Below are 227,507 nucleotides of genomic sequence, written 5' to 3' on the forward strand. Positions count from 1 at the left end.
CCGGCGACAAGGACAAAGCCAAAGAGATCCTGCAAGAGTATCTCGACCGCGCCCCGCGCAACCCGCTCGCCATCGACACGATGGCCGACATCGAATCCGGCAAGCCGGTCACGCAGGCGGTGAACACGCCCGTCGAGGGTGCGGCTGAAGCTTTCTCCGGCCTTGGGACCGCTCTCGGCCAGGAGGGCGGCTTTGAACTTTCAGCCGTCTATCTGCGTCTCGCCCTCTACATCGATCCCGACAGCGGCGGCGGTCTCGCAGCCCTGTCTCTTGGCGATATCCTGGACAGCAACGGTCTCGGCGATCAGGCAATCCAAGTGCTGGAGCAGATCCCGGCGCAATCGCCTTTCCGCCCGGTCGGCATTCTGCGAGCCGCCGTCGTTCTCGCGCAGCAGGATCGGATCGACGAAGCGAAGAAGGCGTTTGAGGAAGCGATCCGGAAAAACCCCGACGATCTCGCAGCCTACATCGCCTACGGCAACATGCAGCGCGCGAAAGAAAAGTACGAAGAAGCCGCCGACATCTACAGCCGCGCGATCGAGCATCTGGACGAGCCGGCTCGGGGCAACTGGACCCTGTTTTATTTCCGGGGCGTCGCCTATGAGCGGGCGAAGCAATGGGCGAAGGCGGAAGCGGACTTCAAGGAAGCCCTCGAACTGTTTCCGGACCAGCCGCTTGTTCTCAATTACCTCGGCTATTCCTGGGTCGATCAGGGCGTACATCTCGACGAAGCCCTCGGCATGATCCAGAAAGCCGTCGATCTCCGGCCCAATGACGGTTTTATCGTCGATAGTCTCGGCTGGGCCTATTACCGGCTCGGACGCTACGAAGACGCCGTCGAAGAGTTGGAACGCGCCGTTTCCCTGGAGACCGCGGATCCCGTGATCAACGACCATCTGGGCGACGCCTACTGGAAAGTCGGTCGCAAGCTCGAAGCGCAGTTTCAGTGGCGCCATGCGCGCGACCTTGGCGCCAAACTCCCCGAGCTTGAGGTGATCAACCGCAAGATCGCTGCCGAGCGCCTGGTGGAAAGCGCCCCGCGCATCACGCCGACACCCGAAGCGGAACAGGATTCGAGCCGGACAAAAGCAGCCAAGCCGATCTCCTTCAGCGGTCCTGCCGATCAGGCGTCGGGAGCGCGCTGAGAGTTTCGTCTGGACCGGAGGGCTTTCTTGCCGGCCATTGGCCGAAAGGCGGACGAGCCGTCTCCTCTGCCCGCTCGGTCGATGAAAGATCGCGCTCTTCTGCCTCACGACCGGCGCTGGAGCGGTCCCCAACCGGCTGCTACATCTGAGAAGCTTTGAACGAAAACCTCCCTCCCGCCCTCGTGCGCACGGCACCTGCCAAGATCAATCTCGCTCTCCATGTGACCGGAAAGCGGGACGACGGCTATCATCTCCTCGATACGCTCGCCGTCTTTGCCGATCTCGGCGACGCGTTGAGCTTTGCCCCGGCCGAAGACTTCGCGCTCGAGGTAAGCGGCAGGTTTGCGGAGATCGTCCCGGATGGAGCGGACAATCTCATCTTGCGCGCCGCCGAAGCGCTGAAGCAGGCGTCAGGCGCCAGGACGGGCGCGCAGATTGCCGTCACCAAAGAGATCCCCGCGGGCGCCGGGCTCGGGGGCGGATCCTCCGATGCCTCGACCACGCTTCTGGCTCTCGCGGAGCTTTGGGGTGTCGGAATGTCGATGGACGAACTCGTCGCGCTCGGGGCGACGCTTGGTGCCGATGTCCCGATGGGGCTTTTCGGCAGAGCTCTGCGGGCGCGCGGAATCGGCGAAGAAATTACGCTTCTGCCTTCCCTGCCGGCTCTGCCACTCGTGCTCGTCTGGCCAGCGCGGGTGGTTTCGACCGGCAAGGTGTTTCAGACCCTCGGGCAGCCGCCCGGACGCACTCTCCCAGAGGTGCCGGCCAACCTGGGCGATGCGCGCGCGGTCGCAGATTTCCTGAAGACCACGACAAACGACCTCGAAGCCCCGGCGATTGCGCTCGAGCCGGCGATCGGAGAGGTCCTAGAGGCCCTGTCGAAGACGCCTTGCCACCTTGCCCGCATGTCGGGCTCCGGTTCGGCCTGCTTTGCGATTTACGAGACGCTCGATGCGGCCGGCACGGCGGCCGAGACACTTGCCCGCGCGCATCCGCAATGGTGGGTCCGCGCAACCCTCGCTCGCTGAGAGCAGCAGCGATACCCTCCCTCGCCGAAAGGATGGGCCCGAGCGCACCCAGGCGTTTGGTTAGCTTGACCCCTCGCCCTCCGCGTGGCAGGCAACGGCCACTATTTCCAAGAGCTACCGGTGATGAACGAAGCGGTTCCCGCGCATATGAGCCCGACGCGCTCCTTTCAGGGCTTGATCCTGACGTTGCAGCGTTACTGGGCCGACAAAGGCTGTGTCATTCTGCAGCCATACGACATGGAGGTGGGGGCAGGCACCTTCCACCCGGCCACGACCCTGCGATCGCTCGGTCCGCGGCCGTGGAAGGCTGCCTATGTGCAGCCCTCGCGTCGCCCGACTGACGGACGCTACGGCAAAAACCCGAACCGGCTGCAGCATTATTACCAGTACCAGGTGATCCTGAAGCCGTCGCCGCCCGATCTGCAGGCGCTTTACCTCGGCTCGCTCGAAGCGATCGGCATCGACGCCTCCGTGCACGACATCCGTTTTGTGGAAGACGATTGGGAAAGCCCGACGCTCGGGGCCTGGGGGCTCGGCTGGGAATGCTGGTGCGACGGCATGGAAGTCTCGCAGTTCACCTATTTTCAGCAGGTCTGCGGTGTCGATTGCGCCCCCGTCTCCGGTGAGCTCACCTACGGGCTTGAGCGTCTCGCCATGTATGTGCAGGGCGTCGACAACGTCTACGACCTCAACTTCAACGGCCGCGAAGGCGCGGAGCGGGTCTCCTACGGCGACGTCTTTCTGCAGGCGGAGCAGGAATATTCGCGGCACAATTTCGAGCATGCCGACACCGGCAAGCTTCTGCGCCATTTCCAGGACGCCGAGGGCGAATGCGAAGCGCTGCTCGCGGCCGGGCGGGACGAGGCGGCGCGCAACGGCGGTCCGCACCGGATGGTGCTTCCCGCCTATGACCAGTGCATCAAGGCGAGCCACGTCTTCAATCTTCTCGATGCCCGCGGCGTGATCTCGCCGACGGAGCGGCAGAACTACATCCTGAGGGTCCGCTCCCTCGCCATCGCCTGCGGCGAGGCCTGGCTGATGACCGAGGCCGGAGGCGCCTGAGATGCCTGAAACCGAGACCGAGCCGCAAGAGGCGGGAGTGACCTCGCCGACGCGCGTGCCGATGATCTTCTCCTGCGACAGCTGGACGGCGACCTTTCGCTTCAACCGCTCCGGCCGCATGGAGAGCGAAGCGGCTTACGCGCTGGGCGAGATCGCCTACCGCATCGGCGACGAACCGCTCGTCAAGCGATCGGCCCGTCTCGCCATCGTCAAGCGCGACGCGAACCAGCGTCTGGAGCTGCGGCTGCGCGACAAGATGAGCCGTCTCGTCGTGCCGCTCGACGATTTCGCCATGCAGCGCATGCTGGAGCGGATGAAGGAATATGTCAGCGGCTACAACATGATCATGCGTGTCGTCTTCCAGGCGACCGACACGGATCTGCCGCAATATCTCGAAGCCGTCGACTTCAGTTTCTCCTCGCGGCCGCACGACGCCGCTGAGCCCGCCCCGGCGACCCCGGCGGCGGGCGATGACCATTGATCCGATCCCATGCCCGACCTTCTCATCGAACTCTTTTCTGAAGAAATTCCCGCGCGCATGCAGGCGCGCGCCGCCGAAGATCTGAAACGCCTCGTGACCGACGGTCTCGTCGAGGCCGGCCTCACCTATGAGGGCGCCAAGGGTTTCGCCACGCCGCGCCGCCTGGCGCTCACCGTTCACGGGGTGACGGCACGCTCCGCCGACGTGAAGGAAGAGCGCAAAGGTCCGCGCGTCGGCGCACCGGAAAAGGCTCTCGAAGGCTTCCTGCGCTCTGCCGGTCTCGCCTCGATCGACGACGCGAAGATCGAAAGCGATCCCAAGAAGGGCGATTTCTATGTCGCCGTCATCGAAAAGCCCGGCCGGGCCGCCGAAGAGATCGTGGCGGAGCTCCTGCCGCAGGTGATCCGCAACTTCCCCTGGCCGAAATCGATGCGCTGGGGAGCGGCCTCCGCGCCGAAGGATTCCGCTTTTGCCGCGGCCGACGCGCTCGGCACCGGCTCGCTGCGCTGGGTGAGGCCCCTGCGCTCGATCCTGTGCATGTTCGGCCCGGAGACGGAAGATCCCGAAATCGTCCCCTTCAAGGTCGGCGACATCGAATCCGGCAACGTCACCTACGGCCACCGCTTCATGGCGCCGGATGCCATCCGCGTGCGTCGCTTCGACGATTACGTGCCGAAGCTTGAGGCCGCCAAAGTCGTCCTCGACCCGGAACGGCGCCGCAACATCATCGCCACGGAAGCCAAGAACCTCGCCTTCGCGCAGGGCTTCGAGGTGGTGGAGGATGCCGGGCTCATCGACGAGACGGCGGGGCTTGTCGAATGGCCCGTCGTTTTGATGGGTCGCTTCGACGAGGCCTTTCTGGAGATCCCCGGAGAGGTCATCCGCCTCACCATCCGCCAGAACCAAAAGTGTTTCGTGCTGCGCGGAGCGGACGGCGCGCTCACCAACCGCTTCCTGCTCGTGTCCAACATCGAGGCGCGCGACGGCGGCAAGGAGATCATCGCCGGCAACGAGCGCGTCATCGCTGCCCGCCTGTCCGACGCCCGCTTCTTCTACGAGCAGGATCTCGCCACGCCGCTCGGCGAATGGGGGGCAAAACTCGAGGCCGTCACCTTCCACGACAAGCTTGGCACGCAGGCGGAGCGCGTCGCCCGGATCGCGGCGCTTGCCGGCAGGCTCGCCCCGGTGGTCGACGCCAAGGCCGAGGAAGCCGAACGCGCTGCTAAGCTCGCCAAGGCGGATCTGCCGACCGGCATGGTCGGCGAATTCCCGGAGCTTCAGGGCGTCATGGGCCGCTATTACGCCAAAGCGCAGGGCGAGGCTGCCAATGTCGCCGATGCGATCCGCGACCATTACAAGCCGCAGGGCCCAGGCGATGCCGTTCCCACAGAACCTGTCGCCATGGCGGTGGCACTCGCCGACAAGCTCGACACGCTGACCGGCTTCTGGGCGATCGACGAAAAGCCGACCGGCTCGAAAGATCCGTTCGCGCTCCGTCGTGCCGCCCTCGGCGTCATCCGCATCGTGCTTGAAAATGGGCTCAGGCTGCCGCTTCTGCCGCTCTTCTCCAAGCGCCTGGACGAGACGACATCTGCCGATCTCCTCGCCTTCTTCGCCGACCGCCTCAAAGTGCATCTGCGCGATCAGGGCGCCCGCCACGATCTGATCGATGCCGTCTTCGCGCTGCCCGGCCAGGACGATCTTCTCATGATCGTGCGCCGCGTGGAGGCGCTTGCCGGGCTTCTCGCCTCCGACGACGGCCAGAACCTCCTCACCTCCTACCGCCGCGCCGCCAACATTCTGCGCGCGGAGGAGAAGAAGGACGGCAAGAGCTACACGGGCGAGCCCGACCACGCCCTCATTCACGAGAAGGGCGAAGCGGCCGAGCGCGAGCTTCTCGCCGTCATCGAGAGCGTCGAGGCGCATGTCGAAAAGCATCTGAAGCATGAGGATTTTTCAGGCGCGATGGGTTCGCTCGCCGAGCTCCGCCCGGCCGTCGACGCCTTCTTCGACCATGTGACGGTCAATGCGGATGATGCACAGCTGCGCGAAAACCGGCTGAAGCTCCTCAACCGCATCCGCGAGGCGATGCACGGCGTCGCCGATTTTTCCAAGATCGGCGGCTGAGGGCACCAGGCAGAACGAAAGACATGGCGGCGGCCGCAGCGCCGCCGCGAACCGCTCGGTACATCACCAGAAGCGCCCTCGCCCGCCGCAGGAAAGCTTCAACACCACTGCGAGCGGCCGCTCAGGCCGCCCCCCGGCCCCCTTACGCATTCCGGCTCACCTCCAGCGCCGCATTGATCGCGGCGCCGAGTTCCTCGTCGGAGACACTTTCGGGGAGGATGGTCGGCTTGATGCCGGGGACGGGTTCCCAATGGCCGTGTCCACGATATCGTTCAGCGTCGATCGTGATCTCGCCGTCTCGCAGCCGCAAGCTAACCGACCCGGCGCCCGCATAAAGGGCACGAAGGCTCCGGACTCCGGCGCGTTTTTTGTCGCGCTCTTCTTCTTCTCTGAGCTCATCGTCTGTGGGGATGCGGATTACACTGTCCCAGTCGGGGTGCTCTGGCGCAACGAAACGACTTGCACGCAGGGCAGACCGCGCTTCGTAACCAAGATCGCTATCGGGCATTCGTGCCGTATGAATCTGGTCGTAGCCGGCCGGGTCAGGGTAGGCTGCGCCATAGACCGCATGGGAGTAGATTCTCGTAAAAGCCCGATATGCTTCCACGGTTGCCTGCTTACGAGGCTTCGGTGGCGGAGGCTCAGGCTCCCTATCGCGGGAGAAGCGGGCTCGAAGCTGCGCGACGGCTCGTTCATGGCTCATTGATAAAAGTCACCCTGAGTTGCACGCCATGTTGCTCAGCATATCTCACAGCGCGCCTGATCTGAACAATTTGCTGTCTTGACGTATTCATCGGCACAGCCAGCTCGATCCTTTTTACTTCGATTTCTGAAGATTTCACACTTAGTCCCTTCTTTCGATCGCCATCGAATGATTCCAGACGATCGACATAACGCTGCAGTGCGCGGTATATCTTCTCAGGATCTTCGACGTAGCCAGCTGCCCGCGTATAAAGCGTTTTTGCGCTTGTCGCTGTCCGCTTCACTGGATCGTAAAAATCGATCGTCTTGAAGTTTTGCGGCAAACGCTGGCCGAACTGGCCGGTCGCTTCCAGCGCGTCCTCCCAGGGAATTCCCTGCTCCTTGATGCCGCGGCCCCAGACGATGCCCGGATTGTCGACGATGTTGTGACCGACATGGCCAAGGAGGCGGCGAAGGCGAGCGGCTTCCCGCGTGATTGCCTCAGCCAACACCTTCGCATCGCCAGCCAGATTGCGCAGGCCCAGGAGCTTGCCGGCACGCAGCGCGAGGAACGGCGGCGGCACGTTGAGAAGGACGAGCGTGTCGACATAGGCGCGCTCGCGATAGGTCGCCTCGACCTCCTCGCGGGTGGCGAGACCCTGGCGGTAGGCGTCCTCGAGAAGACCCGGGCGTTTCTGCAGGGCAAGCAGATAGGCGCCGAGCGCCTTTGCGAGCTCCGGAGCGTCACGAAAGAAGGTCTCTGCCCTGGCACGGGCGGCGTCGCGCACGCCTTCGAGCTCGGCACGCTCAGCATCGGAAAGCTCGCCCCGTGCCTCACGGCGTAGCAGAAAGACCAACCGGCGCGCCGCCGGCACCTCTTCGACGGCTTCGCCGACCGAGCGAACGCTGTCGAGGACGGCATCGCGGACGGCTTCGACGACTCCGGCGACCGCAGCGGCGGCAAGGCTGAGGCGGTAGCGCAGGCCGGTGTCGGGCGGCGCGGCATCATCGGCAATCGGCTCGATGACCGGTTCGGCCCAGCAGCGGCAATTGTAGGCCTCGCCCGGATGACCCTCCTCCGGCGGCTCCTCCCAGAAGAAGACCTTGTCGTCGTTCTCGGCATGTGCGGGCCGGACGCGGGCATCGTCGCGCGAGCGCCAGACATAGCGATCGATGCCCAGGCCATGCTGCTGCACCTCGTTGAGGCGGCCGGCAAAGCGGCGAAACAACGTGTCTTCGACGCGCGCAAGAACGGCCTGACGCCGCTCTGGCTCGCTGCCCAGCCGGCGCTCGGCGGCCTTCTGACGGCGATCCCATTCGGCGAGCGTCTCGTCCTTGAGCCAGCTGACATCCGGCAGGTCGATGCGGCCTGGCGTGCGACGGGCGCCGGGCCGCGTCTCGGCGTAGGCACGCACGAAGGCGGCCCGCAGCATGGCGGCGTTGCGGTGAATCTCGGCATTGAGGCGCGCCGCAAAGCGCTGCCGTGCGGCAGCCGGTTCGGCAAAGCTCTTGGTGAGATTCTCCCGACGGACGGAGTGCGCAGTCTCGAGTGCCCGGAGCTGCAGACGGGCTGCGTAGTGGTTCGCCTTGAATTCAGGCAGCGCCCGCTCAACCTGAAGCATAATCCCTCACCGCACTTCATCGACGGCGCGAAGTGTGCGGGAGGTTTGAGAGGCGGGGATAAGAATGGCGGCCTTGGAAATGGCCGCGTCGCAATGGGCAGAAAACGGCGGTTTCTCGCGCCTTTCGTGCGGTGGCGGCCGCCGAGCCGCGCACTTTGTGCATGACGACGTTGCGTCAACCGCCTTGCACGGCGTTGATTTCGCCCCTATCTGAGTCGCATCCGGCACTGCCGGTTTTTGTTTGGCGCATCTTATGCTCAAACTGAGCATAAACATATAAACGGGAGGGGCGAGTATGGTTCAGGGTTCCAGCGCAGCGGCCGCAATCGGCACGGGCGGGAATGTTTCGCTCGACACGGCGGCGGATCGCTACGGCGTGAAGCCTTACCCCGATCTCGCCTACACGCCGGAGATCGCCGAAGCGACGGCGCCGATTTACGAAAAGGTTCGCCATGTCATCCCGGCGATCGAATGGCCGGTGCATGCGCCTTACGTCTACCACATCAACCGCCTGAAGGCGGAGCGTGGCGCCATCATCCTCGCCCACAATTACCAGACGCCGGAGATCTATCACGGCGTTGCGGACATCGTCGGCGATTCCCTGCAGCTCGCGCAGGAGGCGGCGAAATCCCAGGCGGAGATCATCGTCCAGTGCGGCGTGCACTTCATGGCGGAAACCTCGAAGATCCTCTGCCCGGAAAAGACGGTGCTCATTCCCGACAGCCATGCCGGCTGCTCGCTCGCCGCCTCCATCACCGGCGAAGATGTGCGGCTCCTGCGCGAGGCCCATCCGGGCGTGCCGGTCGTCGCCTACGTCAACACGACCGCCGACGTGAAGGCAGAGGTCGACATCTGCTGCACCTCCTCGAATGCGCTGGAAGTGGTGGAAAGCCTCGGCGCCAAGGAGGTGATCATGCTGCCCGACCAGTATCTCGCCGCCTGGGTCGCCTCACAGACGGATGTGAAGATCGTCACCTGGAACGGCGCCTGCGAGGTGCATGAGCGCTTCACCGGCGACGAGCTGCGCGCCTACCGCGAGGCCGATCCGTCGATCCGCATCATCGCGCATCCGGAATGTCCGCCCGACGTTCTGGCCGAAGCCGATTTCACCGGCTCGACGGCCAAGATGATCGGCTGGGTGCAGAAGGAAAACCCCGGCAAGGTGCTGATGGTGACCGAATGCTCCATGGCCGACAATGTCGCGAGCGAGGCGCCCGGGGTGGAATTCGTGCGCCCGTGCAATCTCTGCCCGCATATGAAGCGCATCCAGCTGCCGAAGATCCTCGATACCCTCGTCTATATGAGCGAGGAGGTCGTCCTCGACCCGATGATGGCGGCAAAGGCTCGCCGCTCGGTGGAGCGCATGGTCAATCTGAAGAGCTGAGTTCTGCCGTGAGGGCTTCGGCATGCGCATCAGAAGGGCAAAGCCCGGCGATGCAGAGGCAGTGAGCGACGTCTTGATCGCATCCATCACCGGCCTCTGCGAAGCCGATCACGGCGGCATCCCCGCCAATATCAAGCGATGGACGGCCAACAAGGCGCCCGGCATCGTGGCGGGATGGATCAAAGATCCCGCCTCGACCTTCCTCGTGGCCGAGGAGGATGGCGAGATCGTCTGCGTCGGCGCCTTCAGAGGTGCCGAGATCCTTCTCAACTACGTGAGACCCGCGGCACGCTTTTCCGGCGCGAGCAAAGCCATGCTTGCCCATATGGAGGGGGAAATGCGCAAACAAGGTATCGTTGAGGCGCGGCTGACGAGTACGGCGACGGCGCACCGTTTCTATCGCTCGGCCGGCTGGACGGATGAGGGCGAACACGGAAAGGCGATCGACTTCGCCAAGGCACAGCCGATGTCGAAGCGGCTTTCCTGAGGTGAGCCTTTCCCCACACCCCTTCCCGCCGCAATCCTGGGCCGGCATCGACGACGTCGTCATCGTCGGCGGCGGCCTCGCCGGTCTTTTCTGCGCCCTGAAACTCGCGCCGCGGCCCGTCACCATCATCACGGCCGCGCCGATCGGTGAAGGCTCGTCCTCCGGCTGGGCGCAGGGCGGCATCGCAGCCGCCATGGACCCGGGCGACACGGTCGAAAACCACGTGGCGGACACGATCGCGGCCGGCGCCGGCCTCGTCGAAGGCGCCATCGCCCGCGGCATGGCGGAAGAGGCCGCCGCCCGCATCCACGACCTTCTGTCTTATGGTGTGCCCTTCGATCGCGACCTCGAGGGCAAACTCACGCTCTCCCGCGAGGCGGCGCATTCGCATCGCCGGGTGGTCAGGGTCGGCGGCGACAGCGCCGGCGCCGCCATCATGCAGGCGCTCATCAGAGCGGTGCGCGAGACCTCCTCGATCCGCGTCCTGGAAGGTTTCGTCGCCGAAAGCCTGAAGGCCGAGGGCTCCTACGTCACCGGACTGATTGCCCGCGACCGGCGCGGAGGGCTTTCGGCGCGCATGCTGTTGCCGACGCGAGCGATCGTGCTCGCCTCCGGCGGCATCGGCCATCTCTACTCCGTCACCACCAACCCCCAGGAGGCGCGCGGCGAAGGCCTCGGCATGGCTGCGCGCGCAGGCGCGCTCGTGGCGGATGCGGAATTCGTGCAGTTCCACCCGACCGCGGTCGATGTCGGTCGCGATCCGGCCCCGCTCGCCACGGAGGCGCTCCGGGGCGAAGGTGCGGCCATCGTCGACCGCAACGGTCACCGCTTCATGTTCGACATCCATGAGGCGGGCGAGCTCGCGCCGCGCGATATCGTGGCCCGCGGGGTGCATCAGGCGCGCCATTCCAGCCGGGGCGCCTTCCTCGATTGCCGCGAGGCCGTGGGAGCGGAATTTCCCGAACGCTTCCCGACCGTCTTTGCCGCCTGCATGGAGGCGGGGATCGATCCGCGCGTGACGCCGATCCCGATCGCGCCGGCCGCCCACTACCATATGGGCGGCATCCATGTGGACGGGCTCGGCCGCAGCTCCCTCGATGGTTTGTGGGCCTGTGGCGAGGTGTCCTCCACCGGCGCGCACGGGGCCAACCGGCTTGCCTCCAACTCGCTTTTGGAAGCCGTCGTCTTTGCCGCCCGCATCGCCGAAGACGTGCAGGGGCTTTTGCCCAATCACCGCATGGTGCGCTGGTCGGATGAATCGACGGCCGATACGGCCGCCGGGCTTCCGAACGAAGACGCGCTGCTTGAACGCTTGCGCCGGCTCATGGATGCCGCGGTCGGCGTGGTGCGCAGCCGCGAGGGACTTGAAGCGGCACTCGCCGAAATGGACGCAATCCGGGCGACGGCCCGGCAGCCGAGTCTCCTCAACTCATTGACCGCCGCCAAGCTCATCGCCGTGGCCGCCCTTCGCCGCGAAGAAAGCCGCGGCGCGCATTTCCGCTCCGACTTTCCGCATCCGCAACCCGAAGAGGCGCATCGGCGCTTTCTCACGCTCGCCAAGGCCGATGCGATCGCCAAGGGCGCCATCGCCGCTTTCCAGGAGACACCCCGTCATGCCGACCTCGCCTGAGCTGCCAGACCTGATCGTCGAGAAAGCCGTGCGTGCGGCGCTTGAAGAAGATCTCGGGCGCGCGGGTGACATTACGTCGCAGGCAACGATCCCCGCCGGCCGCCGGGCGACGGCCACGATCGGGGCGCGCGCCGCCGGCACGCTCGCCGGCCTCGCGCTTGCCCGCAAGGCCGTCCTTCTGATGGACCCGGACGCAGAGTTTCAGCCGCGCGCGACCGATGGCGACCGGCTCGAAGCCGGTGCCATCATCGCAGAGATCTCGGTCGATGCCCGCGCGCTCCTCTCTTCCGAGCGCACGGCGCTCAATTTCCTCTGCCACCTCTCTGGCGTTGCGACCGCGACCGCCGAATTTGCAGCCGCCATCGCCCACACCAAGGCGCGGATCACCTGCACCCGCAAAACCCATCCGGGCCTGCGGTCTTTCCAGAAATACGCGGTTCGCTGCGGCGGCGGCTCAAACCACCGCTATGGTCTCGACGACGCAATCCTCATCAAGGACAACCACATCGCAGTTGCCGGAGGGGTCAGAGAAGCCATTCGCAGCGCTCAGGAATTCGCCGGACATCTGGTCCGGATCGAGGTCGAGGTGGACACGCTCAAACAGCTTGAAGAGGCCCTGGAAGAAGGGCCCGACGTCATCCTCCTCGACAATATGGGTCCGCCGACACTGCGCGAAGCAGTGGCGATGACGCGCGGTCGCGCCACCTTGGAAGCCTCCGGCGGCATCACGCTCGCCACGGTCGGGGCGATCGCGGAAACCGGCGTCGACTATATCTCCACCGGTTTTATAACGCATTCGGCTCCGATACTGGATCTCGGCCTCGATATTGCGCTCTAAAGCACTTGTTGGCCTGACGAAATCGTTTTTTGGCGGTCTGCTTCCCTAAGGGAATGAAGCGTTCTTCGCGCAACAGATGCCCCGAAGCCTGCGTTGTGCGGACCGGCTGAACGTTTTACAGCCGGTGTGGGACAACGTGTAAATCGACCAGGTTTCCGGAGGCACGATGACGAAGTGGGTATATTCCTTCGGCGGCGGAAGCGCCGAGGGCTCGCGCGACATGCGCAATCTTCTCGGTGGCAAAGGCGCCAATCTTGCAGAGATGGCCAATCTCGGCCTGCCGGTGCCGCCGGGCTTCACCATCTCCACCGAAGCCTGCAACTGGTTCTACGCCAATGGCCGGCAGATGCCGGAAGGCCTGCACGAACAGGTCGCCGAAGCGCTGGCGAAGCTTGAGAAGCTGCAGGGCAAGACCCTCGGCGGCGCACCGATGCCACTGCTTCTGTCGGTGCGCTCGGGGGCGCGCAGCTCCATGCCGGGCATGATGGACACGGTCCTCAATCTCGGCCTCAACGACGAGAGCGTTCAGGCGCTCGCCGAAAGTGCCGATCCGCGTTTCGCCTACGATTCCTATCGCCGCTTCATTCAGATGTACTCGGACGTCGTCCTCGGCGTCGAACATCACGATTTCGAGGCGATCCTCGAGCAGGAGCGCGAGGCCCGCGGCTTCGAAACCGACACGCAGCTTTCCGCGGAAGACTGGCAGGTGGTGATCGAGCGCTTCAAGGCTCTCGTCATCGAGGTCAACGAAGGCCCCTTCCCGCAGGATCCGCAGGATCAGTTGTGGGGTGCGATCAGCGCCGTTTTCTCCTCCTGGATGAACAACCGCGCCATCACCTATCGCAAACTGCACGACATCCCGGAGAGCTGGGGCACCGCCGTCAACGTCCAGGCGATGGTGTTCGGCAATATGGGCGACACCTCGGCGACAGGCGTGGCGTTCACGCGCGATCCGTCGACGGGTGAGAAGGCGCTCTATGGCGAGTTCCTCGTCAATGCGCAGGGCGAAGATGTCGTCGCCGGCATCCGCACCCCCCAGTATCTGACGGAAAAGGCCCGTGTTCAGGCCGGCAGCGATGCCCCGTCGCTCGAAACGCTGATGCCGGAATCCTTCAAGGAATTCTGCGCGCATGCGGACCGCTTGGAACGCCATTACCGCGATATGCAGGACATGGAGTTCACGATCGAACGCGGGACGTTGTGGATGCTGCAGACCCGCAACGGCAAGCGCACCACCCATGCGGCCCTCAAGATCGCCACCGGCATGGCCGAGGAAGGTCTGATCACCCAGGAAGAGGCGGTGATGCGCATCGAGCCGACATCGCTCGACCAGCTCTTGCATCCCACGCTCGATCCCAAGGCTGAACGCAACGTCATCGCGCGCGGCCTGCCCGCCTCGCCGGGGGCTGCCAGCGGCGAGATCGTGTTCACGCCGGACAAGGCCGACCTCCTCACCAAAGAAGGCCATCAGGTCATCCTGGTGCGCATGGAAACGAGCCCGGAAGACATTCAGGGCATGGTGTCCTCGCGCGGCATCCTGACCTCGCGCGGCGGCATGACGAGCCATGCGGCCGTCGTCGCCCGCGGCATGGGCAAACCCTGCGTCTGCGGCGCCGGCTCGCTCAAGATCGACCACAAGGCCGGCACCATGATGGTGCTCGGCAAGGTCTATAAGGAAGGCGACGTCATCACCATCGACGGCTCCACCGGAGAGGTGATGGAGGGTGCCGTCGCGATGCTGCAGCCGGAAGTCTCCGGCGACTTCGCCACCTTGATGAAATGGGCCGATCAGGCCCGCCGCCTCGGCGTGCGGGCAAATGCCGAAACACCGGAAGATGCGCGTGCGGCGCGCGATTTCGGGGCGGAAGGCATCGGCCTGTGCCGCACCGAGCATACCTTCTTCCAGGACGACCGCATCATCGCCATGCGCGAGATGATCGTCGCGGAAGACCGGGAGGCGCGGCGCGCCGCGCTTGCCAAGCTTCTGCCGCTGCAGCGCCACGATTTCTTCGAGCTCTTCAAGACGATGCGCGGCCTGCCGGTGACCATCCGCCTCCTCGATCCGCCCCTGCACGAATTCCTGCCCAAAGGCGAAAAAGAGATCGAAGAGGTTGCAGCGGCGATCGGCACGGAACCGTCCCGCCTGCGCGAGCGCATCATCGAATTGACGGAAGCCAATCCGATGCTCGGCAGCCGCGGCTGCCGGCTCCTGCTCCTGCATCCGGAGATCACGGAAATGCAGACCCGCGCCATTCTGGAGGCGGCTCGCGATGCCGCCCATCAGACCGGCGAACCTGTGATCCCGGAGATCATGGTGCCGCTCGTCGGCATGCTGCCGGAACTCGACAAGGTGAAGGAGGTCATCGACCGCACGGCCGAAGAGGTGAACGCCGCCAGCGAGATCAAGATCACCTATACGGTGGGCACCATGATCGAGCTGCCGCGCGCCGCCATCCGGGCGCGGGAGATCGCCCAGAGCGCGCAGTTCTTCTCCTTCGGCACCAACGATCTGACGCAGACGACCTACGGCATTTCGCGTGACGATGCGGCCTCCTTCCTCGGCCATTATCAGGAGATCGGGCTGATCGAGAAGGATCCGTTCATCACCCTCGACACCGAGGGCGTGGGGGCGCTGATTGCGCTCGCCGTCAAGGAAGGGCGCGTGACGAAGCCGGATCTCAAACTCGGCATTTGTGGCGAGCATGGCGGCGATCCCGCCTCAATCCGTTTCTGCGAAGAAGCGGGTCTCGACTACGTGTCGTGCTCTCCTTATCGCGTCCCGGTTGCACGGCTCGCCGCCGCCCAGGCGGCCCTTGGCAAAAAAGCAACAAGCTGAATCTTCTTTCCGCATGCAAGGCTGGGGCAAGGAATTGTCAACTTCTTGCCCCATTCCGACGCGATACGGCAGCCTCGTCGGATGGACCTCTGGGGCAAAGGGGGGATCGTCGGGCAGACGGGTCGGCTGCCAAGTGGAGCGACCCGATTAACCGGTTGTAAACCGCGATTTGTTTTTCTCGTTCGTGAGGACGGGAGCGGAACGCGAGCGATTCGCGCGGCGAAAACGCTTGTGCCCGACAAAGAGGTTTCTTCATGGCAGTATGGCGCGGCGTAGGAAGGACTTGGCGTTCCGCATCGACAGCGGGACTGCTCGGTCTGGGCGCCCTGGTCGCCGCGACGTCGCCAATTGCCTATCAGGATGCTGCGGCCATGATTTCGGGCGATCTGCCCGACCAGCGCTGGCAGACCCGTCTTGAGGCGATGTCCGTCGGCAACATTCAGAACGCATCGCTCACACCCGGATCCGGCCTGGGCGATGCCCGCACCATCCCGGTGCCGGCGCTCGGCAAGGGTGCGGAAGTCGCCGTTCCGAGCCCGGAAGGGCCGCTCACCACCGAAACCGTCAATCGCGACCGCAAGGGCGATCTCTTGATGACGCGCTCGCCGGTCGCGCGCAAATCCGACAAGCTGCCGGCCGCCGGCCAGCTTTGGAACATGGACGACATCTTCTCTTCGCGCGACGGCCAGGATCTGCCGAAGGTCGCGTTCGCCAATGCGTCCGATGAGGATATGGCGGGGCTGATGGTCGCCTACTCCCACTTCATGCAGAAGCACGAGACGACCACGCAGGACAACGGCATCTTGCTCGCGCGCAGGGACAGCATTCCCGCCGACGCCGCGCTCGTGGCTTATGCTCCCACCGGAGACGGCCTCGATGCACCGTTCGACGCCGTCATCGGCTCGGCCCCCGCGACGGGTCAGCTTGGCGATCTCGGCACGCCGCGCGTGAAGCCGGAAGAAACACCGTCGCTCTGGGACTGGATGCGTGGTCGCCACCGCACCAAGCCGGAGCATGCCTGGATGCTCAACACGCTGCCGGAAAGTGTCAAAAGCGAAAAGGAACAGGCCTGCCTGTCGCGCGGCGTCTATTTCGAGGCCCGCGGCGAGAGCAAGCTCGGCCAGATCGCCGTCGCTCAGGTGATTCTCAATCGGGTGAAGAACCCGGCCTATCCGAACACGATCTGTGGCGTCGTCTATCAGAACAAGAACTGGCGCAATCGCTGCCAATTCTCATTTGCCTGCGACGGGATTCGCGACCGAATCCGATCGCCCTCGGCCTATGAGCGCGCCAAGCAGGTCGCGCTCGATGTGACCGAGGGAAAAGCATGGCTCGAGGAAGTGGGCGATTCCACCCACTACCATGCCACCTATGTCCGCCCCCGCTGGGCGAGCAGCATGAAGCGCACCGACAGGATCGGCCGCCACATCTTCTATCGAACCTATGGCGGCGGCTGGAGCTGATCCAACCTATCAACGTCGTGCCGCCGGCTTCGTTCCGCCCCCACCGATTTTTTTTAAGAGCCAGATTTCTGAGAGCCGTTTGGGTAGCCCTGCCGACAGACGACAGAGCCAGCCCCGATTCTAAAAGGTCTCTTTGCGTGTGCGCTCTTCCGCTCAGCTCTCGCGGGCGAAATTGACGCTCACTTTGCCGAGTTCACCGAAATCGCCGGTCACCGTGGAGCCGGGTTCCGGCACCACAATGCCCATGGTCGTTCCGGTCAGCACCCAATCGCCTTCCTGAAGCTGCAGACCCCGCTCGGCGAGCCGTTCGGTCAGCCAGAGAAGCGAATTGAGCGGCCCACCCATGACGGCTGCCCCCGAGCCCTTGTTCGTAACGACGCCATCGCGGAGCCCCGAGACAGCCACCTCGGCAAGATCGTGGTTTTCCCAGTCCTTCACCTGCGGACCCAACACGAAGGCACAATGGGCACCGAAATCCGCAAGAACCGCCGGATAGCGCGTCAGGCCCTCACCTTCCGTGCGGCGGCCCGCGACTTCCAGCGCGAGATGACAGGCCGCAACCGCCTGGCGCAGGCTCGCCGGATTGGGCTTGGTATCAAACACCGGATAGGTCTCGCCAATGCGGAAGGCGAACTCGCATTCGACGCCTCGGTAGTGCTTCTTCCAAACGAGGGTGGTGCCGTCGCGGCTGAGATCGCTCTCGACCATGGGCGCAAACCACGGGCCTGGCGCACCGGTCGCCTTCTGCGCCGCCTCGCTCGTTGACCCGACCTTGTAGCCGATCCGGCGCCCGCCATAGAACACACCGGCGGCAGCCAGGATATCTTCAGCAGCCTCGGCCTGATCGATGGCCGTGATATCAACGGCTGCATATTCTCCCGACACCCGCGCCGCAGCCAGCGACTTGGCGATATCCTCTTTGTTCATCCCAACTCCAATTCAGAATCTCTCAAAAGCAAGATAAGGTCTTTTCGTTTTCCGCGGCGGAAAGTCTCAGGCTATCCTCGCTTTCTTTGCGGGATAGGCCTCATGACGATGCGCGGTCAATCTGCCGGCTCAGGCAATCTGGTGTCCGGCACCGGACATGCCGCCCTGCCATGGGCGATCATCCTTGCCGGTTGCACGGTGGCGCTTCTCACCTTCGGGCCGCGCTCGGCCATGGGCTTCTTCCAGATCCCGCTTCTCACGGACCGGGGTTGGGACCGCACCACCTTCGGGCTCGCGATGGCGATCCAGAACATTGCCTGGGGCCTCGGCCAGCCTTTCTTCGGGGCGATGGCGGACCGCTTCGGCACGGCGCGGGTGCTCGTCGCGAGCGCTCTCCTTTACGCTGCCGGCCTCGTCGTCATGGCCTATTCGCCGGCGCCCTTCTGGCTTCATATCGGCGGCGGCGTGCTCGTCGGTCTTGCGGTTGCAGCCGGCTCCTTCGGCGTCGTCATGGCAGCCCTTGCCCGCCGCGTGCCGCCGGAACGGCGCTCCTTCGTCTTTGGTCTGGCGACCGCCGCCGGCTCTTTCGGCATGTTCGCCTTCGCACCGATTTCGCAGGCGATGATCGATGCGCTCGGCTGGTCGGACGCCCTGATCGGTCTCGCCATCTTGATGGCACTCATTCCACTTGCCGCGATCCCCCTGCGCGGCCAGCCGCGCCATCAGCTCAAGCCGGGAGAGACCGAGCAGAGCGTCGCCGAAGCCCTCACCCAGGCCCTGCGCCACCGCAGCTTCGTGCTTCTGTTCTGCGGCTTCTTCGTCTGCGGCTTCCAGGTCGCCTTCATCACCGCGCATTTTCCGGCCTATATCGCCGATCTCGGCCTGTCGCCGCGCTGGGCGGTGATCGCGATCAGCCTGATCGGCTTCTTCAACATCATCGGCTCGATCGCCTCCGGCGCCATCGGCGAGCGCCACTCGAAGCCGATCTTCCTCGCGCTGATCTATCTCGCGCGCTCACTCGCCATCACGATCTTCCTCTTGGCACCGCCCAGCCCCGCTTCGGTGGTCATCTTCTCCGTGGTGATCGGGCTCTTGTGGCTGTCGACGGTGCCGCCCACCAATGCGCTCGTCGCCATCATGTTCGGCACGCGCCATCTCGGTCTTTTGGGCGGGATCGTCTTCCTCTCCCACCAGGTCGGCTCCTTCCTCGGCGTCTGGCTCGGTGGCTATCTCTACGACAAGACCGGCTCCTACGACGAAGTCTGGTGGCTCGGCGTGGGGCTCGGGCTGTTTGCGGCCATCGTGCACTGGCCGATCCGCGAGCAGGCGGCCGAGCCGCGTTTTGCCTCGTGACGGCAAGCTGATCGGACAGCGAAAACCTGCCTCCCTCTTGTCCCCTTGCGCGGCGGCCTCATCTGCGCAACGTGACCGCGACAACAGGGAGATCCCCCCATGGCCGAAACCTTCAAAGCCATCCTGATCGATCGGGACGAGGACAAGAAGCAGTCTCTATCGCATGTCGATCTGACGACCGACGACCTCATGGAAGGCGACACGCTCGTCCGCGTCACGCATTCGACGGTGAACTACAAAGATGCGCTCGCCGTCACCGGCAAGGGTCCGGTCATTCGGCGCTGGCCGATGATCCCGGGCATCGATCTCGCAGGCGAGGTCGTCTCCTGCGATACCGGCGCCTTCAAGCCCGGCGACCGTGTGATCCTGAACGGTTTCGGCCTGGGTGAAACGCATTATGGCGCCTATGCCGGGATGGCGCGGGTGAAGGCCGACTGGCTCATCCGCCAACCCGAGACGCTCTCGGCGGCAGAGGCGATGTCGGTCGGCACGGCCGGCTATACGGCGATGCTGTGCGTCATTGCCCTTGAGCGCCATCAGATCACCCCGGATCGCGGTCCAGTCGTCGTCACAGGCGCCACCGGTGGGGTCGGCTCCGTTGCGACCGCTCTTCTCGGCAAACTCGGCTATCACGTGATCGCCTCGACCGGGCGCAGCGAAGAGGCCGATTATCTGAAGAGCCTCGGCGCCTCCGAGATCATCGACCGCAAGGAGCTCTCCGAACCCGGCAAGCCTCTCGGCAAGGAGCGCTGGGTCGGCGGCGTCGATGCTGTCGGCTCCGTGACCCTCGCCAATGTGCTCGCGCAGACGAAGTACGGCGGGGCCGTCGCCTGCTGCGGCCTTGCCGGCGGCATGGATCTCCCAGCCTCCGTCGCACCGTTCATCCTGCGCGGCGTCTCGCTTCTCGGCATCGATTCGGTGATGGCTCCGAAAGCGATCCGCGAACTCGCCTGGCAGCGGATTGCGAGCGATCTCGACCGCGAGAAGCTCACCTCGATCACACGCGAAATCGCATTTTCCGATATCGAGCAGGCGACGTCCGACCTCCTCGCCGGCAAGGTGCGCGGCCGGCTCGTGGTCAATATCGCGTCGTAGCCAGCTAACGAGCGGTAACCAAATTGGGCCTCATGTGTTGTGGGAGGCGTCGTGTCTTCCGTGAGGCCCAAAATTGCCCTCGTTCCACCCGGTTGTGGCGGTTCCCGCCCGCAATGAAGAAGAACGCCTGCCACAGCTGATCGGAGCTCTCGCCCGGCAGACCTGGCTTGCCGGCGGGCACCGTCTGCCCGTCGTCATCGTCTGCAACAATTGCACAGACGCCTCGGCCGCCGTCGCACGCGCGGCCGCGGCGAGCGCCCCGCACATCGCGCTCAGGCTCATCGAAGTGACGCTCACGGGCAGCGACAACCATGTCGGCATTGCCCGCCGCATGGCGATGGAAGAGGCCGCAGCCAGCGGTGCCACCGTCATCCTGACGACCGATGCCGACGCGAGGCCCGCCCCCGATTGGGTGCTCGCCAATCTGATCGCGCTGCGCAAGGGTGCCGATATCGTCGCCGGCCACCTCGTGGGCGACGAGGAGGAAGAACGAAGGCTCGGCCCCGGCTTCATGCGGCGCGCCCGGCTCGTCGCCCGCTACCAGGAACTTCTCGACCGTCTCGCAGCCCTGATCGATCCCCTGCCCTACGATCCCTGGCCGCGCCACTCGGACCATACAGGCGCCAGTCTCGCACTGCGGACGGAGCTCTATCGCGACCTCGGAGGTCTCCCCGCTGTGCCCCACCGCGAAGACCTCGCGCTCGTCAGCCGCGCCCGAGCGCAGGGCGCCCGGCTCAGGCATGCGCCGGAAGTGGAAGTCATCGTCTCGGCGCGTCTTGAAGGCCGCGCGAAGGGCGGCATGGCCGATTGCATTGCCGCCTGGCTTGAGGAGGAAGAAGCCCACCGGCCTCTGCTTGTGGAAGCGCCGGAACGTGCCGAGGCGCGCTTCCGGCTTCGTCGCCGCCTGCGGGACCTCGCAGCTGCCGACGGCACCTGGCGGAACGCTTCGACGGAGCAGACGCTTTCCAACCTGCCGGTTTCGGCGGCCGAACCACCTCTTGCGCTGATCGAAAGGCTGGCCGGCGACGAGCCGGACGCGCCGCGCACCATGCCGGTCGAAGAGGCACTGTCCTACCTTGAGGAGCGACTGAACCATGCTGCAAACAGCTTCGCGGCCTGAGCGCGCGCCCGATCAGTCCGAACCGCTCGATCTTGGCACACTCGCAACCAAAATCGGCGCCGAAGCGGCCCGCCACGACGCGGCAGGCTCGTTTCCGGCGGAGGGTTTCGCCATCCTCGCCGAGGCGGGTCTCCTCTCCGGGCCGCTTCTGTCGGCGGAGCGGATGGAGGATCTCCTTTATCTGCTTGCCGCCGTCGGGCGCGGCGATCTCAATGTCGGGCGCATCTTCGAAGGCCATGTGAACGCGCTGCAGCTCATCGCGCTGTTCGGCTCCAAGGCGCAAGAGAGCCATTACCAGGCAGAGGCGAGACGCGGTCGCATCTTCGGCGTCTGGAACACGGACGCGCCGGGCCAGCCGCTCACGCTCGAAGATGGTGCATTCGTCGGCGCCAAGAACTTCGCCTCGGGCGTCGATGGTCTCTCGCACGCCATCGTCACGGTCGAAGAGCCGGGAGGCCGGCAAATGCTGATCGTGCCGGTCGGTGACAGGCCGGTCGATCGCAACTGGTGGCGGCCGCTCGGCATGAAGGCTTCCGGCAGTCACGTCGTCGATTTCTCGGGCGTCGAGGTCGCACCGGAATGGTTTCTCGGCCGGCCAGGCGATTATGTGCGCCAGCCCTGGTTTTCCGCCGGCGCCATCCGCTTTGCTGCCGTTCAGCTCGGCGGAGCGCATGCCGTTCTCGATGCCGCCCGCGCGCACCTGACACGCACGGGACGCGCGGATAACCCCTATCAGACGCACAGGCTCGGCGAGATGGCGCTTGCGATCGAGGGCGGCTACGGCTGGTTCGCCCGCGCGGCCGCGGCCTGGTGCCGGGGTTGCCTCGGGACGCCCGCGGACGCCGAACAGGCGCAGGCGATCGCCACCGCCAATGCCATGCGCCTTGCCATCGAAAGGCTCGCCATGGAGGTGCTCGCGACAGCGGAGCGTGCTGTCGGCGCGGCGGGGCTGATGCAGCCGCACCCGCTGGAGCGGCTCGACCGCGATCTCAGAACCTATCTCCGACAGCCCAATCCCGACGGCGCGCTCACGGCCGTGGGCGAGGCGCTTACCGAAGAACGCTTCGTCCTCGGGAAACCTCCTCGCGACATCCGTTGCGACTGAGGTACGAATGACGCCGCGCGCTGCAATCGATCCGGACGGGTTTGAAGCGAAATTCCGCCACGACATCGACCCCTGGCGCTATCGAAGCTCATCCTTTGAAGAAATGAAGCGCCGCGATCTCGTCGCTGCGGCCGGCAGCGGGCCTTATGCCCGCGGGCTGGAGCTCGGCTGCGCCATCGGCGTGACGAGCCGGGCGCTCGCCCCTCTCACGCTCCGGCTTCTCGCGCTCGACGCCTCGCCGACGGCGCTTGCCGAAGCGAGACGAGACTGTGCCGACCTCGCCTCCGTCAGCTTCCGCAAGGCGGTGTTGCCGCACGATCTGCCGAGGGGCGAATTCGACCTCATCGTCGCCTCGGAGATCGCCTATTATCTCAGTGAAAGAGCCCTTCGCCGACTGGCCGCGGAGCTTCCGGCCCGCCTTGCGCGCGGCGGGCGCATCGTCCTCGTGCACCATGTGCGGCCTTTTTCGGACGCGGCGGTGCATCCGGCTCTCGCGCACGGAGTCTTGCGGAAAACTCTCGAGCGGCAGCTTGTGCCTGTGTGGCACAAAGCCCGGGCACATTACCGGGTGGATGCGCTCATCCGCCCGTGACGCCCGCCGCGATCGCGCTTTCGGCTATTCCTTCAGGACCGTCGTGATGTCCGGCGCGTCGACCGCCTTCATGCCGACGACGTGATAGCCGGCATCGACATGATGCACTTCGCCGGTGACCGCACGTCCCATATCGGAGAGGAGGTAAAGCGCCGACTGGCCGACATCGTCCGGTGTGACGGTGCGGCGGAGCGGGGCGTTGCACTCGTTCCACTTCAAGATGTAGCGGAAATCGCCGATGGCGGAGGCGGCCAGCGTCTTGATCGGGCCGGCGGAGATCGCGTTGACGCGAATGCCGGACGGGCCGAGATCGACGGCCAGATAGCGCACGCTCGCCTCGAGCGCCGCCTTGGCCACGCCCATGACGTTGTAATGCGGCATCACCTTTTCCGCCCCGTAATAGGTGAGCGTCAGGATCGAGCCGCCATTCGTCATCAGCTTCTCGGCGCGCTGCGCCAGCGCCGTCAGCGAGTAGCAGGAGACGTAGAGCGATTTGTTGAAGTTCGCCTCGGTCGTGTCGAGATAGCGGCCGTCGAGCTCGTCCTTGTCGGAATAGGCAACCGCATGGACGAGAAAATCGAGGCCACCCCATTCTTCGCGGATCGTCTCGAAAATGGCGTCCATCGTCGCGCCGTCCGTCACGTCGCAATGGCCGACCACCAGCGCGTCGAGCTCTTTGGCAAGCGGTTCCACACGCTTCTTCAGAGCGTCGCCCTGATAGGTGAGCGCAAGCTGCGCCCCGGCGTCGCGCGCTGCCTTGGCGATGCCCCATGCAATGGATCGATTGTTGGCGATTCCGAGGATCAGTCCACGTTTACCCGCCATGATGCCGTTTGCTGCGGTCATATTTCTTCCGTTTGCTTTGCCCTTCGCGACGCCCGGCGCCCCATGAACGCTGCCGTAATGGCACGGGATTCTGAGTGCCGCAAGCAGGGCTTCACCTCCTGACGCCAGCTGCTAATGTCGCTGCGATGAACGACACCCCGACCCAACAGGCCGTCGTCTCGGCCCTATCTGCCATCGTCGGCGAGACGCATGTCCTCACCAGGCCTGAGGAAACACGGCCTTATTGTGTGGAATGGCGCGATCTCTATTTCGGCGTGCCGGCGGCTGTCGTCCGGCCGGCGTCGCCCGATGAAGTCGCAGGCATCCTGCGCTTTGCCAACGAGACCGGCGTGCCGATCGTGCCGCAGGGCGGCAATACCGGGCTCGTAGGGGCCCAGGTTCCGGACGAAAGCGGTCGCGAAGTCGTTCTGACGCTCGAAAGACTGAAAGCGATTCGCGACGTCGACCGCGACGGGGCAACCCTCGTCGCCGAGGCGGGTGTCGTCTTGGAAGAGATCCAGAAGGCCGCGGCCGAAGCGGGTCTGTTCTTTCCTCTGTCGCTCGGCGCACAGGGCTCCTGTCGCATCGGCGGCAACATCGCCACCAATGCCGGCGGCACGGGCGTACTCGCCTACGGCAATACCCGCGATCTCGTGCTCGGCCTCGAGGTGGTCATGGCCGACGGCACCATCTGGAACGGGCTGCGCCGCCTCAGGAAAGACAATACCGGCTACGATCTGAAACAGCTTTTCATCGGATCGGAAGGCACGCTCGGCGTCATCACGGCGGCGTCCCTCAGGCTCTTTCCCGCTCCCAAGGGCCGCGCCGTCGCCTTTCTCGCGGTCGAAGATCCTGAGACCGCCCTCACACTGTTTCGCCGGTTTTCGCAGACAGCCGGCTCGGCTCTCACCGGCTTTGAGCTGATGCCGCGCCTCGGGATCGATTTCGTGCTCAGGCACCAGGAGGGCACGCGCGATCCGCTTGAGGCCCCCTATCCATGGTACTGCCTCGTCGAGATTTCCTCCGGTCGCAGCGAGGCGGAGGCGAGCGAGCTGATGGAGACGACGCTCGAAGCCGCGTTCGAGGCGGAGGAAGTGCTCGATGGCGCCCCGGCAGCCTCCCTCGCCCAGGCGGCCGAGTTCTGGCACATCCGCCACACGATGAGCGAAGTGCAGAAGAAGGAAGGCGGCTCCATCAAGCACGACGTCTCCGTGCCGGTCGCCAAGATCCCCGAATTCTTGAAGCGTGCGTCGGCGGCCGTCATAGAGGCCGTGCCCGGCGCGCGCCCCCTGCCCTTCGGCCATCTCGGCGACGGCAACATCCATTACAATGTGAGCCAGCCCGTCGGCGCCGACCGTGAGGAATTCCTCGCCCGCTGGGACGAGGTGAATACGGTCGTTCACGGCATCGTCGGAGAGCTGTCCGGCTCGATCTCCGCCGAGCACGGTATCGGACGGCTGAAACGCAAACTCCTCGCGGAGGTCAAAAGCGGGATCGAGCTCGACCTCATGCGCCGGATCAAGACGGCCTTCGATCCGAACGGCATCCTGAACCCGGGACGCATGCTGTGACGTCGCTTTCGATCGCTGAGTTCGACAGCGGCGATATTGGGGGCAAAGACGAGGACGCGCTTGTCGCCCTTTTCGAGCGCGCCGGCCTGACCCGCCCCTGGAACGACCCACGCCAGGATATCCGCTTCGCCCTTGCCGCACCGGCGAGCACGATCCTCGTCGGGCGCCGGCCTGAGGACGATCACCTCGTCGCCTCAGTGATGGTCGGCCATGACGGGCATCGTGGCGCCGTCTATTACGTCGCGACCGACCCCGATTGGCGTGGCCAGGGTTTCGGCCGGGAGATGATGGCGGCGGCCGAGGCATGGCTTGCGGCAAAAGGCATCTGGAAGCTCAACCTGCTCATCCGTGGTGATAACGAAGTCGCCAAAGGCTTTTACGAAGCGCTCGGCTTCCACGCCCAGGACCGCATCTGCATGCAGAAAGAAATCCCGTCGGCGGAAAAGCCACAAGCCGATTAAAGCAACCGCTGCTGCACCGGCCTTGCCGGTGGCGCCTCCTCTTCCTCCGACACCGGCTCGATCAGACCCGGATCGTCGTCGGCGACACGGTTGACCCGTCGCGAGACCGGTGTCGCCTGCAATGTCTCCGCCCCGAGATCGGTGAGGATCGACAAGGCCGCATCGGTCGTCTCCTCGCCCGAAAGCCACAGCGCAAAATTCTCCGGCGCGATCATCGCCGGGCGCCGATGATGCACCTCGTCGAGCGGCGCTTCGGCCGCGACCGTGATGATGGCGGCGGTGTCGATCTCGCTTCCGTCCGTGCCGATCCAGGTTTCCCAGATCCCGGCGAAGGCGACCGGCCCGCCCGCCTTGGGCGCGATCCAATAGGGTTGCTTCGGGCCTTTGCCGCGCGCCTGCCATTCGTAGAACCCAGAGGCCGGGACGAGGCAGCGGCGCCTGCGAATGGCGTTGCGAAACGCCGGCTTTTCGCGGATATCCTCCGCCCGCGCATTGATGAGGAGCGGAAAGCGCGTCGTGTCCTTGACCCAGGACGGCAGGAAACCCCAGCGCATGGGGACGCCTTCGACGCCGTCGAAGCCCTGGCGGATGACGACGATCGGCTGCGTCGGGGCGATGTTGTAGCGGGGCGGCAGGAGACGCTCGTCGAAAACGGCGAGGTTGAAAAGCTCCTTGATGACGTCGGCCGGCATGGCCAGAACGAAGCGTCCGCACATAGGCTCTGTGTATCAGCGCCATGCGGCAAAAGGGAGAGCGGATGACAAAGCCGGGCACGAGTTCAGAACGACCGGCCACGGATCCTGTCGATGGCGCGAGCGTCGTGCTTCTCAAGCGCACGGCCGTCCTCCTGGTCCGCCGCAGCAAACCGCCCTTCAGCGCCATCTGGAGCTTCCCCGGCGGCCATGTGGAGCCCGGCGAAACAGCAGAAGCAGCGGCACGCCGCGAGCTGATGGAGGAGACGGGACTTCCGGCCGGCCCCCTCGTCTCGCTCGGACGCCATGAGACGGGCGGCACCCCATCGAAACGCCTCGAAGTCTTCACCGGCCATCATTGCGGCGGCGAACCCGCGGCTGGTGACGACGTCGACCGCGCGCTCTTCGTGCCCTTCGAGGAGGTCGGAGGGCTGCCTCTCACGCCCGGCGCGATCGCATTCATCGCACACGCCATCGCCGCAGGCGCCGCACATAAGGAGGACGGGGCATGTGCCCTGGCATCGTCTTGAAGAGAGAAAGACCCCGGCGCATGATCGCAAGGATGCGGCGTCTTTCTTTTCTTCTGATCCTCGTGATTTTGACCTCTCTCGGGGTCGGCCAGCCTTGCATCGGCTTCGTCGGGAAGGCCGCTGCGCAGGAAGGCGGCGACGCTGCGGCTTCGCAGAAATCCTCCGAACCGCCGCCCCCGATCTACGAACCGAAGCTTCTGCGCCTGTCGGAACTTCTGGGCGCCCTCTATTTCCTGCGCAATCTCTGCGGGGCGGAAGACGGGCCCGCCTGGAAGGCCGATATGGAGGCGATGCTCGCCGCCGAGGCGCCGGGCCCGGAGCGCAAGGCGCGCCTCATCGGGCGCTTCAACCACGGCTTTGAAACCTACAACGCCGTCTATGAGACCTGCACGCCGGCGGCCGAGGCGAGCATCGCCCGCTATCTGAAGGAAAGCGCGGAGATCGCCTCCGATATCCGCACCCGCTACGGGCAGTGAAGGCGGCAGCCGGGAGACGGAAACTGGCGGGGCGTCTTGCCGGAATTTGCGAGCTGCCTCGCTCTCGCCATCGAATCCGGCAGATATTCGCGATGGGCAAAAAGGGGGATTGGTCGAGATGACCGACACAGCCGCAGCGGGCGCCGTCAGGGCCTTGGCCGCATCGACACAGAGAAACCATCGATCGGAGCGATCCGTGGCCCGGAAAGCTCGGAGGTTTGGGGGCGTTGCCGCGATCGCGACGGTATTCTGCCTTGGGCTCGGCACAGCCGCCTTTGCGCAAGACGGCGCCGCCCCGGAGAACGCTCCGCCGGCCGCCTCTGACGATCAGGCGACACCGGCACCCGCCACACCGGCCGAGGGCCCATCGGAGGAGGAAGGCGAGCCGGAGCCGGAAACCGGTCAGACGCGCGAAGCGCCGAGAGAGGCCGCGCCTCGAGATCCGCAGGCGGCGGCCGAGCCCGGCAAGGCCGTGCCGGAATATCTCGATGTCCTGAAGGGCGAGCAGGCGATGCCGGAGCCCGTGCGCAAGACCTGGGAAGCGCTGCACGAGGCGGCGCTCTCCGGCGATATCGAGCGGCTCAGACCCCTGATCGAGGCGCAGGATCCGGCGCCGGCCTTCGGCTTCGACAATGTCGGCGATCCGATCGAATATCTCAAATCTCTGTCCGGCGATCCGGAAGGCCGGGAGATGCTCGCCATCATGCTGGAAATCCTGGAGAGCGATTTCCTCTATGTCGATCGCGACAGCCCCAATGCGATGTATCTCTGGCCGTATTTCGCGCGCTACCCGCTCGACCGGCTCTCGCCGCAGCAGATGGTGCAGCTCTTCACGCTGATCACGGCCGGCGACTGGCAGGATATCCAGTCCTACGGCGCCTACATCTTCTTCCGTCTCGGCATCAGCCCGGACGGGCGCTGGCATTTCTTCCTGGCGGGCGACTGAGCCCCGGCGCGAGAATAAGGAAGCCCCGCCGGACCTATTGTGCGGGGTTTGCCGCCTTGCCTTTGCGCCAACGCCCGACCGTCTCGGCAAGGAGCGCCCAGGCGCCGACGATGCTGGTATCGAGGCCGAGCCTCTGGCGCACGGCCCATGCGAGCCAGATGGAGCGGATGGAGAGCGCAAGCGTCGTCGCGATCGCGGCCCCGGTGATCCCGAAAGGAATGATCAGGGCGACGTTGAGCACGCCGTTGATCACCACCATCACCACATAGGTCGTGGCCGAGAGGTGGCTGAAGCCGGTCATGTTGAGGATGTCCTCGGCCGGCCCGAAGATCGCCCGCGCCACCATGCCGATGGAGAGGATGAGGAGGACGTTGTAGCCCGCCTCGAAGCCGTCACCGAAGAGCTGCAGGAGCCACAGGCCCGTGGTGACGACGAGGACCGTGACACCCGTCGAGGCCACGAAGGTCACGAGGCTCACTTCGCGTGTCAGCGTCGTCAGCCGCGCCTGATCGCCTGCCGCATGGCTCGCGGAGAAGAGATGCGCCGAGCCGACGGAGGCCGCATAGGGGATGAAGGCCACCACCTGCACGATCCGCGTCGCCGCGAAATAGATGCCGATCTGCGCCGGGCTCACGAAGAAGGAGAGCACGATCACCGCCATATAGGCGAAGAGGTGGAACATCCCCTGCAAGACGGCGAACGGCGCGGAGCCGATGAACCATTCCTTCGGCCGGTAGGCGCGTGGGCCGGGCGGGACCGTTTTCTTGAGACGGCCGAGGATCTGGTAGGATTGCCAGATGGTCGCCGTCGCCATCGCCAGAATGGTGCAGGCAAAGGCCGTCACGGCGCTCGCTTCGAAGCCGAGCGCCACGGCCGCCACCATATACACGAGAATGAGCGAGTGGCGCAGGATATAGACCGGGAACAAGGCCGGCATCGTCCAGAAATAGGCGCGCCCGACATCTTCCAGATAGGCCTGGAAGCAGCCGAAGGGCATCGCCACCGCCATCAATAAAAGCGGATAGACGTAGGCATTCTCGATCCACGACCCGGCAAAATAGACGCCGAGGGCGAAGAGCACCGCGAAGATGACGGGTGCCGCAAACGACGCTATCCCCGCAAAGCGCAGAAATCCGCGGAGTTGATCGTCCTCGCCGGTCTCGCGCAAAGCCGCCACATAGCGCACTGGCGAATCGCCGAAGCCCAATGTGCTGATCGCGCCGAAGACGAGAAGCCAGACCCAGGTGAAGGCGAAGATGCCGTATTCGAACTGCCCCATCAGGCGCGCCAGAACGACCTGGGTTCCGTAAGCGAGAACGGCGTTCGCGACACGCAGGGCAAGAGCGATCAGAGAGGCGCGGCGCGCGCGAGCCCGTTCATCGCTGTTGGCGAGGACATTGCGGGCAAGCGCCAGGAAGCCGCGCACACGGCCTGCCGGCATCTCCTGATCAGGAATCAATGCGAGAGCTCCCGCTGGTGGTTATCCACTCCTTAGCAGATCCGTTGCATTTGCAGAGAAAGCTCACGAAACGGAGTTAAGAACGCCTTGAAAGAATTTGGGTTCGTGTGACGCCTCAAGCCGAAGCCCAGAACCGCACCGGCTCGCCCATCGAGGCCGTGGTGATCTCGCCCTCCCACATCACCCGCCTGCCGCGGATGATCGTTCCGACCGGGGCACCCGTGATCGTCTTGCCGTCATAGGGCGTCCAGTTGGACCGCGAGCCCATCGACGCGTTGGTGATCGTCGTCTCCCGCTTCAGATCGACGAGGGTCAAATCGGCGTCGTAGCCCACCGCGACGCGGCCCTTGCCACGAATGCCGAAGAGCCGCGCCGGACCGGCACTCGTCATGTCCATCAAGCGCAGAAGCGAAAGCCGCCCCTTTGCGGCATGGTCGAGCATGACCGGCAGAAGCGTCTGTACACCCGGCATGCCCGAGGGCGAGGCCGGATAGACCGCAGCCTTTTCCTCCAGAGTGTGCGGGGCATGGTCGGAGCCCAGAATGTCGGCCGTGCCATTTTCCACACCCTTCCACAGCGCCGCACGATGTTCCGCCCCGCGCACCGGCGGGTTCATCTGCAAGAGCGTGCCGAGACGGCCATATTCCTCCGCCGACAGCGTCAGATGGTGCGGCGTCACCTCGATCGAGGCGACATCCTTATGCGCGGCGAGAAAGGCCATCTCCTCGGCCGTGGAGACATGCAGGATATGGATCGCCGCGCCGGTGCGCCTGGCGATCGCAACGAGCCTGCGGGTGGAGGAAAGCGCCGCCTCCACATCACGCCAGACGGGATGGCTCGACGGGTCGTTCTCGCGCCGCTCGTCGAGCCGCGCCTTCAGCCGCATCTCGTCTTCGCTGTGGAAGGCGGCACGGCGGCGGGTGTTCCTCAAGATCGCCTCGACGCCCTCGTCGTCGGCCACGAGAAGATCGCCGGTCGAGGAGCCCATGAAGACCTTGATGCCGGCCGCGCCCGGCAGACGCTCCAACTCGGCCACATCCTTCGCATTGGCATGGGTGCCGCCAACCCAGAAGGCGTGGTCGCAATGCATGCGCCCGTGCGCCCGGGCAAGCTTGTCGGCCAGCATTTCCGCGGAGGTCGTCAAAGGCTTGGTGTTGGGCATTTCGAAGACGGCGGTGACGCCGCCGAGTACCGCCGCACGGGAACCCGTTTCCAGATCCTCCTTGTGTTCGGCGCCCGGTTCGCGGAAATGCACCTGCGTGTCGATGACGCCCGGTAGAATGTGCAGACCGGTTGCGTCGATGACCTCGCCGGCGTCGGCGCCGGAAAGGTCGCCGAGAGCGGCGATGCGACCGCCCTTCACGCCAATGTCGCGCGGGCCGATGCCGTCGTGGTTGATGAGGATCGCGCCACGGACGAGAAGATCGAAGTTCTGAGCCATGCTCGCTGCTTGCCAATTGCCGGCTTTGAACGCAAGCAGGATTGCCCCCGCACCGCATACGCCTTAGCTGAGTGTCGAGGATTTGATCATGCCGCTTGCACGTTTGACCGACAGAGCCGTGGTCCTGGTGAAAGGGCCGGACGCGCACAACCTCCTGCACAATCTCGTCACCTCTTCGATGGACGAGGTGGAGAGCGCGGGCATCGCCTATGGCGCGCTCCTGTCACCGCAGGGCAAAATTCTCTTCGACTTCCTCATCCATCGCCGGGGCGAAGATTTTCTCGTCGATCTCCGGTCCGAGGAGGCGGAAAATTTCGTCAAGCGGATGACGCTTTACCGTCTGCGCGCCAAGGTCGAGTTGTCTCGCGCAGACGACCTCGCCGTCTTTGCCCAGTGGAGTGACGGCGATGCAGCATCCGAGGTGCCGGCGGATCCAAGACTGGCCGCGCTCGGACGCCGCTTCGTCGCCGCGCCAGACAGCGTCTCTGCCGATGCCGATCTTGCCGCCTATCATGCCCACCGCATCGCCTGCGGCATCCCCGAAGGCGGCATCGATTTCGTCTTCGGCGATACCTTTCCCCACGATGCGGCGATGGACAGCCTTCACGGCGTGTCCTTCCAGAAGGGCTGCTATGTCGGGCAGGAGGTCGTCTCACGCATGCAGCATCGCGGCACGGCCCGGCGGCGCATCATTGCGATCGAGGCGGTCGAAGACGGCAGTCCCCTCCCCGAAACCGGTGCGGAGATCATGGCCGGCGAACGGGCCATCGGTCGCTTCGGCTCGTCTGCCAATGGCAAAGGCATCGGCCTTGTCCGCCTCGACCGGCTCGCCGAGGCCCTGGAGCAGGATCTCCCCGTCTCGGCCGGCCGCATCACCGTGACGGCGAAACTGCCCGAATGGGCGACCTATTCCTGGCCGTCCACTGGAACGGGGACAGAGACCGGCGGGACTTCGAACAATGGCTGACCGGGCAAACGCCCCTGCACGCGCCTGGCAGCGGATGCTGTCGGGCCGCCGGCTCGATCTTCTCGACCCCTCGCCGCTCGACGTGGAACTCGGCGACATCGCGCATGGGCTTGCGCGCGTCGCGCGCTGGAACGGCCAGACGCGGGGCGACCATGCCTATTCGGTGGCGCAGCATTCGCTTCTGGTGGAGGCTCTGCTGGCCGAGTTGAAACCCGAGATCACCGCGGAGGAGCGTCTTTTCGCTCTCCTCCACGACGCGCCGGAATATGTCATCGGCGACATGATCTCGCCCTTCAAGGCGGTGCTGGGCGAAGACTACAAGGGCGTGGAGCGGCGTCTGCAGCATGCCATCCATCTGCGCTTCGCCCTTGCCGCCGATGTCGAGCCGAAGCTTCACCGCATGATCAAGAAGGCCGATCAAACGGCTGCCTATTGGGAGGCGACGCGCCTTGCGGGGTTCCAGGAGAAAGAGGCGCGGCGCTTTTTTGGCGATCCGTCTCTCAATCCGGACGAGAACCTCCTCGATCCCTGGCCCGCCACCGAAGCAGAGCGCCGCTTCCTGGCCCGTTTTGCCGAGATCGAGGCCCTGACCGAGACCCTGCCGCGCGCAAGGACCGCCTGAGAAAATGCCGGAAATCTACGTCTGCCCGCTGTCGAAGCTTGCGGCGACCGTCGAACAGAGTGGCGCCCGCCACATCGCCACCTTGATCAATGCCGGCACCGAGGTGCCGCGCCCGGAAAGCGTGCCGCAGGACAACCACCTCTTTCTCGGCTTCAACGACATTTCCGAAGCCATGCAGGGCATGACCCTGCCGGCCCAAGAACATATCCGGCGCTTTCTCGATTTCGTGGAAGCCTGGGATCGGACGACGCCGCTCGTCGTGCATTGCTGGGCGGGCATCAGCCGCTCCACCGCTGGCGCCTTCATCGCCTTTTGCGCGCTGCGTCCGGATGTGAGCGAAGATCTCGTCGCGAGACGCCTGCGCCAGCGTTCGCCGCAGGCGACACCCAACCGCCGTCTCGTCGCCCTCGCCGACGCCTATCTGAAGCGGGACGGACGCATGATTGCGGCGATCGAAGCGATCGGCCGCGGCGCCAACGCGTTTGAAGGCAATGTCTTCTCCCTCGCCATCGACGAATGAGCATTCGCTCGCTCCCGCCTCCGAGACGGGGGCCGAGGGCGGCGCGCGCATCGAAGTCGGCCTCAACGCCGCCATCGTGGCCGTCGACCGGCTGACGCCGCTCATCCTCGTCGTGCGGCCGGGGGAAGCGGAGGGCGAGGACGGACTGCCCTTCGGACCTTTCGACCCGGTCGAGCATCGCACCATGGAGATCGGGCTGCGCGCCTGGGTGGAGGAGCAGACGCGCCTCAAGCTCGGCTATGTGGAGCAGCTTTACACATTCGGCGATCGCGGGCGCCATGCAAGGCGCGGCGATATCGGCCCACATGTGATGACCGTCGGCTATCTGGCGCTCACCCGCCGCCTGGAAGACGATGAAACGGCGTTGCGCGAATCCGGAGCCCAGTGGCGCCCGTGGTACGCCTATTTTCCCTGGGAGGATTGGCGCCAGGGCCGGCCTGCCATTCTCGATGCCGCGATCGAACCCTTGCTGAAGCGGTGGTGTGCGATGGCGCCCGCGGCGGAACGGCCGGATCGGCCGCTTGCACGCCAGGAGCGGGTGAAGATCGCTTTCGGCTGGGACGGCCTCCCCTGGGACGAGGAACGCGTCCTGGAGCGCTACGAACTCCTTTATGAGGCTGGGCTGGTGCCGGAGGCCGGGCGCGACGGGCGCCAGAGTGCCGCCTTATGGGAAGATCTGCCGCGTCTCGGCCGACCCATGCGCTTCGACCACCGCCGCATCCTCGCCACGGCCATCGGGCGCCTGCGCGGCAAGCTGAAATACCGGCCGCTCATTTTCGAGCTCATTGCCGATTCCTTCACTCTCACCGAATTGCAAAAGGTTGTGGAAGCGATTTCCGGGCGACATCTGCACAAACAGAACTTTAGGCGGCTTGTGGAACAGACACGAGTCGTGGAACAAACCGGCGAAACCAGCATCTCAACAGGGGGCCGACCGGCCGCCCTTTTCCGGTTCAGGCGAGATATCATGAAAGAGGGTGCCATGGGCGGATTGCGACTGCGAGCTCGGCTATGAGAGATGTCCTTCTGCTCATTCGCCACGGCCAGACGGACTGGAACCTGGAAGGCCGCTTTCAGGGCGCGCGGGAAGTTCCGATCAATGCCGTCGGCCGCGAACAGGCGCGGCGCAACGGCCGGGTGCTGCCTTCGCTTCTCGGCGAGCATGACTGGCAGTTCGTCGCCTCGCCGCTCGGACGCGCGCAGGAAACGATGCGCATCATTCTGGAAAATGCCGGCAGGCCCGACCAGCCTTTCGTCACCCACGATCCGCTCAAGGAAGTCTGCTTCGGGGCATGGGAGGCGCGCACGCTCAAAGAGCTTCGCGAGGCGGATCCGGAAGCCGTTGCGACCCGCAAGCGCGACAAATGGAATTACGTGCCTCCGGAGGGCGAGAGCTACGCCATGCTCGCCGAGCGGTTCGGCGAATGGTTCAAGACGCGCCAGGGCCGCCAGGTGATCGTGGCGCATGGCGGCATCACGCGGGTAGCGCTCCATCTCCTTTCGGGCATGCCGTCGGCCTCCGTGCCGCAATTCTTCATTCCGCACGACCGGATCATCGCCATCTTCGACGGCAAAGCGCTTGTAATCTGAGGTCGCAGACCCTTCTATCGGCCGCCAAAACCTTCTAGAAACGGCCCTGTCCAGCCGGGGCGCCAAGAAGCGCAGATGTCTCACAATTCCTTCGGTCAGCTTTTCCGCATCACCACCTGGGGCGAAAGCCACGGCAAAGCGATCGGCTGCGTCGTCGATGGCTGCCCGCCGGGAATTCCGATCACGGAAGCGGAAATCCAGGCCGAGCTCGACCGCCGGCGGCCGGGACAATCACGGTTCACGACGCAGCGGCAGGAACCGGATCAGGTCAAGATCCTCTCCGGCGTCTTCGAGGACGATCGCACCGGTGGGCCCGTCACCACCGGCACGCCGATTTCGCTCCTCATCGAAAACGTCGATCAGCGCTCACGCGATTATTCCGAAATTCGCGACCGCTACCGGCCGGGCCACGCCGATTACACCTACGACGTCAAATACGGTGTGCGCGATTATCGCGGCGGGGGCCGGTCCTCGGCCCGCGAAACGGCGATGCGGGTCGCAGCCGGAGCGATCGCCCGAAAAATCCTGCCGAACGTCACGATCCGCGGCGCGCTCGTTGAGCTCGGTGGCATCGCGATCGACCGCGACCGCTTCGACTGGGCGGAGACCGCCAACAATCCCTTCTTCTCGCCCGATGCGGAAGCGGCCGAAAAATGGGCCGCCCATCTCGACGAGATCCGCAAGTCCGGCTCCTCGGTCGGGGCGATCGTGGAGGTCGTGGCTGAAGGCGTGCCGGCCGGCATCGGCGCCCCGATCTACGGCAAGCTCGACCAGGATCTCGCTTCGGCGATGATGTCGATCAACGCGGTGAAGGGCGTCGAAATCGGCAACGGTTTCGAAGCGGCGCGCATTCGCGGCGAGGAAAACGCCGATCCGATGCGCGCCGGCAATGACGGGCGGCCGCGTTTTCTGTCCAACAATGCGGGCGGCGTTCTGGGCGGCATTTCCACCGGACAGCCGGTGGTCGTGCGCTTCGCCGTCAAACCCACCTCTTCCATCCTGACGCCGGTGCCGAGCGTGACGGCAACGGGCGAAGAGGTCGACGTCTTCACCAAAGGCCGGCACGATCCCTGTGTCGGCATCCGTGCTGTGCCGGTGGGCGAGGCCATGATGGCGCTCGTCCTTGCCGACCATTATCTCAGGCAAAGAGCCCAAAGCGGCAGTCAGATATAGATATGAGCGAACAGGTTGGAAAAGTCGCGGAGGCGATACGCGCCTTCGAACGCGGCGAAATTGTCGTCGTCACCGATGACGATGACCGCGAGAACGAAGGCGATCTCTTCGTCGCCGCGGTCCATTGCACGGCGGAGAAGATGGCCTTCATCATCCGCCATACGAGCGGCATCGTCTGTGCGCCGCTGCCGCGCGACATGGCGGAACGGCTGCGCCTCGATCCGATGGTGAGCGCCAACGACGCGCCGCTCAACACCGCCTTCACCGTTTCCGTCGATTTCCGTCACGGCCTCACCACCGGCATCTCGGCGGAAGAGCGCACGGCGACCGTGCGGGCCCTCGCCAACGCCAATACCGGCGCCGCCGATTTCGTGCGTCCGGGCCATGTGTTCCCGCTTCTTGCACGCGACGGCGGCGTTCTCGTCCGCTCCGGCCACACGGAAGCCTGTGTCGATCTCTGCAAGCTCGCAGGCCTGCCGCCCGTCGGCGTCCTCTCCGAGCTCGTCAATGACGACGGCACCGTGGCGCGCGGCGAGGAAGTTCGGGCTTTCGCCGAAAAGCACAATCTCGTGCGCGTCTCCGTTGCCGACCTCATCGCCTGGCGGCAGCGCAACGAGAAGCTCATCGAGCGCGTCACCGAACAAAAGATCTCCACGCCTGCCGGCCCGGCCACGGCCTACAGCTTCGTCACCCCGCTCGATCCCATGGATCATCTCGCGGTCGTCTTCGGCGATATCCGCGACGGGAAGGGAGTTCCGGTTCGCCTGCATCTGGAATCCGTCCTCGACGACGTCTTCGGCACCAAAAAGATGCTCGACGACGTGATGCAGGATTTCGCCAAGCGCGGCCGCGGTGTCATCGTCTATCTGCGCGACGGTTCCGTCGGCGTCGCACGGCAGTCACGGCGCATGCGCGACATCGAGAGCGGCGAGGCCCACGCTTCGGCGGAAGGCCGCAAGGAAGCCTGGCGGGAAGTCGGCCTCGGCGCACAGATCCTGCGTGATCTCGGCGTGCACTCGATCCGGCTGCTCGCGACGCGCGAGCGCCATTATGTCGGCCTCAAAGGCTTCGGCATCGAGATCGAAGATACGGAAATTCTCGACGGCTGAGGTATCGGCCGACGTTTCGGGTCTCAGACGACGGGCCTGCGGGGATAGCGCCGCGGGCTCGTTTTCCTGAGAATACGCCCGAGGCGCCCGGCGCGACGCTCCAGAAAGCCGACGCCGCGATCGAAAAGCGGCGCGCGGATGCGCACACCCGTGACGAGGCGGGTGGCCGAGCGGCTCGAGGCCACGATCAGAACGAGCGACAGCGCAAAAAGCGGCGCGCCGAGGGGGATCGGTGTCGCGATGAAGGCGACGCCGACGATGAAACAGAGAAACGCCAGGAACAGGATCGAAACACGCCGCATCAGCTAGGCCGTTCCTTACGAAACTCCATGACCTTCGAGAAGAAGGCGTTGCGGCTTTCCTTGAGGACGAGCCCGTGCGGCGCGAAAATGCGCGCCAGATCTTCCTTGAGATAGCCCTGGTAATAGGGCTCGTGGAAGAGCTGCGGGAAGACTTCCAGAATCCCGTCATAATCCGGCGCGTCGCCCGTCTGCAGCGAATCGACCAGAACGAAGGTGCCGCCCGGCTTCATCACGCGGGAGATCTCTTCCGCCACCTGGCGGCGCACTTTCGGCGGCAGTTCGTGGAAGAGATAGATGGCGGTCGCGACGTCGAGGCTCGCATCGGCGAGCGGCAGCGCTTCGGCCTTCGCGACGGACGGTCTCAGCGTCGCCACGCGGCCGATATGGCGGCGCGTCTCGTTCAGGTAGGATTCCGACAGATCGGTCGCAAAAAGCGGCAGCCGCGGATAGGCCCCACGCAGCTCCGCCGTGAACCGGCCGGTGCCGCAGGCGATGTCGGCGGCCAGACAGGCGCGTTGATCGCGGCCCTTCAGAGCGTTGGCGACCGGCACGAGCGCCTGACGGCGCATCGCACCGGCGGCGCCCGAGAAGAGAACTTCCACCTGCATATCGTAGAGACGGGCGGATTCCTCGGTCATCCAGCCGCCGCTCTGGAAGTGGAAGTTCTGCATATAATAGCGCGGCCGGCGACCTTCGAAGGTGGCGCCGATCTCCTGGTGAGCGCCCTCGCGGCGGCGGCGCGCGACCTCCGGCACATCGGCGAAAAACGCGCGCGAGGTCGCGACGAGCTGGCGGAAATCCGCCTCTTCGCCGTCCGGCAGAGGGTAGAGGCCGGCGCGCGCATTGGCATAATCGCGGGCCAGGAGCGCCGCCACGTCCCGCAACAGTTTGCCCATCGAAGGAACGGGGGTGGAAGGCGGCTCGACACGCGGCGTCGCCTCGGGATGGCGCGCTGCAATCCGGCGCACCATACGGCGCATCACGAGGCCATGGCCGGTGTACCAGGCGACGCGCGCACCCTGCGTCGCCGCATAGCGCATTCCGCTTGTCCAATCCTCTATCGACACAGACGCCATAAACCTCTCCTGAAACAGAAATGGGGTGCGCGAGCGCGGAAGTCGAGCGCTATTCGCGTTCCAGGAGAGCGACTGCTTCCGTCTCCGCTGAATAGACGAATTGGTCGATCGGAGTCACTGATTTTAATCGATAACCGCCATCCACCAGAATGCGCAGATCGCGCGCGAGGCTGGCCGGATTGCAGGACACGAAGGCAATGCGTGCGACCTTCGAAGCGGCAAGGCTTTCCGCCTGCGCCCGTGCCCCATCCCAGGGCGGATCGAGAATGACGGCGTCGAAGCGGGACAGCTCGTTGGGCGCCAAGGGAAAGCGCAAGAGATCGCGGGCGAGCGTCTCCACCGGCTTCAGCCCCTCGGCGCCGCGCACGGCATTGGCGAGTGCGGCAAGCGCCGCTCCTTCGGCCTCGACGGCCGTCACCCGCGCCGTGCGGCCGGCGATGAAGGAAAACGTCCCGAGCCCGGAGAACAGATCAGCGACACGCTTTGCGCCCGCGCAATGTTCCGCAACGAGCCTCCCCATCGCCGCTTCGCTCTCCCGGCAGGCCTGAACGAAGGCACCGGGTGGAGGTGAAACGTTGACGCCCCCGACCTCGAGCTGCGGCTCTTCGAGCTGGAACAGGATATCGCCGTCGACGACGAGGCGGGCGACGCCCTGTCCCGCCAGAAGCTCGGCGATGCGCGCTGCCGAGGCGGCCGGCACGGCGCCTGCCCCCTCGCCTGCGATATCGAGCCCGGACCGCGTCTCCAGAACGGTGAGACGAAGCTCGCGTTTGGGACGGGCGAGGATCTGCGCCAGGCGACGCAGAAGCGGCAAGGCGGAGACGATCGTCGGACGGACGACGAGACATGTCGTCAGATCGACGATGCGCCGCGAACCGCGTTCATGAAAGCCGAAGAGGATTTTCCGCCCTCCGAGCGTCGCCGAGAAGACGGCACGGCGCCTGGCACCGAGCGGTGCGCCGAAGGCCGGGCGGATTTCCGTCTCAAGGCCGCTCTTGGCGAGCGCGTCGACGACGAAGCGACGCTTCAGGAGGCGCGTCTCCTCGATCGGCAGCATCTGCAGCGCACAGCCGCCGCATCCTCCCTGCTGCGCGCCGAGACGCGGGCCGAAATGCGGACAGGGCGCCGTGACCCGGTCGGGAGCGGCTTCCACAATCTCGACGGCTTCGGCCCGCCGGCCGCGGCGCTCGACGCGCACGCGCTCGCCCGCGAGCGTGTAGGGGACGAAAAGCGGTCCTTCCGGCGTCTCCGCGACGCCATCTCCGCGATGGCCGATCCGGTCGATGTCTACGATGTCACTCACGCCAGGCCCCAAGGCAGAATTCCTGGTTGCCGTCGCCTCCGGTGAAGGGCGCCGGACAAAGCCCCACCGCGCGCCAGCCGAGCCGTCCATCGAGCCAGTCTTTCAGCGCCTCGGCGGCGCCTTCTGCGGCCTTTCGGTCGCGGACGATGCCCCCGCGCCCGAGTGCCTCGCGGCCGAGCTCGAATTGCGGCTTGACCAGAAAGACACCCCAGCTCCCGGGCGCGGCGAGTTCCAACGCCGGCGGCAGGGCGAGCCGAAGCGAGATGAAAGAGAGATCGGCGGTTATCGCCTGCACGGAATGTCCATCGAGATGCGCCTCTGAAAGATTGCGGGCGTTGACCCCTTCGACGAGCTGCACGCGCGGGTCGTCCGCAAGGCTTTCATGCATCTGGCCGTGGCCGACATCGATGGCGACGACATGCTTTGCGCCTCTTTCCAGAAGGAGCTGCGTGAAGCCGCCGGTCGACGCGCCGAGATCAAGGACCGTCCGGCCTTCGGGCTCGAAGCGGAAAGCATCGAGCCCGGCCTTCAGCTTCATGGCCGCGCGCGACACATAGGCGGCAGCGGGATCGCCGATCGCCAGGGCCGCATCCGCCGTCACCGGAGTTGCGGGCTTCAGCGCCGTCTCGCCGTTCACCGTCACCGTCCCCCGGCGGATCGCGTCGCGGGCACGGGCGCGGCTTGGCAAAAGTCCGGCCGCGACGACCGCTTCATCAAGACGAAGACGCGCGCTCATCCGGCCGTCCTCATGACGACTGGCCAGCTGGCGCCCGCTTTGGCGAAGGCCGGCCTGGCGACAAACGAGAAAGCTTCAATGGAAAACGAAATCAGCGAGCACAAGCTCATGAGCGAGCAGCGTATAGGGTTCGTCGGGGTGGCCGCCGAATATCATGAAAAGCAGTGCAAGCGCAGTCAGAATGCACGCAATCAGCAGTGAAACCCAGAGCCGCATCCGGAACCTCGCCCATTACGGGAATCTTCTCAAATTCGGAAGCGGCTGCCTATCGGACACAAAGCCGCCGCCTGGAGCGAGATCCGGTTCTTTCATCCTCATTTTCTGGCTGTAGGAACGCCAACAAAATTGCAACCCATCGGTGTATATTCAAATCATAATATGAGATCGCCTCGCTCCCCTTCGCCTCGGTCAGGCGATGGCCGCGACGCACAGAGCTCCAAGCTCATAGCCTCGCAACGATCCGTGGGGCGTCGTGTCGTGGGCGCCTTTCATCGCGGGACAAAAGCGACATGTGGTGGCCGGCCGACCGCGCGAAGACAGATACGAAGACCCCAGTTTCGCGAGGGATGCGCATGGACCTGCAGGAAATTGCCGCCTTTTATCGCGCCTATATCGACTGCCTGAACCGGCAGGATTGGGAGGATCTTCACCTCTACGTCAGCCGCGATGTCCACTATAACGGCAAGTCGCTCGGTCTGCATGGGTACGAGGCCATGCTCGTGGAAGACCACAGATCGATCCCTGATCTCTATTTCAAAATCGAGCGTCTCGTTTGCGAACCCCCGATGATCGCAAGCCGGCTGTGGTTCGACTGCACGCCGGCCGGAACACTGTTCGACCTGCCGGTGAACGGCAAGCGCGTGCAGTTCAGCGAGAATGTCTTCTACGAAGTCGAGAACGGACGGATCCGGAATGTCTGGTCCGTCATCGACAAGGCAGCCGTCGCCGCACAACTCTCCGGCGCCGAGTCCAGTCTGGGTGAGGGCACGTAGGGGCCGCCACATGGGCCAGGAGCTTCGATCTTTTCGGCAGACACCGACGCCTTGCGGAACTTCGCGCCGGAGATCGTGTTGGACAGCCCAGGACGAAACCCCAAAGGGAGACCCGATATGCGACTTCTCGCCGTCGCCGCCTGCGCCCTCATGGCAAGTACCGCAATGGCCCCGGCCCTCGCACAGAACGGCTCACAAGACAGCACCTATTCGGGATCGATCACCGGCAAGGACGGGACGATCGGGGAGGCACATCTGACGGATACGCCCAACGGTGTGCTCCTGCAGCTAGTCATCAACGAGGGTGCGCTCGAGCCCGGCGTGCATGCCCTGCATTTCCACGAAACCGGCGATTGTTCGGACGCACCCGACTTCAAGAAGTCCGGCGGCCATTACAACCCGACCGACGCCAAGCACGGCATCATGACAGAAGGCGGCATGCATGCCGGCGATATGCCGAACTTCCAGGTCGTCGACGGCCAGGCAACGAAACTCGACGTGTTCAACACGCGCGTGCGCTTCCACGACGGCGACGCGCCGCTGATGGATGACGACGGCTCTGCCCTGATGATCCATGCCGGGGCCGACGATTACGAAAGCCAGCCTTCGGGCGATGCCGGCAGCCGGGTCGGCTGCATGGTGATCGACGACGAGCAGGCCCAGCAGTAAGGGCGCACGACAAAAGGGCGCGGCGATCTCTCCGCCGCGCCTGTCTCGCCGATTCTGGATAGAAGCGAGGCCCGGCCTTTCCGCCGGGCCTTTTTCGTCAGGCGCGGGCCGCCTCCGGCACGTCGCGGCCAAGCGCGTGGAAGACACGCGCCACGATCGCATTCGCGTCGAGCTCGCAGGCCGCGTACATCACTTCGGGCTTGTCGTGGTCGATGAAGCGGTCGGGGAGCGTCATGGTGCGGATCCGCGCTCCCTCCTCCAGCTTACCGGCATTGGCGAGGAAGGAGAGCACACGGCTGCCGAAGCCACCGTCCGATCCCTCCTCGATCGTCACCACGACCTCATGCTCGCGGTGCAGCCGCAGCACGAGATCGGTGTCGAGCGGTTTGACGAAGCGGGCATCGGCCACCGTCGTCGAAAGACCGCTGCGCTCCAGCGTCTCGGCCGCCGAGAGAGCCTCCACCAGCCGTCCGCCGAGCGACAGAATCGCAACCTTGGTGCCTTCCTTGAGGATACGGCCGCGACCGATCTCGAGGATTTCGCCGCGCTCAGGCATCTCCACGCCACGTCCCTCGCCGCGCGGATAACGGAAGGCCATCGGGCCCTCGTCATAGGCGACGGCGGTGCGCACCATATTGCGGAGCTCGGCCTCATCGCCGGCCGCCATCACCACCATGTTCGGAAGACACGACATATAGGCGACGTCATAAGCACCGGCATGCGTCGGCCCGTCTGCGCCGACGAGACCGGCGCGGTCCATGGCGAGACGCACGGGCAGGTTCTGGATCGCCACGTCGTGGACGACCTGATCGTAGGCGCGCTGCATGAAGGTGGAATAGATCGCCGCAAAAGGCTTCATGCCGTCAGCGGCGAGCCCGGCCGCAAACGTCACGGCATGCTGCTCGGCGATGCCGACATCGAAGGTGCGCTCGGGAAACTCCGATTGGAAAATGTCGAGACCCGTGCCGGCCGGCATTGCCGCCGTCACCGCCACGATCTTGTCGTCTTCCTTCGCCTCCTGAACGAGGCTCGTCGCGAAAACCTTCGTGTAGGACGGGGCGTTGGAGCGACCCTTGGCCTGTTCGCCGGTGATGACGTTGAAGCGCGAGACGCCGTGATATTTGTCGGCGGAGGCTTCCGCCGGGCCATATCCCTTGCCCTTGCGGGTCACGACATGGACCAGAACCGGCCCCTTGTGCCCGTCGCGCACATTGCGCAGGACCGGCAGGAGATGGTTCAGATTGTGGCCGTCGATCGGGCCGACATAATAGAAGCCGAGCTCTTCGAAGAGCGTGCCGCCGGTCCAGAAACCGCGGGCATATTCTTCCGCGCGCCGGCCTTTTTCGTGCAGGAGATCGGCCAGCGGAAGCCGCTTGGCGAGCTGCTTGGCCGCGTCGCGCAGAGACAGATAGGCCTGACCGGAGACGAGACGCGCGAGATAAGCGCTCATCGCCCCGCTCGGCGGAGCGATCGACATGTCGTTGTCGTTGAGGATGACGACCAGCCGGGAGCCGAGATGCCCCGCCTGGTTCATCGCCTCGTAGGCCATGCCGGCCGACATCGCCCCGTCGCCGATGACGCAGATGACGTTGAAATCCTCGTCCTGCAGATCGCGCGCCACGGCCATGCCGAGGCCGGCGGAGATCGAGGTCGAGGAATGCCCGGCGCCGAACGGATCGTAAGCAGATTCCGCCCGCTTGGTGAAACCGGAGAGACCGCCGCCCTGGCGAAGAGTGCGGATACGGTCGCGCCGACCCGTCAGGATCTTATGCGGATAGCATTGATGCCCCACATCCCAGATCAGCTTGTCGCGCGGCGTGTTGAAGACCCGGTGGATGGCCACGGTGAGCTCTACGACGCCGAGGCCCGCCCCGAGATGGCCGCCGGTCACAGACACGGCGTCGATCATTTCAAGACGCAATTCATCGGCAAGCTGGCGCAGATCGCGATCGCTCAGGCGGCGAAGATCTTCCGGAGATTTGATCTGGTCCAGAAGTGGCGTGTGAGGAGTAGTGTCAGACATGACATCCTACGGATGCAGGAAAAACGAGTTCAGACCTTAGCCATTCGAGGCCTTTGGCGCAAATCGTAAGACGCCGCAAGCGACGCCGCGACGCGGCAAAAAGCAATGGCGGCGTCAGCAATTACTCGGCATCGAGGGGAACCGTGCCGGCCGCATTGCCGTCGCTGCCGGCCCGGATCTTCTCCACCCGCTCTTCCGCCTGCGACAACAACGTCTCGCACCGTTTCTTCAGCTTCTCGCCGCGCTCATAAAGCGCCACCGAGCGCTCCAGCGGCACCTCGCCGCGCTCCAGGTCCGTTACGATCTTCTCAAGTTCGGCAAGCGCGGTCTCGAAAGACATCGTTTCGATCGCGTCGCTCTTGTCGTCATTCATCAAGCTGCCTCATGCGCTCATCAACATGCGGATATGGGCGGCGGCGGAGACCGCCAGACCGCGCAGATCGTATCCGCCCTCCAGCACCGAGACGAGCCGGCCGCCGGCATGGTCATCGGCCAGATCCATCAGCTTGCCGGTCGCCCAGGCGAAATCCTCATGCTCGAGATTGAGCTCTGCCAGAGGATCGCGGTGATGGGCGTCGAAACCGGCCGAGATGATGATCAGGTCCGGGGCGAAATTCTTCACCGAAGGCAGGATGCGTTCGTTGAAGGCTTCGCGAAAATGGTCGCTGCCGTCTCCCGCGGCAAGGGGGGCGTTGACGATATTGCCGACGCCGGTTTCCGAGCGCGCGCCCGTGCCGGGATAAAGCGGCATCTGGTGCGTGGAGGCATACAGCACGCTGGCGTCGGACCAGAAAATGTCCTGCGTGCCGTTGCCGTGGTGGACATCCCAATCGACGATCGCCACGCGCTCCAGCCCATACTGCTTCTGCGCATAGCGCGCCGTGACCGCCGCATTGTTGAAGACGCAAAAGCCCATGGCGGTGTCGTTTTCCGCATGATGCCCGGGCGGGCGGATCGCGGCGAAGGCATTGTTCACCTCGCGCGACACCACCGCATCGACGGCGCGGCAGATGGCGCCGATACCCCGCAGACAGGCATTCCACGAGCCGGGCGACACGACGGTGTCGGCATCGATGCTGGCGAGCCCCACCTCCGGAATGGCGCGGTGCACGCGGTCGACATATTCCTGCGGATGCGCGAGAGCGGCGACATCCTTGTCCCCGAGCGGAGCCTCTTCGCGCAGGAGACTGGAAAACGCCTCATGATCGAGCGCCGCATGCAGCGCTTTCAGGCGATCCGGCCGCTCCGGATGCCCCGGCGCGGTCAGATGATCGAGGAAGTCGGCGTGATGAAGGAGAAGTGTCGTCACCAGCAAGCTCTAGCAGGGCCGTGCGGCCAAGTCATGGGGGCGTAACATTTCCGCCAAGGTTGCATCGGACGCAACGGACATTTTGGATGACGCCCGCTCAACCGGAAGAGGCGGGGCCAGGCCGCGGCGCCGCTGCGCGGCGCAGACGGTCGGCGATCGCCTCGCCGAGACCGTGCGCGGGGATCGGCGCGACGGCGATCACCGCGGCCCCGCTTTCATCGAGCGCATGAAGGTCGGAGAAAAGCCTGGAAGCCGCTTCGACGAGGTCGCCGGTGACGCTCAAATTCCGGCTCACGACGGCCGCAGCGGCATTTTCCGGGGGCTTTTCCCCGAAAGCGAGAAGCGCCTCGCCGGCTTCGACGCGCGTCGCATTCAACCGCAGAGCGGCCCGCGGCGCATAATGGCTCGCCAGCATTCCAGGCGCTTCCACATGCGCGCCGGGCGCAAGACGTTGCAATCTCCGATCGAGGAGTTTTTCGATCGTCTCGGCGGCCAAACCGCCCGGACGCAGAAGCCGCGGCCCTTCGTCGCTGATTGCAACGATGGTCGATTCCAACCCTACCGTGCACGGCCCGGCATCGATGACGGCATCGATTCGATCGCCAAGCTGTTCAATCACATGGTCGGCACGCGTCGGACTCAATTGCCCCGAGCGATTGGCGCTCGGCGCGGCGAGCGGCCGTCCGAAGCGGGCGATGAGTTCGGCCGTCGGCCCGATCGGGCGCCGCAAAGCAATATTCTTCTGCCCCGCCGTCACCAGCGGATGCACGACGGGCTCACCTGCAAGCGGCCCACCGGACGGAACGACCAGCGGCACAACCAGCGTCAGCGGCCCCGGCCAGAAATGCGCAGCCAGACGGAGCGCATCGCCCTTCAGTTCGCCGCAGCGCCCCGCCATCGCGGTATCGGCCACATGCGCGATCAACGGGTTGAAGCGCGGCCTGCCCTTGGCCTCGAAGATCCGCGCCACTGCCTCGCCATTGGTGGCGTCCGCCGCCAGCCCGTAGACGGTTTCCGTCGGAATCGCGACGAGACCGCCAGCCCGCAGAATGTCCGCTGCCTCGGCAAGAAGCTCGTCGTTGCCGGTTTCCTGCCAGAGCAGTCTTTTGGCGTACATTCCACTCCATCGCTTGATTGCAGCTTACGTCAACGGCACATAAGGCGGTGCTGCCGATTTGGATCGCGCGCGCTGCCTGCTCCGTCAAGTCAGCGCCGTGCCGAAGCCTAAATATTGGTCGAGCCAAACGAGACGAGTTCAGGGGGAAACCGACAAATGCCCCAGGGAGGAGCCTGATGTATCGCGCACCCGTTGCCGAGATCGCCTTTACGCTCAAGCATGTCATCGGCCTGTCGCCGGCCATCGAGGCCGGCCATCTGGGCGAGCTGAGCGGCGACCTTCTGGACGCCATTCTGGAGGAGGCGGGCCGTTTCGCTTCCGACGAGATCGCGCCCCTCAATAAGATCGGCGATCAGCGTGCGTCGACCTACGACGACGGCGGCGTGACATTGCCGGAAGGCTGGGCGAAGACCTATTCCGCCTGGTGCGAGGCCGGCTGGAACGCGCTGTCGGGACCGGAGGAATTCGGCGGTCAGGATCTGCCGGTGTCGCTCGCGGTCGCGGCCTTCGACATCTGGAACTCCGCCTGCGCGGCCTTCGCGCTCGGCCCGACCTTGACCGTCGGCGCGGTCGAAGCCCTCAAGCTGCACGCCACCGAAGAAATCAAAAAGCGCTATCTCGCAAAGCTCGTCTCCGGCGAGTGGACCGGCACGATGAACCTCACGGAGCCGCAGGCCGGCTCCGATCTCGGAGCGCTCCGCTGCCGCGCGGAACGGCGCGACGACGGCACCTACCGCCTCTTCGGGCAGAAGATCTTCATCACCTATGGCGAGCACGATATGGCCGGCAATATCGTCCACACCGTGCTGGCCCGCCTTCCGGACGCACCCGCAGGCACCAAGGGCATCTCTCTCTTCCTGGTGCCGAAATATCTCGTCAACGAGGACGGCTCGCTCGGCGCACGCAACGACGTCTTCTGCGCCGGGATCGAGCACAAGCTCGGCATCAACGCCTCTCCGACCTGCACGATGCTCTACGGCGACGGCCATTACGGCGACGAGCCGGGAGCCGTCGGCTATCTCATCGGCGAGGAGAACCGCGGCCTCGCCTGCATGTTCACGATGATGAACAATGCCCGTCTCATGGTCGGCATCCAGGGCGTGGGCGTCGCTGAACGCGCGCTTCAGGAAGCCGCCGCCTATGCGCTGGAGCGGCGCCAGGGCAAAGCCCCCCATGCGCCGAAAGACGGCGAGATGAGCCCCATCGTCGAGCACCCGGACATCCGCCGCACGCTTCTCGCGATGCGCGGGCTGACCCAGGCGAGCCGCGCGATCTGCTATGCCTGTGCGCATGCGATCGATCTGGCGGAAGCCGGTGCACCCGGCCCCGAGACGAACGGCGACGGCAGGCGCTTCTGGAACGAGCGCGCGTCTCTCCTGACGCCGATTGCCAAGGCGTTTTCCACCGATTGCGGCGTCGATGTCGCCTCCATGGGCATCCAGGTTTATGGCGGCATGGGCTATATCGAGGAGACGGGAGCGGCCCAGCATCTGCGCGATGCTCGCATCTTCCCAATCTATGAGGGCACCAACGGCATCCAGGCGATCGATCTCCTCACGCGCAAGCTGCCGCAATCGGACGGCGCCTGCGTGCGCGCCTATCTCGAGGAGCTCGCCGCGATCGCCGAGGCCGCGCGTGCGTCCAACCGCGACGAAATGGGAAAGATCGGCGAGCGGGTGGCAGCCTCGATCGCGCATTGCCGTGCGGCGAGCGAATACCTCCTGGAGGAGATGGCCGAAGGCCGGATGGAAGGCGCCTTGTGCGGTGCCACTCCCTATCTCAGGCTCTTCGGCCTGACGGCCGGCGGCGCCTATCTCGCGCAAGGGGCAATCTCCTCCGATCCGACCGAAAGCGAGGCGGACCGGCTCAGGATCGCCACGGCGCGCAGCTTCTGCGAGCGGCTCTGTCCGCAGACCGAGGCGCTGCTGGCGGAGATCAAGGAAGGCGGCCAGTCGGTTCTCCAGGTGCCGGCGGAAACACTTGCGAGCTTCCAGTGAAACGAGCCTCCTCAATGACATCCGGCCCGGCAGGGCGAAGCAGGAAGGATTTATGAGCGACATCGTCATCGAAGACCGCCCGACGGAGGGCAACGGTCTCATCCGCATCATTCGGCTCAACCGGCCGCAGAAGAAGAACGCGCTGACGACCGCCATGTACCACGAGATGGTGAAGGCGCTGCGCGGTGCGGCCGAAAACGAGGAGATCGCGGCCTGCGTGTTTCTCGGCCACCCGGGCACGTTCTGCGCCGGCAACGACATCGCCGATCTCGTGCGCGTGTCGGGCGGTCAGGGCATCGCCGAAGACATCCTCAATTTTCTGAAAGAGCTCGCCATCAGCGACCGGCCGCTGATTGCCGGCGTCGACGGCCTCGCCGTCGGCATCGGCACGACGCTTCTCATGCATTGCGACTATGTCGTCGCGTCGGAGCCGAGCACGTTTCGCACGCCCTTCGTCGATCTCGCACTGGTGCCGGAGGCCGCGTCGAGCCTGCTCGCACCGCGCGTCATGGGCCACCAGAAAGCTTTCGAGCTCCTGGTGATGGGCGCGTCTTTCAGCGCTGAGGACGCGGCAATCGCCGGCCTCGTCAACCGCACAGTGCCGGACGGGGCCGCCGAAGAGGCGGCTCTTGCGGCTGCAGCCCGTCTCGCCGCCAAGCCCCGGCAGGCGATGCTCGCCTCGCGGCGCCTTCTGCGCGGCAATGGTGAAGACGTCATGGCGCGCATCGACAAGGAGGCCGCTCTCTTTTCTGAGCGGCTGCAGAGCGCGGAGGCGCAGGCCGCCTTCGCCGCTTTTCTCAATTCATAAGAGCTTCAGGGAGAAACGAATGCCCAGGATTTTTTCGACCGAAGGCGGCTGCTCATGAGCCTTTCCGGCAAGACGCTGTTCATCACCGGGGCTTCGCGCGGCATCGGCCTCGCCATCGCGCTCAAGGCCGCGGCCGATGGTGCCAATGTGGCCGTCGCCGCCAAGACGGCACGCCCGCATCCGAAACTCGAAGGCACGATCTTCACGGCTGCCGAAGCCATCGAAAAGGCCGGCGGCAAGGCACTGCCGCTCGAAGTCGACATTCGCGAGGAGGCGGCCGTCAAGGACGCGGTGGCGAAGACGGCCGAGACCTTTGGCGGCATCGACATCGTCGTCAACAACGCCTCCGCCATCCAGCTGACGAAGACGCCCGACACCGAGATGCGCCGCTTCGACCTGATGCATCAGGTCAACACGCGCGGCAGCTTCCTCGTCACCAAGACGGCGCTGCCCTTCCTGGAGAAGGCGGAAAACCCGCACGTTCTCATGCTGTCGCCGCCGCTCGACATCACCGAGAAATGGTTCGCACCGCATGTCGCCTATTCGCTGGCGAAATACGGCATGAGCCTTTGCGTTCTGGGCTTTGCCGGCGAATTCCGTCCGAAGGGGATCGCGGTCAACGCGCTGTGGCCGCGCACGACAATCGCCACGGCGGCCATCAAGAACGTCGTCGGAGGAGACGCGATGATGCGCGCCTCCCGCAAGCCGGACATTCTGGCGGACGCGGCCTGGCGCATCTTCCAGAAGTCGTCACGTGACTTCACCGGAAATTTCCTGATCGACGACACGTTTCTGGCCGGCGAAGGCGTCAGCGACTTCGATCAATACCGGGTCGATCCAACGGTCGCTCTGCAGCCGGATTTCTTCCTGCCGGCGGACAGCCAGCCGCCGGCCTCTTTGAAGCCGGTCGGCTGACACTCATCGTCTCTCAGATGATCCCGTGAAGAGGGCTCAGGCGGAGGCTTTGCGCTCCGCCTTGGTCGCGCGCCACTTCTTCATCAACGCTTCCAACTCCGCATCATGCGTCTCCGGCAGCGTGATGCGGAGAGACACGAGAAGGTCGCCGCGTCCGCCCGTGGACGTCGGAAGGCCTTTGCCTTTGAGGCGCATCACCCGCCCGCCGCTCGTCTGCGGCGGCACAGTCAGGCTCACATTGCCTTCGATGGTCGGAACGGTCGCCTTGCCGCCGAGGACGGCATCCTCCAGCGAAACGGCGACGTCCGTCCTGAGATCGGAACCGTCCACCTTGAAGCGCGGATGCGGTACGAAACGCACGGTGATCCGCGCATCGCCCGAAGGCCCGCCCTGCGGCGAAGCATAGCCCTGGCCGCGGAGACGGATCACCTGACCGTCCTTCACGCCTTTCGGCAGGGTCAGCGCCACGTCGCGCCCGTCGGGCAGCGTCACGGTGGGCTTCTTCCCGGCCACGAGGTCTTCCAGCGTCACCGCGACTTCAGCCTTCAGGTCGGTGCCTTTTGGCGGCTGCGCCGAAGCGCCTGCCCGCCGTCCCGCCCCAGCCTGGGGGCCGGCCCCCTGCGCACCACCGAAGGCGCCGAAGATGGAATTCAGCACGTCTTCCTCATCCATCCCGCCCGTATGCGTGGCGCGAGGCCCGCGGCCTCCGCTGGAAAACCGGAAGCTGCGCGCACGTCCGCCGCCGCCGCCCCGGCCGAAGCTTGAAAAGATATCGGAAAAACTGCGTGGGTCGAAGTCAGCATTTTGCGCACCACCGCCGGCAAAACCCTCGAAGCCGGCAAAGCGAGGCTTGCCCTCGGCATCGATCTCGCCGCGGTCGAACTTCTCACGCTTGTCCTTGTCCCCTAGGATCTCGTAAGCGGCATTGACCTCGGCGAACCTCTCGGCCGACTTCGGGTCGCCGGCGTTGTGGTCCGGATGGTTGGCCTTGGCCAGCTTGCGGTAGGCGCGCTTGATCTCGGCGGCGCTCGCCGTGCGTGACAGACCCAAGACATCATAGGGGTCGCGCATGGATCTCCTTTCCCGATTTGGCATAACGTACGGCCAAAATATGGGAACGGCACGTTGAAAATGCCACTGTCGCCCGCACGCCTAACTCGGCTCGGTCGCGAGAGCCTCCATTTGCACGACGCCGCTTGTCTGGTCCTTGCACAATGTGCCGCCGAATCGGTGGACCCCACCGACGCTCGTCACCGTGGCTTCGATGTCGCGACAGGTGCGGGTGGCGTTTTGCGAGATCTGCGACAGCGGCCGCACCTTGCCGGCCGAACCGGTGACCTCGTTGATCCAGTCGATACCATCCTTCGGCAGCGTGTCGATGCCGGCGATCCCGGCCGTCTGGCCGATTCGTGCGGCATCGGAATACGACAACGCCTCCGGCAGCGGCTCCTGCACGACGACGGCAGGTCCGATCGAACCGGTGGTGATCGCTGGGCTTTCATCGGCGCGACCGCCGAAGGGTATCGTAATGGAGCCGCAGCCTGCGAGGCTGACCGAGAGCAAGGCAGCCAGCACCGTTTGCTTCTGGAGGAGCGGGCCTTCACCGTGGTAGGGGCTGATACGCGACACTGATAACCGACACCAAAATGACTCTTCCGCGAAAAGATGCCCCCTCAGAGTTAACAAGCGGTGACTTTACCGCCTACGGCGATCCCTTTTCCCTCTTCGGAGATTGGATGCGCGAGGCGACCGCTTCGGAGCCGAACGATCCCAATGCCGTCGCCGTGGCAACCGCCGATGAGACGGGGCTGCCGGACGTGCGCATGGTGCTTCTCAAGAGCTGGGACGAGCGCGGTTTCGTGTTCTACACCAACCTTGAAAGCCGCAAGGGCGAACAGCTCGCGGCCAATCCCAAGGCGGCGATGTGCTTCCATTGGAAGTCGCTCGCCCGGCAGATCCGCATCCGCGGCAATGTCGAGGCCGTGTCCGACGAAGAGGCCGACGCCTATTATGACAGCCGGCCCCGAATGAGCCGGATCGGTGCCTGGGCAAGCCGCCAGTCGCGCCCTCTCGAAAGCCGCTTTGCGCTGGAAAAGGCCGTGGCGACCGAGACCGCCCGCTTCGGCACCGGCAAGGTGCCGCGGCCGCCCTTCTGGAGCGGCTTTCGGCTGGTGCCCGTCCAGATCGAATTCTGGAACAACGGCGCTTTCCGTCTGCACGACCGGATTCGGTTCACCCCGCACGAGAATGGCTGGCAGAAGCAACGGCTCTATCCCTGATCGCGCCTCAGGCACGCGCCTCCAGATAGAACAGATGCGTGCCGATCTGGCCGGTCTGCTTCAACCGGTTCGCCCAGCCGGGTGCCACGTAATCGGCGTGATAGTGCGTGGACTGCCAGAGAGGCCCTTTCCAAAGCCCCTTGGAGCCGCAGCCCTTCCTGCACGCCAGCAACCATTTGGCGCGGCGCCGGACTTCGTGCCAGCTCTTCTTGTCGGCGACAAGATCGGGCTTGCCGTCACAGGCGAAAGAGAACTGGCAGCGATTGCGCTTCTCGGCGTTCTGAAAGACCACGCCACAGATCGTGTCGGGATAATGCTTGTCCTTGACCCGGTTGAGGATCACACGCCCCACCGCGAGCTGTCCCTTGGCGGTCTCGCCACGTGCTTCGAAATAGAGCGCCTTGGCGAGACATTCGCTCGCCGACTTTGACGGCATCTCCGACGCATCCGCATGCTTGCCCGCAGGGCCCACAGAAACTGGCCTCGGTTGAGGCAACGGGCCGTCGTAAATCTCCGCCGCATGCGCATGGCCCGCGGCGAGCAGCGTTGCACCAAACAGAAGCGCAGCCGCACCCCGTGCCGCGCCTTCGAAGGCGCGCCCGATATATCCCATCATTTTCCCTTTGCCGCGTGGGCGGGGTCAAAGCCCCGCTCTCTTCCCGGAGGTGCGCTTCGCGGAGAAGTTGGGCGACAATGCGGAACGGATAGGGAGATTTCCGGACGGGCTTAAGCTTCGGACAAGGCTTGCGAATCCAGATTTTGGGGCAATGCGCCCCCGGCTCAGGTGGAGATTGGGAGAATGACCTCGTGCTGACGGCCGAAAGGAAGGGCGCGAGAAAGCCCGTAATAGGCGAAGAAAACCGCCCCATCGGCTTCAAGTCCTTCATCCTCCACGAAATCTTCCAGCATCACACGATTGATGCCGAAGGCGGCAGGCTCCGTCGAAGAGAAACGAAGAACAGCGACGCGTTGCGCCGGCACCGAGATGACCCGCAGGCGCGGGTCGGCGCTTTCGAAGCCGGAATCACCTCCCCGTGCCGCAATGAGGGGCAGACGGACGGACCAGCGCCCATGGGCGAAATCGGCACCGTCCCCATCGGCCCCGTTTGAACGCAGGGATTGCATCACCGGATCGAGAAGCACGGCCCGCCCCTGCCCGTCTCTGTCCACCGTGCTCAGACGTTCGAAGGCCCGCTGAAGCGCGTCTTCGCGACCACCGTAGAGAGACATCTCCAAGGCATGAAAAGCCGGATAGTCGCGGATTTCATAATCGCCGTCGCGGTAGATGACGCGCCCGCGGAGCATCGGACGCCGCGGGATGATGCGCTCGATCGCATAGGCGCCGAGGCCGAGACCCACCAGCGCCGCACCCAAGATCAAAGCGGGCCCGGCCTTGCCGGACCCTGCTCGTTCCACGGACGGGGGCTCGCTGCGAGCCCCGCGGGAGAGGTCCGTCCTCACGCCTCGCTGACCTCCACCATGATCTCGTTGCGGCGCATGAAGCCCGGGGTCATCGGCGGATTGTAATAGGCGTAGATCGGCTCGCCGATCGCCTTCAAACCGTGATCTTCGATGAAGAGGCGAAGGGCCTCCAGATTCTCCAGCGCCAGACGATCGTTCATCTGGCCGGAGAACCTGACGGCGGCCACGCGACGCGGCGACATCTCCTTCAAGACCACATCGTCCTGCGCCGGCTTCGGCAGATCCGCCAAACTCCATTTCGCCGGCATGATGAAGCGCACGGCCCAGCCGCGCCGCCGGCCATTCTCGCCGACCACCGGGGCCTGCACGACGGGGGCGGTCATGGCGATCTTCTTACCCGGCCGCTGGCGGGCGAAAATGTAATCGGCGAGCTTGTGGAAGCCGGCCTTCAAGGCCTGCTCACGGCGCCCCGTGGCGTGGGCCTCCGCCACCACCTGCTTGCCGTATTCGCGAACCTCGAACTCGCTCTTGCGATCGACGACGTCGTAATCGGGCTCTTCGATGTAAAGGCTCGTGCGGCGCGCCGCATAGATCGCACCGCCGACCAGAACGAGCGCCGCGCCGGCCGCGACGAGCCCGGCGACGCCCGGGCGCTCCCGCACGTAATCGCTGCCATGATGATACCATTGCGCGGGTCGATCATACCAATTCGGTTCGGGGCGGCGCCACGGATTGGCACGGCGCGCTCGGCGCGCGACGTCGTGGCCCGTATCGGCGACCGAACGTCCCCGCTCTTCGAGGTTGTCCTGCAGTTTTTCCAGCGTATCGCGGAGTTCGGCGTAGCTGCGGGAAAGAGCGTTCGGCATAGCATTCTCCTTGTTCGGGCGAGCGGCAGCGCGTGCCGCTCGGTTCGTGCAATGGGAACGCGTCGACGGGCTTACGGTTGCCCGCAGGAAGGGGTTTCCGTTTCGCAGCGGACATGATCTCATCGCGCCATGCGAAATCTCTCGATCCTCAAAGCCACCCGCGGCGGCCGCGCGCCGCGTCGGGCTCTCCCGCTGGCGCTTCTGATCTGTCTCAGCCTCGGTTTCTCTGCCGGAGAGAGCGCAGCCGACACCTCCTGCCGGCAGGGACAGCGTTTTGACGCCTGGCTCACGGACGTCGCTGCGGAAGGCGCCAGGAAGGGGCTGACGCGCCGGAGCCTTTCGCAGCTCCGGGGGCTGAGCCTCGACAGCAAAGTGCTGGCACGCGACCGCGGCCAGCCGAGCCTTTCCTTGAGTTTCACGGATTTCGCCGACCGCCTCATCTCGCAGAACCGGCTGTCGCGCGGGCGCGCCATGCTCGATCGCTATGCCTCGACGTTTGCAGCCATCGAACGCAATTTCGGTGTGCAGGGTCCGGTGCTCGCCGCCTTCTGGGGCCTTGAGACGGATTTCGGCGGCTATATGGGCGAGTTCTCCTCGCTCCGGTCGCTCGCCACCCTCGCCTATGATTGCCGGCGTTCGGAGCTTTTTCGCGAAGAACTCTTTGCAGCCCTCGTGCTTCTGGAACGCGGCGACCTGACGCCTGAGGAAATGCGCGGGGCCTGGGCGGGAGAGATCGGACAGGTGCAGTTCACGCCCTCGAACTATCTGAAGTTCGGCGTCGATTACGACGGCGACGGACGCCGCGATCTCGTCAAGAGCGTGCCCGACGCGCTCGCCTCGGCGGCGAAGTTTCTGCGCCATCTCGGCTGGCGCGCGAACGAGCCCTGGCTCGAGGAGGTGGAGGTCGGCCCGAACGTCCCCTGGGACGAGGCGGGACGGGGCCGTTATCGCAGCCGCGCAGACTGGGCGCGCGACGGAGTGAGGCGCCGCGGCGGCGATCGCCTGCCCGCAGATCGTGTGGATGCCGCACTTGTTTTGCCGATGGGGCGTGACGGGCCGGCATTTCTCGCCTATCGCAACTTCGACATTTTCTGGGAATGGAACAATTCCTCGAATTATTCGCTGGCGGCCGCCTATTTCGCCACCCGCCTCGCAGGGGCACCGCCGATGCGGCGGGGAAATCCGGCCGCCATGCTTTCCTCGAAGGAGCTTCTCGAAGTGCAGACGCGTCTCAATCGCCTGGGCTATGACGCGGGGCCGCCGGACGGGCGGCTCGGCCAGAAGACGCGCGCAGGCGTGCGTGCGGCCCAGCTTGCCATCGGCCTCCCGGCGGACGGCTATCCGACACGCGCCCTCCTCGAGCGCCTTCGCCGGCAATAGGTACACGAGCAGTGCCAAATCCATCGCCGCAGACTGCGCCGAAGGCTGCGCCGGCGACCTATGCGCTCGGCTCCATCGTCGTCGCATTGGCCGGAATCGCCCTCAAGCTTCTCGCCTGGAAGCTAACGGGCTCCGTCGCCCTTTTTTCCGATGCGCTCGAGAGCCTCGTAAACCTCGCCGCGGCCGCCGGAGCCTTTATCGCGCTGCGGCAGGCGGCTCGTCCGCCCGATGATGGTCACCCTTTCGGGCACCATAAGGCGGAGTATTTTTCGGCCGTCGCCGAAGGCATCCTCATCATCGGCGCCGCTCTCCTCATCCTGAATGAGGCGTGGAAGGCATTTTTCGAGCCCATCGTCCTCGAAGACCTCGGAATCGGCCTTTTCATCAACGCTCTCGCCGGCGTCCTCAACGCCGCCTGGGCGGCGCATCTTTTGCGCCAGGGCCGCCATTTCCGCTCCCCCGCCCTCATCGCGGATGCGAAGCACCTGTTCGCCGATGTGGCGACCTCCGTCGGCGTCATCGGCGGCGTGCTGGCGGCCGGCCTCACCGGCTATCTCATTCTCGATCCGCTTCTCGCCGCGCTGGTCGCGATCAATGTCTTGTGGTCGGGCTGGCATCTCGTCCGCGGCTCCGTCGGCGGCCTCATGGACGAAGCCGCTCCTGCCGAGATCCGAGCCGAAATCCAGGAGCTCATCCAGGAACACGGGGCGGGCTCGCTGCAGGCCCATGACCTGCGCACGCGCGTCGCGGGCCAGCGGACGTTCCTGGAGTTCCACCTCGTCGTTCCGCGCGCCATGACGGTCGCTGAAGCGCATAAGATCTGCGATGCGATCGAAGACGGTCTCCGGCACAGGCTCGGCGACATCCATATCGCCATTCATGTGGAGCCGAGCGAGAAGGCCAAAGCCGAGGCCGAGGTGATCATCGCCTCGGAATGAGCGTGGCGTTTTCGACATTCTGTCGACATTTTGCGTCGAGAGTGAGCCGGCACGGGAACGAAAAGCGGTGCCGATAATTTTTAGCACCGCATCGTTTCAAAAATAAGACAGGTTCAAATATGCCTCCCGTTCAATCTCTCTCATGGCGTGGCGCTGTGGCGGCCTTGGTTGTCTCAGCTGGGCTTTGTGCAGCATCCATGGCGCAAGCAGGACCGCAGCTCCCGGCGGGCAATGCCGCGTTCGCGCAAACCACCCCCATCCAGGTCCTATCCAAAAAATCACCAGACGAGCTAAGGCGAGACAAAAAGGCGAAACAAGCGAAGGAAATCAAGAAGAGTTATCAGAAGAAAGCCAAGACGAACCTGACCCAGCCCAAGACTAAACCGGCTCCAGCGGCCAAGAAGACACATCACGAAGCGCGGAAATACGATCGCGCGCATGACGGGCCGCGCTTTCGTGAGAAACGTGCAAGCCACCCGTATTTCCACGATGGCTTTTATTACATGACGCAATGGTGGAAGCGGTAGGCGCGCCCTGCCGCGCAGCAAAACTGCAGCGGCGGGAACAAAATTCCGGAGTTTCCAATTTCCCTCCGCGAAGGGGGCTTAGGGTAAGCCAGGAGAGTTTGAATGTTTAAAAGGAGCATGCGCACGACATGCGCGATTGTCGCGGCAAGTTTCGCCTTGACCGCCGCGCCAATCGCGACCGCAGCGCCGGCGCTTCCGAGCCTCGTCATTGCCGATCAGAGTTCGAGCCAGATCCAGCAGGTCCAGTGGGATCGGCGCGACCAACGCTGGGATCGGCGCGACAGCCGCCGCCACCGGGCCGATAGGCGCGACGAGCGGCGCCATTGGGACAAACGCCGGGACGGCCCGCGCTATCGGCACCGCCGCCCCGGCTACAGCCATTACCATGACGGATATTACTACTCGACGCCGTGGTGGGCTGCTGCCGGCGCTGTCGGCGCCATCATCGGCAGCAAGATGGGCAACAGCGGCAACGCCAATGCGCGTTCGCACGTCGCCTGGTGCAACGATCGCTACCGCTCCTACAATCCGCGGACCGACACGTATACGGGCTATGACGGACGGAAGCATCGCTGCGACAGCCCTTACAATTGATCGCCGCAAACGCTGAAAAATGATCCTGCCCCCGGCCTTTGGCCGGGGGTTTTTCGTCTCACCCGTTTCCGGCCGAGAGCCCGATTGAACCTCGGCCCGATTGAACCTCGGCCCGCTTGAACCCCGGCCCGACCTAGCCCCGGCCCGATCTAGCCCCGGAAAGGAAAGACCGCCTCACGCTGCCACGGCCCGCCCAGATAGCGCCACAGGATGAGCCCCTCGCCGCGCCCCTCGAAGGGCCGCAGCGCGATGTTCAACTCGCGCCGCAAGGTTTCCGCCTCCGCCGTCGTGACCTTGTTTTGCAGAGTGACGTGCGGGCGAAAGCCGGCACTGTCCTGCGCCGTCAGGAAGGGCGCGAATTCGTCGGCGAGATCGCGGCGCAGGGCCGACAAGGCCGGCGCCTCCACGGTAAGCGCAACGCCGCCGCCGAGGGATTTCACCCCTTTGAAGGCGAGCGGGATCTTCCGCTGGCGCCGTGCCGCCGCCTCGAGCACCGGACGCAGCAGGCTTTTGCGCTCGCCCGGCAAAGCGTGAAACAGCGTCAGATGCGCGGGAACCTGATTGCGCTCCGGCGGATAGTGCGCACGCCGCAACGCGTCGAGGCGCGCGAACGTGGCGTCATCGAGTTTCAGCGTCAGGACGAGGGGCTGCGCCACCACGAAACTCCGGATGTGAGAGCCCTAGACGAGGCTCCAATCTGCGAGCGCTTCGACCGTCGCCGGCACATCGCGGAGCCGGTTGACGACCGTCGTCGCACCCGCATCCATCAGCGCTTCGGCATGGCCTGGCCAGGAGTGCGACGCGCCGGTGAAACCGATCACGCGCATGCCGGCGGCGACCGCCCCGCTGACGCCATGAACGGAATCCTCGATGACGAGCACGTTCGCCGGTTCGACGCTGAACTCCTCGGCAGCATGCAAAAACACGTCCGGGGCCGGCTTCTGCCGGTGCTGGCGCACCTCGACCGCCGAATAAATGTAAGGGCGGAAGCGGTCATAGAGCTCGGTGCGGCGAAGCTCCATTTCCAGGCGTTCAGACGTCGAATTGGAGCAGATGCAGCGCGCGGCATCGAGCCGGTCGAGCATCTCGTGCACCCCCGGCACCATTTGCAGTTCCGTCTCCAGGGCGTTGTCGAGTTCACTTTCCGAACGCGCCCGGATGGTGTCGGGCAGGTTCTTGCCGAGCTCGGTCTCGGCCTCGGCGAAGATCTGATCTCCGGTCAGGCCTGCGAAGCGCAGTGAAACCTCTTCGGGGGTGATTTCCATCCCGGCTTCGCCGAGAAGGCGGGCCGTGACGCGCGAGGCGATGATCTCAGAATCGACCAGGACGCCATCGCAATCGAATATAACTAGCATGCCCTGAGGCTTTAGGGCACCGGCTGCTTGCGGCAAAGGGCTTGATGGCTCAAAAAGGCCGTTCGAGATGATGTGCCCGACTTCGGTCGGGAAATGAGGAGACGCTTTTGCGTTATGTATCCACGCGCGGCCAGGCTCCGGCTCTAGGCTTTCGTGACGTCGTTTTGACCGGGCTCGCCTCTGATGGCGGCCTCTACGTGCCGGAAGAATGGCCGGCCTTCTCCCCCTCAGAGATCGCAGCCTTCGCGGGGCGCCCCTATCAGGACGTCGCCCTTGCCGTCATGCGTCGCTTCGTCGGCGACGAGATCGGCGAGGCCAAGCTCAAAACTCTCATCGCGGACGCCTATCGCAGTTTTCCGCACCCGGCGGTGACACCGCTCGTGCAGATCGCGCCCAACCATTTCCTTCTGGAGCTCTTCCACGGCCCCACCCTCGCCTTCAAGGACGTGGCGATGCAGTTTCTCGCCGCCTTGATGGACGACATCCTGGCCGAACGTGGGGAGCGCGCGACCGTCGTCGGCGCCACCTCGGGCGATACGGGCGGCGCGGCGGTTGAGGCTTTTCGCGGACGCGCCCGCGTCGATGTCGCCGTTCTCTTCCCCGAGGGACGCGTTTCCGAGGTGCAGCGACGGCAGATGACGACCCTGTCGGAGGACAACGTTCAGGCGATCGCCATCAAGGGCCATTTCGACGATGCCCAGGCCCTCGTCAAAGCCATGTTCGCCGACAAGGGCTTCCGCGAAGAGGTGTCGCTGTCGGGCGTCAACTCCATCAACTGGGGCCGCATCGCCGCCCAGACCGTCTACTATTTCGTCGCCGCCACGGCGCTCGGCGCGCCGGCCCGAAAGGTGTCTTTCACTGTGCCGACCGGCAATTTCGGCAATATTTTTGCAGGCTACGTCGCCGCGCAAATGGGCCTGCCGATCGACAGGCTGGTCATCGCGACCAACGTCAACGACATCCTGCACCGCACGCTCGAAAGCGGCCGCTATGAAGTGGGCGACGTGGTGCCGACGGCCTCCCCGTCGATGGACATTCAGGTCTCCTCGAATTTCGAGCGTCTTCTCTTCGCCGCCGAAGGGCGCGACGACACGGCGACACGGCGGCACATGCAGGGCTTGAAGCAATCCGGCTCGTTCACGCTCGAGGAGAAAAGTCTCAGCGCCATCAAGACGGATTTTGCGTCAGGACGGACGGACGAAGCGGAAACGGCGGCCACCATTCGCCGGGTCCACGCCCAGACCGGGCTCGTCATAGACCCGCACACGGCCGTCGCCGTCAGCGTCGCCGAGCGCCATCTGCGGCCGTCCTCGCCAATGGTGACGCTCGCCACCGCCCATCCGGCGAAATTTCCCGATGCGGTGGAAAAGGCCAGCGGCATCCGCCCGGCACTGCCGGAGCGGCTCGCCGGCCTGATGGAGCGTAAGGAGCACTTCACGGTGGTGCCGGCAGAATTGGAAGCGGTGGAACGACAGATACGATCTCGCTCGCGCGCCGCGCAGGTCGAGGCGTTATAATCATGCAGCTCAGCAAACTTGAAAACGGCCTCACGGTCGTCACCGAAACCATGCCGCATCTCAAGACGGCCGCGATCGGCGTTTGGGTCAATGCCGGCACACGCTCGGAAAGCGAGGCCGAGCACGGCATCTCGCACCTTCTGGAGCACATGGCCTTCAAGGGGACGACGCGGCGGAGCGCACGCGACATCGCCGAGGCGATCGAGGCCGTCGGCGGGGAGATCAACGCCGCGACGTCGATCGACCACACGGCCTATTACGCGCGGGTGCTCAACGAGGATCTGCCGCTCGCCATCGACGTCCTCTCCGACATCGTCATCCATTCCACCTTCGATCCTGTGGAGCTGGCGCGCGAGCGTCACGTCATCCTGCAGGAGATCGGCGCGGTGATGGATACGCCCGACGATCTCGTCTTCGATTACTTCCAGGCCGCGGCCTATCCCAATCAGCCGATCGGACGCACCATCCTCGGTGAGGAAGCCTCGATCACGCGGATCACCCCGGACGACCTCAAAGCCTATCTCGCCCGCCATTACCGCGGCGACGCCTTGGTTCTTGCGGCCGCCGGCGGCATCGAACACGACGAGGTGGTGGCGCTCGCCAAAGAGAAGTTCGGCGACGTCGAAAAGAACGGCAACGGCGAGCTTGCGCCGGCCCGCTATCTCGGCGGCGACCATCGGCAAAAGCGGCGTCTGCAGGAAGCGCAGATCATTTTCGGCTTCGAAGCCCCGTCCCGGCGTTCCGACCGCTATTTCGCGGCGCGCATGCTCGGCACCATCCTCGGCGACGGCATGGCCTCCAGGCTCTTCCAGCGCGTGCGCGAGGAAGAAGGCTTGTGCTATTCGATCTCGGCCTTTCACTGGGCTTTCGCCGACAGCGGCGTCCTCGGCATTCACAGCGCCACCTCGAAGGGGGACGTCAAGGCGGCCTCGGCTCTCATTCTCGACGAGCTTTTGAGGATCACCGACGGCGTGAACGAGGAGGAGATCTCCCGCGGTCGCGCCCAGATCAAGGCGGGCCTCCTGATGGCGCTCGAAAGCCCGGCGGCGCGTGCCGGCCAGCTCGCTCGCCAGATCATGATCCTCGGTCGCCCGCTCGCCCTCGACGAGCTTCTCGCCGATCTCGAAAGCGTCACCTCGAACGACATCGCCGAAATGGCGAAGGATGCGCTGGCCTCGCCGCTGACGCTCGCTGCGATCGGACCGGTGGGCAACCTTCCCGATGCCGGGAGCATGACGAAACGTCTGCGCGGCAGCATGGTGTAACGGCCGACGACCATGGCGTTCCTGCGCTCCGTCTCATCCGCCGAAGTCGGGCCGAGCCTCACCGGTGAGGGCGTGTTGTTGCGTGCGCCACAATTCGCCGACTTCGCGGAATGGGCGGCTTTGCGGGAAGAAAGCCGCGCCTTCCTGGCGCCATGGGAGCCGATCTGGCCTTCCGACGATCTCACGCGCATGTCGTTTCGGCGGCGCATCCGGCGATACCGCAACGAGATCCGGGACGATCTGGCCTATCCCTTCTTCATCTTCCGGATGTCGGGGAACGTCCTCGTCGGCGGCCTCACCCTTTCCAACGTCACGCGCGGCATGACCCAGTCGGCGACGATCGGATATTGGATGGGCGAACCTTTTGCGGGCAAAGGCCATATGAGCGCCGCTTTGCGGGCGATTATTCCCTACGCCTTCGGTCCGCTGCGTCTGCACCGGCTCGAGGCAGCCTGCCTGCCGCACAACCGGGCGTCGATCACGCTCCTGGAAAGATGCGGCTTCCAGAGAGAAGGTCTTGCCCGCGGTCTCGTCTGCATCGCCGGGCGCTGGCAGGACCATATCCGCTTTGCACGGCTCGCCGAGGACTGATCCGGCCGGGGATGAACGCCACCCCTCGTCGGCCAAAGGTTGTGTGCAAGCCAGACGAGGGTTAGACGATGACGTCGATTTGCCGGAAAAGATGAGGCTTGAGGGCTTGCGCGTATCGCCTTTCCCACTGAGGATTCTGCTCGTCCTGGCGGCCTTTTTCGTGCTCGTGCGGCCAGCTGCGGCGCTTGAAGCCATCGAGGTGCCGCTCGGAGCCGCAACCCTCGATCTCACCGATGCGGTCGAACGTTATTCCAGCGATACGGACCGCTTGCAGGTTTCGACCGCGGCCGGCGCCGACGGCATCGTCCGCCGCATCGAAGTGCGGGCACAAAACGACGGCGGCAGCTCCGACTGGGTCGTCTTCGCGCTCGCCAACACCTCCGACGAGCAGATCGACCGCCTCCTCGTCGCCCCGCATTACCGACTGGTCGGCTCCGGTGTTCTGACCCCCGACCTCGGCTCGGTGCGGATCGTCGCCGTCACGCCATCGGAAGGTTTCGCACCGGAACATCTCGACGAGCCGGGCTCCGACGTCTTCCGCATCACGCTCGATCCCGGCGCCATCGTCACGTATATCGCGCAGCTCTCCTCGCCCAAACTCACGGAACTGCATCTCTGGCAGCCGGAAGCCTATGAGGAGAGCGTCAATTCCTTCACGCTCTACCGCGGCATCGTCCTCGGCATTTCGGCGCTGCTTGCGCTCTTCCTCACCGTCCTCTTCGTCGTTCGCGGCACGGCGATGTTCCCGGCATCGGCGATCCTGGCCTGGGCCGTCTTCGGCTATATCGCCATCGATTTCGGCATCATCGGCAAGGTTTTCGGGCTCGGGCCGGAGGCGCTGCAGGCCTGGCGCGCGGCCACGGAAGTGCTCCTGTCTCTGGCGCTGACGGTCTTCCTCGCGACCTATCTGCACCTGCACCGCTGGCACATTCGCTACGCGCATCTCACCGGCATCTGGCTCGTCGTTCTGACGGCCCTCTTCGGCATCATCCTCATCGATCCGACGACGGCTGCCGGCATTGCCCGCATCTCGCTGCCGATCACTGTGATGCTCGGCCTCGCCGTCATCGTCTATCTGGCCTTCCGGGGCTTCGACCGCGCCATCATGCTGGTGCCGTCCTGGACGATCCTCGTCTTCTGGCTTGCCATGGCCTGGCTCGCCGTTTCGGGACGCATCGACAATCCGTCGATCCAGCCCGCCCTGGCCGGGGGCCTCGTTCTCCTCGTCATGCTGGTAGCCTTCACCATCATGCAGCACGCCTTTGCCGGCGGCGGCCTTGCCCAGGGCATCGTCAGCGATGCGGAGCAGAAGGCGCTGGCCCTCGTCGGCGCCGGGCACGCCATCTGGGACTGGGACGTGGCGCGGGATCGCATCGAGATCGGCCACGAAATCGAAACCGTGCTCGGGTTGAAGCGCGGGGCTCTCGAAGGGCCGGCGCGCAACTGGCTCGGCACGCTGCATCCGACCGATCGAGACCGCTTCCGCGCCGTGCTCGACGCCGTGATCGTGCAGCGCCGCGGCCGCATCAACCAGATCTTCCGCATGCGCGCCGCGGACGGGCGTTTCCTGTGGTTCAATCTCAAGGCACGCCCGATCGTCGGTGCCGACGGCGAGGTGATGCGCTGTTCCGGCACGCTGGCGGACGTCACGGAATCCCGCACCGCCGAGGACCGCCTCCTGCACGACGCGATCTTCGACAACCTCACCGGCCTGCCCAACCGGCAATTGTTTCTCGACCGGCTCGAACAGGCGCTCCTGCGCGCGGAAGCCGCCGCAACGGTCATGCCGTCGGTCATCTATCTCGACCTCGACGGCTTCCAGCGCATCAACGACGAGAACGGCATCTCCGTCGGGGATTCGGTGCTTCTCGCCATCGCCCGCCGCCTCTCCCGGCTTTTGTCGCCGGCCGACACGCTCGCCCGTATCGGCGGCGACGGTTTCGCAATCCTGCTCGGGGCGCCGGGCGAAGTGGATGTGGTGCAGGAATTCGCCGATTCCCTGCGCATCGCCGTACGCGCGGCGATCCCGATCGGCGATCAGGACATTCGTGTCACCGCTTCGGCCGGCGTGGCGATCGCCACGAAGGGCGCGGCGACCGCCGAAACTCTGAAGGATGCCGAGACGGCAAGCTTCCACGCCAAGCGCCAGGGCGGCGACCGCACCTCCCTTTACCGGCCGGGCGAAATCGTGCGGCGCGACAGCGACGATCTGCAGGCCGACCTTGCCGCGGCTCTCGAAGGCGGTGAGATCGAACTCGTCTATCAGCCGATCATCCGGCTTTCCGACAACACGATCGCCGGCTTTGAAGCTTTGGTGCGCTGGGAGCATCCGCGCCGAGGTTCCGTCCCACCGAGCGAATTCATTCCGGTCGCGGAAGAAAGCGGCCTCATCGTCCAGCTCGGTCTCTTCACGCTGGAGCGCGCGGCACGCGATCTGGCTCTCTGGCAGGCAGCCCTGCGCGAAGGCCCGCCGCTTTTCGTCTCCGTCAACGTCTCAAGTCAGCAGCTCCTGCGCTACGACCTCATCAACGACGTCAAGGCGGTGCTCGCACGAAGCGGCGTCGCGCCGGAAACGCTGAAGCTCGAAATCACCGAATCGCTGGTGATGCAGAACCCCGAATTCGCTGCCAAGATGCTGGAGGAAATCCGCAATCTCGGCGCCAGCCTGGCCCTCGACGATTTCGGCACCGGCTATTCGGCGCTCTCCTATCTGCAACGCTTTCCCTTCGACACGATCAAGGTCGACCGGTCCTTCGTCGCCAACAACGGCTCCACCGCGCGCCCCGTCATTTTGCGCTCGATCATCACGCTCGCGCATGATCTCGGCATGGATGTCGTGGCAGAGGGTGCGGAGACGGAATCCGATACGCTGGAGCTCATGCAGCTCGGCTGCGAATACGTGCAGGGATATCTCTACGGACGGCCGATGTCGTCGCAGATGGCGCACCAGATGGCACGCCGCCGCCAGCAGCCGGAGCAATCGCTGGCGCGTTCCGCTTAAAAAGAGATCAGGCGTGGCCTGAGAGGGACGACAGCCGGTCCTGGGCGACCCCGATCTTCGACAACGCGCGATCGTATTTCGTCTCCAGATCGGCATCGAAGAGGATCGCCCTGTCGGCGGGTCCGTTCAGCCAGCCATTCGCCTGGATCTCGAGCTCGAGCTGGCCCGGGGCCCAGCCCGCATAGCCAAGCGCCAGAAGCGCTTCGGCTGGCCCCTCGCCGTCTGCAATCGCCCGCAGGACATCGAGCGTCGCCGTCAGGCAGACTTCATCGGAAATCGGCAGCGTCGCCTCTTCGAGGAAAAAGTCGCAGGAATGCAGGACAAAGCCGCGGCCCGTTTCGACGGGGCCGCCGCGATGCACGCGGATCTCGTCGAGATGGCGCGGATCGCCCACCACCACGTCCTCTTCATGGCCGATGTCGAGCTGGGCGAGGAGATCGCGGAAATTGATTTCAGGCGCGAGCTTGTTGATGACGATCCCCATCGCGCCCTGATCGGAGTGCGCGCAGAGATAGATGACCGTCCTTTCGAACCGCTTGTCGCCCATCGTCGGCATCGCGATTAGAAACTGGCCGTCCAAGAAGCCGCTATCCGGCGTCGCTGTTGTCATACCCGGATGGTAGCAACCGCCGTGGCGCTTGAACAGGCTCGGCGGGGTTTTGCCTCACCAAGAAATGACCATAAGAGCGCGGAAGAGATTGGCCGCCCGTCCGGGTCATATGCAAGGTGGTCGTATGCAGCGACGTTTTTTTCTCCCCTCCCTGATCGTCCCCCTTTTCGCGTCCCTGGCCTTCGCCGTCTTTGCCGGTCAGGCCACAGCCGCACAATCCGACTGGTCGGAGGGGGAGCGCTCTCGTCTCCGCCTGATCGCGTCGCCCGTCGACGGCGAAGTGATGGCGGGGATCGAAATCGAGCTCGAACCCGGCTGGCACACCTATTGGCGCAGCCCCGGCGATGTCGGTATTCCCCCGCGTTTCGATTTTTCCGGATCCGAAAACCTGCGCTCCGCCAAAGTGCTTTATCCCGCGCCCGAACGCTATGACGACGGCACCAGCATATCGGCGGTCTATTTCGACCGGGCGGCTCTTCCTGTCCTCGTGACGGCGGATGATCCGACCAAGCCCGTCGTCCTCAAGCTCTCGGCCTTCTACGGCGTGTGCAAGGACGTCTGCATCCCCGCCGACGGGGCCGCCACGCTCACCATCGATCCGCAGCCGCAGGATGATCCGCGCTCGCGCATCGCCCTCAAAGAGGCGGTGGCCGAACTGCCGCAGCAAGGACCAGCGGCCGGGCTTGCAATCGAGAGCCCGCAGCGCGACGGCAGCGACGTGACGATCCCCGTAGCGGCGGAGCGGGCGCCTGAGCAAGCACCCGCTCTTTTCGCCGAGGCGCCCGACGGAGCTTATCTCCCGGTCCCCGAGCTTGGCACGCATGAGGGCGGCAGTTTCGTCTATCGCTTGCGCTTTTCGAGCCCGCAGGAGGCCAAGGCCCTGTCCGGCAAGGAGCTCCGCTTCACCCTCGTCTCCGGCGGAGAGGCCATCGAGCAGTCGATGAAGCTTCCCTAACGACACACTCTCTTCGCGCTCACGACTTCAAACCTCCCGGCGCCGCCCTAAATCGGAGCTACGCCGCCTGTACAAAGCGCGGCGCCCCTCGATTTTGCGTGTTTCTACCATCAGGAGATCTTCATGACCCTTTCCGCCGGCGATCGCATCCCAGGGACCACCTTCTTCGTCTCCGGCGAAAACGGCCCGGAAAAGCGCACCACGGACGAGATCTTTCCCGGCAAGAAGGTCGTTCTGTTCGGCGTGCCCGGCGCCTTTACGCCGACCTGCCAGAACAAGCATCTGCCCGGCTTTTTGGAGCATTACGACGCGATCAAGGAGCGCGGCGTCGACACGATCGCGCTCGTCGCCGTCAACGATCCCTTCGTGCTCAAGGCCTGGTCCGAGGCGACCGGCGCCACCGGCAAAATTCCCTTCCTTTCGGACGGAAATGCCGAATTCGCGAAAGCCACCGGCCTTGCCATCGACGGTTCGGGCGCGGGCCTCGGGACCCGGCTCGCACGCTTTGCCGCCATTGTCGACGATGGCGTGGTGAAATCGATCTACGTCGAGGACGCCCCCTCCACGGCGGAAAAGTCGACGGCCGCGGCGGTCCTGGAAGCTCTGTGATCTAGGTTTGTCTCGGCCCGTCGTTTCGGGCCGCGCGTCCTGCAACACGATGATCCTGCCGCGCGTGCGTCGCGCGGCAGGCCTTTGAGGGCCGAACCCGCCCGCTCACCTTGAGCAGCCGCGCGAACGGCATCTCTCGATCGCGGCACTTTTTTTCAAGATACCGCCGCAAGTCTTGGCCCCCTTGCACTTTCGCCCTCTTCAAGCGGCGGCATTAAGACTGTATCGTCTCAGACAAATCCTTCGAGGCTGACTGGAATGGCCGCTTCAACAGCGGAAGCCGTCGCGGAAGCCGCCGGCGCCACCAATGCTGTGCTCTTTGCCGAGCCGCTGATCCTGCTTGGAGCAGCCGTGCTGATGGTGCCGCTTGCCAAGCGTCTCGGCCTCGGCTCCGTTCTCGGCTATCTGGCGGCCGGCGTCATCATCGGCCCGCTGGCGCGCCTCATCAGCGAGCCGGAACAGATCCTGCACGTCTCCGAACTCGGCGTCGTCATGTTTCTGTTCATCATCGGCCTCGAGCTCAAGCCCTCGAAACTCTGGACGATGCGGCGCGATATTTTCGGCATGGGCGCCGCCCAGGTCGGCGTCACCGGCATCGTCCTCAGCCTCGGCTTTTTTCTGTTCGGCTGGCGTCTGGAGCCGGCCTTGATCATCGGCTTCGGTCTCGCCATGTCGTCGACCGCCTACGGCATGCAGGATCTGGCCGAAAGGAACGATCTGAAGACGCCCTACGGGCAGAAGAGCTTTTCCATCCTGCTCTTTCAGGACATCGCCATCGTGCCGCTTCTGGCACTGGTGCCGCTAATGTCGCCGGGCAATACGGACAATGTCGCCTCGAGCGGCGTGGTGGAGGTGATCAAGCTCGTTCTGGCCACCGGCCTCCTGCTTCTCGCCGGCCGCTTTCTGCTCAATCCGATGTTCCGCCTCCTCGCCGCCACCAAGGCGCGCGAGATCATGACCGCTGCGGCGCTGCTCGTCGTGCTCGCGGCCGCGGCCATCATGGACATGGCCGGCATGTCGATGGCCATGGGCGCCTTCATCGCCGGGGTGATGCTCGCCGATTCCTCGTTTCGCCACGAGCTGGAGGCCAATATCGAGCCCTTTCGCGGGCTCCTTCTCGGCCTTTTCTTCATCGCCGTCGGCATGTCGATCAATCTGTCGAGCGTGCTCGTCGCCTGGTGGCGCATCCTCCTCGTCGTACCGATCGTCATGCTCCTCAAGGGCGCGATCCTCTACGGGCTCAACCGGCTCTTCGGTGCCAGCCACAACAATGCGGTCCGCACCGCCACCCTGTTGCCGCAGGCCGGTGAATTCGCCTTCGTTCTCTTCGCCTCGGCGGCCGCCACACGGGCGCTCTGGCCGTCCGAGACCTCCTTCGTCGCAGCGATCGTCACATTCTCCATGGCGCTGACGCCGCTGTCGCTCTGGCTCAGCAAATTCCTCCTCATCGAAGAGGACGAAGACGCGATGGAAGAGGATTTCGAGGGGGCCGGCGGCGAGGTGCTGGTGATCGGCTTCGGCCGCTTCGGCCAGATCGTCAGTCAGGTGCTGCTCGCCCGCAACGTCAATGTGACGATCATCGAGGCGAATGCGGAACGCATCCGCCAGGCCGCCCGCTTCGGCTTCCGCATCTATTTTGGCGACGGCACCCGCATCGACGTGTTGCGCGCCGCCGGCGCCGAGGAAGCCAAGCTCATTTGCGTCTGCGTCGATCAGCGGGAAACCACGAACCGGATCGTCGACATTCTCGTCGCGGAGTTCGACCAGGCGGAGATCTACGCGCGCGCCTGGGACCGGGCGCACACGCTCGAACTCATCGAAAAGGGTGTCGATTACGAGCTGCGAGAGACCTACGAATCGGGCCTCGTCTTCGGCGGCGAAGCGCTGATGGCGATCGGCTTCGATCGCGAAGAAGTCCAGGCGACGCTGGAAGATGTGCGGCGGCGCGATGCGGAGAGGCTCTCCTGGCAGAGAAGCGGCGACTTCTCCTCCGGCCGTCACCTGATGCATCCGCAAAAGGTCGAGCCCGAACCTCTCGTTCCGCCGGAAAAACACCGCGCGCGCGACGAGGAAGAAGACGACGACCACGTTCCGCCGCCGCCCGCGCGTGAAACCGAGCGGGCCTGATGCGGCTTCAATTCCCGTCCAAAAGCCATTAGTTAGAGATCATGAACAGATATGAAGGCATAGGCCCCGGCGGCGAGGCCAAAATCCGCTATCTCGATGGAGATTTCCAGGTGACGGTTCCCGGCACCTTCGTGACATGTGCCGTCACGGGCATGCGCATCCCGCTTTCGGAGCTGCGCTATTGGAGCGTCGACCGGCAGGAGCCCTATGCCGATGCGGCGGCGTCCTTGAAGCGCGAGCTCGAGCTGCGCGACGCCAAGGCCGCCGGATAGCCCACCGGCACGTGCCGCCTCAGAAGAGACGCTCGGCGAGCCAGGCCCACAGAGCTTCCCTTTCGGGAATATCGGCCTCGACCGGAAACACGGTGAGCCGCTCATAGAGCGCCTGCCGCGCCCCTCCTTGTCCGGTGAGACGCGCGGCGTCCTTTTCCGTGGTGACGAGCGTCAGGCCGGCGCGCTCGGCGTCTGCGACGAGCCTCCCGCAATCCTCCTCGCTGTAGGGGTGGTGATCGGGAAATGGCTGCCGTATCGCAACGACGGCCCCCACATCTTCGAGCGAGCGAAAAAAACGCTCCGGCGCGCCGATCCCCGCGAAAGCGAGAAACCGTTCATTCTGCCATGCGCCGCGGCCGCTTGGGCGCAGCATGCCGCGGAAGACCGGCAGGCCTTCCGCTTCGGCCGTTACCGCCACGGCATCGCCCGGCTCGCCTTCGCCCATGATGAAGACGCTGTCGGCGAACGGAAGCTGCGAATTCATGGGCGCGCGCAGCGGTCCCGCCGGAACAACGAAGCCGTTGCCTGTTCCCCTCGCCCCATCGACAACGACGAGCGAGACCGTCTTCGTGAGGCTCGGATTCTGAAAGCCGTCATCCATGATGACGAGATCCACGCCTTTTTCTGCGAGAAGTCTCGCGCCGGCGACACGGTCGCGCGCCACGACGGTCGGTGCGACGGAAGCCAGAAGCAGCGGCTCGTCGCCGACCTCGTCCGCCGAATGACGGCTGCGATCGACTTCGAGCGGACCCTTGGTCGATCCGCCATAACCGCGTGACAGATATCCGGGCTTATGCCCCTTCTCGATCGCCAGGCGGCCGAGGTCCAGGGCGAGCGGGGTCTTGCCGGAACCGCCGAGGGTGAAATTGCCCACGCACAGGACCGGACATGGCGCCGCCTCACCGGATTGGCGCATCCGCCGGGCCGTGAACCAGCCATATAACCAGCCTGCCGGGGCGAGCGCCCAGCCGAGAGCTGCGCCCTTCCGCCACCAAAAGGACGGCGCATGCATGGCTCAGCCCGCCTCGCCGACCCGGGCGACGGCCGGTTTTACCGGCAGATAGGGACGCAACGCGTCGAGGCTCCGCTCCAGCGCGCCCGTCAGGCTTTCGATGCAATGCGTGGCCGCGTCGACGCGCTGGCGCCGGTGCTCGGGATTGGCGAACAGCGCTTCGGCCTGGGCGGCGAGATCATCCGCCCCGCTCACTTCGCCGACGGCATCGGCCGTGCGCAACGCCGCGAAGATCTCGGCGAAGTTCGCCGTGTGCGGTCCGTGCAGGATCGGCACTGCGAGTTTCGCCGGCTCGATCGGGTTCTGTCCGCCATGCGGAATGAGGGTGCCGCCGAGAAAGGTCACGTCCGCCAGCCGGTACCACAGCCCCATCTCGCCGATCGTATCGGCGATGAAGACGGGTTTCGTCATGTCGGGCATATCGCCGGCCGACCGCAACGCGGGCGTCAGCCCCGCATTGCGGCAAAGATCGGCAAGCGCCGGGGCGCGTTCCGGATGGCGCGGGGCCAGGATCGTCAGAAGATCGGGACGCACGGCGCGCAGCTTCTCCGCAGCGGCCAGAACCTGCTCGTCCTCTCCCGGATGCAGGCTCGCGCCCAGAAAGACGGGCCGCCCCTCGATGGTTTCGCGGAAGGCGGCAAGCTCCGCCGCGGGCGCGGACGGTTTCGGCGCATCGAATTTGAGATTGCCGCTGACCATGACCTTGTCCATGCCGAGCGCCTTGAAGCGGGCTGCGTCATCGCCCGTCTGGGCGAGACACAGCGAGATGCGCCGCATGATCGACCGTCCGAGCGGACCGCTCTGCCGCCAGCGGCGGAAAGAGCGCGGGGACATTCGGCCATTGACGACGACGAGCGGCACGCCATGCCGCGACAGCTCGTCCATGGCGACGGGCCACAGCTCCGATTCCACGAAGATCGCCAGTCCCGGCCGCCAATGCTGGACGAAGCGGGCGCAATAGCGCGGCACGTCGAGCGGCACATATTGGTGGATGGCGTTGCCCTTCAGCCGGGCGCGGGCGATCTTCGCCGAGGTCACCGTGCCGGTCGTCAACAGGACGCCGAGCCCCTGCTCCTGAATGGCTGCAATCAGAGCGAGGACAGCATTCGTCTCGCCGACGCTCGCTGCATGCACCCAGACGAGCGGCCCCGCAGGCCGCTTGCGACCGGGGATGCCGCGACGCTCCGCCAGCCGTTCGCCCTCTTCCTTGCCGCGTCGCTCGCGCTCACGCAGAAGCAGGGCCGCAGCGGGCTCGACGAGCCGGCCGGCGCTGCGCCAGGCGGCGAAGGCGACACGGTCCCAGAAACCGCGACCGTCGATTTCCCGCATCGGGGGGCCGTCGATTTCACGCATGGGCGATCCCCGCGAGCTCTTCCGCCTTTGCCAGAACTTGATTCAAGCCCTCCTCGGCCGACAGCCGAAGGGCTTCCAGCTCTTCCGGCGTCGCCTTTGCGGGAACGAAGATCGGATCGCCGAGCGCAAAGCCGCCGCGACCGAAGGGAAGCGGAATGCGGGCCCGGTCCCAGCTGCCAAGATCGATGCGCCACTTCGTGGCGACGCCAAGCGGCACGATCGGACGTCCGGAATGCTGCGCGAGTTTGACCACGCCCTCACCGCAACGCCTCGGAGTGCCCCGCGGCACATCGGCGGTCTGCGCAACCGACAGGCCATGCTCCAAAGCATCGAGCATTCCGAGGAATCCTGCGACGCCGCCCTTCTTGGCGGCCTTCAGACGGTCGCGGCCGCCGGAACCCCGCACCACCTTGAGCCCCATCGCCTCGACCGCGGCGGCATTGATCGCCCCATCGGCAGAGCGGGAGACGAGCACGGCGAAGTCGTGCCCCTCGCGCCGCATCAGCGGCACCAGGAAATGCTGCCCGTGCCAGCAGGCACCGATGATCGGCAGCTTGCCCTCGATCTTGGAATAAGGCTCCGCGGGGTCGGTCGCAAAACGCGTCGTGCGCCGCACGAATCTCAGATAGGCGCCGGCCGCGCGTCCCACGAACCGGGACACTTTGGGGTTCCGCGCAAGTGTCTTCAGCATGCTCAGCGTCCGGCAGCCGCCAAGGCTGGTGCCTCGCCAACGAACTGCGTGTGAAACATGCGCGCATAGGCGCCGTTCTTGGCGATCAGCTCGTGGTGGCTGCCACGCTCGACGATGCGTCCTTCGACCATGACGCAGATGAGATCGGCCCGTTTCACCGTCGACAGGCGATGCGCGATCATCAGAACCGTGCGCCCTTTCAGCAACCCGTCGAGAGCAGTCTGCACCTTGGCTTCGGCTTCCGCATCGAGCGCGCTCGTCGGCTCGTCGAGAAGCAGGATCGGGGCATCGCGCAGCATGGCGCGCGCAAAAGCCACGCGCTGCCGTTCGCCGCCCGACAACCGTCCCCCGGCTTCGCCCACATGCGTCTCATAGCCGTTCGGCAGACGGGAAATGAAATCATGCGCCGCCGCAGCTTTGGCGGCTTCGATGATCTGCTCCTGCGACGCCTCTTCCGACCCATAGGCGATGTTGGTCCGGATCGTCTCGTCGAACAGAACCGGGTCCTGCGTCAGGAGCGCAGATGCACCGCGCACGCTCGGCAAGGTGACGTCGCGAACATCCTGACCGTCGATGAGAATGCGTCCGCCGCTCGGATCGAAAAAGCGCAAGGCGAGATTGAGAACGGTGCTCTTGCCGGCGCCGCTCGGTCCGACCAAAGCGACTTTCTGGCCCGGCTCGATCGACAGATCGAAATCGCGCAGGACCGGCGTGCCGTTGTCATAGGAGAAATCGACATGCTCGAAGCGGATGCGTGCTTCGCGCACATTGAGCGGCTTGGCGCCGGGCTTCTCCGCGACGATCGCGGAATGATCGATGACGGCGAAGATGCGGCTTGCCGCGGTCACGCCTTCGGAAAGCTGCGCCTGGGTCTGGGCCAGCGTGCGCATCGGCGGATAGGTCAGCATCGCAGCCGTCAAAAAGCCGGCGAAGTGGCCAAGCGAGACGTTGCCGTAAATCCCCTGCCAGCCGCCATAGAAGATCGCGGCGGCAATGCCGACGCCCGAAAGCGTCTCGGTGACCGGGCCGACGGCAGCACGTGAGCGCGCCGTCTTCATCAGATAGCGGACGATGTTGTCGACGATGGTGCGGAAGCGCTCGGCCTCACGCTGCTCCTGGCGATAGGCCTTGACGACGCGCAGGGATTGCAGCGTCTGCGTCAGCATGCTGCCGAGATCGCCCGCTTCCTTGAGCGAGCGCCGCACGGAGCCGGAAATGCGCTTGCGCTGGCGCGTCAGATACAAATAGGCGAAGGGCATGCCCGCGCAGACGAGGAGCGCCAGCCGCCAGTCCATGTAGAACATCGATGCCGTCAAAAAGAGCACCGTCAGCGAATCCTTGACGAGCGCCGTCATGGTCTTCGCGGCCGCGCGCTGGACGATATCGGCGTCGTTGACGAAAGCGGAGACGAAGCGGCCCGAATGCGTGCGCTCGACCCAGGCGAGATCGGCCTTCGTCAGCGTCTCGAACATGCGGATGCGCAGTTCGGAGACGACCTTGTTGCCGAGCCACGCATCGGTGACCTTGGACGTCCAATCGGCAACGCCGCGCACCCCCATGACGAGGATGATCGCCACCGGCAGCAGGTAGAGAAGCACTTCGTTCTTGGCGACGAACACCTCGTCCGCCACGACCTGAATCAGGAAGGGCACGGCACCGGACGTCGCCGCGCCGACAACCATGCTGATCAGCGCGACGAAAAGGACGCGACGATGCGGCCAGAGAATGTCGACCAGAAGCCGCCGCATGACGGCATAGGCCGAGATGTCCTCGACCGTCAGAGTATCGCTGCCACCGTCCCGGCTGATTTCGCCGGAACTACCGCTTTGGGTCATGTTCAGGATCGAGCAATCGGTGCAGATGCACGATGAAATAGCGCATATGCGCATTGTCCACCGTCATCTGCGCCTTTTCCTTCCAGGCTTTGTAGGCCTCGGCGTAGTTCGGATAGACGCCGACGATGTCGAGCGCTTCGAGATCGGTGAAATGAAGACCGCGCAGATCGCTCAGCTCGCCACCGAAAACGAGGTGGAGAAGCTGTCCGCTTTTCGCTTCGCGAGGTTCAGAGGTCATATATGGCCCTTGATCAGTGAGAGATCCCGGCGCGCGCCGCGCGCTCCTCTTCGACCCGGCGCAGAACGGCAAGCAATTTGTCCTGCAGTCCCGGATTGGCGGCAGCAAGCGTTCCATGCCGCAGCTCCGCCCGGTTGTAGACGGGCGGCCGTCCGTCCAACGCGGTCAGCCGGCCACCGGCTTCGTGCACCAAAAGATCACACGCCGCAAGATCCCAGTCATGTGCCCGAGGGCGCGCGAAGGCCGCATCGAAAGATGCGTCAGCCACGTTGGCAAAGCGCCAGGCGAGCGAGGGCAAATACCGCGAAGGCCTCACAGAATGCTCGCGCCAGACCTCGCTTTTGAACCAAGAATTCGGCCCGGCAATGGCGCAGTCGCTCAAAGTGTGACGGTCCGCCACCGTGATTTTTTCACCGTCTTCGCTCGCCCCCTCGCCCAGCGTGGCCGTCATCAGACGGTCGAGGGCGGGGGCAAAAAGCACCGCCGCGCCCGGGCGGCCGTCGCGCACGACGGCGATCGAAATGCACCAATGCGGATCGCCGGCGAGGAAACCTCGGGTTCCGTCGATCGGATCGACCACGAAGACGCTGCGACATTCGAGCCGGCGCGGATTGTCCGCGGTCTCTTCGGAAAGCCAGCCATAGTCCGGCCGGGCGGCGAGAAGCGCCTCGCGCAGAAAGGCATCGACCTCCATGTCGGCCACGCAGACCGGCGAGCCGCCGGCCTTGCTCCAGTTCTCCGGATCGTGCCGGAAATGGCGCATCGCAAGCGTGCCGGCGCGGCGCGCGGCGTCTGCCAGGAGCGTCCGATCGGCGCGATTGCGCTCCGTCTCGTCGGCCGGAATTTGAGTGTCAGATTGATCCATTGCACTGCCATATCGTGCGCCGTCGCAAAAGCGCAATGTTCAGAGTTCGCTTACCCTCAAAGACAGAGACACAGTCTTAACCACGCCCCTTAAGCAATCCGCAGATGCCAGGCGCGATCCTCTCGGCTATCAAATCGGCAAAAGCCGAGGAAAGAGCCAAACAGGCCGGGCAAAAAAACATGCGTCAAACAGAACAGAAACTGGTCGAAGACGAGACAACGGGTTGCCCAATGCGGCGGCCCGCCGTCTTCGAGACCTTTGGATGGTATGCGGCGACGACGGCTGAAGGCGGACGTGCGGTGGCGCTTTTTGCCAGCGAACGCGTCGTGATCGAGCGCACCGTCGCTGGCATGCGCTGCCTCCTCGATGTCGCCCACAGCGCCTTCAAAGGCGTCCGCCTCGTGCGCGAGATCGGGGGCTATTGCGTCGTCGTCGAGCATGACGATCCGGGGCTGACGCTCACCCTCGCGCAGACCTTGCCACTGGAGGAGGCCAAGACCTTCCGTGACGCCCTGAGCGCGCATTTGAAGAGCGGCTTTGCCGGCGACGTTCATGTCTCGAAGCGTCTCGACGGAGGCCGCTCGAAGCTGCGCACCCGGCGCCCCCTGCGCAACACGAAACGCCCGCGCTTTCTGGCGCGCCGCAGGATCGGCGGGCTGGGCGAGCAGGAGCCGATCACGGGCCACGAGTTGATCGCGCGCACCTGATCCGGCCACCGGCAAGTTTTTCCACCGGCAAGTTTTTCCAAAACCCCGCGCCCGGCCTTGGCCGGGCGGCTCGGCTAGGTGGCCCCGGATATCAGCCGAAGGCGGCCTTGAACAGCGCGTCCAGGCAGAGGCCTGCGAAGATGATGGCCCCCGCGTCCCGGTTTGAGCGGAAGCGCAGAAGGCAGTTGTCGGCCACCTCGGTGTCGAGCGTCGCCACCTGCCAGGCAAAATGCGCGGCAACGCCCAAGAGCCCGAGATAGGCGAAGTAGCCGCCACCGGCGAGCATCACCGCTCCGAGAAGCAGAGCCACGGCGAGCCCGAAAAAGCCGACGAGAGCCGGACGCGTGCGGGCGCCGAAAAACTGCGCCGTCGAGCCGATGCCGATCAAGGCGTCGTCTTCCTTGTCCTGATGCGCGTAGATCGTGTCGTAGGCGACGGTCCAGGAAATCGCGGCGGCATAAAGCAGCACCGGCGCCCAGCCGAGCGAGCCGAAGATCGCCGCCCAGCCGACGAGCGCACCCCAGGAAAACGAGATGCCGAGCACGACCTGCGGCCAGTTCGTGACCCGCTTCATGAACGGGTAGACCGCGACGAAGACGAGCGAGGCGAAGCCAAGGCCGATGGTGAAGGCGTTGAACTGAATGAGGACGAGAAGCCCCACCAGGCATTGCAGGAAGAGAAACAAAAGCGCCCGCTTGAGGCTGACGGCCCCCGACGGGATCGGCCGGGCGCGCGTGCGCGCCACCTTGGCGTCGATATCCTGGTCGACCAGATCGTTGTAAGTGCAGCCTGCCCCGCGCATGGCGACGGCGCCGATGAGGAACAGGGTGAGCTGCCAGATCGGCGGGAACGCGCGGCCATCGGCAATCGATGCGAGCGCGGACGACCACCAGCACGGCCACAGAAGCAGCCACCAGCCGATCGGCCGGTCCCAGCGGGCCAGCCGCCCGTAGGGCTTCAACCAGTCCGGAGCGAACCGGTCGAGCCAATGGCGGGAGACGGAATCCGGGAGCGCTCCGCCCTGTGCGGCATTGTCTGTCATGACGTTTGCTCACCGAAAGTGGGAGAGAAGGTCAAGCCCCTTTAAGAATGGGCTGCTGCGGCTTATCACCCCGACCTATAAGGCGCGAGGGGTTTAGCGCTTCAGGAGGCTTGAAACGTGCGGGTTTTGTTGATCGGAGGAGGCGGCCGCGAGCATGCGCTCGCCGGAGCGCTGGCGGCGTCGCCGCGCTTGAGCAAATTGTTTGCCGCGCCGGGGAATGCCGGCATCGCGAATGTCGCGGAATGCGTCCCACTTGATTCTTCAGACAGCCGCGCCGTCGTCGATTTCTGCCGCAAGGAAGCGATCGACCTCGTCGTGGTCGGTCCGGAGGGCCCGCTCGTGGCAGGCCTCGTCGATCGGCTCAAGGAGGCGAAGATCCGCGCCTTCGGGCCGAGTGCGGCGGCAGCACAGCTCGAAGGCTCGAAGGTCTTCACCAAGGCTCTGTGCGCGGAGGAGAATATCCCGACCGCCGGCTACGAGGCCTTCAGCGACCGCAAGAGCGCGCTCGCCTATGTGGAAAAACACGCCATGCCCGTCGTCGTAAAGGCCGACGGTCTCGCCGCCGGCAAGGGCGTCACCATCGCCACGACGCCGGAAGACGCGCGCAAGGCGGTGGAAGCGATCTTTCTGGAGGACGGCGCCCAGGTCGTCATCGAAGAGCATCTCGTCGGGGAAGAGGCGAGCTTCTTCGTCTTGTGCGACGGCAAGACGGCACGTCCGCTGACAACGGCACAGGATTTCAAGCGCGCCTATGACGGCGACGAGGGCCCCAATACCGGCGGCATGGGTGCCTATTCGCCCGCCCCCGTGATGGATGTCGCCACCCAGGCGCGGACGATGCGGGAGATCATCGAGCCGACGCTTGCCGCGATGGCGAAGCGTGACATGCCGTTCTGCGGCGTTCTCTATGCCGGGCTGATGATCACAGCCGACGGCCCGAAACTCATCGAATACAATGTCCGCTTCGGAGATCCGGAATGCCAGGTTCTGATGATGCGGCTTGAAAGCGATCTCCTGGCGCTTCTCGATGCGGCGGTCGCCGGCACGCTCGACCGCACCTCCATCGCCTGGCGCAAGGAGCCGGCACTCACCGTCGTCATGGCCGCCAAGGGTTATCCCGGCCCTTATGAGAAGGGCAGCATCATCAAGGGGCTGGAGGAAGCCGCGGCGGTCGAAGGCGCAAAAGTCTTTCACGCCGGCACACGTCGCGTCGATGACGACATTCTTGCCGCCGGCGGGCGCGTCCTCAATGTCGGCGCAATTGGGGCCGATCTCACTGAGGCGCGCAAGCGGGCCTATGAGGCCGTCGGCCGCATCGACTGGCCCGAAGGCTTCTGCCGGTCCGACATCGGAGAGGCGGCAAGCCGTCGGGGCTGAACGCGCTTCAGGTGCTCTTCAGGCGCGCCAAAGAACAAGATGTCATGATGGCTTTGCAGGCCGCAGGACCACAAGCGGCACCAAAACAGCTGTCGCGCGTTGGTTGTAAAACCTTCATGCAGCGCCTCTACGGTTCACGAAGACGATAACTTCCTCACGAACCGTTGGAGCGAAAAAAGACCGGGGAGGAGAGGCAGGCGGGAGGCCGATGCGGGCGAGAAAGCCCGGGAGCTAAAGGATGAGCTTGAATCACGATATCGGTCTGGCGCTCGGCGGGGGCGGCGCCCGCGGCATGGCGCATATTCTCGTCTGCGAAGTCTTCGACGAGCTCGGGCTGAAGCCCGCTTTGATCGCAGGCACCTCGATCGGCGCCATCATCGGCGCCGGTTATGCGAGCGGCCTGTCCGGTCGGGAGATGCGCGAGCGGGCGATCGAATTCTTCGGCCAGAGACGAGAGCTCTATTCCCGCCTGTGGCAGACGCGCCCGATCGGCTTCGGCGACATCCTTCGCGGCCGCCTCTTGCAGGCGCAGTTCGATACGCTGCGCGTGCTGGAGAACTTCGTGCCCGGCATCGAAGTGGTGCCGGAAACCTTCGAAGAGCTGAAGATCCCGCTCAAGGTCGTCTCCTGCGACTTCTACGGCTGGTGCGAGACGGTGATGGAGACGGGCGAACTTCGGCCGGCGATCGCCGCCTCGATCGCCATTCCCTCCGTCTTCAAGCCCGTCTCGATCAACGGGCGCATCCAGATCGACGGCGGCGCCGTCAATCCGCTGCCCATCGATCTCTGTCTCGACAAATCCCTGATCGTCGCCTCCGACGTGGCCGGCGGGCCGAACGGAGACCCGGACAAGGTCCCGGGGCTGCTCGAGACGATCATCGGCGCCGCCCAGATCTCCATGCAGTCGGTGCAGGCGGAAAAACTGAAGCGGCGGCGGCCGGACATCCTGTTCAGGCCGGAAATCAATGGCTTCTTCATCCTCGACTTCCTGAAGAGCGAGCAGATCATCTCGCTCAACGAGCCGCTCAAGGACGATTTGAAGCGGCGCCTCGAACACATCATCGATTCGCCCTTCGAGCGCAGCGATGCTCCCGCCGCCTCCAAGATTCAGGCGGAGATCGGCCTGGCGCATTAGCGCGCTAAGACCCGCGCCTGTCCTTGAAAAAGCCGCGCAAAAGCTCGGACGCCGCGCCCTCCGCGATACCGGAATAGACCTCGGGCGCATGATGGCAGGTCGGGGCGGAGAAGAAGCGCACGCCGTTGTCGACCGCGCCGCCCTTCACATCCTCCGCGGCATAATAGAGCCGGCGGATGCGTGCGAAGCTGATCGCCGCCGCACACATCGTGCAGGGTTCGAGCGTCACATAGAGGTCGCAGCCCGTCAGCCTTTCGGTATTCAGCGTCGCGGCACCGGCACGAAGAACCAGCATTTCCGCGTGCGCACTCGGGTCCCGGTCGGCAAGCGTGCGATTGCCGGCGCGCGCGATGATCTCGCCATCGAGAACCAGCACGGCACCGACCGGCACCTCACCGCGTGCGGCGGCCGCTTCCGCCTCTGCAAGCGCTTCTGTCATAAAGGGGCTTCGTCTCATCTCGCCTGGCCGCGACGCCTCTGCTAGAGCTTGCCGCATGAGTGGGCAGAAAACCTCAGAAGCGCAAGACGGGCCGGACAAGGGCGAGCGCATCGCGAAAGTGATGGCGCGCGCCGGGCTATGCTCGCGCCGCGAAGCGGAAAGCTGGATTGCGGCAGGCCGCGTCAGCCTCAACGGCCGGGTCTTGACGACGCCGGCCATCACCGTGACCGAGCGCGACAAGATCGTCGTCGACGGCCAGCCGCTGCAGGCGCGCGAAAGAAGCCGTCTTTTTCTCTATCACAAGCCGAAAGGCCTCGTGTGCACGCAACGCGATCCGGAAGGGCGGCCGACGGTCTTCGCCGCCCTGCCGCCCGATCTGCCGCGGGTGATGAGCGTCGGGCGCCTCGACATCAACACCGAAGGCCTGCTTCTCCTGACCAATGACGGCGGGCTGGCGCGCGTGCTGGAGCTCCCGTCGACTGGCTGGCTCAGGCGCTACCGGGTGCGGGCACATGGCCGCATCGACCAGGAGACGCTCGATCGGCTGAAGCGCGGCATCGCCGTCGGCGGCATGCTCTACGGGCCGATCGATGCCGTCCTGGAACGACAGCAGGGCGACAATGTCTGGCTTCTCCTCGGGCTTCGCGAGGGCAAGAACCGCGAGGTGAAGCGGGTGCTCGAACATCTCGGCCTCGTCGTGAACCGCCTCATCCGCGTCTCCTACGGTCCGTTCCAGCTCGGCGATCTGCCGGTCGGCACCGTCAAGGAAGTGCCGGGGCGGACGTTGCGCGACCAGCTCGGCGAGCGTCTGGCTGAGGCTTCCGGGGCAGATTTCACCGCCCCTCCCCGCCCAACAAGCCCAGCGGGCGACAAGTCGCAGCCGGGCGGCAAGGACGGCGCGCCCGCGGGCCGAAAAGGCGGGCGACGCGGTGCCGGCCTCTCGGCAGGCTCCGAACAGGCCCCCCGGAAGGGCGCGGGCAAGGCCGGCAGAGGCGCAAGCGAGACCGAGGCACGATCACCGCGCTCCGGCGCCAAAACTTCGCATCCCGCCCGGCAGGCCACGTCCGGCGAGCGCGCCGTCACCGGCCGCAGCGACAAGAAAAGCCGGGACCGGAAAGGCGACGACAAGAGAGCGGCCGAGAAGCGAACCACAGAGAAGACCTCCGGCAAGGGCCGGGCCGGTCTCGCCAAGTCTGGGAACGCAAGGCCCGGCAATGTGAGGTCCGCTCACACAGGATCCGGCGACGCGAGCGCGGGCGACAGGAAGGGCGGCCATGCGCATCGTCGGCGGAAGCCTTAAGGGGCGGCCGCTCGCGGCGCCGAAAACCCAGGCGGTACGGCCGACGACGGACCGCCTGCGCGAGAGCCTGTTCTCCATTCTGGAACATCGCCACGGATTGCCGGCCAAGGGCAGCCGCGTCCTCGATCTCTTTGCCGGCACGGGCGCGCTCGGGCTCGAGGCGATTTCCCGCGGCGCCGGCTACGCGCTCTTCGTCGAACAGGGCGTGGAAGGCCGCAGCCTCATCCGCAAGAATATCGAGACTCTGGCGCTGACCGGCGCCACCCGCATCTTCCGCCGCGATGCGACGAGGCTCGGCGTCGTCGGCACGATGGCGCCCTTCGACCTCGTCTTCTGCGATCCGCCCTACGGCAAGGGGCTCGGCGAACAGGCGCTTGCCGCAGCCCTTGCGGGCGGCTGGCTGAAGCCCGATGCCCTCATCGTGCTCGAAGAGAGCGAACGGGCGGAGATTTCCCTGCCAAAGGGATTTGCGCTCGTCGACAAGCGCGAGAGCAGCGACACGCAGCTCATTTTCCTGCAGGCGGCCGACGCACCCGAGAGCGTTCCGTCCTCCAGCTGAACGGCGCTTTCAGCGCCGGCCGAACAGCCGCTCGATATCGGAGAGCTTCAGAGCCACATAAGTCGGCCGGCCGTGGTTGCACTGGCCGGAATTGGGTGTCTTTTCCATCTGGCGCAGAAGCGCGTTCATCTCGTCGGGCTTCATGCGCCGGCCAGACCGCACCGAGCCGTGACACGCCATGGTCGCGGCGACATGGTCGAGCTTTTCGCGCAGGCGCGTCGACGCATCGAATTCAGCCAGATCGTCGGCAATGTCGCGAACGAGCGACGCCGCATCGACCTCGCCCAGGAGCGCCGGCGTTTCGGTGACGGAGATCGCGCCCGCCCCGAACGGCTCCACGACCAGGCCGAGCTCTGCGAGTTCATCCGCCCGCGTGGCAAGCCGCTCCACATCCTCATGCGGCAGATCGACGATTTCGGGGATGAGAAGCATCTGCCGCGGGATCTGGCGTCCGCCGAGCGCCTCTTTCAAACGCTCGTAGACGATGCGCTCATGGGCGGCGTGCTGGTCGACGATGACGAGACCGTCTTCCGTCTGGGTAACGATGTAATTCTCGTGGATCTGCGCCCGCGCGGCTCCGAGCGGATAGGACACGGCCTCGGCTGTCTCGGCCTGCCGGAATTCCGCGCTCGGGCGGTCATCGACGAAGGCCGCTTGTGTCCCTTCGCCAAAGCCCGAGGCAAAGGTCGCGGGCTGCTCGGCCTCGTGCATCGCGAAAGTCGGCGAAGCGGCCTCAGCCTCGCCCTTCGCGTCCGGCGCCGCCCAGCCCTGCCAGCCGGAGGGAGCAGTCGGCGCATAGCCGAAAGGACGCTGTGCGCCGCCTCCCCCGCCTTGCGGCCTTGCCGCCGAACGGCGCAGCGCTTCGAGCGTCTCCACCCCGCCCGTCGAAGCGGCACGGAAGCCGTGCTCGGCCAGAGCCTCGCGCACGGCGCGGATGATGAGACCCCGGACGAGACCGGAATCGCGGAAGCGCACCTCGGCCTTCGCCGGATGCACGTTGACGTCGAGATCTTCCGGAGACAGCTCCAGGAAGAGGGCCAGCACCGCATGCCGGTCGCGCGCGAGAACGTCGGCATAGGCCGCGCGGATCGCACCGGCGAGCAGCCGGTCGCGCAGGGAGCGGCCGTTGACGACGACGAATTGCGACAGGGAATTGGCGCGGTTGTAAGTCGGCAGGGCGATGAAGCCCGACAGGCGCACACCCTCCTTTTCGGCCGCGACAGGGACGGCGTTGTCGGCGAATTCCTCGCCCAGAATATCGCCAAGCCGCGGCAGCAGCGATTTGCGCGGCGCCCAGTCGAGCGTCTTGCGGTCACCGCCCGCAAACGTGAAACGAATATCGGGATGGGCGAGCGCGATGCGGCGCAGCTGATCGGTGACGGCGGAGGTCTCGGCGCGGTCGGAGCGCAGGAATTTCAGCCGCGCCGGCGTTGCGAAAAAGAGCTCGCGCACCTCAACCTGCGTCCCCGCCGCACGGGCGGCCGGCACCGGCTCGGCCTTGCGCCCCCCGTCGACGAGGATCGACCAGCCATGCTCCTCGCTCTTGTGCCGGCTTTCGAGGGAGAGCCTTGCCACGGAGCCGATCGAGGCCAGCGCTTCGCCGCGAAAACCGAGCGAGGTGATGTGGGCGAGGTCGTCGTCCGGCAGCTTCGAGGTGCAATGGCGGTCGACGGCGGCGACGAGATCGTCGCGGCACATTCCCTCGCCGTCGTCGGTGACGCGGATGAGGCTCTTGCCGCCGGCGCTCGTCACCACCTCGACGGCCCGCGCGCCGGCGTCGATGGCGTTCTCCACGAGCTCTTTGACGACGCTCGCAGGACGCTCGATCACCTCGCCGGCAGCGATGCGGTTGACGATATGCTCAGGAAGAGCGCGAACGGCCAAGATCTGTTTCCGCTTTCGAATCCAAAGCGAGTCTGACGAAGGCCGTCCGGTTTGAAAAGGCGGATGAGGCCGGAATGGCGCTACTTGAACATCCGGGTGAAGAAGTTGCCCTTCTTCTTTCCGCCCGTCGCCTCCGGATCGACCGGGGCGGTCTCGGCGGGCTCGCGATAGGCCTCGGGCGGATCCGTCAGATAGCGCCGCTCGGTGATGCCGACGCCTTTGGCCTCGGCCATCTTCTCCTTGACGTCCTTGGCGGCCTGGCGGTTGCGAACGAGATCGTATTTGACGCCGATCTCGGCATCGTCTTCGCGCTCACCCGGCTGACGTTTGCGGGCCATCCCGCTCAGCGGCTTCAGGCTCGACACATATTCCGGAGACATGTCGTCCCGGGCGATGTTGTTGTCGGGATCGGCCGGGTTGAGAGCAACCGCCGAAGCATTGGGCTGCGGGCCTGTCGGCCAATTGGCCGTGCGCACCCCGGCCTCGGGCTCGGGTGGCCGCAACTCGGCGCTCGGCGGCATCACGAGCGGCGAACGCGGCCGATAATCGATCGGCTTCTTGTCCTTGCCGCCCACGCCGCCGACGGCGGCCACTTCGGAGAAGATCGCCATTTCGGGCGCCTCGCCGGTGCCGTAGGTCCTGCCCGGACAGCCGCCCAGAAGCATCGCGCCCATTGCCAGGGCGATGGATGCCGGCACGAGCCGCTTTGCGGTTTCCGCCGCTGAATTCGCCATCAACTCTACCCCTTGCCCCATCGCTCGACAGGAATCTTTGCCGGCCAAGATGGACGCGGCTTATAGCACAAGCCCCCTATGCGTCGACAGGAGCCCGCCTTTCACGTTTGTTTGGCATTTTCAGGGCGCTCGGTCGCCCAGGCGAGAAGCATGCCGATCACCCCCGCGACGATCCACACATCGGCGAGGTTGAAGACGTACCACTGAAAACTGCCGATATGGAACAGGAAGAAATCGGCCACTGCGCCGAAGCGCAGGCGGTCGATGACGTTGCCGATCGCGCCACCGATGATGAGGCCCACGGAAATCGCGGAAAGAAACCGGTCGAGTTTCGTCAGCCAGTAGAAAAACACCGCCGCCCCGATCAATCCGACACCGACGAGCAGCCAACGTCCGATGTCGCTTTCCTGCGTGAAGAGGCCGTAGCTGACGCCGCGGTTCCAGACGAGGATGAGGTCGAGGAACGGCGTCAATGCGACACGCCCCTTCTCGGCAATGGCATAGGGCCCGAGCATGTAGGCCTTGTGCGCCTGGTCGAGAATGGCCGCGAGCACGGCAACGGCAACGCCGAAGCGGAAGGGCGTCATGCGTCCTTCCTTCCCGCAACCGGACCTTCGGCAATCGGGCTTTCGGCGGCGATCGGGACGCAGAGTGCCGTCGCCGCCAAAATGATCGGCTGTGCCAGCGTCACGCGGCCTGTGCCTTTTCCCATTCGCGCATGGCGGCCGCATCGCGCGGCGTGATGTCGGGATATTCGGGATCGGCACCGACCTCCGGCGTGATCTTCCAGGAGCGGGCGCATTTGCGCCCTTCCGCCTTCGCCGGGACGACGGCGACACCCGGAATATCGGCGAGCCGGAAGGCGTCCGCCGGTCCGTCGCCGAGTTCCAGGACGGCTCCCGAGGTGATGGCGATCTCGGCGAGATCGATCTCCTTCAAGATCGCAAGCAGCTCCTCGTCGGCGACATGGACGATCGGTGCCGCCTCCAGAGACGAGCCGATGCGCTTCTCGCGCCGCTCCACTTCGAGCGCACCCATGACGACGCGACGCACCGTCCAGATCCGCTCCCAGCGCTCTTCGAGTGCCTCGTTGCGCCATTGGGCCGGGATCTGCGGGAAGAGTTCGAGATGGACGCAGGCCTCCTCGCCGAAGCGGGCCATCCAGGCCTCCTCCGCTGTGAACGGCAGCAGCGGCGCCAGCCATTTGACGAGCGCATCGAAGAGCCGGTCGATGACCGTCAGCGCCGCACGGCGGCGCAGCGACGACGCCGGATCGCAATAGAGCGCGTCCTTGCGGATATCGAAATATTCCGACGACAGATCGATGGTCATGAAGTTGAAGATGGCGAAGAAGGCGCGCTTGAAGTCGAAAACCTCGTAGGCGCTCGTCACCGTCTTCTCCAGACGCACGAGTTCCGACAGGATGAGCCGCTCCAGCTCCGGCATGTCGGCGGGTTCAACCCGCTCCTCCGGGCGGAAATGGGCGAGCGAGCCCAGCATCCAGCGGATGGTGTTGCGCAGCTTGCGGTAGGAATCGGCGTTCGTCTTCAGGATTTCCGGACCGATCCTCAAATCCTCCGAATAATCCGAGGAGACGACCCACAGGCGCAGAATGTCGGCGCCCGATTGCTCGATCACCTGCTGCGGCGTCACCTGATTGCCGAGAGACTTCGACATTTTGCGGCCGTCCTCGGCCATGACGAAGCCATGCGTCACCACGGCGTCGTAGGGCGCACGGCCATTGGTGCCGCAGCTCTCCAGGAGCGAGGAATGGAACCAGCCGCGATGCTGGTCGGAGCCTTCGAGATAGACATCCGCCGGCCATTTGAGATCCGCCCGCTTGCGCAGGACGAAAGCATGGGTGGAGCCGGAATCGAACCACACGTCGAGGATGTCGTCGACCTTCTCCCAGGCCTCGGCATCCTCCACCAGGCCGTCGAGGAAGCGTGCTTTTGCCCCGTCCTTGAACCAGGCGTCGGCCCCTTCCTCACGGAAGACGGAGACGATGCGCGCATCGACCTCGTCGTTGCGCAACAGGGCCCCCGTCTCCTTGTTGACGAAGACGGCGATCGGCACGCCCCAGGCGCGCTGACGCGACAGAACCCAGTCAGGGCGATGTTCGATCATGCCCTTGAGGCGGTTCTTGCCGGCAGCCGGATAGAAGCGCGTCGCCTCGATCGCTTCGAGGGCGCGCGCACGCAGGGTGTCGCTGCCTTCGATCGGCTCGTCCATGTAGACGAACCATTGCGGCGTGTTGCGGAAGATGACCGGCTTCTTGGAGCGCCAGGAATGCGGATACTGGTGCTTCAGCCGGCCGCGGGCGAGAAGCCGTCCCGCCTTTACGAGCGCCTCGATGACAAGCTTGTTGGCGTCGCCCTTCTTGCCCTTGTCGTCGATGACGCGCACACCTTCGAAACCCGGCGCATCGGGCGTGAAGGCGCCGTTCTCGTCGACCGTATAGGGGATCGTCGTGTCGATGCCCTCGCGGCGGAGCTCACTCGCCTTCTCCATCCACACGTCGAAGTCTTCGCGGCCGTGACCGGGCGCGGTGTGGACGAAGCCCGTACCCGTGTCCTCCGTCACATGCTCGCCGGCCATCATCGGCACGTCGAACTGATAGCCGCCGAGGCCGGCATCGCGGAACGGATGGGCGCAGCGCGCGATCGACGCCGGGTCGACATCGCCGCGGCGCTCATAGGCCTCGACGCGCGCATTCTTGAAGACGTCGGCCGCCAGAACGTCGGCGAGCACCAGGCGGTCGCCGACCTTCGCCCAGTTCTCTTCCGGCGCCTGCGTCACCTCATAGAGGCCATAGGAGATGCGCGGCGAATAGGCGACGGCGCGGTTGCCGGGCATCGTCCAGGGCGTCGTCGTCCAGATGACGACGGAAGCGCCGGCAAGCGGCCCGTCCCCAAGCACCGGGAATTTTACCCAGATCGTGTCGGATTCGTAATCGTGGTACTCGACCTCGGCCTCGGCGAGCGCCGTCTTCTCCACCACCGACCACATCACCGGCTTGGAGCCACGGTAAAGCTGACCGGAGGCGGCGAACTTCATCAATTCCCCGGCGATCACCGCCTCGGCGTCGAAGCTCATCGTCAGATACGGGTCTTTGAAATCGCCGATGACACCGAGCCGCTGGAACTCCTCCGACTGAACGCCGACCCAGTGGGTGGCGAAGTCGCGGCACATCCGGCGCAACTCGACCTTGTCGACGGAATCCTTCGACTGACCCTTGGCGCGCAGGTTTTCCTCGACCTTCCATTCGATCGGCAGGCCGTGGCAGTCCCAGCCCGGCACGTAATTGGCGTCGAAGCCCATCATCTGGTGCGAGCGCACGATGACGTCCTTCAGGATCTTGTTGAGACCCGTGCCGATATGGATGTTGCCGTTGGCGTAGGGAGGGCCGTCATGCAGGACGTATTTCTCCCGCCCCGAAGCCTCCTCGCGCTGGCGCCTATAGAGATCCATCTTCTCCCAGCGCGCGAGGATTTCCGGCTCCTTCTTGGGCAGGCCGGCGCGCATGGGAAAGTCGGTCTTCGGCAGAAACAGGGTCTTCGAATAGTCTCGCTCCGCCTCGTTCGCGGCGGCTTTTTGGTCGCTCATCGTCATATCCTGAGCTCAGAATTCTATGAAAAAGCGCGTCGATCGAATGCGATCGCGGCCCGGCAATGCGCTTCCCGACCTCTCAGACAGAGGCCGGGCGGCTAATTCGCAGAAGGGCTATGATCTCGGCTCGCATGGGGCGGCTTGTAACCGAGAGCCGCGGCGATGAAAAGCCGCTGACGTCGCCCGTGCGCGACAGCGGAAGAACGAGAGGCGGAGACGCTTGCGCCGGAGCGGGATTTCACTTCCTTTCCAGGCCCGCCGCTGCGGCGGCATGGCCGGACAGCATCGCGGCGGCTCCCGCCATGGCATTGCGAAACGCATCGTCGAAACTCACGCCAGCGACCTGCCAGTCGGCCGTCTCGCCCTCGGCAGTTTGGAGATGCCATCTCGCCTTCCACCCGAGCGCCGTCGCATCCCAGGCGATCGACCCGCCAAGGGCGACCTCCGTCTCGAGCGCGCTCGCAAACGGGCGAAGGTCTTCCATCTCGCCCTCCCCCGAAGGCACGGTAACATCGTCCCTCTCCTCCAGGATCGATTGCGCCGGCAGGAGGATCGCAAGCCCGTATTGGTGGGCCGCAGCCTCCAGCGCGTCCTTCTGATCGATGCCTCGCTTGCCGTCGCGCGTCAAAAGATACCGGCGGCCTTCGGTGAGAACCGCGACCAGAACCGCAAGCGTCGGCCGGTCGAGCCACGCTTCATAGCCAAGGCCGTCGAGCGCGGCGTCGATCTTTGCCGCATCGAAGCTGACTGTGAGATCATAGGGGCGGTCGCGCGAGCCCTGCTCGTCGTGATGCGGGATTCCTTCCATGCGGTCGTGATAGCGGTAAGCACGGACGAAGGAGGGCGCTGTGGCGAGGAGTCTCGGAATGCCGGGATCGCCGCGCGCGATGGGCGCGCCGGAGACTTTGACGAGCACTTTCAGAAGGCACACCTCGAACGCCGGACGGCGCGTCTCCTCGCGCTCGCCGGTGACGATCGTTCGCGCCTCATAGAGATCCGGATCGCTCGAGGGGCCGGCGTCCGCGGGACCGGCGCCGGCGGCCAGCGGAGCCAGAAGAAGTGACGCGGTCACGAGGACAAAACGCCAGAAACGCATCATCAAACCTCCGCAACGGCAGGCATCTGAGCGGTTCACCATAAGGGCCGCCCAGCCGATTGCGAGGATTATGACGCGTCGAAGATTTGCTGAGGGAAGACGGGCTCAGGGAATATGGGTCAGGCGAGGCCGAGCGCTTCGGCTTCGCCCTCGATGCGCGGCCAGTCCGCGGCAATGCGGCGATCGAAGTCCGCGAGGGGATGGCTTGCCAAAATCCTGCGCGCGGTCGAAGCGTCCTCGTTCATCTGCTCGACCAGAGCCTCGATGGAATCGAAGCGCTCCTCGGCGCGGATCCAATCGACGAGCGAGACGAGGCCCATCTCGCCATAAAGATCGCCTTCGAAATCGAACAGGAACGTCTCGAGCTTCGGGGCGCCGTCGTCGAAGGTCGGGCGGCGGCCGAAACTCGCGACGCCATCGTGCACCCGGCCGTCCGGCCGGGTGTAGCGGACCGCATAGATGCCCTGACGCAGTTCGCAGGAGATCGGCAGGACCATATTGGCGGTCGGAAAGCCCAGATCTCGGCCACGGCGGTCGCCGTGGACGACTTTCGCCGCCACCGACCAGGTCCAGCCCAGAAGCTGACGCGCCTCCTCGACCCGGCCCTCCTCAAGAGCGGCGCGGATCCGGCTCGATGAGACCGCCCCCTCTTCATCGCCGTGCTTGTCGACGACGGTCACGCCGAAAGAGGAAAGCACACCCTGACGCTGCAGGAATTCCGGCGTGCCCTGGCGGCGATGGCCGAAATGGAAATCATAGCCGGTGACGGCATGGCGCAGCTGAAGCTTCTCGATGAGGAAGCGGCGCACGAAATCTTCCGCCGAGGTTTCGGCGAAGGCCGCATCGAAATGCGCGACGACGACGCCGTTGAGGCCGAGGGCGGAGGCGACACTTGCCCGCATCACCGGCTCGGTCAGGCGGAAGAGCGGCTTGTCGGGCGCGAAGAAGGAGCGAGGATGCGGCTCGAAGGTGAGAAGGATGCAGGGCGCGCCGAGATGCTCCGCCTCCGCCTGGGCCGCTGCGAGCACGGCCTGGTGACCGCGATGCATGCCATCGAAATTGCCGATCGCGACGACGGCATTTCGCCATTCGTCTGGCAGGCAATCGAAGGTCGCAATGGAAACGGTCGAAGACGGCATCGGACGAGAGATCAGCGGAGAGGATCGGACGAAGTCGCGCCTGCACCGCCGGCGGACCAGACGAGGCGCGGCAGGAACGCCACGACATGGCGCTCTTCCTCGATGAGGCGGCTGCGCACCCTGTCGAGATCCGGTTTTTCGGGATGGCCGAATTCATGGGCATGAATGCCGGCCGTCACCATCAGGCAGTCGATGCCCGCCTGGTTGGCACCGCGGATATCGGTGTTGAAGGCGTCGCCGATCGCCAGAACCTTTTCGCGGGACGGATGTCCGAGGGTCGCCAAGGCCGCATCGTACATCGGCGCAAAAGGCTTGCCGACGAGGATCACCTCGCAGCCGAGTTCTTCGTAGAGCTCGGCGAGCGCACCGGCGCACCAGACGAGAGTACCGCCGCGTTCGACGACGACGTCGGGATTGGCGCAGACCATCGGAATGCCGCGCCCGGCAAGTCTTTCCAGGAGCGGGCGGTAATCGTCGGGCGTTTCGACGTCGTCTTCCGACAGGCCCGTGCAGCTGATGGCGACCGCCTCGTCGGGACCCACCAAGGTCACGTCGAGCCCGTCATAGAGCGACAGATCCCGGTCGGGACCGATATGGCAGATGCCGCCCTTCTTGGCATAACCGGAGATCGCCTGACGAGTCACGTCGCCGGAGGTGACGATCGCATCATAGGCGTCATCGGGGCAGCCGAGCGCCAGAAGCTGCTCGCGAACCGGACCGTTCGGGCGCGGCGCATTGGTGATGAGCGCCACGCGGCCGCCCTTCTCGCGGAAACGGCACAGCGCCTCCACGGCGCCGGGATGCGCGGCGACACCGTTGTGAATGACGCCCCAGACGTCGCACAAGATCGCCTCGTAATCGGCGGCGATCTCAGCCAGACCTGATATCTCTTCCGCTTGCATGAGCTCATTTATGCTGGGACCGGAAAACCGGCACGAGCCGCGGGTAAAGGCTCGCGCGCAGAACGTCAATTGGCCGGTCCGCCAACATGTGGCCAACATGAAGAGATGTTCATTGGGCATCATCTCTGCCGCCCTATATGTGCGGCTATGTCCAGCACCTAAACCGCAGCCGGTTGCGAGAGACTCCAAATCGGAGACTTCACCTTGAAGCATTTCCCGTTCAAAGTGCCGACCCTAGTCGGAGCGTTCATGGTCAGCCTTATCCTTTCTCCAGCCCTCGATCGGGCGCCTGCTTATGCAGAAGATGCGACACCCGACGAGGTGCAGAGCACCCCACAAGTCGCACGCATCGCCCCCAATGCCGAACATTTCACGCTCAAGAACGGCATGGACGTGGTGGTCATTCCCGACAAGCGCGCCCCCGTCGTCACGCACATGGTCTGGTACCGCGTCGGTTCCGCCGACGAGCGGCCCGGTCAGTCGGGCAATGCGCATTTCCTCGAACACCTGATGTTCAAGGGCACGAAGAAGCACCCGGACGGCGAGTTCTCCACCTATGTGTCGAAGATCGGCGGTGAGGAGAACGCCTTCACCAGCAACGATTACACCGCCTATTACCAGCGCGTCTCGAAAGACCACCTCAAAGACGTGATGGCGCTCGAGGCGGACCGGATGAGCAATCTCGTCCTCACCGACGAGGTCGTCGCACCGGAACGCGACGTCATTCTGGAAGAGCGGCGCATGCGGGTCGACAACGATCCTGGCTCTCTCATGAACGAGGCGCTCAACCGGATCTTCTATCTCAATCATCCCTATGGTCGGCCGACGATCGGCTGGGAGAACGAGATCAAGGCGCTCAACGCCAAGACGGCGCTCGATTTCTACCACGAGTTCTACACGCCCTCGAATGCGATCCTGGTCGTCGCCGGCGACGTCACGCCGGACGAGGTGAAGGAGCTCGCCGAGGAAACCTACGGTCAGATTGAATCGAAGCCCGACAGCGCGCGGCCCGCGCGGCCGGCCGAGCCGCCCTCGCCCGGTGCGCGCACCATCACGGTGCGCGACGAGAAGGTGCGCGAGCCCAATCTGATGCAGTTTTATGCCGTTCCTTCGGCCGTCACCGCCAAGCCCGGCGAGGCCGAAGCGCTTTCGGTTCTCGCCGACATTCTCGGCACCGGCGCGACGAGCCGTTTTTATGACGAGCTCGTGCGCGACAACGGACCCGCGACCTATGCCGGGGCCTATTACAGCCCGACAGCGGTCGACGATTCCCGCCTGATCGTCGTCGGCATCCCGCGCGACGGCGTCGATCTGGAGACGCTGCAGGCCGATATGGAAGCCTCCATCCGCAAGCTCGCCGAAGAGGGCGTGAGCGATGAGGAGCTGACACGGGCCAAGAACTCCGTCGTCGCCGATGCCGTCTATTCGCAGGACAGCCAGCAATCGCTCGCCCGCATCATCGGCTCGGCGCTCGCGGTCGGTCGCACGCTGGAAGACGTTCAGACCTGGCCGGCGCGCATCCAGAAAGTGACGGCAAAGGACGTGCAGGAAGTGGCGCAGCGCTATCTCAATCCCGAGAAAGCCGCGACCGGCTATCTCAAGCCCAAGGTCGACCATCAGGCCGACATGTCTGAGGCTCCCGGCAACACGCCCGCCGCCTCACCCGCGCCGGAGACCGCCGATCCGGCCGCAGCGATGGAGCAGAACTGATGCTGCGCACCCTCTCGCTTGCCTTATCCTTCGGAGCCATAATGAGCCTTGCCGTTGCCATGCCGGGCCGCGCCCGCGCGATCGAAATCCAGGAAGTGACCTCGCCCAAGGGGATCACGGCCTGGCTCGTCGAAGACGACACGGTGCCGATCGTGAACATGCAGTTCGCCTTCCGCGGCGGCTCGGTGCAGGATCCGGAGAACAAATCCGGTCTCGCCAATCTCGCCTCGGGGCTTCTCGACGAAGGCGCCGGCGACCTCGATTCCAAGGCGTTCCAGACGCGCCTCGACAATCTCAACATCAAGCTCTCCTTCGACACCGGCCGCGACGCCTTTTACGGCTCCTTGAAGACGCTCGCCGCCAATGCCGACGATGCTTTCAATCTGACGAAACTCGCTTTGACCGAGCCGCGCTTCGACGACGAGCCGGTCGCCCGCATCAAGGCGCAGATCCTGTCGAAACTCAGAAGCGACGAGACCGATCCGAATGAGCTCGCCCGTCGCGCCTGGGCCAAGACCCTGTTCGGCGACCATCCCTATGCGCGCAACGGCGAGGGGACGGAGGAAAGCGTGGAAGAGCTGACGGCCGCCGACCTCAAAGGCTTTGCCGAGCGGAACCTCGCGCGCGACAACCTCGTCGTCGCCGTCGTGGGCGCGATCGATGCGGAAACGCTGAAAGGTCGGCTCGACGAAGTCTTCGGCGATCTGCCGGAGAAAGCCGACCTCAAGCCGATCGCCGACGTCACCGCGGCCGCAGGCAAGACGGCGCATGTCGATCTTCCCGTGCCGCAGACCTCCATCCGCCTCGGCGGACCCGGCATCAAGCGCGACGATCCGGATTTCATCCCGGCCTATATCGCCGACCACATCCTCGGCGGCGGGACTTTCTCCTCCAGGTTTTATCGCGAAATCCGCGAGGAACGCGGACTGGCCTATTCGGTCGGAACGAGCCTCGTGCCCTTCGATCATGCGGGCGTCTGGGTGGGAGCTGCCGCGACGCGTGCCGATGCCGCCCAGGAGGCCGTCGATTTGATGGTGAAGGAAGTCAAAGACATGGCGGAGAACGGGCCGACGGACGAGGAGCTCGCCGATGCGAAGTCCTACCTCACCGGCAATTACGCCCTGCGCTTTGATTCCTCCGGCAAGATCGCCAAGCAGCTTCTCGCCATCCAGCTCGACCATCTCGGCATCGATTACGTCGACAAGCGCAACGAGCTCATCAATGCCGTGACGCGCGTGGACGTGCAGCGGGCAGCCAAGCGGGTCTATGGCGAACCTCCTTCGGTGATCACCGTCGGGCCGGCCGCGAGCTGATACTCCTTTCGTGACCTCCGCCGGGGCGATCTGGCTTCGCCCCGGCCCTCTTCTCCTCCGCCTTTCACCCGCGCCACTCCCCTCCCTTGCCCCGCAAGAGCCCCTCTGCGAATTTCAGCCTCGCAGAGAAAGGGGGGCGTCATGTCTTGGAGAGTGCTCCGTCACAGCGCGGGCTTGATGCTGCTGGCCGCAGCCGTCTTTGTGGGAGCGGCCCAGAATGCGGCGCGGGCGCAGGATCCGCGCCTCACCGCTCTCGGCGAGAAAGCCGCCGAGGCACTTGAAAAGGGCGAGACCATCGCGGCGCTCGATCTGCTCGGAGAGGCGTCAGACATCGTCTGGCGCGAGGGCCCGCTCGCCTTCCGCAAGGCGCTTGCGGTGAGCTCTGCCAAAGGTTTCGGCGATTATGTTACCCGTCCTGACGATCGCTACCGCCCCGGCGAGACGATGCGCGTCTATGCCGAACCGGTCGCCTTCAGCTACGTGCCGCAGGACGGCGCGTATCGGGTGGCGATGGATGTCGACCTCACGATCAGCAACCTGACGGGACAGGTGATCGCCGAAGGCTCGAAGGTGTTTTCGGTCAAGACCACCGTGACGGCACCGAAGCGCGACTTCAACGTCGTTCTGTCCTGCCCCGTCCCTGCGCTGCAGGCCGGCAACTATCGGGCCGAGTTCACGTTTCACGACACGGAGAACGCCAAGACGGCGGGGTTCTCGATCCCGCTCGAAATCATCGAAACCGACCAGGAGACCCCGCAATGACACCGAAAACAGCGCTCATCGTCGGTGCAGGGCCCGGGTTGTCGGCGGCGGTCGCGCGCCGTCTTGCCGAACGCGGCACCAGGATCGCCCTCGCTTCGCGCACGATGGAAGCCAACCAGGCGCTCGCAAGCGAACTCGGCGGGCGCGCCTATCGCTGCGACGTCGCCGAAGAAGACCAGGTGGCCGACCTCTTTGAGGCAGTGGAGCGGGATCTCGCGGCACCCGATTTCGTGCTCTTCAATCCGAGCTATCGCAGCAAGGGACCGCTCGTCGAACTCAAACCTCACGACGTGGAAACGTCCCTGAAAGTCACGGCCTACGGCGGTTTCCTCGTCGCGCAGCAGGCGGCGAAGCGGATGATCGAGGCCGGCGGCGGCGCCATTTTCTTCACCGGCGCGTCGGCGAGCGTGAAAGGCTTCGCCCGATCGGCGCCCTTCGCCATGGGCAAATTCGCCCTCCGAGGCCTTGCGCAGTCGATCGCCCGCGAATTGCAGCCGCAGAACATTCACGTGGCGCATTTCATCATCGACGGCGCCATCCGCACGCCGGGGCGCAGCGAAGCCGACGACAAACCGCAATCGCTGCTCGATCCGGATGCGATCGCCCGCTCCTATCTCGGCGTTCTCGATCAGGAGCGCTCCGCCTGGAGCTTCGAGGTGGAGCTACGGCCCTGGCTTGAGAGCTTCTGAATCCGCCTCTCCCGCCGGGGATTCACTCAGCTCGATGTCGACTTTCGTGGGATCGAAAGCGAGATAATGCGCAATGCGCGAGATGGCGGGATAGGGATTCTCGTAAGACCAGGCGATATCCGACACGAACGTTTTGTCCGTCATGAGCGAATAATAGCTCGCGGCACCCTTATGCGGACAAGTCGTGAGTTTGTCCGAACGCTGCATATGCGCCATGCGGACATTGTGGCGCGGAATATAGATGACGTCCGCGCGGTCCCTCTCAGACACGACGACTGCACGAGACGAGCGCGCGAGCAGGAGATCACCGAGGCGAACCCTCACGAGGCCAGAATAGACGCTGAAGCTGATCGGATGCTCTTTGTGCGGCATCGGCATTCCCCCGAGCCGGGCTCGTAATCCGTTCAACCATGCAAATTCAAGTAGAATCTTAGCGAATTTTGGCGCTTGCATAAAAACTTGGCAGGCGGTGACACGTCACCGCCTGCCAGACATCTTGGGCGCGAAGATCCGGCCCGCACAGGCGGGCCCGTGCGTCAGGCGAAAAGCTTGGCTGCGATCTCAGCCACGTGACGGCCCTGAAAGCGGGCGCCTTCCAGCTCGTTGGCGCTCGGCTGGCGCGAGCCGTCCGCATCGGACAAGGTCGAGGCGCCGTAAGGCGAACCGCCGGTGATCTCGTCCATCTTCGTCAGGCCCTGGAACGAATAAGGCAGGCCGACGATGACGAAGCCCTGATGCAGCAGCATCACCTGCGTGGAGGTGATGGTCGTCTCCTGGCCGCCATGCTGGGTGCCCGTGGAGGTGAAGACGGCGCCCACCTTCCCGACGAGCGCGCCCGAGGCCCAGAGCCCGCCGGTCTGATCCCAGAAATTCTTCATCTGCGAGCACATGACGCCATAACGGGTCGGCGTGCCGACGATGACCGCGTCGTAGTCGGCAAGCTCGCCGGGTTCGGCGATCGGATACGGCTGATCCAGAAGATAACCGGACTTTTCCGCGATCTCCTGCGGCACGAGCTCCGGCACACGCTTGACGGTCACGTTGGCGCCGGCGCTCGTGGCGCCTTCGGCAACCGCCTCGGCCATCTGCATCACGTGGCCCCAGCTCGAATAATAAAGCACGAGAATCTTCGCCATATCTCAATCTCCGTTTGGCAATTGCACGGTAGGCCCCTAACTAGGGGGCGACGCTCCTTTCGCCAGACACGATTTCTGGCCCGCATAGCGCCTCTGCGTCGAACGATATCTGGCCTCGCATCCGCACCGGATGTGCGCCGGATTTGAGGCAAAAGGCTTTCGCACTTCGATGCGTTCTCGCCAGTTGACAAGGCCGAGGCCAGCACCTATCTCCCGCTCGCTTAGCACTCACACCTAGAGAGTGCTAACACCAGCAAATCCCCTCATTGGGCGCAGCGCGCCCGCATAAAGGACGCGAGGAAGAAACATGAAGTTCCGCCCTCTGCATGACCGTGTTGTGGTCCGCCGGCTTGAGTCTGAAGAAAAGACCAAGGGTGGCATCATCATTCCGGACACCGCCAAGGAAAAGCCGCAGGAAGGCGAAGTCATCGCCGTCGGCCCTGGCGCGCGTGACGATAACGGCCAGGTGCAGGCCCTCGACGTGAAGGTCGGCGACCGGATCCTGTTCGGTAAGTGGTCCGGCACGGAAGTCAAAATCGATGGCGAAGATCTCCTCATCATGAAGGAGTCCGACATTATGGGCGTCATCGACAGCGAGAGTGTGGCGCAGGCGGCCTAATCGCCGATCGCGCTTTCTAATTTCCCGCAATTCAACAAACAGAGGTTCGCAATATGGCAGCCAAGGACGTGAAATTCTCCGCCGATGCGCGTGAGAAAATGCTGCGTGGCGTCGATATTCTCGCCAACGCCGTGCGCGTAACGCTCGGCCCGAAGGGCCGCAATGTGGTGATCGAGAAGTCGTTCGGCGCTCCGCGCATCACCAAGGACGGCGTCACCGTCGCCAAGGAAATCGAGCTTGATGACAAGTTCGAGAACATGGGCGCGCAGATGGTGCGCGAAGTCGCTTCGAAGACGAACGACATCGCCGGTGACGGCACCACGACCGCGACCGTTCTCGCCCAGTCCATCGTCAAGGAAGGCGCCAAGTCGGTTGCCGCCGGCATGAACCCGATGGACCTGAAGCGCGGCATCGACATGGCCGTCGCCGCGGTCATCAAGGATCTCGAGAGCCGCTCCAAGACGATCGACACGTCTGCGGAAGTCGCTCAGGTCGGCACGATCTCGGCCAATGGCGACAAGGAAGTCGGCCAGATGATCGCCGAGGCGATGCAGAAGGTCGGCAACGAGGGCGTCATCACGGTCGAAGAGGCGAAGAGCCTCGAGACCGAGCTCGAAGTCGTCGAAGGCATGCAGTTCGACCGCGGCTATCTCTCGCCGTACTTCATCACCAACCCCGAGAAGATGGTCACCGAGCTTGAGGATCCGTACATCCTCCTGCACGAGAAGAAGCTCTCGAACCTGCAGGCAATGCTGCCGGTCCTGGAAGCCGTGGTTCAGTCTTCCCGTCCGCTCCTGATCATCGCTGAAGACGTCGAAGGCGAGGCTCTTGCCACGCTCGTCGTCAACAAGCTGCGCGGCGGCCTCAAGGTCGCGGCCGTCAAGGCGCCTGGCTTCGGCGATCGCCGCAAGGCCATGCTGCAGGACATCGCGACGCTCACGGGCGGCACGGTCATCTCTGAAGATCTCGGCATCAAGCTCGAGAACATCACCCTCAACGAGCTCGGCACCGCCAAGAAGGTGACGATCACGAAGGAAGAGACCACGATCGTCGACGGTGCTGGCGACAAGGCCGACATCGAAGCTCGCGTTTCCCAGATCAAGGCGCAGGTCGAGGAGACCACCTCCGATTACGACCGTGAGAAGCTGCAGGAACGCCTGGCGAAGCTCGCCGGCGGTGTTGCGGTCATCCGCGTCGGCGGTGCGACCGAGACCGAGGTGAAGGAGAAGAAGGACCGCGTCGACGACGCCCTCAACGCCACCCGTGCGGCGGTTGAAGAAGGCATCGTTCCGGGCGGCGGCGTCGCTCTCCTGCACGCCAAGCAGGCCGTCACCGGCCTCAGCTCCGACAATCCGGACGTCCAGGCCGGCATCAAGATCATCCTCAAGGCGCTTGAGGCTCCGATCCGCCAGATCGCCTCGAACGCCGGTGTCGATGCTTCCGTGGTCGTTGGCCGCATTCTCGACAAGGGTGAGGCCGATTGGGGCTTCGATGCCCAGATGGAAGAGTACAAGAACCTCGTCCAGGCCGGCATCATCGACCCGACCAAGGTCGTTCGCACCGCTCTTCAGGATGCGGCGTCGATCGGCGGCCTTCTGGTCACCACCGAGGCCATGATCGCCGAGCTTCCGAAGAAGGAAGGCGCTGCTCCGGCCATGCCGGGCGGCGGCATGGGCGGTATGGGCGGCATGGACTTCTAAGGTCCACGACCCTCGCTTTTCGGAAAGGGCGGCTTCGGCCGCCCTTTCTTTTTGCCTGCCACGAAGCGTTCGTTTCGCACCCCACCTTGCCGCGGACGCCCGGCCGCCAAAAGCCTCGGCTCAAAGTCCTGGCCGCAGGCTCACCTCCGAGGACAGCGGATCGCCCGCCGGCTCCGGCATCCGCTCGCGCGGCGCGACCTCTGGCGCGATCCGCCGCTCCTCCGCATCACCCGAGCGGAGAGGCGTGGTGACGACTGCGCGAGGCACGGAGACAGAGATGTCGCCATTCGGCCGGGGCCTCTCGGACGCCCCTGGAAAGCTCGCGGTCGCCGCATCGATCTTGCGAAACGTTTCCACGGCGTCGGATTTGAACAGGACGTAGAGGCCGAATATCAGACCGAGGGAACAGGCGATGGCGATCGCGCCCATCACCTTGCCTTGCAGCGCGACGGCGCGTGTGCGCCGGTCGTCGGCGTCTTCGGCCTTGGCAGCCATGATCGCGGGCCCGCCGGTCTTCGAGAGTGAAACCGAACGACCTCTAAAGAAGACGCGTTCCCAAAGGGTTACCGGCTTCCGGCGGCCTCGGCGGCAGGATTGCGGTCAAGCTCTTGCGCAACGGCATCGACCAGTTTCTCGGCCACATGGCGTGTCGCATCCGACCAGGGCGCGCGGCGCGACATGACGAGGCACGCCTCCGAGCGCAGGATGACGCCGTCGTCCAAGATCTTCAGGTGGTTCGCCTTCAAGGTCGATCCGGTGGAGGTGATGTCGACGATGACGTCCGCCATGCCGCCGGCGGGCGCGCCTTCGGTGGCCCCGAGGCTTTCCACGATCCGGTAGAGCGCAATGCCGTGGCTTTCCAGGAAGCGCTGCGTCAAGTTCCAGTATTTGGTGGCGATGCGCAGCCGCCTTCCATGGCGCTGCAGGAAGCCCGCCGCGACATCGTCGAGATCTTCCATCGTGGCGACGTCGATCCACAATTCCGGCACGGCGATGACGACATCGGCATGGCCGAAGCCGAGCGGCAGGATGCGGCCGATCTTCTCCTGCCAGGCCGGCACCGTCTCCTGAATGAGATCGAGCCCGGTGACGCCGACATGGACGCGGCCGAGGCCGAGCTCGCGCGAAATCTCGGATGCGGACAAAAAGGCGATCTCGATTTCCGGACAGCCTTCGACCTCGCCGCGGTAACGCCGCGCCCCGCCGATGCGCGCGACCTTGTAGCCGGCCGCAGCCAGACGTCGCTCCGTCTCCTCCATCAGCCGGCCCTTGGAGGGGATCGCCAGAGTGATGGTCTCGCTCACGACACACCTCCGAGCCCACTGCCGAGCGCGCCAGCGAAGGTTCTCGCCTCGCCGAGATCGATGGTGAATCCGGCGGCCGGGATCGGCCGGTCGGCGCCGAGCATTTCCAGAAGCCGGTCGTAGCGCCCGCCGCCGGCGGCCGTGCGTCCCGTCGCGGCATCGCGGATCTCGAAGACGAGGCCGGTGTAATAATCGAGCGAGCGGCCGAAGCCTGCTTCGAAGACGACTTCGAGGCCCGAGCTGCGGCGCTCGAGCTTTTGCATGCGCCGTTCGAGACGTGCGCCCGGCTCTTTAAGATCGACGCCGAAACGCCGGCCGAATTCGGCGAGACGCCCGGGCAAGTCCTGCGGCGTGGCCTCGATCCCCAGAAACGCCTTCAAGACCGCCACTTTTTCTGGCGGGATCTCGGTTTCGTAGAGGGCGCGCTGTTCCAGAAAGCGCGCGGCGATCTCTTCCGGCGCCCGGCTCGCATAGGCCTGATAGCCCTGCGCTTCGAAGCGCTCGGCAAGAAGCGTCGTCAACGCCTCCTCGTCCTGATCGCCGACAGCCTTCTCCAGATCCGGTTCGAGCCTCGAAGGCGCACTCGCCGAAGCTGTCTCTTCGAAACGCGCAATCAGCCCTTCGATGCGCCGATCGGCCCCGAAGGCGCGGCGGAAACGCTGGCGCCAGGCCTGCGGCAATTCGAGGGCGGCGAGAAGTGCGGTGAAGAGGCCGATATCGCCGATCCTGAGGCGCATCCCGGCAAGACCCGTGCGCCTGACCCCTTCGACGGCAAGCGCCAGGAGCTCGGCGTCGACATTGGCGCGCTCCGCCTCGCCGATCACCTCGAACCCGGTCTCGGCGCGTTCGGCCGAACCGCGGTCGTGGCGGCGGAAGACGACGCCTTCATAGAAGTAGCGCCCCGCCTCAACGCCGGAGCGCAGATGATGCAGGCAGACGGGGATGGTGAAATCCGGACGCAGAGCCAGGCGCTCGCCGCTCGGCCCTTCCGTCACGAACATGCGCCGGCGAATGTCCTCGCCCGCCGTCTCCAGAAACGGATCGGCGGCATGCAGCACCGGCAGGTCGAGCAGGCGTCCGCCCGCCCCTTCGAAAAGCGGCCGCAAGCTCATCGGGAGACACTCATAAGGAGAGGCTCATCGGCTGACACTCCCCGCGCCTTTCCCTGCCGGCGTCACCCGCATCTCAGGCCTCGCCGCGCTGCCGCTTCAGGAGCGCCTTCACCTCTTCGACGAGGTTGGTGCGCGCCACATCGAACTGGCCCGGCCGCTCTTCCTTGTACTCGTCGTGGCTTGCGATCGCGGCGGCCTGGCGCTTGCCTTCCAGAAGGTCCTTCACCTGCAGGCGGCCGCTGTCGAATTCGTCGGAGCCGGCGATGATGGCGCAAGGCGCGTTGCGGCGATCGGCGTATTTGAGCTGCGCCTTCATGCCGGAACCGCCGAGATACATCTCGACCGGAACCGGGCGCTCGGCAGGGCCGAGATCGGCGTTGAGGCCGGCGCGAAGCTCCGCGGTGATCGCCTGATAATCGGCGAGACGCGACTTATCCATGACGGTGACGACGACCGGTCCGGTCTCGTCCTCGGAGCCGAGCTTGCCGAGATTTTTCAAGGCCGCGGCAAGGCGCGACACGCCGATCGAAAAGCCGGTCGAGGGCACGTCCTCGCCGCGGAAGCGGCCGACGAGCCCGTCATAGCGTCCGCCGCCGCCGACGGAGCCGAAGACGACCTTTTCGCCCTTTTCGTTCGGCACCTCGAAGGTGAGCTGCGCCTCGAAGACCGGCCCGGTGTAATATTCCAGGCCGCGGACGATCGAAGGATCGATCTCGATCCGGTCGGTCGGATAGCCTGCGGCTTCTACCAGATCGGCAATTTCGGCGAGTTCTCCGACGCCTTCCGCATAGACGGGCGTCTCGGCAAATGTCGATGTTCTCAGCTTCTCGATCACCGGCGCGTTGCTCGTTCCTGAGCGCTCGTTCGAACCGATAAGATTAAACAGCGACAGAACGGCTTCGGCCCCCTCTTTGGAGAGACCAGCGCCCTTCGTAAAATCGCCGCTCTCGTCCTCGCGGCCTTCGCCGAGCAGCTCTCGCACGCCATCGAGGCCGAGCCGGTCGAGCTTGTCGATCGCCCGCAACACGGTCAGTCGTCTTCCGGCATTCTCCTCGCCGCCGAGGCCGATCGCCTCCATGACGCCGTCGAGAACTTTGCGGTTGTTGACCTTGATGACGTAGTCGCCGCGCGCAACGCCGAGCGCTTCCATCACGTCGGCGGCCATCATGCAGATTTCCGCATCCGCCGCGACGGAGGGCGCGCCGACCGTATCGGCGTCGAACTGCATGAACTGCCGGAAACGGCCCGGCCCCGGCTTTTCGTTGCGGAACACCCAGCCGGCGCGATAGCTGCGATAGGGCTTGGGAAGCCGCTCGTAATTCTCCGCCACGTAGCGGGCGAGCGGCGCCGTCAGATCGTAGCGCAGCGACAGCCAGGCCTCGTCGTCGTCCTGCAGCGAGAACACGCCCTCGTTCGGCCGGTCCTGGTCGGGCAGGAATTTGCCGAGCGCTTCGGTGTATTCGAAAAAGGGTGTCTCGACCGGCTCGAAGCCATAGCGCTCATAGACGCGCTTGATCGCGGCGAGCATCTCTTCGGTCGCGCGGATATCGCCGGCCTCGCGGTCGACAAAGCCGCGCGGCAGGCGCGCGGGGAGCCTGTTCTTCTTGTCCTTGGAGGCCATTTCAGATCGTTTCGCTTGGGTTTTCGGCATCAGAGCCGGGCTTCTCCTAGCCGAAGCAGGATGGAGCGGCAACCGGGCGGGCAGCGTCGGCTCGACACGGGGCGCCTAGGCTTTTCGGCTAAACGGGAAGACACCGTTCCTTTCGATTGGATGTCCTACGCCCCTTTCGGGAGCGGCCGCGTGAAAGCCCGGCGCGCCTCTTCCACCTCGTCGCGGCAGAAACAGCCTTCGATGTGGTCGTTGACGAGGCCCATCGCCTGCATGAAGGCATAGACGGTCGTCGGCCCGACAAACGACCAGCCGCGCTTCTTCAGCGTTTTGGAGAGAGCGGCCGATTCCTCCGTGTGGGCGAGTTTCACGAGCGTCGCATGGTCGAGGCGTTCGGGCCTTGCGTGCTCGTGAGGTTCGAAACTCCAGAAGAACGACGCGAGAGAGCCCGTCTCTTCCACGATCTCGATCGCCCGTTTGGCATTGTTGATGGTGGAGACGATCTTGCCGCGATGGCGGATGATGCCGGCATCCTTGACAAGACGCTCGACCTCCGGCTCGCCGAAGCGCGCGACTTCGCGAAAATCGAACCCGGCGAAGGCGGCACGGAAATTCTCGCGTTTCCGCAAGATCGTCAGCCACGAGAGGCCGGACTGAAAGCCTTCCAGACAGATCTTTTCGAAAAGCCGGATATCGTCCTCGACCGGCCGGCCCCATTCGCGGTCGTGATAGGTGCGGTAGAGCGGATCGCCCGCACACCAGAAACAGCGGCTCTGGCCGTCATCCTCGCGCACCAGGCCCTTCGTTGCGCCGGTCTCGTCACTTTCGCTCACAGGCAACCGCTCCTCGTCTCGCCATCATCATCACTCCGCCGTCGTGTCGGCGCCCCGCAGGCCATTCACGCTTCCTTAAGCCTCTTCGGCAACCCGAAATTCACTGCGATTTCGGGTTTCGGGGTGGCGTTTACCCGCATTTGTCAGCCCCGCACTAGCGTCGTCTGTATCTCTTAAAAACTGCCGCAATCTCAACTGACTGCGACGCTGGGTGACGAGGGTTTCGATGAAGCAGGTTCTTCTCACGCTTGCAGTGCTGAGCCTTGGTGCGCTCACGCCTCAGGCGACGTTGGCGGGTTCGGGCGGCAAACCGGCCGTGCCGCTCAAGGCCGAATTGCAGCAGGAATGGCTGTCGCAATTGGCCGCCGGACCGGCCCAGGGAGCTGCTGCGCGTCCGATCATGCTGGCCGATTCCCGCCGCCCTCAGGCCGTCGTCGAAAAGCGCGGTCTTCTCCAGGTTCTCTTCGATCCGCAGCCGCGGGCGCAGTATTACGCGCAGCCGCAGCGCCAGCTCTATGCGCAGCCGCAGCGCCGCCTCTATGCCGGGCCGCAGGCGCCGCAGCCTCAGCCGCGCGCGGTCTATCGTTCGCGCAATCAACCGGCCCGCTTTATCGCGCCGCCCCCTTCGCAACGGCAGATGCCCGCGCGCGCCAATACCGCGGGCTATCCGACGCCCGTCTATCTGCGCCAGGAGCCGCGCGCCGCCGCGCGCCCCGCGCCGCGTCAGATGCGCCCCGTCACCCCGGTGAACGCACCGCGTGTCGCCCCTGCCGCGCCGCAGGTTGCGGCCCGTCCGGCCGCGCGTTCGATCGACCCCGCCTATCTTCCGACAATCGTCGATTACGACACGAGCCAGGCGCCCGGCACGATCGTCATCGATACCAACAATCGCTACCTCTACCTGGTGCAGGCCGGCGGCAAGGCGAAACGCTATGGCGTCGGCGTCGGCCGGCCTGGCTTCCAATGGGCCGGCACCCACAGGGTGACGCGCAAGGCGGAATGGCCGTCCTGGTATCCGCCTGAAGAGATGAAGGCGCGCCAGCCGGGGCTTCCCGACCATATGGAAGGCGGGCCGGACAATCCGCTCGGCGCCCGTGCGCTTTATCTCGGCTCCACCCTTTACCGCATCCACGGGTCGAACCAGCCCTGGACGATCGGCCATGCCGTCTCCTCCGGCTGCATCCGCATGCGCAACGAGGATGTGATCGAGCTCTACAATCAGGTCGGCGTCGGCACCGAAGTCGTCGTGCTTTAACCGAGCACACCCGACCACCCGTCTCAAATCCCGCAAGTGAGTTGTCTGCCGTGGTGCTCCGAGCCTGTCCCGGAGCACGCAGAGAGCGGCGTGTGACAATGGCAGATGCGCCACACCTTCGCGCGCATATGCATTGCACCGCCAGGCGCGGCTTGTCGCCGCGTCAAGCGCTTTCTAGAGAATTTGCAAGGAGTAAGAGGTTGATCGCATGTTTCATCGCAGACTGATCCGCACGGGCCTGCCGGCCATCGCCATTCTCGTGCTGGGACTTTTCGGCAGCGCCCAGGCGCTCACATTTTTCGATCCCGTGAGCGGCGGCTTCGTGGAAGTCGATCAGCGCTACTCGAAGAACCGCAAGCCGCCGGCCAAATATCACCGGCAGACGGTGCGCTTCTCCACGAGGGAGGCGCCCGGCACGATCATCATCGATACCAACAAGCACTTCCTCTATTATGTCCTGTCGCACAATCGGGCCGTGCGCTACGGCATCGGCGTCGGACGCGAGGGCTTCGGCTGGGACGGCGAAGTGCATGTCGCGCGCAAGAGCGAGTGGCCGCGCTGGTTTCCGCCGCAGGAAATGATCGCCCGTGAGCCGCGCCTGAAGAAATACGCCGACGGCATGCCCGGCGGCCCAAGCAATCCGCTCGGCGCCCGCGCGCTTTATCTCTTCGACGGCGGCCGCGACACGCTCTACCGCATCCACGGCACCAACGAGCCCTGGACGATCGGCCTCAACGTCTCGTCAGGCTGCATCCGTCTCGTCAACGACGACATCATCGACCTCTACAACCGCGTGCAGCCGGGGGCGAAAGTCATCGTCCTTTGAGGTGTCCATCGACGCAAAGGTGACGCATTCGCGTCACTTTTCGTCCGCATGGAACGATTCGAATGTGTCGCGCATTTATGTGCCGAAATGACGCAGCGGCGGGGAGCGCCCCACCTTCCCCGCCCTGCGAAATCGGAGGCACTCATGCGCAACGTTCTTGCCCGAACCCTTGCTTCATCGGCCGCTCTGGCGGTGGTCCTTGCCACTCTCGCGCCAGTCACGGCCCACGCGCAGACGCTGCGCTACTTCGATCCCGTGCAGCGGCAGCTCGTCACGATTCAGCCGCATCAAAGCCATCAGCGTGGGCCGGCGCCCGAGTATCGCCGCCACATTGTGGCGTATGACGGACCGGAAGCGCCGGGCACGATCATCATCGATTCCCAGAACAAGTTTCTCTACTACACGCTGCCCGACGGCGAGGCGATCCGCTACGGCGTCGGCGTCGGGCGCGAAGGCTTCGGCTGGACCGGCGAGGTGCGTGTCGGCGCCAAGGCCGACTGGCCGACCTGGACACCTCCTAAGGAGATGATCGAGCGCGAGCCGCGGCTCGTCGAATATTCCGGCGGCATGCCCGGCGGTCCGGACAACCCGCTCGGTGCGCGTGCGCTTTATCTCTTCGATGGCAACAAGGACACGATGTACCGCATCCATGGCACCAACGAGCCGTGGACCATCGGGTACAACGTCTCCTCCGGCTGCATCCGCATGATGAACCATGACGTGATCGAGCTGCACTATCTCGCCAAGGTCGGCACCAAGGTTATCGTTCGCTAAGCGTTTACCCTCGAACGCTGCACCGAAACGCCCCGGCCCGCTTTCCGCGGACCGGGGCGTTTTTTATGCCGGCGCCGGCCACGCTTTCTGAGCCGGCAGACTTCGCGACAGGGCGGCGACGCCAGGATCGCCCCTAAACCGCACTCCGCTCATCATCTGCGAGCCGTTCTCCGCCTTCGAGCTCGTCCTTGATGTAGAGTTCGCGCACGAAAACGATGCCGACGGCCAGGAGAGGCACGGCGAGCGCCATCCCGAGCCCGCCCAGAACGGCGGCAAAGACGAGCTGTGTGGAAAGGGTCAGCGCCGGCGGCAGCGACGTCGTGCGCTGCTGCACCAGGGGCTGTGTGATGTTGCTCTCGAGCCCCTGGATGAGCACGTAGGCGCCCACCCCCCAAAGCGCCATCGTCCCCGAGACCGACAGGCCCGCCAGGATGATCACCACACCTGCAATCGCGGGACCGAGCGTCGGAATGAAGGCGAGAAGGCCCGCCTGCAACGCCAGCAGGAAGGCATAGGGCATGTCGATCAGCCAGAGCACGATCCAACTCGCCGAAAAGATGATCGTCATGCTGATCGCCTGGCCAGCCATCCACCAGCCGAGATTTTCCGCAGCTCCCTCGATCACCTCACGAAACCGTTCGCGCCGCTTGACGGGGACGAGATGCAAGAACCCGTCGCGATAGGTTCTCGGCGACCAGGATACAAAAATCCCTAAGAACACGACGATGACCGCGTTGGCGAGGCTGCCGAACATAAGGCTGACGACACGGCCGACATCGCCCATCATCGCCTTCAGGTTCGGCATCATCTGAGAGAGCTGAACGTCGCCGTTCGGCTTGATGAAGCTGAAACCGAGCTGCGAGAGCTGATCGCCCCAATTGCGCATCAACGTATCGGTCCGCGCCAGGAGATCGCTCGCCTGCGCCGCGAGCGTCGCTCCGCCCCAGCCGATCACCGCGAAGATCGCGCCGAAGGCTGCCAGATAGATGAAAATCTTCGCAAGGCGCGTCGGCAACCGCGTCAGCCGGTGCAGGCCGTCGGAGGCAAAGCTCAAAGCGGCGGCCAGCACGAGACCGGCGAAAACCAGAAGAAGAGCCGACGTCGCCTTCCATAAAACGAAGAGAACCACGACGCCGGCGAGGAAAATCGCGGTGCGGGAGACGATGCGGCCGGTGGATTCTTTGCCGTCTTCGTGCAATATGTTTTCTCCAAACGATGAGAATTCGGGGCAAAACGCGAGCGCTGCCGCGCGACTACGCACCCGTTGCGATCGCAGGCCCCGCGTGATCGTTCGATCAGATGATCAATAGTGTGCCGCCCGGCATGCTCTACCGCGCCAGTCCCTGGGGGAATTAAGCATGGAAGCCGCCACGACAAGCAGCCCGACCGATTTTGATGCCGATGACGGCGACACGCTCGGCGGCCGCATCGTCCGCGCCCGTGACGCCATCGGCCTCTCCACGGCGCAGCTCGCCCGCCGGCTCGGCGTCAAGACCTCGACGCTGTCGCAGTGGGAAAACGATCGCGCAGAGCCGCGGGCGAACCGCCTCAACATGCTCGCCGGCATCCTCGGCGTCAGCCCGATGTGGCTTCTGATCGGCCGTGGCGTGGCGCCCGCCGACGAGGATCCGATGGCTCAGGAAGCGGCGATGCTGCGCACGGAGATTGCGCATCTCTCGAGCGAAGCTCTCCTCCTGTCGCGCCGCCTGTCGGAGGCCGCAGAGCGTCTCGGCCGACTGCACGACAGCGCCAGCCGCAGCGAATAGCGCCGCCTCACGTCTGCACGGATTGCACCGAACCGCCGTCGACGCGCAGGTTCGCTCCGTTGATGAAGGAGCCGCGCTCGGAGGCAAGAAGCGCGATCGCCGCGGCAACCTCCGAAGCCTGCCCGCGCCGTTTCAAGGCAATCCCAGGCCGTTCCTCATCGAGAAAGCTCTCAATGGCTTCCTCGAAAGAGACGCCGAGCTTCTCGGCACGCTGCTTCATCATGCCGTCGGTCATCGGCGTCTCGATGAAGGCGGGCGCGACGGTGTTGCAGAGGATGCCGTTCTTCGCCTCCCGATAGGAGATGTTCTTGACGAATGCGGAAAGCGCGGCCTTCGCGGCATTGTACGTGGCTTCTTCCCAATAGGGCTGCACGGCGTTTTCCGAGGTCACGCAGATGAAGCGCCCCCATTTCGCTTCGCGCATGCCGGGCAACGTCGCCCGCGCCATGCGCACCGCCGACATGAAATCGATGTCCCAGGCCTCCCGGTAATCCTCATCGCTCATGTCGATGGGATCACCCTTGGCCCCCGTCACGCCTGCGGCGTGCACGACGATATCGATCCTGCCGAAGCGCTCGCGCCCGGCGGCCGCGACTGCATCCACGGCCTTCTGGTCGGTGACGTCGGCTGCCATGCACAACACGTCGGTCGGCAGGCGCTTCTCCTCCTCTTCGAGCGTGTCGATGCGAAGGTCGGAAAGCACGAGCTTCGCGCCCTCCTCCGCCAGGAGCCGCGCCGTTTCAAAGCCGATGCCGCCACTTGCGCCGGTGATCAGGGCGACACGATCTGAGATTTGAAGATCCATCGGGATGCTTCCTCCCTTCCGCCGAGTGTTCATGGAATTCACTCGGGGAACGGGCCCAGGCTTCCTTTGGTTTCGCGGCACATATCAGCCGGCAGAGGGATGCAAGGCTCCCACGCGGCGACGCGGCGTCTAGGCCTCGTCGAGACAACGGAAAAAGCGTGCCGTCTCACCGTCGGGACGCGTCAAAGTCAGCGCTCCCGTCTCATCGAGCTCCAGCCCGAATTCCTCGGAACTCTCCGCCCCCTCCGCTTCGCCGCAGGCCGCCGTCACGTCGAGACGATCCTCGGAAGGACTTCTAAGATCGAGGAACCGGCAGGAGCGGCCTCCATCCTTCAGGCCGCCCCGCTCGATGCGCAAAGGTACGTCGGCGCCGTCCTGCGCCTGACAGCTGTCGTCGGTCGGCGCCCAGCGGCCGGTCAGCCGCATGAGCAGGCTCATCGCCCGCTCGGGATCGTTCGTCTCGCTTTGTGGGGAAGGCTGCGCATCGGGAAGGATGTCTTCGGGCGGCGTCGGCACTGGTATGTCCTGCCCCGGACCGCTCGCATCCGGCTGCGTCGGCGTGCCCTGCCCATGGGCAGGCCCTGTCGGCAGAAGCGGCAGAGCGAGCACGAGAGCAAGCGTGGCGCCCGCGGCTTTTCGGTGAAACGTCATTGCGCCCTCCTTGCGACCGCCGTCAGGAGACGGCAAGCGGCCTTTCAGAAGACGAAGCGGCTTTGCTCCGCGTTGGTTCCAGCGCGTGCCCGGCAAAGGCTTCCGGCGGCGGGCCACCATGCGCCCAGTCGAGGAGCTCGACGGTATGGAGGACCGGAATCTCCATCGCCGAGCCGATCTGCGTGATGCAGCCGATGTTGCCGGTCGCCACCACCTCCGGCGCAACGCTCTCGATATTCGCCGTCTTGCGGTCGCGCAGCCTCGCCGCGATCTCCGGCTCCAGAATGTTGTAGGTGCCGGCCGAGCCGCAGCAGAGATGACCTTCGGGGATGCCCAGCACCTCAAATCCCGCCTCCGCCAGGAGCGTGCGCGGCTCCTTCACCACCTTCTGGCCATGCTGAAGCGAGCAGGCGGCGTGGTATGCGACCTTGAGGCCGGTTCGGCGGCGGGGTGCGGGCAGATCGAGACGAGCGAGATATTCGCTGATGTCGAGGGCCAGCGCCGACACGCGCTCCGCCTTCTCGCGATAGGCGTGCTCCCCCTTCAAGAGATGCGCGTAGTCCTTGATCGTCGTGCCGCAGCCCGAGGTCGTCACGAGGATGGCATCGAGCCCCTCGCCGTCGATCTCTTTCAGCCAGGCGTCGATATTGGCGCGCGCCATCGGCAGGGCCTTTTCGTCCTGCCCCATATGGTGGACGAGGCCGCCGCAGCAGCCCTCGCCCTTCGGCAGCACGACTTCGATGCCGAGGCGGGTGAGAAGGCGGATCGTGGCGGCGTTGATACCCGGATCGAGCACCGATTGCGCGCAGCCTGTCAAAAGCGCCACGCGGCCTTTTCTGGCACCATGAGCCGGAAAAGAGTGACCCGTCTCCGATGCCTGGATTTTCGCCGGCAGCCGCTTGGGCGCCAGGCGCAGCATCATGGCAAGCTGGTCGAATGGCCGGCCCATGCGGGCGAGCAACGGCGCCAGAGGCCGGCCGTATCGGGCGGTGACGAGAGCTACCCGCATCCTCGCCGGATAAGGCATGACATGCGCCAGAACCGCCCGCAGCGCCCGGTCGTGCCAGGGCCGGCGATAGGTCTCTTCGATATGCCGGCGCCCCTGATCGAGCAGGTGCATGTAATCGACCCCGGACGGACAGGTCGTCATGCAGGAGAAGCAGGAGAGACAGCGATCGATATGGAGCGCGACCTCCGCCGTCGCCGGCTTCTCCGCCTCCAGCATATCCTTGATGAGATAGATGCGCCCGCGCGGACTATCGAGCTCGTTGCCGAGTTCGACATAAGTCGGGCAGGTGGCGAGGCAGAAGCCGCAATGCACGCATTTGCGCAGAATGGCATCGGCTTCCTCGATGCGCGGATCGGCAAGCTGCTGAAGGGTGAAGGAGGTTTGCAAAGGTCAGCTCCCCATCCGACCGGGATTCAATATCCCCTGCGGATCGAAATTCTCTTTCAGCCGCCGCGACAAGGCGGCGAGCGGGGCCGGCTGCGGTTCGAAGGGCGAGACGCCGGTGCGCAAGGCCGCCGAGCCGCGGATGAGCGTCGCGTGGCCGCCGCCGACCGCCCTGATCGCCCGCCGGATGGCGCCTTCGGCAGCGTCTTCCGCGCTGCCCGTGACCTCGATCCAGACGCGGCCGCCGGCCCAATCGAAAAAATAGTTGAGAGGCTCGTTCGCGAGCCTCGCCATCAGCGCGGCCCCGGCGCGGGGCGCAATGCTGACGCGCCAGAGCGGATCGCTGCAGCCGGCAAAGGGCAGACAATCGCGGATCGCGCGCCAGAAACTCTCCGATTGCGGCACGTCGAGGATCTCCACCGCGCCTCGGTCATGCATCATACCGTTGAGCGCTTCGCTGCGATAGGAAACGGAGGAGGGAAAGCCCTCCAACCTGAGCGCAGTCACGGAGCTTTCGACGCTAAGACCACAGGACCGCGCCATCCCTTTCGGCAGATGCGCCGCGCCCGAGACTTCGTGCGAAGAGCCCATGGCTTCGGCCATCGCGGCGCAGGCCATGTCGTCGGAGAGGCCGAGGACGAGCACGGTGGCGATGCGCTCCGGCCGTGGCAGCACCTTGAAAGTGAGATCGGTGACGACCGCGAGCGTCCCCCAGGAGCCGGCGAGCCCCTTGGAAAGATCATAGCCCGTCACGTTCTTGACCACGCGCCCGCCCGCCTTGAAGGCCTCGCCGCGGCCCGAGACGGCGGACAGCCCGAGAATATGGTCGCGGGCAGCGCCCGCCTTGATGCGGCGCGGACCGGCGAGATTGGCCGCGAGCACACCGCCGAGCGTCCCCGTCCCGGGCTCCAACCCGAAAATCGGACCGTAATCCATCGGCTCGAAGGCGAGTTCCTGATTGGCATCCGCCAGGAGCTTTTCGAGTTCGGCAAGCGGCGTGCCGGCCTTGGCGGAGAAGACGAGCTCGTCCGGCTCGTAAAGGGTGACGCCGGACAAAGCGGAGAGATTGAGCGTGTATTCCGCCTGAACCGGGCGGCCGATGCCGCGCTTCGACCCGTGTCCCAGAATTTCGAGCGGCACCTGTTCGGCGGCCGCCCAGCGGACGACATCGAGCACGGATTCGGCAGTCTCGGGGCGAAGCGTTTCGGCCATGGGGCGGGAAAATCTCAGAAGCGGGGAATGTCGGGAAAGGGAAGCTGGCCCTTATGCACATGCATGCGGCTGAGCTCGGCGCATTGGTGCAGTTCCGGGAACACCTTGCCGGGATTGAGGAGCTGACGGGCATCGAAGGCGCACTTCACCCGCTCCTGCTGAGCGAGATCGTCCTCGCTGAACATCTCGCCCATGAGGTCGCGCTTTTCCACGCCGACGCCGTGCTCGCCGGTCAGAACGCCGCCCACCTCCACGCAGAGCTTCAGGATCGCCGAGCCGAAGGCCTCGGCTCGTTCCAGCTGATCGGTATCGTTGGCGTCATATAGAATGAGCGGATGGAGATTGCCGTCGCCGGCATGGAAGACATTGGCGACCCGCAGATCGAACTCGGTCTCCATCTCCTTCATGCGGTGCAGGACCTTCGGCAGGGCTTTGCGCGGGATCGTGCCGTCCATGCAGTAATAGTCTGGCGAGATGCGGCCGACGGCGGGAAAGGCCGCCTTGCGTCCCGCCCAGAAATTGGCGCGCTCCTCTTCGGACTGCGAAACGCGGATATTGGCGGCATTGTTGTCGCGCGCGATCGCCTCGACCCGCTCGATCAACTCGTGCACCTCCTCGCCCGGGCCGTCGAGCTCGACGATCAGGAGCGCCTCGACGTCGAGGGGATAGCCGGCATGGACGAAATCTTCCGCCGCCTGGATCGCCAGGCTGTCCATCATCTCCATGCCGCCCGGAATGATGCCGGCGCCGATGATGTCGCCGACGCAGCGCCCGGCATCCTCGTTCGTCGGAAAGCCGAGGAGAAGCGCCCGCGCCGTCTCCGGCGAGCGCAGAATCCGGACCGTCACCTCCGTGACGACACCGAGAAGCCCTTCCGAGCCCGTCATCAGGCCGAGGAAGTCGTAGCCTTCGCTGTCGAGATGCTTGCCGCCGAGCCGAATGACCTCGCCGGTGATCAGCACCATCTCCAGCCCGAGCACGTTGTTCGTGGTCAGCCCGTATTTCAGGCAATGCACGCCGCCGGAATTTTCCGCGACATTGCCGCCGATGGAACAGGCGATCTGCGAGGACGGGTCGGGGGCGTAATAAAACCCGCGATGTTCCACGGCCCGGGTGACGGCGAGATTGGTGACGCCCGGCTGCACGATCGCCGCGCGGTTGTCGAAATCGACGTCGAGAACCTTGTTGAACTTCGACATGACGAGAAGGACGCCGTCGGCCAGCGGCAGGGCGCCGCCGGAGAGCGAGGTGCCCGAGCCGCGGGGCACGACGCGGATCTCGTTGTCGTAACAATAGCGCAGCACGCGCTGCACCTGTTCCACCGTCTCCGGCAGAACGACGATCATCGGCAGCTGACGATAGGCGGTGAGACCATCTGTCTCAAACGGCCGCATCCCATCAGGATCCGTGATGACCCCCTCACCCGGAACGATGGCCGAAAGCGCCTTCGCGATTTCCTCACGGCGCGCCAGAATTTCGGCCTTCGGGCCGGGCATCGCCACACTCATTGAGCCTCCCTGCTCTTTTGTCTTGGCCTTCTTCCGAGGCCCGCCGATTATCGTTCAGCGTTTCATCTCGAGCAACCATAGCGCGATGTCGCATTGCCAAACCAGAAATTCCTCCCCCTTGTGCGCATCGAAGCCCTGTGCTCCATTCCGCTACCTTGGAATGAGTCAAGCTTTGACATAACAAGGAGTGTCCAATGATTAGGATTTCGGCTGCTGCCCTTGGCGTTGCTGCCATCCTTGCCGCGGGCAGTGCGTATGCTCAGGACGACCTCGTCGCGGCCGGTGAGAAGGTCTACAAGCAGTGCCACGCCTGCCACTCGGTCGGAGAAGGCGCCAAAAACCGCGTCGGCCCCGAGCAGAACAACCTGTTCGGTCGTGTCGCTGGCTCTTTGCCTGACTTCCGTTATTCCGACGCCATGAAGAGCGCCGGCGAGAATGGTCTCGTCTGGACCGAAAAGTCCCTGCACGAGTACCTGAAGAACCCGCGCGCTTATGTGCCGAAGACCAAGATGATCTTCGCCGGCCTCAAGAAGCCCGAAGACATCGACGCGGTGGTTGCCTATCTGAAGACGTTCGATACGGACGGCATGCCGGATCCGGACGCCAGCACGTACACGCCGCCCAACGGCTAATCGGGCGCGAGCGCCTGTTTCGTGACGGCCCGCCGCTCGAAAGGGCGGCGGGAGTTTTCCGTGTGGTCCGTTTGCCGCTCGCGGAGGTTTCCGTGCAGCGGCCGTTTTTTGTTGCGGCTTGAGCGGCGGGCACGCGGCGACCCGCGCATCGCCGGGTGCGCTGGTCGGCTTTGGCCTGAGTGATGGCAGGTCACGGCAGCGTGGGGGACTTCGGCAAAGCCTGCGCGCTCGGCATGGGCTCGTGCTGCTGACACCAGAAGCCTGCGCCACAAGGTTGTTGATCTCGCCGCAGCGGCGGACCTAAGTTGCGTGTTCGGGCTCCCGACTGACCGGCCCCTGCCGCCAGACCTGGAGCCATCGGAGCCAGCCGAGGGCATGACGCACACCGCTCGGCCGCAGAGGATTGAGCGCTTGTCGCCAGAAAACACCGAACATACGACAGCTTCGAAGCCGCGCGTCGGTCTCTTCGCCACCTGCCTCGTCGATCTCTTCCGCCCGCAAGTCGGCTTTGCCGCGATCAAGCTGATCGAGGCGTCCGGCTGCCGCGTCGAAGTCCCGGAGAACCAGACCTGCTGCGGCCAGCCCGCCTACAATTCCGGCGACCGCGGCGATGCCGCCGCCATCGCCCAACAGGTCATCGCGACCTTCGAGGATTACGATTACGTCGTCGTTCCGTCCGGCTCCTGCGCCGCGATGATCGCCTGCCATTATCCGGAGCTCTTCGACGACACCGATTGGGCACGGCGCGCGACCGCGCTTTCTGCCAAGACGTTTGAGCTCACGGCCTTCCTCTATGACGTGATGGGATTGCGCGACGTCGAGGCGGCATTCGCAGGCAACGTCACCTATCACGACGCCTGCTCGGGCCTGCGCGAGCTCAATGTGCGCGACCAGCCGCGTGAGCTGTTGAAATCCGTCGACGGCCTCGCCTTCACCGAGCTCAAGGACGCCGATGTGTGCTGCGGCTTCGGCGGCACCTTCTGCGTCAAATATCCCGAGATCTCCAACGCCATCGTGACGAAAAAGACGGCCGCGATCGCGGGATCGGAAGCCGATACGCTGGTGGCCGGCGATCTCGGCTGTCTCATGAACATGGCCGGCAAGCTGCAGCGCGAGGGCAAGCATGTGCATGCACGCCATGTGGCCGAAGTGCTCGCCGGCATGGCCGACGGCCCGGCGATCGGCGAGGCGGAATGAGCGCACCTTTCCTTTCCCAGGCGTTCAAGGAAAACGCCGTCGACGCGCTCGCCAATGTCGAGCTGCAGCGCGCGCTCGGCCATGTCGAACGCGGCTTCATTCAGAAGCGTCAGAAGGCGGTCGACGCCCTGCCGGAATTCGATGCGCTGCGCCATGAAGCGCGCGCCATCAAGGACCACACGCTATCACATCTCGACCTCTATCTGGAGGCGTTTGAGGGCAAGGCGCGCCAGGCCGGGGCGGAGGTGCATTGGGCGGAGACGGCGGCAGACGCCCGCGAGGCGGTGCTTTCCATCTGCCGCAGGGTCGGCGCCAAAACCGTCACCAAGGGCAAGTCGATGATCTCCGAGGAGATCGGCCTCAACGCCTTCCTGGAGAAGAGCGAGATCAAGCCGATCGAGACCGATCTCGGCGAATACATCATTCAGCTGCGCGGCGAGCCGCCTTCCCACATCATCGCGCCCGCCGTGCATGTGAACCGCGACCAGGTGGAGGCCGATTTCCGCCGCGTGCACACGCATCTCGATCCGAAGCGCGATCTCGCCGATCCGGTGTCGCTGCTCTCTGAGGCGCGCGCCACCTTGCGCGACATGTTCCTCGCCGCCGATGTCGGCATCACCGGGGCCAATTTCCTGGTGGCGGAAACGGGCAGCTCCATCATCGTTACCAATGAGGGCAATGGCGACCTCACCCAGATCCTGCCGCGGGTGCATATCGTGCTCGCCTCGATCGAGAAGGTGGTGCCGACGCTCGAAGACGTCTCGACGCTGCTGCGCGTTCTGGCGCGCTCCGCCACGGGTCAGGAACTCTCCGTCTACACGACGTTCTCCACCGGCCGGAAGCGGCCGGGCGACGAGGACGGCCCGGAGGAGACGCATGTCATCCTCCTCGACAATGGCCGCTCCGAAATGCTCGCCAACGAGTTCCGCGAGATGCTGCGCTGCATCCGCTGCGGCGCCTGCATGAACCATTGCCCGATCTATCATGCGATCGGCGGCCACGCTTATGGCGCGACCTATGTCGGCCCGATGGGCGCGGTGCTGGCGCCCGGCCTCTTCGGACTCGAAAACACGGCGAACCTGCCCAATGCCTCGACCTTCTGCGGGCGCTGCGAGAGCGTCTGCCCGGTCGAGATCCCCTTGCCGAAACTGATGCGGCATTGGCGCGAGCGCGAATATGAGCGGCATCTGAAGCCGGCGACGGAACGAAACGGCCTGCGCATCTGGGCCTTTCTTGCCCGGCGGCCGAAACTCTACAGGCTCGCCACCCGCATCGGGCTCAAGGCGCTTCACCCCTTCGGGCGCCGCCGCGGGCGCTTCTCGTCGCTGCCGCTCGCCGGCGGCTGGACCAGCCATCGCGACATGCCGGCGCCGGCGAAAAAAAGCTTCATCGATCAGTGGAAGGCCCGCTCGTGACGGCGGCGGGAGAGACATCATGAGCCAGCGCGAAACCGTGCTCGGCAAGATCCGGCGCGGCCTTGCCTCCGGCAAGACGGCGGAAGCGCGCCGCGAGGCCGTCGCCCAGCGCCTCGGCCAGCACCCGGCGAACACCGTGCCGGCGCGTGGCCATGTCGACCAGAAGGCGCGCCTCGATCTCTTTGCGAAGATGGCGGAAAAAGTCTCCGCCACGGTGGAGCGGGTGGCCTCGGTCTCCGATCTTCCAGAGACGGTTGCGGAATATCTGCGCGCCCGCAACCTGCCCTCGGACCTCCGGATGGGTGCCGACCGGCGTCTTGCCGATCTCCCCTGGGACAAGGTCCCGCAGCTTGAAGTGAAGCACGGGCCCTCCGACGGGCGCGATCATGTCGGTCTCAGCCACGCTTTCGGCGGGGCGGCGGAGACCGGGACGCTCTTCCTGCTCTCGGGGCCCGACAATCCGACGACGCTCAACTTCCTGCCGGATCACCATCTCGTCGTGGTGCGCGCCTCCGACATCGTCGGCGACTACGAAACCTTGTGGAACCGCCTGCGGGAACACTCTGGCGACGGCGTTCTGCCGCGCACGGTCAATCTCATCACCGGCCCCTCACGCTCGGCCGATATCGAACAGACCCTGCTTCTCGGCGCCCACGGGCCGCGCGCCCTCCACATCCTCATCGTCGAAGACGCCTGAGGGCGCCCGCCTCACCGGGATACGTCGGGATTGATGATCTCGGCGGGCTCCGGCTCGCCAGGATTTCGGTCGGACTCTGAATTTTGGGGTTCGCCCTGCTGGTCGCGGGGCGCGCGCGCATCGGGCCCCGTATCGAGATCACCCGGAACCGGCAGCGGCTCGACCGAACCGTTCGCAGGATTCTCCGGCACCGTCTCGGACGGAGCCGGCACGGGAGGCGCGGTCTCTGGCGCGGGCGAGGATGGCGCGTTCATCTGCGGCGACGTCTCCGGAGCGGGTGCGGGAGAGGTCGCAGGAGATTGCGCGGGTGCCTCCTCCTCGCCCGGTTGCTCCGAGGCCGGCTCCGAAACCGGCTCTGGAGCCGGCGTGCTCCCCTTCTCTTCCGGAGAGCGGAAGCGAATGGTCGGATAAGAGAACGTCGCCTGTTTCCAGACGAGTTCGAAACCGCCGAGATTGAACTCGTACTTGGGCGCCCGGCCTTCTTCGACCTGCACGGAAGGCAGCCGGCCTTCCTGTGTCTGGCGGATGTCGACCATGAAATAGGCGGCGACGGCGAGCAGGATGACGACAAGAACGAGAAAGAAGCGCATGGGTCTCGGGAGGTTCGCCGCGGGACGTTGCGGCTCGTTTCACGGCTAAAATGGCGCCGCGGCCGATCGGTTCCGGCGACGCGGCCTGTCTCCCCCCATATCGCGGCCTAAAAGAGGCTGCCCTGCGCCTTGGGAGCGGGCTTCGCCTTCGCCGGTTTCCTCGCTGCCGCCGGCTTCTCGCTTGGCGGGCTCTCGGAGGGATTCCCCGTCGCAGGCGTCGGCGTGCCACCTTCGCCGGCGACGACCGGGCGGCGTCCATCCTGGAACTCCACCTCGTAGGACATGCCCGTCCGCATCGCGTCGGCCCGCGTCACCGTCTGACCGGAAGCCTCATGGATGACGGCATAGCCGCGCCCGAGAACGGATTTGTAGGAGAGCGTCTCGAGAAGCCGGCAGGCATTGTCGTAGCGCTCCTGGCGCGCCGTTGCGGCCCTGCGAAACACCTCCGCGTGGCGGGCGGTCGCCGCGAGGCGCTCTCGCTCCACCCGCAGCATGCGCTGGAGCGTTTCGGGCCGGAGGCGCGCGGCACGCACGAGATCGCGCCGCGCGGAGGCGCGCACGGCGCTCGCCGAGCGCTCCACACGGCCGGCGAGATCGGCAAGCCGTTCGCGCCGGCGGCGAAGATCGGCGCGTAGGCTGTCGCCGGTCAGGCGCGCACCGACACGCAGATAAGCCTGCTCCTTGAAGCGGCGATGCTGGGCGAGCCCGCGCAGCAGACGCCCGCCTGTCTCGTCGAGCCGGTGGCGCGGCAGAGCGAGGAGCTCGTTGAGCGACGGCATGGCGCGGGCCGCGCCCGTCAGATCGCGCCTGAGGGAAGCCGCGAGGCGCTGCCAGGCGCCTTCCTGCCGGGCTGTGAAATCGGCGACACAGGCGACGAGTTCGGCACGCACCGGCACGGCGATCTCGGCCGCACCCGTCGGTGTCGGCGCGCGCCGGTCGGAAGCGAGATCGATGAGTGTCCAGTCGGTCTCATGGCCGACGGCGGAAATCACCGGGATGCCGCTCTCGGCAACGGCCCGCACGGCGATTTCCTCGTTGAAGGCCCACAGATCCTCGATCGAGCCGCCACCGCGGGCGACGATCAAGAGATCCGGGCGGGGCACCGCACCTCCCTTTTCGATGCGGTTGAAGCCGCGCACGGCCGCCGCCACTTCCTCGGCCGCGCCCTCGCCTTGAACGCGCACCGGCCAGACGAGGACCTGGCGCGGAAAGCGCTCGCGCAGACGGTGCAGGATATCGCGGATGACGGCGCCCGTCGGCGAGGTGACGACGCCGATCACCTTCGGCAGATAGGGGAGCGGGCGCTTCTTCGCCTCGTCGAAAAGCCCTTCGGCGGCGAGCGCCTTCCTGCGCTCTTCCAGGAGCGCCATCAGCGCGCCGGCGCCCGCAGGCTCCAGGCTCTCCACCACGAGCTGATAATTGGAGCGGCGCGGATAGGTGGTGATCTTGCCGGTCGCCACCATTTCCAGGCCTTCTTCCGGCTTGAACTTCAGCCGCTGGAAGGTCGTGCGCCAGACGACGACGTCGAGAGAAGCGCTTTGATCCTTGAGTGTGAAATAGCAATGGCCCGAGCCGTGCGGGCCACGGTAACCGGAGACTTCGCCGCGCACGCGCACATGCTCGTAATTTTCTTCGAGCGTGCGCTTCAGGGCGAAAGCGAGATCGGCGACCGTATATTCGGCGACGTTGGAGACTTCGACGGGGGATGCGGGCATGACGCAGTCTTGACGGAGCGAGAGCCGCGCTTCAAGCGCGTTTTAGAAAGAACGCCGGGAGAGCGACGATGGCCTACGATTTCATCACGAAGCGACTTTTCGTGGAAGAGCCGCTTCAAGCCGGCGGATCGATCTCGCTTTCGCCCGAGCAGGCCAATTACCTCCTCAACGTCCTGCGCCTCGACAACGGGGCCCCCGTGCTCCTCTTCAACGGCCAGGACGGCGAATGGCGTTCGAAGGTCGTCAAGGACGGCAAGAAAAAGGGCCATCTCACGGTGGAGGAGCAGACGCGGCCGCAAACGCCCAAAAGCGACCTCACCTATCTCTTCGCGCCGCTCAAACAGGCGCGGCTCGATTACCTGGCGCAGAAGGCGGTGGAGATGGGCGTCGGCCGGCTCGTGCCGGTGATCACGCAGTTCACGCAGGTGCGGCAGGTCAAGACCGCGCGGGTTGCCGCCAATGCGCTGGAAGCCGCCGAACAATGCGGCATCCTCAATCTGCCGGAGGTGGACGAGGCGAAAGGCCTGGCGGAGGCCATCGAAGCGCTGGAACCCGACCGCCGGCTGATCTTCTGCGACGAGCGCCACGAAGGCGATCCGCTTGCTGCGCTCGCCGCCCTCAAGGGAGAGAGGCTGGCGCTTCTCATTGGGCCGGAAGGCGGATTTTCGGACGCGGAGCGAAGCGCCATCTCGGCGAGGCCGCAGACGCTGACGATCTCGCTCGGACCGCGCATTCTGCGCGCCGACACCGCGGCCGTCGCCGCCCTTGCGCTCGTTCAGGCCGCGGCCGGCGACTGGCGCCAAGCCTCACCAGATCGATAAGCGGTCGCCCTCATCCCTGAATTGTCGACGAGAGCGCTCAATTGGCGCTGAGCGCGAGATCCGTGACCGGCTGCACCGTACCGCCGGCACCGACCTTGTCGTTGACGAGCACGCGCAACTCGCCCGCCCCATTGTTGGTGATGGTCATCGCGGCCTCGGTGTCGCCCATTACGTCCTTCGGCCAGACGAGCGCGAATTTGATCGTGTCACCGCTGCGCTTGCCGCTCAAAACCGCGGTGCCGACCTTGGAGCCCTGATAGGTGCCGCGATAAAGCCCACTCTCGGGTTCGTAGACGACGTTGACGCGGACATCGCGGGTGAAAATCGCAAAGGCCCGGCATTTGCCTGCGATGCTGATGGTGTTTTCCACCCCCTCGCCGCTCAGCGAGCAGCGGATATTGGTCGGGCCGGCCGTCTCGTTGCGAATGACCACGCCGCCGCCCTTCCAGGCGCCGCCGAAACGTTCGATGAAATCGGCCTCGGCCGCTTGGGCCGCCGGAACAGCGAAAGAGGTGGCAATCAGCGCGGCACCCATCAACGCAGCTCCAATTGGGATGGCGCCGACAACGAGGCGGTCAATCAGCTGAGTCATCGTCAAACTCCGGCCTGGCATGGCAGTCATGCGCCCCTTCGTCTCACTTTAGAATGCTTTCGCCATTGGCAAAAGCACGCTCTCGCCCGACATGCGGAAAAGGCTTTGAAAGGCGCCTTTGGCCTTACTATGGTCGCGCCGCCGAAAGCCTGACGGCCGCACTCAAAGAAAGATCCGATGGCCCGCGACACAGCGAACGACAACCCGATTGAAAACCGCGACCAGCTGGTCTCCTCGATCGAAAAGGGCGTCAAGCCGCGCCAGCAATGGAAGATCGGCACCGAACACGAGAAGGTGCCGTTCTACCGCGACGGCAACCGGCCGGTGCCCTATCACGGCGAAAAGGGCATCGAGGCGGTCCTCAAGGGGATGGAAACCCTGCTCGGCTGGGAGCCCATCTACGACGGCGAGAACATCATCGGGCTTGGTGATCCGACCGGCGGCGGGGCGATCTCGCTGGAACCGGGCGGCCAGTTCGAGCTCTCCGGGGCGCCGCTTCCCAACATCCATCGCACCTGCCGGGAAACGCACGCGCATCTCGCCCAGGTGCGCGAAGTGGCGGAACCCCTCGGCATCGGCTTTCTCGGCATCGGCATGAGCCCGAAATGGTCGCGCGCCGCGACCCCGATCATGCCGAAGCAGCGCTACCGCATCATGGCCGATTACATGCCGAAGGTGGGCGGCAAGGGCCTCGATATGATGCTGAGAACGACCACCATCCAGGTCAATCTCGACTTCTCGTCGGAAGCCGACATGGTGCGCAAGATGCGCGTCGGCCTCGCGCTGCAGCCCATCGCCACCGCTCTGTTCGCCAATTCGCCGTTCACCGAGGGCCGGCCCAACGGCTTCCTCTCCTACCGCGCCGAAATCTGGCGCGACACGGACCGCAACCGGACGGGTCTCCTGCCTTTCGCGTTCGAAAAAGGCTTCGGCTTCGAGCGTTATGTCGATTGGGCTCTCGACGTGCCGATGTATTTCATCATCCGCGGCGGCCGTTACGTCGACATGACCCACACGACCTTCCGGCAGTTCCTGAAGGAACCGAAAATCGACGACATCGGCGAGGTCACCCCCTCGATGGGCGATTGGTTTAATCACCTCTCGACGCTTTTCCCCGATGTCCGGCTGAAGACGTTTCTCGAAATGCGCGGTGCCGATGGCGGCCCGACGCGGCGCATCTGCGCCCTGCCGGCCTTCTGGACGGGCATCCTCTACGATGACGATGCGCTCGCCGCCGCCGAATCTCTCACCTACGACTGGAGCGAGGCGGAACGGGAAGCACTGCGCAACCATGTGCCGAAGACCGGCCTTGCGACGCCCTTCCGCCGCGAGACCGTCCTCGACATCGCCAAACGCGCCGTCGCCATCTCCCGAACGGGCCTGAAACACCGCAACCAGATCAGCGCCGGTGGCTTCAACGAGGCGGAATATCTGGCGCCGCTTGAAGAAACGCTCGCCCTGAAGCGGACGCCGGCCGAGGAGCTGCTCGCGCAATATCGCACGCGCTGGGGCAATTCGGTCGAGCCCCTCTTCTCGGAATACGCCTACTGAGGCGGCCGGCTGCCGCGCATGCGATGAGCGGCTCTCGCGCGTCCCGCCTCGCCTCCGCATCGAGGCCCGAACCTAAGGCATAGACCGTCTGCCGCCCTGCCCAAAGGCAAGGCAGGGGCAAGGTTTGTCTGGGATTATTCAAAACTAGAAGAGCGAAATCGCACCTCGTCGGGGGTCATCCCGTGCGGGCTCTTCGGCTTGTTAGACGGGATATCTCAGAGGCTCATCCCGTTTCAGCGGGCGACAACACCCAGGACGCAGGCACCAGCCCGAAAGAAAGGCATAAAGGCGAAAGCCGCTGTCATGCAGCTCGATCTCACCACGATCTCCGTCGTCTCGGCGTTCTGCGCAGCGATCTGTAGCGTCTTTTTGATGCTCGCGCGCTGCCAGTACCCCGAGGCGAAATTCGTCTGGTGGTGGATTGCCTCGAACCTTGCCTTCGTCGTGGCCTCGCTGCTTCTCGCGCACTGCCACGACCACGGCCTCCTCCATCCGATCTCCTTTGCAATGATGACTTTTCATCCCGCGTTGATCTGGGCTTCGACGCGGATGAACGGCGCACATTTCGTCACCTCGCTCGTCATCTTCGCGGGCCCGGCCTTCGTCACGCTTGCGGCCTTCGCCGCCACGGAGGGCCGACTGCTCATGAGCGGCACCGCCCATGCCTTCGTCGGCAGCGCCTATCTGTTCGTGACCGCCTATTCGATGATTTCCCACCCGGCTCAGCCAAAAGTGCCTGCTCGCTGGCCGCTCGCCGGACTGTGCGTCCTGCATGCCTTGGCGCTGGCATTTTTGTTACCCGTTCTTTCGCGTCTCTCCGACGCTCCCCCATCGACCGTTCACGCGGTCGCCGAAATGCTGCAATTCGAGGCGCTGCTCTTCATTCTCGGCAGCACGATCTTCGTGACCGCGGCGATGCGGGAAAGGCGCGAGGCCTGTCAGAGGGTGAAGGCGGAGACGGACGAGCTCACCGGCATTCTCAACCGCCGCGGTTTTCTGGAGCGGGCCGAGCGCACCCTGAAGCGCTGTCGGAAAGACGGCACGCCGTGCGCCGTCGCCCTCTTCGATCTCGACTACTTCAAAGAGATCAACGACACCTACGGCCATGCCATGGGCGACAACGCGCTCAAGGCCTTCATCAAGACGGCGCAGCGCTCCATGCGCGCCAACGACCTCTTCGGCCGCGTCGGCGGCGAGGAATTCGCGGCTCTCTTTCCTGGGGCCGATGCGCCCGCGGCCCTCTCGCTCGCCGATCGGGTCCGGCAAAGCTGGGTCCGGGTGGGTCGCGAGATCGACGGCCGCGACGTCAACAGCACGATGAGCGGGGGTGTCGTGGCGCTTCGCGACGACCAGTCCCTGGAAGAGCTTCTGGCTCTCGCCGATCAGGGGCTTTATCTGGCGAAGAAAGCCGGGCGCAACCGCATCGAACTCGCGGCAAACGACAAGCCCGCGCCGCCGACCTCACAGACCTGTCTCGCCTGAGCTTTGAGCCGATCCTCTCGCCCTCCTCGGGAGAGAGGCAGCTACTCGAAGAGAACGCGGGTCGCCGGGAACGCCACTTCCGCGATCGTGCCCTCGCCGCGCGCGCTCTTCAAAACGAACTGTGCCCGGTTCGCCTCCACCAGCGCCTTCGTCAGCGGCAGACCGAGACCAGAGCCGGTGCCCGTGCCGATCGCCGAGGTGATGATCTGCCGGAACGGCTCCATCGCCCGCGCCAGCTCGCTCTCGCTCATGCCGCCGCCATTGTCGCGCATGCGCAAGACCACCTCGCCATTCTCCTCCAGCCGGGTGGAGAGGATCACCTGCCCGCCCGCATCGGTGTACTTCACCGAATTGGACAGAAGGTTCAAAAGGATCTGGCGCAGCGTGCGCGCGTCGGCGACGACGGACGGCAGGTCGGGCGCCAGGCTCGTGCGGATGATCACCCGATGGCGGCCGGCCTGCGGCTGCATCAGCGACACGGTCTCGCGCGCCAACGTGTTGAGATCGACGGCGGAAAAATCGAGGTCGAGCTTGCCCGCCTCGACCCGCGCGATGTCGAGGAGATCGTTGACGAGGCTGACGACATGCTCCGACGAGGAGCGGATATCGCGCAGATATTCCCGGTAGCGCTGGTTCTCGATCGGACCAAAACGCTCCTCCACCATCAATTCGGCAAAGCCGATGATGGCGTTGAGCGGCGTGCGGATCTCATGGCTGATGCGGGCGAGGAAATCGGATTTCTGGCTCGAGGCCCGCTCCGCTTCGGCGCGCGCCTCCTGCAGCCGCGTCTCCGTCTCCTTCCACTGCGTGATGTCGCGCAGAACCGCGCAGAAGCGGGGGCGCTCGCCGCTGCCCACCTGGCCAAACGTCATGAAGAGCGGGATCGGCCCGCCCTTGGTGCGGCCCAGAACCTCGCGGCCCTCGTTGAGGAGGCTCTTGATGCCCGCCATCCTCAGGCTCTCCAGATAGGCTTCGGCCTCCACCCGGCTTTCTTCTTCCAAAAGCTCGGTGAAGGAATTGCCGACCACCGCATCGGCTTCGATGCCGAAAAGCGCCTCGGCGCTGCGGTTGAGGCTTTCGACGCGGCCCTCCGCATCGAGCACGATGACGCCGTCGAGCGCCGTGTCGAGGATCGCCTGAAGCTCCCCGACCTTGGAGGAGAGCACCGCATTGGAAAGCGTGACGGGGGCCTCGACGGGACCGGTGTCTTCGGCCGCCCCGTCTTCGGGCGCAGTGTCTTTGGCCGCCTCCTCAGGAACCGTCCCGGACGCTTCGGGGGGCGCGAAATCGTCGTCCTGCCCTTCGCCGCCGTCCTCGGCCGGCACCTCGGTCGCCCCCTCGGCCGCCCCCTCGGCCGGTGCGGCCTCTTCGGACGTCTCGATTTCCGAAGCCCTTGCTTCAGCCTCGTCAGCGGCCTCTTGCTGCCGCTCCTTGACGCCGTCGCGGCGCTCTTCGATCGGCGAGCCGCTCGAAGGCTGCAGATCCGTCACACGGGCGCCGAGCGCGGAGGCGATCGTCTCGAAGGCGCGCTTTTCCTGCGTCGACAGGCGTGACCATTCCGGCAGGCGTTCGACGTCTGAGCGGATCGGCACGACATTGTCGTTGGGCGGAGCCTCGCCATCGCGCTCATGCCGACCCGTTGGCGCCTCATCCATTTCGGCTCCCTCCGGAAAACGCAAGTCGAAGGCTTCCGCCTTCAAGGCCTCGGCCGGGCGCAGAACGCCAAAGCCGCGAAAGCCCTGAAACGCCCGGTCGGCATCGAAGACCGGAAGGGCGGTGAGCTCGGTCGGAATGCGAATGTCGCCGGCCTCCGACGGCCACCAGGCGGTGAGCCCGCTCCAGGTGTCGCGCGCATGAAAGGCTTTGGCCACCCGCCCGGTCGGATCCAGCCGCAGGCGCGCAGCCACATCGTCCCAGGTTTCGCCCACGACCTCGGAGTTGCGGCCGACGAGCTGGGTCAGGCCCTGCGAAACGAAAAGAATGCGGTGCGAGGCATCGCTCTGCCACAGGAACCGCACAGAGACCGGCCGGGTGAGCGTGGCAACGGGCGCCGGCTCGGGGGCCGGTTCGGGCGCCTCGCCCTCATCCGCGACCGCGGTCTCCGCGGTCTCCTCGCTCGCCGCGTCCCGGGCCGCCTCTTCATCGCCAGGTTCCTGCTCGGGCAGATCGTCTGCAGCGGCTTCGGCAGCTTCACCCGACCCGTCAGTTTCCTGGTCGGGAGCGACAACCGCCCGCGGGTCGTCCGCGTCCGCTTCAGACGAAACGTCGGACGCAGGGGGTTCTCCGGCGGCCTTCTCCCCGTCCTCGTCAGAGGCGGAAATTTTCCGGGGCGCCTCGCCGGCCCCATGCTTCTCGGGATCGTAGGTGGTGAGACGATCGGCAATCCAGGCCGGCAGCGCGCGCCGCACCGCTTCCGTCAGATCCGTTTCATCGTCATGGGCGTGCGCGCCGTCATCGGGCGCATCATCGTCGGAAACAGGCCCTTCGCGGTCGCTCATCTCCGCGATCTCGTCGTGATCGTCGTCGTTCGCCGGAACATCGGGCGCCGGAACATCGGGCGCCGGAAGATCGGGCGCCGAAACATCGGAAGCCTGAGGGTCGGAAGCCTGAAGCTCGGTGGCCTGAACATGCGTCTCCGGCTTCTCGAGGCGTTTGGGGTCGCTTTCTTCCCCTGAGAGCTCGTCCTTTGAGAGCTCGCCCCTTGAGAGATCGTCGGAGCTCTGCGGCAGCGGGGCGGCGGAATCTTCGCCTCGGACAGGTCCGAAATCGCTCTCGACATCGATGATGGCGAGACAGGTCTCGCTTGCGACCGGCACGAGGCTCGCCCGGCGGAGCCGCGCCGCATGGGGCCAGTCGGCGACAAGCTTCGGTTTGCCGGCGAGCGCCCGCCCCTGCAGGTCTGAGGGCAGCTCCGAGGCTTGGAGGAGGCGCGCCGCAACCTTGTCGCAGGAGAAGAAAGCCGGCATCCGCGCGGGATTGGGCGCCTGCCCTGCTGCGATCGCGACCGCCAGGAGGCCGCGTTCACCGCCGATCACCACGCGCTGGCACTGGCAGACGACCGGAACGGCGCCGAAGCCACGCCCGAGACGCAGTCGCCCGAGGGAGCCCGTCTCGCCCGCGGTCTTCGCCAGCATGCGAATGTCGCGCTTCAAGGGCTCGGCCGATCCGAGGCCGAGAGCGAGCGCGTCTTTGGCGGTGCCACAGCCGAGACGCTCGGCCGCGGCCGGATTGAGCCAGCCGAGCCGGTTGTCGTCGAGACGGAAGAACATGGCAGGACGCGCGTCGCTCACGAGCACCGCCAGGCGCTCGTCTGCCATCGCCTCCACCAGGCCCCTGCCCTCCGATTGCATGATTTCCGTAATCTCCGCGACTCGCCTTGGTTAAAAATAGGTAACCGGAGTTGAAAAAGAATCGCAGGCCTGGAGCGCGTCGCAAAGTCCGTTTTTCTCAAGGATGGTTAACGGTTGAAAACTTCAACCGCCGGCAGGGCCTCGCATGCTGCAGCGCAATAATTTGTTGCGTCGCACAAAACTTTTCCTATATACTCTCCAGAAGCCTGAGGGGGGAGCAACCCAGGCAGAAACGGAAGGAGATCTTAGATGTCCAGTGAGCACGAATTCAATCAGGCTGGTGAAAAGGCTTTTGACGAGGCGGCTTCGGCCGCGCAGGATGCAGCCAATACTGCCGATCGCGCGTTTCAGGACGCCACCGAGAAGCTGTCGGAAATGTTCGGCATGACGCAGATGCAGATGCCCGAAGCTTTCCGGGCGATGACGGAGCGTTCTTTGGCGAGCGCGCGTGAGAATTACGCCCGCCTCAAAGCCGCTGCAGAAGAGTCCACGGACGTGATGGAAGATACTGTGGAAAACGCCCGCGAGGGTCTCCTGCAGGTGCAGTTCAAGGCGCTCGACAACGCCAAGGCCAACACCGATGCGGCGTTCGATCACGCCCGTCAGATGCTCGGTGTCACCTCGTTCGCCGACGCGATCCAGCTTCAGAGCGCCTTCATGCGGTCACGCTTCGAAGCGCTGATGGATCAAGGCAACGGCATGCGCGACCTTCTCACCAAGGTCACCGAGGACACGTCTCGCCCGGCCCGCACCGCGGCGAAGAAGAACCTCGACAAGGTCACGAGCCACTAAGCCTCTGTGACACGATCTGCGACGCCACCCGCAGAGGCGGCGCGCACCATGAACGAGCCCGGCATTTTGCCGGGCTTTTTTTTGGCACAGCGCCCGCGATGGGCGTGGGCCGGTAGAGGTTTGTGCCGACGCTGAAGGGGGGCGTGAACGAGGCCGCGAGAGCGGGTGTGCGACGCCGCCGCGGCGGAGTTTCTTCTCCGCCCCCTTCCCTTGGCGCCGCTCCTCGGCTAAGCGGTGCCGCAGAGGCGAGGAATCACAAGCCCGGGCGCCAGGATATGGCCCGCCGGCGCTTGAAATCTCCGGCGCGGAACACTAGGGTCCGCACCGCCTCAGCAGGACATGCGAACGTAGCTCAGTTGGTTAGAGCGTCGGATTGTGGCTCCGAAGGTCGGTGGTTCGAATCCACCCGTTCGTACCAGTTTTCTCCATAAAATCAGCAGCTTGATCGAACGCCGGAAACGGCGCGGCGGCGGCTCGCCCAAAGCGGCAATTCCTGCCAACCTCTAAAAAGCTGACGAGGCCAGATTCCACGTACGTTTGGTAGGATCGTGCTAGATCCTGGCCCACATGGCCTTTCCACGCGAGCCCTGGTCGCAGATCGCGGCGACGAATCCGATCGCGCGCCTCAAGCGGGAGATCGAGCGCCGCGCCGATGGGGTCGTGATCGGGCTATCGCCGGTGCGGCGTTCGCTGGAAAAGCGCCGGGAGCGGCGAGAAACCGAAACCGCTCTCCACCCTCCCGGCGAAAGTCCATTCGACGAGAAAGCCCGTTCGATATGGGCTCAAAAGTCATCCGAGCGAGCTGCTCGGCTTTGAAGCGCCTCGGTCATCTCCGGGGTCCACCAGTCGATGTCCAGAAGATCAGCCCAGGCCGGGACGTAATGGGCAGGCGAGTAGAGATGCCCATGGCCAATGGGTGCATCGGCGGCCACCAGCATGTCGAGTACTAGCTGAAAGCCCGTGACGATCGGAAACCAGCGAAGATCGTCGGAAACATCACTGCCCAGTGGCTCTTGCAGCCATTGCGGCCGGCGATAGAAATCAGCCGGAGAGAAGAACACGATCGGATCGCTGGGATATTGCAGGTACACAACGCGCAGTTCGCCCCACTCCGTGCCTGGCGGTGTCGACGATCCATCCTGGTCCATGAAGCGCACGAGGTGTCCACCACGGAAGACCGGGAGTCGCGCAAGCGAGCCAGCGTCTCTTGCCGCCGTAATCTGGCGCCACAAGCCGCTTCTGAAGGGAGGGCCGCTCCAGAGTGCGCCTTGAATCGGATCGCCGATCATCTCGAACAGGCTCGCCGAAATCTGCGAGTTCAAGGCGCCGAGGCTGAGACCGTGCAGATAGAGGCGCGGGCGCTCTCCTCGCGGCAGGTTCGTCCAGTGTCCGTAGACCGCCCTGAAAAGGGCCTGCGCCGTGTCGACGCCGTATTCCGCCTGCGCCAGAAGCGAGATCGGGCTGGCGAGATAGGAATACTGGACCGCCACGCTGGCGACATCGCCATCGGTCATGAACTCCAGCGGATCGGAGGCGGCGGGATCGAGCCAACCCGTGCCGGTCGGCGTCATGACAACAAGGACGCTTCGATCGAAACCGCCCTGGCGGATCAACTCGTCGAGGGCGAGCCTGGCTCGCTCCTCCGGCGTCTCCGCGCTGGGAAGCCCGACATAGACCCGGATCGGCTCCCGTGCGGGCCTGCCCGTCAGCGCGCTGATTTCATTCGCCTGCGGCACCGAGGCAACGAACTCGCGGCCGGCACGGCCGAGTTCGTCCCACTGCACGAGGGAACGGGCTCCACCTGTCCCGTCTGTGTCCATAGGCTGGGCACGCTCTGGTTCCAGCAGCGAGTCGAGCTGGCTGTAGGAGGCGTCGAGCACACGGAAGACGGAGCGGACCAGAAGATCGTTCGCGACCACCCAGATGATGAACGTGCTGAGAACCGCGGTCAGCACGATGGCTGCACGGTGCGGGATGAAGCGGCTGGTCAGTCGAAAGACGGATCTGGCGACGAGCCTGACGATGCCGATCAGCACCAGCATCACCCCCGCCACAGGGAGCGCAATGGCCACAACCATCACCGTATAGGTGATATCGACAGGCGGCAGGTCCATCAAAGCCCGCACGGAGTTCTGCCAGCCGATCGAGCACCAAAGAAAATACGATGACGCACCGAGACAGAGCACGGCCGACACTTTCTGCAGCATCGGGCCGGCATCGAGCCTCGACGGCAGTTCAAGGTAACGCCAGAGCGAAACGGCGGCGAGGCCGAGCCCGTATCCAAGAACGAAACAGAAGCCTGCCAGCAAGCCCTGCGCCGGCGCCTCGCGCGGCACGAGAGACGGCGTCAGCGACAGGCAGAACATCATCGTCCCTAGGAGCAAGCCGATCGTGGAATCGAGCTTTGCCGCGAACACCCACCGGATCATCGATATCGCCCCCGCTTGCCTATGCGGCCTCCGCCACCTTCAAAGTCCTGATCATCGGAGGTCGGGTAGCGGATCGGGTCCGCGGTGTCGATGCAGAGCCTGTCCTGCGACGGCGCAGCCCCTCGCAGCCCCTAAACCTGAAATGCGCGCTCTCGACGAAATCGCTGTCGGCAATGCCCGAGCTTGTCTTCATGAAATTCATCGCGGATCTCATCGCGCGCCGCCTTCAGATACCAGCGTATCATTTGTCGGAGGGGCCACGTGCCCATCGGCGTGGCGAGCCCTACCGCCGGGCAAAAATCGGCCTAAAAGACCGCCGGCCGCGCGGGGAGAGAATAACGCCTGTGGCGATCCCCAGAAGCAGCGCCCAGAGCGGCGCGCCGATGCCGAGAAAGGTGATGCCCGAGACGGTGGTCATAAACGTCACCAGGGCCGCTTCCCGTTTTTCCGGCTGCCCCAGCGCGGCGCTCAGGCTCGCACCGATCGTGTTCAGCAAGGCGAGACCCGCGACCGTCACCACCAGGGCTTTTGGGGCGATGAGAAACAGACTGATGACGGCCGCGCCCAGAAGCCCCACCACGCAATAGATGACGCCCGTCACGACGACGGCCTTGTAGCGGGTCTTCGGGTTCTCATCGGCCTCCGGCCCGGCGCAGATCGCCGCGGTGATGGCGGCGAGATTGAAGGCATAACCTCCGAAGGGTGCCAGAAGGAGCGTCGTCAGACCGGTGACGGTGAGACAGGCGGACACCGGCGGCTCGTATCCCGAGGCTTTTAGCGTGACGATGCCGGGCGTGTTCTGCGAGGCCATGGTGACGATGAAAAGCGGCAGCCCGACGCCGAGCAACACCGGCAGCGAGAAGGCCGGCATGGTGAAGACCGGCTGAGCGATCGAAAAATCGATCCCCTCCCCGGCCTGAAACGCCCCGGTCGCGGCGCAGAAGGCGCACCCCGCGAAGAGCACGGCGGGAATGGCAAAGCGCGGGAACCAGCGCCGGCCGGCGAGATAGACCGCGCACATCACCGCCACGAGGGGCAGATTGTCCTCCATGGAGGAAAAGATCCCGAGGCCGAACTGGAAAAGAATGCCCGCAAGCAGGGCGTTGCCGATGGTATCGGGAATGAGATGGGACAATCTTTCGAACCAGCCGGTGATGCCGGTCAGGGTCAGCAAGAGACCGCAGAAGAGAAAGGCGCCGATCGCCTCGCTCATCGCCACGCCATTGAGGCTGATGACGAGAAGTGCCGCGCCGGGCGTGGACCAGGCCGTCAGGATCGGCATCCGGTAGCGCAAGGAGAGGATGAGACCGCTGATCCCCATGCCGACGCCGAGCGCCAGCATCCAGCTGTTGGCCTCCGCCTGCGAGGCGCCCAGGACGTCGATCGCCTGGAAGATGATCGCGACGCTGCTCGTATAGCCGAGAAGCACGGCGATGCAGCCCGCAACGATGTGCGATAGTTTCAGCCCCGCCAGCATTTCAACCGTGCCTTTCCAGTTCCCGCGCGTTAGGAGTGCGTGCAATTCCGCGCCGGGCGTTATAACGTCCGTGCGTTATAGCGCACAACAGGCCATTTGAATGACCGAGGCAAAAATCCGGATCAATCTCAAGGCCGCGCGCAGCCGTGCGGGCCTCAGCCTGACGCAGGCGGCCGAGCTCACCGGCGTCAGCAAGGCCATGCTCGGGCAGATCGAGCGCGGGGAGTCGAGCCCCACGATCGCGACGCTCTGGAAACTCGCCAAAGGCTTCCAACTGCCGCTGACCGCGCTGATCGAGGACCTCATCCAAACCACGGGCAGCTTCGCGCCCGCAAAGGCCCGACCGGTCCAGTTTCAGGGCAGCATCGGCTTTCATACCGTCTTCCCGTTCGACCCCATCTTCGGCTCGGAGACGTTTTTAATCGTGCTCGAGCCGGGCCAGGTGCATATGTCGAATGCGCATGACACGGGCGTCGTCGAAGACGTCTTCGTCACCCGCGGCGCGATGGAGGTCTTGATCGCCGGAGAATGGAAGAGCTGCCGCTACGGCGATGGCCTTCGCTTTCCCGCCGACCAGCCGCACGGCTATCGCAACATGAGCCCAGAGATCGCGCACTTCCACAACACCATCCACTACCCGAAGACCGCTCTGTTCGAGACGACCAACCGGAACGCCACACCCGTCAAGACGAACAAGGCCGACGAGAAGACGTGACGTTTGCCACCAGCTTCGTCCGGGTGGCGTCAGATCGCCTCCAAAAATCCGAGGACGCCGGCTCCGACGATGCCGGCATCATCGGGATGCGGGATCGGCCGAATGGCGAGATGGCGCGTCGAAAGCGCCAGCGAGCGCTGATAGACGCTCTGGCGGATCGAGGCGAGGAAGGCCGGGCCGATGGCGGCGACGCCGCCACAGATGAAGACATGGCTCGGATTGAAGAAATTGACGAGGGTGGCGAGCATCCGCCCGACATCGGCGCCGGCACCGCGGATGATGGCATTGGCCGCCGGATCGCCTTCGCGGCTCGCGAGACCGACATCCTCCGGGCTCAGGGCGCCATGCGCCTGCAACAACTCCAGGAGACGCGGGCTTTCGCCTGAGCGGGCGGCCGCCGCGCCGGCGCGGGCGATCGCCGGGGCTGCTGCCATCGCCTCCACACAGCCGACATTGCCGCAATGGCAGACGGGACCTTTCGGATCGATGCAGATATGGCCGACGTCGCCTGCCGCCCCGTCGACGCCCCGATAGACCTGGCCGCGGCAAATGATGCCGCAGCCGATGCCGGTCGCGACCTTGACGACGAGGAAATCGTCGGCGCTGCGCGACAGATGCCACAGCGTGCCGAGGGCGAGGATGTTGACGTCGTTGTCGACGAAGATCGGCACGTCGAAATCGGCCGCCAGCGCCTGGCGCGGCGAAAAACCCTCCCAGAGCGGCATCAAGGGCGGGGTGGCGAGACAGGCGCTCTCGAAATCGACCGGTCCCGGCACGCCGATGCCGATCATGCGGATGCGCTCTCGCTCCTGGCCCATCTGTCGTAGCAGCAGATCGATCACATCGCGGAGGCGGGCAAACAACGGCTCCGGCTCGCCGCGCACGGAGATCGGCTCGCAGTGCCGGGCCATGATGCTCATGTCCGGCGACAGAAGGGCGACGTCCATATGGGTGGCGCGGATGTCGACGCCGGCGATCAGACCGTCGCGCAGCGTGACGCGCAGACCTTCGGCGCGGCGCCCGCCGGAGGAGGGTTGCGGCCCGATCTCGGTGATCAGCCCGGCGCCGATCAGATCGGTGATCGCCGCATTGATCTTGCTCTTGGAGAAATCGAGCCGGCCGGCCAGATCGCTGCGGGCACTGGTGCGCGCCCAAAAGACCTCGAGCAGCAGTCGGCGCTCAGTCGGCGACAATTGCGAAAAGCCGCGCATGTTTGACCTCATTGGATGCGCTTTGACCGTAAATAGACCGAACTTGACCATTGCTCAATCAAATTGCTGAGCGTAATTTTCGCTGCAATGAGGAGGACCCCTGGATGTCGAAGGCATCCGGAAGCGAGTTTTCCCGAGAATAAAAAAGGGCGTCGAGACAGGGCTCGGCGAGACAATCCGGCCCGCTCCCGCCCCTCAGGCGAAGGGAGGAAGGCCGTCATGGGCCTCGTCGTCGAGTTTCACGGGATCGCCAAGGATTTCGGCTCCGTGCGCGTGCTCCACGACGTCAGCTTCCGGCTGGAGGCCGGGCGCGTCTACGGCCTCATCGGCGAAAACGGCGCCGGCAAATCCACCTTGATGAAGATCCTCGCCGGCTACCACGAGCCGAGCGCAGGTACCGTCGTGATCGACGGCGAACCCGTCTCCTTTGCAAGCTCGCGCGAGGCGGAAGAGCGGGGCATCGTCATGGTGCACCAGGAGCTCAACCTCGCCGATGCGCTCACTGTGGTGCAGAACATGTTTCTCGGCCACGAGATCCGCAAAGGCTTCCTCCTCGACGAGAAGACGATGGCACGCCAGGCCGAGGCGGCGCTCGAAAGCGTCGGGGCGCACAGCCATCCCGACGACCGGGTCGGCGATCTGATCGTGGCCGAAAAGCAGCTCGTGGAGATCGCCAAGGCGCAGGTCCGCCACACCCGCGTCCTCATCCTCGACGAGCCGACGGCGAGCCTCACGCCCAACGAATGCGAACATCTCTTCAGCCTCATCGGCCAGCTGCGCGAAGAGGGCATCATCGTCCTCTACATCTCCCACAAGCTCGACGAGGTGGAGCGCGTCACCGACGAGGTGATCGTCATGCGCGACGGGCATTTCATCTCACAGGCCAAGACCGCCGAGACCTCGCGCGCCCGCATGGCGGCGCTGATGGTGGGGCGCGAACTTGCCGACATGTATCCGCCCAAACGTCCCGTCGCCTCGGCCGGCGAACCGCTCCTGCGCGTTGAAGATCTTTCCGTCCCGGGCTGGGCGCAGAACGTCTCCTTCTCCCTGATGCCGGGTGAGATCCTGGGTTTTGCCGGCCTCGTCGGCGCCGGTCGCACCGAGCTTTTCGAAGGTCTTCTCGGGCTTCGCCCCCGCTCCTCGGGGCGCATCTTCATGGGTGGCAAGGAGGTGCGCATGGGCGATCCGCGCGCCGCCGCCCGGCTCGGGCTCACCTATCTCTCCGAAGACCGCAAAGGGAAGGGGCTGCATGTCGGACGCGTCCTTTCCGACAATCTCACGCTCCTCGATCTCAAGACCTACACCCATCCCTTCCTCTCCCCCCGGGAGGAACGCGCAGCCCTCGACCGCGCCGTCGACGAATTCGGCATCCGCGTCGGCGACCGCGACGGTCTCGCCTCGTCTTTATCGGGCGGCAACCAGCAGAAACTCGCGATCGCCAAATATCTCGCCCCGGAGCCGCAGATCTTCGTCCTCGACGAGCCGACGCGCGGCGTCGATGTGGGCGCCAAGCGGGACATCTATTTTCTCATCGACCGCCTCGCCGCCGAAGGGCGGGGCATCATCGTCATCTCATCGGAATTGGTGGAGCTGATCGGTCTCTGTCACCGCGTCATCGTCATGCGCGACGGGCGCGTGACGGCCGAAGTGCCCGCAGACCGCCTCAGCGAAGAGGAGCTACTCAGCCATGCCATCGGCACAAGAACCGCAGCCGAATGAGGCTGAGGGCCAGAGCGCCCGCGCCTCGGCGCGCCGCCGGCTCGGAAAATTCGATTTAAGCAGCCAGGGTCCGATCCTCGGCCTCATCCTGCTCGCTATCGTCGGCACCGCGCTCAATTCCGATTTCGCCAGCCTCGCCAACTGGATGAACGTGCTGACGCGGACCTCCTTCATCGGCATCATCGCTGTCGGCATGACCTTCGTCATCATCTCCGGCGGCATCGACCTCTCGGTCGGTTCCATGGTGGCGCTGATCGCCGGCAGCATCATCCTGGTGATGAACAGCCTGGCCACGCATATCGATGCGCCGGTCCTGGTGGTCATCGTCGGAATGGCGGTTTCGCTCCTCATGGGTGCCGCCTTCGGCACCATGCACGGCCTCCTCATCACCAAGGGGCGGATCGAACCCTTCATCGTCACCCTCGGCACGCTCGGCACGTTTCGCGCCGTCCTCACCTGGCTTGCCGATGGCGGCGCCATCACCCTCGATTTCGGCCTCTCGCAGACCTATGGCCCGGTCTATTACGGCACGGTTCTGGGCATCCCGATCCCGGTCTGGGTGTTCCTCGGCGTCGCCGTCATCGGCACCGTGCTTTTGCGGCGCACCGCCTTCGGCCGCTACGTGCAGGCGATCGGCTCCAGCGAGCAGGTGGCGCGCTATGCGGCGGTCGACGTCGACCGCGTGAAAATCCTCACCTACGCGTTTCTCGGTCTCTGCGTCGGCATCGCCACTCTCCTCTACGTGCCGCGCCTCGGCTCAGCCTCCCCCACGACCGGCCTCTTGTGGGAGCTCGAAGCGATCGCCGCGGTGATCGTCGGCGGCACCTCCTTCAAGGGCGGGTCCGGCCGCGTCACCGGCACCGTGATCGGCGCCATCCTTCTTTCCGTCATCGGCAATATCCTCAACCTGACGAGCATCATCAGCGTTCATCTCAACGCAGCCGTGCAGGGTATCGTGATCATTTCCGTGGCGTTTTTGCAAAGGCGGCGGCCCTGATACGGGCCGCTCCCCAAGGACAAGACCGCCGACAAGCGGCATCGACACGAAAGCAACGATTGTTATCGATGGGAGAACTATAGAATGTCCGTCCTTGCGTCTCTAACGCGCCGCTCGGCTCTCGCCCTGGCGCTCGGCACCTCGGCGCTGATCGCCCTGCCCGGCATCTCGGCAGCCCAGGAAAAGGTCAATCTCGGCGTCTCCATTCCCGCCGCGACCCACAGCTTCACCGCCGGCATCGTGTGGTGGGCGAACGAGGCCAAGAAAGACCTCGAAGCCGCCCATCCCGACGACCTCCAGATCACCGTCAAGACCTCGAGCGGCGCGCCGGAACAGGCGAACCAGCTTCAGGATCTCGTCACCGTCACCGGCATCAACACCCTCGTCATCTTCCCGTTTGAATCCGCCGCCCTCACCCAGCCCGTCGCCCAGGCGAAGAACAAGGGCGTCTATGTCACCGTGGTCGATCGCGGCCTGACCGATCCGAGCGCGCAGGACGCCTATATGGCCGGCGACAACACGGCCTTCGGCAAGATCCCGGCGGAGTATTTTGCCAAGAAGTATGACGGCAAGGCCAATATCGTGGCGCTGCGCGGCATCCCGACCACGCTCGACAACGAGCGCTGGGAAGCCTTCACCAGCGTCATCGACGAACATCCCGACATGAAGATCCTCGACGCCCAGTACGGCAACTGGAACCGCGACGACGCCTTCAAGGTCATGCAGGACTTCCTGACCCGCTTCAAAGACATCGACCTCGTCTGGGCGGCCGACGACGACATGGCGATCGGCGTTCTCCAGGCGATCCGTCAGGCGGGCCGTGAAGGCGACATCAAGGAAGTGTTCGGCGGCGCCGGCGCCAAGGGCATGGTCAAGATGATCATGGACGACAGCAATCCGCTCATCAAAGCCGACGTCTCCTATTCGCCGAAATTCATCTACGAGGCGATCAAGCGGACGGCCGAGGCGCGCCTCAACGGCGAGGCCTTGCCCGAGACGACGATCCTTCCCTCCGAGCTGATCGACAAGTCGAACGCGGAAGACTTCTACTTCCCGGATTCGCCGTTCTGATCGTTTGAACGCCACATCGGGGCGGCCTTGCGACGAGGCCGCCCCACCCTGCCCTCGCCTCCGCCGTCACGGCGGACGGCAACCGACACCAAGACTGGGAGCCCGCGATGAAGACCCTGCGAGGACCGGCGATCTTTCTCGCCCAATTCGTCGGCGACACGCCGCCTTTCGACGACCTTTTCTCCATGGCGCGATGGGCTGCCGATCTCGGCTATCTCGGCCTGCAACTGCCGACGACGGCGGGCCTCTTCGATCTCGAAAAGGCGGCGGCCTCGAAGACCTATGCCGACGAGCTGAAGGGGCGCCTTGCCGAGGAGGGCGTGGAAATCACGGAGCTCTCCACGCATATCCAGGGCCAGCTCATCGCCGTCCATCCGGCCTATGACGAACTCTTCGACGGCTTTGCGCCGGAAGAAGTGCGCGGTAACCCGCAAGCACGCAGGGAATGGGCGGACGAGCAATTGCGCCTGGCCGCAAAGGCCTCCGTCAATCTCGGCCTGACCGCCCACGCCACCTTCTCTGGCGCCCTCGCATGGCCCTTCATCTATCCCTGGCCGCAGCGCCCGGCGGGGCTCATCGACGAGGCTTTTGCCGAACTCGGCCGGCGCTGGAAGCCGATCCTCGATGCCTATGACGAGGCCGGCGTCGATCTCTGCTACGAGCTGCATCCGGGCGAAGATCTCCACGACGGCGCGACCTTCGAGCGCTTCCTCGCCGAAGTCGGCGATCACCCGCGCGCCTCGATCCTCTACGACCCGTCGCATTTCGTGCTGCAGGCGCTCGATTATCTCGATTTCCTCGACATCTATCACGAGCGCGTGCGCGCCTTTCACGTGAAGGATGCCGAGCTTCGCCCGAACGGGCGCTCCGGCGTCTATGGCGGCTATCAGGGCTGGATCGACCGGCCCGGCCGCTTCCGTTCGCTCGGTGACGGCATGGTCGATTTCAAGGCGATCTTCTCCAAGCTCGCCCAGTACGATTTCGACGGCTGGGCGGTTCTGGAATGGGAATGCGCCTTGAAACATCCCGAGGACGGAGCCCGCGAAGGCGCTCCCTTCATCCGCGACCACATCATCCGCGTCACCGAGCACGCCTTCGACGATTTTGCCCAAAGCGGCGCCGACGCGGCCACCAACCGCCGCCTGCTCGGCCTCACATAAGGACGATATTATGAGCCAACCCCCCATCCGTCTCGGCATGGTCGGCGGCGGCACCACCGCCCTCATCGGGCCGGTCCACCGCATCGCCGCGCGCATGGACGATCGGTTCGAGCTCGTGGCCGGTGCCTTCGACAGCGATCCGGCGCGCGGCCGGGAGTTCGCCGAAACGCTGAGGCTGGCGCCCGAGCGCGCCTACGGCACGTACGAAGAGATGCTCGAAGCCGAAGCGGCGCGCGACGACAAGATCGACGCCGTCGTCATCGTGACGCCGAACTTCCTGCATTTCCCGGTCGCCAAGGCGGCACTGGAAGCCGGGTTCCACGTCATCTGCGAGAAGCCGATGACGACCACTTTGGAGGAGGCGAGAAGTCTCGCCGCGCTCGTGAAGGAGACCGGCAAGAGCTTCGTCCTCACCCACACCTATACCGGCTATCCGATGGTGCGGCAGGCGCGCGAGATGGTGGCGGCGGGCGAAATCGGCACCCTTCGCCGCGTGGAGGTCGAATATCTCCAGGACTGGCTCGCCACGGCCGTCGAAAACACAGGCTCCGAAGGCGCGGTCTGGCGCACCGATCCCGCCAAGGCTGGCCAGGGCGGCGCCATCGGCGACGTCGGCACCCATGCCTACAACCTCGCCGCCTTCGTGGCCGGCGAAGAGCCGACGCATCTTCTCGCCGAGCTTGCCTCCCTCGTTTCCGGCCGCTCCGTCGACGACGATGCGATGATCATGATGCGCTACGCCTCGGGCGCCAAGGGCGCGATCCTGGCGAGCCAGGTCCTGCCCGGCAACGGCAACAATCTCTCGATCCGCATCTATGGCGACAAGGGCGGGCTCGAATGGTGGCAGGAGCGGCCGGAGGAATTGTGGTTTACGCGTCTCGGCGAGCCGCGCCAGCTCCTGCGCCGCAACGGGGCGGGCGCGACCGCGGCCGCGATCGCCGGCAGCCGGGTGCCGGCCGCCCATCCCGAAGGCTATCTGGAGGCTTTCGCCAACATCTACCGCGACGCCGCCGACGCGCTTCGCTCTCCGCCGGGCTCTGAATTCATCCCGAACGCCAATGACGGCGTGCGCGGCCTCGCCTTCGTCGCCGCCTGCCTCGCCTCCGACCGTGCGGGCAACGTCTGGACGAAAATCGAAGATTAAGTGTCGACGCCGGCCCGTCCGATCGGGCCGGCTGTCATTGCGCGGCGGCGCGCCGTTCCGGCAAAGGCGGCAGCACGGCGTCCTTCAGAAGCAGCGACGCCGGATGCGTGAGCGCGGCGAGCGAGCCGGTCGGCACTTCTTCGACGACCCGGCCCTCGTCCATGACGACGACGCGTTCGGCAAATCTCTCCGTCAGCCGCAGATCATGGGTGACGAAGAGATAGGCGATCCCCTCGCTTTTCTGGAGTTTTGCAAGGAGCGCGATGGCCGAGGCCTGGAGATGGACGTCGAGATCGGAGACGGCCTCGTCGAGGATGATCAGCTTCGGCCGCGGCGCCAGCGCACGTGCGATGCAGACGCGCTGCAACTGCCCGCCGCTCACTTGTGACGGCAGCATGCCGGCGATGGAGGCCGGAAGCTCCACCATCTCCAGCAATTCGCCGATGCGTGCCTCGCGGGCCCGCCCGTCGAGATCCGTCAGATGGCGAAGCGGCTCGGCGATGATCGCACGCATGTCGAAGCGCGGATCGACGGCACTGACGGAATCCTGAAAGACCATCTGAACGTCGCGGCGAAAGGCGCGCCTTTGCGCCCGCGTGAGATGCCGCAGATCATCGCCGCGGTAGAAGACCCGGCCGCGACCGAGCTGCTCCAGCCCGCACAAGAGACGGGCGAGCGTGCTCTTGCCGCAGCCGCTGCGCCCGAGAAGGCCCACGGTCTCGCCTTCTTCGATCGACAGCGAGACCCCGTCGAGCGCCATACGCGAGGCGCTCGCCCCGACGAGCGAGTAGGTCTGGTAGTGTTTTGCGACATTCTCGGCGCGCAGAAGGCTCATTCGGCCAGCTCCATTCCGTAGCGCGCGAGATGCGCCCCGACGAGCATGCGCGTCACGGGATGCTTCGGCCGGTGGAAGATCTCATCGACGGAGGCCGTCTCGACCAGGCGGCCATGGTCGAGCACGGCGACATCGTCGGCAAGCCGGGCGACGACGCCCATATCGTGCGTGACGAGGAGAACGCCGAGATCGTGCTCGCGCACAAGCCCTTCCAGCAGAGCGAGAATGCGCATCTGCACGACCACGTCGAGATCCGTCGTCGGCTCGTCGGCGACGAGAAACGGCGCTTCGCTCAAAAGCGCGATGGCGATCATCATCCGCTGCAGCATGCCGCCGCTCATCTCGAACGGGTAAAGGCCGAGAACGGCCTCCGGCTCGTCGAGCCCCACCTCGCGCAAGGCGGCTTCGATCTTTCCCTCCGCATCGCGGCGCGATCGGCCGATCGCCGTCAGCGTCTCCATGACATGCTCGCGCATGGTCTTGACCGGATTGAAGGCACTGCGCGGGTTCTGCATGATCGTGGCGACCGTTCGCCCCCGCAACATCTCGGCGGGGCGAACCTCGCCATCGACCAAGATGCGCCCGCCGATCCGTGCGACGCCCGGCGGCAGAACCCCAAGCGCCGCCGAGCAGCTCAGTGATTTTCCGGAACCGCTCGCGCCGACGAGCGCAAGCACGCGGCCGCGCGTCAGCTGCAAGGAGAGATCGTCGACGAGCAGGCGGAAGGTTTCGGCGCCGGTCGCGATCGTCAGATTTTCGAGCGTGAAATGCTTCGGTGTCAGTGACAATGCTCGGCCCTCAAATGCGGATCGAGACGGTCGCGCAAGACATCGCCCAGAATGTTGAAGGCCATGACGCTGATGAAAAGCGCAAATCCCGGCCAGAAGATCAGCATCGGCGCGGTCCACACGAACTGGCGGGCATCGCTGATCATCACGCCCCATTCGGCGGTGGGTGCCGTCACGCCGAGGCCCAGAAACGACAGGCCCGCGACGTGCAGCATCATGTGGCCGATATCCAAGGTCGCGAGCACGAGGAGCTGCGACAGCGTCGCCGGCAGAAGATGCTCGACGAAGCTGCGCGTGCGGCTCGCCCCGGCGAGGCGCGCGGCCATGAGGAACTCGCGGTGGCGCAGCGACAGCACGATGCCGCGGACGATGCGCGCGTACCAGGCCCAATGCGAGAGCGCGATGGCGATGATGACGTTGACGAGACCGGTGCCCAGCATGCCGATCATGAACAGCGCCAGGACGAGCGTCGGAAACGTCAGAAAAACGTCGGTGATGCGCATGATCACCTGATCGATGCGGCCGCCGATGAAGCCGGAAGCGCCGCCGATCGTGATGCCGAGGACGAGGATGATGGCAAGCGACACCGCGACCGATCCGAGCGAGACGCGCGTGCCCGCGATCAGCCTGGAAAGAATGTCCCGGCCGAGATGGTCGGTTCCGAGCCAATGGGCCATGTCCGGCGACATCAGCCGGTCGCCCAGCTCCACCTGGTTCGGATCGTAAGGCGAAATCCACGGGCCGAAAACGGCGGCAAAGACAAGCACCACGACGATGGCAACGGCGAGACGCACCGTCGTCCGTCCGCCCCAGGCGCGCCAGCGCGCGACCTTCATGGGAAGTGCCATGTCGCTCATTTCACGCCCTCGGAGGACAGCCGGATGCGCGGATCGGCGACGGCATAGACGATGTCGACGATCAGATTGCAGACGACGAAAATCACCACCATCATCAGCGTAAAGCACTGGATGACCGGATAATCCCGGTTGAGGACGGCGGACACGGCATAGCGCCCGACACCCGGCCAGCCGAAAATGCTCTCGATGATCAAGGTGCCGCCGAGCATCTCGCCGATATGCATGCCGATCGCCGTGATGATCGGCAGCCAGGCGTTGCGGAGGATGTGCGAGCGCTCGACCTTGCGCTCAGAAAGCCCCCGCAGCCTTGCGTAGCGCACATGCCTCTGCCCCGCGACTTCCAGCATGCTCGCACGCAGCAAGCGCGCATTGATCGCGAGCGACATGAAGGAAATGGCGATGGCCGGCATGACGATGTGCGAGACGCCGCCGCGGCCCATGGAGGGCAGCCAGCCGAGCTCCACCGAAAACAAGAGCACAAGCAGGAAGCCGAGCCAGAAATTCGGCATCGAGACGCCGACGAAGGCGAGAAGCCTCACGGCCTGGTCGGGCCAGCGCTCGCGGTAGCGCGCCGCCCAGACGCCGAGGGGGATCGAGATGACGAGGGTCAGGGCGAGCGCCACGCCGGCAAGCTGAAGCGTCGCCGGCAGGTAGTGCAGAAGGTCCGGCAGGACCGGGCGCTGCGTCGCGAAGGAGACGCCGAAATCGAGGTGCAAGGCGTTGTTCAGCCAATCGAAATACTGAACGAAGATCGGCTGATCGAGGCCCAGCATCTGGCGCGCGTCTTCGAGCGCCTGTGGCGTCGGCGGCACTTTGGAAAGCCGCAGATAATCCATCGCCGGATCGCTCGGCCCGAGCCTCAAGAGCAGGAAGATGACGAGCGAGGCGCCGAACAGCATCGGGACGAGCAGCAGAACCCGCTTCAGGATGAAACCCGCCATGGAGATCAATTCTCCTGCGGCTTGAGACGATCGAACGGGATCTCGCTCGACAAGGCGCCGAAAGGCACGGCGCCGACTTCCGGCTTCGCCACGGCAATCGCCGTGACATAAGTCAGCGGCAGATAGACGGCCTCTTCGTGCAGACGGGTGAAGATGTCGCGATAAAGCTCCTGGCGGGCTTTCTCATCCGTCGAGACCAGGACCTCGCCGATTTCGGCGTCGATCTTCGCCTTATCGGCGAGGCCTTGCTGCGCCTCGTAATCGGCATGCGAGGGGATGCGCATCGAGCTCACGAACGCATGCGGATCGTAGGGCGCGCCCCAGGTCATGTTGAAGATCATCCCGAAGCGGCCGTCGCGCTGGCGCGCATAGATGCTGCTTTCTTCCTCGCCCGTCAGCTTGACGTCGATGCCGACCTTGCGAAGGTCGCCCTGGATGATTTCTGCCATGGATTTCGCTACGGCATCCGTTCCCGGAAAGCAGAGCTCGATCTCCAAAGGTTCGCCGTCCTTCTCGCGGATCGCCCTGTCGCTTTCGGCGTGCCAGCCATCCTCTTCGAGCAGCCTTTTCGCCTCTTCCGGATCGAAGAGGTACGGCTTCAGGCCGATATCGGCATAGGGAACGTTGGGAGCGAAGAGCGTGTCGGCGCGGCGCTGCGTGTCGTAAAGGACGGTCGCGATCATCTTGTCCTTGTCGACGGCATGATTGATCGCCCTGCGCACAGAGAGGTCGCGCGTCGCGCCGCGATTGGTGTTGAGCGCCAGCATCTTGGTTTCGTAGGGCTCGGAGAGCTCCGTCGTGTAGATGCCCATCTGCCGAAAGCGCTCGAAGGTATCGGGGGTGATCGGCCCATCGACGCCGTAAATCAGATCGATCTCGCCGGTCTCGAAGGCGATCGCCCGCGTGTTCGGATCGGAGATCACCTTCACGACGATTTTCTCGTAAGCCGGTTTTTCACCCCAATAGCTGTCGTTTCGAACGAACACGTCCCGCTCGCCGAGGCGGGTTTCTTGAAGCTTCCAGGGGCCGGTTCCGATAGGCTCGAGAATGCCGTCCTTCGTGCCGCCGTCCTTGAACATGGAGGGCGCGATAAACCGGAACGGGCGCGGAAGCGCGAGCTCCTGGAGAAGCGGGTAATAGCTGTCCTTCAACGTCAGTTTGAGCGTGTCGCTGTCGACGGCCTCAACGGAAACGATCTGGTTGGCGAGTTCGAGCCAGGCATGGCGCGATCGATTGGCCAGAATGGCGTCGAAATTGGCCTTGACCGCCGCTGCATCGAACACCTCCCCGTTGGAAAAAGTCACGCCTTTGCGCAGCTTGAACGTATAGGTCTTGCCGTCGTCCGAAGATTGCCAGGATTGCGCCAGGCACGGCTCCAGCGTGCCGTCGGCGCGGTAGCGCACCAGCGGCTCGTAGACCATGTTCTGCGCGAACATCTGGTTCGGCGAATAAAGATGCGGGTTGAGCCAGCCGACATTGACCGGCCACGAAAAGGTGAGGGTCGCACCGGCCGAGGCCGACGCATGCGGCACGAGTGAAAGGGCTGCGCCCACACAGAACGCGATCACGCGGAGAGTTTTAAACATCGGCCTTGAGGGGAGAAGGACGGAGTATGAACTATTTCAGTACCCTCATACTTCCCCTACGTGTCAACCCCGCCGGCAGGGACCCTGCCCTGCGGGTCCCCGAAAAAAAGCATGGCGTTTCGCGAGGTCAAACGACCGCCCATGCAGCTTCCGCCCTCAACCGTTTCGGACCGCAACTTTCACGTGGATGGAATGGTGTTAGCGGCGAAAAGGCCGCTCAATGCTCGTGGTCATCGTGAGACCCGCCGGAATGCGGGGAAGCGTCCCCTCCAGCCGCCAGAGCTCCGGTCAAAGGTCCGCTCAGCCGGCCGATCAGCGGAATGATGTGGAGTTTGCCATAGCGCACGCCCCGCTGGCTGCTGACACTGTCGGCAAATTTGCGCAAATCGCCCGCAGTGCCGGCGAGAAGCGACACTTCGAGGCAGTTCTGTGCATTGATGTGCACATGCGTCGTGGCGATCGACAGCGCATGATGCGCGTGATGATTGTCCGTGAGCCGGTTCGGCAGGTCGCGGATCGCGTGATCGTACACATAGGTGAGTGAGCCGTAGCAGAGCTGGTCGTTGCCGAGTGGCTCTCCCGATTCGGTCGCCTCGCGCGCCAGAACCTCGCGGGCCATGTCGCGCAACGCCTCGGAGCGGCTTTGATAGCCGCGCTCTTCGCTCAAAGCGTCGATCTCCTTGAGGAGGTCTTCTTCGAGAGTGATGGTGATCCGTTCCATACCGCCTGCCATTGGCGCCGTCTGTCCGACACTATGGCCCAGGAATAGCCGCGACCGCATCGGAAAACGAGCCCGCAACGAGGTCCGTCCACCCATGGGATGCGGGGGCCAAGGAGAGACCTGCCCAAGAGATGCAGATCGCGCGCACACAAAAGGCCGTCGCACCATCACGCCAAATAATATGATTTAAAAACGCATATTTTATTTGCTTATGCGGCCTGCGGTGATATGGCGAGGAGATCGCGATCCCGCGCGCATCGCCAGCGACCGTTCCGACGGATGCGGGAGCGTGAACCCTGCGCCGGCCGTCTCTCCGACACGCAAACTGGGACGGCCGGCGCACTCTCTCCGACGCTGCCGGTCTCCCAGCCGGCTGCGCCTTTGCCGCAAGAGGAAAGGTTCGCATGCGCCATCTGAGTGCGAGAGCCGTCGTCTCCATCGCCGACCCCGAGCCGATCGTCGAGGCGGTCTGTGCCCATCTTGCCGAATACGACACCGACATTCGCCGCGACGGGGGCACCCATCGGATCTTCTACGACTTCGGGAGCGGCTCGCTGCGCGCTTTGTCTGAAGCCATCGAGCTTGAAGCAGAAGCTCGGGACATCTCGGGTCTCTTTTACATGCGCATGGCGCTCGCCGCCCATGTCAAGGAATTCGCCGGCGCGCCCTCGCCCGAGATCGTCTGGGCGGGCGACGGCGACGACATCGAAACCCCGCCGAACTTCCGCCCGGTCAGCGTCCGCAAGGTGCGCGACATCACTCCGCATATGCGCCGGATCACCTTTGCGGGCGAGGGCCTCGACCGCTTCGCCGATGACGAGAACCTGCATCTCGGTCTGATCATTCCGCCCGAGGGCGGCGAACTGGTCTGGCCGACAGTCGGCCGCGACGGTCTCCTGAAATGGGATCCGGAGAGGCCGACGCCCGCGCTGCGGCGCTATACGGTGCGAAGCTGCGACCCCGCCGCCGGAACCCTCGACATCGACTTCGTTCTCCATGACGACGCTGGTCCCGGCACGGCATTCGCCTTGCGCGCACAGCCAGGCGTGATGGCGGGTCTTGCCGGCCCGGTCGGAGGCAGCATCGTGCGCGGTCGCGACTGGTATCTCCTCGCCGGCGACGAAACGGCGCTTCCGGCCATCAGCCGATTTCTGGAGATCCTTCCCGCCGACACGCCGGGCCGCGCCTTGATCGAGGTCGCCGGACCTCAGGAGGAGCAGCCGATCGGCAACGGCGCGATCACGGTCGAGTGGATCCACCGCGGCGCGGACAGGCCGGGCCTTCGCCTGTGCGAGGCCGTCCGCGCCGTCGAATTCCCGCCATCTGCCTCTTCGCCTTATGTCTGGGCGGCTTGCGAGTTCAACGCCTTCAAGGCAATCCGCAACCATCTCCGCACCGAGCGCGGACTGAAAAAGCAGGACCACCTCGTCGTCGCCTATTGGCGGCAGGGTGAGCTCGTGGATCAGGCGCCGGAAAACGAGTGACGCTCGCGCCCGCCGCGCCGCATCCGACCAGCGGAATCTCCTTGCTTCAAAAAGCTCTCAGGCGATCGCGACCGGGCGGTGGGTCTCGTCGACGGCGACCATCACGAACGTCCCCTTGCCGCACAGCCGGCGGTTTTCCGACAGGAGCGCCTCGGCGATCATCGTCACCTCGACGGTCATCGAGGAGCGCCCGGTCGCCACGATCGAGGGGTTGAGCTCGATCATCTCGCCGGCGACGACCTGATCCATGAAATCGACGCGTTGCGAGGCGGCCATGACGACGATTTTTCGGCAATGTCGGGTCGCTGCGACGAACGCGGATTTGCCCATCGCGGCAAGGACGTGGCCGCCATAGAGGCTGCCGTAATGGCTCGTCTGATCGGGAAAGACGATCTCGCACGAGCCGCTTTCAGACACCGCCATCTCGGGTTCGTCCGACAGGGGCGGCAGCGCGCCGCCATACCGCTCCAACGTATCGGCGGCCACCATGTTGAAGACGCCCCGCGTCGACAGGCGCCGTTCGCCGGACAGCGGCGCCTCGGCGACGAGATCAACCTCGACACCGAGCGAACGGCGGCCGACACGCACCACCTTTCCCGTCAGCTCGACGATTTCCCCGACATGCGCCGGGACGTGAAAATCGATGCGTTCGCAGGAGGCGGTGACGAAGTCGACATGCGCGTAACGCGAGGCGACGAGGAAGGCGACCTTGTCCATATGCGCAAGGCCGATGCCGCCGAAGAGCGTGCCATGGTGATTGGCGTCGCCGGGAAAGACGAAGTCGATCAGTCGGGTGAAGCCGTTGGCGGGACGCCCCAACGCGTTCTCCGCGCTTGTCTCCGGCGCGTTCATTGTGCGCGCTCCGCCGTTTCAGCACGCAAATGTTCTGCTGCCATGATCATGTCGAGACCTCCCCATCCCAAGCGCTCAAGCTGCTCTGTATCGCCGCCGCAGAAGGCCTGCGAACCTCATCCCAGGGGCGCAGAGCCTGACCACCTTCCCGCCTCAAGCGCACCGCAGCGCACACCGTCAAGGCGAACTTTCTGCCGATCGCCCAGGCGCAACCTCTGAGGCCCAATCTATCCGCCCGACCTTTGGGAAGCCCAACGAAACCCCGCAAAGGCGCCGTGCGCGCGCCGCCTCTGCGGCCTTTTGCCCCCTCTCCCATAGCCATCCATTCTCGCAGGAGGCCGCGCCGCCGGGCGCCATCGGCAGGCTTCATCCGCCGCTGTCAAAAGCGAAAGCGACTTCCAATCAAGCTCATGCGCCTGCGATTCATCTTGACGCGACGGCCGCGATCGTGGTCCGGTCCTTTCGACGGTGCCTCTTTAGAGGCTCAAAAGGGAACGCGGTGCGGGCGATGCTCAAATCCGCGACTGTCCCCGCAACTGTGAGCGGCGAATCGCTCGTCACAATGCCACTGGCCCCGAGGGTACCGGGAAGGCGGCGACGCGATCATGACCCGCAAGTCAGGAGACCTGCCGTCAACCGTGGTCACGCGCGGTCACGTCGGTCGGGGATGTGCCGATGGGATAGACTTCATGAGCCCTTGCGCATGAAGCGTCCTCGATCGCGGTGATGTGCCAACCGGCCGTGCGCCGCCCTTGAGGTCGTCCTGTGTTTTTCTCCCGCCCCTCGCGTGAAGGCGTTCCGCCGCAACGCTTCGTCGCCGTTTGTGCCGGCGTTTTCGTCGCCGCCGGCATGTCTCCGGCCGCCGCGCAGGACGATGACGTCATCGAACTCCCCGAACTCTCCGTCACGGCGAACCTGACGGCGACGCCCCTCACGGAGGTCGGCAGCGCCGTGACCGTCATCACCGGCGAAGAGCTGAAACAGCAGAACATCCACGACGCGACGGAAGCGCTGCGCCAGGTGCCGGGCGTCATCGTCAATGCGGCCGGCCCGCGCGGCCAGTTCACGCAGCTTCGCATCCGCGGCTCTGAAGGCAACCAGACCAAGATTTTCGTCGACGGCATCCCCGTCAACGACCCGGCGCGCGGTTCGGAATTCGATTTCGCGCATCTTCTTGCCGACAACATCGAGCGCATCGAGGTGCTGCGCGGGCCGCAGAGCGCGCTCTATGGCTCCGATGCGATCGGCGGCGTCGTCAACATCATCACCCGGCGCGCCGAACCCGGCACGCATCTGACGGGCCGCCTCGAAGCCGGTTCGCACAAGACGTTGAGCGGCAACGCCACGATCGGGACGGCCGGCACCAACTACGATTTCATCGCCGGCGCATCCGGCGTGCGCACGGATGGAATCTCGGTTGCCGATGAACGCCTCGGCAACAGGGAAGACGACGGCTACGAAAACGGCACCCTCTTCGCCAAGGGCGGCGTCGACGTCACCGACTGGCTCAATCTTTCAGGCGTCGCGCGTTACACGCGCCTGCGCACCGATCTCGATTCGGAAGGGTTTCTGCCCTCCGTCGGCCATACCGGCCCGCTCGATTCCAATCAGGACATGAAGGGCGACCAGCTTTTCACCCGCGCTCAGGCGAAGGTGACGCTCCTCGACGGGCACTGGGAGCAGCTCGCCGGCATCTCCTACACCGATCAGACCCGCGATTATCGCGATCTCGACCCGACCACGGTGACCAGCACTTACGAAGGCGAGCGGCTGCAGTTCGATTACCGCTCGACCTTCATGTTCGATACGCCCGCCATCGCCAATGCCGGGCATACGCTCACCTTTGGGGTCGAGCGGGGTGAAGACAGCGCCGTCTCCGACAGCGCCTGGTCGTCCTTCGATCGCTCCATCACCTCGACGGGCTTCATCGGCCAGTATCAGCTGAGCCTGTTTGAGGACCTGTCGCTGACGGCGGGCCTCCGCCACGACCTGAACGACGTCTTCGAGGATGCCACCACCTACCGGCTGACCGGCGCCTACAATTTCCGCCAGACCGGCACCAAGCTCCACGCCTCCTACGGCACCGGCGTGAAGAACCCGACGCTCTTCGAACTCTACGGCTACACCAACACCTATCGCGGCAATCCGGATCTCGAGCCGGAAGAGGCGAAAGGCTTCGACGTCGGCGTCACGCAGGCCTTCTGGGCAAACCGGGCCTCGCTCGACGTCACCTATTTCAATCAGGAGATCTCCAACCTCATCACCGGCTCGGGCCAGTCCTCGATCAACCAGCCGGGAGAATCCAAGATCGATGGCGTGGAAGTCGCCCTGACGGTCGAGCCGATCGACAATCTGACGGTGACAGGCTCCTACACCTATACGGACGGCGAGGACCCGACCGGCGACGAATTGATCCGCCGGCCGCAGAACGTCGCCAGCCTCGTCGTCAACTACGCGTTCCTTCAGGGGCGCGCCAACGTCAACGTCTCGGTCGATTACAACGGCGAGCAGAAGGACTGGGTGTGGACCGACGCCTTCTACGTGAACCGCGAAACGATCACCCTCGATCCCTACACGCTCGTCGATGTCGCCGCCTCCTACGACATCACCGACAACACCCAGATCTACGGCCGGGTCGAAAACCTCCTCGACGAAAAGGCCTATGATCAGTGGGGCTATGACCGGGAAGGCGTCAGCGCCTATGCCGGAGTTCGGCTGACATTCTAATGCCTGGGCGTTGGCTCACGTATTGTCTGGCAGCCGTTGCGGTCCTCGCCATCGCCGATGCTCCTCCGGCGGCGGCGAGGCCGCAGCACATCGTCTCGATCAATCTGTGTGCCGATCAGCTTCTGATGCGGCTTGCAGATCCCGATCAGATCGCCTCGCTCAGCTACTTCTCGCGCGACGCCTCCATGTCGAACCTGTCTGAGGAGGCCAGCGCGTTTCCGCGCAATCGCGGCCTCGCCGAGGAGGTGATGCGCTACAAACCCGACATGGTCTTTGCCGGGCGCTACACGAAGCGCGTCACCGTCGATCTGTTGAAGCGGATCGGCGTCGATGTTGTGGAACTCGACGTGCCGCGCTCGCTTCCCGACGTCGAAGCCCAGATCCGCCGCGTCGGCGCCGAGCTCGGCCAGGAGGCGCGGGCGGAGGCCTTGGTGCGGGAGATGGAGGCGCGGCTTGCGACCGAAGAGGTGCCGGCCTCCGAGCGTCCGTCGGCGATCGTCTACGAACCGAACGGCTATACGGTCGGCGCCGGCTCGATCATCAACGTCCTCATCTCGCTCGCCGGCCTTGAAAATCTCGCCGCCGAGAAAGGGCTTGAAAGCTACAGCCGGTTGCCGCTCGAAAAACTCGTGGCCCTGTCGCCCGACGTGCTCGTCGTCGGCGATTATCGCGACGCGCCGGCCGTCGCCAACGAGATCCTGCACCATCCGGTCCTCTCGCGCATGCCGCGGCCGATGGAGATCGTCTCCGTCCCGCAGCGTCTGTGGATGTGCGGAGGACCGGACATCTTCAAGGCGGTCGAGGTCTTGCGCCAGGCGGCCGACAAAGCGAGGGCGCGGCAATGAGTGAGATCGCGCTTCAAGCCACCGGGTCGGCAGCCGGCTACCGCAGGCTCCTCGGCGTCCTGTCGCTCATGCTTCTCGTCGCCTTCGTCCTGTCGCTTGCCATCGGCTACGGTCCCTTCGATTTCGGTGCCGCGCTCAACAGTGCGCTCTCCGGAAAGGACGATCTCCGCGCCCTCGTCCTCATCGAAATCCGGCTGCCGCGGGCCCTTCTCGGGCTCTTCGTCGGCTTCGCGCTCGGCCTTGCCGGCGCCGTGATGCAGGCGTTCTTGCGCAATCCGCTCGCCGAACCCGGCATCATCGGCATTTCGGGGGCCGCCGCCTTCGGCGCCGTCGTCATCTTCTATTCCGGACTTGCGGCCGTCTCCTCGCTGCTTCTGCCCATCGGCGGGATCGCGGCGGCCCTTGCCGCCGGCCTTCTCCTCTTCGCCGTCGCCGGGCGGAACGCCAACACGGCGACGCTCATCCTCGCCGGCATTGCGGTGAACAGTCTTGCCGGCGCCCTCGTCTCGCTCGTTCTCAACCTGTCGCCCAATCCCTTCGCGGCCACCGAAATCATGTTCTGGCTGATGGGCTCGTTCGCCGATCGCAGCCTGACGCATGTCGCCATCGCGCTTCCACCGATCCTCGCCGGCTGCATCGCGCTCTTCTTGACGTCGCGGGCGCTCGATGCCCTGGCGCTCGGCGAGGATACGGCCACGAGCCTCGGCTTCGATCTGCGCATCACCCGCGCCCTCCTCGTCGGCGGCGTCGCACTTGCAGTCGGCGGCGCCGTCGCCGTCAGCGGCACGATCGGCTTCGTCGGCCTCGTCGTGCCGCATCTCTTGCGCCCCTTCGTCGCCTACCGCCCAAGCCTGCTTCTGCCGGCAAGCGCGCTCGGCGGCGCGATCCTGACGCTTTCCGCCGACATCGCCGTGCGTCTCATCCCGACGCAGCCGGAACTGAAACTCGGCGTCGTCACGGCCGTTATCGGAGCACCCTTCCTGTTCTCGCTCGTCTGGCGCATGCGTGGAGACCTCAGATGATCATCTCAGCCTCCGGCATCGGCGTGAAAAGAGGCGAGGCGACGATTCTGCAGAGTGTCGACTTCGTCGCGCGCGCCGGCGAAGTGGTCGGGCTCATCGGCCCGAACGGCGCCGGCAAATCGACCCTGCTCGAGGTCATCGCCGGTCTGCGCAAACCGGAACTCGGCCAGGTCTTCTACGACGGCAAGCCCGCCGCATCCGTGCCGCGACGCAGCCTGGCGCGCCGCCTCGCCTATCTGAAGCAGGATGCCACGGTCGACTGGCCTCTCTCCGTTGAAAAGGTCGTCGCTCTCGGCCGCCTACCCTATTCCGGCCTCTTCGCCGCACACGACAGGCGCGCCGATGACAGAGCCATCCGCGCCGCCATGGAGACGGCCGGCATCGCCCAGTTCGCGGAGCGCAACGTGCAGACGCTCTCCGGTGGCGAACGCGCCCGGGTTCTCCTCGCCCGCGCGCTCGCCGTCGAGGCGGAGACGCTTCTCGCCGACGAACCCGTCGATGCGCTCGACCCCCTGCATCAGCTCAATGTCATGGAGCTCCTGCGCAGAACCAGAGACCGCGGCACCGGCATCGTCGTCGTGCTGCACGACCTCACCCTCGCCTCGCGGTTCTGCGACCGTCTCGTGCTCCTCGATCGCGGCCGGGTCGCCGCCGAAGGCGCGCCGCAGGATGTTCTCACCGACGACATCCTCGCCCAATGCTACGGCGTGCGTGCCTTGACCGGCATCCATGCGGGTGGGCGTTTCATCGTGCCCTGGCAGAAAGCCTCACACCCATCGCATGATTTGAAGACGGACCGCCTCGCCCCGCCCCTGATCGCCAACGGGCACGGCCATATCGTGCCCGTCAATGGCGCGCAGCAACGGCGGACCCTCGATTCCTGAAGGCCATTCCCCCCAGGCCATTTGACGAAGGATAAGAATGAACAACCCTCAAGGAATTTCCGACCTTTCACCCAGCGCCTCCTCGCGCCGCCCGGTCAGCCCGTGCACCGGGGTCTGCGAGATCGATTCAGACAGCGGCTTTTGTCGCGGCTGCGCGCGGACGAGTGACGAGATCGCCATCTGGAGCCGCGCGCCCGACGATCTCTTGCGCAAGATCACCGCGGTTCTGCCGGCGCGTCGCGCCCATCTCGGCATCAAGATCGCCCGTCTCGACTGGGACGAGGAGGAGATCGCACGGTTCATGCGCGACACGCTGCGTCCGGGAAAGGGTCGCTGGGTCTTCGGCATCGATGGCGCCTTCGGCGAATTCGCGATCGGAGCCGGCGAACAGCCCGAGGTCAAGAACGCCCTCACCGTCGCCACACAGGCGGGCGCGATGCGCCTGCGGCTGCCGGAAAAACTGCGCGCCTTCGCCTTTGAGGAAGGCAAAGCCATCGTGATGGCGCTGCCTCGCGGCAGGCTGCAGCCGCCCGCGGGCGTGACGCTCAATGCCGCCGGACCCGACCAGGGCGCCATTCGCGAAGGCGATCGCGACGCGCTCGCTTTCGAGCTCGGCTTCGGCAGCCCCGTCGCGCGCGTCTTCGTCCGCACGAAGGATCAGGCGCTGCAAAAGCGGCTTCAGGAACTGGAAGGAGAGCCGTGGCAGCGGGTCCTCGCGGAAGCCGGCCAAGATATCCGGGAAGGCTCCGCCGACCGCATCATCCTGACATCGGTCGGCCGCATGGAAGTCTATGCTCGCTTCACCGCCCCGGACATCCGCCAGCCGCAAGACCCCCGCACGGAGCTTCAGGCGGAGGCGATCGCAGGCGGGCGGGAGATGCCGGGAGAGATCGAGCTTCCGAAAGCCTATGCGCCCTGCGCCATCTTCTATCCGGCCCGCTAGGCGACACGGTCAGCGCCGAGTGTCTCGGCGCTGCCATGGCCGGCAATTTGCCGCGCCCCGACTGATCGCTTCCTGACAGCCTCCGCCTGCCTCCGTCAGCTCATCGTAAGGCAGGGGGCGCATCGCTCCTGACAGACGCCCGCGCGGGACACCGCAGCGCGGCGCCGAAGCGAAGACACCCAAACGAGAGACATGGGCCCAAGCCGGCCCGGTCCTGTCAGGAGATTTCAATGCCCTCCCTCATCAACCGTTACGCGACGCCCTTCATCACGGGTCTTTTCATCGTTTCCCTGGTGTCAGGCATCGCCCTCTTCTTCCATGTCGGCCCGAGCGGCTTTCACGGCATGCACGAATGGCTGAGCATGGTGCTCATCCTGCCCTTCGTCCTGCACCTCTGGAAAAACTGGCGGCCGCTGACGAATTACTTCAAGCGCTCGCCCATGGTGGTCGCCCTTGCCGTCTCACTTCTCATTTCGCTGCCCTTCCTCATGCCGACGAGCGGTGAAACGCGCAAAGGACCTCCCCCCTTCGCCTTTTCGCATCAGATCCTGACGAATTCGGCCGATGCCGTCGCGCCGCTTCTTGGCATGACGGGCGACGACGTGGCGGCCCGGTTGCGCGCGGCCGGCGTCGAGATCTCAGATCCCAACCAGCCGATTGCCGAGGCGATTTCCAAGAGCGGGGCCAACGAGATGCAGGCGATCGGCGCGCTCCTGACGCCGGCGAGCTGACGCCGCTTTCGCCTCCCCCCCAAACGATGAGGGCCCGACGCGATCTGCGCCGGGCCCTTTTTCAATCCGCCTTCAGTGAAGCGGATCAGATCTTGCCGAAATAGCTGCTCGGCGATGCGCCACCGTTCGGGGCCTGCGGAGCGGACGGCCGGCGGTCGTCCCAGCGCTCGAAGCGGCGATCGTCCCGGCGGTCATAACCCGGGCGCTGGTCGCCGCGGCGGTCGTCGCGCCGATCGAAGCGGGGCCGCTGGTCATTGTTGCGACCGTTCATGCCCTGCTGAGAATTGCCCGGCCTCGCGCGATCGAAGTTGCGGCTGCAGACGCTGCCGTCGCACATGCCATTGCGGGCATCGTTGCGCGGGCGGGCCTGGCCGCCGTGCTTGCCGTGCTTCTGATAGGCGTGGGAGCGATATTGCTGGTTGGAGCGGCCCCAATCGGAACGCGGGCTGCAATCGCCGTTGCGGTTGGCCGCCTGCTGCATCGCAACCGGCGAGGCGCCGTCTGGCGATGCGGCCATGCTTGCCGCGGGGACGAACAAGGTGGCGGCCAAGAGGACGCCGGCGCGAAGGGTCTTTCTGGATGTCATTTCTTTCTCCATGACGTTGTTGATGTCATGAAGATCGGCGCGCCGTCTGATCACGCGCTGACGGCGCAGCGAAAATGCTGTCAGCTTCCTGTCAGGCAGATCACGCAGAACGTCGGAAGCAAAACAGAAGGTGGATTGGAATGCGCGTCCTTCTCATCGAGGACGACACGGTTCTCGGGGCGGCGGTGCGAGATCAGATCAAGGCCGACGGCCATTCCGTCGACTGGGTCACACGCCTCGACGACGCCCGCGACACGCTCTCCGCCGGCGTCTTCGATCTCATCCTCCTCGACCTCATGCTGCCGGACGGGCGCGGCGTGCCGTTTCTCAAGAACCTGCGCACGAGCGGGGCCGTCACGCCCGTCATCATCCTGACGGCGCTCGACCAGATTTCCGACCGCATCGACGGGCTCAATGCCGGCGCCGACGATTACATCGTCAAACCGTTCGATCTCGACGAACTCTCCGCGCGGATCGGCTCCGTCGCCCGCCGCTATTCGGGAAATCCCAATCCCATCGTGACGCTCGGGCCGCTCGACATCGACCTCGCCGCCCGCAGCATCCATCGCGACGGCAAGGCGGTGGCGCTGACGGCCCGCGAATGGGCGCTGTTTGAAGCCTTTGTGCAGCGTCCGGGCCAGCTCCTGTCCAAGGCCCAGCTGGAGGAACGGCTTTATTCCTTCGACGATACGGTCGACAGCAACGCCATCGAGGTGCATGTCAGCCGCCTGCGCAAGAAGCTCGGCCGCGACATCATCGAGACCGAACGCGGCCTCGGCTACCGTCTCGGCCATCCATGACCGCGCCGCGCTCCCTTCAGCTTCGCCTCGCGCTCGCGCTCGGTCTCGCCGTCACGATCCTGTGGCTCGCGGCGGCGAGCTTCACGGCCGAAAAACTCCGTCACGAAATGGACGGGCTCTTCGACGCGGCGCTCAGGGACGCGGCCCAGCGCATTCTGCCGCTGGCCATGCACAGCCGCCGCGAACATCGGCGCGACGAGGAATCCCGCGAGGACGAGCGTCGTGACCGCCGTGGCGGACCGGCGCGAGGGGAACGGATCGCCCGGCTGCACAAGGACGACCGCTTCTTCACCTGGGTGGTGCGCGACCGGAAGGGCGAGACGGTGCTGCGCTCGGCCAATGCCGACAAGGAGGCCTTTCCTCCCTTCACCCGCGAGGGGTTCCGACAGACGGCGACGCACCGCCTTTACTACGATGCGGCCGGTCGCGACGGGCTGACGATCGCGGTTGCCGAGCCCCTCTCCCACCGCACCTCCATGGCGCGCGAGATGCTTCTCTCGCTCGGGCTGCCGCTCCTCGTCGTCATCCCGCTCAGCCTTGCGGCGATCTTCTTTGCCGTGCGCACCAGCCTGCGGCCTGTCCGGCGGTTGCGCGCCGATCTCGCGCAACGCGGCGCCCGCAATCTTGCAGCGCTTTCAGATCGCGGCCTGCCGAGCGAGCTCGAGCCGATCGTTCAAGGCATGAACCAGCTTCTCGACAGGCTGCGGGCCGCCTTTGAGGCGGAACGGAGTTTCGCCGCCAACGCGGCGCATGAATTGCGCACGCCGGTCGCCGGCGCGATCGCGCAGGCCCAAAGGCTGCGCGCCGAAACTACGGACGCAAGTGCTGCCGAGCGCGCGAAGGAGATCGAGACGACGCTGAAGCGGCTCAATCTCCTGTCGGAAAAACTCATGCAGCTCGCACGCGCGGAGGGCGCCAGGCTGCGCACCGACACGCCCGCCGACATGCGGCCGATCCTGAAGCTCGTCGCGGATGATTTCGCCCGTATCGGCGCGGCCCCCCGCCTGCACCTCGAGATGCCGGACGCACCCGTCCTCTCCGATCTGGAACGCGACGCCTTCGGCATTCTCTGCCGCAATCTCATCGAAAACGCTCTGAAGCACGGACGTCCGGGCGAACCGGTCGAGATCGCGCTGTCGCAGGCCGGCATCCTCACCGTCGCCAATGCCTGCCCGCCGGTGGCGGAGGAGGATCTTGCCCGCCTCACGACCCGCTTTGCGCGCGCCAACGACAAGAAGGATGGCAGCGGGCTCGGCCTTGCCATCGTGCGCACCATCGCCGAGCGCGGCGGCGGCGAGCTCGCCTTCGCCTCGCCGATCCCCGGCAAGACTGAGGGTTTCGAGGTTCGCTTCACCCTGCCCCATGCGGCCGACAGCGCGGCATGAGGCTCAGGGCGCCGGCGTATCGATTGTTCTTTTAGCTGATTAAGAGACTGGCCAAACGGGCAGTCACGACCGACACTGTCCGCCTCGGCGCACAGGGGCGAGGACCGGGCTCGATGATGCGACGATTGCGGCGTCCCTGTTTTGCCGGAGCGACATCACCTGAAGCGAGGCAGCCTTGAACCTTCAACAGCTCGCAGCGTTCCGCGCCGTCATGATGACCGGCACCGTCAGTGGTGCCGCCGAAGTTCTGGGGCGCAGCCAGCCGGCGGTGAGCCGCATGCTGGACCGGCTGGAGGCGGATCTCGGCCTCACCCTCTTCGAGCGTCGCAAGGGCCTGATCATGCCGATGCCGCAGGCGCGCCGGCTGCTCGACGAGGTCGAGCGCGCCTATGTCTCGCTCGATTCCCTGCAGGCGCTGGCGACACGGCTCGCCAAGGGCCAGGGCGACCAGGTCAACCTCGCCATCCTTCCCGCTCTCGGCCTCAGCTTCATGCCGCGCGTCATCGCGAAATTCCGCGAGGAGCGGCCCGGCACCCGCGTCAGCCTCGCCATCCGCATGTCCCCCACCGTGGAGGAATGGGCGGCCGGCCAGCAGGTCGATTTCGGCTTTGCCGAGATGCCGGTTCGCCGAACCGGCTTCGATACCGAGATCTTCTCCGATTCCCCTTATGTAGCGGCGGTGCCGAGCGACCACGATCTCGCGGATCGCTCCTGTCTTGGGCCGACCGATCTCGCCAAAGGGCCCCTCATCTACTGGACGCCCTTCGTCGCGGCGCGCCATCTTCTCGATCAGGCGCTCATCACCTCGGGAGTGCGCGTGGAGGCGCTGTGCGAAACGAGCCTCTCGGGCGCCGCCTATGAGATGGTGAAGCAGGGCCTCGGGATCGCCGTCATCGATCCCTACACGGCGATCCTGCAGCACGACGATCGCATCCGCCTCATCCCCTTCCGCCCGGCCATTCCTTTCAGCGTGGCACTGCTTCGGCCGCAATTTCGTGCGGCGAGCCCGGCGGTCGAGCGCATGCTCGCACTGGCAAAAGCGGAGCGGGACAAATTGCTTGCCGAGGTCCCGTCCTGACCCGGGCGCAGCATCCCGCTCTCGGTATGCCTTTTGCGCATAACTATCGACGTATTTTTAATTTTGAACATTTCGAGGCTATCGACATAGTCGCGACAGAAAGTCGCCTCACCGGGAAGTATATGCCGAGCACCCTTGCGAACCTTGACGGGCTGGAATGCGATGTGGCCGTCATCGGAGCCGGGATCAACGGAGCAAGTGCCGCCCGCGAACTGAGCGAAGCGGGTTATTCTGTCCTTCTCTGCGACAAGGAAGATTTCGCCGCCGGCGCGAGCAGCCGCTCTTCGCGGATGCTGCATTGCGGGCTGCGTTACTTCGAGGCCGAAAACCCGGTCGCGGCCTTCGGTCTGCATCCGCAGCGGTTTCTGCAGGCCTTGAAGATGGCGCGCGCCGGCATGGAGGCGCGCCACGAGATCGCCGCGACCGCGGCCGACGGCGTGAAACCGTTCACGATGTGCTTCCCGGTCTACCCCGAAAGCCCCGTGAAGAGCTGGCATCTCGATGTCGGGCTCAGGCTCCTGGAGCGGATCGGCCCCGGCGCGCCGCCGCTCGAATACCGCAAGATCACCGGCGATTTCGAACGGCACCTGCCCTTTGCGGGCGACCTGCGCGATCTCGACCGCCTCAAGGCCGTGGCGACCTACCGCGAATACGTCTTCGACTGGCCGGAACGCTTCTGCGTCGATGCCGCGCTCGAGGCGGAAGCGGCGGGCGCCGTCGTCAAAAACTTCTGCCGCGCGGAGCTCGTCGAGCGGGATGCCGCAAAACGCTGGATCCTGCGACTCGAAGCCAAGGACGGCTCGATCGCGACGGCAAAGGCCCGCCTCGTCTTCAACACGGCGGGAACCTGGATCGACGAGGTCAATGCGGAAGCCGGCGACGGATCGCACGAGGGAACGCATGACGCCCCGCGCGAAGGGCCCGAGCGGCTGATCCGCGGCACCAAGGGGGCGCATATGATGGTGCGCCTGCCCGAGAGGTATCAGGGCTACGGCATCGCCACCATGCACCGGCAGGGCATGCCCTTCTACGCAATGCCCTCACATGAGGATTTCTTCTATTTCGGACCGACGGAAACGCCCTTCGACGGCGACGCCAAGGATATTTCCGCCACCGACGACGAGATCGATTTCCTTCTCGGCGAAGCCAATTATCTCCTGCCGGGCTTGAACCTCACCCGCGCCGACATCGCCTTCACCTGGGCGGGGGTCAGGCCCCTCACCTTCGATGAAGAGCTGCCGATGGGCCGCCGCTCGCGCGAGATCCACGACCTGTCGCAGGACGGCATGCCGAACGTCTTCGCCATGACCGCCGGGCCGGTGATGTCGCATCGCAGCGCCGGCCGGGTGCTGCGCAAACGTGCCGAAGCGGCTCTCGGCCCAGCTCCGCACGCGAACGGCAAGTCCGCTTCGCCCTGGCGGATCTCCGAGACCTCGCCGCGGCTGTCGCAGCCGGAGCCCGCGGGCAATGCCCGGCGCGCCGCCTTCCGCCATGCCGTCACGCACGAACATGCGCGCGACCTCAAAGGCATTCTCTATACGCGCACGGCCCTTGCCTGGCGCCGCCATCTCGCACGCGAAGATGTGGAGGAGGCCGCCCGTTCGGTGGCCGATCTCCTCGAATGGACGCCCGAACGAACAGCCGAAGAAGTCGAGGGCTTCCTCAACTACCAGCGGACGGTGTTTCGCACCGGTTTGCGCTCAAATGATCGATCGACCGCAATGCCAGCCTCAACCGGAGACATGCAGCCATGAAATCGATAGCCAAAGTCCTAGGCCTACCCGTCCTCGCCGCATTGGCGGGCGCGACCTTCCTCGCCGCCACGGCCCCGGCCCAGGCGGCTGACGGCCGCCTGCAGGAAATCCTCGATCGCGGCACGGTCCGCGTCGGCGTGCTCGGGGCGTTCAAGCCCTGGTCGTTCCCCTCGACCGACGGCACCCAGGAAGGCATCGAAATCGATCTCGCGAAGAGCGTGGCCGATACGCTCGGCGTCAATCTCGAACCGGTTGTCGTCACCTCCGCGAACCGTATGCAGTTCCTGCAGCAGGGCAAGATCGATGTGATCATCGGCGGCATGTACGACACGGCCGAACGCCGCAAGATCATCGGCATCATCGAGCCGGCCTACTGGACCTCCGGCCCGACCTTGATGGCCAAGGAAGGTGCCATTGCGAGCTGGGAAGACATCAAGGACAAGCCGATCTGCGCCAAGCAGGGCGCCAATTACAACAAGCAGGTTCAGCGCGAATACGGGCCGCGTCTCGTCGCTTTCACCGGCAATACGGAAGGCAAGGCCGCCCTTCGAGCCGGCAAATGCGTCGCCTGGCTCTATGACGACGCCTCCATCATGGCCGACCTCGCCTCCGGCGAATGGGACGGCTACGAAATGCCCGTCTCCGTCCTCTTCAACAATCCCTGGGCCTCCGCCGTGCCGATCGAAGAGCTCGACAAGCCCTGGGGCGTCTTCATGACCGGCATGGCCTATCGCTGGCAGGCCGATGGAAAGCTCCTCGAGCTTGAAAAGAAGTGGGGCGTGAAGCCGTCCGATTGGCTCGCCGAACAGCACAAGCGTCTCGAATGGGACGAAAGCTACCTCGACGGCCAATAAGCGCCCGTAACGAAACCAGGGGAAGTCAGTTTTAATTGCAGGGCATAAGCTTGTTCAGCCTCATCGCGCCTTTGTTCCAGCGGCTCTACGACGAGACCGGCCTCAACTTCATCGTTTTCTACGATCGCTATGAATACGACCGTTTCGTCTCCGGAATCGCGATTTCGCTGCAGCTCATCTTCTGGTCCATTCTGCTTTCCCTCATCATCGGGGTTCTGGGCGCGTGGGTGCAAACCTCGCGCTCGAGACTCCTGAGGGGCGTCGTCAACGGCTACATCCAGCTCTTCCGCAACACGCCGCCCCTCATCCAGCTCCTGTTTTTCTATTTCGGCCTCGGCGCCTTCACGCCGCAGGTCGATATGGGCGGCTATTACGAGCCGCTCATCTCCTCCTTCAGCTGGGCGATCCTGTCGCTCGGCATTTTCGGCGGCGCCTTCAACGTGGAGATCTTCCGCTCCGGCATCGAGGCGGTGCCGAAATCGACGGCGGAAGCCGCGGAAAGCCTGTGCTTCTCCCGCTGGCAGACCTACGCCTACGTCACCCTGCCTCTCGCCTTCCGCATCAGCCTGCCGGCGCTCACCAACAACCTCGTCAGCCTCGCGAAGACGACCTCGCTCGCCTACGTGATCTCGGTTCCGGAGATGACCTACACGCTCAATCAGGTCTGGTCGGACAACATCAACGTGCCGGAGATGATGCTCGTCCTGTTCCTCTTCTACGTCATCATCGTCAGCCTGATCGCCGCCGGCCTGCACTGGCTCGAAAAACGTCTGGCGCTGCCGGGATATGGACAATGAAGACAGTCCGCCCCTTCCGCATCGACGCCGAAACGCTCTCGGCCTTCCTGCCCAGCCGCTCGATCCGCGGCTGGCACGGCCTCCTGCTTCTCGGCATCTTTCTCGCGAGCCTCGCCGCCGCACAGGCTCAGGGCGTCGCGGCGCCGCAGACACCCTCGGCAATCGCCACGCTCATCGACTGGATGCCCTTCATTCTGAAAGGCTTCGTCCTCAACCTCGTCATGAGCTTCCTGGCGATGGGGATCGCGACGGTTCTCGGGATCGCGCTCGGCATGCTGCAGCTCAGCCACAGCCGCCTCCTGCGCGCGCCGGCCTGGATCATCACGCATCTCTTCCGCAATTCGCCCTGGCTCGTCATCCTCTTCGTCGTCATGCTCCTCGTCCCCTTCGAGGTGGAGCTGCCGGGCGGGCGAAACCTGATCCTCTCCGACTGGATCAAGGCGACGATCGCCTTCTCGCTGCCGGTGATGGCGAATGTCAGCGAGATCGTGCGCGGCGCCATCGTTTCCATCCCGCGCGGGCAGTGGGAATCAGCGGAAAGCCTCGCCTTCACCCGCGGTCAGACGCTGCGCTGGATCATCCTGCCGCAATGCGTGAAGCGGGCGATCCCGCCGTGGATGAACTGGTACGCGCTTCTCGCCATGGCGACGCCGATGGCCTCCATTCTCGGCGTGCGCGAAGCCGTCGGAAATGCGCAGGCGGCGATGGAAGCGGCGGGCGCGCGGCCGGAACTCCTCGTGCCGTTCTATCTGTTCCTGCTGCTTCTCTTCTTCGCCTACATCTACCCGATTTCGATTTGGACCCGAGCGATCGAGCGAAAATATGCTGTCGAGACCTAAGAAAACTGCGTCTGGCGCGGATACGCCGGCCTGGACGCCGGACATGCCGCTCGTCGAGGTGCACGACGTTCACAAGTCCTTCGGCGATCTCGAAGTCCTGAAGGGCGTCAGCTTCGACGTCCGCCAGGGCGAGGTCGTGTGCATCATCGGCCCGTCGGGCTCCGGCAAGTCGACGCTGATCCGCTGCATCAACGGCCTCAACAACATCCAGCAGGGCTCGATCAAGGTCGAAGGCCAGGAGGTCAACGACCCCAACCTCAACCTCCTGGAACTGCGCAAGAAGGTCGGCATCGTCTTCCAGCAGTACAATCTCTTCCCCCACAAGACGGCGCTCGAAAACGTCATGATGGCGCCGGTGAAGGTTCTCAAAGAGCCGAAGAAAGAGGTGGAGGAGCGCGCCCGCGCCCTCATCGCGAAAGTGCGTCTGAGCGGCAAGGAAGACGTCTATCCCGGCCATCTTTCCGGCGGCCAGCAGCAGCGCGTGGCGATCGCCCGCAGCCTCGCCATGCGCCCCGACGTCATGCTCTTCGACGAAGTGACGGCGGCGCTCGATCCGGAAACGGTCAAGGAAGTGCTCCTCACCATCAAGGAGCTCGCGGCCGAAGGCATGACCTGCATCCTCGTGACCCACGAAATGGGCTTTGCCCGGGAGGTGGCGGACCACGTGTATTTCACCGACCGAGGCGTGATCGTCGAGCACGGTCCGCCGGAAGAATTGTTCACCCGCGCCAAGGACGAGCGCACCCAGCGCTTCCTTAGCCAAGTCGTCTAGCCGCGTCGCACTCGGCCGCGGTCGCAACGGCGTGACACCCCGTGTCGCGCCGAAGGGATTGTCGTGCCTTCGTCAGAGAGAGAAACCGATGTCCGCACCAGCACTCAGCCAAACGCCGCTGCAAGGGGATCCCGCCCACAAGGACCCGCTCCTGCGCCCTTTGCGCATCAAGCATGTCGAATTCCGCAACCGCATCATGAGCACGAGCCACGCCTGCGGGCTTGAATCCGGCGGCATGCCGCAGGAGGCCTACCAGCTCTATCATCTCGAAAAGGCCAAAGGCGGCATCGGCCTGTCGATGTTCGGCGGTTCGTCCAACGTCGACCGCGATTCCCCGAACATTTTTCGTCAGCTCAATGTCGGCGACGACGCGATCATTCCGCATCTGCGGCGCTTCAGCGAACGCATGCACGGGGAAGGCGCGGCGCTCATGTGCCAGATCACGCATCTCGGCCGCCGTGGCGATCCCTATGCCGGCGACTGGCTGCCGACGATCGCCCCCTCGCCGCTGCGCGAAACCCTGCACCGCAGCATCCCGAAGGAGATGGACGAGCACGACATCGCGCGTGTCGTGAAGGCCTATGCCGCCGCCGCGCGCCGCTGCAAGGAGGGCGGGCTCGATGGCATCGAAACGCTCGCCGCCGGGCATCTGATAGGCCAGTTCCTCTCGCCTCTCACCAACCGGCGCACCGACCGCTTCGGCGGCAGCCTGGAAAACCGCTGCCGCTTTGCCGTGATGGTGCATGCGGCGATGCGCGAGGCGGTCGGAGACGATTTCCTGATCGGCATTCGCTACGTGGTCGACGAAGCGACCAAGGGCGGCCTCAGCTTCGACGATTGCGTCGAGGCGGCGCTGCTTCTGAAGCGCGAAGGCGTCGTCGATTTCTTCAACGCCATCTACGGCACGATGGACACGACGCGGGCGCTCGCGGAAGAGAACATGCCGGGCATGGGCTCCAAGCTCGCGCCCTGGGTCGAGCCGGTCGGCGCCTTCAAGGCCGAGATCGGTCTCCCGGTCTTCCATGCCGCCCGCATCGCAGACATCTCTTCGGCGCGCTTTGCCGTTGCCGAAGGCAAACTCGACATGGCGGGGATGACGCGCGCGCAGATCGCCGATCCGCATCTCGTCGCCAAGCTTGCCGCCGGTCGCGAGGAGGACGTCCGCCCCTGCGTCGGCGCCACGCATTGCCAGTCGCCCTATCGCCCCTCCTGCCTGCACAATCCCGTCACCGGCCGGGAAACGAAGCTGAGCCATGTCATCCGCCCGACGGAGGGGCCGAAGCGCAAGGTCGTCGTCATCGGCGGCGGCCCGGCCGGGCTCGAAGCGGCGCGCATCGCGGCCGAACGCGGCCATGACGTATCGCTCTACGAAGCCGCCGCCGATGTCGGCGGGCAGGTCCTTCTCGGCTCGACCGGCTCCTGGCGCCGCGATCTCATCGGCATCGTGGAATGGCGCGTCGCCGAGCTTTCGCGCCTCGGCGTCGGGATCCACACCAACGCCTATATGGAGGCCGACGACATCAAGGCGCTCGCCCCCGACGTCGTCATTCTCGCCACAGGCGGCCTGCCGCAGATCGATCTTCTTGAAGGCGACGATCTCTGCGTCAGCACCTGGGACATCCTTTCGGGCCAGGTGCCGATCGGGCGCGACGTCCTCGTCTATGACGGCACCGGCCGCCATCCGGGGCCCCTTGCCGCCGAGAAGGCGAAAGAGGCCGGGGCGAACGTCACCTATGCCACGATCGATGTGACGATCTGCGAAGAGCTCACCTATGCGGAGCGGCTGCGCTGGAAGAAGCGCTTCCTCGCCCTCGGCGTCGCGCCCATTTCGGAGACCCGCCTCGTCGCCGTCACCCGCAAGGACAACCGCCTCGAAGCCGTCCTCCTCAACGAGCTGTCGCGGGAAGAGACCTCCGTTCTCGTCGATCAGGTGATCGTCGAGCAGGGCAGCATCCCGATGAACGAACTCTTCGAGGAGCTGCGCACGACCTCCAAGAATAACGGCATCACCGACATCGAGACCTTCATCCGCCTGCAAGCGCAGCCCTTCCGGGAGGATGCCGGCTTCGAGGTCCACCGCATCGGCGACGCCGTCTCAAGCCGCAACATCCACGCCGCCATGCTCGATGCGGTGCGCATCTGCAGCCCGCTTTGAGCGGGCTTCGCAGCATCTTTCAATATCCACTTCCAAGGAGACCTGCCTCATGACTTTCACGCACTTCAAGGTTCTCACATTCGACGTCGTCGGAACGCTCATCGATTTCGAGAAAGGTCTGCTCGACGGATTTCGTTCGTTCGGCGGACCGGCGGCCCGCGATCTCAGCGACGACGAGATCTTCGTTCCCTACATCGAGGCCCGCCACATTTATCCGGGCCGCTCCAGTCAGGTGATGGAAGACGTCTATCAGCACGTTGCCGGCAAGCTCGGGCTCGACACCAGCAAGGGCGCAGCCACCGCGTTCCAGGCGCACGTCCTGAACTGGCCGGCCTTCCCGGATTCCGCCGAGGCACTGAAGCGCCTGCGCACCCGTTTCCGGCTCGTCGCGATGACCAACACCGACCGCGTCGTCTTCACGAGCTACGCGCATACCCTCGGCCATCCCTTCCATGACGGCGTCACGGTCGACGAGGTGGGCATCCCGAAGCCCGATCCGCGCTTCTTCGACTTCAACCGCGGCCGCCAGTCGGCCTTCGGCTACAAGCAGGAGGAAATTCTGCATGTCGCGCAGAGCCAGTATCACGACATCGGCGTGGCGCGCGAACTCGGCTATTCCGTCTGCTGGATCGAGCGGCGGCAGGGACAGGAAGGCTTCGGCGGCACGCCGGTGCCGAAGGAAGTGACGAAGCCGGACTTCCATTTCCCGACGCTCGCCGCACTCGCCGATGCGATCGACGAGGATTTCGCCGCAAACCGCTGAAGGCGGTCGCGCGCGTTTCGATCCTGCAGGCCGGCTCCGGCCGGCCTGTCTCCAGTCAGATCTCGGGTGCTCACCGGATCTCGGGTGCTCAGCGGAAGGGCGGCTCGTCGAAGGCGCGCAGCTTGCGCGAATGCAGCCTGTCTCCCTCCCGGCGCAAAAGCTCGACGGCGCGGATGCCGATCTGCAAATGCTCCGAGATCGCCCCCTCATAGAACCGGTTCGCCTGCCCCGGCAGCTTGATCTCGCCGTGCAGCGGCTTGTCGGAGACGCAGAGAAGCGTCCCGTAGGGCACGCGGAAACGATAGCCCTGCGCGGCGATCGTCGCACTCTCCATATCGACGGCGACGGCCCGGCTCTGATTGAGGCGATGCGCCGAGGCGGTGTAGCGCAGCTCCCAATTGCGGTCGTCCGTGGTGACGACAGTGCCGGTTCTGAGCCGCAGCTTCACCTCTTCGCCATGCATGCCGCTCACCTGCTTGGTCGCGTCGTAAAGCGCCCGCTGCACCTCGGCGAGGCTCGGGATCGGGATATCCGGCGGCAAGACGGCATCGAGAACATGGTCGTCGCGCAGATAGGCGTGGGCGAGCACGTAATCGCCGATCGACTGGCTTTCGCGCACGCCGGCGCAATGGCCGATCATCAGCCACGCATGCGGACGCAGCACCGCCAGATGATCGCAGATCGTCTTCGCATTCGACGGCCCGACGCCGATATTGACGAGCGTGATCCCGGAACGACCCGACCCCATCAGGTGATAGGCCGGCATCTGGTGCTTCTTCCAGGCGAGCTCGGAGATCGCCCGCTCCGGATCCTCCGTCTCCTTCGTCACGAGACTGCCGCCGGCGCAGGAGAGCGCCTCATAGGGGCTCTCCGGATCGCGCACCTGCTCGCACGCCCACCGAATGAACTCGTCGACGTAGCGGCTGTAATTGGTGAAGAGAACAAAGGGCTGAACGTGGTCGGCGGGCGTGCCCATGTAATGCTTCAGCCGCGCCAGCGAAAAATCCGTGCGCAGCGCATCGAAATGCGACAGCGGGATCTCCTGGGCGGAGGCAAACAGCCCGTCGGAGACTTCATCGCCGATCAGAGCGAGTTCCGTCGTCGGAAAATGCCGGATCATTTCGAGCGTCGTCGCGCGGTCGAGCACGAGATCCCCATCCTCGAGGACATAGGGAAAAGGGATCTCCTGCGCCGAGGGGCGCACGCTCAGATGCACGCGGTGATCTTCGGCCAGAATGGCGAGCTGATCGGCGAGGTAATTGCGAAAGAGGGCCGGCCGCGTGATCGTAGTCGTGTAGCCGCCCGGCCGCGTGAAACGCCCATAGGCGCGCGGCTTGAAGCTGCGCGGCGGCGCCCCGTCCCAGCTGACGCGCAGCTCCGGATAACAGAAAAGGCCCGCCTCGCGGGCCGCCGGATCGGGCGGCGTTCCGTCCTTGGCAAAGAGCGCGATGGCGTCCCGCAGCTCCTGGACGGCGGCCTCGTAAAGCTGTTCGAGGCGGTTCAGCGCGTCTTCGACGCCGGCTATGTCGGTTGTCCTATCGTCTTTCATCACACTTCCTTCCGCCCGGAAGGCCATATCGCAAGACGCCTCTGTTTAGCTACGGGCGGCCGTCATCCGCGAGATTTCACCGAGACCGTCATAGAGGATGACGGCGAGCGCGCCGGTCAAAAGGCCGCCCTGCAGCACGAAGGCGAGATTGTTGGAATTGAGCCCGGCGATGATCACCTCGCCCAAGCCTTTGGCGGCGACCGTGGAGCCGATCGTCGCCGTCGAAAGCGCAATCACGAGCGAAATGCGCACGCCTTCGAGGATCACGGGCAGAGCGAGCGGCAGCTCCACCTGAAAAAGCCTCTGCCGCCCCGTCATGCCCGTCCCCTTCGCCGCTTCCGCGACGGCCGGCTGCAGACCGGTCAAGCCCGCGAGCGTGTTCTCGAAGATCGGCAAAAGCCCGTAGAGAAAGAGGGCGATCAATGTCGGCCAGGTGCCGAAGCCCACGACCGGCACGGCAAGCGCCAGCACCGCCACCGGCGGAAAGGTCTGGCCGATATTCACGATGGCGCGCGACAGCGGCAGAAATTCCGCACCGATCGGCCGGCTCACCAGGATCGCGAGTGCCACACTGATGAGCGTCGCCGGCACGATCGCCGCCACCACGATCAGAAGATGCGAGATGGTGAGGTCGAGAAGGCTCGCGCGGTCATAGATCGCCGGCGCGCCCACCGGTGCGAAGGGCTCGAGCAGCGGCCTGAACGCCTCCGGGACGAAGAGGAAGGCGAGCACCAGCGCCACGAGCGCAAGCCGCAGGAGGAGGACGAAAGGCCGGCTCATGCCACCGATCGCGCCGCATCGAGAAGCGCCCCTCGCCGCACGAGACCGCGCGCCGACCCGTCCTCACCGACCACCGGCAGGACCTCGCGGCCGCTCCAGATCATCTCCGCCAGCGCATCATACAGCGAGCGATCGGCGGCAATCGGCGTGCCTTCCGCGGTTCCTTCCTCAGTCCGCTCGCTCACCGGGATGAGCGAGAGATAGCGGAACGGCCGGTCGTCGTCGCCGACGAGGTTGCGGACATTGTCGCTCGCCGGATGGGTCAGGATTTCGGCCGGCGGGGCGAGCTGTTCGACGCGCCCCTCGCTCATCACGGCGATGCGGTCGCCGAGCCTGATCGCCTCGGCCATATCGTGGGTGACGAGCAGGATGGTGGAGCCGAGGCGGTCCTGGATGCTCTTGAGATCGGTCTGCGCCTTGGCGCGGATGACGGGATCGAGCGCCCCAAAGGGCTCGTCCATCAGAAGCATGTCGGGACGGGCGGCAAGCGCGCGGGCGACGCCGACGCGCTGCGCCTGACCGCCCGAGAGCTGGTGCGGATAGCGCGGCGCGATCTCGTCGGGATCGAGCTGCAGGAGTTCCAGAAGCTCGTGCACGCGTGCGTCGATCTTCTTGCGGTCCCAGCCGAGGAGCTTCGGCACGGTGGCGATGTTGCGGGCGACCGTCCAATGCGGAAAAAGCCCGTGATCCTGGATCGCATAGCCGATGCGGCGGCGGAGCTCATAGGCTTTCATCTGCCGCGTATCGGTGCCGTCGATCTCCACCAGCCCCCGTGTCGGCTCGACGAGCCGGTTGATCATCCGCAGGAATGTCGACTTGCCCGAACCGGACGTACCGACGATCACCGTGATCGTCGCCGCCTCGATCTCCATCGACACGTCGCGAACGACGGCATTGCCGGCATATTCCTTGGTGAGGCCTTCGATGCGGATCATGCCTTTGCTCCGGGGAGAACGTCGATGACGGCGTCGAGCACGACGGCGGCGGCAAATGCCAGCGCCACCGTCGGCAGCGCGCCGAGAAGAATGAGGTCGGTCGCCGTCTGGCCGAGCCCCTGGAAGACGAAGGTGCCGAAACCGCCCCCGCCGATGAGCGCGGCGATGGTGGTGAGGCCGATATTCTGCACGAGCACGATGCGCACGCCTGTCAGAATGACCGGCAAAGCGAGCGGCAGTTCGACGGAGATGAGCCTCTGGCGGCTCTTCAGCCCCATGCCGGCGGCCGCTTCCGTGACGCTCGGCGACACGCCGGAAAGCCCGGCGGCCGTGTTCGCCACCATCGGCAACAGCGAATAGAGAAACAGCGCCACGAAGGCCGGCGCCATGCCGATGCCACGAATGCCGATTTCGGAGGCGCCCGGCACGTTCGCCGCCACCCAGCTCAACGGCACGATCAGCATGCCGAAGAGCGCGATCGACGGAATCGTCTGGATGAGGCTCAAGGTGCTGAGGACCGGGCCTTTCAACCGTTCGGAGCGATGGATCAGAATGCCGATCGGCACACCGGCGGCGATGGCGACGGCAAGCGAACCGAAGGCGAGCTGCAGATGATGCGCGCCCTCCCGCCAGAAGGTCGCCGCGTGCCCGCGATATTCGGCGAGGATCGACAAGGCGTCCCATTCCCCGGTCATGAGGATCGCGCCGATCGCGGCCGCGGCGAGCGCAAAGACGCCGAGCCTCAGGAGCGGGCCGGGCTTCAGCCTGACGATCGCATCGGTGATCAGGATCGACAGCGCAAAGCCCGCGAGCCAGAAGCCCGCTCCCGGCGCCACGCGCGCGTAATCGGCTCCGTCCGCCATCAGCATGCGCGCCGACACGCCGATCGCGATCAGGAGGAGAAGCAGGGTCAGCGCCGGGGCGGCGAGCCGGATCGCCGGCGGGCGCACGAAGAGCGCGACCGCAATGGTGGCGACCGCGCAGGCGAGCAGCGCCGCGGCCCAGACGGCGGGCAGCGCCTCGAAAAGCCCGCGCGCCTCGGCGAGCGCGATCCGGTTGGCCCGGTAACTCGAAAGCGGCAGAGCGAGCGCAACCGCCAGCAGCGCGCCCATGGGCGCGCCGAGCTTGTCAGGACGCGGGATCACAAAGCCCGGCTCAGCCGTCGATGAAATCGTGCGAGACGAGGAATTCATGCGCCACATCGCCCGCCGGCTGGCCCTCGACCTGCACCTGGCCATTGAGCTTCTGCAGCGTCTCGAGCGTCAGGGCCTCAAACACGGGCTTCAAGAGATCGGCGATCTCCGGATGCTCGTCGAGGACGGGTTTTCTGATGATCGCCGTCGGCTGATAGACGGGCTGCACGCCCTTGTCGTCTTCCAGAACCTGCAGGCCGGCCGCCTGGATCGCGCCGTCGGTGCCGTAGACCATCGCTGCATTGGCGCCGTTCGTCTCTCGCGCCGCCGCGCGGATCGTCGCCGCCGTATCGCCACCCGAGAGCACGATGAGCTGATCGGAATTGAGCTTGAAGTCATAGGCCTTCTGGAAGGCCGGCAGAGCCGCGGCGGAGTTCACGAATTCCGAGGAGGCGACCAGCTTGACCTCGCCGCCATCCTTCACCCACTTGCCGAAATCGGAGAACGTCGTGATGCCGTTCTCCTCTGCCACATCGCTTCGAAGCGCAACGGCCCAGGTGTTGTTGGCCGGCGCCGGCGTCAGCCAGACGATGTCGTTTTCCTCTCCGTCGAGCTTCTTGGCCATATCGTAGGCCTTCTCGGCATCCGTCCAGACCGGCTCGTCGGCGCGATTGAAGAAGAAGGCCGCGTTGCCGGTATATTCCGGATAGATGTCGATCTCGCCGGCGGTGATCGCCTTGCGCACCACGGGCGTCGCGCCGAGCTGCAGACGGTTTTCCGTCTCGATGCCGGCATCGTTCAGGACTTCCAGAATGATGTTGCCGATGACGCCGCCTTCGGTGTCGATCTTGGAGGAGACGACCACCTGGGCGGAGGCACTACTGGCGGCGAACGTTCCGGCCGCGACAGCCAGGGCGATGAGAGTTTTCATGGACGATCTCCAAAATCTCCGACGATGGGTGACGCGACCATCGGCACGCGGTGCGAACGCCGGAAAATCCGAAGCATCGAGGCAAGCTCCCCAGATTGCATCCTTTCCCCCCACAGCTCGATCAACGGTCGACCATCAGCTAGGTACCGCAGGTGAACGCCTTGTCCATGATGGAAGCTCCAAAAGTCGTGCCGGAAGCCGCGATTGCGGCGGATTCGTCGCGCCTTCAAAGCGTCTTCTTCGGCGCCGAACCTGTCTCGCCGGGCGATCGGGGCTCAGGCTTTCTCGCCTCGCGGCGGAACTCGCCCGGGCTCTTGCCGGTCCATCGGCGAAAGGCGCGATGAAAGGCGCTCGGCTCGGAAAAGCCGAGGTCGGCGGCAAGCTCTCCGACCTTTGAATGGCCGTGGAGAAGCTCCTGCGTCGCCACCGCCATGCGCAGCTCGTCCTTGATGTCGTTGTAGGTCTGGCCTTCGAGACGCAGCTTCCGCCGCAAGGTGGAGGCGGGCAGACGCATCTGCGCCGCGAATTCCTCAAAGCCCGGCCAGGCCGAGGGCGGCATCGCCCGCAGGCGCTCGCGCAGCCGTGCCGCCTGCCCCGCATCGTGGCGGTAGCGCACCAGGATGTTGGCGGGTGCCTGACGCAGGAATTCGCGCAGCGCCCGCTCGTCGCGGATCGGTGAAAGCTTCAGAAAATCGGCATCGAAGACGAGCCCGCTCTCCGGCTGATCGAAACGCACGGGCGCGCCGAAGAACAAGCGGTATTCGGCCTCATATGGTGGCGGAGGTCCGCGAAAGTCGACCCGGCGGAGCGGAATGCGCCGCCCGATCAGCCAGCAGGAGAGCCCGTGCACCATGATCCAATAGGTGCGGTAGGCGAAGGCGGAACGCGGGCCAGCTTTGTCCTTGAGGACGATTTCGGCAAGCCCGTCTGCGACGCAGAGCTCGCCATAAGGGTCTTCCAGAACGACCCGCAGAAAACGCAGCGCCCGCCGCAGCGCCTGCTCCAGGCTTTTGGCCGACAGGATCGCATGGCACAGAAGCGTGAAACTGCCGCGCGGCATCGGCCTTGCCGCCTCGCCGAAGAACTCGTCATCGACCGCAAGCGCCACCGCCAGCCAGAGCGCACCATATTGCTCGGCCGACACCGGCTCCACCACGATTGGCGGCATGCCGGCCTGCCGCAGGAGCGGCTCTCGCGCGATGCCGCGCCGGTCCAGACAGGCGAGCGCGTCTTCGACGAAACACGGGGCGATCATGCGCCGTTCCAAGCGAACCCGCTCCCCAGAAAGTGGCAAAACCGATCACGAAATTAGAGCAATTCGGTCATCGCACGCCACATCTCTTCATCGCTAACCTGCCTTCACAAAAGAACACGGTTCCTCCGCCGCCGCGGATAAGGAACTCAGGGAGGACAGACATGGCCGCGCCTTCTGGCAGCGAAGACCGCGACGATTATGCCGACGCGATCGCGAACTTTCGTCTCGACGACATCACGAAGCTTCTCTCGGGCGATCTCGAAACTGGGATCAACGCCTGCGTCGAATGCTGCGACCGGCATGTGGCCGGCGGCGGCACGGCGCTTCACTATATCAGCGCCGACGGCCGTCAGGAGACCTACAGCTTCGCGCAGATGCAAAAGCTCTCGGCGCGCTTTGCCAATCTTCTCGCCGAGGAAGGCGTCAAGCCGGGCGATGTCGTCGCGGGCATGCTGCCGCGCACGCCGGCACTCCTTGCCATCATTCTCGGAACCTGGCGGGCGGGCGCCGTCTACCAGCCGCTCTTCACGGCCTTCGGCCCGAAAGCGATCGAGCACCGGCTCCGGATGTCGGACGCCCGCCTCGTCGTGACCGACACGGCCAATCGCGGCAAGCTCGAGGGGATCGCGGCTCTTCCCCGCGTCGTCCTCGTCGGCGGTGGGGACAGCACGGCCTCTTCAGCGGGCGACATCGACTTCGACAGCGCCATGGCGCGACAGTCGGAGGAATTTGCGCCGGTGATGCGCTCCGGCGACGATCTCTTCCTGATGATGTCGACCTCCGGTACGACGGGGCTCCCCAAGGGCGTGCCGGTGCCGCTCAAGGCGCTTGCCGCCTTCCTCGTCTATATGCGCGATGCCGTGGAATTGCGGGCGGACGACGTCTTCTGGAACATCGCCGATCCGGGCTGGGCTTACGGCCTTTATTACGCCGTCACCGGCCCGCTCGTCCTCGGCCATGCGACCACCTTCTATGACGGGCCGTTCACGGCGGCGAGCACCTACGACATCATCAAGCGCTACGGCATCACCAATCTCGCCGGCTCACCGACGGCCTTCCGGCTTCTGATCGCCGCCGGACCCGAGGCCGCCGCAGAGGTCAAAGGCCAGCTCCGCGCCGTCTCGAGCGCCGGCGAGCCGCTCAACCCGGAAGTCATCCGCTGGTTCGCCGAGCATCTCGATGCCCCGATCCACGATCATTACGGGCAGACGGAACTCGGCATGGTGGTGAACAACCATCACCGCCTCCGCCACCATGTGCATCCGGGCTCCGCCGGCCATGCCATGCCCGGCTACCGCGTCGCCGTCCTCGACGATAGCGGCCGCGAACTGCCGGCGCACAAGCCCGGCATCCTTGCCGTCGACATCGCGAAATCACCGCTTCTCTGGTTCTCCGGCTACTGGCAGCAGCCGACGCCGGCGATCGCCGAGGGCTATTACCGCACCGGCGATACGGTGGAGATGGAAGAGGACGGGCGCATCAGCTTCGTCGGCCGCGCCGACGACGTGATCACCTCGTCGGGCTATCGCATCGGCCCGTTCGATGTGGAAAGCGCGCTCATCGAGCATCCGGCCGTCATCGAGGTGGCGGTCATCGGCAAGCCGGATCCGGAGCGCACCGAGATCGTCAAAGCCTATGTGGTGCTGCGCGAGGGGACGGAAGCCTCCACGGAACTCGCCGAAGAGCTGCGGCTCTACGTCAAGGAGCGGCTCTCCGCGCATGCCTATCCGCGCGAGATCGAGTTCACCGAGGCTCTGCCGAAGACGCCGAGCGGCAAGCTGCAGCGCTTCATGCTGCGCAACCGCGAGAAGGCGAAGACCGAGAGCGACGCCGCCTGAGCCATCGGCCTCGGAGCTGGACCGCCCGCTCCCGGCCGCCCACTCCCGGCCTTCTGGCCTCTTGTCCGAACTCAGCCCGTGCGCTTCGGCGCACGGCATTCTTGCTGCCCGCGTCAGAAAGCGAGACATGCCATGCAAAATCCCGATCCTGTCGTCATCGTCGGTGCCGCCCGCACGCCCATGGGCGGCTTTCAGGGCGATCTCAAGGATGCCACCGCTCCAGAGCTCGGCGCCGCGGCCCTCAAAGCCTCGCTGGAACGGGCCGGTGTCACGCCGGAGGCCATCGACGAGGTGATCTTCGGCTGCGTCCTCAGCGCCGGTCAGGGCCAGGCGCCAGCGCGTCAGGCGGCGCTCGCTGCCGGCCTGCCGCTCGCCACCGGCGCCACCACCGTCAACAAGATGTGCGGCTCCGGCATGAAGGCGGCGATGCTCGCCCACGACGCGATCCTCGCCGGCTCCGTCGAAGCGGCCGCGGCCGGCGGCATGGAGAGCATGACGAACGCGCCCTATCTCCTCGACCGGGCGCGCTCCGGCTACCGCATGGGCCACCAGAAGGTCATCGACCACATGTTCCTCGACGGGCTGGAAGACGCCTATGACAGGGGCCGGCTCATGGGCACCTTCGCGGAGGATTGCGCCGAGGCCTATCAGTTCACCCGCGCCGCCCAGGATGCCTTTGCCATCGCCTCGCTGGAAAAAGCGCAAAAGGCGATCGCCGACGGCAGTTTTGAAGACGAGATCGTGCCGGTCACGGTGAAGACCCGCAAGGGCGAGGAAACCGTGCGCCAGGACGAGCAGCCGCCCAAGGCGAGGATCGACAAGATCCCGAGCCTCAAGCCCGCCTTCCGCGAGGGCGGCACGGTGACGGCCGCCAATTCCTCCTCGATCTCAGACGGCGCGGCCTCGCTCGTTCTCATGCGCCGGTCGGAAGCGGACAGGCGCGGGCTCACGCCACTTGCCGTGATCGCCGGGCACGCCACCCATGCCCAGGCGCCCAATCTCTTTCCGACCGCCCCGATCGGCGCGATCGAGAAACTCGTCCAACGCACGGGCTGGGATCTGCGCAACGTCGATCTCTTCGAGATCAACGAAGCTTTCGCCGTCGTGGCGATGGCGGCGATGCGCGATCTCGATCTGCCGCAGGAGAAGGTGAACGTGCATGGCGGCGCCTGCGCCCTCGGCCATCCGATCGGCGCCTCCGGTGCGCGGGTTTTGGTGACGCTTCTCGCCGCGATGCGCCAATACGATGTGACGCGGGGCATCGCCTCCTTGTGCATCGGCGGCGGCGAGGCGACGGCGATGGCGATCGAACGGCCGGCCTGAGCGCGACAGCCCGGATCGGCCTCTTTCCGACGGGGGGCAGAAAAAATGGTGTGCAGGCCCCGCGCGCGTCAAAAGCGCCTTCGCTTTGACATACCTCGGGAACACTCTCGGCAGACGGCGTATAATGCCGCCCCAAGACCTGGGAGTGAACAATGCGATTGAAGAACCTCACGGTCAAAATTTGCTGTCTTGCCATCGGCCTTGCCTGGAGCATCCCCTCGGCCTCCGCGGCATCGGTTTCAGCCCCTGCGGTCGTGCCGCCTGACGCCGCACAAATCGTTCAGCCGGTGCAATGGGGACCGCCGCCTCCCCCACGCTACGGCCCACCTCGATATGGCCCCCCTCCTTATGGCCCGCCTCGCTACGGCCCTCCCCGTTACGGGCCGCCGCGCTATGGCCCGCCGCCGCGTTGGCGCCGACCGCCTCCGCCGGGATGGGGTCCGCGCCGGCCCTATTATGGGCCGCCACCGGTCCGCTACGGCGCACCGCGCCCGTGGACGCGGGAATGGTATGCCTATTGTTCGTCGAAATACCGCAGCTTCGACCCGCGCACGGGCACCTACCGCCCTTATAACGGGCCGCGCAGGCTCTGCCGCTGAGGCGAACGGCAAGGTTCGGGCGGATCTGATCCGCCCGGATGTGCCAGCCCCGCTCTGGCGGCCTCCGGGATCTGAGATGGAAGCCGGCGTGCTCGACGCCGGCTCTATTGCGGCATCGGGTCGGAGACGGTGACGGAGCCCATGCGGATGCGGCGGAAGGCGGCTTCCACGAAGCAGTAGCCGGCGAAGGCGACGAGCCCGAGCGCCACCAGCAACAAGAGGACGGTGCCGAAGGGCAGTCCCTGAATATAGCTCAGCGCGTCTTCGAGACCCGGCGCGCTCGAGGCGTCGTAGATGCCGCCCGCATAGAAGGCGAGAACGCCGATCACGATGAAGATGACGCCGCGCGCCATCAGCCCCAGCGAACAGACGGGTTTCACCATCTTCATCTTGTCGCGGTCGAGATCGAGGTATTTTTCGTAGCCGGCGCACCAGCCCTTGTAGAGATGGGCGAGGCCGATACCGACCGGCACGAGACAGAGGGCAAGGGCCACCCAGCGTCCCCAGGCCTGCCCGAAAAGCCAGGTCAGCCAGCCGGACGTCGGATCGCCGGAGCCGCCGCCCCCGCCGCCAATGGCGAAAAGCAAACTCACCACGAAGGCGGCAAGGCCCATATGGATGACGCCGCTGCAGAACAGGAAAAAGCGCAGAAGCAGGCCCTTGGCATCATTGCCATGATCGTCGAGATCGCCAAACGACTGGGCGAAACGCCAGAGCCCGAAGGCGGCAAGGCCAATGCCGACGACGCCGAGCAGCACGTCTCCGAGCGGCTGCGTGAGGATTTCGCGGAGCGCGCCGCGCGTGTTCTCCGCCTGCGTGGACCCGACCGCCGCGAGGACCGCCAGGATGCCGACCACCAGATAGACGACGCCACGGGCCGCATAGCCGCCGCGTGTGCCCCATTTCAACTGTTGCGAGATTTCCGCTGCGATGGTCGCCCCCCTCGGTTTCGCCTCGACAACGTCAGATGGCGAGGCGGGTTCCGAGAGAAGGGCATCTCGACCTTCCAGGGGCAGCGACCGGCCCTTTGGCCCTCACACGCTGACGAAAACGAAGAGAACGCCCGCAAGGACCAAAGGCGCGCGCAGCGTCAGCGGGCGGGCCGCGATGATGCCATAGGAGAGCATGGATAGCCCCACCCCCACCTTCACGAAGGCAAGAAGGGCCGCAAGCGGGCTCACCCCGAGCGCGAGAAGCGACGGATTGGCGATCATGCCGAGCGGGATCACGTAAAGCCCGATGCCGAGCAGCATCGCCTTTCCCGCCACCTTCAGCCAGTTCTCACCGATCATGCCGGCGGCGATGAAGACCGCCCCGCAGACGGGCGGCGTGATCGTCGACAACAGCGCAAACCAGAAGACGAAGAGATGCGCGACGAGCGGCTTCAGCCCGAGCGCGGCAAGGGCCGGACCGGCGACGGAAATGCAGATGACATAGGCGGCCGTCGTCGGCACCTCCATGCCGAGGATGAGGCAGGCGAGCGCCGTCAGGAGAAGCGCCGGCCAAAGCGAATCGTTGGCGACGGAGAGGATGGTCGACGTCACCTTCACGCCGAGCCCGGTCAAGGACAGAACCCCGATGACGATCGAGGCGCAGATGATGATGGAGCCGATCATCGCCACCTGGCGGCCGGCCGTCACGGCGGCGATCGCGAACCTGTCGCCGAAATGGCGGAAGGAAAAGCGCAGGCGGACATCGAAGAAGAGCAGGATCGTGGCCGTCAAAATGGCGACGGAGGCGGCATATTGCGGCGTGAAGCCCGCGCCGAAAATCGCAGCCAGCAGCGCCAGAAACGGCACGGCGAAGAACATCGAAGTGATCAGCGCCTCACGCCGCCCCGGCTGGTCGGCAGATTCCACCGGGCGCAGATCGTAGCGCGTCGCAAAGGCGTCGACGCCCACCCACACGGTCAGGAAGTAGAGGATCGCGGGCGGCAGCGCGGCCGCCATGATCTGCGTGTAGGGCGTGCCGGTCAGCTCCACCATGACGAAGGCGCCCGCGCCCATCAAAGGCGGCATGATCTGCCCGCCCGAGGAGGCGACGGCCTCCACCGCGCCGGCGAGCGATTTCGGATAGCCGAGCTTCGTCATCGCCGGAATGGTGATCGCCCCCGTCGAGGCGACATTGGCGGAGGCGGAGCCCGAAATGGAGCCGAACAGCGCGGACGACAAGGTTGCGACCTTTGCCGCGCCGCCCTTCAGCCGGCCCGCGACCACCGTCGCGACATTCATGAAACCCTTGCCGGCCTCGCCCGCATTCAACACCGCGCCCAGAATGACGAAGATCGCGACGACATTGACGGAGACGCCGGTGAGCTGCCCCCACAGGCCGCCTTCGGCAAGGGTCATGGTCCCCAGAAAACTCTCGAGCGGCAGACCGGGATGGCCGAATTCGCCCGGCACATATTGCCCGAAGAGCCCATAGGCGAGCGTCGCCAGGGCCACGAGCGGCAGCGGCCAGCCGATGGCGCGGCGCGCTGTTTCGAGCGCCACGGCGATGAGGAGCACGGCGAGCCCCATCTGAAAGGGCCCGTCGATGAAGCCATACTGGTCGGCAATGTCGGAGGCGTTCCAGGCGATATAGAGACAGCCGCCGATGCCCAAGAGGCTGAGCGCCCAGCCGCTCCAACGCTGCCAGGGCGTCTTCGCCGGAAGGATCAGCATCCACGGCAGAAGAAGCGCCATATGGATCGGACGCGCCGCCAGCGCCGGCGCAAGTCCGTAAAAGATCAGGCCGATATGGAAGGCGATCGAGACGAGCCCGAGCGCCACCCATGGCCAATGCTTCGCCGGCGGATCGTCCACGGGCTCGCCTTTCGGTCAATCGCCGGAAAAATGGGAGAGTTTCAGCCGGGCCGCTATTTCAGCTGCTCCGGCACGTCGATGCCCGCTTCCTCGTAATAGCGCAGAGCGCCCTCGTGGAGCTTGCCTTCGACCTCCGACAGAAGCTCGGGCGACACCGCCTTCCACCACGGCGCCGTCTCGGACAGGCGTGCCTTCTCTTCCCAGAACGTCTTCGTCACCAGATAGGCCGTGTCGGCGTCCATCGCCGTCGTCGTATAGGCGATGACCGGAAGCGAGGTCGTCACCACGTCCTCATCGACGCCCGCATAGGTGCCGGCGGGAATGACGGCGCGGGTGCGGCCGGTCTTCTCGACTTCCTCATCCGTCATGGAGACGAGGCCGATATCAGCGCTCGCGGCCGTTTCCACGACGTTCGGCGCCGGAAACGAGCCGGAGGTCACGAAGGCGTCGATCTGCCCGTTCTTCAGGGCATCGGCGGCATTGCCGAGCTCGGCATTGGCGATCGTCACCTTGTCCTTGAGATCGAAGAGCTCGAGATATTTCTCACCCTCGCGTGCGCCGAACGAGCCTTTGCCGAGCAGCACCGACTTGCCTTCAAGCGCACTCAGAGGCAGCACCGCCTCGTCGCCGGCGATGACGAAATGCATGGTGAGCGAGGGGATAGGAAAGAGGGCGCGAACGTCCTTGAACTTTTCGCTCGGGCGTTTCTCGAAGGCGCCCTTGCCGGCCTGGGCGAGGCCCACCAGCGCCGGCGGCGTGGTGAAGATGAAGCTTCCCGGACGAACCGCTGCTTCCATGACGTTCTGGACCGAGCCCTGGCTCTCCTCGACCGTCAGGATCACATCGCCGTCCGTGCCCTGCTTGATCGCCTCGGAGAGCTCCACGCCCATCTGATAATAGGAGGTGCCGGCCTTCGCCGATTTATAGGTGATGCGCGTTTCCGCCTGCGCTCCGCCAGCGATCACGGCCGCCGCGATCAGCGCTCCGCCGGCCGCCCATGCGCGCCATCCAGCTCTGTTCCTCATGTCCGATCCTCCCCTTCAAATTCCCCTTGATGCGGCTCTGGACAATGCCGAACCGGCTGACGGCAAAGGCCTATTCGATCCCTTCCGCCGCGGCAAGCTTCGCAAGCCCGATGCGGGCGTGTCTCGAGGCAGAGACAAGGGAGAATCCGCGTCTGCCCTCACTCCCCTTCACTGCGCTCTCACTCCGTTCTCCACGGGCGCACAGCGCCGACCTCTTTATGACGACCGGCGCCTCGCTCACGCGGCTTTCTCCGGGCCGCCGCCTGCGACAATCTGGGCATGTCTTTGAGCGGACAAACGAAACGCAATCCACCGCCGTCTCTTTCCGCTCAAGACGAGCGCATTCTCACGGATGGATTCAGGACTTCTCAACTCCTGTAGCCCATTCGCCGTACAGGTGGGGCGGAGCCATGACGGCAGAGACAATGCTCATATCGCGGAGCGATGGCGAGGAGGCGATCCTCCCCGAGCTGCTCGATCTCGTTTACGGCGCCTTGCCCTCCATCACCCTCATTCTGATCGGCTTCGCCGTTGCCGGAACGATCGCCGCGATGGACACGGGCGACCCGTTCCTCGCTGCCATCACGATCGTCGGGTTTGTCGTCGGACTGGCACGTATCGCCATTTGCCTGCATTACCGGCGCTGGCGCCGAAGCGCTCCCCGGCTGGTCGGCGAATGGCGCCGCTGGGAGCGTGCCTACATGATCGGCGGATGGATCTTTTCCGCCTGTCTCGGAGCCCTGGCGGCGCGCACCCTCGTCTTCCAGAACCACATGGCCGATGTCCTCGTGATGACGCTCACGATGGCCTATTTCACCGGCATCGTCGTGCGGGTCGTACGGCCGCGGATCGCCATCGCGCAGCTCCTCCTCGTGCTGCTGCCGGTCATCGCCATGTCGCTGACGCTCGGCGGCTCGAGCTACATCGCCCTCGCCTTCATCGAGGCGATGTTCGCGGTCGGCGCCATACAGCTCATCGTCTACAATTCGCAGACCATGGTCGCGCGCCTTCAGGCGGAGCGCTCCTTGAGCCTGCTCGCACGCCACGATCATCTCACGAATCTGCCGAACCGCGCCTATTTCGAAGAGAAAATGGCGATGGCGATCTGCGAGGCGGGCGCCCGGGGCGAAGGCTTCGCGCTCATCGTCCTCGACCTCGATGGCTTCAAGCCGGTCAACGACACGTTCGGCCACGTCATCGGCGATCAGCTTCTTTGCGCCTCGGCGGACCGTATCCGCACCGCTCTGCCATTGGAGGCTTTCGCCGCGCGGATCGGCGGCGACGAATTCGCCGTCATCATGCCGGTCGGCATGGGGGGCGCTGAAGCCTTCGCGCGCGGCAAAGCGATCCTCGCGGCCGTCGCACAGCCTTTCGCCCTCGGGCACGAGGACATCCGCATCGGCGCGAGCGCCGGACTTGCGACCTTCGTCTCCGGCGAGCTCGGCGCAAAGCAGCTCTACACCATGGCGGATCAGGCCCTCTACCAGGCGAAACGCCAGGGGCGCGCCAATATCTGCGTCTACGCGGAGAGCTCGTTCGTCGCACAGCGCGCCGCTTGAGCGCAGGCCACGAAGGGCGGCGCGCCCGTCCTTGCATAAGTTGCGAAAACCTGCGATCGCTACCTGGGGTTCAGGGGGATGAACCGATGGGGGCAATCGTTCCGCTCATTTTGTGCGGAGGATCAGGCACGCGCCTTTGGCCGGCCTCGCGCGAATCCGCGCCAAAGCAATTCATCAACTTCCTGGGCAAACGCTCGACCTTCCAAGAGACGATCCATCGCATCAGCGCGCCGGATATCTTCGCGCCACCCGTGATCGTCACGGCCGCCCGCTATCGCCACATGGTGGCGGAGCAATTGGCGGCACTCGGCTTGACCGCCACCATTCTCCTCGAACCCGAAGGCCGGGATTCCGGGCCGGCGGTCGCGGCCGGAGCCCATTTCATCGCCGGGAACGACCCTCAGGCGGTCGTCATGATGCTCGCCGCCGACCACATGGTGGAGGATGTGGCAAGCTTCCAGGCGGCCGCGCAGGAGGCCGCCGCCAGCGCGCAACACGGCCATATCGTGACCTTCGGCGTGCGCCCCGACCATGCCGCCACCGGCTATGGCTATATCCGGCCCGATGGCGCCGGTGAGACGTCGGCCATCCGTGCCGTCGCCGCCTTCATCGAAAAGCCCGACGCTGCGGCGGCGCAGGATTATGTCGCTGCCGGCTATCTCTGGAACTCCGGCAACCTCGTCTTTCGCGCCGATCAGCTGCTTGCCGAATATGCTCGCTTCGATCCCGAGACGGTCACGGCCGCCGCCGAAGCCGTGGCCGGCGCGAGTTGCGAGTTCGGCTTCCTGCGGCTCGAAGAGACGAGTTTCGCCCGCACGACGCCCGCCTCCATCGATGTCGCCGTCTTGGAGAGAACGAAGACCACACGCGTTCTTCCCGTCTCCATCGGCTGGCAGGACATCGGTTCCTGGGACGCGCTCTGGTCGCTCACCGAAAAGGACGGCGCCGGCAATGCCGCGCGGGGCGAGGCCCTTTTCGTCGAGGCGCAGGACAATTACGTCCTCGGCGACAACCTCGTCGCCATCGTCGGCCTTTCGGGCCTCGCGGTCGTTCAGACGCGGGATGCGACGCTCGTCACCGATCGATCGAAAGCCGAGGCGCTCAAACCGCTCGTTGCCATGCTCAAGGAAAGCGGCCGGCCGCAGATCGAAGAGCCGGCCTATGTCTATCGCCCTTGGGGAAGCTATCAGGCGATCGATCGCGGCGAGCGTTTCCAGGTCAAGCGCATCGAGGTGAAGCCCGGCGGCCGGCTCTCCCTGCAACGGCATTTTCACCGCGCCGAGCACTGGATCGTTGTCCGCGGCACCGCTCTCGTCACGATCGGGGACACCGAAAAGCTCCTCTACGAGAATGAATCGACGTTCATCCCGATCGGCGCCGTGCACCGGCTCGAAAACCCCGGAAAGATCCCACTCGAGCTGATCGAGGTGCAATCGGGCACCTATCTCGCCGAAGACGACGTCGTGCGGCTCGACGACGATTACGACCGGCTTCGCGACGGCGAGTGGGAGCGCCGCGCCTATGCGAGCGAACCGGTCAGAGGCTCCAGTAATGGAGGTGCGGCGGGCACTCCGAAAAGCGCGACTTCACATCCACAACCACGCCGCCATTTCTGACGCGCTCGAAGAGATTTCGCCCCGCATCGGCGAGATAGGCCGCATGCGGAACGGCCATGATGGCCGCATCGAGATCGTCGATCGCCTCGAGCGCCTTGAGCTCGATCCCATAGGCACGAAAGGCTGCGCTCTTGTCCGCGAGCGGATCGTGCACGAGCGGCGTGATGCCATAGTCGCGCAGCTCCTCGACGATGTCGGGCACGCGGCTGTTGCGGAGATCGGACACGTTTTCCTTGAAGGTGAGCCCGAAAATGCCGACGCGGCTGCCCTTCACGCGCAGCCCCTGCCCGATCATCAACTTGACGGCCTTGCGCGCGATGAAGGCGCCCATCCCGTCATTGGTGCGGCGCCCCGCCAGAATGACCTCCGGATGGTGGCCCATCTCCTCGGCCTTGGCGGTCAGATAATAGGGATCGACGCCGATGCAGTGACCGCCGACGAGGCCCGGCGTGAAATCGACGAAGTTCCACTTGGTGCGCGCGGCCGCCAGCACGTCGGCGGTGCGCAGGCCGAGACGGTCGAAGATGAGGGCAAGCTCGTTCATCAGCGCGATGTTGAGGTCGCGCTGCGTGTTCTCGATCACTTTTGCGGCTTCCGCCACGCGGATCGAGGGCGCGCGATGCACCTCCGCCTCGAGCACCGAGCCGTAAAGCCCGGCGAGACGATCGAGCGTCTTTTCATCGGAGCCTGAAACCACCTTCGCGATGGTCTCGAAACGATGGCGGTCGTCTCCGGGATTGATGCGCTCCGGCGAATAGCCGACGGCAAAGTCCTGCCCGAACTTCAAGCCGCTCTCGGCTTCGAGGATCGGCACGCAGACTTCCTCCGTGGCGCCCGGATAGACGGTGGATTCGTAGACGACGATGTCGCCCGCCTTCAGCACACGCCCCACGGTCACCGAGGCGCTCTGAAGCGGCCTGAGATCCGGCCGTCGGGCCGGTGTGATCGGTGTCGGCACCGTGACGATGTGAATATCGGCCCGGGCGAGCTCTTGCGCGTCGGACGTGATGTGAAGCCTTGGACAGGCGAGATCCTGCGGCGTCACCTCGGCATTGCGATCGCGCCCGGCGCGCAATTCCGCCACACGGGCCGCATCGATGTCGAAGGCGACCACCTCATAGCCCGCGCGCGCAAAAGCTGCGGCGACCGGGAGCCCGACATATCCGAGCCCCAGGACGGAGAGACGATGTCGATCCAAAGATCCCCTCATGCGATGGTCACGATCAGGCACGGGGGCGATGTGTCGGCAACCGTCCTCCAAATGCTACGCGACACGCCTACAAGCGGCGGGTTTTCCGGTCAACGGCGGGGCATGCTCTCGGTTGTGGCCTCCCCAGTTGCAGATGGACCCCGAATGACGCGCCGGGACGCCACCATGCGCCGCGGGGACTTCTCAAAAACTCAGAATGCGCGTGTTCTCCGCCAGGAGATGCTCCGCCATCTGCGGCGGCTCAGCGACACCGACGCCCTCGATCAGCGCATCCTCGTTCAGCCCCTTGTTGGGCAGATAGAGGGCGCAGACGTCGACGGCCGTGTCCGTTTTTTGCAGCATGGTCTGCATCAGCCCCTTCGGGCTCATGCCTTTCGGCTTCTGCAACGCCATTGCGCTCGCCGGCGCATTCTTGAGGGCGATATCGGCCGCCGGCCCGCACAGGAGCACCCGCGCCTTCGCCCCCTGCTGCACGGATTGCATGGTGAGCACCATCGCCATCAGCTGGGTCTGCGGCTCGGGCGATGTCACGACGGTCACGAGCGACGGCTTTTCCTGCGCCACGGCGGGCGTAGCGAAAACCAGAACGAGGCTCGCGAGGGCAAGGATCTTGCGCATCAGGGTTCTCCGCAAATCATCACATTCACCTTCAAGAATATGATTGTGATGAGGCCTGTAAAGCCCGAATGCCGCGCCCCTTCGCCGCGCCCACAACGAGACCGGCCGCCACGCTGTCGCGCGGCGGCCGTCTTCGTCAGAGATCATTTGGCAGAGATGGTGGCGTCAGTCCTGCCGGGTCAGCGTGCGGCGCACGGCGTCGCGCCAGCCGGCGAGCTTGGCGGTCCGCACGTCTTCGGAGATCTGCGGCGTGAAGCGGCGTTCGGGGCGCCAGGCCTTGGCGAACTCCTCTTCCTGCGGCCACACGCCGGCCTGCCGGCCTGCGAGCCATGCCGCGCCGAGAGCGGTCGTCTCCAGAACCACCGGGCGATCGACCGGCGCATCGAGAAGATCGGCGAGACGCTGCATCGTCCAGTCGCTCGCCACCATGCCGCCATCGACGCGCAGAACCGGATTGTCGGCGCCCTGCCAGTCGCCCTGCATCGCGGACACGAGATCGGCCGTCTGGAAACACACCGATTCGAGCGCCGCACGGGCAAGTTCCGCCGGGCCCGTCGAACGCGTCAGGCCGAACAGCGCGCCACGCGCATCGGAATCCCACCAGGGAGCACCAAGCCCGGTGAAGGCCGGCACGAGATAGACGTCCTGGCCGTCATCGGCGCGGCCCGCGAGCTCACCCGATTCTTCGGCGCGGTCGATCATTTTGAGCCCGTCGCGCAGCCACTGCACCGAGGCACCGGCGACGAAGATCGAGCCCTCGATCGCGTAGGTGGTGCGCCCGTCGAGGCGGTAGGCGATCGTGGTCAGAAGCTTGTTCTTGGAGCGGACGAATTCGTCACCCGTATTGAGGACGGCGAAGCAGCCGGTCCCGTAGGTCGACTTCACCATGCCGGGCGTGAAACAGGCCTGGCCGAGGGTGGCGGCGTGCTGGTCGCCGGCAACGCCGCGGATCGGGATCGCCGTGCCGAAGATTGCAGGATCCGTCTCGCCGAATTCCGCGGCGCTGTCCTTCACCTCCGGCAGCATGGAGCGCGGCACGCCGAGCATGGCGAGAAGCTCGTCGTCCCATTCGTTGCGGCGAATGTCGAACATCAGCGTCCGCGCCGCATTGGTCGCGTCGGTCGCGTGGACGCGCCCGCCCGTCAGCTTCCAGATGAGCCAGGTGTCGACCGTGCCGAAGAGAAGGTCGCCCGCCTCCGCGCGCGCCCTCGCGCCTTCGACATTGTCGAGAATCCAATTGACCTTGGTGCCGGAGAAATAGCTGTCGATCAGAAGACCGGTCTTCTCGGCGACCGGCTCGGCATGCCCCTCTTTGATGAGGCGCTCGCAAAGTCGTGCCGTCCGACGATCCTGCCAGACGATGGCGTTGTGGACCGGCTCGCCTGTGTTGCGATCCCAGACGAGCGTCGTCTCGCGCTGATTGGTGATGCCGATGCCGGCGAGATCCGGCGCGGAAAGCCGGGCTTCGGCCAAGGCGCGCCGCACGGTCTCCACCGTGGTCCGCCACAGGTCTTCCGGATTGTGCTCCACCCAGCCGGAACGCGGGAAATGCTGCTGGAATTCCAGCTGCCCGACGCCCATGACGTGGGCGCGATCGTCGAAAACGATCGCTCGTGTCGATGTCGTGCCCTGATCGATGGCGAGGATGTAACCGCCCATATCCTACCCTTCCTTATTTTTTCGTCTCGTCCCTTATTGGGGCGGGCGTCCGCCATGCTCAAGGGCGAAGGCAGGATCGAGGGAAGGAAATCGGTACTCGGGCGGGATGCGGCGGGCAAAAGCCCGGAAATCCTCATCTTCTGAATGCAATATGCCGGCCCCGACAACCCGGAACCGGCATCTTGCGAGGTCAGTCAGTGCTGAAAGGCGGTCAGTGGCGCGCGGCCATTTTCTTGTTGCCGCACAGGCGCTCGAACGCGTCGGACGGGGCGTGCCCGGTCGCTTCCGCTTCGGCCGCGAGATCGCAGGCGGTGGCGAAGGTCGACATCATCTGAGCGAACGAACGGCCCTGACGTGCGAGCGCGTCGTGCCAGTGCGCGCCAGCGAGATGGGGTTGGGGGGTTGAGGGGGATGTGCGCATCGGATCACTCCTGCTTTGACCCTTCTATTCTTGCCGCTGCCCTACGCCCGCCTGCGGCACCGCACAACGTACCTTACGCGATAGCTGCCATCGCGAATTCGGGAGGCTCCGGCTGGAGATAGCGGAAATTCCGTTAACCCCTTTGAAGTCCGCCGGAGCCGGGCTTCGAGGCGCGGCGCGGGCAGACCGGCACAGTCGGGCGCGGCGTGGAACCCACCCTCCCCTCCGCCGTTCGGCGTTCATGGAATCCAGTCCCCGCAATACCACCGAGGTCGTCGATCGCCTCGCCGAAACGGCACGCCGGCACGAGCGCGTCTCCATCGGACAGATGATGGACACGTTCGGCAACCGCAGCTACGGCCCCTTCCTCCTGGTCCCCGCCTTGATCGAACTTTCGCCGATCGGCGGGATACCGGGCGTCCCCACCTTCCTCGCCGCCATCGTTGCCCTCTTCGCAGGCCAGATGCTGTTCGGCCGCGATCATTTCTGGATCCCCGAATTCGTCTCGCGCCAAAGCGTCTCCGCCAGGAAACTGGGCGAGGCGACACAATCCATGCGCGCCTTCGCGCACCGCCTCGACCGCCTGTTCCACGGCCGGCTCACCCGCTACGCCAGCGGCCCCTTCGTGCGGGTCGCGGCCTTCATCTGCATTGTGATGACGCTGACCGTGCCGCCCCTGGAACTCATCCCGTTTGCGAGCAGCGCGCCGATGGGCGCCATCGCGCTCATCGGGCTCGCGCTCCTCGTCTGCGACGGCGCCCTGATGATCGCCGCCACAGGCCTCGCCGCCGTCGCCCTCGTGGTCACGGCGAGCATCTTCACGCCGGCCCTGTAACGGGCATGGACATGCACGGGTGCTGGCCGGCGGCCTGGTCGCCTGATCTCGCTGTCCAAATGGCAGCCACACATCCACGCGACTGAAACCAGCGCCGATCAGCATCTCCGCCGCCACACTGGTTTTGTATAAAAATGTAAATAAAGAATTATTGTACATTCATTTCCAATAAGAGCTTGGTGATATTCTTTTGCAGTATTTACTCTTGAGTATTTCTACTTGACTCTTTTTTGGATTTCGCTCGTTATTCTCGTGTTGCGTCACGCACACGAGGAGGAAGTCATTATGGCAACTGAAGCCGGACATCTGCATCAGCCCGACTATTTGCGTGGCCTCGCCAAGCAGTTGCGCGAGGAAGCGGACCGGGCGGAGGCCCGCGCCAAGAACCTGGAGACCGGGAAGGAAGCCGTCGGGTGCGATCCCGGCTGCTGGAACGTCCTTTCCACCTGCATCCAGGTGCAACCGCTTTGACATGAAGCGTCCGGCGTCCGTTCCCCGGACGCCGGATCTTCTCCGCCTCACGCCGCCTTCCGTGCGGCGAAGACGGGCCCAATTCGCACGCCGGGAGGAGGCCACAATGGGCGTTGAAGCGAAGCACTCCATTCCTGTCCTGAAGGACAATGTGCGGCTGAAGCCGATGCAAGGCTACGCGCTGGCACATGGCTATCATCCTTCGCTCATTCGGATGATCCATCCCTCACACGCGTTTTTTCTGTCGCTCTGCCATGGCCAGATGACCTCCACCGAGATCGCCTTTCTGTATGGAGAGACCTTCGGGCTTTCTCCGGCGAACGCGCGATCGCAGGTGCTCCGGCTCATCGAGCAGAACCGGATGTTCCTGACGGAAGATGATGTGCCGGTCAGAGAGCCGGGGCCTGATCTGCACGTCAGACCGCGCTTCGAACCGAAGAGCTTTCTCTATCCCGGAAACGACGCGGTCATCGCGAGCGCCATGCATGGGCAATGGCCGGTGCCCGCAGGCATCAACATCACGCTGACCTTCAAATGCAATTTTGACTGCACCTATTGCTACCAGGACCTCCGGCAAAAGGGAGACCCGCGCTGGGACCTGACAAAGTGTCTGGAGGTGGTCGACGAGGCGGCGGATTGGGGTGTCGTATTCCTCGGCCTCACGGGCGGCGAACCCACGCTCTTCAAGGGCTGGCTGGAGGTCATCGAGCGCGGCCTCAGCCGCGGCATGATTCCGACGATCACCAGCAACGGCACGGTGATCGGCTCGGATCAGAGGATCGCGCAACGTCTCGCCAAAGCGGGGATGGAGGAGATCACGATTTCCTTCGACGCGCCCACGGCAGAACTTCACGACGCGGTGACGCGCTCCCGCGGTCAATTCCAGCGCGTCCTCAACGCCATCCACTATCTGACCGACGCCGGCATCAAGGTCGTCGTAAAGAGCGTGCTCACACCCAGGACACAACACGGCGTCGAAGCGATGATCGACCTTCTCGTCACGCTCGGCGTTGCGGAGATCGGCATCTCCTACATGGAGACCGGCGCCCTCCATTCCGGCGCCAATTCAGAGACGAACGTCACGGACGAAGAGCTCGCGCAGGTGCGCCAGAAGGTGGCAAAGAAGCGCGACGATTACGCCGCTCTCTGCCGCATTCATCCCCCCAAGGACACGAGCCGCAAATGGAGCGAAGACGACTGGTATCCCTGCGGCGGCATCAATATGGGCATGTCGATCTTTCCGACCGGCGATGTGTCCGTCTGCGACAAGATGCACGGCGTGAAGGACTTCACCTACGGCAACGTCTTCGAGGCCGGACTGAAAGCGATCTGGAACGGGGACGCGTTCGCGGCGCTGCGTGAGCGCACGGTGGCACCCGCTCTGATCGATCCGGAATGCGCACGCTGCTCCAAGCTCTATGCCTGCCGCACCTCGTGTTTCGTGGATTCGTTCAACGCCACCGGCAGCTACTACGCCAAGGATCCGCATTGCGGCGGCCCGTTTTTCTCCTGAGCAATCTTCCAGGACCCCCCACCCGGGAAAGGCCAAGCCCATGTCCGTAAAGTTCGATATCAACTATCACGCAGAGCTGACCCAAGAGGCCAATGACGGCGTCCTCGATCAGCAACAGCTCGGCTACGTGGTTCTCGCCAATATGGCGCAAGACCTGCTGCAGACCCAAAGCTGCGTGCATTTCGACAATTGCGATTTCCCAGGCGGGATCCAGCATATCGCCGATGAATGGAACCTCATCGAAACGGTCGGCGACAAGTACGGGGATCCCGCGCTCGCCGCTTTCGGCGCGCTCCTTCATACGACGCAGGACTTCTACGCGCATTCGAACTGGGTCGAACTGCATGTGGATGACGCGCCGATCCCTGTCTGGGACCAGACGCTCGCGACCTTGCCCGCAGCTATCGTCAGCGGCACCTGGGCGCTCGGCTCGCCGAAACTGTGCGGACCGAACGCACCGAGCCACAGCCAGCTCAACAAGGACAGCCCGAGTTCGACGGAAGGAAGCAAGGTCGTCGACAGCGGCCCCAACAAGGGCAAGAGCCTGTTCGAGCTTGCCTATGCGACCGCGCTGTCGGCCACCAAGGTGCAGTACGCCCGCTTCAAGACGGTCAAACTGGCAACGGCTGATCTGCGCGCGGTACGCACCGAAGGCGAGACGTTGATGCACATGATAAAGGCGAACGCCGAATTGCGCCGCGTCTTCTGACGTTCGCCAATTTCCGAACTTTCGAACGCTCCTACTTTCGAAGTTCCTCGATATCGCGGAAGAGATCGAGCGCTTCGGGATTGGCGAGCGCCTCGAGGTTCTTCACGTCGCGGCCGTGAACGATGTCGCGCACGGCGAGCTCGGTGATCTTTCCCGATTTCGTGCGCGGAATGTCGGCGACCTGGACGATCTTCTGCGGCACATGGCGGGGCGAGGCCCCGTCGCGGATCTGCTGCTTGATGCGCTTCGTCATCTCCGCATCGAGCTCGACGCCCTCCGCGAGCCTGACGAAGAGAACGATGCGCACATCGTCGTCATAGGTCTGACCGATGGCGAGCGCCTCCAGGATCTCCGGCAGCTTTTCGACCTGGTTGTAGATCTCCGCCGTGCCGATCCGGACGCCGCCCGGATTGAGCGTCGCATCGGAGCGGCCATGGATGATGATGCCGCCATGCTCGGTCCATTCGGCGAAGTCGCCATGGCACCACACGCCCGGAAAGCGGTCGAAATAGGCGGACTGATATTTGATCCCGTCGGGATCGTTCCAGAACATCACCGGCATCGACGGAAAGGGCTTCGTGCAGACGAGTTCGCCCTTGGCTCCCGTCACGGGCTGGCCGTCCTCGTCCCACACATCGACCGCCATGCCGAGACCCGGCCCCTGGATCTCGCCGCGCCAGACAGGCTCGGTCGGAATGCCGAGCACGAAGCAGGAGACGATGTCGGTGCCGCCGGAAATCGAGGCGAGATGCATGTCCTTTTTGATCGCTTCGTAGACGAAGTCGAAATTCTCCGGCGCGAGCGGCGAGCCGGTCGAGGTCATCATGCGCAGGGCCGACAGATCGTGCGAGGTTGCAGGCTTAAGCCCCGCCTTGCGCACCGCATCGATGAATTTCGCCGACGTGCCGAAGATCGCCATTTTCTCTTCGGCGGCATAATCAAAGAGCGCGTTGCCGTCGGGATAGAAGGGCGAGCCGTCGTAGAGGAGGAGCGTCGCCTCGCAGGCGAGCCCCGAGACGAGCCAGTTCCACATCATCCACCCGCAGGTGGTGAAGTAAAAAAGCTTCTCGCCCGGCGTGATCGAGCAATGCAGCCGATGCTCCTTCAGATGCTGCAGAAGCGTGCCGCCCGCCCCATGGACGATGCATTTCGGAATGCCCGTCGTGCCGGAGGAAAAGAGCACGTAGAGCGGATGGTTGAAGGGCAGGCGTTCGAAGGTCGGCTCCTGCACCTCGAACGAGGCGATGAAATCATCGAGCGCGACGCCCCGCGGCACACGTTTCGCCACCTCCTCGGCCTGATCGAGATAGGGCACGATGACGACCTTTGCGGCCGTCGGGAGTTTCTCGGCGATCTTGGCGAGCTTGTCGGCCACCTCGATCTTCTTGCCGTTGTACCAATAGCCGTCACAGGCGATCAGGAGCTTCGGCTCGATCTGCCCGAAGCGGTCGAGAACGCCGCCCTCGCCGAAATCCGGCGAGCAGGACGACCATATCGCTCCGAGCGAACTTGCCGCCAGCATGGCGGCGATCGTTTCCGGCATGTTCGGCATCATCGCCGCCACCGGGTCGCCCTTGCCGATGCCGGCGTCCCGCATCGCCTGCTGCAGGCGCGAGACGAGGCCGCGAAGATCGTCCCAGGAGAGCCGCCGCTTCACCTTGTCCTCGCCGCGGAAGACGAGGGCATCCTCGGCGCCTTTGCGCGTCAGGAGGTTCTCGGCGAAATTCAGCCGCGCATCCGGGAAGAAGGCCGCCCCCGGCATCGCCTCGGCGCTTTCCAGGATCCGCTCGCCCTTTTCGCCGATGACGCCGCAATGATCCCAGATCGCGTTCCAGAAAGCGGCAGGATCACGCACCGACCAGGCGTGCAAAGCGTGATAGTCACCGAGTTCTTCGCCCGCCGCCGCCTCGGCAGCGGTTTTGCGGAAGCGCGCCATGGGCGTCGCCTCGGCTTTGGCCGGATCGGGTTTCCACAAAGGCGTATCGTTCATCAGCGTTTCCTCGGCTCGTGTTCTGTGAGGGCGGTCTTGCCTCTTGAAGGAAGGCGTGCAGAAAGCCCCAAGCGCCTTGCCTTCGGGCGGCAAAGCCCCTATCGCGATGACAACGGAGATAGGTCCCCATGATGCGGCGGCTGCTTATCGCCCTCGGCCTCCTGGTCGTTCTCGTGGGCGGGCTGGCATTCCTCGCTAGCCAACTCGTCTCGCCCGAAGACGTCAAGCGTCGGGTCGCCGAGCAGATATCGGCCTGGACCGGGCGGGAAGTCTCGCTCGAGGGCGAAGCCGTCATCACGCTCCTGCCGCGCCTCAGCGTCAAGCTCAAGGACGTGGAGATCGCCGGACCTCCGGGCGACGACACGCCTTTCGTCCAGATGGCCTTCCTCAAAGCCTCGGTGCGCCTCCTGCCGCTTCTCATCGGTGAGGTCGAAATCGAGGATTTCACCATCGTCTCTCCCGTGATTTCGTTGCGCCGTGCCGCCGACGGGGCCGAGAGCTGGGATTTCGACACGAGTGCCGCCGCGCTGCAACTGGCCTTTGCCGGCGATGTGCGCCTCGGCTCGTTCGTCATCCAGAACGGGCGCATCGTCTACAGCGACGAACAGAGCGGACGCCGCGAGGTCTTCTCCAAGGTCAACCTCAATCTGCAATGGGACAGCGTCAGAAAGCCGATCGAAGTTTCCGGCCGCTTCGTGCGGCATGGCGAGGAGATGCGCATCACCGCCTCCGCCCAGCAGCCCTATCGCTTCATCCGGGCCGGCGAAACGACGCTCAATCTCGATGTGCAGGCGAAAAGTCTCAACGCCTCCTTCAGCGGGACCGTGCGCGACCCGCGCGATCCGCATCTCCTCGGCCGGCTCGCCCTCAACCTCGAAGATGCACCCACAGTGCTCTCCTGGTTCAGCGGCCGTTTTGCCGAAGCCTCACCGTTCCAAACCATTCGCCTCGACAGTGACGCCGACATCGCCGGCAATATGGCGACGTTTTCCGACGCGACCCTCAATCTGAACGGCGTTTCGGGCAAAGGCGCCCTGCGGCTCGATTTCACCGGCACACCGTCCATGTCCGGAACCCTCGCCTTCCCCTCCTTCGATACGACGCCGGTCCTGCATCATCTCTTCCGCGTCGACGACGGCGAGGCGCCGGCGATCCTCAAGACGCGCCTCACCACCGGCTGGCTCGACAATTTCAAGGCCGATCTTCGCGTCTCGGCCGGCGAAGTTCGGGTCGATGCGGCCCGCCTGCAGCGGGTCGGGGCATCGCTTCTCGTCCAGAACGGCCACGCCCTTCTGACGATCGGCGAGGCGGAGCTTTATGGGGGGCGCCTCAGCGGCAACATCACCCTCGATGTGGACGACGGCCTGCCGCGTCTGCAGACTGCCTTGCGCGCTCACGAGCTCAAGACCGCGGGCCTCACCTCCATGCTCGGCACTGCGCCGATCGAGGGGACGGCCGATATCATGGTCGAACTGGCCGGCTCCGGCGAAGATGTCGGCGCCATGCTGCAGACAGCGACCGGGCGCCTGACCGTCGACGCCAAGAACGGCCGCTTGCCGTATCTCGACCTCGAAGCCGCAGCCAAAGCGCCTGAAGGCGGGGCACAGCCGCTCCTCAACGCGACCGCAAGCACGCCCTTCACGCTGCTCAAGGCGGGCCTCACCTTCGCCGACGGGCAGTGTGAACTCACCGACGGCCTGGTGGAGACGTCGCGCTACACCGCCTCGCTTGCCGGCGAGATCGGTCTTCATGACCGTCGCCTCGACCTGTCCGGAACGCTCACGCCGAAGACGGACCAGCCGGCGATCCCGGTCGACATCATCGGCACGCTGGCAAGCCCGGAACTGACCTCGAGCGCGCCCGCCTCGAACTGAGGCGCAGCGCTGCCCGTGTCTATGGGTTGCCCGCGACGACGCTTTCCCCCGGCTTAAGGTTGCCGCAACTACGGGGCTCGCGCCGGAGAGCGGGCCTTGCCGAGGATCGAGGCCGTCAGCACGCCCAGCGTCACCAGCGCCACGAGGATGGTGCACACCGCGTTGATCTCGGGCGTCACGCCGCGGCGGACCTGGCTGTAGATCTTCATCGGCAGGGTGGTGGCGCCCGGGCCCGTCGTGAAACTCGCAATGACGAGATCGTCGAGCGAGAGCGAGAAGGCGAGCATCCAGCCGGCGACGACGGCAGGCGCGATCAAGGGCAGCGTGACGGCAAAGAAGGTCTTCACCGGCGTCGCCCCGAGATCGAGCGCCGCCTCTTCCAGCGAGCGGTCGAAGGAGAGAAGCCGCGACTGCACGACGACGGCCACGAAGCACATCGAGAAGGTGATATGCGCGATCGTCACCGTCCAGAAGCCGCGGTCGAAATTGACCGCCACGAAGAGCAGCAGGAGCGACAGGCCGGTGATCACCTCCGGCATGACGAGGGGCGCGAAGACCATGCCGGAAAAGAGCGTGCGCCCCCAAAACCGCCCCCCGCGCACGAGAGCGATCGCCGCGAGCGTGCCGAGGAAGGTGGCAAGCGTCGCGGACAGGAGCCCCACGCGCAAGGTCACCCAGGCCGCGTCGAGAATGCTCTGATTGTGCATGAGCTCGACATACCAGCGCGTCGAAAACCCGCCCCAGACGGTGACGATGCGCGAGGCGTTGAAGGAATAGATGATCAGGATGAGGATCGGCAGATAGAGGAAGGCGAGGCCGAAGACGAGCGCGACCAGATTGAAAGAGGTGAAGCGGCGCATCAGCTCGACGCCCTCTGCTGCATCTTCTGGAAAATGACGATCGGCACGACGAGGAGCAGCAGGAGCACGATCGCAACCGCGCTCGCGACCGGCCAGTCGCGATTGTAGAAGAACTCGACCCAGAGCGTGCGCCCGATCATCAACGTGTCGGAGCCGCCGAGAAGATCCGGGATGACGAATTCGCCGACCGCCGGAATGAAGACGAGGAGCGAACCCGCCAGAATGCCCGGCACCGACAAAGGCACGGTGATCTTCCAAAAAGCCCCGAGCGGGGTCGCGCCGAGATCGTTCGCGGCCTCGATCAGCCGGTAATCCATCTTCTCCAAGGTGGCGTAGAGCGGCAGCACCATGAAGGGCAGATAGGAATAGACGATGCCGATATAGACGGCCCAATCCGTGTTGATGATGGTGAGGGGCTGGTCGATGACGCCGAGCGACAGAAGCAGCTGGTTCAAAAGACCCTCGGGCTTCAGGATGCCGATCCAGGCATAGACGCGGATCAGAAACGAGGTCCAAAACGGCAGGATGATCGCCATCAGCAGCATCGGGCGGATGCGGTCCGGCGCCCGCGCCATGGCGAGCGCCAGAGGATAGCCGATGAGGAGCGTGATCGCCGTCGAAATGAGCGCGATCTTGACCGAGGAAAGATAGGCTTTGATGTAAAGCGCATCCTCCGTCAGCCAGACGTAATTGTCGAAGGAGAGATCCTTCGCCCTCTCCCAAAGCGTCGCCAGCCCGTCGAAGACCGGCGTATAGGGCGGCATGGCGATCGCGGTCGCCGAAAACGAGATCTTCAGGACGATCAGGAACGGCGCCAGAAAGAAGACGGCGAGCCACAGATACGGAATGGCGATGACGATGCGGCGGGCGAGAAAGCTGCGCAAAGCGTGCATGCCGCCCCCCTATCGTACCAGGACGGTGCCGGCGTCCGGCCGCCAGGAGAGGAAGACCCGGTCCTCCCAGGTGATCGGCCGTTCCACTTCCCGCGAGGCGTTGAGGCGCGTCGCACGCACCACGTCGCCGGAATCGAGCTTGACGTTGTAGATCGAGACATCGCCCAGGTAGCCGATGTCCCAGACTTCGCCTTCGATGAGATTGGTGGTGGCGTTTGGCGGCCGCTCGTGGCTGATCACCATCTTTTCGGGGCGGATGGCGAACCAGATCGTCTCGCCGGCCTGCGGGCGGGCCACGCCTTGCGGCATCTCTGCCACTTCGACCGTAAAGCCGGCCGCCGTCGTCATGGTCAGGCCGCCATTTTCCAGATGCGCGATGCGGCCTTCGAAAATGTTCACGTCGCCGACGAAATCGGCGATGTAGCGCGAGGCCGGCGCCTCGTAGATGACGGCCGGCGTCGCCACCTGGATGACGCGGCCATGATCCATGACGGCGATGCGGTCGGCCATGGTCATCGCCTCTTCCTGGTCATGCGTGACGATGAGGAAGGTGAGGCCGAGGCTCTCCTGCAGGTCGGTCAGCTCGAACTGCGTCTCCTCGCGCAGCTTCTTGTCGAGCGCGCCGAGCGGCTCGTCGAGAAGCAGCACTTTCGGACGCTTGGCGAGCGCTCGGGCGAGCGCCACGCGCTGCTGCTGGCCGCCGGACAATTGCGCCGGCTTGCGGCGGGCGAAATCCTGCAATTTGACGAGGCGCAGCATCTCGTCGACGCGCACGGCGATATCGGCCTTCGCCATCCCCTCCTGCTTCAAGCCGAAGGCGATGTTGTCGGCGACGTTCATATGCGGAAAGAGCGCGTAGGACTGGAACATCATGTTGACGGGCCGCTTGTGCGGCGGCACGCCCGTCAACGGCCGGCCATCCAGAAAAATCTCGCCCTCGCTCGGCTCCTCGAAGCCGGCCAGCATCCGCAACAAGGTGGTCTTGCCGCAACCGGATGGCCCGAGCAGGGCGTAGAATTCGCGCTCGTAGACGGTGATCGACTGGTTGTCGACGGCGGTGAAATCGCCGAAGCGTTTGGTGACGTTCCTGAATTCGATGAAGGGCGGCTGACTCGGATCGTTCCACGGCTGAAAAGCGCGCCTCACGGGCCCGAGCATTTTGGCCATACGTAACCCTTCCCTCGTTGGAGGCCGGGCAGAATGCCTGCCCGGCCATTTTCCGGCCTCTTACTGCCCGGTCTTGACGCTCGTCCAGGCGCGCGTGATGAGCCGCTGCGCCTTCGGGTCGTACGGGTCGACCGTGTAGAGCTTGTCCATCACGTCCTTCGGCGGATAGATCGCCGGATCGCCGATGATCTCTTCATCGAGATATTGCTGCGAATCCTTGTTGCCGTTGGCATAGAAGACATAGTTCGACGCCTTGGCGATGACATCGGGACGCAGGATGTAGTTGATGAAGGCGTGGGCGTTGGCGGGATGCGGCGCATCGGCCGGGATCGACATCTGGTCGAACCACATCTGCGCGCCCTCCTTCGGGATCACGTATTTGACGTTGATCCCTTCGGCCTCCGCGTCGATCGCCTGAAAGACATCGCCCGACCAGCCGACCGCCATGCAGATATCGCCGTTGGCGAGAGAATCGATATAGGCGGAGGAGTGGAACTTCTGAATGTACGGGCGCACGGACTTCAACAGCTCTTCCGCCTTGTCGATGTCGTCCGGATTCGTCGAATTCGGATCGAGGCCGAGATAGTTGAGGGCGGCCGGGATCATCTCCGTCGGCGCGTCGAGCATGTAGACGCCGCAATCCTGAAACTTCGAGATGACGTCAGGGTCGAAGACCATATCCCAGGACTTCACCGGCGCATCGGGCATGCGCTCGTTGATCATATCGACATTGTAGCCGATGCCGGTCGTGCCCCACATGTAATTGACCGAGTATTCGTTGTCGGGATCGTATTTCGATACCCGCTCGGCAATCGTGTCCCAGACATGGCTGAGGTTGGGGAGTTTCGACTTGTCGAGCTTCTGCATGGCGCCGGCCTGGATCTCGCGGGCGAGAAACGGCGAGGCGGACGGCAGGACGACATCGTAGCCCGTGCCGCCGGAGAGCAGTTTGGTTTCCAGGATCTCGTTGGAATCGTAGACGTCGTAGACGACCTTGATGCCGGTTTCCTTGGTGAAGTCTTCAAGGATGGATTCGTCGATATAGTCCGACCAATTGTAGACGTTGACGACCTTCTCCTCGTCCTGGGCCAAGGCCGGACTGCCGGAGGCAGCGACGATCGCCAGGGTGGAGACGAGACAAAGAGCTCTGAACAAGAGCACCTCCCCTGTTGGTGGGCTTTCACTGCACGCATAGCGGCCATTCCCCGGCAACATAGGGGCAAGCCGCGGCAAGCTTCAATCGTCGCGAGACCAAAAACGCCGCGTTTTGGAATAACGAAAGTCGCAGGTGCGCCGGCGCCGTGACGCTCAGGGGATCTCCCGGTCGGATTTGCCGATGCGGTAATCGTGCAGGCTCGCCGGCCGCGTCGCCGGCGGCTGGGCGCGATGGGCGCAGCCTTCCCGCTCGCACAGCCGGCAGGTCACACCGACGGGCCGCGCCGGGGCGGAGCGAACGAAATCATAGACGGTCGCCTCGGCAAAACGCTCGGGGAAGACGAGAAGCGTCGCCCGTAAAGGCGGCGGCAGCGTCTTGTCGGCGAGCGCTTCGGATTCCCGCATGGCGAGCGCGAAGAAGGTCGCCCCGTCGGGAAAGGACAGGCGCGCCGCGAGCACGCCGCTTTCCGTCCGCCGGTCGAAAATCGGCAGGCGCCCGCAGGCGGCGCCAAACCGGGCAAAAGGAAAACCCGCGCCTCGGATGCGGGTGATCACGGTGCCGGCGCCGTCGAGCACGACGAGGGCGGCCTCATCGACATCGCCTTCCGGATTGCCGGCAAGGGCTGCAAGCCGCGCCATGATGCGGGCATTGCGGGTCTGGAAGCGCTGGCTGAGCCCGGCGAGATCGAAGCGGAATTCGCGCGCCGCCGCGGCAAGGCGCGGGGCCGGGATCAGGATCGCGTCGGCGAGACGACGTGCGAAGCCCGCCCGCAGGAGACGCTGCGATTCCGTATCCTTCGGCGCGGCCTGGGCCGCGAGCTTGTTCAAAAGCGGCGCATGGCCGGAATAGGCGACCTGCAGCGCGACGAGCCAGGCGCGATCGACGAGCGGCACGGATTCGGCAATGAAGAAGCGCATCGAATGGCGATCGAAGCGGGCGCGCTCGTCCGGCAGCGCATGAGCGGGCAGGATCCTGAGATCGATGCCATGGCGCTCGCGCAGATGCGCCTTGAGCGCCGCAAACGGATCATCGCGCGGGGTCAGCTCTTCCGCCAAAGCCGCGGCGGTGTCTTCCAGTTCGGGAAACCACGGCCCCGCCTCCTCGAACCAGGTCGCGACCCGGTCGAAGGGCAGCCGCGCGCCCATCTCGGTGCGGATCTCGCCGCCTTCGGCCAGAAGCTGCGACAGTTCCGAAAGCCGCCCGGCCCCTTCCATATAGGCTTCGTAGAGACGCGAGATGCCGCGCACCACGTTGGGCGCCGCCTCCGCCACCTCTTCCAGCTCCGACGGGCTCGGCACTTCCGCGGCCAGAAGCGGATCGGCGAACACCGCCTTGAGGGCGTCGAGATCGACCCCCTCCTCGTCGAGCTTGAGTTCGCTCGCGCTGATCTTGAACGCCGCCTGCAGCTTCAACAGCACCTGCACGGTCAGAGGCCGCTGGTTGCGCTCGATGAGGTTCAGGTAGCTCGAAGAGATGCCGAGGGCTTCGGCCATGTCGGCCTGGGTCAGGCCGAGGCCGTTTCTGACGCGCCTGATGCGCGGACCTGCGAATATCTTGCGTTCCGCCACGATCGCCTCCCCCACCGCGTCGTTGCAACGTCTGCCAACTTACGACCGCCGCGAGATTTTGTAAATTCCTTACAACTTCGACAAAAACACGCGTGCAAGACTTACAAGTTCACCCGTTTCACGCGATTTTCCGGCTTTTCGCCCTGGCATTTTGTGCGCCGCATTGTAAATGAGCCTCACAAAGACGGGAACAGACACAAGAAGTCTAGTAAGGAGATTGACATGACCGATTTTCAGAGCCTTCTTCCGAACGCTCCGGCCGATCGCTACGAGGGGATCGAGCGGCCCTATACCGCAGAGGATGTGAAGCGGCTGCGCGGATCTCTGAAGATCGAGTATTCGGTGGCCGAGCACGGCGCCAACCGGTTGTGGAAGCTTCTCCATGAAGACGACTTCGTCAATGCTCTCGGCGCGCTCTCCGGCAACCAGGCCATGCAGATGGTGCGTGCAGGCCTGAAAGCCATCTACCTTTCCGGCTGGCAGGTCGCGGCCGACGCCAACGTCGCCGGCGCCATGTATCCCGACCAGTCGCTCTACCCGGCCAATTCCGGCCCGGAGCTCGCCCGCAAGATCAACCGCACCTTCCAGCGCGCCGACCAGATCGAGACGTCGGAAGGCAAGCAGTCGGTCGACACCTGGTACGCCCCGATCGTCGCCGACGCGGAAGCCGGCTTCGGCGGCCCGCTCAACGCCTTCGAGATCATGAAGGCCTATATCGAGGCCGGCGCGGCTGGCGTGCATTTCGAAGATCAGCTCGCGTCTGAAAAGAAGTGCGGCCATCTCGGCGGCAAGGTCCTGATCCCGACGGCGGCCCATATCCGCAACCTGACGGCGGCGCGTCTTGCGGCCGATGTCTGCGGCGTGCCGAGCCTCGTCATCGCCCGCACCGATGCGGAAGCGGCGAAGCTTCTCACCTCCGACATCGACGAGCGCGATCGTCCCTTCGTCGATTACGACGCCGGCCGCACCGCGGAAGGCTTCTACCGGGTGCAGAACGGGCTCGAGCCCTGCATCGCCCGCGCCGTCGCCTACGCCCCTTACTGCGACCTCATCTGGTGCGAGACGTCGAAGCCCGACCTCGAACAGGCGAAGCGCTTCGCCGAAGGCGTGCACAAGGCGCATCCGGGCAAGATGCTCGCCTACAATTGCTCGCCCTCGTTCAACTGGGAAAAGAACCTCGACAAAGAGACCATCGCCAAGTTCCAGCGCGAGCTCGGTGCGATGGGCTACAAATTCCAGTTCATCACGCTCGCCGGCTTCCACCAGCTGAACTTCGGCATGTTCGAGCTCGCCCGCGGCTACAAGGATCGCCAGATGGCGGCCTATTCGGAGCTGCAGCAGGCCGAATTTGCGGCGGAATCCGTCGGCTACACGGCGACCCGCCACCAGCGCGAAGTCGGCACCGGCTATTTCGATGCCGTGTCGATGGCGATCACGGGCGGCCTGTCGTCGACCACGGCCATGGGCGAATCGACGGAATCCGCTCAGTTCCACTCCGGGGAGGAGAAAGCCCAAACGCGCGCGGCGTGACCGGGTTGATTTTCCGGTCAGAAGACGCGCAACCTAAAGGCCGCGGGAGAGCGATCCTCTCCCGCGGTCGCAATTGAGCCCGGCGACCGAACTGGGCGCGCAAAGAAAGTGGAGACGATGTTGACCAAACCGCCGGTGAAGGAGCGCGCAGAAGCGCTTTCGTCCGAAATGACTGACGCGCAGCAGGCAGCCATCCGCGTGCTCGCCAACGAACTGCACCGGCTGAATCAGGCCGTGATCGGCTGCGTCGATGCCGGCCTTTCGGTCGAATTGCAGCGCACCGCCCGCCACCATTCCGAAGACGGCTTCTGGGGCGATCTGCTCGTACCGATCGTGGTGAAGCAGCGCTAGACGGGCTTTTCGGGCAACGCGTTTTGCGCGCGGGCCGGAGCCTGCGGAGAGGCGTGGCCGGGCCCTCACAGGGCGAAGGCGCAACGTTACCCTGGCCCTCGGCCGGATCCATCTCTTTTCGACGGCCGTCGCGGCACACCGCGGCGGCCGTTTCCTTTGGCGCACGCCTCAGCCGCCGCATGCGGTCCTCGTCCGCTCCCCCAAAACCGCCCCGAACACGACACCCGCGCGCTGCGCACGCACGTCATCAGCGTTTCTTATTAGAGCGATTATAAAAAGAAGGCTTCACCTATCGGCCGGCGGCAGATAATTTCTGCTCCTGATAGAAACGTCCAAGGAGGCGCACATGGATGCGAAAGTAGACGACGGTTCCGGCGGCTGCCCGTTCAGTGGCGGGAAACGCGGGGCCCGCAACAGCGAATGGTGGCCCGAGCAGCTCGACATCTCGACGCTGCACCGCAACTCCGACTTGTCCGATCCGATGGACAAGGACTTCGATTACGCAAAAGAGTTTCAGAGCCTCGACCTCAACGCGGTCATCGAGGACCTGAAACAGCTCATGACGGATTCGCAGGAGTGGTGGCCTGCCGATTTCGGCCATTACGGTGGCTTGATGATCCGCATGGCCTGGCACTCGGCCGGCACCTACCGCATCACCGACGGGCGCGGCGGCGCCGGGGCCGGACAGCAGCGCTTCGCGCCTTTGAATTCCTGGCCCGACAACGCCAATCTCGACAAGGCGCGCCGGCTCCTCTGGCCGGTGAAGCAGAAATACGGCCGCAAGATCTCCTGGGCCGATCTGATGGTGCTCGCGGGCAACGTCGCGCTCGAAACCATGGGCTTCAAGACGTTCGGCTATGCCGGCGGCCGCGCCGATGTCTGGGAGCCGGAAGAGCTCTACTGGGGCCCCGAAGGCACCTGGCTCGGCGATGAACGCTATTCCGGCGAGCGCCAGCTCGAAGAGCCGCTCGCGGCCGTGCAGATGGGTCTCATCTACGTCAATCCGGAAGGTCCGAACGGCAAGCCCGATCCCGTCGCGGCGGCGAAGGACATCCGCGAAACCTTCTATCGGATGGCGATGAACGACGAAGAGACCGTGGCGCTCATCGCCGGCGGCCATTCCTTCGGCAAGACGCACGGCGCGGGCGATCCCTCGCTTCTCGGCCCGGACCCGGAAGGCTCGGCGGTCGAGGATCAGGGCCTCGGCTGGAAGAGCGGTCACGGCACGGGCTTCGGCGACGATGCCATCACCGGCGGTCCGGAGGTCACCTGGACGCAGACGCCGACCAAGTGGAGCAACTACTTCTTCGACAATCTCTTCGGCTTCGAATGGGAGCTCGAAAAGAGCCCGGCCGGCGCCTATCAATGGGTGGCGAAGGATGCGCCGGCGGAAATCCCGTATGCGCATGACCCGAGCCGCTTCCGCAAGCCGACGATGCTGACGACCGATCTCGCGCTCCGCTTCGACCCGGACTACGAGAAGATCTCGCGGCGCTTCCACGAGGATTTCGACGCGTTCGCCGATGCCTTCGCGCGCGCCTGGTTCAAGCTCACCCACCGCGATATGGGCCCGAAAGTCCGCTATCTCGGCCCGCTCGTGCCGCAGGAAACGCTGCTCTGGCAGGACCCGATCCCGGCGGCCGACCACGAGCTGGTGAATGCTGCGGACATCACCGATCTCAAGGCCAGAATCCTCGCCTCCGGCCTGTCGGTCTCCGAGCTCGTTTCCACGGCCTGGGCCTCGGCCTCGACCTTCCGCGGCTCCGACAAGCGCGGCGGTGCCAATGGCGCACGCATCCGCCTCGCCCCGCAGAAGGATTGGGAGGCAAACGAGCCCGAAAAACTCGCCAAGGCGCTGCAGGCACTCGAAACGATCCAGGCGGACTTCAACGCCGCCCAGACCGGCGGCAAGAAGGTCTCGCTTGCCGATCTCATCGTGCTCGGTGGCACCGCAGCCGTGGAAAAGGCGGCGAAGGATGCCGGCGTCGATGTCGCCGTGCCGTTCACGCCGGGCCGCATGGATGCGAGCCAGGAAGAGACGGACGTCGATTCCTTCCGCGCCCTCGAGCCGCGTGCCGATGCTTTCCGCAATTACCTGAGCGGTCGGCAATTCATGCGGCCGGAGGAGGCGATGGTCGACCGGGCGGAGCTTTTGACGCTCACCGCCCCGGAAATGACGGCGCTTCTCGGCGGCATGCGCGTCCTCGGCGCGAACTATCAGAACGCGCCGCACGGCGTCTTCACCCACCGGCCGGGCACGTTGACGAACGATTTCTTCGTCAACCTCCTCACCATGGCGACGCAATGGCAGCCCGTTGCCGACGGCACCTATGAGGGGCGCGACCGCAAGACCGGCGAGGTCAAATGGCAGGCGACGCGCGTCGACCTCATGTTCGGCTCGCACTCGCAGCTGCGTGCGCTTGCCGAGGTCTACGCCTGCGCCGACAGCCAGGAGAAGTTCGTGAAGGACTTCGTCGCCGCATGGACGAAGGTGATGGAGGCCGACCGCTTCGACCTCCAGGCCCCGCGCCACTGAGGCCAACCATCGCGTCGCATGCGCCGGATGCCAATCCGAAATCCGGCGCATGGGACAAGCGAAACAGCTTGGGGCACGGCCGAAAGGCCGTGCCCCTTTGATTTGCGCCTGACAGACAGGTCTCGCCCCCGCCTTGAGCAATCGTCTCTCTCCAGGAGACGGTCGAAAGAGGGGCCATCCACGGCAGGCATGCCGGAAGACCACACGCCGGCCGCATCAGCTGCGGTCGATCACGACTTCCAGATACTCGCTCGGCACGATCAGCGCGGCCTCGCCGCCGCGGTTGAGGTCCTGAAGGAGTGTCACGATATCCGCCGCCAGCGCCGCCTGACCGGCGGGGTCGAGCGCCGCAAAGGCGCGATTGGTCGGCCCATACCAGGTGCGGAAAACGTCCACCCAATGCTCGGCGGAGCGATAACGGAACGTGTAGATGCGCGGCTTCACCGTGATCCGACACGCCGGAAAGAGCTCCGCGAGCCGCTCTTCCGTTCCCCAGAGGGAGGGTGATCTCAGCCCCGCCGGCGGCGGCACATGCCGGCCGATCACCTTGAAGAGCCGGCCGATGAAGCCATCCGGCGTCCAGTTGGCGAGGCCGATGCGCCCGCCCCGGCGCACGACGCGCCGCATCTCGCGCGCCGCCTTCTCCTGATCGGGCGAAAACATGACACCGAAAGTGGAGACGGCGACGTCGAAGCTTTCGTCCGGGAACGGAAGCTCCTCCGCGTCGGCCTCCGTGAAGGAGACGGTCTGGCGCTCCGCCTCCGCGCGCTCGCGCCCGCGCTCCAGCAGGCGCGGCACATAGTCGGTGGAGGTGACCAACGCGAAACGGCGGGCGGCCGCGAGCGTCGCGTTGCCGTTGCCCGCAGCCACGTCGAGCACGCGCTCGCCGGCGCGCAGATCGAGCGCCTCGCAAAGATCCTCACCGACAATCTGCAAGGTCGTGCCGATCACCGAATAATCGCCGGTCGCCCACATGGCCTGCTGACGCTGTTTGATGGCGCCGAGATCGGACGCCGCAGCAAGAACTGTCATTTTCTGGTTTCCTCATCCCTAGAACAGGAGCCGCCGGGCCTCTCGACACTCCCTTGACAGTTTTTCTGCCAAGGGATGGACTGCTCTTCCAAGTACGCTCTGCCCGACAGATCCGGGCGGAGTGGTAGATGCGGAGACCCGGTTGCAGAATGATCGCGCGTCCGCCTCTTCCGACTGTCCGTCCGAACAAAAGGGGCCGCCAACCCCGGACCCGCTGTCGGATGTTCTTCGTGCAGTCCGGCTGACGGGCGGCGTGTTTCTCGATGTGCGCCTGACGGCGCCCTACAGTGTCGTCACGACACTGATGGCGGAGGATTGCCGCTCGATCCTGCAGGATCCGCTGCAGCTGATCTTCTTCCACGTCGTCCTCGCCGGACACATGCTCCTGCAGATCGAGGGCGAACCGCCGCTCGAGGTGGAGGGCGGCGAAGTCGTGCTTCTCACCCACAACGACGTGCATACGCTTTCCAGCGCTCCCGGGCTTGCCCCCATCGACGGGCAGAGCCTCATGCGCCTGTCCGAAGGCGGCGGCCTGACCCGCATCGTGCATGGCGGCGGAGGCGAAGAAACGCATCTCATTTGCGGCTTCCTCGGCAGTTCGGAGGCGATCAACCCTGTCTTCGCGCTCCTGCCCCGCGCCCTCAAGCTCGACCTCCGGCAGGCGGCCTCACGCGAATGGGTGGAGAGTTCCGTGCGCTTTGCGGTCGCCGAGCTCGTCGAGGGCCGCCTCGCCTCCTCCGGCGTCATGTCCCACCTCTCCGAGGTGCTGTTCGTGGAGGCGGTGCGCCATTTCCTGGAGCGCCGCGAAGATCATGCCGGGTGGCTGCGGGGCTTCCAGGATCCGCACATCGCTCAAGCGCTCGCCCTGATTCACCGGGATGTGCGCACCGAATGGCTGACGGCCGATCTCGCCCGCGCCGTCGGCATGTCACGCAGCACCTTCGTCGAACATTTTACCGACCTCCTCGGCGTCCCCCCGATGCGCTACCAGAGGCAATGGCGCATGCAGCTCGCCTGTCAGCAGCTGCGCGAGGGGCGTCTTGGCATCAGTCAGATCGCCTACGACGTCGGCTACGATTCCGTGGAAGCCTTCAGCCGTGCCTTCAAGCGGGTGATGGGGACGACACCGGCCGATTGGCGGAAGGCGTCGAAGCGCCCGGCGTGATGCGCCGTCTCGCCCTCCCGCAAATGCCGAGCTCGCGCTCTGGGTCGATTTCCGCCGGCCTCGCCTGCCAGCCGACCGCACCCGAAATTCTGCGTGTTCAATCCTCTGAGTGGGGATCCAACCGTCACGTCTCCTGCAGATCGAGGCCGAGCTCCTTTTGCTTCTTCTTCGAAAGCCCAGATGCCACCAGGCGGTGAGAGGCGCGGAGATAGGCGCGGAGGTCTTCGTCGGAGAGGCCTTGCGCAAAATCCTGGATCCAGGTGAGGCCGCGCGAGGCGAGATAAGGCGCCGGGCGGAGCCCCGGCTCCTCCTTCAAAATCTCGAACGAGATTTCCGTCGTCTTGAAGGTGAAGGCCGGCCGCTCCTCGTGCCAGCCGCCGATCGCAAAGACCTTGCCGCCGACCTTCCAGACATCCGCCCCGCCCCATTGCACGACATGGGTCGTGGCCGGCAGCGCCCCGCAGAAGGCGTTGAATTGCTCGTAGGTCACATCCCGCCTCCTCTGGTGGCGGCAACCGCCGTCTCTGCCCGGGTACCACTGCCGTCCGGCCTCCCGATGACGGCAACCGCCCTTCCGCGCCCCGGCTAGCATGTTCCGCGGGCCTGCGCAGCCACGACATGACGCATTCAAACGAACGTTTGACTTAAACGATCGTTTGATGGATGATTATGCCTAGATCAAAGGCCGGAAAGTCCTATCCATGAGCAGAAACCCCGTGTCGCAGCGCCCCATGGTGCAGCCCCCCATGCTGCATCCCAAGGAAGGCGCTCGCCGGCCGAAATCCTCGGAGAATGCCACCGGCGCGTCCAGGGCGCCGGCGGAGGAACCCGCAGCGCCCCGGCGCTCGCCGGCGAGCCCGGCCAACGTTCCGGGCGACACGACGCGCGAACGCATTCTCGATGCGGCCTTGGAGCTTTTTGGCGAGCGCGGCCTGCATGCCGCCTCGGTGCGCGATGTCGCCAAGCTCGCCAAGGCCAATGTCGCCGCGATCTCCTACCATTTCGGCGGCAAGGAGGAGCTCTATCTCGCCGTCGCCGGCCATGTCGCCGCGATCATGGGAAGCCGGATCGCAGAACGCGCGCCGCAGATCGTCAATTCCGCCCCGCCCGCGAACCCGCAGGAGGCGCTTGCCCATCTCGAGCTCGCCTTCGATACGATCGTCGACGTCATCGTCGGCCATGAGGACATGCGCCGCGTCTCCCGTTTCATCCTGCGCGAACAGATGAGCCCGACGGCGGCCTTCGACATCATCTATGCGCAGGTGATGGAGCGCATGCACCGCACGGTGTGCCTCAATTTCGGCGTCGCCACCGGGCTCGATCCCGACAGCGAGACCGTGCGTCTCAGAACTTTTCTCCTCATCGGCCAGGGCATCTTTCTGCGCGTCGCCGAGGCCGTGGTTCTGCGCCGGCTCGGGGCCGACCGGTATACCCCATCGCTGCTCGACGAGATCAAGGCGATGCTCCGGACGCATCTTCATCTCGTCGTGACGGAGTTGCGCGGCCGGAAGGGGGAGGCATGAGATGCGTGTCGCCGGTGCCCTTTTCGTCGTCCTTGCGGCTGTCGCGGCCCTGTCCGCCTGCGGGCGTGCCGGCGAAGCCGATGCGCCGTCCCTGCAAGGCTATGTCGAAGGCGACTTCGTCTATGCGGCGCCGGAAATCGCCGGGCGCATCGCCGACATAGGCGTTCGGGAAGGGGCGCAGGTTGAGGCCGGCGCCCTCCTCTTCACGCTCGACCGCCAGACGATCGAGGCGGAGTTTCGCCAGTCGGAGGCGGAACTCGCCGCCGCCGAGGCCGAGCTCGCCGACCGCCGCGAAGGTCAGCGGCCCGTCGAACTCTCCGTCATCGAGGCGCAGATCGACAAAGCCCGCGCCTCCCGCGATCAGGCGGAAAAGGAATTTCAGCGCCAGCAGGATCTCTTCCAGCGCGGCGTCATCGCCAAGGCGCGCCTCGACCAGGCGAGCGAAACGCTTTCCGTCGCCGAAGCGCAGCTTGCCGAGGCCCGGCGCCAGAAGGACGTCGCCACGCTGCCCGCCCGCAAAGCTCAGATCGAGGCGGCGGAGCGCCAGGTCGAGGCGGCGCGCGCCGGCGTCGCTCAGGCGAAGACGAAGCTTGCGAAGACGAGCGTGCGCGCGCCGGAAGCGGGCCTCATCGACGATGTCTATTACCGCGCGGGCGAGGTCGTCGCCGCCGGCGAGCCCGTCCTTTCGCTTCTGCCGGAGAGCGAGCGCAAGATCGTCTTCTTCGTGCCGGAACCGCAGCTCGCGCAGCTGCCGCACAATGCCGAAATCGCCATCTCCTGCGACAATTGTCCGGCCGGTCTCACGGCAAAAGTGACGCGCGTCTCGGCGGAAGCGGAATTCACGCCGCCGGTCATCTTTTCGGAAAAACGCCGCGGCAAGCTCCTCTTCCGCGCCGAGGCCCGCCCGGTCGGAGACACGGCACGCCTGCGCGTCGGGCAGCCGGTCGATGTGCGTCTCGTCGCTGCGGAGCCCGGATCATGAGGTCGGGCACCAGCCAAAGCGATCGCGCCCCCGTCATCGAGGTCGAGGATCTCACCAAGCGCTTCGGCGGCAAGGCGGTCGTCAAGGACATCGACCTTGAGATCGCGCGCGGCGAGATCGTCGGCTTTCTCGGCCCGAACGGCTCCGGCAAGACCACGACCATCCGCATGATCTGCGGGCTCCTGCATCCCGACGGCGGCAGCGGCACCTGCCTCGGCTACGACATCCTCACTCAGGCCGAAGAGATCAAGCGGCGCGTCGGCTACATGACGCAGCGCTTCTCGCTCTACGAGGACCTGACGATCGAGGAAAACCTCGTCTTCGTCGCCCGCCTCTACGGCATGACAAACGTGCGCAAGGCAGCCAAAGACACGCTCGACCGTCTCGGCCTCGCCTCGAGGCGCGACCAGCTCGCGGGCACGTTGTCCGGCGGCTGGAAGCAGCGTCTCGCGCTTGCCGCCTGCACCATGCACACGCCCGAGCTCCTTCTCCTCGACGAGCCGACGGCGGGCGTCGATCCGAAGGCACGGCGCGAATTCTGGGACGAGATCCACGAGCTCGCAGAAACGGGCCTCACCGTCCTCGTCTCCACGCATTACATGGACGAGGCGGAGCGCTGCCACCGCATCGTCTATATCGCCTACGGTACCATCGTGGCGCGCGGCACGGTCTCAGAGATCATCGACCAGTCGAAGCTCACCACCTTCATCTTGAGCGGCAAAGGCGCGCCGGCGGCCGCCAAAGCGCTGACGGGGGCAAAGGGCGTCGAACAGGTGGCGCCCTTCGGCAGCGAGGTGCATGTCGTCGGCTCCGATGCGCAAGCGCTCGAAACCGCGATCGATGCCGTCAAGAGCGACCACGACATCGCCGTGCGCCAGGGCGAGACGACGCTCGAAGACGTCTTCATCCGCCTGATGAGCCAGGCCCAGGCGCTGGAGGGGTGAGATGGGCCTGATCTCGCTCTCCCGCATCAAGGCGGTGCTCCTCAAAGAAGTCATCCAGATGCGCCGCGACCGGCTCACCTTCGCGATGATCATCGGCATCCCGATCCTGCAGCTCATCCTCTTCGGCTATGCCATCAACACCGATCCGAAGATGCTGCCGACGGGCGTTCTCGTCCTCGACGGCGGGCCGGTGTCACGCGCCATCGTCGCGGGCATGGAAACCTCCGGCTATTTCGACATCGCCGCCCCGCTCGCCCGCGAGGCGGACGCGCGCGCAGCGCTCGAAGACGGCTCGCTCTCCTTCGTCCTCACCATTCCGCAGAATTTCGAGCGCGATCTCGTGCGCGGGCTTTCCCCCGAAGTCGTCGTGGAAGCCGACGCGACGGATCCCGCCGCCTCCGCCAACGCGCTCGCCGCCATGCCGGAGATCGTCAGCCGCGCCATCGCCCATGTCCTGAGCGGCCCGCTCGGCGCCAAGAGCGCACAGGCGCGCAGCGCCGACGTCATCATCCACCGTCTCTACAATCCGGAGGGCATCAGCCAGTACAACATCGTGCCGGGCCTCCTCGGCACCATCCTCACCATGACCACGACCTTGATGACGGCGCTCGCCCTCACCCGCGAGATCGAGCGCGGCACGATGGAGAACCTCCTTTCCATGCCGGTCAAACCGGTTGAGATCATGATCGGCAAGATCGTGCCCTATATCGGCCTCGGCCTCATCCAGGTCGTCGTCATCCTCGCGGCCGCGCTCATGCTCTTCAACGTGCCGATGCTCGGCAATTACCTCGCCCTTCTCGTCGCCGTCACCATCTTCCTCGCCGCCAATGTGACGCTCGGCTACACCTTCTCCACGCTCGCCCGCACGCAGCTCCAGGCGATGCAGATGACGTTCTTCTTCTTTCTGCCGTCGATCCTTCTTTCGGGCTTCATGTTCCCCTTCCGCGGCATGCCGGAATGGGCGCAGATCCTCGGCAATGTCCTGCCGCTCACGCATTTCCTGCGTGTCGTGCGCGGCATCATGCTGAAGGGCAGCGACCTCTCCTTCGTCTGGCCGGAAATCTGGCCGATCCTCGCCTTCCTCGGCGTCATCGCCACGCTCGCCCTCATCCGCTTCCGCAACACCCTCGACTGAGCGCAGCGCGACAACCCTCCGCAGTAGAGGCGTGGCCGCACCGCCACGGTTTCCGAAAAAGCCCATCGCCGGACGATTCGTTTCTTTGCTGTGCAGCGTGGAGCCGGTAGCGATTGTTCCATGCAAGAGCTTGGCGACATCATCGAGAATTCGGCCGGCAGACCAGCCGACAGATCCGGGAAAACGCGGCGGGTTCACCCGCGCGCCGCGATCCGTGCGTTCGCAGGCAGTGTCCTGGCGGCGTTCGTCGCCGCCTCGTCGGCCACCTCGCCCGTTGCCGCGCAGGAAACGCCCGTTCCCGCCGAAAAGAGCAGCCACGATCTCATTCTGGAGCTCGGCGCCGGCGCCTCGGTGCAGCCCGCCTATGAGGGCGCGGACGATTATACGGTCCAGCCGCAGCCCTTCGTCGCCCTGCATTATCTCAGCCTGCCGGTCTTCGGCGAGTTCGGCGGCAAGCCGGAACAGGGGCTTTCGGTGAGCCCGTCCTTCCGCGTCGTGCGCGAGCGTGACGACAGCGATTATTCCAAGCTGCGCGGCATCGGCGACGTCGATACGGCGGTCGAACTCGGCGGCGCCGTCAAATACCGGTGGAACGATCTCGAAGCCTATCTCGCGCTGCGCCGCGGCGTGACGGGCCATGACGGCTTCGTCGGCGAGACGGGCGTCAATCTCGTGACGCATCCGACCAACAAGCTCGAAATCACGGCCGGTCCCCGGCTTTCCTTCGCCGATGCGGAATATCTGCAGACCTATCTCGGCATCACGCCGGAGCAGGCGGCGGCCTCGGGGCTTGCGGTCTTCGATCCCGACGGCGGCATCAAAGGTGTCGGAGCCTCGCTCGAAGCGCGTTACGCCTTCACCGAGAATTGGTCGGTCGTCGGCCAGGCCAGCTACGAGCGACTCGTCGGCGATGCTGCGGATTCACCGATCACCGATGTCGGCAGCGAGAACCAGTTCACGGCGGCTCTCGGCCTCACCTACAAATTCGGTCTCGACCTCTTCGACTGAGCTGCGCCGGCGGCCGTTTGACCGCCCATTCGCCGAGCTTCGCCTTCGCCTCATCATCGGGTATGAAGGGGGCGAGGTGATCATGACCGAATCGCACAAAGCCACGGCCACGCCGACGGACCCGGAAACCTCTCTCCGACGCGGCGTCGCCAACAGTGAAGAAGCCCGGCGCTGGTGCCGGGAACGGGCCATCGAAGACATCGAATGCATCGTGCCGGATCAGGCCGGTGTCGCCCGCGGCAAGCTGATGCCAACCGGAAAGTTCTTCGACGACAAGCCGATGACGCTGCCGGCGGCGATCTTCACCCAGACCATCACCGGCGATTATCCGGACCGCGACGAAGAGGAATATGCCGAATCGATCACGGACGGCGATCTCATCTTCCGCCCGGATTTCTCCACCCTCGCCGTCGTGCCCTGGGCGTCCGACCCGACCGCGCATGTCATCCACAACGCCTATCACCGCGACGGGCGTCCGGTGGAAGTTTCCCCGCGCCGGGTGCTGCAGCAGGTCATCCAGCTCTACAACGACGCCGGCATCCAGCCGGTGGTGGCGCCCGAGCTCGAATTCTATCTCGTCAAACCCAATCTCGATCCGGATTATCCGCTCGAGCCGCCGGTCGGACGATCCGGGCGCACGGAGCGCGCCCGCCAGGCCTATTCGATCTCCGCGGTCAACGAGTTCGAGGCCCTCTTCGACGACATCTACGAATTCTCAGAAGCCCAGGGGCTCGAGATCGATACGCTCGCCCACGAGGCGGGGACGGCGCAGATGGAGATCAATCTGCGCCACGGCGATCCCGTCGAACTCGCCGACCAGGTGTTTCTGTTCAAACGCACGATCCGCGAGGCGGCGCTGCGCCACGAGATGTACGCGACCTTCATGGCGAAGCCGATTGCCGCCGAACCCGGCTCGGCGATGCACATCCACCATTCGGTGGTGAGCCTTAAGACGGGCGACAACATCTTCTCCACGCCCGACGGCGGGGCCAGCAAGGAATTCCTCTATTATATCGCCGGCCTGCAGACCTACATTCCGCGCGCCATGGCGATGATGGCGCCGTTCGTGAATTCCTATCGCCGCATCACGCCGCACACCTCGGCGCCGATCAACATGCGCTGGGGCTACGACAACCGCACCGTCGGACTGCGCGTGCCCCTCTCCGATCCTGCGGCGCGGCGCGTGGAAAATCGTGTCCCGTCCTCCGACGCCAATCCCTATCTCGCGATCGCGGCGTCGCTCGCCTGCGGCTATCTCGGTCTCGTCAACAAGCTCGAGCCGGACGAACCGGCGGCCGGAACGGGCTATGACGCGCCCTTCACCCTGCCGCGCTCCATCCTCGATGCCGTCCAGCTTCTGGAGAACACGCCGGAACTGGTGGAAATCTTCGGCAGCCCCTTCGTCAGCATCTATCGCGGCATCAAGGAAACCGAATACGAAACCTTCATGGGGGTGATCAGCCCCTGGGAGCGTGAATACCTCCTTCTCAGCGTCTAACCCCTCCAACCTTCGAGCGAGCCGTGCCGCGGCCTTTCCCGCCCTCCTGGTACCATCTGACAGCAGGTGACCGCCCCGAAAGGCCGACACTCTCGGGGCAGACGGACGCCGATGTCTGCATCGTCGGCGGCGGCTTCGCGGGCCTTTCCGCGGCCCTGCATCTCGCCGAGGCGGGGACGCGGGTCGTGCTGCTGGAGGCGGACCGCCTCGGCTACGGCGCGTCGGGGCGCAATGGCGGCCAGATCCATTCCGGCCAGCGCCGCGACATTCTCTGGCTCGAAAAGCATTACGGTTTTGAGCGCGCCAAGGCGCTCTGGCAGGTCGGCGAAGAGGCAAAAGCGCTCGTGCGCAGCCTTGCCGCCCGCTTCGGCTGCGACATCACCAACGGCCTCATCGACGTCTTCCACCGGCCGGACGACGAAAAGGAGAACGCCCATTTCGTCGAGACGCTGCGGGAGCGCTACGATTATCCCGACATCGAGGTCTTGAGCCGTGAGGAAGCGGCAGCGGCCGTCGGCTCGCCCTCCTATTACGGCGGCTGTCGCGACACAGGCGCCGGCCATCTCGACCCTTACGCCTTTCTCCTCGGTCTCGCCGGCGCGACCGAGGCCGCAGGCGCCCGCCTTTACGAAGACAGCCCCGCCCTCTCCCACAGGAAAGAGAACGGGCGGTTTCGCGTCCAAACACCGTCCGGCGAGGTGACGGCAGAGCGCCTCATCGTCACCACCAACGGCCGTTCAGGTCCGTTCGAGGCCGTCACCCGCGGGCGCACCGTCGGCGTCAACAGCTTCATGGTGGCGACCGAACCGCTCGGAGATCTCGAAAACACCGTTCTGCCCGGCGGCGAATGCGCCTCCGACAGCTATTTCGTCATCTGCTACTGGCGCAAATCGGCGGACGGGCGTCTCCTCTTCGGCGGCGGCGAAAGCAGCGCCGGGCGCATCCCCTCCGACATCGGCAGCTTCGTTCGGCCACATTTTCTGCGCGTCTATCCGCAGCTGAAGGACATCAAGATCGCCCATGGCTGGGGCGGCGTCGTCTCGATCACGCCGGCACGCATGCCGTTCATCCGCGAGATCGCGCCGGGCGTCATGACGGCCGCCGGCTTTTCCGGCCAGGGCGTGGCGCTTGCGCCCTATATCGGCAAGCTCCTCGCCGAAGAGGCGCTCGGCCGTGTGCCGCAGGAACTCGCCCTCTACACCGACCTCAAGGTCGGCCGCGTGCCCGGCATCACCGCACTCCGCCGCGCCATGGTGAGCCTCGCCATCTGGCACGGCCAGCTCGTGGACCGGTTCTGAGACTAGAAAGGGAGGCTCTTTGATTTTGAATTTCTCTCACTTCAGGAATTCTTCAGAAATTTGCTCGACGCCCTTTTTCGTCAAAGTTCCCTCTGGCGTGACCAAGCCGGATCTCATCAACTCCAAACGCACTCCGTGAGGAAGGTCTTTCCATACGAATGGTTTTATATGCCCCTTCTCGATTATCTCCCACGGGCTAACCCCAGAGAAATTGAATAGACCAATTAACAATTCCTTAATTTTTGTATTTTTGTTTTCTCCGCGTCCTATAGTGATCATTTCTTTTTCAAGATTTTTTAACTGTCTTCTTAGACCAATGACAGCGTCTTGAGATTGCCGCAATCTAGCTTCCGCGTCATCAATTTTTCTTTGATATTCTTGCTTTTCCGAATCGCTAGATTGAGTTTTATCTATCAACTCTTTTATTATTTCTTTAATTTCCTCTCGTTCCGAGGCGACGGTTTCCTCATTTTTCTCTATTTCCGCTTGCGTTTCCTGTTTCAGGACTGACATTCTGCCTATATGATTTTCTATTTTTCCATACCCCTCGTCAATATGCCTCAATCTTTCCCCAAATCTTTCCTCTATTCTTCCAAGTATTTCAGATGTATCCTTGGTAAATTTATATGTATTATCGTAGAATTTATCTGCCGCTTGATTTGCAGCATAATAAAATGCAAATGAGAGAGCGATTGCGAAGAGAGATATGACGATCGCGATCACATCTGTTGCGGAGACCGTGGCAGCCGAGAAATCCCAGGAGGCGCCATAGATTTTGAGGCAAAGCGCCACCACGATCGCGATCGAAGAAACCGATGCCGCGAATTTTAGGGGCGAACGCCAGCCACAGTCGGAGAAGCCCTTCTCCGTCTTCGGGTATTCTTCTTCTATCAATCTGACCTCCCGAAGCAATTCCTAATCATTTGACGAAAGCGGGGTTTCTAACTGACCGCAAGCAACGAGTTGACGCAACACGTTCGTCGACCGGTTCTAAGCGCGGCGCAAGGCGAAGACGCGCGCGGGAACACGCACAACGCGAGCGCGTTATCGCTTCATGGACCGCACCGCTTCATCTCGTTTCGACACCGGCTTCGACCGCACCTCTTCGCGCCAGCACAGCACCGTGGAAATCGAGCGCGAGCTCAACCGGCTTGAATCGCTGGCGAAGATGATGGATGCGCGCTTCGGCGTGCCCGGTTTCCGTTTCGGCTTCGATTCCGTGATCGGCCTCATCCCCGGCATCGGCGATGCGGCGGGCGGCGTCATCTCCGCCTATCTCATCTACCGCGCCCACCAGCTCGGCGCCGACACGGATGTGAAGGCGAAGATGGTGCGCAATGCCGGCTTCGACTTCGCGCTCGGCCTCGTGCCCCTCGTCGGCGATCTCGGCGACGTCTATTTCAAGGCCAATCTGCGCAATGTCCGGCTTCTCACCGAGCATCTTCGGGAAAAGCACGGCATCGGCATGGTCGACGTCACCGGCGATGCACGCCTGCGCGACGTGACCCCGAAGAATGCGACGTCGAAGAAGCGCCGCTAAGCGTTGTCAGAACTGTAAGCGGGCGCACCCATCAGATAGGTCGCCGCGACCGCCCGATCGTCGCCCAGCATCATCAGCACGAAGAGCTCTTCAAACAGCGTCTCCACCGTCTCCATGCGCCAGTGCATGGCGGGCGTCGCGGCGCTGTCGAGCACGACGATATCGGCCTCCATCCCCTCCCGGAACGTGCCGATGCGATCGTCGAGGCAGAGCGCCTCGGCATTGCCGAGCGTCAGCATGTGAAACGCCTCGAACGGCGTCAGCCTCTGCCCCTTGAGCGCCAGCACCTTGTAGAATTCCGACACCGTCTGGAGCATCGAATAGGACGTGCCGCCACCAATATCGGTCGCGACCCCGACCTTCACCGCCGGTTCGGCCGCGCGCATGGCCGCCAGATCGAAGAGACCGGAGCCCAGGAAAAGGTTCGAGGTCGGACACGAGATCGCGGAGGCCCCCGCGTGCGCCAGCGCCTGGCGTTCACGCTCGGCAAGATGGATGCAATGGCCGAGAAGCGCCTTCTTCCGCACCAGCCCGTAGCGTTCGTAGACGGCGGTATAATCCTCAGACCATGGAAAATCGCGGGCGACGGTTTCGATCTCCAGCGTGTTCTCCGACAGATGCGTCTGGATGTGCATCTGAGGATATTCCGCAGCGAGCGCACCGGCCGCCTCGAGCTGCGCCTCCGAGGAGGTGACGGCAAAGCGCGGCGTGATCGCGTAGGAAAGCCGGCCGCGCCCGTGCCATTTCTCGATCAGCGCCTTGGACTCCTCGTATCCCGTCTCCGGAGTGTCGAGGAGTGCGTCCGGCGCGGCGCGGTCCATCATCACCTTGCCGGCGACAAGCCGCACGTCCCGCTTGAACGCCTCGGCGAAGAGCGCGTCGGCGGATTCTGGATGCACCGAGCCATAGACCGCGGCGCTCGTCGTGCCGGAGCGCAAAAGCTCGTCGAGAAGGAAGGTCGAGGCCGCCGTGCAAATGCCGGGATCGGCGTATTTCTGCTCCTCGACAAACGTGTATTTCTCCAGCCATTCGAGAAGATGCGCGCCGTAGGAGGCGATCACCTGCGTCTGCGGCATATGGAGATGCGGGTCGATGAAGCCCGGCATGACGAGATGCGGGCGGTGATCGGCGATAACGGCATTTTCGGGCAGCGTCGTCGCGAGCGCGCCCGCTTCACCCACGGCCGCGATCCGCCCGTCCTTCAGAACGAGAAGCCCGTCCTCGACATAGCGCACGGCCTCGCGCTCGCCGGCGAGATAGGGATCGGCCTCAAACCACAAAAGCCGGCCGCGGATCGCGTCCACCCGGCCCGGCGCGGGAGATTTCGTGCTCACCATGTCGTCCGGCTTCCGATCCAGGCGGCGAGCGTCTGCCGCTCCTCGGGGCTGATCACGGCAACCCCCGGCGGCGGCATGGCGGTCGAGCGCACCGCCTGCATGTCGATCCTCTGCCAGTTGCGGGCGACCTCTTCCGGCGTGTCGAGAAGCACGCCCTTCGGTGCCGTGTGAACCCCTTCAAACAGCGGCTCGGCGGCATGGCACATGGAGCAATGCCCCATGACGATCGCCTGCGCCTCGTCGAAATGCATCGAGGCCATCAGAGCGAGCTCGGGATCCTTGTCGATCCTCGCGGCCGCCGCCTCCTGCGGCCCGTAGCCCGGAAAGCGCGACAGCGCCACGATCGCGGCGACGAGACACGCGACGGCAACCCAGGGCCACCAGAGCTTCCGGCCCGTCCGATGCATCGTGTTGAAGAAATGCCGGATGAGCGCGCCTGCCGGCAGCACCAGAATGGCGATCAGCCAGTTCCACTCCGTCGCGAAGGCGAGCGGATAATGGTTCGACAGCATGAAGAAGAGGACGGGCAGCGTCAGATAATTGTTGTGCAGCGAGCGCTGCTTCGCCGCCTTGCCGAGATGCGCGGCCGGCTCCCGCCCGGCCTTCAGGTCGGCGACCACGATCTTCTGGTTCGGAATGATCACGAAGAAGACGTTCGCCGTCATGATCGTGGCGATGAGCGCGCCGCAATGGATGAAGGCGCCGCGCCCGGAAAAGACGTGGCAGAAGAGGAAGAAGGCCGCGACCAGAAAGACGAAGAGCACGACGAAGAGAAGCGTGTCGTGGCGCCCGAGCGGCGAGCGGCAGAGCCGGTCATAGGCGAGCCAGCCGGAACCCAAGCCGGCAAGGCCGATGAGAACCGCGCCCCATTCGGGAATATCGGCGACCGACGGATCGATCAGGAAGAGCTCGGCGCCGAAATAATAGACGATGCAGAGGAGCACGAAGCCGGAGAGGAAGGTGAAATAGCTCTCCCATTTGAACCAGGTGAGCTCGTCCGGCATGAAATGCGGCGCCACGGCATATTTCTGCATGTGGTAGAAGCCGCCGCCATGCACCTGCCAGGCCTCGCCGGTGACGCCGTCCGGCAGCCCGTCACGGCGCCTGAGGCCGAGATCGAGCGCGATGAAATAGAACGACGAGCCGATCCAGGCGATGCCGGTGATCACGTGCACGAAGCGCACGGCAAGGCTCAGCCAGTCCCAGACGATCGCGCCCATTCGTTCTCCCGATCACGCACGGATAGGCGCGATGCAATCATGCTGCCCATCCGTCACTGCCTCCCCGCGGGAAGACGCAACGGAGCGCAGGAGAGCGCTCCGTCCTCATTTAAAAAGCTGCAGGCGTCGCCTGCTGGCGAAGGCGGCCGGAAACCGCCTCCGCCACGGCGATGTCGCTTAGCTCTGAACGCCCTTCACGTACCAGTCGAGCCCCAGGAGCTGTTCGTCCGGGATCGTGTCGCCTTCCGGCACCTTCACTTCGCCGGACTGGTCGGTGATCGGGCCGGAGAAGGGATGGATCTCGCCCGAGGCGATGCCGTTCTTCACCTTGTCGGCGGCTTCCTTCACATCGGCCGGCATGATGTCGTTGTAGGGCGCGATGCCGACGAGACCCTTCTCGATGCCCCACCAGATGTTGCCCGGCGCCCATTCGCCGTCGAGCTCTTTCTGGATCTGGTCGATGTAATAGGGGCCCCAATTGTCGGTGATCGCCGTCAGATGCGCCTTCGGGGCGAAGTCGATCATGTTGGAGGCCTGACCGAAGGCATAGACGCCGCGCTGCTCGGCAGCCTGCAGCGGCGCCGGGGAATCGGTGTGCTGGGAAATGATATCGCAGCCCTGGTCGATCAGCGCCTTGGCCGCATCGGCTTCCTTGGCCGGGTCGTACCAGGAGTTCACCCACACGACCTGCGTGGTGAAGTCCGGATTGATCTTCTGCGCGGCGAGCGTGAAGGAGTTGATGCCGCGCACCACCTCCGGGATCGGCACGGAGCCGACATAGCCCGCCTTGCCGGATTTCGACATCATGCCGGCGATCGTGCCGATGACGGCGCGGCCTTCATAGAAGCGGGCATTGTAGATGCCGACATTGTCGGCCGTCTTGTAGCCGGTCGCATGCTCGAAATGCACGTCCGGGAACTGCTTCGCGACCTTGATCGTCGGGTTCATGAAACCGAAGGAGGTCGTGAAGATGAGCTTGTTGCCCTGCTGCGCGAGCTGACGGATGACGCGTTCCGCATCCGGGCCCTCGGCGACGTTTTCGACGTAGTTCGTCTTGATCTTGTCGCCGAAATGCTCTTCCGCCTTCTTGCGCGCCTCGTCATGGGCGTGGCTCCAGCCGTAATCGCCGATCGGCCCGACATAGACGAAACCGACATTGAGCGGCCCGTCCTGGGCGGCGGCCCGGCCGATCAGAGCGGGAAGAGCGAGGGTCGCGGCGCTGCCGACCAAGATCTGGCGCCTGTTCATTCTACTCATTGACAAAACTCCCTGGTGTTCACGAGGTGCGGGATCAGAAAACCGCGCTCAACCGGTGGCGCGGAAGGGTTTGCCGAGACAGGCCGGGGCCGCATTGCGACGGCCGGACGGCGCGATCGAAATCAAGGTCAGGACCACGATGGTCGCAAGATAGGGCAGCATCGCCAGAAATTCCGGCGGCACGATATTGATGCCGGCGGCCTTGGCGTGCAGCTCGAGCGTCATCACCGCGCCGAAGAGATAGGCGCCGCCCAGAAGCCGGAGCGGCCGCCAGGAAGCGAAGACGACGAGCGCCAGCGCGATCCATCCGCGCCCCGCCGTCAGCCGGTCGGCCCACATCGGCGTCATCACCAGCGAGTAATAGGCGCCGCCGAGGCCGGCCATCGCCCCGCCGAAAGCGACCGCGAGATAGCGCACGCGGATGACCGAATAGCCGATCGAATGCGCCGCCTCGTCGCTTTCGCCGATCGCCCGCAGGATCAGGCCGGCGCGCGAGCGCGTGAGGAACCAGGCGACGAACGCCGTCATGACGAGCGAAAGATAGACGAGCGGCGAATAGCCGAAGACGACGCGCCCGATCGGATCGTCGGCGAGCGCGGCGGGGAAGATATGCTCGAGCCCGCTCACCGTGCGGCCGACGAAATTCTGCCCGATGAGGGAGGAAAGGCCGATGCCGAAGATCGTCAGCGCGAGCCCGGTCGCCACCTGATTGGCGGTCAGGGTCAGCGTCAGAAACGCAAAAATCATCGAGGCGGCCGCCCCCGCCGCCATCGCCGCGACGAGACCGAGCGAGGCGCTGCCGGTCGTAAAGGTCACGCCGAAAGCGGTGACGGCGCCGATCAGCATCATGCCTTCGAGGCCGAGATTGAGCACGCCGCTCTTTTCCACGACGAGCTCGCCGAGCGCCGCCAGAAGGATCGGCGTCGCCGCGCCGACAAGCGTCATGATGATCGAAATGAAGATCGCCGTCGTCACGCGCTGAGACTTTCTCTTTGCTTGTCGAGGGGAGTGGATGACGTGCGGGAGCCTTCGTCGGCCTGCCTTATGTGCGGATGGCGCGCCTCCGCCGGCCGGCTGAGATCGGCCGGCACCACGACGCGCAGGCGGTAGCGCACGAGAATGTCGACCGCGAGCAGGAAGAACAGCATCATCGCCTGAAACATGCCGGTCGCCGCATAGGGAAGGCCGAGCGCCGTCTGGGCGTTCTCGCCGCCCACATAGGACACGGCTAGGACCATGCCCGCAAGCACGATGCCGAGCGGATGCAGGCGCCCGAGAAAGGCGACGATGATCGCCGTGAAGCCGTAATTGACGGAAAACTGCGGCGTCATCTGCTGAAACGGACCGGCCGCTTCGAAAATGCCGGCAAGCCCGGCAAAGGCGCCGGAGGTCAGAAGCGTCAGCCAGACCGTGCCGCGGGCGGAAAAGCCGCCATAACGCGCCGCCTGCGGGGCAAGGCCGACGACGCGCACCTGAAAGCCCGTCACCGTGCGCGACAGGACGATCCAGACGGCGATCGCCAGAAAGAAGGCGACGGGGACGCCCAGATGCACGAGCGTGCCCTGCACGACCGTCGGCAGCGTCTGCCATTCGGAGAACAGGCGCGTCTGCGGAAAGCCGTAACCTTCCGGGTCGCGCCAGGGCCCGCGCATCAGATAATAGAGAAGCTGCACCGCCACATAGGTCAGCATCAGGCTGGTCAGGATCTCGTTGACGTTGAAGCGCGTCTTCAGAAATGCCGGGATCGCGGCCCAGAGGAGACCGCCGAGAATGCCCGCCGCGACCATCGCCGGCAGGATCCAGTAGCCTTCCATGTCCCAGGTGGCGAGCGCCACACCCGTGCCGGCGAGCGCGCCGACGATATACTGGCCCTCCGCGCCGATGTTCCAGACATTGGCGCGAAAGCCGATAGCAAGCCCGAGCGCGATCGTGATGAGCGGCGCCGCCTTCACGAAGAGGTCCTGCCAGCGATAGGGATCGGCGATCGGCGCGACGAAGATCTGATAGATCGCCGCCAGCCCGTCATAGCCCATGAGCGAAAAGATCAGGATGCCCGCAAGGACGGTGAGCGCGACGGCGAGAACCGGCGTCCCGTAGAGCATCGTCCGGCTCGCCTCGCGGCGCGGCTCCAGCCTAAGCCGCATGAACTTGCTCCTCGCGGGGCCCATGGCGCGGCCCGCCGCCGTCGCCGCCACTCCCGGCGGCATCCTCGCCATGCATGCCGCCCATCAACAGGCCCACTCTTTCGATCGAAATCCCTTCCACATCCAGCATGTCCGACAAGACGCCGCCATTGATGACGGCGATGCGATCGCACAACGCCAGAAGCTCGTCGAGATCCTGGCTGATCAGGAGGATCGCCGAGCCGGCGGCGGCAAGATCGACGAGCGCCTGGTGGATGGCAGCCGCCGCGCCCGCATCGACGCCCCAGGTCGGCTGCGAGACGATGAGGACGTCCGGCTTTTGCAGGATCTCGCGGCCCATGATGAATTTCTGCAGATTGCCGCCGGACAGGCTCGCCGCCGGTGCGCGCGGCCCCGTCGCCTTCACGTCGAAGGCCGCAATCACCTGTTCGGCGTATTTCTCCGCCGCCCCATAGCGGATGAAGCCGTGGCTCGCCAGTTCCATGCGGTGGCGCGCGGTCAACACGGCATTGTCGGTGAGCGAGCAGGCCGGAACGGCGCCGTGGCCGTTGCGCTCTTCCGGCACGGAGCACATGCCGTCGCGCCGCCTGTCGCCGACATGGGCGGCGATGGAGGGCACCCCGTCGAGAAAGATGTTGCCGCTTTCCGCGCCCTCGATCTCGCCGACGAGAGCCGCCAGCAATTCGTTCTGGCCGTTGCCGGCGACGCCCGCGATCCCCACGACCTCGCCGGCACGCACGGAAAGATTGATGTCTTTGAGGGGCACGCCGAAGGGCCCCTCGCCCGGCGCCGAGAGATGCGTGACGCGCAGCCTTTCCGGGCCGAAGTCGGTGCCGGGCTTGCGGCTCACGTCGCGCAGCGAGGCGCCGATCATCATCTCGGCCATCGATCTCGCCGATTCCTCGCGCGGGTCGCAGGTGGCGACGACCTGCCCGCCGCGCAGGATCGTGGCGGTGTCGCAGAGCGCCTGAATCTCGTTGAGCTTGTGGGAGATATAAAGGATCGAGCAGCCTTCCGCGGCCAGCCGGCGCAAGGTCTCGAAAAGCCGTTCCACCTCCTGCGGCGTCAACACGGAGGTCGGCTCGTCCATGATCAGAAGTTTCGGCGATTGCAGGAGCGAGCGCACGATCTCGATGCGCTGGCGCTCGCCCAC

General features: G+C 65.0%; 209 protein-coding genes, 1 tRNA gene, 1 pseudogene and 1 riboswitch (2 of these 212 cut by a window edge). Of the genes and pseudogenes, 117 read left to right on the plus strand and 94 right to left on the minus strand.

The window, feature by feature from the left end:
• The 5 genes from L0F51_RS11910 to glyS all read left to right on the plus strand — a co-directional run.
• Window positions 1-1,145, plus strand: partial view of a tetratricopeptide repeat protein gene (locus L0F51_RS11910; RefSeq protein WP_234629458.1) — the 3' portion only. Its footprint begins 676 nt before the window's first position; the window shows 1,145 of its 1,821 coding nt (coding positions 677-1,821); its start codon lies beyond the left edge, outside the window; it ends in the stop codon at window positions 1,143-1,145.
• A 155-nt stretch (window positions 1,146-1,300) separates the two neighbouring features.
• Entirely contained in the window at window positions 1,301-2,173 is an 873-nt protein-coding gene (locus tag L0F51_RS11915; protein WP_234629459.1) for a 4-(cytidine 5'-diphospho)-2-C-methyl-D-erythritol kinase, read from the plus strand.
• 123 nt (window positions 2,174-2,296) lie between these two features.
• A complete protein-coding gene (locus L0F51_RS11920) occupies window positions 2,297-3,235 on the plus strand; it encodes a glycine--tRNA ligase subunit alpha (RefSeq protein ID WP_092809197.1) in 939 nt (312 codons plus the stop codon).
• Window position 3,236: 1 nt separating this feature from the next.
• Window positions 3,237-3,716: a hypothetical protein gene (locus L0F51_RS11925; RefSeq protein ID WP_234629460.1), complete on the plus strand. Its 480-nt coding sequence runs from the start codon at window positions 3,237-3,239 to the stop codon at window positions 3,714-3,716.
• A 9-nt stretch (window positions 3,717-3,725) separates the two neighbouring features.
• Window positions 3,726-5,843 (plus strand): glycine--tRNA ligase subunit beta, encoded by a 2,118-nt coding sequence (gene glyS, locus L0F51_RS11930; RefSeq protein WP_234629461.1) that lies wholly within the window; start codon window positions 3,726-3,728, stop codon window positions 5,841-5,843.
• Between the two features lie 142 nt (window positions 5,844-5,985).
• Here the strand turns inward: glyS and L0F51_RS11935 are convergent, their stop codons facing one another.
• Window positions 5,986-6,450, minus strand: a complete 465-nt coding sequence (locus L0F51_RS11935) for a contact-dependent growth inhibition system immunity protein (protein ID WP_234629462.1) — start codon at window positions 6,448-6,450, stop codon at window positions 5,986-5,988.
• Window positions 6,451-6,535: 85 nt separating this feature from the next.
• Window positions 6,536-8,146 (minus strand): phage minor head protein, encoded by a 1,611-nt coding sequence (locus L0F51_RS11940; protein ID WP_234629463.1) that lies wholly within the window; start codon window positions 8,144-8,146, stop codon window positions 6,536-6,538.
• 295 nt (window positions 8,147-8,441) lie between these two features.
• Here L0F51_RS11940 and nadA point away from each other — a divergent pair, with 295 nt between their 5' ends.
• The 6 genes from nadA to L0F51_RS11970 all read left to right on the plus strand — a co-directional run bounded on the left by nadA (window position 8,442) and on the right by L0F51_RS11970 (window position 16,784).
• On the plus strand, window positions 8,442-9,530 hold the full coding sequence (gene nadA / locus L0F51_RS11945) for a quinolinate synthase NadA (RefSeq protein ID WP_234629464.1): 1,089 nt from the start codon (window positions 8,442-8,444) through the stop codon (window positions 9,528-9,530).
• A gap of 22 nt (window positions 9,531-9,552) precedes the next feature.
• On the plus strand, window positions 9,553-10,017 hold the full coding sequence (locus tag L0F51_RS11950; protein WP_234629465.1) for a GNAT family N-acetyltransferase: 465 nt from the start codon (window positions 9,553-9,555) through the stop codon (window positions 10,015-10,017).
• A gap of 1 nt (window position 10,018) precedes the next feature.
• On the plus strand, window positions 10,019-11,647 hold the full coding sequence (locus tag L0F51_RS11955) for an L-aspartate oxidase (protein ID WP_234629466.1): 1,629 nt from the start codon (window positions 10,019-10,021) through the stop codon (window positions 11,645-11,647).
• Window positions 11,631-12,485: a carboxylating nicotinate-nucleotide diphosphorylase gene (nadC, locus tag L0F51_RS11960; RefSeq protein WP_234629467.1), complete on the plus strand. Its 855-nt coding sequence runs from the start codon at window positions 11,631-11,633 to the stop codon at window positions 12,483-12,485. The genes L0F51_RS11955 and nadC overlap by 17 nt, the downstream gene beginning before the upstream one ends.
• A 166-nt stretch (window positions 12,486-12,651) precedes the next feature.
• Complete coding sequence (ppdK, locus tag L0F51_RS11965) at window positions 12,652-15,321, plus strand: pyruvate, phosphate dikinase (protein ID WP_234629468.1); 2,670 nt, start codon at window positions 12,652-12,654, stop codon at window positions 15,319-15,321.
• A 254-nt stretch (window positions 15,322-15,575) separates the two neighbouring features.
• Entirely contained in the window at window positions 15,576-16,784 is a 1,209-nt protein-coding gene (locus L0F51_RS11970; protein WP_234629469.1) for a cell wall hydrolase, read from the plus strand.
• Between the two features lie 153 nt (window positions 16,785-16,937).
• Here the strand turns inward: L0F51_RS11970 and L0F51_RS11975 are convergent, their stop codons facing one another.
• Window positions 16,938-17,711, minus strand: a complete 774-nt coding sequence (locus L0F51_RS11975) for a 2-keto-4-pentenoate hydratase (protein WP_128292403.1) — start codon at window positions 17,709-17,711, stop codon at window positions 16,938-16,940.
• Between the two features lie 108 nt (window positions 17,712-17,819).
• On the opposite strand from L0F51_RS11975, the gene L0F51_RS11980 reads away from it, so the two are divergent.
• The 5 genes from L0F51_RS11980 to L0F51_RS12000 all read left to right on the plus strand — a co-directional run bounded on the left by L0F51_RS11980 (window position 17,820) and on the right by L0F51_RS12000 (window position 22,976).
• A complete protein-coding gene (locus tag L0F51_RS11980; protein WP_234630332.1) occupies window positions 17,820-19,064 on the plus strand; it encodes an MFS transporter in 1,245 nt (414 codons plus the stop codon).
• 99 nt (window positions 19,065-19,163) lie between these two features.
• Window positions 19,164-20,159, plus strand: a complete 996-nt coding sequence (locus tag L0F51_RS11985) for an MDR family oxidoreductase (RefSeq protein WP_234629470.1) — start codon at window positions 19,164-19,166, stop codon at window positions 20,157-20,159.
• Between the two features lie 73 nt (window positions 20,160-20,232).
• A complete protein-coding gene (locus L0F51_RS11990) occupies window positions 20,233-21,279 on the plus strand; it encodes a glycosyltransferase family 2 protein (RefSeq protein WP_234629471.1) in 1,047 nt (348 codons plus the stop codon).
• The gene (locus tag L0F51_RS11995) at window positions 21,254-22,384 is read left to right on the plus strand and encodes an acyl-CoA dehydrogenase family protein (RefSeq protein WP_234629472.1); all 1,131 of its coding nucleotides are present in this window, start codon (window positions 21,254-21,256) and stop codon (window positions 22,382-22,384) included. Before L0F51_RS11990 ends, L0F51_RS11995 begins: the two co-directional genes overlap by 26 nt.
• A gap of 7 nt (window positions 22,385-22,391) precedes the next feature.
• Window positions 22,392-22,976, plus strand: a complete 585-nt coding sequence (locus L0F51_RS12000; RefSeq protein WP_234629473.1) for a class I SAM-dependent methyltransferase — start codon at window positions 22,392-22,394, stop codon at window positions 22,974-22,976.
• Window positions 22,977-23,000: 24 nt separating this feature from the next.
• Here L0F51_RS12000 and fabI read toward each other — a convergent pair whose 3' ends face one another.
• On the minus strand, window positions 23,001-23,822 hold the full coding sequence (gene fabI, locus L0F51_RS12005) for an enoyl-ACP reductase FabI (RefSeq protein WP_234629474.1): 822 nt from the start codon (window positions 23,820-23,822) through the stop codon (window positions 23,001-23,003).
• A gap of 125 nt (window positions 23,823-23,947) precedes the next feature.
• Here fabI and L0F51_RS12010 point away from each other — a divergent pair, with 125 nt between their 5' ends.
• Entirely contained in the window at window positions 23,948-25,372 is a 1,425-nt protein-coding gene (locus tag L0F51_RS12010; protein WP_234629475.1) for an FAD-binding oxidoreductase, read from the plus strand.
• Window positions 25,369-25,833: a GNAT family acetyltransferase gene (locus L0F51_RS12015; protein WP_234629476.1), complete on the plus strand. Its 465-nt coding sequence runs from the start codon at window positions 25,369-25,371 to the stop codon at window positions 25,831-25,833. Before L0F51_RS12010 ends, L0F51_RS12015 begins: the two co-directional genes overlap by 4 nt.
• On the opposite strand, the gene L0F51_RS12020 is transcribed toward L0F51_RS12015, so the two are convergent.
• Complete coding sequence (locus L0F51_RS12020) at window positions 25,830-26,549, minus strand: SOS response-associated peptidase (RefSeq protein ID WP_234629477.1); 720 nt, start codon at window positions 26,547-26,549, stop codon at window positions 25,830-25,832. The genes L0F51_RS12015 and L0F51_RS12020 overlap by 4 nt on opposite strands.
• A gap of 41 nt (window positions 26,550-26,590) precedes the next feature.
• Between L0F51_RS12020 and L0F51_RS12025 the strand changes: the two genes are divergently transcribed.
• From L0F51_RS12025 to L0F51_RS12035, 3 genes are all read left to right on the plus strand, one after another.
• Complete coding sequence (locus L0F51_RS12025; protein WP_234629478.1) at window positions 26,591-27,055, plus strand: NUDIX hydrolase; 465 nt, start codon at window positions 26,591-26,593, stop codon at window positions 27,053-27,055.
• A 32-nt stretch (window positions 27,056-27,087) separates the two neighbouring features.
• A complete protein-coding gene (locus L0F51_RS12030; protein ID WP_234629479.1) occupies window positions 27,088-27,531 on the plus strand; it encodes a TIGR02301 family protein in 444 nt (147 codons plus the stop codon).
• Between the two features lie 196 nt (window positions 27,532-27,727).
• The gene (locus L0F51_RS12035; protein ID WP_234629480.1) at window positions 27,728-28,477 is read left to right on the plus strand and encodes a hypothetical protein; all 750 of its coding nucleotides are present in this window, start codon (window positions 27,728-27,730) and stop codon (window positions 28,475-28,477) included.
• Window positions 28,478-28,511: 34 nt separating this feature from the next.
• On the opposite strand, the gene L0F51_RS12040 is transcribed toward L0F51_RS12035, so the two are convergent.
• The gene (locus L0F51_RS12040) at window positions 28,512-29,936 is read right to left on the minus strand and encodes a polysaccharide biosynthesis C-terminal domain-containing protein (RefSeq protein WP_234629481.1); all 1,425 of its coding nucleotides are present in this window, start codon (window positions 29,934-29,936) and stop codon (window positions 28,512-28,514) included.
• A gap of 115 nt (window positions 29,937-30,051) precedes the next feature.
• The gene (locus tag L0F51_RS12045) at window positions 30,052-31,377 is read right to left on the minus strand and encodes a dihydroorotase (RefSeq protein WP_234629482.1); all 1,326 of its coding nucleotides are present in this window, start codon (window positions 31,375-31,377) and stop codon (window positions 30,052-30,054) included.
• An 88-nt stretch (window positions 31,378-31,465) separates the two neighbouring features.
• Here L0F51_RS12045 and L0F51_RS12050 point away from each other — a divergent pair, with 88 nt between their 5' ends.
• The 7 genes from L0F51_RS12050 (at window position 31,466) to ribB (ending at window position 37,358) form a co-directional block, all read left to right on the plus strand.
• The gene (locus L0F51_RS12050) at window positions 31,466-32,344 is read left to right on the plus strand and encodes a folate-binding protein YgfZ (protein WP_234629483.1); all 879 of its coding nucleotides are present in this window, start codon (window positions 31,466-31,468) and stop codon (window positions 32,342-32,344) included.
• Window positions 32,337-32,966, plus strand: coding sequence for an HD family hydrolase (locus L0F51_RS12055; protein WP_234629484.1), 630 nt, complete (start codon window positions 32,337-32,339; stop codon window positions 32,964-32,966). Before L0F51_RS12050 ends, L0F51_RS12055 begins: the two co-directional genes overlap by 8 nt.
• Window positions 32,967-32,970: 4 nt before the next feature.
• Window positions 32,971-33,486, plus strand: coding sequence for a tyrosine phosphatase family protein (locus L0F51_RS12060; RefSeq protein ID WP_234629485.1), 516 nt, complete (start codon window positions 32,971-32,973; stop codon window positions 33,484-33,486).
• Window positions 33,458-34,501, plus strand: a complete 1,044-nt coding sequence (locus L0F51_RS12065) for an NAD regulator (protein ID WP_234629486.1) — start codon at window positions 33,458-33,460, stop codon at window positions 34,499-34,501. The genes L0F51_RS12060 and L0F51_RS12065 overlap by 29 nt, the downstream gene beginning before the upstream one ends.
• A complete protein-coding gene (locus L0F51_RS12070; protein WP_234629487.1) occupies window positions 34,498-35,076 on the plus strand; it encodes a histidine phosphatase family protein in 579 nt (192 codons plus the stop codon). Before L0F51_RS12065 ends, L0F51_RS12070 begins: the two co-directional genes overlap by 4 nt.
• A 75-nt stretch (window positions 35,077-35,151) precedes the next feature.
• Entirely contained in the window at window positions 35,152-36,249 is a 1,098-nt protein-coding gene (gene aroC, locus L0F51_RS12075; RefSeq protein ID WP_234629488.1) for a chorismate synthase, read from the plus strand.
• A 2-nt stretch (window positions 36,250-36,251) separates the two neighbouring features.
• Entirely contained in the window at window positions 36,252-37,358 is a 1,107-nt protein-coding gene (gene ribB / locus L0F51_RS12080) for a 3,4-dihydroxy-2-butanone-4-phosphate synthase (RefSeq protein WP_234629489.1), read from the plus strand.
• 23 nt (window positions 37,359-37,381) lie between these two features.
• On the opposite strand, the gene L0F51_RS12085 is transcribed toward ribB, so the two are convergent.
• From L0F51_RS12085 to L0F51_RS12100, 4 genes are read right to left on the minus strand one after another with little or no spacing between them, the layout of a single operon-like run.
• Window positions 37,382-37,660, minus strand: a complete 279-nt coding sequence (locus L0F51_RS12085) for a hypothetical protein (RefSeq protein ID WP_234629490.1) — start codon at window positions 37,658-37,660, stop codon at window positions 37,382-37,384.
• A complete protein-coding gene (locus tag L0F51_RS12090; protein WP_234629491.1) occupies window positions 37,660-38,736 on the minus strand; it encodes a class I SAM-dependent methyltransferase in 1,077 nt (358 codons plus the stop codon). The genes L0F51_RS12085 and L0F51_RS12090 overlap by 1 nt, the downstream gene beginning before the upstream one ends.
• A 49-nt stretch (window positions 38,737-38,785) precedes the next feature.
• The gene (locus tag L0F51_RS20180) at window positions 38,786-40,039 is read right to left on the minus strand and encodes an RsmD family RNA methyltransferase (RefSeq protein WP_234629492.1); all 1,254 of its coding nucleotides are present in this window, start codon (window positions 40,037-40,039) and stop codon (window positions 38,786-38,788) included.
• Window positions 40,032-40,775, minus strand: coding sequence for a TlyA family RNA methyltransferase (locus L0F51_RS12100; protein WP_234629493.1), 744 nt, complete (start codon window positions 40,773-40,775; stop codon window positions 40,032-40,034). Before L0F51_RS12100 ends, L0F51_RS20180 begins: the two co-directional genes overlap by 8 nt.
• Window positions 40,776-40,787: 12 nt before the next feature.
• On the opposite strand from L0F51_RS12100, the gene L0F51_RS12105 reads away from it, so the two are divergent.
• From L0F51_RS12105 to L0F51_RS12115, 3 genes are all read left to right on the plus strand, one after another.
• Window positions 40,788-40,976: a hypothetical protein gene (locus tag L0F51_RS12105; protein ID WP_234629494.1), complete on the plus strand. Its 189-nt coding sequence runs from the start codon at window positions 40,788-40,790 to the stop codon at window positions 40,974-40,976.
• A 371-nt stretch (window positions 40,977-41,347) separates the two neighbouring features.
• The gene (locus L0F51_RS12110) at window positions 41,348-41,767 is read left to right on the plus strand and encodes an ester cyclase (RefSeq protein ID WP_234629495.1); all 420 of its coding nucleotides are present in this window, start codon (window positions 41,348-41,350) and stop codon (window positions 41,765-41,767) included.
• A gap of 117 nt (window positions 41,768-41,884) precedes the next feature.
• On the plus strand, window positions 41,885-42,436 hold the full coding sequence (locus L0F51_RS12115) for a superoxide dismutase family protein (RefSeq protein ID WP_234629496.1): 552 nt from the start codon (window positions 41,885-41,887) through the stop codon (window positions 42,434-42,436).
• A 97-nt stretch (window positions 42,437-42,533) separates the two neighbouring features.
• On the opposite strand, the gene dxs is transcribed toward L0F51_RS12115, so the two are convergent.
• The 4 genes from dxs to L0F51_RS12135 form a co-directional block, all read right to left on the minus strand.
• Window positions 42,534-44,459: a 1-deoxy-D-xylulose-5-phosphate synthase gene (gene dxs, locus L0F51_RS12120; protein ID WP_234629497.1), complete on the minus strand. Its 1,926-nt coding sequence runs from the start codon at window positions 44,457-44,459 to the stop codon at window positions 42,534-42,536.
• A 121-nt stretch (window positions 44,460-44,580) separates the two neighbouring features.
• The gene (locus L0F51_RS12125; RefSeq protein WP_234629498.1) at window positions 44,581-44,832 is read right to left on the minus strand and encodes an exodeoxyribonuclease VII small subunit; all 252 of its coding nucleotides are present in this window, start codon (window positions 44,830-44,832) and stop codon (window positions 44,581-44,583) included.
• Window positions 44,833-44,841: 9 nt separating this feature from the next.
• On the minus strand, window positions 44,842-45,768 hold the full coding sequence (locus L0F51_RS12130) for a histone deacetylase family protein (RefSeq protein ID WP_234629499.1): 927 nt from the start codon (window positions 45,766-45,768) through the stop codon (window positions 44,842-44,844).
• Window positions 45,769-45,865: 97 nt separating this feature from the next.
• Window positions 45,866-46,885: an L-threonylcarbamoyladenylate synthase gene (locus L0F51_RS12135; protein WP_234629500.1), complete on the minus strand. Its 1,020-nt coding sequence runs from the start codon at window positions 46,883-46,885 to the stop codon at window positions 45,866-45,868.
• A 176-nt stretch (window positions 46,886-47,061) separates the two neighbouring features.
• On the opposite strand from L0F51_RS12135, the gene L0F51_RS12140 reads away from it, so the two are divergent.
• Genes L0F51_RS12140 through L0F51_RS12150 form a run of 3 tightly spaced genes read left to right on the plus strand, consistent with a single transcriptional unit; the run spans window position 47,062 to window position 50,605 of the window.
• On the plus strand, window positions 47,062-48,882 hold the full coding sequence (locus L0F51_RS12140) for an acyl-CoA dehydrogenase (protein ID WP_234629501.1): 1,821 nt from the start codon (window positions 47,062-47,064) through the stop codon (window positions 48,880-48,882).
• A gap of 52 nt (window positions 48,883-48,934) precedes the next feature.
• The gene (locus L0F51_RS12145; protein ID WP_234629502.1) at window positions 48,935-49,690 is read left to right on the plus strand and encodes a crotonase/enoyl-CoA hydratase family protein; all 756 of its coding nucleotides are present in this window, start codon (window positions 48,935-48,937) and stop codon (window positions 49,688-49,690) included.
• Between the two features lie 54 nt (window positions 49,691-49,744).
• Entirely contained in the window at window positions 49,745-50,605 is an 861-nt protein-coding gene (locus L0F51_RS12150; protein ID WP_234629503.1) for an NAD(P)-dependent oxidoreductase, read from the plus strand.
• Between the two features lie 36 nt (window positions 50,606-50,641).
• Here the strand turns inward: L0F51_RS12150 and L0F51_RS12155 are convergent, their stop codons facing one another.
• A complete protein-coding gene (locus L0F51_RS12155; protein WP_234629504.1) occupies window positions 50,642-51,676 on the minus strand; it encodes a DnaJ C-terminal domain-containing protein in 1,035 nt (344 codons plus the stop codon).
• Window positions 51,677-51,757: 81 nt separating this feature from the next.
• Entirely contained in the window at window positions 51,758-52,180 is a 423-nt protein-coding gene (locus tag L0F51_RS12160) for an RT0821/Lpp0805 family surface protein (protein WP_234629505.1), read from the minus strand.
• A gap of 71 nt (window positions 52,181-52,251) precedes the next feature.
• Here L0F51_RS12160 and pdxH point away from each other — a divergent pair, with 71 nt between their 5' ends.
• Window positions 52,252-52,884 (plus strand): pyridoxamine 5'-phosphate oxidase, encoded by a 633-nt coding sequence (gene pdxH / locus L0F51_RS12165; RefSeq protein ID WP_234629506.1) that lies wholly within the window; start codon window positions 52,252-52,254, stop codon window positions 52,882-52,884.
• 7 nt (window positions 52,885-52,891) lie between these two features.
• Here pdxH and L0F51_RS12170 read toward each other — a convergent pair whose 3' ends face one another.
• The 3 genes from L0F51_RS12170 to L0F51_RS12180 form a co-directional block, all read right to left on the minus strand.
• Window positions 52,892-53,500, minus strand: a complete 609-nt coding sequence (locus L0F51_RS12170) for a cell wall hydrolase (protein WP_234629507.1) — start codon at window positions 53,498-53,500, stop codon at window positions 52,892-52,894.
• Between the two features lie 164 nt (window positions 53,501-53,664).
• Window positions 53,665-54,300 (minus strand): heme-binding protein, encoded by a 636-nt coding sequence (locus L0F51_RS12175; protein ID WP_234629508.1) that lies wholly within the window; start codon window positions 54,298-54,300, stop codon window positions 53,665-53,667.
• Window positions 54,301-54,341: 41 nt separating this feature from the next.
• The gene (locus tag L0F51_RS12180; protein WP_234629509.1) at window positions 54,342-55,172 is read right to left on the minus strand and encodes a heme-binding protein; all 831 of its coding nucleotides are present in this window, start codon (window positions 55,170-55,172) and stop codon (window positions 54,342-54,344) included.
• Window positions 55,173-55,301: 129 nt separating this feature from the next.
• Here L0F51_RS12180 and L0F51_RS12185 point away from each other — a divergent pair, with 129 nt between their 5' ends.
• From L0F51_RS12185 to L0F51_RS12200, 4 genes are all read left to right on the plus strand, one after another.
• Complete coding sequence (locus tag L0F51_RS12185) at window positions 55,302-56,552, plus strand: lytic murein transglycosylase (protein ID WP_234629510.1); 1,251 nt, start codon at window positions 55,302-55,304, stop codon at window positions 56,550-56,552.
• Between the two features lie 11 nt (window positions 56,553-56,563).
• Window positions 56,564-57,490, plus strand: coding sequence for a cation diffusion facilitator family transporter (locus tag L0F51_RS12190; protein WP_234629511.1), 927 nt, complete (start codon window positions 56,564-56,566; stop codon window positions 57,488-57,490).
• A 197-nt stretch (window positions 57,491-57,687) separates the two neighbouring features.
• Window positions 57,688-58,017 (plus strand): hypothetical protein, encoded by a 330-nt coding sequence (locus L0F51_RS12195; protein ID WP_234629512.1) that lies wholly within the window; start codon window positions 57,688-57,690, stop codon window positions 58,015-58,017.
• 102 nt (window positions 58,018-58,119) lie between these two features.
• Entirely contained in the window at window positions 58,120-58,611 is a 492-nt protein-coding gene (locus L0F51_RS12200) for a BA14K family protein (protein ID WP_234629513.1), read from the plus strand.
• Between the two features lie 149 nt (window positions 58,612-58,760).
• Here the strand turns inward: L0F51_RS12200 and L0F51_RS12205 are convergent, their stop codons facing one another.
• Window positions 58,761-59,267: a 2'-5' RNA ligase family protein gene (locus L0F51_RS12205; RefSeq protein WP_234629514.1), complete on the minus strand. Its 507-nt coding sequence runs from the start codon at window positions 59,265-59,267 to the stop codon at window positions 58,761-58,763.
• 24 nt (window positions 59,268-59,291) lie between these two features.
• Window positions 59,292-59,966, minus strand: a complete 675-nt coding sequence (locus tag L0F51_RS12210; protein ID WP_234629515.1) for an HAD family hydrolase — start codon at window positions 59,964-59,966, stop codon at window positions 59,292-59,294.
• A gap of 107 nt (window positions 59,967-60,073) precedes the next feature.
• Between L0F51_RS12210 and thrC the strand changes: the two genes are divergently transcribed.
• The 4 genes from thrC to L0F51_RS12230 all read left to right on the plus strand — a co-directional run bounded on the left by thrC (window position 60,074) and on the right by L0F51_RS12230 (window position 66,340).
• Window positions 60,074-61,483, plus strand: a complete 1,410-nt coding sequence (thrC, locus tag L0F51_RS12215; RefSeq protein WP_234629516.1) for a threonine synthase — start codon at window positions 60,074-60,076, stop codon at window positions 61,481-61,483.
• Between the two features lie 2 nt (window positions 61,484-61,485).
• On the plus strand, window positions 61,486-62,748 hold the full coding sequence (locus L0F51_RS12220) for a pitrilysin family protein (protein WP_234629517.1): 1,263 nt from the start codon (window positions 61,486-61,488) through the stop codon (window positions 62,746-62,748).
• A gap of 12 nt (window positions 62,749-62,760) precedes the next feature.
• Window positions 62,761-63,339 (plus strand): GNAT family N-acetyltransferase, encoded by a 579-nt coding sequence (locus L0F51_RS12225; RefSeq protein WP_234629518.1) that lies wholly within the window; start codon window positions 62,761-62,763, stop codon window positions 63,337-63,339.
• 106 nt (window positions 63,340-63,445) lie between these two features.
• Entirely contained in the window at window positions 63,446-66,340 is a 2,895-nt protein-coding gene (locus tag L0F51_RS12230) for an EAL domain-containing protein (protein ID WP_234629519.1), read from the plus strand.
• Between the two features lie 7 nt (window positions 66,341-66,347).
• Here L0F51_RS12230 and L0F51_RS12235 read toward each other — a convergent pair whose 3' ends face one another.
• The gene (locus tag L0F51_RS12235) at window positions 66,348-66,950 is read right to left on the minus strand and encodes a YqgE/AlgH family protein (protein WP_234629520.1); all 603 of its coding nucleotides are present in this window, start codon (window positions 66,948-66,950) and stop codon (window positions 66,348-66,350) included.
• Window positions 66,951-67,074: 124 nt separating this feature from the next.
• Here L0F51_RS12235 and L0F51_RS12240 point away from each other — a divergent pair, with 124 nt between their 5' ends.
• The 4 genes from L0F51_RS12240 (at window position 67,075) to L0F51_RS12255 (ending at window position 70,913) form a co-directional block, all read left to right on the plus strand.
• Window positions 67,075-67,905, plus strand: a complete 831-nt coding sequence (locus L0F51_RS12240; protein WP_234629521.1) for a protein-disulfide reductase DsbD domain-containing protein — start codon at window positions 67,075-67,077, stop codon at window positions 67,903-67,905.
• Between the two features lie 123 nt (window positions 67,906-68,028).
• Complete coding sequence (locus tag L0F51_RS12245) at window positions 68,029-68,514, plus strand: peroxiredoxin (protein WP_234629522.1); 486 nt, start codon at window positions 68,029-68,031, stop codon at window positions 68,512-68,514.
• A gap of 258 nt (window positions 68,515-68,772) precedes the next feature.
• Window positions 68,773-70,641, plus strand: a complete 1,869-nt coding sequence (locus tag L0F51_RS12250) for a monovalent cation:proton antiporter-2 (CPA2) family protein (RefSeq protein WP_234629523.1) — start codon at window positions 68,773-68,775, stop codon at window positions 70,639-70,641.
• Between the two features lie 38 nt (window positions 70,642-70,679).
• Window positions 70,680-70,913, plus strand: a complete 234-nt coding sequence (locus L0F51_RS12255; RefSeq protein WP_234630333.1) for a DUF2093 domain-containing protein — start codon at window positions 70,680-70,682, stop codon at window positions 70,911-70,913.
• 19 nt (window positions 70,914-70,932) lie between these two features.
• Here L0F51_RS12255 and lpxK read toward each other — a convergent pair whose 3' ends face one another.
• Genes lpxK through L0F51_RS12285 form a run of 6 tightly spaced genes read right to left on the minus strand, consistent with a single transcriptional unit; the run spans window position 70,933 to window position 76,907 of the window.
• Window positions 70,933-71,925, minus strand: a complete 993-nt coding sequence (gene lpxK, locus L0F51_RS12260; protein ID WP_234629524.1) for a tetraacyldisaccharide 4'-kinase — start codon at window positions 71,923-71,925, stop codon at window positions 70,933-70,935.
• A 3-nt stretch (window positions 71,926-71,928) separates the two neighbouring features.
• Entirely contained in the window at window positions 71,929-73,278 is a 1,350-nt protein-coding gene (locus L0F51_RS12265; RefSeq protein WP_234629525.1) for a 3-deoxy-D-manno-octulosonic acid transferase, read from the minus strand.
• Window positions 73,271-73,969: a lysophospholipid acyltransferase family protein gene (locus L0F51_RS12270; RefSeq protein WP_128292349.1), complete on the minus strand. Its 699-nt coding sequence runs from the start codon at window positions 73,967-73,969 to the stop codon at window positions 73,271-73,273. The genes L0F51_RS12265 and L0F51_RS12270 overlap by 8 nt, the downstream gene beginning before the upstream one ends.
• A gap of 2 nt (window positions 73,970-73,971) precedes the next feature.
• Window positions 73,972-75,804, minus strand: coding sequence for an ABC transporter ATP-binding protein (locus L0F51_RS12275; RefSeq protein WP_234629526.1), 1,833 nt, complete (start codon window positions 75,802-75,804; stop codon window positions 73,972-73,974).
• The gene (locus L0F51_RS12280) at window positions 75,788-76,042 is read right to left on the minus strand and encodes a DUF4170 domain-containing protein (RefSeq protein ID WP_092810027.1); all 255 of its coding nucleotides are present in this window, start codon (window positions 76,040-76,042) and stop codon (window positions 75,788-75,790) included. Before L0F51_RS12280 ends, L0F51_RS12275 begins: the two co-directional genes overlap by 17 nt.
• A 13-nt stretch (window positions 76,043-76,055) precedes the next feature.
• Window positions 76,056-76,907: a 3'(2'),5'-bisphosphate nucleotidase CysQ gene (locus tag L0F51_RS12285; protein WP_234629527.1), complete on the minus strand. Its 852-nt coding sequence runs from the start codon at window positions 76,905-76,907 to the stop codon at window positions 76,056-76,058.
• 179 nt (window positions 76,908-77,086) lie between these two features.
• Between L0F51_RS12285 and L0F51_RS12290 the strand changes: the two genes are divergently transcribed.
• Window positions 77,087-77,614: a hypothetical protein gene (locus L0F51_RS12290; RefSeq protein ID WP_234629528.1), complete on the plus strand. Its 528-nt coding sequence runs from the start codon at window positions 77,087-77,089 to the stop codon at window positions 77,612-77,614.
• 91 nt (window positions 77,615-77,705) lie between these two features.
• Here the strand turns inward: L0F51_RS12290 and ubiA are convergent, their stop codons facing one another.
• Entirely contained in the window at window positions 77,706-78,656 is a 951-nt protein-coding gene (gene ubiA / locus L0F51_RS12295) for a 4-hydroxybenzoate octaprenyltransferase (RefSeq protein ID WP_234629529.1), read from the minus strand.
• Window positions 78,657-78,773: 117 nt separating this feature from the next.
• Here ubiA and purD point away from each other — a divergent pair, with 117 nt between their 5' ends.
• Window positions 78,774-80,033 carry a phosphoribosylamine--glycine ligase gene (purD, locus tag L0F51_RS12300; RefSeq protein WP_234629530.1) on the plus strand — a complete coding sequence of 420 codons (1,260 nt, stop codon included), beginning with the start codon at window positions 78,774-78,776 and terminating at the stop codon, window positions 80,031-80,033.
• 238 nt (window positions 80,034-80,271) lie between these two features.
• Window positions 80,272-81,168 (plus strand): patatin-like phospholipase family protein, encoded by an 897-nt coding sequence (locus L0F51_RS12305; protein WP_234629531.1) that lies wholly within the window; start codon window positions 80,272-80,274, stop codon window positions 81,166-81,168.
• 4 nt (window positions 81,169-81,172) lie between these two features.
• Here L0F51_RS12305 and L0F51_RS12310 read toward each other — a convergent pair whose 3' ends face one another.
• The gene (locus L0F51_RS12310; protein WP_234629532.1) at window positions 81,173-81,625 is read right to left on the minus strand and encodes a nucleoside deaminase; all 453 of its coding nucleotides are present in this window, start codon (window positions 81,623-81,625) and stop codon (window positions 81,173-81,175) included.
• Between the two features lie 37 nt (window positions 81,626-81,662).
• On the opposite strand from L0F51_RS12310, the gene L0F51_RS20185 reads away from it, so the two are divergent.
• On the plus strand, window positions 81,663-82,907 hold the full coding sequence (locus L0F51_RS20185) for a pseudouridine synthase (protein WP_370642395.1): 1,245 nt from the start codon (window positions 81,663-81,665) through the stop codon (window positions 82,905-82,907).
• On the plus strand, window positions 82,882-83,466 hold the full coding sequence (rsmD, locus tag L0F51_RS12320) for a 16S rRNA (guanine(966)-N(2))-methyltransferase RsmD (protein ID WP_234629533.1): 585 nt from the start codon (window positions 82,882-82,884) through the stop codon (window positions 83,464-83,466). Before L0F51_RS20185 ends, rsmD begins: the two co-directional genes overlap by 26 nt.
• A gap of 9 nt (window positions 83,467-83,475) precedes the next feature.
• Here rsmD and mutL read toward each other — a convergent pair whose 3' ends face one another.
• The 7 genes from mutL to L0F51_RS12355 form a co-directional block, all read right to left on the minus strand.
• Entirely contained in the window at window positions 83,476-85,350 is a 1,875-nt protein-coding gene (gene mutL / locus L0F51_RS12325; protein ID WP_234629534.1) for a DNA mismatch repair endonuclease MutL, read from the minus strand.
• Between the two features lie 80 nt (window positions 85,351-85,430).
• Complete coding sequence (locus L0F51_RS12330; RefSeq protein WP_234629535.1) at window positions 85,431-86,084, minus strand: hypothetical protein; 654 nt, start codon at window positions 86,082-86,084, stop codon at window positions 85,431-85,433.
• Window positions 86,085-86,185: 101 nt separating this feature from the next.
• The gene (lspA, locus tag L0F51_RS12335; RefSeq protein WP_234629536.1) at window positions 86,186-86,671 is read right to left on the minus strand and encodes a signal peptidase II; all 486 of its coding nucleotides are present in this window, start codon (window positions 86,669-86,671) and stop codon (window positions 86,186-86,188) included.
• 100 nt (window positions 86,672-86,771) lie between these two features.
• The gene (gene ileS, locus L0F51_RS12340; protein ID WP_234629537.1) at window positions 86,772-89,690 is read right to left on the minus strand and encodes an isoleucine--tRNA ligase; all 2,919 of its coding nucleotides are present in this window, start codon (window positions 89,688-89,690) and stop codon (window positions 86,772-86,774) included.
• A gap of 241 nt (window positions 89,691-89,931) precedes the next feature.
• A complete protein-coding gene (locus tag L0F51_RS12345) occupies window positions 89,932-90,792 on the minus strand; it encodes a DUF2066 domain-containing protein (protein ID WP_234629538.1) in 861 nt (286 codons plus the stop codon).
• A gap of 116 nt (window positions 90,793-90,908) precedes the next feature.
• Window positions 90,909-91,928 (minus strand): bifunctional riboflavin kinase/FAD synthetase, encoded by a 1,020-nt coding sequence (locus L0F51_RS12350; RefSeq protein WP_234629539.1) that lies wholly within the window; start codon window positions 91,926-91,928, stop codon window positions 90,909-90,911.
• An 11-nt stretch (window positions 91,929-91,939) separates the two neighbouring features.
• Window positions 91,940-92,830, minus strand: a complete 891-nt coding sequence (locus tag L0F51_RS12355; RefSeq protein WP_234629540.1) for a TIGR01459 family HAD-type hydrolase — start codon at window positions 92,828-92,830, stop codon at window positions 91,940-91,942.
• A 249-nt stretch (window positions 92,831-93,079) separates the two neighbouring features.
• Here L0F51_RS12355 and L0F51_RS12360 point away from each other — a divergent pair, with 249 nt between their 5' ends.
• The 4 genes from L0F51_RS12360 to L0F51_RS12375 all read left to right on the plus strand — a co-directional run bounded on the left by L0F51_RS12360 (window position 93,080) and on the right by L0F51_RS12375 (window position 97,304).
• Entirely contained in the window at window positions 93,080-94,540 is a 1,461-nt protein-coding gene (locus L0F51_RS12360) for a pitrilysin family protein (RefSeq protein WP_234629541.1), read from the plus strand.
• Between the two features lie 41 nt (window positions 94,541-94,581).
• Complete coding sequence (locus L0F51_RS12365; RefSeq protein WP_234629542.1) at window positions 94,582-95,853, plus strand: pitrilysin family protein; 1,272 nt, start codon at window positions 94,582-94,584, stop codon at window positions 95,851-95,853.
• Between the two features lie 141 nt (window positions 95,854-95,994).
• Window positions 95,995-96,615 (plus strand): hypothetical protein, encoded by a 621-nt coding sequence (locus tag L0F51_RS12370; protein ID WP_234629543.1) that lies wholly within the window; start codon window positions 95,995-95,997, stop codon window positions 96,613-96,615.
• On the plus strand, window positions 96,612-97,304 hold the full coding sequence (locus L0F51_RS12375) for an SDR family oxidoreductase (protein WP_234629544.1): 693 nt from the start codon (window positions 96,612-96,614) through the stop codon (window positions 97,302-97,304). The genes L0F51_RS12370 and L0F51_RS12375 overlap by 4 nt, the downstream gene beginning before the upstream one ends.
• Here the strand turns inward: L0F51_RS12375 and L0F51_RS12380 are convergent.
• Window positions 97,278-97,676, minus strand: coding sequence for a DUF427 domain-containing protein (locus tag L0F51_RS12380; protein ID WP_234629545.1), 399 nt, complete (start codon window positions 97,674-97,676; stop codon window positions 97,278-97,280). The genes L0F51_RS12375 and L0F51_RS12380 overlap by 27 nt on opposite strands.
• A gap of 164 nt (window positions 97,677-97,840) precedes the next feature.
• Window positions 97,841-98,440, minus strand: coding sequence for an NAD(P)H:quinone oxidoreductase (wrbA, locus tag L0F51_RS12385; RefSeq protein ID WP_234629546.1), 600 nt, complete (start codon window positions 98,438-98,440; stop codon window positions 97,841-97,843).
• A 307-nt stretch (window positions 98,441-98,747) separates the two neighbouring features.
• Between wrbA and groES the strand changes: the two genes are divergently transcribed.
• Both groES and groL read left to right on the plus strand, forming a co-directional pair.
• The gene (gene groES / locus L0F51_RS12390) at window positions 98,748-99,059 is read left to right on the plus strand and encodes a co-chaperone GroES (protein WP_092809112.1); all 312 of its coding nucleotides are present in this window, start codon (window positions 98,748-98,750) and stop codon (window positions 99,057-99,059) included.
• 53 nt (window positions 99,060-99,112) lie between these two features.
• The gene (gene groL / locus L0F51_RS12395) at window positions 99,113-100,759 is read left to right on the plus strand and encodes a chaperonin GroEL (protein WP_128292325.1); all 1,647 of its coding nucleotides are present in this window, start codon (window positions 99,113-99,115) and stop codon (window positions 100,757-100,759) included.
• A gap of 120 nt (window positions 100,760-100,879) precedes the next feature.
• On the opposite strand, the gene L0F51_RS12400 is transcribed toward groL, so the two are convergent.
• The 5 genes from L0F51_RS12400 to L0F51_RS12420 form a co-directional block, all read right to left on the minus strand.
• A complete protein-coding gene (locus L0F51_RS12400) occupies window positions 100,880-101,254 on the minus strand; it encodes a hypothetical protein (protein WP_234629547.1) in 375 nt (124 codons plus the stop codon).
• Window positions 101,255-101,322: 68 nt separating this feature from the next.
• A complete protein-coding gene (hisG, locus tag L0F51_RS12405; RefSeq protein ID WP_370642397.1) occupies window positions 101,323-102,063 on the minus strand; it encodes an ATP phosphoribosyltransferase in 741 nt (246 codons plus the stop codon).
• A complete protein-coding gene (locus L0F51_RS12410) occupies window positions 102,060-103,175 on the minus strand; it encodes an ATP phosphoribosyltransferase regulatory subunit (RefSeq protein ID WP_234629548.1) in 1,116 nt (371 codons plus the stop codon). The genes hisG and L0F51_RS12410 overlap by 4 nt, the downstream gene beginning before the upstream one ends.
• Before the next feature lie 73 nt (window positions 103,176-103,248).
• Window positions 103,249-104,826: a histidine--tRNA ligase gene (hisS, locus tag L0F51_RS12415; protein WP_370642398.1), complete on the minus strand. Its 1,578-nt coding sequence runs from the start codon at window positions 104,824-104,826 to the stop codon at window positions 103,249-103,251.
• 125 nt (window positions 104,827-104,951) lie between these two features.
• Window positions 104,952-105,617 carry a DNA-3-methyladenine glycosylase I gene (locus L0F51_RS12420; protein ID WP_234629549.1) on the minus strand — a complete coding sequence of 222 codons (666 nt, stop codon included), beginning with the start codon at window positions 105,615-105,617 and terminating at the stop codon, window positions 104,952-104,954.
• A gap of 637 nt (window positions 105,618-106,254) precedes the next feature.
• Between L0F51_RS12420 and L0F51_RS12425 the strand changes: the two genes are divergently transcribed.
• From L0F51_RS12425 to L0F51_RS12435, 3 genes are all read left to right on the plus strand, one after another.
• On the plus strand, window positions 106,255-106,872 hold the full coding sequence (locus tag L0F51_RS12425) for a L,D-transpeptidase (protein WP_234630336.1): 618 nt from the start codon (window positions 106,255-106,257) through the stop codon (window positions 106,870-106,872).
• A 208-nt stretch (window positions 106,873-107,080) separates the two neighbouring features.
• Window positions 107,081-107,698, plus strand: coding sequence for a L,D-transpeptidase (locus tag L0F51_RS12430; protein ID WP_234629550.1), 618 nt, complete (start codon window positions 107,081-107,083; stop codon window positions 107,696-107,698).
• A gap of 144 nt (window positions 107,699-107,842) precedes the next feature.
• On the plus strand, window positions 107,843-108,472 hold the full coding sequence (locus L0F51_RS12435) for a L,D-transpeptidase (RefSeq protein ID WP_234629551.1): 630 nt from the start codon (window positions 107,843-107,845) through the stop codon (window positions 108,470-108,472).
• Between the two features lie 133 nt (window positions 108,473-108,605).
• On the opposite strand, the gene L0F51_RS12440 is transcribed toward L0F51_RS12435, so the two are convergent.
• Complete coding sequence (locus L0F51_RS12440) at window positions 108,606-109,670, minus strand: AI-2E family transporter (RefSeq protein WP_234629552.1); 1,065 nt, start codon at window positions 109,668-109,670, stop codon at window positions 108,606-108,608.
• Window positions 109,671-109,830: 160 nt separating this feature from the next.
• Here L0F51_RS12440 and L0F51_RS12445 point away from each other — a divergent pair, with 160 nt between their 5' ends.
• Window positions 109,831-110,238 carry a helix-turn-helix domain-containing protein gene (locus L0F51_RS12445; RefSeq protein ID WP_128292317.1) on the plus strand — a complete coding sequence of 136 codons (408 nt, stop codon included), beginning with the start codon at window positions 109,831-109,833 and terminating at the stop codon, window positions 110,236-110,238.
• 7 nt (window positions 110,239-110,245) lie between these two features.
• On the opposite strand, the gene L0F51_RS12450 is transcribed toward L0F51_RS12445, so the two are convergent.
• The 5 genes from L0F51_RS12450 to L0F51_RS12470 form a co-directional block, all read right to left on the minus strand.
• Entirely contained in the window at window positions 110,246-111,043 is a 798-nt protein-coding gene (locus L0F51_RS12450) for an SDR family NAD(P)-dependent oxidoreductase (RefSeq protein WP_234629553.1), read from the minus strand.
• 129 nt (window positions 111,044-111,172) lie between these two features.
• Window positions 111,173-111,694 (minus strand): hypothetical protein, encoded by a 522-nt coding sequence (locus L0F51_RS12455; RefSeq protein WP_234629554.1) that lies wholly within the window; start codon window positions 111,692-111,694, stop codon window positions 111,173-111,175.
• Window positions 111,695-111,716: 22 nt separating this feature from the next.
• On the minus strand, window positions 111,717-113,090 hold the full coding sequence (glcF, locus tag L0F51_RS12460) for a glycolate oxidase subunit GlcF (protein ID WP_234629555.1): 1,374 nt from the start codon (window positions 113,088-113,090) through the stop codon (window positions 111,717-111,719).
• 3 nt (window positions 113,091-113,093) lie between these two features.
• The gene (glcE, locus tag L0F51_RS12465; protein WP_234629556.1) at window positions 113,094-114,299 is read right to left on the minus strand and encodes a glycolate oxidase subunit GlcE; all 1,206 of its coding nucleotides are present in this window, start codon (window positions 114,297-114,299) and stop codon (window positions 113,094-113,096) included.
• A gap of 14 nt (window positions 114,300-114,313) precedes the next feature.
• Window positions 114,314-115,807 (minus strand): FAD-linked oxidase C-terminal domain-containing protein, encoded by a 1,494-nt coding sequence (locus L0F51_RS12470; RefSeq protein WP_234629557.1) that lies wholly within the window; start codon window positions 115,805-115,807, stop codon window positions 114,314-114,316.
• A gap of 194 nt (window positions 115,808-116,001) precedes the next feature.
• Here L0F51_RS12470 and L0F51_RS12475 point away from each other — a divergent pair, with 194 nt between their 5' ends.
• The 4 genes from L0F51_RS12475 (at window position 116,002) to L0F51_RS12490 (ending at window position 119,748) form a co-directional block, all read left to right on the plus strand.
• Window positions 116,002-116,439, plus strand: coding sequence for a cytochrome c family protein (locus tag L0F51_RS12475; protein WP_234629558.1), 438 nt, complete (start codon window positions 116,002-116,004; stop codon window positions 116,437-116,439).
• A 411-nt stretch (window positions 116,440-116,850) separates the two neighbouring features.
• On the plus strand, window positions 116,851-117,636 hold the full coding sequence (locus tag L0F51_RS12480; protein ID WP_234629559.1) for a (Fe-S)-binding protein: 786 nt from the start codon (window positions 116,851-116,853) through the stop codon (window positions 117,634-117,636).
• Window positions 117,633-119,051 (plus strand): LutB/LldF family L-lactate oxidation iron-sulfur protein, encoded by a 1,419-nt coding sequence (locus L0F51_RS12485; RefSeq protein ID WP_234629560.1) that lies wholly within the window; start codon window positions 117,633-117,635, stop codon window positions 119,049-119,051. Before L0F51_RS12480 ends, L0F51_RS12485 begins: the two co-directional genes overlap by 4 nt.
• Before the next feature lie 19 nt (window positions 119,052-119,070).
• Window positions 119,071-119,748, plus strand: a complete 678-nt coding sequence (locus tag L0F51_RS12490) for a lactate utilization protein (RefSeq protein WP_234629561.1) — start codon at window positions 119,071-119,073, stop codon at window positions 119,746-119,748.
• Window positions 119,749-119,759: 11 nt separating this feature from the next.
• Here L0F51_RS12490 and L0F51_RS20070 read toward each other — a convergent pair whose 3' ends face one another.
• Window positions 119,760-120,338, minus strand: coding sequence for a hypothetical protein (locus L0F51_RS20070; protein WP_304504501.1), 579 nt, complete (start codon window positions 120,336-120,338; stop codon window positions 119,760-119,762).
• Window positions 120,339-120,445: 107 nt separating this feature from the next.
• Window positions 120,446-122,053 carry an exodeoxyribonuclease VII large subunit gene (gene xseA / locus L0F51_RS12500; RefSeq protein WP_234629562.1) on the minus strand — a complete coding sequence of 536 codons (1,608 nt, stop codon included), beginning with the start codon at window positions 122,051-122,053 and terminating at the stop codon, window positions 120,446-120,448.
• A gap of 68 nt (window positions 122,054-122,121) precedes the next feature.
• Between xseA and L0F51_RS12505 the strand changes: the two genes are divergently transcribed.
• Window positions 122,122-122,874, plus strand: a complete 753-nt coding sequence (locus tag L0F51_RS12505; protein WP_234629563.1) for a 16S rRNA (uracil(1498)-N(3))-methyltransferase — start codon at window positions 122,122-122,124, stop codon at window positions 122,872-122,874.
• Window positions 122,875-122,911: 37 nt separating this feature from the next.
• On the opposite strand, the gene L0F51_RS12510 is transcribed toward L0F51_RS12505, so the two are convergent.
• Complete coding sequence (locus L0F51_RS12510) at window positions 122,912-123,466, minus strand: hypothetical protein (protein WP_234629564.1); 555 nt, start codon at window positions 123,464-123,466, stop codon at window positions 122,912-122,914.
• 177 nt (window positions 123,467-123,643) lie between these two features.
• Here L0F51_RS12510 and L0F51_RS12515 point away from each other — a divergent pair, with 177 nt between their 5' ends.
• Window positions 123,644-125,017, plus strand: a complete 1,374-nt coding sequence (locus L0F51_RS12515) for a glutamate--cysteine ligase (protein ID WP_234629565.1) — start codon at window positions 123,644-123,646, stop codon at window positions 125,015-125,017.
• Between the two features lie 303 nt (window positions 125,018-125,320).
• Entirely contained in the window at window positions 125,321-126,499 is a 1,179-nt protein-coding gene (locus tag L0F51_RS12520) for a GGDEF domain-containing protein (protein WP_234629566.1), read from the plus strand.
• A gap of 41 nt (window positions 126,500-126,540) precedes the next feature.
• Here L0F51_RS12520 and L0F51_RS12525 read toward each other — a convergent pair whose 3' ends face one another.
• The gene (locus L0F51_RS12525; protein WP_234629567.1) at window positions 126,541-129,816 is read right to left on the minus strand and encodes a histidine kinase dimerization/phospho-acceptor domain-containing protein; all 3,276 of its coding nucleotides are present in this window, start codon (window positions 129,814-129,816) and stop codon (window positions 126,541-126,543) included.
• A gap of 282 nt (window positions 129,817-130,098) precedes the next feature.
• Between L0F51_RS12525 and L0F51_RS12530 the strand changes: the two genes are divergently transcribed.
• The 3 genes and pseudogenes from L0F51_RS12530 to L0F51_RS12540 all read left to right on the plus strand — a co-directional run.
• On the plus strand, window positions 130,099-130,641 hold the full coding sequence (locus L0F51_RS12530) for a phasin family protein (RefSeq protein ID WP_234629568.1): 543 nt from the start codon (window positions 130,099-130,101) through the stop codon (window positions 130,639-130,641).
• Window positions 130,642-130,982: 341 nt separating this feature from the next.
• Window positions 130,983-131,059, plus strand: a tRNA-His gene (locus L0F51_RS12535).
• Window positions 131,060-131,196: 137 nt separating this feature from the next.
• Window positions 131,197-131,319: pseudogene (locus tag L0F51_RS12540) on the plus strand (transposase); the annotation flags it as partial.
• A 104-nt stretch (window positions 131,320-131,423) separates the two neighbouring features.
• On the opposite strand, the gene L0F51_RS12545 reads toward L0F51_RS12540, so the two are convergent.
• Both L0F51_RS12545 and L0F51_RS12550 read right to left on the minus strand, forming a co-directional pair.
• Window positions 131,424-133,070 (minus strand): alpha/beta-hydrolase family protein, encoded by a 1,647-nt coding sequence (locus L0F51_RS12545; protein WP_234629569.1) that lies wholly within the window; start codon window positions 133,068-133,070, stop codon window positions 131,424-131,426.
• 283 nt (window positions 133,071-133,353) lie between these two features.
• Entirely contained in the window at window positions 133,354-134,592 is a 1,239-nt protein-coding gene (locus L0F51_RS12550; RefSeq protein WP_234629570.1) for a benzoate/H(+) symporter BenE family transporter, read from the minus strand.
• 55 nt (window positions 134,593-134,647) lie between these two features.
• Between L0F51_RS12550 and L0F51_RS12555 the strand changes: the two genes are divergently transcribed.
• Window positions 134,648-135,262 carry a helix-turn-helix domain-containing protein gene (locus L0F51_RS12555; RefSeq protein WP_234629571.1) on the plus strand — a complete coding sequence of 205 codons (615 nt, stop codon included), beginning with the start codon at window positions 134,648-134,650 and terminating at the stop codon, window positions 135,260-135,262.
• A gap of 29 nt (window positions 135,263-135,291) precedes the next feature.
• Here L0F51_RS12555 and L0F51_RS12560 read toward each other — a convergent pair whose 3' ends face one another.
• Window positions 135,292-136,473 (minus strand): ROK family transcriptional regulator, encoded by a 1,182-nt coding sequence (locus L0F51_RS12560; protein ID WP_234629572.1) that lies wholly within the window; start codon window positions 136,471-136,473, stop codon window positions 135,292-135,294.
• A gap of 219 nt (window positions 136,474-136,692) precedes the next feature.
• On the opposite strand from L0F51_RS12560, the gene L0F51_RS12565 reads away from it, so the two are divergent.
• The 5 genes from L0F51_RS12565 to L0F51_RS12585 all read left to right on the plus strand — a co-directional run bounded on the left by L0F51_RS12565 (window position 136,693) and on the right by L0F51_RS12585 (window position 142,564).
• The gene (locus tag L0F51_RS12565) at window positions 136,693-138,192 is read left to right on the plus strand and encodes a sugar ABC transporter ATP-binding protein (RefSeq protein WP_234629573.1); all 1,500 of its coding nucleotides are present in this window, start codon (window positions 136,693-136,695) and stop codon (window positions 138,190-138,192) included.
• On the plus strand, window positions 138,161-139,189 hold the full coding sequence (locus L0F51_RS12570; RefSeq protein WP_234629574.1) for an ABC transporter permease: 1,029 nt from the start codon (window positions 138,161-138,163) through the stop codon (window positions 139,187-139,189). Before L0F51_RS12565 ends, L0F51_RS12570 begins: the two co-directional genes overlap by 32 nt.
• 84 nt (window positions 139,190-139,273) lie before the next feature.
• Window positions 139,274-140,260: a substrate-binding domain-containing protein gene (locus L0F51_RS12575; protein ID WP_234629575.1), complete on the plus strand. Its 987-nt coding sequence runs from the start codon at window positions 139,274-139,276 to the stop codon at window positions 140,258-140,260.
• Between the two features lie 107 nt (window positions 140,261-140,367).
• A complete protein-coding gene (locus L0F51_RS12580) occupies window positions 140,368-141,420 on the plus strand; it encodes a sugar phosphate isomerase/epimerase (RefSeq protein ID WP_234629576.1) in 1,053 nt (350 codons plus the stop codon).
• A gap of 10 nt (window positions 141,421-141,430) precedes the next feature.
• Window positions 141,431-142,564, plus strand: coding sequence for a Gfo/Idh/MocA family protein (locus tag L0F51_RS12585; RefSeq protein ID WP_234629577.1), 1,134 nt, complete (start codon window positions 141,431-141,433; stop codon window positions 142,562-142,564).
• 34 nt (window positions 142,565-142,598) lie between these two features.
• Here the strand turns inward: L0F51_RS12585 and nikE are convergent, their stop codons facing one another.
• The 6 genes from nikE to nikR form a co-directional block, all read right to left on the minus strand.
• Window positions 142,599-143,399, minus strand: a complete 801-nt coding sequence (gene nikE / locus L0F51_RS12590; protein ID WP_234629578.1) for a nickel import ATP-binding protein NikE — start codon at window positions 143,397-143,399, stop codon at window positions 142,599-142,601.
• On the minus strand, window positions 143,396-144,181 hold the full coding sequence (nikD, locus tag L0F51_RS12595) for a nickel import ATP-binding protein NikD (RefSeq protein WP_234630337.1): 786 nt from the start codon (window positions 144,179-144,181) through the stop codon (window positions 143,396-143,398). Before nikD ends, nikE begins: the two co-directional genes overlap by 4 nt.
• Window positions 144,178-145,035, minus strand: coding sequence for a nickel ABC transporter permease subunit NikC (gene nikC / locus L0F51_RS12600; protein ID WP_370642437.1), 858 nt, complete (start codon window positions 145,033-145,035; stop codon window positions 144,178-144,180). Before nikC ends, nikD begins: the two co-directional genes overlap by 4 nt.
• A gap of 5 nt (window positions 145,036-145,040) precedes the next feature.
• Window positions 145,041-145,985, minus strand: coding sequence for a nickel ABC transporter permease subunit NikB (nikB, locus tag L0F51_RS12605; RefSeq protein WP_234629580.1), 945 nt, complete (start codon window positions 145,983-145,985; stop codon window positions 145,041-145,043).
• A gap of 5 nt (window positions 145,986-145,990) precedes the next feature.
• A complete protein-coding gene (gene nikA, locus L0F51_RS12610; protein ID WP_234629581.1) occupies window positions 145,991-147,571 on the minus strand; it encodes a nickel ABC transporter substrate-binding protein in 1,581 nt (526 codons plus the stop codon).
• Window positions 147,572-147,788: 217 nt separating this feature from the next.
• Window positions 147,789-148,292, minus strand: coding sequence for a nickel-responsive transcriptional regulator NikR (gene nikR, locus L0F51_RS12615; RefSeq protein WP_128292267.1), 504 nt, complete (start codon window positions 148,290-148,292; stop codon window positions 147,789-147,791).
• A 404-nt stretch (window positions 148,293-148,696) separates the two neighbouring features.
• Here nikR and L0F51_RS12620 point away from each other — a divergent pair, with 404 nt between their 5' ends.
• The gene (locus tag L0F51_RS12620; RefSeq protein WP_234629582.1) at window positions 148,697-149,776 is read left to right on the plus strand and encodes a siderophore-interacting protein; all 1,080 of its coding nucleotides are present in this window, start codon (window positions 148,697-148,699) and stop codon (window positions 149,774-149,776) included.
• A 57-nt stretch (window positions 149,777-149,833) separates the two neighbouring features.
• On the opposite strand, the gene L0F51_RS12625 is transcribed toward L0F51_RS12620, so the two are convergent.
• Complete coding sequence (locus tag L0F51_RS12625) at window positions 149,834-150,628, minus strand: acyl-CoA thioesterase (RefSeq protein WP_234629583.1); 795 nt, start codon at window positions 150,626-150,628, stop codon at window positions 149,834-149,836.
• 449 nt (window positions 150,629-151,077) lie between these two features.
• Window positions 151,078-151,277, plus strand: a riboswitch (cobalamin riboswitch).
• Window positions 151,278-151,393: 116 nt separating this feature from the next.
• On the opposite strand from L0F51_RS12625, the gene L0F51_RS12630 reads away from it, so the two are divergent.
• The 6 genes from L0F51_RS12630 (at window position 151,394) to L0F51_RS12655 (ending at window position 157,780) form a co-directional block, all read left to right on the plus strand.
• Window positions 151,394-153,355 (plus strand): TonB-dependent receptor domain-containing protein, encoded by a 1,962-nt coding sequence (locus tag L0F51_RS12630; RefSeq protein WP_234629584.1) that lies wholly within the window; start codon window positions 151,394-151,396, stop codon window positions 153,353-153,355.
• A complete protein-coding gene (locus tag L0F51_RS12635; RefSeq protein ID WP_234629585.1) occupies window positions 153,355-154,200 on the plus strand; it encodes an ABC transporter substrate-binding protein in 846 nt (281 codons plus the stop codon). The genes L0F51_RS12630 and L0F51_RS12635 overlap by 1 nt, the downstream gene beginning before the upstream one ends.
• Window positions 154,197-155,222, plus strand: a complete 1,026-nt coding sequence (locus L0F51_RS12640; protein WP_370642399.1) for a FecCD family ABC transporter permease — start codon at window positions 154,197-154,199, stop codon at window positions 155,220-155,222. Before L0F51_RS12635 ends, L0F51_RS12640 begins: the two co-directional genes overlap by 4 nt.
• Entirely contained in the window at window positions 155,219-156,106 is an 888-nt protein-coding gene (locus tag L0F51_RS12645) for an ABC transporter ATP-binding protein (RefSeq protein ID WP_234629586.1), read from the plus strand. The genes L0F51_RS12640 and L0F51_RS12645 overlap by 4 nt, the downstream gene beginning before the upstream one ends.
• Window positions 156,107-156,143: 37 nt before the next feature.
• Entirely contained in the window at window positions 156,144-157,049 is a 906-nt protein-coding gene (locus L0F51_RS12650) for a DUF1289 domain-containing protein (protein WP_234629587.1), read from the plus strand.
• A 230-nt stretch (window positions 157,050-157,279) separates the two neighbouring features.
• The gene (locus L0F51_RS12655) at window positions 157,280-157,780 is read left to right on the plus strand and encodes a DUF4405 domain-containing protein (RefSeq protein WP_234629588.1); all 501 of its coding nucleotides are present in this window, start codon (window positions 157,280-157,282) and stop codon (window positions 157,778-157,780) included.
• Between the two features lie 85 nt (window positions 157,781-157,865).
• Here L0F51_RS12655 and L0F51_RS12660 read toward each other — a convergent pair whose 3' ends face one another.
• Complete coding sequence (locus L0F51_RS12660) at window positions 157,866-158,366, minus strand: hypothetical protein (protein ID WP_234629589.1); 501 nt, start codon at window positions 158,364-158,366, stop codon at window positions 157,866-157,868.
• 140 nt (window positions 158,367-158,506) lie between these two features.
• Between L0F51_RS12660 and L0F51_RS12665 the strand changes: the two genes are divergently transcribed.
• The 10 genes from L0F51_RS12665 (at window position 158,507) to L0F51_RS12710 (ending at window position 169,563) form a co-directional block, all read left to right on the plus strand.
• Window positions 158,507-159,166, plus strand: a complete 660-nt coding sequence (locus L0F51_RS12665; protein ID WP_234629590.1) for a response regulator transcription factor — start codon at window positions 158,507-158,509, stop codon at window positions 159,164-159,166.
• A complete protein-coding gene (locus L0F51_RS12670; RefSeq protein WP_234629591.1) occupies window positions 159,163-160,551 on the plus strand; it encodes a HAMP domain-containing sensor histidine kinase in 1,389 nt (462 codons plus the stop codon). The genes L0F51_RS12665 and L0F51_RS12670 overlap by 4 nt, the downstream gene beginning before the upstream one ends.
• A 175-nt stretch (window positions 160,552-160,726) precedes the next feature.
• On the plus strand, window positions 160,727-161,629 hold the full coding sequence (locus L0F51_RS12675) for a LysR substrate-binding domain-containing protein (RefSeq protein WP_234629592.1): 903 nt from the start codon (window positions 160,727-160,729) through the stop codon (window positions 161,627-161,629).
• A 122-nt stretch (window positions 161,630-161,751) separates the two neighbouring features.
• Window positions 161,752-163,383, plus strand: a complete 1,632-nt coding sequence (locus L0F51_RS12680) for an FAD-dependent oxidoreductase (protein WP_234629593.1) — start codon at window positions 161,752-161,754, stop codon at window positions 163,381-163,383.
• Window positions 163,380-164,237, plus strand: coding sequence for a transporter substrate-binding domain-containing protein (locus L0F51_RS12685; protein ID WP_234629594.1), 858 nt, complete (start codon window positions 163,380-163,382; stop codon window positions 164,235-164,237). Before L0F51_RS12680 ends, L0F51_RS12685 begins: the two co-directional genes overlap by 4 nt.
• A 50-nt stretch (window positions 164,238-164,287) precedes the next feature.
• Complete coding sequence (locus tag L0F51_RS12690) at window positions 164,288-165,034, plus strand: amino acid ABC transporter permease (RefSeq protein ID WP_234629595.1); 747 nt, start codon at window positions 164,288-164,290, stop codon at window positions 165,032-165,034.
• Window positions 165,031-165,873: an amino acid ABC transporter permease gene (locus L0F51_RS12695; RefSeq protein WP_234629596.1), complete on the plus strand. Its 843-nt coding sequence runs from the start codon at window positions 165,031-165,033 to the stop codon at window positions 165,871-165,873. Before L0F51_RS12690 ends, L0F51_RS12695 begins: the two co-directional genes overlap by 4 nt.
• Window positions 165,857-166,645 carry an amino acid ABC transporter ATP-binding protein gene (locus L0F51_RS12700; protein WP_304504502.1) on the plus strand — a complete coding sequence of 263 codons (789 nt, stop codon included), beginning with the start codon at window positions 165,857-165,859 and terminating at the stop codon, window positions 166,643-166,645. Before L0F51_RS12695 ends, L0F51_RS12700 begins: the two co-directional genes overlap by 17 nt.
• Window positions 166,646-166,733: 88 nt before the next feature.
• Complete coding sequence (locus tag L0F51_RS12705; RefSeq protein ID WP_234629597.1) at window positions 166,734-168,800, plus strand: NADH:flavin oxidoreductase; 2,067 nt, start codon at window positions 166,734-166,736, stop codon at window positions 168,798-168,800.
• A gap of 49 nt (window positions 168,801-168,849) precedes the next feature.
• The gene (locus tag L0F51_RS12710; protein ID WP_234629598.1) at window positions 168,850-169,563 is read left to right on the plus strand and encodes an HAD-IA family hydrolase; all 714 of its coding nucleotides are present in this window, start codon (window positions 168,850-168,852) and stop codon (window positions 169,561-169,563) included.
• 88 nt (window positions 169,564-169,651) lie between these two features.
• Here L0F51_RS12710 and L0F51_RS12715 read toward each other — a convergent pair whose 3' ends face one another.
• The 6 genes from L0F51_RS12715 to L0F51_RS12740 form a co-directional block, all read right to left on the minus strand.
• Complete coding sequence (locus tag L0F51_RS12715; protein WP_234629599.1) at window positions 169,652-171,112, minus strand: AMP nucleosidase; 1,461 nt, start codon at window positions 171,110-171,112, stop codon at window positions 169,652-169,654.
• A 45-nt stretch (window positions 171,113-171,157) separates the two neighbouring features.
• Complete coding sequence (locus L0F51_RS12720) at window positions 171,158-171,892, minus strand: ABC transporter permease (RefSeq protein ID WP_234629600.1); 735 nt, start codon at window positions 171,890-171,892, stop codon at window positions 171,158-171,160.
• Window positions 171,889-172,827 (minus strand): ABC transporter ATP-binding protein, encoded by a 939-nt coding sequence (locus L0F51_RS12725; protein WP_234629601.1) that lies wholly within the window; start codon window positions 172,825-172,827, stop codon window positions 171,889-171,891. Before L0F51_RS12725 ends, L0F51_RS12720 begins: the two co-directional genes overlap by 4 nt.
• On the minus strand, window positions 172,824-174,020 hold the full coding sequence (locus L0F51_RS12730; RefSeq protein WP_255701431.1) for an ABC transporter permease: 1,197 nt from the start codon (window positions 174,018-174,020) through the stop codon (window positions 172,824-172,826). Before L0F51_RS12730 ends, L0F51_RS12725 begins: the two co-directional genes overlap by 4 nt.
• Window positions 173,983-174,891 (minus strand): ABC transporter substrate-binding protein, encoded by a 909-nt coding sequence (locus tag L0F51_RS12735; protein ID WP_234629602.1) that lies wholly within the window; start codon window positions 174,889-174,891, stop codon window positions 173,983-173,985. The genes L0F51_RS12730 and L0F51_RS12735 overlap by 38 nt, the downstream gene beginning before the upstream one ends.
• A 226-nt stretch (window positions 174,892-175,117) precedes the next feature.
• A complete protein-coding gene (locus L0F51_RS12740; protein WP_234629603.1) occupies window positions 175,118-176,158 on the minus strand; it encodes an AraC family transcriptional regulator in 1,041 nt (346 codons plus the stop codon).
• Between the two features lie 149 nt (window positions 176,159-176,307).
• Here L0F51_RS12740 and L0F51_RS12745 point away from each other — a divergent pair, with 149 nt between their 5' ends.
• From L0F51_RS12745 to L0F51_RS20190, 3 genes are all read left to right on the plus strand, one after another.
• Window positions 176,308-177,984: an acyl-CoA synthetase gene (locus L0F51_RS12745; protein WP_234629604.1), complete on the plus strand. Its 1,677-nt coding sequence runs from the start codon at window positions 176,308-176,310 to the stop codon at window positions 177,982-177,984.
• A gap of 132 nt (window positions 177,985-178,116) precedes the next feature.
• Window positions 178,117-179,307: an acetyl-CoA C-acyltransferase gene (locus tag L0F51_RS12750; protein ID WP_234629605.1), complete on the plus strand. Its 1,191-nt coding sequence runs from the start codon at window positions 178,117-178,119 to the stop codon at window positions 179,305-179,307.
• A gap of 152 nt (window positions 179,308-179,459) precedes the next feature.
• Window positions 179,460-179,906 carry a BA14K family protein gene (locus tag L0F51_RS20190; RefSeq protein WP_370642401.1) on the plus strand — a complete coding sequence of 149 codons (447 nt, stop codon included), beginning with the start codon at window positions 179,460-179,462 and terminating at the stop codon, window positions 179,904-179,906.
• Between the two features lie 104 nt (window positions 179,907-180,010).
• On the opposite strand, the gene L0F51_RS12760 is transcribed toward L0F51_RS20190, so the two are convergent.
• From L0F51_RS12760 to L0F51_RS12770, 3 genes are all read right to left on the minus strand, one after another.
• On the minus strand, window positions 180,011-180,814 hold the full coding sequence (locus tag L0F51_RS12760) for a DUF1206 domain-containing protein (protein WP_234629606.1): 804 nt from the start codon (window positions 180,812-180,814) through the stop codon (window positions 180,011-180,013).
• 126 nt (window positions 180,815-180,940) lie between these two features.
• Window positions 180,941-182,710 (minus strand): TRAP transporter fused permease subunit, encoded by a 1,770-nt coding sequence (locus L0F51_RS12765; RefSeq protein ID WP_234629607.1) that lies wholly within the window; start codon window positions 182,708-182,710, stop codon window positions 180,941-180,943.
• Window positions 182,711-182,763: 53 nt separating this feature from the next.
• Window positions 182,764-183,735 (minus strand): TAXI family TRAP transporter solute-binding subunit, encoded by a 972-nt coding sequence (locus L0F51_RS12770; protein ID WP_234629608.1) that lies wholly within the window; start codon window positions 183,733-183,735, stop codon window positions 182,764-182,766.
• A gap of 410 nt (window positions 183,736-184,145) precedes the next feature.
• Here L0F51_RS12770 and L0F51_RS12775 point away from each other — a divergent pair, with 410 nt between their 5' ends.
• Window positions 184,146-185,294, plus strand: a complete 1,149-nt coding sequence (locus L0F51_RS12775; protein WP_234629609.1) for a GGDEF domain-containing protein — start codon at window positions 184,146-184,148, stop codon at window positions 185,292-185,294.
• Window positions 185,295-185,380: 86 nt separating this feature from the next.
• Entirely contained in the window at window positions 185,381-186,910 is a 1,530-nt protein-coding gene (locus L0F51_RS12780) for a mannose-1-phosphate guanylyltransferase/mannose-6-phosphate isomerase (RefSeq protein ID WP_234629610.1), read from the plus strand.
• Here the strand turns inward: L0F51_RS12780 and L0F51_RS12785 are convergent.
• The 4 genes from L0F51_RS12785 to L0F51_RS12800 form a co-directional block, all read right to left on the minus strand.
• Window positions 186,831-188,108, minus strand: a complete 1,278-nt coding sequence (locus L0F51_RS12785; RefSeq protein ID WP_234629611.1) for a nucleotide sugar dehydrogenase — start codon at window positions 188,106-188,108, stop codon at window positions 186,831-186,833. The genes L0F51_RS12780 and L0F51_RS12785 overlap by 80 nt on opposite strands.
• A 195-nt stretch (window positions 188,109-188,303) precedes the next feature.
• On the minus strand, window positions 188,304-188,738 hold the full coding sequence (locus L0F51_RS12790) for a hypothetical protein (protein WP_234629612.1): 435 nt from the start codon (window positions 188,736-188,738) through the stop codon (window positions 188,304-188,306).
• Window positions 188,739-188,903: 165 nt separating this feature from the next.
• Window positions 188,904-190,397 (minus strand): glycerol kinase GlpK, encoded by a 1,494-nt coding sequence (gene glpK, locus L0F51_RS12795; RefSeq protein WP_234629613.1) that lies wholly within the window; start codon window positions 190,395-190,397, stop codon window positions 188,904-188,906.
• A 211-nt stretch (window positions 190,398-190,608) separates the two neighbouring features.
• Complete coding sequence (locus L0F51_RS12800) at window positions 190,609-190,818, minus strand: hypothetical protein (protein WP_234629614.1); 210 nt, start codon at window positions 190,816-190,818, stop codon at window positions 190,609-190,611.
• Window positions 190,819-191,059: 241 nt separating this feature from the next.
• On the opposite strand from L0F51_RS12800, the gene L0F51_RS12805 reads away from it, so the two are divergent.
• The 4 genes from L0F51_RS12805 (at window position 191,060) to L0F51_RS12820 (ending at window position 194,346) form a co-directional block, all read left to right on the plus strand.
• Window positions 191,060-191,653 carry an exopolysaccharide biosynthesis protein gene (locus L0F51_RS12805; protein WP_234629615.1) on the plus strand — a complete coding sequence of 198 codons (594 nt, stop codon included), beginning with the start codon at window positions 191,060-191,062 and terminating at the stop codon, window positions 191,651-191,653.
• A 285-nt stretch (window positions 191,654-191,938) separates the two neighbouring features.
• On the plus strand, window positions 191,939-192,124 hold the full coding sequence (locus L0F51_RS12810) for a hypothetical protein (protein ID WP_092809035.1): 186 nt from the start codon (window positions 191,939-191,941) through the stop codon (window positions 192,122-192,124).
• Window positions 192,125-192,230: 106 nt separating this feature from the next.
• Window positions 192,231-193,637, plus strand: a complete 1,407-nt coding sequence (locus L0F51_RS12815) for a radical SAM/SPASM domain-containing protein (protein WP_234629616.1) — start codon at window positions 192,231-192,233, stop codon at window positions 193,635-193,637.
• A gap of 40 nt (window positions 193,638-193,677) precedes the next feature.
• Window positions 193,678-194,346, plus strand: a complete 669-nt coding sequence (locus L0F51_RS12820) for a Het-C domain-containing protein (protein ID WP_234629617.1) — start codon at window positions 193,678-193,680, stop codon at window positions 194,344-194,346.
• A gap of 31 nt (window positions 194,347-194,377) precedes the next feature.
• Here L0F51_RS12820 and L0F51_RS12825 read toward each other — a convergent pair whose 3' ends face one another.
• Complete coding sequence (locus L0F51_RS12825; protein ID WP_234629618.1) at window positions 194,378-196,336, minus strand: acetoacetate--CoA ligase; 1,959 nt, start codon at window positions 196,334-196,336, stop codon at window positions 194,378-194,380.
• A 128-nt stretch (window positions 196,337-196,464) separates the two neighbouring features.
• Here L0F51_RS12825 and L0F51_RS12830 point away from each other — a divergent pair, with 128 nt between their 5' ends.
• Window positions 196,465-198,210: an AsmA family protein gene (locus L0F51_RS12830; RefSeq protein ID WP_234629619.1), complete on the plus strand. Its 1,746-nt coding sequence runs from the start codon at window positions 196,465-196,467 to the stop codon at window positions 198,208-198,210.
• Between the two features lie 68 nt (window positions 198,211-198,278).
• Here the strand turns inward: L0F51_RS12830 and L0F51_RS12835 are convergent, their stop codons facing one another.
• From L0F51_RS12835 to L0F51_RS20195, 5 genes are all read right to left on the minus strand, one after another.
• Entirely contained in the window at window positions 198,279-199,070 is a 792-nt protein-coding gene (locus L0F51_RS12835; RefSeq protein ID WP_370642402.1) for an ABC transporter permease, read from the minus strand.
• Window positions 199,070-199,963, minus strand: coding sequence for an ABC transporter permease subunit (locus tag L0F51_RS12840; RefSeq protein ID WP_234629620.1), 894 nt, complete (start codon window positions 199,961-199,963; stop codon window positions 199,070-199,072). The genes L0F51_RS12835 and L0F51_RS12840 overlap by 1 nt, the downstream gene beginning before the upstream one ends.
• A 9-nt stretch (window positions 199,964-199,972) precedes the next feature.
• Complete coding sequence (locus L0F51_RS12845) at window positions 199,973-201,130, minus strand: ABC transporter ATP-binding protein (RefSeq protein WP_234629621.1); 1,158 nt, start codon at window positions 201,128-201,130, stop codon at window positions 199,973-199,975.
• Window positions 201,131-201,190: 60 nt separating this feature from the next.
• Entirely contained in the window at window positions 201,191-202,285 is a 1,095-nt protein-coding gene (locus L0F51_RS12850) for a polyamine ABC transporter substrate-binding protein (protein ID WP_234629622.1), read from the minus strand.
• Window positions 202,286-202,438: 153 nt separating this feature from the next.
• On the minus strand, window positions 202,439-203,854 hold the full coding sequence (locus L0F51_RS20195) for a short-chain fatty acyl-CoA regulator family protein (RefSeq protein ID WP_234629623.1): 1,416 nt from the start codon (window positions 203,852-203,854) through the stop codon (window positions 202,439-202,441).
• Between the two features lie 222 nt (window positions 203,855-204,076).
• On the opposite strand from L0F51_RS20195, the gene aceA reads away from it, so the two are divergent.
• The 3 genes from aceA to katG all read left to right on the plus strand — a co-directional run bounded on the left by aceA (window position 204,077) and on the right by katG (window position 208,271).
• Window positions 204,077-205,384 (plus strand): isocitrate lyase, encoded by a 1,308-nt coding sequence (aceA, locus tag L0F51_RS12860; RefSeq protein ID WP_234629624.1) that lies wholly within the window; start codon window positions 204,077-204,079, stop codon window positions 205,382-205,384.
• A 117-nt stretch (window positions 205,385-205,501) separates the two neighbouring features.
• On the plus strand, window positions 205,502-205,735 hold the full coding sequence (locus tag L0F51_RS12865) for a hypothetical protein (RefSeq protein WP_092809024.1): 234 nt from the start codon (window positions 205,502-205,504) through the stop codon (window positions 205,733-205,735).
• A 346-nt stretch (window positions 205,736-206,081) separates the two neighbouring features.
• Window positions 206,082-208,271: a catalase/peroxidase HPI gene (gene katG / locus L0F51_RS12870; RefSeq protein WP_234629625.1), complete on the plus strand. Its 2,190-nt coding sequence runs from the start codon at window positions 206,082-206,084 to the stop codon at window positions 208,269-208,271.
• A 216-nt stretch (window positions 208,272-208,487) separates the two neighbouring features.
• On the opposite strand, the gene L0F51_RS12875 is transcribed toward katG, so the two are convergent.
• Entirely contained in the window at window positions 208,488-209,303 is an 816-nt protein-coding gene (locus L0F51_RS12875; protein WP_234629626.1) for a class I SAM-dependent methyltransferase, read from the minus strand.
• A 142-nt stretch (window positions 209,304-209,445) separates the two neighbouring features.
• On the opposite strand from L0F51_RS12875, the gene L0F51_RS12880 reads away from it, so the two are divergent.
• Window positions 209,446-210,468: an AraC family transcriptional regulator gene (locus L0F51_RS12880; protein WP_234629627.1), complete on the plus strand. Its 1,023-nt coding sequence runs from the start codon at window positions 209,446-209,448 to the stop codon at window positions 210,466-210,468.
• A 124-nt stretch (window positions 210,469-210,592) separates the two neighbouring features.
• Here L0F51_RS12880 and L0F51_RS12885 read toward each other — a convergent pair whose 3' ends face one another.
• On the minus strand, window positions 210,593-210,958 hold the full coding sequence (locus L0F51_RS12885; RefSeq protein ID WP_234629628.1) for an MmcQ/YjbR family DNA-binding protein: 366 nt from the start codon (window positions 210,956-210,958) through the stop codon (window positions 210,593-210,595).
• A 211-nt stretch (window positions 210,959-211,169) separates the two neighbouring features.
• Here L0F51_RS12885 and L0F51_RS12890 point away from each other — a divergent pair, with 211 nt between their 5' ends.
• From L0F51_RS12890 to L0F51_RS12920, 7 genes are all read left to right on the plus strand, one after another.
• Window positions 211,170-211,991, plus strand: a complete 822-nt coding sequence (locus tag L0F51_RS12890; RefSeq protein WP_234629629.1) for a CerR family C-terminal domain-containing protein — start codon at window positions 211,170-211,172, stop codon at window positions 211,989-211,991.
• A 1-nt stretch (window position 211,992) separates the two neighbouring features.
• The gene (locus L0F51_RS12895; RefSeq protein ID WP_234629630.1) at window positions 211,993-212,973 is read left to right on the plus strand and encodes an HlyD family secretion protein; all 981 of its coding nucleotides are present in this window, start codon (window positions 211,993-211,995) and stop codon (window positions 212,971-212,973) included.
• Complete coding sequence (locus L0F51_RS12900) at window positions 212,970-213,917, plus strand: ABC transporter ATP-binding protein (RefSeq protein WP_234629631.1); 948 nt, start codon at window positions 212,970-212,972, stop codon at window positions 213,915-213,917. The genes L0F51_RS12895 and L0F51_RS12900 overlap by 4 nt, the downstream gene beginning before the upstream one ends.
• A gap of 1 nt (window position 213,918) precedes the next feature.
• Window positions 213,919-215,052, plus strand: coding sequence for an ABC transporter permease (locus L0F51_RS12905; protein ID WP_234629632.1), 1,134 nt, complete (start codon window positions 213,919-213,921; stop codon window positions 215,050-215,052).
• Window positions 215,053-215,172: 120 nt separating this feature from the next.
• Window positions 215,173-216,060 (plus strand): MipA/OmpV family protein, encoded by an 888-nt coding sequence (locus L0F51_RS12910; RefSeq protein ID WP_234629633.1) that lies wholly within the window; start codon window positions 215,173-215,175, stop codon window positions 216,058-216,060.
• Window positions 216,061-216,142: 82 nt separating this feature from the next.
• Window positions 216,143-217,558: a glutamine synthetase family protein gene (locus tag L0F51_RS12915; RefSeq protein WP_128292212.1), complete on the plus strand. Its 1,416-nt coding sequence runs from the start codon at window positions 216,143-216,145 to the stop codon at window positions 217,556-217,558.
• Between the two features lie 23 nt (window positions 217,559-217,581).
• The gene (locus L0F51_RS12920; protein ID WP_234629634.1) at window positions 217,582-218,856 is read left to right on the plus strand and encodes an FAD-binding oxidoreductase; all 1,275 of its coding nucleotides are present in this window, start codon (window positions 217,582-217,584) and stop codon (window positions 218,854-218,856) included.
• Window positions 218,857-218,892: 36 nt separating this feature from the next.
• Here the strand turns inward: L0F51_RS12920 and L0F51_RS12925 are convergent, their stop codons facing one another.
• Window positions 218,893-219,750 (minus strand): hypothetical protein, encoded by an 858-nt coding sequence (locus L0F51_RS12925; RefSeq protein ID WP_234629635.1) that lies wholly within the window; start codon window positions 219,748-219,750, stop codon window positions 218,893-218,895.
• A 160-nt stretch (window positions 219,751-219,910) separates the two neighbouring features.
• Between L0F51_RS12925 and L0F51_RS12930 the strand changes: the two genes are divergently transcribed.
• On the plus strand, window positions 219,911-220,396 hold the full coding sequence (locus L0F51_RS12930) for a DUF4112 domain-containing protein (RefSeq protein WP_234629636.1): 486 nt from the start codon (window positions 219,911-219,913) through the stop codon (window positions 220,394-220,396).
• On the opposite strand, the gene guaD is transcribed toward L0F51_RS12930, so the two are convergent.
• The 6 genes from guaD to L0F51_RS12960 all read right to left on the minus strand — a co-directional run.
• On the minus strand, window positions 220,393-221,733 hold the full coding sequence (guaD, locus tag L0F51_RS12935; RefSeq protein WP_234629637.1) for a guanine deaminase: 1,341 nt from the start codon (window positions 221,731-221,733) through the stop codon (window positions 220,393-220,395). The two genes, L0F51_RS12930 and guaD, sit on opposite strands and share 4 nt — an antisense overlap.
• On the minus strand, window positions 221,727-222,953 hold the full coding sequence (locus tag L0F51_RS12940; RefSeq protein ID WP_234629638.1) for a urate hydroxylase PuuD: 1,227 nt from the start codon (window positions 222,951-222,953) through the stop codon (window positions 221,727-221,729). Before L0F51_RS12940 ends, guaD begins: the two co-directional genes overlap by 7 nt.
• A 177-nt stretch (window positions 222,954-223,130) precedes the next feature.
• Entirely contained in the window at window positions 223,131-224,201 is a 1,071-nt protein-coding gene (locus L0F51_RS12945; RefSeq protein WP_234630342.1) for a BMP family ABC transporter substrate-binding protein, read from the minus strand.
• A gap of 57 nt (window positions 224,202-224,258) precedes the next feature.
• On the minus strand, window positions 224,259-225,155 hold the full coding sequence (locus L0F51_RS12950; RefSeq protein WP_092810003.1) for an ABC transporter permease: 897 nt from the start codon (window positions 225,153-225,155) through the stop codon (window positions 224,259-224,261).
• A gap of 26 nt (window positions 225,156-225,181) precedes the next feature.
• Window positions 225,182-226,354, minus strand: coding sequence for an ABC transporter permease (locus L0F51_RS12955; protein ID WP_234629639.1), 1,173 nt, complete (start codon window positions 226,352-226,354; stop codon window positions 225,182-225,184).
• Window positions 226,344-227,507, minus strand: the 3' portion of a protein-coding gene (locus tag L0F51_RS12960; RefSeq protein ID WP_234629640.1) for an ABC transporter ATP-binding protein. The gene runs 429 nt beyond the window's last position; 1,164 of the gene's 1,593 nt are visible here — the last part of the coding sequence; the start codon falls outside the window, past its right edge; it ends in the stop codon at window positions 226,344-226,346. Before L0F51_RS12960 ends, L0F51_RS12955 begins: the two co-directional genes overlap by 11 nt.

Source organism: Afifella sp. H1R (genome assembly GCF_021462425.1).
Classification (GTDB): Bacteria; Pseudomonadota; Alphaproteobacteria; order Rhizobiales; family Afifellaceae; genus Afifella; species Afifella aestuarii.

Excerpts from the sequence above, each read along its gene's own strand:
- L0F51_RS11920 (WP_092809197.1), top strand. The coding sequence starts at position 2,297 with ATGAACGAAGCGGTTCCCGCGCATATGAGCCCGACGCGCTCCTTTCAG.
- L0F51_RS11925 (WP_234629460.1), top strand. The coding sequence starts at position 3,237 with ATGCCTGAAACCGAGACCGAGCCGCAAGAGGCGGGAGTGACCTCGCCG.
- glyS (WP_234629461.1), top strand. The coding sequence starts at position 3,726 with ATGCCCGACCTTCTCATCGAACTCTTTTCTGAAGAAATTCCCGCGCGC.
- L0F51_RS11940 (WP_234629463.1), bottom strand. The coding sequence starts at position 8,146 with ATGCTTCAGGTTGAGCGGGCGCTGCCTGAATTCAAGGCGAACCACTAC.
- nadA (WP_234629464.1), top strand. The coding sequence starts at position 8,442 with ATGGTTCAGGGTTCCAGCGCAGCGGCCGCAATCGGCACGGGCGGGAAT.
- L0F51_RS11950 (WP_234629465.1), top strand. The coding sequence starts at position 9,553 with ATGCGCATCAGAAGGGCAAAGCCCGGCGATGCAGAGGCAGTGAGCGAC.
- nadC (WP_234629467.1), top strand. The coding sequence starts at position 11,631 with ATGCCGACCTCGCCTGAGCTGCCAGACCTGATCGTCGAGAAAGCCGTG.
- ppdK (WP_234629468.1), top strand. The coding sequence starts at position 12,652 with ATGACGAAGTGGGTATATTCCTTCGGCGGCGGAAGCGCCGAGGGCTCG.
- L0F51_RS11970 (WP_234629469.1), top strand. The coding sequence starts at position 15,576 with ATGGCAGTATGGCGCGGCGTAGGAAGGACTTGGCGTTCCGCATCGACA.
- L0F51_RS11975 (WP_128292403.1), bottom strand. The coding sequence starts at position 17,711 with ATGAACAAAGAGGATATCGCCAAGTCGCTGGCTGCGGCGCGGGTGTCG.
- L0F51_RS11980 (WP_234630332.1), top strand. The coding sequence starts at position 17,820 with ATGCGCGGTCAATCTGCCGGCTCAGGCAATCTGGTGTCCGGCACCGGA.
- L0F51_RS11985 (WP_234629470.1), top strand. The coding sequence starts at position 19,164 with ATGGCCGAAACCTTCAAAGCCATCCTGATCGATCGGGACGAGGACAAG.
- L0F51_RS11995 (WP_234629472.1), top strand. The coding sequence starts at position 21,254 with ATGCTGCAAACAGCTTCGCGGCCTGAGCGCGCGCCCGATCAGTCCGAA.
- L0F51_RS12000 (WP_234629473.1), top strand. The coding sequence starts at position 22,392 with ATGACGCCGCGCGCTGCAATCGATCCGGACGGGTTTGAAGCGAAATTC.
- fabI (WP_234629474.1), bottom strand. The coding sequence starts at position 23,822 with ATGACCGCAGCAAACGGCATCATGGCGGGTAAACGTGGACTGATCCTC.
- L0F51_RS12010 (WP_234629475.1), top strand. The coding sequence starts at position 23,948 with ATGAACGACACCCCGACCCAACAGGCCGTCGTCTCGGCCCTATCTGCC.
- L0F51_RS12020 (WP_234629477.1), bottom strand. The coding sequence starts at position 26,549 with ATGTGCGGACGCTTCGTTCTGGCCATGCCGGCCGACGTCATCAAGGAG.
- L0F51_RS12025 (WP_234629478.1), top strand. The coding sequence starts at position 26,591 with ATGACAAAGCCGGGCACGAGTTCAGAACGACCGGCCACGGATCCTGTC.
- L0F51_RS12030 (WP_234629479.1), top strand. The coding sequence starts at position 27,088 with ATGCGGCGTCTTTCTTTTCTTCTGATCCTCGTGATTTTGACCTCTCTC.
- L0F51_RS12045 (WP_234629482.1), bottom strand. The coding sequence starts at position 31,377 with ATGGCTCAGAACTTCGATCTTCTCGTCCGTGGCGCGATCCTCATCAAC.
- L0F51_RS12050 (WP_234629483.1), top strand. The coding sequence starts at position 31,466 with ATGCCGCTTGCACGTTTGACCGACAGAGCCGTGGTCCTGGTGAAAGGG.
- L0F51_RS12055 (WP_234629484.1), top strand. The coding sequence starts at position 32,337 with ATGGCTGACCGGGCAAACGCCCCTGCACGCGCCTGGCAGCGGATGCTG.
- L0F51_RS12060 (WP_234629485.1), top strand. The coding sequence starts at position 32,971 with ATGCCGGAAATCTACGTCTGCCCGCTGTCGAAGCTTGCGGCGACCGTC.
- L0F51_RS12065 (WP_234629486.1), top strand. The coding sequence starts at position 33,458 with ATGTCTTCTCCCTCGCCATCGACGAATGAGCATTCGCTCGCTCCCGCC.
- L0F51_RS12070 (WP_234629487.1), top strand. The coding sequence starts at position 34,498 with ATGAGAGATGTCCTTCTGCTCATTCGCCACGGCCAGACGGACTGGAAC.
- aroC (WP_234629488.1), top strand. The coding sequence starts at position 35,152 with ATGTCTCACAATTCCTTCGGTCAGCTTTTCCGCATCACCACCTGGGGC.
- ribB (WP_234629489.1), top strand. The coding sequence starts at position 36,252 with ATGAGCGAACAGGTTGGAAAAGTCGCGGAGGCGATACGCGCCTTCGAA.
- L0F51_RS12085 (WP_234629490.1), bottom strand. The coding sequence starts at position 37,660 with ATGCGGCGTGTTTCGATCCTGTTCCTGGCGTTTCTCTGTTTCATCGTC.
- L0F51_RS12090 (WP_234629491.1), bottom strand. The coding sequence starts at position 38,736 with ATGGCGTCTGTGTCGATAGAGGATTGGACAAGCGGAATGCGCTATGCG.
- L0F51_RS12100 (WP_234629493.1), bottom strand. The coding sequence starts at position 40,775 with ATGAGCGCGCGTCTTCGTCTTGATGAAGCGGTCGTCGCGGCCGGACTT.
- L0F51_RS12105 (WP_234629494.1), top strand. The coding sequence starts at position 40,788 with ATGACGACTGGCCAGCTGGCGCCCGCTTTGGCGAAGGCCGGCCTGGCG.
- L0F51_RS12110 (WP_234629495.1), top strand. The coding sequence starts at position 41,348 with ATGGACCTGCAGGAAATTGCCGCCTTTTATCGCGCCTATATCGACTGC.
- L0F51_RS12115 (WP_234629496.1), top strand. The coding sequence starts at position 41,885 with ATGCGACTTCTCGCCGTCGCCGCCTGCGCCCTCATGGCAAGTACCGCA.
- dxs (WP_234629497.1), bottom strand. The coding sequence starts at position 44,459 with ATGTCTGACACTACTCCTCACACGCCACTTCTGGACCAGATCAAATCT.
- L0F51_RS12125 (WP_234629498.1), bottom strand. The coding sequence starts at position 44,832 with ATGAATGACGACAAGAGCGACGCGATCGAAACGATGTCTTTCGAGACC.
- L0F51_RS12135 (WP_234629500.1), bottom strand. The coding sequence starts at position 46,885 with ATGTACGCCAAAAGACTGCTCTGGCAGGAAACCGGCAACGACGAGCTT.
- L0F51_RS12140 (WP_234629501.1), top strand. The coding sequence starts at position 47,062 with ATGTATCGCGCACCCGTTGCCGAGATCGCCTTTACGCTCAAGCATGTC.
- L0F51_RS12145 (WP_234629502.1), top strand. The coding sequence starts at position 48,935 with ATGAGCGACATCGTCATCGAAGACCGCCCGACGGAGGGCAACGGTCTC.
- L0F51_RS12150 (WP_234629503.1), top strand. The coding sequence starts at position 49,745 with ATGAGCCTTTCCGGCAAGACGCTGTTCATCACCGGGGCTTCGCGCGGC.
- L0F51_RS12155 (WP_234629504.1), bottom strand. The coding sequence starts at position 51,676 with ATGCGCGACCCCTATGATGTCTTGGGTCTGTCACGCACGGCGAGCGCC.
- pdxH (WP_234629506.1), top strand. The coding sequence starts at position 52,252 with ATGACTCTTCCGCGAAAAGATGCCCCCTCAGAGTTAACAAGCGGTGAC.
- L0F51_RS12170 (WP_234629507.1), bottom strand. The coding sequence starts at position 53,500 with ATGATGGGATATATCGGGCGCGCCTTCGAAGGCGCGGCACGGGGTGCG.
- L0F51_RS12180 (WP_234629509.1), bottom strand. The coding sequence starts at position 55,172 with ATGCCGAACGCTCTTTCCCGCAGCTACGCCGAACTCCGCGATACGCTG.
- L0F51_RS12185 (WP_234629510.1), top strand. The coding sequence starts at position 55,302 with ATGCGAAATCTCTCGATCCTCAAAGCCACCCGCGGCGGCCGCGCGCCG.
- L0F51_RS12195 (WP_234629512.1), top strand. The coding sequence starts at position 57,688 with ATGGCGCAAGCAGGACCGCAGCTCCCGGCGGGCAATGCCGCGTTCGCG.
- L0F51_RS12200 (WP_234629513.1), top strand. The coding sequence starts at position 58,120 with ATGTTTAAAAGGAGCATGCGCACGACATGCGCGATTGTCGCGGCAAGT.
- L0F51_RS12210 (WP_234629515.1), bottom strand. The coding sequence starts at position 59,966 with ATGCTAGTTATATTCGATTGCGATGGCGTCCTGGTCGATTCTGAGATC.
- L0F51_RS12220 (WP_234629517.1), top strand. The coding sequence starts at position 61,486 with ATGCAGCTCAGCAAACTTGAAAACGGCCTCACGGTCGTCACCGAAACC.
- L0F51_RS12225 (WP_234629518.1), top strand. The coding sequence starts at position 62,761 with ATGGCGTTCCTGCGCTCCGTCTCATCCGCCGAAGTCGGGCCGAGCCTC.
- L0F51_RS12235 (WP_234629520.1), bottom strand. The coding sequence starts at position 66,950 with ATGACAACAGCGACGCCGGATAGCGGCTTCTTGGACGGCCAGTTTCTA.
- L0F51_RS12240 (WP_234629521.1), top strand. The coding sequence starts at position 67,075 with ATGCAGCGACGTTTTTTTCTCCCCTCCCTGATCGTCCCCCTTTTCGCG.
- L0F51_RS12245 (WP_234629522.1), top strand. The coding sequence starts at position 68,029 with ATGACCCTTTCCGCCGGCGATCGCATCCCAGGGACCACCTTCTTCGTC.
- L0F51_RS12250 (WP_234629523.1), top strand. The coding sequence starts at position 68,773 with ATGGCCGCTTCAACAGCGGAAGCCGTCGCGGAAGCCGCCGGCGCCACC.
- lpxK (WP_234629524.1), bottom strand. The coding sequence starts at position 71,925 with ATGCATGCGCCGTCCTTTTGGTGGCGGAAGGGCGCAGCTCTCGGCTGG.
- L0F51_RS12265 (WP_234629525.1), bottom strand. The coding sequence starts at position 73,278 with ATGCGTGAAATCGACGGCCCCCCGATGCGGGAAATCGACGGTCGCGGT.
- L0F51_RS12270 (WP_128292349.1), bottom strand. The coding sequence starts at position 73,969 with ATGCTGAAGACACTTGCGCGGAACCCCAAAGTGTCCCGGTTCGTGGGA.
- L0F51_RS12275 (WP_234629526.1), bottom strand. The coding sequence starts at position 75,804 with ATGACCCAAAGCGGTAGTTCCGGCGAAATCAGCCGGGACGGTGGCAGC.
- L0F51_RS12280 (WP_092810027.1), bottom strand. The coding sequence starts at position 76,042 with ATGACCTCTGAACCTCGCGAAGCGAAAAGCGGACAGCTTCTCCACCTC.
- L0F51_RS12285 (WP_234629527.1), bottom strand. The coding sequence starts at position 76,907 with ATGGATCAATCTGACACTCAAATTCCGGCCGACGAGACGGAGCGCAAT.
- L0F51_RS12290 (WP_234629528.1), top strand. The coding sequence starts at position 77,087 with ATGCGTCAAACAGAACAGAAACTGGTCGAAGACGAGACAACGGGTTGC.
- ubiA (WP_234629529.1), bottom strand. The coding sequence starts at position 78,656 with ATGACAGACAATGCCGCACAGGGCGGAGCGCTCCCGGATTCCGTCTCC.
- L0F51_RS12305 (WP_234629531.1), top strand. The coding sequence starts at position 80,272 with ATGAGCTTGAATCACGATATCGGTCTGGCGCTCGGCGGGGGCGGCGCC.
- L0F51_RS12310 (WP_234629532.1), bottom strand. The coding sequence starts at position 81,625 with ATGAGACGAAGCCCCTTTATGACAGAAGCGCTTGCAGAGGCGGAAGCG.
- L0F51_RS20185 (WP_370642395.1), top strand. The coding sequence starts at position 81,663 with ATGAGTGGGCAGAAAACCTCAGAAGCGCAAGACGGGCCGGACAAGGGC.
- rsmD (WP_234629533.1), top strand. The coding sequence starts at position 82,882 with ATGCGCATCGTCGGCGGAAGCCTTAAGGGGCGGCCGCTCGCGGCGCCG.
- L0F51_RS12330 (WP_234629535.1), bottom strand. The coding sequence starts at position 86,084 with ATGGCGAATTCAGCGGCGGAAACCGCAAAGCGGCTCGTGCCGGCATCC.
- lspA (WP_234629536.1), bottom strand. The coding sequence starts at position 86,671 with ATGACGCCCTTCCGCTTCGGCGTTGCCGTTGCCGTGCTCGCGGCCATT.
- ileS (WP_234629537.1), bottom strand. The coding sequence starts at position 89,690 with ATGAGCGACCAAAAAGCCGCCGCGAACGAGGCGGAGCGAGACTATTCG.
- L0F51_RS12345 (WP_234629538.1), bottom strand. The coding sequence starts at position 90,792 with ATGATGCGTTTCTGGCGTTTTGTCCTCGTGACCGCGTCACTTCTTCTG.
- L0F51_RS12350 (WP_234629539.1), bottom strand. The coding sequence starts at position 91,928 with ATGCCGTCTTCGACCGTTTCCATTGCGACCTTCGATTGCCTGCCAGAC.
- L0F51_RS12355 (WP_234629540.1), bottom strand. The coding sequence starts at position 92,830 with ATGCAAGCGGAAGAGATATCAGGTCTGGCTGAGATCGCCGCCGATTAC.
- L0F51_RS12360 (WP_234629541.1), top strand. The coding sequence starts at position 93,080 with ATGGTCAGCCTTATCCTTTCTCCAGCCCTCGATCGGGCGCCTGCTTAT.
- L0F51_RS12365 (WP_234629542.1), top strand. The coding sequence starts at position 94,582 with ATGAGCCTTGCCGTTGCCATGCCGGGCCGCGCCCGCGCGATCGAAATC.
- L0F51_RS12370 (WP_234629543.1), top strand. The coding sequence starts at position 95,995 with ATGTCTTGGAGAGTGCTCCGTCACAGCGCGGGCTTGATGCTGCTGGCC.
- L0F51_RS12375 (WP_234629544.1), top strand. The coding sequence starts at position 96,612 with ATGACACCGAAAACAGCGCTCATCGTCGGTGCAGGGCCCGGGTTGTCG.
- L0F51_RS12380 (WP_234629545.1), bottom strand. The coding sequence starts at position 97,676 with ATGCCGCACAAAGAGCATCCGATCAGCTTCAGCGTCTATTCTGGCCTC.
- wrbA (WP_234629546.1), bottom strand. The coding sequence starts at position 98,440 with ATGGCGAAGATTCTCGTGCTTTATTATTCGAGCTGGGGCCACGTGATG.
- groES (WP_092809112.1), top strand. The coding sequence starts at position 98,748 with ATGAAGTTCCGCCCTCTGCATGACCGTGTTGTGGTCCGCCGGCTTGAG.
- groL (WP_128292325.1), top strand. The coding sequence starts at position 99,113 with ATGGCAGCCAAGGACGTGAAATTCTCCGCCGATGCGCGTGAGAAAATG.
- L0F51_RS12400 (WP_234629547.1), bottom strand. The coding sequence starts at position 101,254 with ATGGCTGCCAAGGCCGAAGACGCCGACGACCGGCGCACACGCGCCGTC.
- L0F51_RS12410 (WP_234629548.1), bottom strand. The coding sequence starts at position 103,175 with ATGAGCTTGCGGCCGCTTTTCGAAGGGGCGGGCGGACGCCTGCTCGAC.
- hisS (WP_370642398.1), bottom strand. The coding sequence starts at position 104,826 with ATGCCGAAAACCCAAGCGAAACGATCTGAAATGGCCTCCAAGGACAAG.
- L0F51_RS12425 (WP_234630336.1), top strand. The coding sequence starts at position 106,255 with ATGCCCGCGCGCGCCAATACCGCGGGCTATCCGACGCCCGTCTATCTG.
- L0F51_RS12430 (WP_234629550.1), top strand. The coding sequence starts at position 107,081 with ATGTTTCATCGCAGACTGATCCGCACGGGCCTGCCGGCCATCGCCATT.
- L0F51_RS12435 (WP_234629551.1), top strand. The coding sequence starts at position 107,843 with ATGCGCAACGTTCTTGCCCGAACCCTTGCTTCATCGGCCGCTCTGGCG.
- L0F51_RS12445 (WP_128292317.1), top strand. The coding sequence starts at position 109,831 with ATGGAAGCCGCCACGACAAGCAGCCCGACCGATTTTGATGCCGATGAC.
- L0F51_RS12450 (WP_234629553.1), bottom strand. The coding sequence starts at position 111,043 with ATGGATCTTCAAATCTCAGATCGTGTCGCCCTGATCACCGGCGCAAGT.
- L0F51_RS12455 (WP_234629554.1), bottom strand. The coding sequence starts at position 111,694 with ATGACGTTTCACCGAAAAGCCGCGGGCGCCACGCTTGCTCTCGTGCTC.
- glcE (WP_234629556.1), bottom strand. The coding sequence starts at position 114,299 with ATGGCCGAAACGCTTCGCCCCGAGACTGCCGAATCCGTGCTCGATGTC.
- L0F51_RS12470 (WP_234629557.1), bottom strand. The coding sequence starts at position 115,807 with ATGAGTGTGGCGATGCCCGGCCCGAAGGCCGAAATTCTGGCGCGCCGT.
- L0F51_RS12475 (WP_234629558.1), top strand. The coding sequence starts at position 116,002 with ATGATTAGGATTTCGGCTGCTGCCCTTGGCGTTGCTGCCATCCTTGCC.
- L0F51_RS12485 (WP_234629560.1), top strand. The coding sequence starts at position 117,633 with ATGAGCGCACCTTTCCTTTCCCAGGCGTTCAAGGAAAACGCCGTCGAC.
- L0F51_RS12490 (WP_234629561.1), top strand. The coding sequence starts at position 119,071 with ATGAGCCAGCGCGAAACCGTGCTCGGCAAGATCCGGCGCGGCCTTGCC.
- L0F51_RS20070 (WP_304504501.1), bottom strand. The coding sequence starts at position 120,338 with ATGCGCTTCTTTCTCGTTCTTGTCGTCATCCTGCTCGCCGTCGCCGCC.
- xseA (WP_234629562.1), bottom strand. The coding sequence starts at position 122,053 with ATGCCCGCATCCCCCGTCGAAGTCTCCAACGTCGCCGAATATACGGTC.
- L0F51_RS12505 (WP_234629563.1), top strand. The coding sequence starts at position 122,122 with ATGGCCTACGATTTCATCACGAAGCGACTTTTCGTGGAAGAGCCGCTT.
- L0F51_RS12510 (WP_234629564.1), bottom strand. The coding sequence starts at position 123,466 with ATGACTCAGCTGATTGACCGCCTCGTTGTCGGCGCCATCCCAATTGGA.
- L0F51_RS12515 (WP_234629565.1), top strand. The coding sequence starts at position 123,644 with ATGGCCCGCGACACAGCGAACGACAACCCGATTGAAAACCGCGACCAG.
- L0F51_RS12520 (WP_234629566.1), top strand. The coding sequence starts at position 125,321 with ATGCAGCTCGATCTCACCACGATCTCCGTCGTCTCGGCGTTCTGCGCA.
- L0F51_RS12525 (WP_234629567.1), bottom strand. The coding sequence starts at position 129,816 with ATGGCAGACGAGCGCCTGGCGGTGCTCGTGAGCGACGCGCGTCCTGCC.
- L0F51_RS12530 (WP_234629568.1), top strand. The coding sequence starts at position 130,099 with ATGTCCAGTGAGCACGAATTCAATCAGGCTGGTGAAAAGGCTTTTGAC.
- L0F51_RS12545 (WP_234629569.1), bottom strand. The coding sequence starts at position 133,070 with ATGATCCGGTGGGTGTTCGCGGCAAAGCTCGATTCCACGATCGGCTTG.
- L0F51_RS12555 (WP_234629571.1), top strand. The coding sequence starts at position 134,648 with ATGACCGAGGCAAAAATCCGGATCAATCTCAAGGCCGCGCGCAGCCGT.
- L0F51_RS12560 (WP_234629572.1), bottom strand. The coding sequence starts at position 136,473 with ATGCGCGGCTTTTCGCAATTGTCGCCGACTGAGCGCCGACTGCTGCTC.
- L0F51_RS12565 (WP_234629573.1), top strand. The coding sequence starts at position 136,693 with ATGGGCCTCGTCGTCGAGTTTCACGGGATCGCCAAGGATTTCGGCTCC.
- L0F51_RS12570 (WP_234629574.1), top strand. The coding sequence starts at position 138,161 with ATGCCATCGGCACAAGAACCGCAGCCGAATGAGGCTGAGGGCCAGAGC.
- L0F51_RS12575 (WP_234629575.1), top strand. The coding sequence starts at position 139,274 with ATGTCCGTCCTTGCGTCTCTAACGCGCCGCTCGGCTCTCGCCCTGGCG.
- L0F51_RS12580 (WP_234629576.1), top strand. The coding sequence starts at position 140,368 with ATGAAGACCCTGCGAGGACCGGCGATCTTTCTCGCCCAATTCGTCGGC.
- L0F51_RS12585 (WP_234629577.1), top strand. The coding sequence starts at position 141,431 with ATGAGCCAACCCCCCATCCGTCTCGGCATGGTCGGCGGCGGCACCACC.
- nikE (WP_234629578.1), bottom strand. The coding sequence starts at position 143,399 with ATGAGCCTTCTGCGCGCCGAGAATGTCGCAAAACACTACCAGACCTAC.
- nikC (WP_370642437.1), bottom strand. The coding sequence starts at position 145,035 with ATGGCACTTCCCATGAAGGTCGCGCGCTGGCGCGCCTGGGGCGGACGG.
- nikB (WP_234629580.1), bottom strand. The coding sequence starts at position 145,985 with ATGGCGGGTTTCATCCTGAAGCGGGTTCTGCTGCTCGTCCCGATGCTG.
- nikA (WP_234629581.1), bottom strand. The coding sequence starts at position 147,571 with ATGTTTAAAACTCTCCGCGTGATCGCGTTCTGTGTGGGCGCAGCCCTT.
- nikR (WP_128292267.1), bottom strand. The coding sequence starts at position 148,292 with ATGGAACGGATCACCATCACTCTCGAAGAAGACCTCCTCAAGGAGATC.
- L0F51_RS12620 (WP_234629582.1), top strand. The coding sequence starts at position 148,697 with ATGCGCCATCTGAGTGCGAGAGCCGTCGTCTCCATCGCCGACCCCGAG.
- L0F51_RS12625 (WP_234629583.1), bottom strand. The coding sequence starts at position 150,628 with ATGAACGCGCCGGAGACAAGCGCGGAGAACGCGTTGGGGCGTCCCGCC.
- L0F51_RS12635 (WP_234629585.1), top strand. The coding sequence starts at position 153,355 with ATGCCTGGGCGTTGGCTCACGTATTGTCTGGCAGCCGTTGCGGTCCTC.
- L0F51_RS12640 (WP_370642399.1), top strand. The coding sequence starts at position 154,197 with ATGAGTGAGATCGCGCTTCAAGCCACCGGGTCGGCAGCCGGCTACCGC.
- L0F51_RS12645 (WP_234629586.1), top strand. The coding sequence starts at position 155,219 with ATGATCATCTCAGCCTCCGGCATCGGCGTGAAAAGAGGCGAGGCGACG.
- L0F51_RS12650 (WP_234629587.1), top strand. The coding sequence starts at position 156,144 with ATGAACAACCCTCAAGGAATTTCCGACCTTTCACCCAGCGCCTCCTCG.
- L0F51_RS12655 (WP_234629588.1), top strand. The coding sequence starts at position 157,280 with ATGCCCTCCCTCATCAACCGTTACGCGACGCCCTTCATCACGGGTCTT.
- L0F51_RS12660 (WP_234629589.1), bottom strand. The coding sequence starts at position 158,366 with ATGACATCCAGAAAGACCCTTCGCGCCGGCGTCCTCTTGGCCGCCACC.
- L0F51_RS12665 (WP_234629590.1), top strand. The coding sequence starts at position 158,507 with ATGCGCGTCCTTCTCATCGAGGACGACACGGTTCTCGGGGCGGCGGTG.
- L0F51_RS12670 (WP_234629591.1), top strand. The coding sequence starts at position 159,163 with ATGACCGCGCCGCGCTCCCTTCAGCTTCGCCTCGCGCTCGCGCTCGGT.
- L0F51_RS12680 (WP_234629593.1), top strand. The coding sequence starts at position 161,752 with ATGCCGAGCACCCTTGCGAACCTTGACGGGCTGGAATGCGATGTGGCC.
- L0F51_RS12685 (WP_234629594.1), top strand. The coding sequence starts at position 163,380 with ATGAAATCGATAGCCAAAGTCCTAGGCCTACCCGTCCTCGCCGCATTG.
- L0F51_RS12695 (WP_234629596.1), top strand. The coding sequence starts at position 165,031 with ATGAAGACAGTCCGCCCCTTCCGCATCGACGCCGAAACGCTCTCGGCC.
- L0F51_RS12700 (WP_304504502.1), top strand. The coding sequence starts at position 165,857 with ATGCTGTCGAGACCTAAGAAAACTGCGTCTGGCGCGGATACGCCGGCC.
- L0F51_RS12705 (WP_234629597.1), top strand. The coding sequence starts at position 166,734 with ATGTCCGCACCAGCACTCAGCCAAACGCCGCTGCAAGGGGATCCCGCC.
- L0F51_RS12710 (WP_234629598.1), top strand. The coding sequence starts at position 168,850 with ATGACTTTCACGCACTTCAAGGTTCTCACATTCGACGTCGTCGGAACG.
- L0F51_RS12715 (WP_234629599.1), bottom strand. The coding sequence starts at position 171,112 with ATGAAAGACGATAGGACAACCGACATAGCCGGCGTCGAAGACGCGCTG.
- L0F51_RS12720 (WP_234629600.1), bottom strand. The coding sequence starts at position 171,892 with ATGAGCCGGCCTTTCGTCCTCCTCCTGCGGCTTGCGCTCGTGGCGCTG.
- L0F51_RS12725 (WP_234629601.1), bottom strand. The coding sequence starts at position 172,827 with ATGATCCGCATCGAAGGCCTCACCAAGGAATATGCCGGCAATGCCGTC.
- L0F51_RS12730 (WP_255701431.1), bottom strand. The coding sequence starts at position 174,020 with ATGAATTCCTCGTCTCGCACGATTTCATCGACGGCTGAGCCGGGCTTT.
- L0F51_RS12735 (WP_234629602.1), bottom strand. The coding sequence starts at position 174,891 with ATGAAAACTCTCATCGCCCTGGCTGTCGCGGCCGGAACGTTCGCCGCC.
- L0F51_RS12745 (WP_234629604.1), top strand. The coding sequence starts at position 176,308 with ATGGCCGCGCCTTCTGGCAGCGAAGACCGCGACGATTATGCCGACGCG.
- L0F51_RS12750 (WP_234629605.1), top strand. The coding sequence starts at position 178,117 with ATGCAAAATCCCGATCCTGTCGTCATCGTCGGTGCCGCCCGCACGCCC.
- L0F51_RS20190 (WP_370642401.1), top strand. The coding sequence starts at position 179,460 with ATGCGATTGAAGAACCTCACGGTCAAAATTTGCTGTCTTGCCATCGGC.
- L0F51_RS12770 (WP_234629608.1), bottom strand. The coding sequence starts at position 183,735 with ATGAGGAACAGAGCTGGATGGCGCGCATGGGCGGCCGGCGGAGCGCTG.
- L0F51_RS12775 (WP_234629609.1), top strand. The coding sequence starts at position 184,146 with ATGACGGCAGAGACAATGCTCATATCGCGGAGCGATGGCGAGGAGGCG.
- L0F51_RS12780 (WP_234629610.1), top strand. The coding sequence starts at position 185,381 with ATGGGGGCAATCGTTCCGCTCATTTTGTGCGGAGGATCAGGCACGCGC.
- L0F51_RS12790 (WP_234629612.1), bottom strand. The coding sequence starts at position 188,738 with ATGCGCAAGATCCTTGCCCTCGCGAGCCTCGTTCTGGTTTTCGCTACG.
- glpK (WP_234629613.1), bottom strand. The coding sequence starts at position 190,397 with ATGGGCGGTTACATCCTCGCCATCGATCAGGGCACGACATCGACACGA.
- L0F51_RS12800 (WP_234629614.1), bottom strand. The coding sequence starts at position 190,818 with ATGCGCACATCCCCCTCAACCCCCCAACCCCATCTCGCTGGCGCGCAC.
- L0F51_RS12805 (WP_234629615.1), top strand. The coding sequence starts at position 191,060 with ATGGAATCCAGTCCCCGCAATACCACCGAGGTCGTCGATCGCCTCGCC.
- L0F51_RS12810 (WP_092809035.1), top strand. The coding sequence starts at position 191,939 with ATGGCAACTGAAGCCGGACATCTGCATCAGCCCGACTATTTGCGTGGC.
- L0F51_RS12815 (WP_234629616.1), top strand. The coding sequence starts at position 192,231 with ATGGGCGTTGAAGCGAAGCACTCCATTCCTGTCCTGAAGGACAATGTG.
- L0F51_RS12820 (WP_234629617.1), top strand. The coding sequence starts at position 193,678 with ATGTCCGTAAAGTTCGATATCAACTATCACGCAGAGCTGACCCAAGAG.
- L0F51_RS12825 (WP_234629618.1), bottom strand. The coding sequence starts at position 196,336 with ATGAACGATACGCCTTTGTGGAAACCCGATCCGGCCAAAGCCGAGGCG.
- L0F51_RS12830 (WP_234629619.1), top strand. The coding sequence starts at position 196,465 with ATGATGCGGCGGCTGCTTATCGCCCTCGGCCTCCTGGTCGTTCTCGTG.
- L0F51_RS12835 (WP_370642402.1), bottom strand. The coding sequence starts at position 199,070 with ATGCGCCGCTTCACCTCTTTCAATCTGGTCGCGCTCGTCTTCGGCCTC.
- L0F51_RS12840 (WP_234629620.1), bottom strand. The coding sequence starts at position 199,963 with ATGCACGCTTTGCGCAGCTTTCTCGCCCGCCGCATCGTCATCGCCATT.
- L0F51_RS12845 (WP_234629621.1), bottom strand. The coding sequence starts at position 201,130 with ATGGCCAAAATGCTCGGGCCCGTGAGGCGCGCTTTTCAGCCGTGGAAC.
- aceA (WP_234629624.1), top strand. The coding sequence starts at position 204,077 with ATGACCGATTTTCAGAGCCTTCTTCCGAACGCTCCGGCCGATCGCTAC.
- L0F51_RS12865 (WP_092809024.1), top strand. The coding sequence starts at position 205,502 with ATGTTGACCAAACCGCCGGTGAAGGAGCGCGCAGAAGCGCTTTCGTCC.
- katG (WP_234629625.1), top strand. The coding sequence starts at position 206,082 with ATGGATGCGAAAGTAGACGACGGTTCCGGCGGCTGCCCGTTCAGTGGC.
- L0F51_RS12875 (WP_234629626.1), bottom strand. The coding sequence starts at position 209,303 with ATGACAGTTCTTGCTGCGGCGTCCGATCTCGGCGCCATCAAACAGCGT.
- L0F51_RS12890 (WP_234629629.1), top strand. The coding sequence starts at position 211,170 with ATGAGCAGAAACCCCGTGTCGCAGCGCCCCATGGTGCAGCCCCCCATG.
- L0F51_RS12895 (WP_234629630.1), top strand. The coding sequence starts at position 211,993 with ATGCGTGTCGCCGGTGCCCTTTTCGTCGTCCTTGCGGCTGTCGCGGCC.
- L0F51_RS12900 (WP_234629631.1), top strand. The coding sequence starts at position 212,970 with ATGAGGTCGGGCACCAGCCAAAGCGATCGCGCCCCCGTCATCGAGGTC.
- L0F51_RS12905 (WP_234629632.1), top strand. The coding sequence starts at position 213,919 with ATGGGCCTGATCTCGCTCTCCCGCATCAAGGCGGTGCTCCTCAAAGAA.
- L0F51_RS12910 (WP_234629633.1), top strand. The coding sequence starts at position 215,173 with ATGCAAGAGCTTGGCGACATCATCGAGAATTCGGCCGGCAGACCAGCC.
- L0F51_RS12915 (WP_128292212.1), top strand. The coding sequence starts at position 216,143 with ATGACCGAATCGCACAAAGCCACGGCCACGCCGACGGACCCGGAAACC.
- L0F51_RS12930 (WP_234629636.1), top strand. The coding sequence starts at position 219,911 with ATGGACCGCACCGCTTCATCTCGTTTCGACACCGGCTTCGACCGCACC.
- guaD (WP_234629637.1), bottom strand. The coding sequence starts at position 221,733 with ATGGTGAGCACGAAATCTCCCGCGCCGGGCCGGGTGGACGCGATCCGC.
- L0F51_RS12940 (WP_234629638.1), bottom strand. The coding sequence starts at position 222,953 with ATGGGCGCGATCGTCTGGGACTGGCTGAGCCTTGCCGTGCGCTTCGTG.
- L0F51_RS12945 (WP_234630342.1), bottom strand. The coding sequence starts at position 224,201 with ATGAACAGGCGCCAGATCTTGGTCGGCAGCGCCGCGACCCTCGCTCTT.
- L0F51_RS12950 (WP_092810003.1), bottom strand. The coding sequence starts at position 225,155 with ATGACGCTTGTCGGCGCGGCGACGCCGATCCTTCTGGCGGCGCTCGGC.
- L0F51_RS12955 (WP_234629639.1), bottom strand. The coding sequence starts at position 226,354 with ATGCGGCTTAGGCTGGAGCCGCGCCGCGAGGCGAGCCGGACGATGCTC.